Origin of the sequence: Enterococcus sp. AZ095a (genome assembly GCF_050546735.1) — a bacterium.
In the GTDB taxonomy this organism is placed as follows: domain Bacteria; phylum Bacillota; class Bacilli; order Lactobacillales; family Enterococcaceae; genus Enterococcus_D; species Enterococcus_D entomosocium.
Genome location: NZ_CP172953.1, coordinates 2283197 through 2513882, shown reverse-complemented (window position 1 = coordinate 2513882; position 230686 = coordinate 2283197). Strand labels below are relative to the sequence as shown.

Sequence of the window (230686 nt, the reverse complement as noted above, 5' to 3'; positions counted from 1 at the left end):
TTGTACCGACTTTTCGATGAATCAATCGGTGGAAGCGATGGTGGACGGATCCACGTATATTTTGACCCGCTTGTTCCAAGTGGGGATCTTTTTAGCCTTCATCAACGTGATCGCTGAAACTGGGACGTTTGCTGTTATTGCCGGTGCGGCACAAAATGCCCCCGCAGCGATCGTCGTTCCCGTGGCGATCTTGACGGGTGTCTTGATTGGGATTCCCGCAGGTGCCTATGTCGGCTCCGTATTAACATTAGTGTTACCAGTTGCCGTTTCATTAGGCTTCCCAGTGTTAGCTCTTGGTTTTGTAACGATGGGGGTTGGACTCGGCAGTCAAATGAGTTTCGTCAACATTACGATGCAAGCTTTATCTTCTGGTTTCCAAATTCCGATTCTGGATGTAGTCAAAGGAAACGTGAAGTGGTTGAGTTTAGCAGCCGTATTATTATTAGTCATCGGCTTAGTGTTTGGCTGATGGATAGGAGGAAAACATGGATATATTGATCAAACAAGCACGTCTTGAAGACGATGCAGAATTAGTAGACATTGCAATTTCAAAAGGAAAAATTACCGCAGTTGCACCCAACATTGAAGAATCAGCAGCAAAAACGATTGAGGCGAAAGGCAAAGTGGTGATCCCTGGATTGATCGAAAGTCATATCCACTTAGACAAAGCCTTGATTGCCGATCGTGAACCTAATAATTCAGGTACATTACAAGAAGCGATCCAAGTTACGGCAAAGCTCAAACCGACTTTTACCGAAGAAGATATTTATGATCGAGCGAAACGTGCATTAGAAATGCTGATCATACATGGCACCACTGCTGTTCGCACCCATGCCGAATTTGATCCGGCGCAAGGCTTCACTGGGTTTGACACCATCATGCGCTTAAAAGAAGAATACCGAGACCTGATCGACATTCAGGTTGTTGCCTTTCCGCAAGAAGGAATTTTTAAAGCACCCGGAACGGATAAAATGATGATTGAAGCGATGGAGAAAGGCGCCGATGTCGTTGGCGGCATTCCTTACAATGATGCGCCAGCCAATGAACACATCGACTTGATCTTTGAGATCGCCAAACAATTTGACAAAGACATTGACTTGCATCAGGATTTTGCTGACGAAGCAGACGATACATCGATCGTCTACCTGTGTGAAAAAACCATCGCAGAAGGCTACCAAGGTCGGGTATCTGTAGGACACTTGACTGCGCTGCACGCCATGGAACCGGATCAGCTGGCAGAAGTTATCGATTTGATGGTCAAAGCCCAAATCAATGTGATGCCGTTGCCTGCGACCGACTTACACTTAGGTGCTAGAAACGATGCCTACAACGTTCGTCGTGCCGTGACGCCGATTCGCAAATTACGTGATGCCGGTGTGAATATTTGCTTAGGCAGCAACAATATTCGTAACGCCTTTACGCCATATGGCAACGGTGATTTGATTCAAATCGCTATGTTGGCTGTGCCAGTGGCGCATTTAGGCGGCGCCGATGACCTGCCGACAGTCTTGCCAATGATTACGACCAATACCGCCAAAGCATTAAATATCAAAGACTATGGGATCGCTGTTGGCAACCGCGCAGATTTGATTCTTTTAGATACCCAGAGAAAAGCCGATGTGCTGATCGATATTCCTGAACGTTTAGTGGTCATCAAAAATGGCCGCATCACCGTGGAAGTCAAAAAAGAAGTGACGATCCACCGTTAACAACAGGTCATGTTTTCTCAAGTAGTACGATTTATTCGTGCTACTTTTTTTGTCGTAATATAGTCGAAATAAAAAAATCATTTTCTAGTCATTTGTTCTTTTTTCATCTATGATAGAAAGAAAACCGCTATCACGGAGAGTTCGTTTAAGAAAATCCTGTCAAAACTGTTTGACAATGCCGTAATATCAATGGATTTGAGCAGAAACCACAGCAGGTCTGCGTTAAGGTAGAAGAAGGAGGACAAGATGACGATTGGGGAAGCACTAAAGAACCATCGAGTCACACAGCAAATGAGCCAAGAAGAAGTAGCAACAAAAATTTTAGTGACCCGCACATCGATCTCAAATTGGGAAACCGGCAAGACGGTACCAGACAGTTTGAATTTATTGAAACTGAGTACCCTTTATGGGTGCAGTGTCGATGAGCTATTAAAAAAGGAGCGAGCAGGAATGAAAAAGAACTTTCGTACGATGACCTATGGTGCTGGATTGAAAGACGGAACGATGCGTTTGAAAATCGAGACTGATGCCAGCAAGTTTTTCCCACGAGGGGTTGAAGTCAAAGTATCCGTCGATTTAGAAACAGGAGAAGTGACCTTTTTTGTCGAGCAAGAGGATTTGAAAAAGCTGAAAGCAGCCACCGACGAAAAATAATTTTTTTATACAGATTTTTGCTAAATTTTGCTTGGACAAGAGAAAAAAAGTGATGGATAAAAAAACACGAGCCTACCTGCATCGTGTTTTTTTATGTGGGATGAAAGAGGACTGAGGCAATCGATGGCAGCTGATTCTGTTTTTTCTTATCTGCTATTTTCAAAGTTTGTAACGTTTAAGGGAAAGCGAAAAGATGTAAACGGATATATACAATATATAGTGAATAGATCGATTTTTATCTGAATAAAGCACAATATGTAGTATTTACTTTTTTAATAGATTGTGTAAAATAGCAGGTGTAGTGAAGAAGGAGCTGTTGTTTTTGAGAGTAACTGTATTTTGCGGTACCCGTTTAGAAAATGAGGAAAAGTTGGCAAAGACCGCTCGTGCCATCGGCAATGCCTTAGCAAAAAATCACATCGCGTTAGTTTATTGTGGCCCTTTGGCTGGCTTGATGAGGGAGATCGTTAATGGGGTCTTTGAAAAAGAAGGCGCAGTGACGGGGATCTATCCATCAGGTTCCTTTGCAGAAGATTTGCCGCCAATCGTCACTGGATCAAGCACATACACCGAGTTCTATACGGATACGAGGGAGGAGCAAACACAACAATTGCTGGAAATGAGCGATGCCTACCTTGTATTACCTGGTGGATTTGGTACACTAGAGGAGTTGTCATCAATATGCTCTTTTATGACTCTTGGGAAATTGCCAGTCAAGCCAATCGGTGTGTTGATGAACGAAGGCTTGAAGGATGGACTGAAGCCACTGCTAAAAATGTTTGAAGCTTCCAGCTTTGCTTGGGCTGAACTGCCGGAAACGCTCTTTTTCCTATCTGACGTTGAGTCGTTGATCCAACGATTGGCGGCGAAGGGGTCAGGAAAGGAGTGCTTGGCAGGATGAAGCATGTCTATTTAGCGGGACCGTTTTTTTCAAACGAACAAGTCGCACGACTCAAACAGGTAGAACGCAGTTTAGCTGAAAACCCACAGCCTTTGGCGGTCTATTCGCCGCGCCTGTATCAAGAAGGTTCATCTGAACCCAATACACCGGAATGGGCGAGAGAAATTTTTGAAAAAGACGTGCTGGAATTGACACGAGCCGACGTCGTCGTTGCCGTTTTGGATTACCATGAAGGAATCACTGATCCGGGAACAGCCTTTGAAATCGGCGCAGCACACGTACTAAATAAACCAGTGATCGCTTTTCAGGAAAAAGCCGCGGCGGTCAATCTGATGCTGACGGAGTCGGTACAAGCGTATTTGACTGATTTGACGGCACTAAGAGCGTATGATTTTGAAGAGATGGCGCACCGAGCATTTGTAGGTGACTATATTTAATAAAGGATGGATGAATGTGTTATTAATCGCAGGTACGATCGGGGCAGGAAAAAGCAGTTTGACTGATTTTTTATCGAAGGAAATGGCGTCGAAGCCTTTTTATGAAAACGTGGAGGACAACGATGTTCTGCCATTGTTTTATTCCAATCCAGAACGATACGCCTTTTTATTGCAGATTTTTTTCTTAAACAAAAGTTTTTTAGGGATGCGAGAAGCTTTGTCGAATGATGACAATGTCATTGATCGCTCCATCTATGAGGACAGTTTGATGTTTCATCTAAATGCGGATCTAGGTCGAATCGCACCGATGGAGGTCGAACAATACGATAACCTGTTGAATACGATGCTGCGGGAATTGGAAGAATCGGCGCCGTTGAAACATCCAGATTTAATGGTTCATATCAAGGTTTCCTTGAATACGATGATCGAACGGATCAATAAACGTGGTCGTTCCTATGAACAAATTGCCAATGATCCGACATTGTACGACTATTACAAAGAATTGAATCAGCGATACGATGAATGGTATGAAAACTTTGACGTTTGTCCGAAAATGCAAATTGATGGGGATCAATTGGACTTTGTTGCCAATGAAGACAACCTCATGGTGATCCTCGAGATGATCCAAGAAAAATTGGCAGAAGTCCGTCAGAACCATGGCAAAGGCCACTATTGTACGGACAAAGCCATCGCAAAAGGTGATTTTTCCAAGAAAAATTAAAGCAGAGAAGCAACCGATGAATCTTGCCAGTTGGGTGAAAAGCAGTCTTCCCTGTCAGCTTTTTTATGATTAATCGAAGTGCTTGAAAACGGCGATTTTACAGGATTAAAGAGCAATCCTTGTTGTCAAACCAATTATTCAATGGCGTTTGCAGTAAACAAAAGGAAATTGGTCAGCACCGAAGACGCCGTTTTCGGTGCTTTAGTGTTTCAATTATCTATTGAGAGACATATTCGCGCCAGACACCAGTAGCAAAGGCAATGACTCGTGTTGGTGTATCAAGAGTCTGTCCATTGTGGTCACTAGGGTGAGTTACTAGCTGATTGAGTGCATCAAGTGTTATTCAAACGGGTGAATGCTGCGAAATACTAATAGTTGATACAATCACCAGCACTTCATTGAAGAATATTTTGCCGAAAAGTAGAGAGATTCGCTTGTAGTCTATTGCCAAGCGAATGCTTCTCTTTTTTTATTGGTAAGGGCTGTTTAGTGTGAGCGATTGAGTTGATCAAGGACATCATTGCGAGGATTTCACAAAGTTTCTGAAAAAAATTTGCATATTCATCTTTTGCTTCGTATACTAGTTTAGGACGTTGCTTATAAAACGGCTGTATCATCGTACATATTTTTTGATAGGAGGAATTGCATGAAAGACAAACGAAAAGTCTTGCGTCCGTTAGGATCAGGGTTTGCGATGGCGGTTCCTTTGTTTATAGGGATCCTCGTTCAGGACCCTTTGATAAGTTCTGTGGGGGCGATGGGGGCTTTTTCCTACTTGGCTTTTCAACATCGGTCCCTTTTTTATAATCTGCGCGCCATTTTGACCCACGGCGCTGCGCTGCTGCTGGCATTTATTTTAGGCGCTGGGACAGCACTGATTCCTTGGAGCGCGCCTTTTATCATCGGTGCGTTATCGTTTTCTGCGTTTTTGTTGTCAAAAGTGATGCGGATCCCCAAGCCCGATTATTTCTTCGTGTTGATGCTTTATGCCACCGGCTTTAATTTTCACGCAGCGCATCTTGGAGAGATCTTGCACCACAGTTCCTATTTGCTTTATGGTATCGCAGGCTCGCTGCTTGCTGGACTGGTGATTTCGTTGGCTGAACAGCTGCCGTTGAAAGAAGAAAAAACGGCCTTTCAACAACTGAGCTTGCACGAGAAATATTCGCTAGCATTATCTCAGCAACCAGAAATGGTCATCAAGGCGCTGCACTTTTCTTTGATATTGTTTATTGCGACCTACATTGCCTACCTGCTGCGAGACAGCAACGGCTATTGGATCTTGATTTCTGCTGCTGCCGTCTTGGCAGGAGAACATATGGAAAAAATCAAAAATCGCACGATTGGTAGGGTACTGGGAGGAATCGTGGGGCTGCTGCTAGGTTTCTTACTGATGTCCTTGCATATGCCCCTTGAAGCGATCGCAGTGGTATTGATCATTCTAAACATATTGACGGAGTTTTTTATGCCAGTCAATTATACCGTTGCTAATTTTTTCACCAATCCGCAAGTCCTGCTGTTAATGACCATCGGTACTAGTTTTACGCCGCTGAAATTGATCCCATTGCGTTTTTCAGGGGCATTGATCGGCAGCGTGCTGGCAATGCTGTTGATCTTTCTAATGGATTGGGCAGTAAAGCAAATGGAGCAAGCACTGGAAAACAAACCAGAAGACACGACGGATCAAACACAATAGAATGCACCATCATCGATAAGCAAGAGCAGCAGCTCTTGCTTTTTTTGCCTTTGATCCTCTATCTAAACGTTATCTCCATCGGATAGGAAAAATAAGGGAAATATGAAATAATCGAGCAAAGATTCCTATTTTGAAATAGAAGCGTTTACATTTTTGCAAACTAAAGTGGCAGAAACATCTACTTTTTTTGTTGTAAGCGAAATCATATACTCAAATCAGAGAAGGAGAGAAAGTTGTGAAAAAACGAATCGTAGATGTTTTGCATCGCCTGTTGGTGACTGATTATCCACTATCCATCGAGCAACTGGCAGAAGAGACCGCAGCGAGTGGGCGGACGATCCGCAATGATTTGAATGAGATCAACACGTTTCTCGCTGACTTACACATCGGACCGGTCCAAACCCTTCGAGGAAAGGGCATCCTTTTGAAAATGCCCTCAAAGCAGCAAGCCATCGTTTGGCAGGCATTACAGGCACAACAGTCGGAATATATGACCCGTGGAGAGCGGAGTTTTGATCTGCTACTGCATCTGACATTTTCAAAAGAGATCCTGGTGTTGAATAAAAAAGAAGAAGCGTACCAGATATCGAAAAGCAGCATGGATGAAGACATGCGCCGTTTGCGGGCGGACATCAATAAATATGGCATTGAGATCATTAGTCTAGGAAAAAAAGGACTGCGGTTGAATGGATCGGAACGAGCGATTCGGACGATGATTTTTGACATCATCAATCAGCGGATCGGTAGGCTGCCACTTGATAAACAGACCCCAGATTTAGTCTTTACAAAATTGCTTTATCGCTATTTGCCGCAAAAAGAAATCAAGCAGATCCAACAAGTGATGCAAGCAGTGTTGCCGCCAAATCAAAATGAGTTGTACAGCAGCCAAATCTTATTATTTACCGCCATTTGGCTGATGCGCATCAGAATGAAGGAATTTATCACTCGCATGAACTGGTCTACTTCCAGCAATCCGCTCCAATGGTCAGCCTATATCCAGGCGATCGCTGAAACCTTTTCGATCGAGCCACCAGAAATCGAAGTCAACTATCTTTCTTTCATCATCGAATCACTGAATTTTAAAGATTTGTCCAATTCCATCGAATGGGCGCATGCGCAACTCTTGTCGCTGCAGCTGATCCAATTTGTGGAATGCCAAACCAAGATCCCTTTTAGTAAAAAGGAAGAAGAGTTGTTAGAGGGATTGTATAAACATATGGCCGCGCTGATCGTTCGAGCCAAGAGCGGCATTCAAGTACCCAATCCGATCAAAGAGACCGTTCGCAAAAATTATGGACAAATCTACCAAGCCGTCAAGGGATTCGCCCCCACGATCGAAGAGATCGTCGGTCAACCACTATCAGAAGATGAACTGACATTTCTCGTGATTCATTTTTCTACAGCCCTAAGTTCATTGAACCACGAGATTATTACGATCTATAAGGCGGTCGTCGTCTGTAACCATGGAATGGCAACCGGCAATCTGCTGGCAGCCAGCCTCAAGGAGAAGTTTCCAGAAGTAGAAGTTGCGGCAGTCTTGAATTCACAAGAAGTCAATTTGATCACGAAATTCGATGTGGATCTGGTTTTTTCAACCTATGAGATCGATTATCGAGAAAAGCCGGTATTACTGATCCCACCGATCATCAATGAAGAAAATCACCAAGTGATCCGCCGTTTCTTAAAAAACAATGAACAATTCAAGCGGATCGCCTTTGACCAAAAAAATGCCACGCTGTTCTTCAATCAATTGCTTACAGTCATTGAAGAAAGCGGTGGGACGGTCGATGCTGCCGCCTATCGCAAATTGACACACTTGTTTGAACAAAATCAATTAGCCATTAATGCAAGGGAGATTCAGCCAATGTTAAAAGATGTATTATCCGCTAGTCATATTCAATTAAATGTTCCTGTTCAAAATTGGGAAGAAGCCATTGAACGCTCGGCGCAGCCGCTAGTAAAAGAACAGATCATCGAAAAACGCTATATCGAGGCAATGGTTGCTGCGGTGAAGGAATACGGTCCTTATATCGTCATTGGTAAACATTTGGCGCTGGCGCATGCCCGACCAGAAGATGGCGCCCAGCAGTTGGGTGTGAGTGTCCTCACCTTGGCGCCGCCAGTAGCATTTGGGAACCCAGAAATGGACCCTGTCAAAATCATTTTTTGCTTGGCTGCGGTGGACTCCTACTCTCATCTTGCCATCATGAAGGAATTGATCGAACTTATCAATGACGAAGAAAAAGTCACGCAGTTGCTGGCTTGCTCTACGATTGAAGCGTTTCAATCATTGCTATTTTCATAAAAAATAAGAAAAGGGGAAAAAATCATGAACAAATTATCGATCTTATTCGTATGCGGTGCAGGTCTTGGCAGCAGTTTTGCGGCTCAGATGTCAACAGAAGATGTCTTAACGAAATTAGGAGTGGAGGCGAAATTGGATCATGTCGATATCTCATCAGCAGTATCAATGAAACCAGACATCATCATTACGGCAGAGAATTTTCGGACGCAATTTGAAAAGTTTGCTTTGGACCCGACAACCGCAATCATTTATTTACGCAACATCGTTTCAAAACCAGAAATCGAAGAAAAAATCATCCCAGTATTAACGGAAAAAGGCGCACTGTAAGGAAGAGGCATGACGAAGGGAGTTTGAAAAAATGGGCATCATCAATTTTATCATTGATAATATTTTAACGCAGGCATCGATCACGATCGCTTTGATCGCGATGTTAGGGCTGTTGCTTCAGAAAAAGTCAGCAGGTCAAGTCATTTCAGGAAGTTTGAAGACGCTATTGGGCTTCCAGGTTTTAAGCGCTGGTTCTAGCATCATCGTCGGTAGTTTGACCTATTTCGGCGAGATTTTCACAGAAGGATTCGACATGCAAGGCATAATCCCTTCCATCGAAGCCATCAACGGGCAAGCGATGAATGAGTTGGGCTTGGGTCGGGACATAGCGCTGACATTTTTAGCCATCTTTGTTTTTAATATTTTATTGGCACGCTTTACAAAATGGAAATATATTTTCTTGACGGGTCAAGCCATTTTATGGATGGCGACCATGACGACGGTCTTTGGCTATTTCGCTGGTTTACGGGGCGTTGTCTTGATTCTTGTCGGTGGGTTGATTGGGGCGATCTTTGCCGTAGCGATGCCAGCGATGGCTCAGCCCATCATCCGCAAAGTCACTGGTTCAGACGACATTGCTCTCGGACATTTTTGTACGATCGGCTACCTCTTTGAAGCAGGCGTTGCCTATCTGTTTGGAGAAAGAGGCGAGAAGAAAAAATCGATCGAAGACATCAAACTGCCACGTTCTTTTGAATTTTTACAAGACACCTATCTTTCTGTCATGGTCGTGATGGTTCCACTGTATATCGTGACGGTCTTGTTTGCTGGAGAAACCTTTGCTTCTACGCTCTCTGGTGATCAAAACTATATCATGTATGCCTTCTTGCAAGCCATCCAATTCGTGGTTGGGGTCTATGTTTTGCTAGCCGGTGTGCGGTTGCTCTTAGGCGAGATTGTCCCAGCGTTTCGTGGGATCGCCATGAAATTGGTGCCCGATGCAAAACCCGCACTCGATTGCCCGGTGTTCTTCCCATATAGCCCAAACGCAGTTATTTTAGGCTTTATTACTACAACGATTGGGACAGTCATCGCCATGTTCGTTTTACCAGTCTTTGGCTTGGCGATGATCTTGCCGGGGATGCTGACGAACTTCTTTGCCGGCGGTACCGCTGGGATCTTCGGCAATGCGGTCGGTGGACGTCGAGGGGCGATCATCGGAGGGATCTTCCACGGTTTCTTCATTACGTTACTACCAGCACTACTTGTGACGATCTTCAATCAAATGGGCTTTGTTAACGCTACGGCAACTGATGTGGATACCGTCACGGCAGCCCTGCTATATGCTTGGATCATCAGTCCATTGTTGAAAAACTTTTAATCGCTAGGAGGAAGACGCATGTTCTCTTTTTTCAAAAAAGAAAAAAAGCCCACAGAAACACCAGCGGTTCCTTTGACCGCTGAAGAAAGCCAAGAGGCAGAAGCGCTTATTAAAACTTTAGAAAGTCAGTTGCAAGCAGAAACCGACATCGACGAACAGGCAAAATTGTATGAAGCGTTAGGCTTAGCCCAGGCAAAACTTTCTCGCACAGAAGAAGCGATCGACGCATTGGAAAAAAGTTTGCAGGCGAAGAAATCGATCGGGGACGGCTACAAAAAACTGATGTCCCTTTACAATGCTCAGCGTGCCGCCGCCGCACGAAATGGCGACGATGCAAAGATCGACTATTACATGGATAAAATGGAAGAAATGCGGCAAATCGCCAAACAACTTACGATCAGCGGCAATTAAACTAGACGAGGTGGAATCAAGGATGTATACAACATTAAAAGAAGTAACGAAAACAGCAGAAGCATTGAATTTTACAGTGGGGGCTTTTAATACCCATAATTTAGAAATGCTGCCAAGCATGCTGCGGGCAGCCAAAGAGATGGGGGCACCTATCATCATTCAAACAAGTATCGATACGGCGAAATACATCGGCTATGATGTCTTGGTAAATGTCGTCAAAACGATTGCCGATCACGAGCTGGTGGACGCTGTCTTGCATTTGGACCATGCCAGAGATTTCGATGAGATCAAAGCGGCGATTGATAGCGGCTATAGCTCGGTGATGTATGATGGTTCGCATTTGCCCTTCAAAGAGAATATTTTGAAAACGCGCGCAGTCGTAGAATACGCCCATGCCTATGGGGTGTCCGTCGAAGGAGAACTAGGAACGATCGGCGGCACAGAAGAAGGCATTCATGTGGAAGAAGACGATAAAGTCTTCACACGCCCAGAAGATGCAGTAGAATTTGTCGCTGCTACTGGCGTCGATGCGCTAGCCATCGCTATCGGAACCAATCACGGCCAATTCCGCTCCAAAACCGAAGTGAATGTTGAGTTATTGAAGGAGATCCATGCAGTCGTCGACGTGCCGCTAGTCATTCATGGAGGAACTGGCGTCAAAGAAGAAGATTATCCTGAATTGATCAATAACGGCATTCGCAAGTTTAATGTAGGTACTGAATTGTTGGTCAATTGGACGAAGATTGCGAAAGAAAATTTTGGGGCAACGGAAGTCAACAAATCATTGCGCCACAACGTAATCCCATCCAATGAAGCCATCAAAGAAATCGTCAAGCACAAGATCGGCCTTTTCATGAATACGAAAGCGCCGACTGAGATCGGCAAATAGATGGTACGCAAAAAGATGCTTGTTTTATTGGCAGGCAGCCCTGGGACTGGAAAAAGTTATTTACTGAATCTGCTGAAGGCACGTTTTCCCAATCTTTTCGCTCTTACGCCAGATGAAATCAAAGAGTGCTATGCCGAATCCCTTGGCTTTGATTCATTGGCAGAAAAAGCCCAGATCGAAAAGCAGTATGTTTGGCCTTTTTACTATCAGGCATTGGGCTTGTACATGTCTCTAGGAAAACGCTTGGTGGTCTCGGAATACCCCTTTAGTGAAAAGCAGAAGCCCTTGCTGACTTTTCTCGCTCAAAGTTATGGCTACGACTGCTTGACCATACGTTTGACTGCCTCGTTTGAAACCTTATGGGAAAGACGTTTCATACGTGATCGAGCGGATGACCGTCATTTGAGTTTTATCATGGAACGATACCATTACGGGGATGTGCTGGAAGATAGACAAGCTGCAACCAACCATATAACCAAAGAAGTGTTTCGGCAAATCATCACCGATCGCCGTTACGATGACTTTCAGTTAGGGGAGCTTATCGAAGTCAATGTGGAAGATTACAAGCAAGTGGATTATCGCCCATTGATCGAGAGAATCGCAATTGAGCTAAGTAAATAAGCAAAGCAGTGGGCGTTATACCTGTTCTAGGTACATGCCAACTGCTTTTTTTGAGGAGCTATTTCTCATGATTCAGCTTTTGGGGAAGTTTAGCTGTCAAAGCAAGACGGATTGTTTCTTATGTCTCAGAAGACTTTCTTTTGCAAAACCGCCGATTTCCTCTAGAATAAGAAGCATAACAGAGAAATGGAAAAGGCGGGGAATGGATGAAAGATTATTTTGCGCAATACAAACGCCTGTTATCGATCGCTGAAGCAGGTTTGTACTATGGCAAAGATGTGTACGATAAGGAACGATACCAAGAAATCAAAGAGTTGGCATTGCATTTGATGAGTACCGTCGTGGATCAAGACGCAGCTGCGTTGACCATTTTAACAGAAAAAAATGAGGGGTATCCTACACCTAAAGTCGACGTACGAGCATTGATCCAAAAAGACGAAAAAATCTTGCTAGTGGAAGACAGCCTGACGAAAGAATGGTCACTGCCGGGTGGCTATGCAGAGATTGGCTTGACACCTCGGGAAAACATCAAAAAAGAAGTGCTGGAAGAAACCGGTTTGCTAGTAGAGGTGAAGGAGCTGCGAGCAATTTTTGATACGAATCTAAGACAAGACATTCCGCAAGTGTTTCAATACTATAAGTTGGTCTTTGAATGTGAGGTTCTGGCAGGGGACTTTATCAAAAACAGTGAAACCTCCAACAGCGATTACTTTGCGTTGAACGAGTTGCCAAAGCTTTCCATCAAGCGCACCACCAAGGAACAGCTGGAGCAATTGGTGAATGAGAAGTCGTTACACGTTGATTAGAAACAACTAAGGGTAAGATGTTGGAAAAAGCGTTTTATTGGTTTTTTTAACCGGATAATATTTACTTGCAGATAAAGTTGGTTTATGATTGATTTCGTCGTTTTCATTATAAAAAAATCAAGCAATGGCGACACCTTTGCTTGATTGCTGGAGGAGTAAAAATGAAGAATCAAATCAATTCCTTTTTTGGGCTGGATGTCTTACAAACAACGGTTAAACGAGAAATCTTAGCTGGTTTTACCACCTTTATCTCAATGGCCTATATTCTATTCGTCAATCCAACGGTCCTTGGGGCATCTGGGATGGACGAAGGTGCCGTCTTTACAGCAACGGCGCTAGCCAGTGCATTGGGCTGTATCTTGATGGGGGTTTTAGCAAAATACCCGATCGCTACGGCACCCGCATTAGGGATCAACGCCTTCTTTTCTTATTCAGTTTGTATTGGAATGGGGGTTCCATGGCAAACAGCATTAGCGGGTGTGTTTGTGGCATCACTGATTTTCATCGTGATCACGATCTTCAAATTAAGGGAGCTGATCATTGATGCGATCCCTGCTGATTTAAAATACGCCATCTCTGGCGGGATCGGTCTGTTCATCGCCTTTTTGGGACTGAGCGAAGGCGGGATCATCGTTTCCGACGATTCGACCCTTGTGGCACTAGGCTCATTGAGTGTCGGTACGACGTGGCTGACGATTTTTGGTCTAGTGATCACTGCCGTCTTGATGGTTCGCAGAGTTCCTGGTGGAATTTTTATCGGGATGGCCGCAACAACTGTTTTAGGTCTTTTGACTGGCTTGATCCAAGCACCATCCAGTATCGTTTCTGCTGCACCAAGTATTTCTTCCACATTCTTAGTGGCGCTAAACCATGTAGGAGACATCAACTCCCTGCAAATGTGGGTCGTAGTACTGACTTTCTTACTCGTCACTTTCTTTGATACCGCAGGCACCTTGGTGGGGCTTGCCAACCAAGCAGGCTTCATGAAAGACAACAAAATGCCGCGGGTCGGCAAAGCACTTGCTTCTGACTCCACCGCCATGCTCGCCGGTTCTTTATTAGGGACCTCACCAGTAGGGGCGTATGTGGAATCTTCCGCTGGGATCGCCGTGGGCGGTCGTTCTGGCTTGACTGCTGTGACGACTGGAATTTTCTTCTTGTTCGGCTTGTTCTTTTCACCATTGCTATCCGTTGTCACTTCTCAAGTGACGGCACCAGCACTGATCGTCGTAGGTGTATTGATGGCGCAATCGCTGCGAGAGATCAAATGGCACGAAATGGAAATCGCAATCCCAGCCTTCTTGATTCTATTAGGCATGCCGTTGACCTACAGCATCTCCGATGGGATCGCGTTGGGCTTCATCTTTTACCCAATTACCATGTTAGCAGCCAAACGCGGCAAAGAAGTCTCACCAATCATGTACGCCTTGTTCTTTGTCTTTCTTGGGTTTATGTGGATTTTGAATGTGTGAGGGACAATTTAAGAGTAGGAATTGTATTCCTATATGAAATGAAAAAACAGTCAAGCTTGAGGCTTGGCTGTTTTTTTATTTGGAATAACTGGAAAATAGATGTGAACATTGATTTTTAAAATGTCTATATGATAGTACGTATGATTGAGGATTTTCTATTCAATCAGAAATAGTCAGAGTTGTGTTCTAACTACTCTTGAGAAGAACGCTACTTCTCAATAAAAAAGTGAATTGATTATATATCAAATTATGGATTCGATTTTCAACTTATAATTTTTCACCATATTTAGCTTTAAGGTGAAATATAAAATATCCTGAGAGATGTTGTTTCAGTTTTCCATTCTTATTTTTTTACAATTTCTTCAACTGATCTATTTCATTATAATATCTTGTTAAAATTGTGGTAGCTGTTTAATATACTGTTTGGCTTCACTTTAATTATTTTTAAATTATCATTAAATAGAAATAGTTTATAGGAAATGGATATTTTTAGCTTATTTTTTCAAATATCATAGATCAAATAAGGTATGATTAAATGAATATACAATGTTAAGATAGGTATAGTGATTTTGATTTGAATTGGAGGTGTGTAGATGAAAAACTTACAACTGAAGTTTATTGCTGACCCGACAACTGTTCGTTGGTTTCGGATACTAAACCTTTTTGAACGCACTCAAATAGCGACCAAAGGCCAATTAGCTAAACTAAATGAAGTTTCTGAACGGACGATTTTAACTGATATAAACAAGTTAAAAGAATATTTTTCTGATAGTGCTAAAATTGTTTCAACCAATAATGGCTATCTTTTCGAAAAAAAGAATTCCCTACGATTTATTGAACAAAAAGAAAAGCTATTGCAAAATGAAATTCTGTTTGAATTGTTAGGGAATATTTTCTATGATGAACTAGAGGATGTAGCGGAATTGATTGACCGTTTTCACCTTTCTGAAACGTCTTTTCGACGCTATTTGAGACGAATTGAGCCGGTTCTTAAAGAATACGGCTTAAAACTATCACTTACTCCAATTGATTTAAAAGGTGATGAAGCAAACATCCGAAAATTTTTCAAAGACTTTTATTATGAAGGAGAAATGACCCCTCACACGTTGGTTCCTCCTAAAGAGATTCATGGATTAATCTATCAGACTTTTTTATCGAAGTTAACTGAAGCATCAGTTGGAACAGGTACTTCGCCGATTGAATTTTATTACAGTCTATATATTGCTATTGAGCGAGTACGACAAGGAAAAACAATCAAAGTACCATCAAAGCTTTATAAAAATGTAATGAATAGCAAGGACTCCAATAATCTACTTTTGATCCAGCAAAGAATTCAAAAGAACTATCAAGTTGAATTAGGAGTAAACGAGCTTTGTTGGTTATATTTAGCTACTATTGCCAAGCGTCCTTTTGATCGAGTCGATCAAGATAAACTATTTTGTGAACTGTTACAATTAAATGATTCTTTAACTGTTCTAACGGAAAATTATCTAAAAAACTACTTTCCAGAATTACACACAACCGAACTATTTTGGGTTTTCGACGCTTTTTTCCTTTCGAGATATATCAATCACTTGATTTCTCCGGTCCAAAATAAAATAATGTCTGAGATTATAGAAAAAACCAAGTTTGAATGTAAGGAATCATACATGAAAAATCGCCATTTTCTGCGCTCCTTTCTATCTAAATTAGATTTAACAGAAGACTTTTTGGAAGATATGGCGACTAGCTTAACATTGCTATCAGAAAGACTGCGGGAACAATGGTTATATAAAAGGAAGAAAATTGTTTTTTTATTAGAAGGCGATCTATATGTTTGTCAAATGATAAAATCTCGAGTTTTTCAATATTTTGGTGATCGGCATCAAATCTTTTTCATTGCGATTCCTGCTTTGACGGAAGATTTTTTGAATCAAGAAGATATTGATCTAGTTGTCACGAATTATAGTGAATATCTATCAGAGTATAATCTAAGTACCAACTGGTTACTATTAAAAACAGTACCTGATAAACAGGACTGGGGACTATTATTCAGAACAGTCGAACCTCAAATGTTCGAACTTATAAAATAATTAAATAATAAACATATTTTAAGTCTATTCAAAAGCAGGGAAAGCCTTTTGAATAGGCTTTTTTATGCTGTATTTCCCCCCAGGGTGAAAAATACGATTTTTGTATTCAAAAGCAACCTTATATACTCTTCTTTAGAACTTAGTATCCTTTTATGACTATGCGGGTTCGAAGGTGACTGCCTGAATAATAAATGATCATGATTTGAGAAATTGAAGCGAAAAGAATAGGAGTGTTAGGAAAGTGATACGCAAGTTAGGGTATATTATGTTGGTCATTACAATGGCATTAGGACATCCCATCACTGTATTAGCAAATACAGTTGTAGATGTTTCCCAAAATGACAGGGTTAAAAATAATCAGGAAATGACGGATCTTTCTATTGGTGAAGCTTTTACAGCTGAAGAAACGGAGGGAATTACGGAGCAGTTTGAAGAGAGTCGATTGACAGATGCGGAACAATCGACGCTATCTACTGAAGACAGTTTAGATACTACTGAATCTGTGGACCCTAGCGAAACAGAAAGCAGTATAGAGGCAGAAACATCTGAAAGCTCTTCTAAGGATGAATCCAGTGAAGCTAGTTTAGATAGTAAGGCGGAAGTCAATCAAGAGGAATCAGAAGAAGTGGCTGAAGGTCTATGGGGAACCGTTCCTTGGACATGGGATGAGGAAACGAAAACAATTGCGTTAGAAGAAGGGGCAGCCGGCACGTCAGCCACAGCACCTTGGAAAACCTACACGAATGTTGTTCAAATTTCTGTTAATGGCAAGGTTATTTTTCCAGAAGATGTTTCATGGTTGTTTGGATCACCGCAAGCGCAAGCAGCAGAACGTCTAACAGATTTGCTGACGATTGAGCATGCAGGAAATATCGATGTGTCAAATGTGACAAACATGGATCGCATGTTTCATGGCGTTACTACACTAAAAAATATTGATGTATCAAATTGGAATGTATCGAATGTGACGGACATGAATGGAATGTTTGGACAAACCAGATCTTTAGCAAGCTTAGATGTGTCAAATTGGGATGTATCAAATGTACAAAATATGGGAGGAATGTTTAATTCAGCAGAGTCTTTAACGAGTTTGGATGTTGCAAGTTGGGACGTATCAAGCGTGACGAATATGCGTAGCATGTTTGGTCTAGCCAGATCCCTATCCGACTTAGACCTTTCAAACTGGGATGTTTCCAGTGTAACTGATATGGGCTTGATGTTTAATGCGGTTAACTCTCTCACAAGCTTGGATCTTTCACGTTGGGATGTTTCGAGTGTAACAAACATGTCGAATATGTTTGGAGTAGCGACTTCATTAGTTACTATTGACGTGTCAAACTGGGACGTGTCGAATGTCACATCGATGCTGAGTATGTTCAGTTCGGCTAGAGCGTTAACGAGTCTTGATCTTTCGAGCTGGGATGTAACGAATGTTACAAATACGAATAATATGTTTGACATGACCCAATCGTTACGTGAACTGACCTTAGGTGAGAAATCTATTTTTGCTTCAAACGTAAGATTGCCAAGAATCAACGCAGGTCTACCCTACTCTGGAAGATGGATAGAGCGTATCAATGATGAGGGGGATAACGGTTCAACTCCAGTAATTTATGCTTCATCTGATGAGTTTATGAATCAGTATGATGGCAGTAACCCAGGGACATATGTTTGGGAAAGGTTAATCTCAGCACCAGTGACTATACGTTATGAAGATACCGAAGGGAATGAGTTATCTGAACCAGACATGCTAGATGGGGAGGTAGGAGAACGATACATAAGTGAGCCCAAAGAGATTCCCGGTTGGTCTGTTGTAGAAACACCAGCCAATGCATCAGGTAGATTTACTGAAGAAGAACAGGAAGTCATTTATGTCTATGAGCGATCAGACTCATTAGTCAGAGGAACATGGGGAACCGTTCCTTGGACATGGGATGAGGAAACTCGAACAGTTGTGCTAGAAGAAGGAACAGCTGGCACGCCAGCCACATCCCCTTGGCGAATAACTTATAGAAATGTTACTCGAATTGTTGTAAATGGTACGGTCATTTTTCCAACCAATTCAGCCTATATGTTTTCTGGTCATACCCTTGATACACGATTAACAAGTCTGGAGACTATCGAGAATGCAGAGAAAATCGATGTCTCGAATGTAACAAACTTTGGTTACATGTTTCATAGCGCTAGCGCATTACGTTCAGTGAACGTTTCAAATTGGGATACATCTAATGGAACAATCATGAACTATATGTTTAATGGAAACAGCAGCTTAACTGAATTGGACGTTTCAAATTGGGATACCTCCAATGTCACTGGTATGTTCTTTATGTTTCAAAATGTGAATCAGTTAACCGAGCTGGATGTCTCGAATTGGGAAACAGGTAATGTTACGAATATAAATAATATGTTTAATGGTGTTAGAAGAGTGACCAAGTTGGATGTCTCAAACTGGGATACCTCTAAAGTCGAAGGAATGCAGGGGGTCTTTCAAAATACTGCTAGTTTAACAGAAATCGATGTCTCGAATTGGGATACCTCTAAAGTAAAACGAACAGACTATATGTTCTATAATAATTTGACCGGTGATTGGGTCAGTAAATTGACTACGATTGATGTTTCAAATTGGGATACTTCAAATATAGAAAACATGATGAGTATGTTTGGGGGAGCAAGAAACTTACTTCATTTAGATGTGTCAAATTGGGATACCTCAAGCGTTACCAATATGTTTAACTTATTTGAAGTAACACCGAAAATAGAAGAATTGGATTTATCAAATTGGGACACCACAAATGTTGGTTCTTCTAGTTCTGCATTTGCTGTTGCTAGTGGGATGTTTAGAGGAATGAATGGACTCAAAAGATTACATTTAGGAGATAAGACGACCTTTTTACATCTAGCAGAAAATCTCCGTCCTACTTTGCCAGAGAATGTGATGCCTGCTGAACTGTATACAGGTAATTGGATCTTTGAAAAAGACCTTGAGGGGAATCTTTCCACCGAACATTTAACCCTGACACCAACTAACTTTTTTCATGAATATGACGGAAGCAAGACTGGTACTTATGTGTGGGAAAAAAAGGAAGCACAACCAGTTACAGTTCGATATGAGGATGTCGATGGGAATCCACTGTCGACTGAGACAATTTTAAACGGTACGATAGGACTTCCTTATGAAACTGAAGCAAAGGAAATACCAGGGTGGTTCTTGACAGAAACACCGAGTAACGCTTTTGGAACATTTACCGCAGAACCTCAAGAAGTGATCTATGTTTATGATCGCTCCGATGCGGCATCAGTGACGGTCAAGTATGAGGATACCGAAGGAAAGCAACTGTCGGAACCAACGATTTTAAGCGGGAAAGTTGGTCTACCATACGAAAGCGAGCCAAAAGAAATCCCTGGTTGGTATGTGCCAGAAACTCCGAGTAATGCTCATGGGATTTTTGGCGAAGAAGCGCAGGAAGTGATTTATGTTTATGCTCGATCGGATGCAGCACCTGTAACAGTCAAATATGAAGATGCCGAAGGAAATCAATTGTCAGAACCTACGATTCTAAGCGGGAAAGTTGGTCTACCATACGAAAGCGAACCAAAAAAAATACCTGGTTGGTATGTGCCAGAAACGCCAAGTAATGCTCATGGAATTTTTGGTGAAGACCCACAGGAAGTGATCTACGTTTATGATCGCTCTGATGCGGCACCAGTGACGGTCAAGTATGAAGATACCGAAGGAAATCAACTGTCGGAACCGACGATCTTAAGCGGAAAAGTTGGTCTGCCATACGAGAGCGAACCTAAAGAAATTCCAGGCTGGTATGTGCCTGAGACACCAAGCAATGCTCATGGGATTTTTGGTGAAGACCCACAGGAAGTGATCTACGTTTATGATCGCTCTGATGCGGCACCAGTGACGGTCAAGTATGAAGATACCGAAGGAAATCAACTGTCGGAACCGACGATTTTAAGCGGAAAAGTTGGTCTGCCATACGAGAGCGAATCTAAAGAAATTCCAGGCTGGTATGTGCCAGAGGCACCAAGCAATGCCCATGGGATTTTTGGTGAAGACCCACAGGAAGTGATCTATGTTTATGCTCGATCGGATGCAGCACCAGTGACGGTCAAGTATGAAGATACCGAAGGAAATCAACTGTCGACACCGACGATCTTAAGCGGGAAAGTTGGTCTACCATACGAAAGCGAACCAAAAGAAATACCTGGTTGGTATGTGCCAGAAACGCCAAGTAATGCTCATGGAATTTTTGGCGAAGACCCACAGGAAGTGATCTATGTTTATGATCGATCGGATGCGGCACCAGTGACGGTCAAGTATGAAGATACCGAAGGAAATCAACTGTCGGAACCGACGATCTTAAGCGGAAAAGTTGGTCTGCCATACGAGAGCGAACCAAAAGAAATTCCAGGCTGGTATGTGCCTGAGACACCAAGCAATGCTCATGGAATTTTTGGTGAAGACCCACAGGAAGTGATCTACCTTTATGATCGCTCTGATTCAGCACCTGTAACAGTCAAATATGAAGATGCCGAAGGAAATCAACTGTCGGAACCGACGATCTTAAGCGGAAAAGTTGGTCTGCCATACGAGAGCGAACCAAAAGAAATTCCAGGTTGGTATGTGCCAGAGGCACCAAGCAATGCCCATGGGATTTTTGGCGAAGACCCACAGGAAGTAATTTATGTCTATGATCGCTCTGATGCGGCACCAGTGACGGTCAAGTATGAAGATACCGAAGGAAATCAACTGTCGACACCGACGATCTTAAGCGGGAAAGTTGGTCTGCCCTACGAAAGCGAGCCAAAAGAAATCCCCGGTTGGTATGTGCCAGAAACGCCAAGTAATGCTCATGGAATTTTTGGCGAAGCCCCACAGGAAGTGATCTATGTTTACGATCGATCCGATGCGGCACCAGTGACGGTCAAGTATGAGGATACTGAAGGAAATCAACTATCTGAATCAACGATTTTAAGCGGAAAAGTTGGTCTGCCATACGAAAGCGAACCAAAAGAAATCCCCGGTTGGTATGTGCCAGAGACACCAAGCAATGCTCAAGGAATTTTTAGCGAAGACCCACAGAAAGTGATCTATGTTTACGACTGCTCGGATGCGGCACCTGTAACAGTTAAGTATGAAGACACCGAAGGGAATCAACTGTCGGAACCAACGATTCTAAGCGGAAAAGTTGGATTGCCCTATGAAAGCGAACCGAAAGAAATTCCTGGGTGGTATGTGCCAGAGACACCAAGCAATGCTCAAGGAATTTTTAGCGAAGACCCGCAGGAAGTGATCTATGTTTACGACCGCTCGGATGCGGCACCAGTGACAGTCAAATATGAGGATACCGAAGGAAATCAACTGTCAGAACCAACGATCTTAAACGGGAAAGTTGGATTGCCATATGAAAGCGAACCAAAAGAAATTCCAGGCTGGTATGTGCCAGAAACACCGACTAATGCTCATGGAATTTTTAGCGAAGACGCACAGGAAGTAATCTATGTTTACGATCGCTCCCATGCGGCACCAGTGACGGTCAAGTATGAAGATACCGAAGGAAATCAACTGTCAGAACCAACGATCTTAAGCGGAAAAGTTGGTCTGCCCTACGAAAGCGAACCAAAAGAAATTCCAGGTTGGTATGTGCCAGAGGCACCAAGCAATGCCCATGGGATTTTTGGCGAAGACCCACAGGAAGTGATCTACCTTTATGATCGCTCTGATGCGGCACCAGTGATAGTTAAGTATGAGGATACTGAAGGGAATCAACTATCGAAGCCAACGATTCTAACTGGGAAAGTCGACATGCCATATGAAAGCAAGCCAAAAGAAATTTCTGGTTGGACCGTGATGGAAATACCAACCAACGCCTCTGGAACGTTTGCGAATGACGTCCAAAAAGTGATTTATGTCTATCAAAAAGAAGGAAATAATGGTGGACAAACTTCGCCTGAAAAAGAGAATCCAGAAAATGACAAAAGAGATCCTGCAGATCCAAAACTTCCCCATACTGGGGAAATGATGGCGGGGCAACGAATCATGCTCATTGTTGGATCACTACTACTATTAATTACCTTAATCATTATCTTTGACAAAAAGAAAAATAAAGACAGGTAAGACTTACATTAGTCAATATTAAAAAAAGCAGCAAAGCCCATGAAGGTTTTGCTGCTTTCTCAAATCTAAAACTAGTTACAAAATAGAGTATTCAATAAATGAAAAGGGATGCGTAGTCCTTTTATGGTATGTGAGAATAATCAGTAAGAGCGGAGAGGAGTATAAGAAAATGTTGTTTGCGACGAAAAAAGAGTATGTCAATTATTTTCAAAAAGAGATAGATCGTTTGCCAAGAGAGAAAGACACGCTGGAAGACTATTTAGAAAAACAAGTAGAACGATTAAATCAACTAATTGAAGAAATTTCGAAAGAAACCTTTTGGGAGGTCACTCCACAAATTCTTGGGATTGATGCAAAATTGGGCCTTTTAGTTGATTTATCTAAGTATGAGGAGTTTTCAGACAACGACATCATAAGAATTATTGAGAGCGACTATAAAAATTATTTTAAAGAATTGTGTGGGTATGATCTTAGTATGGAAACGAAAAACTCAATCGTTTTTAATGTCTGCTGAAGACACTCTTTTTATTGATCTTAGTACTTGTAAAAAAGAAGATATCTGAATCAATACTTTGTCTGCAATTATTTTTATCAGCACTTAGCATTAGGAGATGAAAAAAATACTTGATCTTTCCCTCCTATTTGTTTTTTACGCAAAACCTGCGCTTTTCTTTCAGTTATTGTTATAATAAAAGAAAAAGCAAAGGTGGGAAATCATGACAACGATCAAGGACATTGCTGAAAAGGCGGGAGTAGCGAAAAGTACGGTTTCCCGCTATCTGAACAATGGCTATATCAGTGAAGAAAAGCGCAAAAAAATTGATCAGATCATTGCTGAAACTGGTTATCGCCCCAATACATTTGCTCGATCGCTGAAAGCCCAAGACACGAAATTGCTGGGCGTGATCATTCCTCGATTGAATTCGCCCTCGACAAATGATGTGTTAAAAGGGATCGATACGACGGCTCGGGAAAACGGCTATCAAATGCTGATCACCAACTCTGATCAAAGCGATGAACGGGAACTAGAAAATATCGAAATGCTAGTCAAACAAAAAGTAGCAGGGATGATCCTTTTTGCGCGCAAAATCACGCCGCAGCTGCAAGCGGTGCTGGCAGAGGTTCCTATGCCGGTTTTATTGTTGGGCCAACAGTTAGCTGGCATTCATTCCATCGTCCATGAAGATTATCAAGCGGGCAAAACCATGGCAGAATATGCAGTCAGCGCTGGCCACCGACGTTATTTATTTGTTGGGGTCAGCGAGAATGATTATGCGGTAGGTGTCTTGCGAAAAAAAGGATTTCTTGATGTCTTGGCACAAACGCCCAACGTCAAAGTCGACTTTATCGAAACGTCTTTTTCAAGAAGAGAAACGTACCAAAAAGCCCTTGTGTTCTTGAAAGATCAACCGGCAACGTACATCGCCTGTGCTACCGATAATATTGCTGTTGCTGTATTGAAAGCCGCCCATGAACTAGGGTACCAAGTGCCGAAAGACTTTTCCTTGAACGGATTTGGCGGCTATGATTCGACGGATTATGTCTATCCGACCATCACAACGACCCAATATCCCTATGTCCAGTTAGGCATCGATGCCGTCTTAACGATCCAAAAACTGACGCAAGGGGAAGAGGTTCCTGAAGTGATCGAATTGCCGAATCGATTAGTGGTCAAACAGTCGACTGCCAAGCGTGAAAAGCAGGAGAAATAAAGCAAATATTTTTAGAGAAAACAGGACGACCATTTGCGGCGTTCTGTTTTTTTATTTTCTTTGCTTGCAATTGCAAACGGTTTCTGTTAATCTACAAATGTAGAACCGGTTCCACAAATAAACCGACGATCAAAGGAGTGGGAAAAATGAAGGAACAAAAAACGATCGACCAAGTGTTAGAAGCTGTTGGCGGCAAAGAAAATGTCAAAAACTTTGAACACTGTGCCACACGTTTGCGCTTGATTTTGAAAGACGATCAGTTAGTAGATAAAGACAAAGCGGAAGCAGTTGAGGGCAGCAAGGGCTATTTTTTCAACACGGGACAACATCAGTTCATTTTTGGAACAGGAAAAGTCAATGAAGTGTATCAAGCCTTCGCCGCTGAAATGGGCAATGAGGCCTCCGCTGAAAAAGCTGGCTTCAAAGATGATGTTTATTCGAATCTGTCACCCGTCCAAAAAGTTGTCCGCACGTTGTCAGATGTCTTGGTGCCATTGATTCCAGCTTTGGTAACGACGGGGCTTTTGATGGGGATTCGGGGATTATTGACTGAGTTGGGGGTCACCTATAGTGCTGACTGGTTAGCCATGTTTGAAATGTTAACGGATACAGCGTTTGCCTTTTTACCTGTTTTGATCGCCTATAGTGCGACGAAAAAATTCGGCGGTAATCCGATCATCGGAATCGTGGTAGGATTAATGATGGTGGCACCGCAATTGCCGAACGCTTGGGCAGTTGCCAGCGGGGATGCAGAGCCATTGCACTTATTCGGTTTATCGATCTCTGGGTATCAAGGGTCGATTTTTCCAGCAATTATTGTCGGGATCTTAGTTTCTAAGCTAGAGAAATGGTTCCGTAAATTTGTTCCACAAATGATGGATTTGATCGTGACACCATTCTTAACGATCGTCATTACTTTAGGTTTGATTTTGTTTGCGTTAGGACCAATCTTGCAAGTAGCTGAAAGAGCAGTCATCAACAGTATCGTCTACTTGGTGCAAGCGCCATTGGGCATCGGTTATATCATTTACGGAGGGGTTCAGCAAGTGATCGTGATCACTGGATTGCACCATTCGTTAAGTATTATTGAGTTAGGGTTATTGAATACGACAGGCGAAAACGTTCTACAAGTCTTAGGTACGGCAAGTATGGCGGGACAATTCGGGGCTGCGATCGCTGCGGCATTTATTTATAAAAACAAAGTCAAACGCTCAAATGCCATCAGTGCGGCGGTTCCAACCTTATTTGGGATCACTGAACCTTTACTATTTGGGGTCAACTTACGCTCGATGCGGATTTTTGGCGCAGGCATGCTGGGGGGCGCAGTCGGCGGGTTTGCGACGTATGTCTTCCAATTAGCTGCCACTGGGATGGGCATCACTTTTATTCCAGGACTATTGTTGTATACTGGAGATTTCGGTGCCATGCTGAAATACGTTGTCGTGATTTTGATTGCCTTTGCAGTCGGTTTTGCTGGTGTCCAATTGCAGCGCAAACCGCTAGCCAAAGAGTTGAATCAATAAATAATCCCTTGCTGTTCATCGGCAAGAGAAAAGAGGTACCGCATTGTTAACGAAGGAATACTGGGCACAGCTTGCCCAAACACAAAACGAATTAGCAGAAAAAATCAGTGCCGATGCGTGGCGCTTGAACTATCATTTGATGCCAGAAACAGGATGGATGAACGACCCGAATGGTCTTTGCCAATTCAAAGGCGTGGTTCATTTTTACCATCAATATGTACCGCAAACGCCCCATGGCGGGGAACCACCTCACTGGGGACACAAAACGTCGACGGATTATGTCACGTTTCAAGAAGAAGCGCTGTTTCTTTCTCCCGAACATGAGTATGACAAAGATGGAGTCTACTCGGGTTCTGCCTTTATCGAGAATGACGCGATCCATTTCTTCTATACGGGGAATGTCAAACATCCTGGTGATCATGACTATACCTTTAGTGGACGAGAACAAAACACGGTCCATGTAATCAGCAAAGACGGCTATACCGTCGAAAATCAAGAAGTCGTGATTCCTCATGAGCACTACCCTGAAGGATTTACCGATCATATTCGTGACCCAAAAGTTTTTGCCCACGAAGACAAATACTTCATGCTGCTAGGCGCGCGTACGTTGGAAAACGAAGGCAAAATTTTGATTTATGAATCGACGAATTTAAATGAATGGACCTATCGAGGAATCTTTTTCGGTGAGGACTATGCTCTAGGCTACATGTGGGAATGCCCAGATTACTTCCATTTAGATGGCAAAGATGTGTTGGTCTTCTCACCGCAAGGCTTGGCTGCCAAAGAACATGCCTGTCAAAATATCCATCAATCAGGGTATCTGATTGGTGAGGTGGATTGGGAGACTCTGACGTTTAAAGAAACTTCTGCGTTTCGCGAACTTGATTATGGGTTTGACTTCTATGCCCCGCAAACCTTTGAAGATGAGCAGAAACGCCGCATCTTATGGGGCTGGATGGGGCTAGGGGATACCAGTCCTGAGTACAGCAATCCTACGATCCCTCGTGGCTGGCAGCATGCCGCAACGCTGCCAAGACAGCTTTCGGTCAAAAATGACCAGTTGTATCAAGAACCTTTGCCAGAATTTCAAAAATTGCGGGACAAGCAAGTCAGCCAAAAAATTGTGCTTTCAGAGAAACCGCAGCACTTGTCTTTCGATGAATTGGCATATGAGTTGCAAGTTACGGCGGAAGCCCCATTGCAGCAGTTCCAGCTTGGACTTTTGCAAGATACGACTTTGGCTTATGAAGCTGGTGTCTTCACGATCCATCATGGCGTTTCTGGCTACGGTCGTAAACAGCGCAGTGTCAAGGTCGATGAACTGACGCAGCTGCAGATTTTTGTCGATACGTCTTCGATTGAGATCTTCCTAAATGGCGGGCAATATTGTTTGACCTCTCGCGTGTATCCAAAACGGACCGAGGCGATCGCTCTCAGCGGAACCGGCACGGTTAGTGTCAATGCTTGGGCATTGGCGAAAAAATAAAGCAACGATCCGAAAACGACAGCAAACAGTTGGTTTTTCTTGTTGCACCCCCAAGAGTCAGCTTTTTCTCTGGCTTTTAGGGGGTGTATCATACCAACTATTTTGCTGTCGTTATTTGCTTGTTACTGCTTTTGTTGGTTTTGGATAAAGGTCTGCAGCGCAGGCGCATCGATCCGATAGCCGTCTGTAGTTTTTGTGACTAGTTTTTGCGTTTTGAAATCTTTTAAGGTATACGTCAAATGGCGATAGCTCACGCCTAAGTATTCGGCGGTCTCCGTCAATTTTTCTTGAAAAAGATTATCGATCGAAGCTTCCAACAGTAGATGAGCAAGGCGCCAAGCTAAGGGATAGGTTTGATTGACGGAAAAATGATCCATACGCAGCAGCAATTTTTCACCGATAGTTTTGCCTAGTGTTTGTACGAAAGCCAGGTCTTGCATGAGCCCGTGAGCTGCTGCTTGCATCGGAATGCCCAGACATGTTGTTTCACCGATCGCAACCACGGTTTTCGGTACTGTTTCGGCGCCAATCAACGTGAGATCGCCAATGCAATCACCAGGATGGAGAAACTGCAGCAAGGCACGTTTGCCGTTTTCTTGCGTTTGAATGATCTTGGCTTTGCCAGTCAATAGGACGAAAAAGACCGACATCGGCACCGTTTCTTTTTGGATCGCTTCTCGATGATCAAAGGTCCAGAGGGCACTTTGTTGTAAAATCTCCTCAGGAATCGGCAAGGGGCAGCTTTCTTTGATTGGTACCTGCTTTATTGCCAAGGCATAAGCGGTTTTTTTCACTTTTTTCCTCCAAACTAGGAGAAATCTCCTATTTGTTTTTAGTCAGTATAGCACATACTTAGAAAAGCAAAAACGAAAGTGTGGGAGAAAAAATGAATAAAAAGCAATGGATAGGATCAGGGATTTTTTATGGGCTGAGTGCATTCGGGATCAGCTTGACCATTAAAGCAAGCGTTGGGGTCAGTAGTTTTAATGCCTTGAATGTTACGCTGGCAACGATGTCAGGAATCAAAGTCGGCACCATCACAACAGCCATCAACTTGGGCTTTTTAGCTGCCTGTTGGCTATTGGATCGGCGGCAGACGCCCCTCAAACAAAAAGGCAGTGAGTACTTGATTATGTTTTTCGCTTTGCTGGCTTTCGGCTATTTGATCAATGGCTTTGTTTACTACTTCTTGGCATCGCTGCACTTGACGAATTATTGGAGCCAACTAGCTGCTTTGATCGGTGGGATCTTGATTTCTGGAACGGCGACGGGACAAGTCCTACGGTTGCAGGTCTTGAAATTTCCAATCGAGCACTGGTGTCATTTGCTGGCGCAACGCAGTCGTTGGACATTTAAGCAGTACCGTTATGGCGTTGATGCAGTCTGTATTTCGGGGGCACTCTTGCTAGCGATCAGTTTGGGCTTACCGCTAGCGGTGAGGGAAGGGACGGTCATTAGTTTCTTTTTGCTGTCAGGTGCCATCGCTTGGTCGAAGGAACGTGATTTGGCAGGGGCTTTACCCATTTGGCAAAGAAACAGTTAGCCAGCAGTATTCTTGGAATCGGGAAGGCGTCGAGTGTTTTAAAAATGCAGAAAGCGTTTTTTATGCTACTCTTATTAAAAAATCGAGATGTTTAGTAGGAGGAGACAGGATGAATCGGTTGATTGAAGGGTTTCAGGAAAATTTTGCACCAAAATTGGTTAGGATCAGTGAAAATCGGTTTTTAGTCGCCGTGCGCAACGGAGTCGCCGTTACGATGCCGCTGACGATTATCGGCAGTCTCTTTTTGATTTTAGCCAATCTGCCTTTTCCCGGATGGACCGATTTTGTCGGGGAGTTTGGCGTCAAACTAGGCGCCGCCAGCAATTTTACATTTGGGATTTTGGGACTGGCCGCTTGTATCGGGATCGCCTACTATTTGGCGGCTTCGTATGAGATCGATCGGATCGGTTCTGTCGTGTTGGCAGTCTGCGCGTTTTTGCTGCTGCAGGCGGGGGAAGAATGGACGATCGATCCAGCTTCTTTGGGGGCATCTGGTCTGTTTACAGGAATCGTCACAGCGATTGCGACAGTAGTGATCCATCGCTTTTTTCTCAAGCACCGCTTAGTGATTCGGATGCCAGCAGAAGTGCCGCCCGCAGTTGCCAAGAGTTTTTCGGTCTTGCTTCCCGGAGCTGCCATCATCACTGGTGCCTGGGTGATTCGGGTCTTGTTGGAATTTAATGTCAATCAATTCGTGCAAGCCATCTTTTCACCGCTGGCAGTTGGTCTAAACACATTGCCTGGGATGCTGTTGTATACCTTTTTGATTTTGTTGCTTTGGTGTTTAGGGATTCATGGCAGCAATGTGATGGGGAGTATCGGCGATCCGATTTTTCTAGCTTTATTAGCAGCCAATACCGATGCCTACACTTCAGGCGAACCGTTACCGAACATTTTTGCAGGCGGGTTTTATATCATGTTTTTGTGCTATGGAGGCACTGGTTCAACACTGGGGCTGATCATCAACATGTTAGTTTCAAAGAAAAAAGCCTATCGTTCCCTAGGGAAGATGGCTTTGCCCTCTGCTATTTTTTGTATCAATGAGCCAATCATTTTTGGGTTTCCGATCGTGATGAACCCTATTATGATGATTCCTTTCATCCTGACACCCCTTGTATTATGTGTCGGAACGTATTTCTTGTCGGTCACCAATGTCATTGGGCGAATCATGTTCAATCCACCGTGGACCACACCGCCCTTTATCAATACTTACCTTGCAACCGGCGGCAATATCCCTGCTGTTCTTTGGAGTATGGCTTCCTTACTGATTAGTGTGGCGATCTACTATCCATTCTTTAAAATCAGCGAACGAAGTTTAACGGAAGAAGAAAAAGGCGTTACCGACGCAGTTGCTGCGAAGGGGGAGAACTAAACGCTTATGATTGGCACGTGGTGCGTTGTTTTGTCTGGCAAAGAAAACAGAGGCTGCTACTCATCAAATTGCACAGTGATCCCAGATTTCGTCAATTGTTCCCATTCACGGATCGTTGGCAAGCGACCTTGGCAAAATAGCTGATCGTCGACATAAACGAGTGGCAGACAGCTGCGGCCATAGCTTGCTAATTGCTGCCTGACGGCTTGATTCGTATGAAAAGGGGCAGAATCTTCTGTAAAGAAGTATTCGTCGATCGTTAAAGGTTCGTTATGGAATGTTTGATGAGCCTGGGTCCTTTCTTCATTTATTTTTAACGGGTGAGTCAAGTGTGCTTCCCAAGTATCTTCTTTCTGGTCGGCATAAACAGCGATCGTTGGCATTGCATCAAATCCTTTCATGGCAGCTGATTTGTCAAAAGTATACCTGAATTTCTTGCCACGAGCAAAAAAGAGTGTCAAAAAGAAGTGAAAAGACAAAAAAAGACGCAAATGCGTCTTTTTTGTTGTTTCTTATTAGTCAGCGGGTAAAAAATCGAAATTGGTCAACTCGTTGTAAGAATACGCTTGGTCGATTTGACCCTTGTCTTTCGTCCAAGCAATGATTGCGTCGAATTGCTCTTGCGGCACTGCCTGGGCATACGGATAGTCTTCCTGGCTGTCTAAGTAAGTACTCATAGCATCTGGAAATTGATAGTCTGCCAAGATGTCGGCATAGTCTGTTGCTGAATGAGCATTCATGTAATCGATGGCTTCGTTGTAAGCAGTGTAGAATGCTTTTAGGTCTTGCGGGCGATTTTGGATGACTTCGTCCATAAATTGCAGTGTGCCGCCTTTGATGCCAGCTTCTTTAGAGCTGCCTAAAACAATCGCCCCTTGGGCAGCCAACATGCTGGCTTGCGGTTCCGTATAAACAGCGCCATCGACTTGGTCATTGAGCAATGCTTCGGAACGGGCAGAAAAAGAAGCGATATCCACGATGTCATAAGTAAAATCATTTTCTTGTGCAAATTGATCCATGATGTATTCTAAAATGAAATTCGGTACAAGGGTGATTTTTTTATCCGCTAACCCTTTCATCTCAGTAATCCCTGAATTCGGTGAAGCGAGAATCTTGAAGTTTTCCAAAATATCAGAAGTGATCGTCATATCGATGCCGTTTTGCTTGAAGGTCGCTTCTGTCATGACATCGCTGATGGTACCATCCAGCTCGCCTGCCTGCACCGCCACATTGCGGTCATTCGGGGAAGTGAAGGATTTGAGTTCCACAGTCAATCCTTGCTTTTCGAAAAAGCCTTCTTCTTTTGCTAGAATGATCGGAATCGCTGATTCTGCTGGTAACACCCCGATCGTCAATGTTTGATCCGTTACCGCAGCTTCTGTACTGCTAGTGCTGGAATTGCTGGTACTTGCTGTTTCGCCAGTGTTGCCGCATGCGGCAGCGCCGACAGCGAATAGTGCTAGGATACTTGCTAAAATCGTTTTTTTCATTGGTTCATTTCCTCGTTTCTAAATCGTTGTTCAAAAGCAGCCATTGGTAGTGAGAACGGGATGACAGCCCGATGGAGTTCCATTGGCTTGGTTTTTGTCGTATTGATGCCAGGTTTGGTTGTAAATGCCAGAACAAAGCCTTCCTTTTCTAGTGTTGCGATCGTCTGCTGATCATAAAAGCCAAAGGGATAGGCAAAAACATCCTTGATGGCCACGTGCTGATTGCAGCTTCGTAAGTCTTGCGCAAAGGCTGCCGGTGTTTCCCACATTGACCGCCCTTGCTGGTCCTTGCGTTCGTGAAAATGAGCGGTATGATTGGCATATTCGAAGACATCGCTCATTTCGGCTAATTCGGCACTGCTCAATGTCCGCGAAACTTCTGGTTCGTAAGGCTGAGGGGCATCAAAAAGCCAGCCGGTCACGACAAAGGCAGTGGCCTTGAAACCAGCTTCCTTCAACAGTGGGTAGGCATATTCTTTCATTGATTGATAACAGTCGTCAAAGGTCAGCAACACGGATTTTTCTGGTAGCGGCTGTTGCCGGAAATAAAAATCTTTGACTTCTGCAAGGGTCAACGTATGGTAATTTTCTGCTTTCAAAAAGTCGATTTGTTGTTTAAAATGAGAAGTGCTATTGAATAAGGGCAGAGGCAAGGCATCTTGATAGCCGTCTGCGACTTTGATCAGGCGCACCTGATCATAAAGTTCTGCTTCGGGACGTATTTCATGAAATACGAGGGTCTGAAACATCATAAACCATCCTTTCTTGTCAATCACGCAAAAAATAGTATAGCATAAAATGTGAAAACCAACACAAATAATTTTAAGAAAGAAGTTTATTCTCTGATGAGTATTCGATTCGATTCCGTTTCCTTTACGTATGGGGAAACCGTCATTTTTAAGGATCTTTCGTTTTGTTTTGAACAAGGAACGACCTATGTGCTGCTGGGAGAATCGGGGATTGGCAAAAGCACGCTTTTATCCTTGATCAAAGGGTTGCAGCGACCGCAATCAGGCACGATCACTTACCAAGGCTGTTCCCCTGACAACATCGAGGTCGTTTTCCAAGAACTGCATTTGTTTCCTTGGCAAACAGTTTACCAAGTACTGGAAATGCCGCTGCTTATCAATCAAACACCCAGTGAGAGCCGTAAAAAACGGGTCACAAGCTGTTTGGCGGAGTTGGGATTGACGCAGGTGCAGGACCGCTATCCACATCAGCTTAGCGGCGGTCAAAAACAGCGGACCGCCATGGGGCGGGGACTGATCACACAGCCCGATGTTTTATTATTGGATGAGCCGACTGCTTCGCTGGATCAAGAAACCAAAGCAAACGCCCAAGCCTTGATCGCTGCCCAACAGCAGCGCTGGCAAAACGGCTTGATTGTGGTCACCCACGATCCGGAAGAAGCAGTGTTTTTGGGGCAGACGATTTTGTTACTAAAAGATCAGGGCGTTACGCCGATCAGTAATCCATTTTACGGCAGCCAGCAGGAACGAGACTCATTGGCTTTTTATGAAGTCGTCTTGCAGTTGAAAGAACAAATGAGGGAGGCGAGGCAATGAAACCCATCAAATCTTTTGTTTGGGGCTTCTGTTCGTTTGTCGTGGTTTGGTGGGGTGTAAGCTGGGTGACCAACAATCGCTCGTTGCCTAATCCTTTAGAAACCGCTGAACGTTTTTGGGCATTACGAGAAGTCTTACTGATCCACGCAGGTGCCAGTTTGCTACGGGTGTTTGCGGCGTTGAGTGGGGCGTTGCTGGTCGGGGTGCCGTTAGGAATCTTGATTGGGCGATCCAAAAGAACGGATCGGCTGCTTGGTCCACTGCTTTACTTTTTATATCCGATTCCTAAAGTTGCGTTTTTACCCGTCTTTATGATTTTCTTTGGCTTAGGCAATCTCTCAAAAGTTCTCTTGATTTTTGCGGTAATCGTCATTCAAGTGATCGTCTCGATTCGTGATGCAGTCACAAAGATTCCGTCAGCTTACTTTCAGGTCATGAAAAATTATACCAATCAATGGCGCCATGTCTTGCGCTTCGTTATTTTGCCCGCACTCATGCCCGCACTTTTTGCCAGTGTGCGGGTCAGTATCGGGATTGCGTTGGCTTCCCTCTTTTTTGCCGAAAACTACAACACGACGTATGGTGTCGGCTATCTGATCTTAAGTGCGTGGTCAAAAATGGACTACCCGCAAATGCTTTCCGGAATCCTTCTGATTGCTTTGATGGGCTATCTGCTTTTTGCCAGTATCGATTGGTTGGAAAGAGTGGTTTGCCGTTACCGGCAATCTTAGAAAATGAATGGTTGCTCCATTGTATGATAGTATTTATTGATAAGAAAAAGCGATCGAGCAAGAAAAACGAAGTTGATCGCAATACTAAGGAGTGAGCGAGTGATAGGGTTTATCTATTTTATTGTCATTGTTTTGGCGAATGCAGTAGGCGCTGTTTCGGGTATGGGTGGTGGTGTATTGATCAAACCGATTTTCGATTTTATCGGTGCCCATTCTGTTGCTGCGATCTCTTTTTACTCGGCGACAGCGGTCTTCACGATGTCCATCGTTTCGACAGCTAGACAATTAGCCAGTGGACGAAAAATCAATTGGTCGATTGCCTTGTGGATTTCTGGCGGCGCTGTGTTAGGTGGTATCTTAGGAAATGTTGCCTTTGAACGACTATTGCTGGTCTTTCGAGACGACAAGATGGTTCAGCTGATCCAAATCCTTTTGACTGTGCTGACACTATTGTTTGCTTTTTTATATACAAAATATAACTGGCGCGGGTTTGCGTTGGAAAAAGTCGGCTGGTATACAGCTTGCGGCTTGATCCTTGGTTTTTTAGCCAGTTTGCTGGGGATCGGCGGCGGACCCATCAATGTTTCTTTATTGATGCTGCTGTTTGCCATGCCGATCAAAGAGGCGACGATTTATTCCATTTGTACGATTTTTTTCTCACAGCTGGCAAAAATTTTGACGATCGCTTTTTCGACAGGTTTTGGTCTATATGACCTCAAGGTTTTATGGTTTGTCATTCCGGCAGCCATTGTTGGGGGACTCATCGGGGCAAAGGCTAGCAATGTCCTTTCGCCCCAGCGGGTGACACTGGTTTTTCAAACAGTGATCGTTTTGGTTTTGCTGATCAATATTTACAATGGCATGCAACTATTTTTCTAATTCAATCGGCTTGCTTAACTATGAAAAAGCGGCACCTATTCACGGGGATAGGTGCCGCTTGTTTTATTGCCATTCGGATTGATAATTTCCTTTGAGATCATAGACATAATTGATCTCGGTTCGATTACGAATCCCATTTAAACCAACGGTCCAAGTCCATTCACCTTGGAAGCCGTTTAAAATGACGATGCTGACGCCAGGAACATAGTGATCTAGCTGAGCTGCTCGCGCCTCAGAATCCTTGATGATCTTGGGAATGACGCCCCAGTCGATGGCATCAAAGGCAATGGTATCTTCCATCGAAAGCTCGATCGTATCGTCGTCTTTTTTCCATTTGGTCAACAGATTTTCTGGGTAATACCAATACTCGTCTTGTAGGCCTGTGTTTGGATTGATCACTCGCGCAACTGCATAAATGCCGCTTTTTAGCGGGACATTGCGGATGTGAAAACTATAGCTGACCAGTTGCAGCTCTTTGTCCTTGAATGAAGATTGATTTGGCAGCGCCGCCATAATTTCTTTGGCACTGGTTTCTTCTCGAAAGAGTTGGCGGTCTACAGGTAAAAAGGTGGAAACTACGCCAATACAAAAGAGAATCGCTGGTAGCAAGAGCAATGAGAATAACCAGTAAAATGGCGATTTTTTGTGTTTTTTGAGGCCGATGATCAGACCGATCAAAAAGACCAGCAGGATCCCTGCTACCCAATAGTAGGGGAACAAACGAATGATCTGATGCCTGGTTTCAACGACTTGGTATTCATTCAGACCAAACCAGTTTTCCGCGATGGTGAGGTTATTTAAAACAATAATTCCGCCAATAATACTTAGAATAAATAAGAAAATCAATAGCAAAAGCATCCGACCAAGTATCCGACGTATCAGCGAGGGTCTAGTAGGTGGGGTCATGAGTCACGTCCTTTTTATATTTTCGAAAATAGTAGGTTAAATACAAGAGTAGTACAACTGGTGTTTTTTTTCAATGATTGTAGACAAAAAAACTACATCCACAGATGCGACCTCAAAAAGTTAGACCAAAAATCTAACTTTTTTGGGGTTAGCACACCGCAGATGCAGGTTTTATTTAGTCGAGTGTTTGTTGGCGGGCGATAGCTGGAAAGAATTTTAGGCTATACAATGCGCTGATCCCAACTAGAATATAAATGACGCGGGCAATGATTGACGTGCTGCCGCCGGTGATCGCTGCGACAAGGTCAAACTCGAAGGCGCCGACCAGCAGCCAATTGATCCCACCGATGATCAATAGTGTCAGTGCGATCCCATCAAATGTTTTTAACATAGGAAACTCCTCTCTAGTTGTCGCCCCATCAACGTTCATCGTCGGTGATGGTGACATCTTTTTCTTTCTCACCTTCTTGATTGCGATCATTATAGATATAGACATGGCGAACGATTTTAATCAGCGGACGAATGGTCAAAAAGACACCGCCGATCAAATAGGCGATCGTTCCGTAAATCGCAGGCAAGCTAGTTAATGAAACGATACTCCCGAAAATATAAAACAAGCCCGTCAAAATATCATTCGTAAGTGAGATCAACATGTAGCGATTTTGAAAGTAGATGCGAAAGCGACTTGCCTTGATGATCACATCTTCTTCTTTTCCCGGATCGAATTGATGTTCACTCCGTTTGATTTTTGGCATAGGTGCCATCACTGCTCCTTTGTTTGTGCTAAGGTTTCAAGACAACTTTGATGTTCTTGTCTTCTTTTTTGTCAAAAATCTCATACGCTTTGGCAGCATCTGCTAAAGGCATCGTGTGGGTGATGATCTGTGACGGGTCAAACAAACCGTCCGCGATCATATCATAAATTTTTGGCATCAAATGGATCACAGGTGCTTGCCCGTGTTTGACATCAATATTGCGCATAAAGAATTCTTGCAATGGATATGAAGAAGCAGGTGTCATGTAAACGCCAGTGATTTGGACGGTACCAAATTTTTTGACTGCCTTTGCGGCCATCTGGATCGGTGAGATTGTTCCACTTTGCAAGCTGACTAGATTTTTGGCTTTTTCTTTGACGGGTTCTAAACCATCCATCCCAACACAGTCGATGATCACATCAGCGCCACCTTTGGTCAGTTCATACAATTCATCGGCACTAGTAGCCAGATCATCCAATTGGAATGTTTCGACTTGATTGTAGCTGCTGGCTTTTTCTAAGCGATGAGCAACAGGGTCCACGGCAATCACCCGCTTAGCGCCTGCCATCACAGCAAATTTTTGCGCAAACAAGCCAACTGGTCCTGAGCCTAAGACGATCACGGTATCATCTTTTTTGACGCCGGCATTTTGGACGCTCCAATATGCTGTAGGTAAGATGTCAGATAAAAACAATACTTTTTCATCAGGGATCGTTGATTCAGGTACGATAAACGAGGTGAAATCTGCGAACGGTACGCGCAAGAATTCGGCTTGACCGCCCCAGTGGTTGCCGTTCATTTTTCCAAAACCGAATAAGCCGCCATACAATGTATCTTCTGAAGAATTGTCGCATTGACTTTCCATCTCATTTTGACAAAAGTGGCAGTGACCGCAACCGATATTGAAAGGGATGACGACGCGGTCGCCTTTTTTTAGTTTCTGTATTTGACTGCCGACTTCTTCGACAATACCCATTGGTTCGTGACCAACGACATAGCCTTCTTCCAAAACCGAGCCGCCATGGTGGTAAAGGTGGAGATCAGAGCCGCAGATTGCAGTTGCGGTGATTCGGATGATCGCATCCGTCGGTTCTAAAATCGTTGGATCTTCTACACGGCGAACGTCCATTTTTTGATTTCCTTGCCAGGTTACTGCTTGCATCATTTTTCCTCCTTGTTTGTTCAGATAAGTTCGGACAATCACTAATTTTTCCAACAACATGTTTTTACTTTTCAGTAACAGATAAGTTAATTCTGCAAGGATTTTAACGATTTGACAACGAAAACGCTCAAAACGGTTGATTAGGATTTTTCTTCATCAATGGTTTAAAAAAAGAAAAACAGATGATTTGCTAAAAAAGTGAAAGCGTGACACTATTAAAGTGAAGCATGCATGTGTTACGAGTATCTACTGGAACCTGCATCAACCAGTGACAAGAAATGAGGAGGGATGATCATGGATCTAACGATTCGAGGAAAAGCTTCCTGCACCAATTGCAATGAAAACTTTGATGGGAAGCTAGTCGTTCATTTACAAGAAGACAGCGAGGGGCAATTAACCATGGTACCACCGTTGGAAACGAATGAATTGGCAGAAGATGAAATCGCTATTCATTATACTTACGGGGAAGTGAAGGAAGCCATCGAAGGAACCTTCGTATGTCCAAACTGTCAGACAGAAAATGAGGTTCGGATTGAAATTCCGACCGAGCTATTAGATGGCTCAATGAATTGAATGAATAATTAAATTGAAAAAGCTCCCTGTTCCTTGAACAGGGAGCTTTCGTTATTTATTGGTCATTGGTTTATTTTGTTCCATCAATGATTTGGACATTGAAGTCTCGTAAGATGTCGAGTCCTTGCGACTCGTGATTTTTACCGGCGACTAATGTTTTATTGATGGTGAAATCAGCGTCAGGAAAGGCGCTTTGGATCTCGATCGTATTGGAAAGGACACAGATGTTGGTTTCAACACCGGTGATTTCGATTTTCTTTTTTTCCTCGGGTTCAAATAGATTTTTCTTGATGTCGATCAAGACTTCAGGTGGAATACTGTAATAGTATTTCTTGACGACTTTTTCATTTTCGAGAGGCTTAAGTTCTGGGATAAGCTGCAGGGCAGCGGCTTCTTCATCAGGCGTTCCTTTGACTTCGATTGGGATGTCGCGGGTGTGTAAGATGTACTCCCCATTCGCCCGCGCTTGTTCTAGGCGCTTCGCGATTCGTTTGACGAGAGCGGCGCTATCTGGCACATACGCTTCGTTCGCTTCATCGAGAATTTGGTTTTGCATATCGACAATGACTAGCATGTGGTTACTCCCTTTCTATAAACATCGTTTTTCAAATGATCTAACGAGAGGTTGAAAAATAGGTGCTATTTCTATGATGCCCCACTTTTTTTAAATTTTCAAAGAAAACGCTCTTCTTATCGTGAAACGGTAAAAATGTTATTTTTTTATTCGAATAACGATGCTTTTTGTTTGCTGAAAAGAAGAAGTAGTGATAGCTTTTAAATAGTACATTAAAAATAAATGAAAGTAGGTTAGGTTAAATGAGAAAGTTATTTTATATGGGGACTTTGCTTTTTTCAGTTGGTGTACTGGCGGCAGGATGTGGCAATAGTGAAACCGCTGATTCCTCGGGGAATGAGTCAGCAGATGGCAAAACGACGTTGGATTTTTGGTCCTTCTGGGGGTCTGGTGCAAGACAAGAAGTAATTGAAGAAATTATTGATGATTTTAATGCGTCACAAGATAAAATCGAGGTCAAATACAGCTACCAGCCTTGGGGCGATATTTGGACAAAATCACTGTCGTCGATCACTGCTGGTAATCCGCCTGATGTTATTGTACAAGATATTAATTCTGTTGCTCAGCGGGCAGAAGCGCAGCAAGCAACAAATTTAAGCGAGTATATCGAAGAAGGCTTTTCTGATGAATTTTATCCGCAATTATGGGATACGGTGGAGTATGAAGGGGATGCGTATGCTGTTCCTTTCAATACAGATACGCAAGTGATTTTCTACAACAAGACACTCTTTAAAGAGGCAGGTATCAGTGAAGAGCAACTGCCCCAAACGTGGGAGGAGTTAGAAACAGTTGCTCGTAAATTAGATGTCAAAAACGGTGATGACTTTGAGCGGATCGGTTTTTACCCATTGTGGAATTTAGGCGCCGATGTGTGGGCCTTGAATGCCGACGATGGCGTCAGCTGGTTTGACAAGGATGAGAACGTCAAAATCGATACAGACAACAAAGTGGAAGCGTTGGAATGGATCTTAGACTGGCAAGAGTATTATGGTCAAGATACCATCAATCGGTTAGAAGCTGAATTTGGTTCAGGTGTTGCCGATCCATTCATTTCTGGATTAGTGGCGATGCGTGCGCAAAACATCAACTACTACTCAAGTTTAGCGGAAAATGCACCGGATGACTTTGAATTTGGGGTCATTCAAATTCCTGAAAAAGAAAGTGGTTCTGGTCACTGGTCATGGGGTGGCGGGTTCGTCTTAGAAGTGCCATACGGAGCCAAAGATCCTGAAGCGTCCTATGAGTTTATCAAATACTTGTCGACACCAGAAGTTCAAGAGAAATTTGGTGAGAAAAGCTTTGATATCATGGCGAATCGAACAGCCAACGAAAACTTGGTCAACAACGACAATCTAGATGAAAACGGCCAAATGATCTACCAAATGGCAGATGAAAACTTTGCCAATACGGTGATCACACCTGTACCATTGACAGCGCCTGATTTCAGCAGTCTTGTCAATGAACAGATCGACCAAATCATGCTGGGCAGCAAAACACCGGCTGAAGGGTTGGCAGATGCGCAAAAAGCGGTCGAAGATCTCGTTGAGCAAAACAAATAAATTTCAAAACGAGCGTTTTTAAAAAAGAAGGAAAGTCCAGTCGGTTAGCGGACTGGGCTTTGCTTTCTGCTTTGCGAAGCGGACGTGTTTTCTTGAATAAACAATGAGTAAAAATAGAATGGAGTGGAAGGAATGCCAAAGAAGCGTTCAAAAAGTAAACGGCAAGAAGCTCTTTGGGGCTACTTCTTCGTAGCACCATTTTTGCTTGGGTTCGTGATCTTTATGTTAGGGCCCATGCTGTTTTCCTTCGTAGGAAGCTTTACCGATTACAATCTGACTTCAAAAATGAATTTTATCGGCTTTAAGAACTTTACCCGCATGTTCACGCAAGATACCCTGTTTTGGAAATCTCTTTATAACACGGCGTATTTTGTACTCTTCAATGTTCCCTTAACAACGTTATTCAGTGTTTTTCTAGCCACTTTACTGAATCAAAAAATCCGCGGAATCAGTTTTTTCCGAACGACCTTTTACTTACCAGCGATCCTTTCAGGGGTTGCCGTCTACGTCTTATGGATGCAATTATTATCTCCTTCCGCAGGATTGATCAATACCTTCTTGAGCTGGTTCAATATCAAAGGTCCGGCATGGCTGTTTGATCCAGAATGGACGAAACCAGCGTTGATTTTGATGAAGATTTGGAGTTCAGGGGGCGCGATGCTCTTGTATCTAGCTACTTTGCAAAATATTTCGCCGACGCTGTACGAATCGGCTGAGATCGATGGGGCGGGAGTCTGGGCGAAATTCAAAAATATTACGATCCCTTTGATCACGCCAATCATCTTCTATGATGTGATTACTTCAACGATCGGTTCTTTTCAAATTTTCCAAGAAGCATACGTGATGACCAAAAATGGTACCGGCGGTCCGGCGAATTCGCTGCTCTTCTATAATTTGCATATGTGGAACAAAGCCTTCGTCGCCTTTGATATGGGCTATGCGATGGCCATGTCGATGATCTTGTTCTTGATCGTCTTAGTCTTGACCTTTATCAATCTCAAGCTGGCACCACGCTGGGTTCACTATACCGGAGGTGGCAGCTAATGGAAATGACGACAAAAACGCGAAGCAAATCAAGCCAACAGCGAGTCAAGAAAATCATCAGCTATGTGGTGATGTCGATCATCGGGATCGTGCTGCTGATTCCGTTGCTGTGGATGGTCTTTACGTCATTGAAACCGATGGAGGAGATCGTGCGTTACCCGCCGACCTTTTTCCCAGAAGAAATCAATCTTGGAAATTATTTGGAGACCATCAACGCCTTTCCTTTTTGGCAGTATGCAAAAAACACCTTATTCATTACTGTCTTAGTAGTCTTCGGGAATGTCTTATCAAATTCCTTCATTGCCTACGGGTTTGCAAAATTAGCTTTTCCGGGAAAAAATCTGATCTTTGCCCTCGTCTTATCTACGATGATGATTCCTGGCTTTGTGACGATGATCCCGCAGTATGTCTTGTTTTCCAAAATCGGCTGGGTCGGCACCTATCTGCCGCTGATCGTTCCAGCGTTTTTCGGGAACGCCTTTAACATTTTCTTGATGCGGCAGTTTTACTTGTCTGTCAACAATGAATTGATCGAAGCCGCTAAGATCGATGGCGCCAATCATCTTTATATTTGGAGCCATCTAATGATCCCATTGACGAAACCCGCACTGATCACGATTGCCATCAACTCCTTCAATGGGGCGTGGAATGATTTCTTAGGACCATTACTGTATATTCAAAATCAAGAAAAGTACACGCTGCAGATTGGTCTGCAAGTCTTCCAAAACCAATCAACGACCCAATGGAACTACTTGATGGCAGGAGCAACGCTTGTGCTATTGCCGACGATCTTGCTGTTCTTCCTCGCACAACGCTACTTTATTGAAGGAATGGATCTGACGGGAGGTTCCAAAGGATGAGAACAAAAGTCACGCCGCAACGCTTGAACCAAGGGCTGCTGACTGGCATCAATTGGCTCCCGCATTTGCTGGTTTTACAAGGCATGTGGCTGTTGTATTCCTTGCCTTTGATTACCAGTACCACTGCTAGTCGAGCATTGATCGGGACTTTGGTGGAACTGCGGAACGATGGCTTGGAAGCAAGTAGCAAAGCTCGTTTTCAGCAGGTGTTTCATCAACAGTGGGCAACGAGAAAAGGGCAAGATCGTTTGCTCAGTCTATTCTTCCTGCTGCTTTTGGCGGACAGCTTTATCTTTAGCCGTTTGCAGCACCCGCTGTTTCAGATCGCTAGTTACGCGTTAGCGTTCACCTTTGGCTTGTTTTGCTTGGTCTTACTTTATCAAACGAGGCTGCTTCACACCTATCCGCAGCAGCCCAGCTCATTGTTTTATAGTTTTTATCAGTTTGCTCGTTCACCCAAACGAGTACTGGCGCATCTTTTAGCAACAGTGACGCTTGTCTTGACCTTTTTGCTGTTTGGTCCAGTCTACTTATTGGTCTTAGGAATCAGCACCTTGTATTTAGTCAATGTCTTGCTCTGTGACCAAGCGCTCCAATAGAAAACAAACGGGTATCCCGAAACTTCCTTAGTGAAAAGCTAAGGAGTTTCGGTTTTTTTGTGAAAAGAAGGTTGACAGGGTCAAAAATTATGCCTATGCTGAATGTAAATTTAGTAAACAGTAAACAGATGAGGTGCAGCTATGGCAAGTATGAGAGATATCGCGAAATTAGCCGGGGTGTCGGTAGCAAGTGTTTCTAGAATCCTTAACAATGATGAAACCTTCAGTATCAATGAACACACGCGTCAACGAGTCATTGAGATCGCCAACCAAATGAATTATTCAAAAGAAAAAAATCAACCCCATTCCCGTGAAGTCGGCGACCAAAACACGATTGCCATCATTACCCGCCACGATCGAGAGTCGGAAAGAAACGATCCGTATTTTATGATGATCCGCAATGGGATCGAAAAAGAAGCGGCGAAGTGGCGCTTAAAAACGATTCGGGCCTTTTCCATGCGGGAGCCTCAAAAAGATTTGGCACAATTGGCGAAGTATGGCGCAGTCATTATTATTGGAGAGATGACCAGCGATGCTTTGGCAGAGATCAGTCAGCAAAATGCCAATATTATCCTGGTGGATAATTATAGTGAAGCACCCAGCTACGATTGCATCCAAACCGATTTTGCCCAAAAGACTCACCAGATCCTCACGTTGTTAAAAGAGAAGGGCCATGAGAATATTGCCTTTGTGGGCGGTGTTGCCAGCCGAGTGACGATTTCTGGCGAAGTCGTTTACGATGAACAAGAGATTCGAGCAGAAAACTACCGCCAATGGATGCTGCTCAATAAATTGGAAAAGTTCACAACCGTGCTGCAGGGGAAATGGTCACCAGAGACTGGTTTGCATTTTGGTCAGCAGATCGCGCAAATGAATCCTCGCCCCACAGCGATCGTCGTTGCCAGCGATCCTATGGCTGTCGGGGTTTACAAGGCACTCACTGAAGCGGGGCTATCGATTCCTAAAGATGTGTCAGTCGTTAGTTTTGATGATATCGAAATGGCGCAATTTATGACGCCCGCACTGTCTTCCGTCAAGATGAAAGCTGAAGAGATGGGGCAGATGAGTGTCGAATTAGCGAAAAATAAAATCCTTGGGGTGCGGACGATGCCGGTTCGCGTCGTTTGTGGCAGTGAATTGATCATTAGAGAATCGATTGCCGAAAAAGATCAGTGACGTCTGATCTTTTTTTATTTTAGGGGTTGTGTAAACATTAACTAAACAACTATACTGATTGTAGTAAACGTTTACAGTTAAAAATAAAGGAGAAAACGAAATGAAGTTTATTGATAAATTAGCCGAAAAGATGGTGCCTTTTGCTCAGATCATTGCCAACAACAAATACTTGTTAAGTCTGCGTGATGGGTTTATGGTCGCTTTTCCTGCGACAATGTTTGCGTCAATTATGATTATTATTCAAAATCTGCCTGCTACTTTCGGACTCTCGGAAAAACTTCCAGAGGGATTCATCACGTTTCTAAACGACTTTTTTGGTCCTATCGGAAATGCAACCATGAGTATCACCGCTATTTTCGTTGTTTTTGGGATCGGCTATCAGTTGGCTGGCAAGTATGGACAAGCCAAATTATTTGCGGGTGCCATCTCACTGTCTTCGTTTTTGATGCTGCTGCCTTTTGGCTCATCCGAAGAGTTAGGTACAGTGATCCCCTTGTCGAAATTAGGGGCTGAGGGAATGTTTGTTGGAATCATCACGGCCATTATCGCTACGCAGATCTATTGCAAAATCAGTGCGGCTGGGCTGACGATCAAAATGCCAGATTCGGTTCCGCCAATGATCGCAGAATCATTTGTCGCCATCATTCCTGGTGCGGCACCGTTGTTCCTTTTCAATTTGATCCGCTACTTGTTCACCTTTACTTCATGGGGCAATGCCGTTGATTTCGTTTATGAGATTTTGCAAAAACCATTGATGGGCTTAGGCGGTACGTTGCCAGCAGTACTGATCGCCGTCTTGTTCACCCAATTCTTCTGGTGGTTTGGGATTCACGGGACACTAGTGGTCAATGCGGTGATCGATCCAATCATGAATGCGTTAGCGATTGAAAACTATGAAGCTTACAAAGCAGGGGCTGAACAATTGCCCCATATCATTAACACTACGTTTATGGGCGTGTTCGTCAATCAAGGAATGCAGCTGGGGATCTCGATTACAATGGCCTTCTTTATCGCTCGTTCGATTCGGATGAAAAAATTAATGAAGACGGTGATTGCGCCATCTGTTTTCAACGTATCTGAACCGATGACCTTTGGTTTGCCGATCGTCCTGAACCCGATCGCTTTTGTCCCATGGATCTTAGCGCCATTAGCCAGTACGACGATCTCTTACTTTGCGATTGCCGCAGGTTTGGTTCCGCGGCCAATCGGAGCAACGGTTGTTTGGACGACCCCGGTCTTCTTATCTGGTTGGTTAGGCACGGGTTCTGTTGCCGGCGCAATCTTACAGTTAGTGACGGTTGCCGTAATGACCTTGATCTGGGTGCCATTCTTGATCGTAATGGATCGCGGCTACTTGAAAGAAGAAAAAGCGGAAGCGGCATTAAATGAACAAGCGACATCTGAGACGATCAATCAAAGGGTAGAAGAAAGATAAGCCCAGAAACGTAAAGGAATGCAATAAGCGCATCCTTTAGAAAGGAATTTGTGATGAGAACCGATACATTGTCTTGCAGTTATCAAATGAATACCACACCTACGGACTTTTCCCGTGTGTTATTGGCGGAACAAGAGAAATTCTTTCTAGCCAAACAAGCCCAAGAACCGTTCGGGGAAGGCTGCCGTATTGAAACGATGATTCAAACCAAAACCGCTCCGCGGTTGGTACCTGCCGTTATGACGGTCAAAAAAATTGCCGCGGATGAGCTGTGGCTTCGTACGACCCATGAAGAAGGAGCGATCGATCAACGGTACAGTTTTGCTCCAGGACGAAAAGGGAAGCTGCAAGTCACGTATTCGGAACAAAGCCGTTTTGAGCAGCAGAAAACAACCTACAGTTTTATGCTGGCGGCGCTGTTTTACAAATTCTTTTTCAATCGTGGCGTCAAAAAACGCTTGCGTTATCTTGAAGCAGCTTGTCAACGAGCAGGGACAAATGAAAAAAATGGGGAAAATTGAGGATAGCAATGATAGAAATAAAGAACGAACAACTCTTTCACTTATACAATGAAAAAATCAGTTATATCATAAATGTGTTACCAAATCAGCAACTGGGTCATGTCTATTTTGGGCCATCTCTAGGCACACTGGCGCCGTTTGATCAAGCGTACCTTGATAAAAAAGAGAATAAATCGGCAGGAACCGTCAAATTTTTTGAAGCAGACAATCTTTTTACCTTGGCAGACCGTTTTCAAGAATTGCCAACGTATGGGACTTCTGATTTTCGAGAAGGGGTAGTGTCGGTTTTTGAGGAAGAAACCCCACTTTATGTTGATTTTAAACTTGTGGCTTTTCACTGTTTTGAGGGCAAAGAACGAAAGCTGGCGCAACCAGCCAGCTTCGCGGCTGCCGATGAAAGCCAAAGCATCGTCTTTGAATTAGTAGATCAAGAGCGACAGCTGGAACTGGCGATCACCTATACGATCTTCAAAGGATCAGGAACCATCACGAGGCAGCAGACACTGACCAATACGGGAAGCAAGCCTAGAACCATCCAGCGCTTTTTGAGTGGTGTCTTGGAGCTGAAAAATCGCGATTTTGAACTGCTGCATCTTTCAGGCGCATGGCTGAAAGAACGGCATATCAAGACGGTCCCTTTGACCCAAGGGACGATCAGTGTTGGCTCGTTAAAAGGAGCGTCTGGTCATCAGCACAATCCTTTTGTCGCCTTAAAAGAACAGCAAGCCACCAATGACACTGGTCACGTCTACGGTGCCAACCTGATTTATTCTGGTAACTTTTTGGCGCAAGCAGAAATGGATGAATGGGACAACGTTCGATTGATGTTGGGGATACATCCTGAACATTTCAGCTGGCAGCTTTCACAAGGAGAAACCTTTGAAGCGCCGGAATGTCTCTTCACCTTCACCGCTGCTGGCCTGAATGGTTTGAGTCAAGAATCCGCCCAATTTATCGAAAAGCATGTGATTGCCCCTTATTGGCAAAAGCGGCAGCGGCCGATCGTCTTTAATAACTGGGAAGCGACTTATTTTGATTTTAATGAAGAGAAGCTGTTGACCTTAGCCCAAGAAAGCAAGGCGTTAGGGATGGAGTGCTTTGTGCTGGATGATGGTTGGTTTGGAAAACGTAACAACGACCGCAGTTCATTAGGCGATTGGGTGGCGGACCCTGCCAAATTTCCAAAAGGAATCGGCTCTTTTGCTGAGAAAATTCATGCCATGCAGCTGCAGCTGGGGATTTGGTTTGAACCGGAAATGGTTTCGCCAGATAGTCAGTTGTACCAAGAGCATCCTGAGTGGGTAGTCAAGCATCCTTATGAGCGGATCTCTGTGGGGCGCGGGCAATACGTGTTGGATTTTGCCAATCCAGCAGTGGTCGAGGCAATTTTCGAAGCGATGCAAAAAGTGATCCTTGAAACCAAGCTGGATTACATCAAATGGGATATGAACCGCAATATCACGGAAGCTTACTCTCCTTACTTAGCGGAACAGGGAATTTCTCAGACGGAGTTTTATCATCGTTATATTTTAGGCCTTTATCGCTTATATGAAAAAATCTTAGCGGCGTTTCCGACCCTTTTGATTGAAGGCTGTGCTGGCGGCGGGGGCAGATACGATTTGGGGATCTTGTTTTACAGTCCGCAGATTTGGCCTAGTGATGATAGTGATGCAGTGGAACGTTTAGCCATCCAAAGCGGAACGTTGCTAGGGTATCCGTTGTCCTCCTTCAGCAATCACGTGTCGGCGGTACCAAACCACCAAGTCGGCCGGGCAACTTCTTTAGCCTTTCGGCAAACTGTCGCAATGTTTGGGCCATTGGGGTATGAACTCGATCTCTTTCACTTGTCTGAAGCTGAAAAGCAGGCGATCAAATCCCAAATCGTTTTTTATAAAAAGCAGCGGCAATTGCTGACCTTTGGTACTTTTTATCAGCTGCAGCAGTTGGAACATGCCAATGAAAAAACTTGGGCGGTGTATGATCCGCAAAATGAAGAAGCATTGGTTGCTTTCTTTCGCGTGTTGGCACAAGCCAATCCGACGGCGGAAGACTTTTTGCCCGCAGCCTTTCTCGATGGCCAACAGGTGTATCAGGTCAATGGCGAACCCGTCTCTGGTCAGCTGTTAAGGCAATTAGGGTTGCGTAAACCCTATCAGTTTAATGCCGTCAACCATGGAACGGCGCAAGTCACTGGCGATTTTCAATCATTTGTCTACCATTTACATGCCAAAAAAGGAGCAGAATGATGAGCAATCAATTTTTTGATCAGCAGTTTATGCATGGCGGGGATTACAACCCCGATCAATGGCTGGCTTATCCAGAAATCTTGCAAAAGGATCTTGCTTATATGCAGCAAGCCCATGTCAACACCGTCACATTAGGGGTGTTTGCTTGGAGTGCCTTAGAGCCGCAAGAAGGCGTTTATCAGTTTGACTGGTTGGATCGTGTGTTTGATCAGATCCATGGCATCGGCGGCAAAGTCATTTTAGCCACTCCTAGCGGTGGGCGTCCGCAATGGTTGAGCCAAAAGTATCCCGAAGTCAATCGGACCAACGCCCAAGGGCAAAAACATACCCATGGGTTTCGCCACAATCATTGTTACTCTTCACCGATCTATCGGGAAAAGGTAACGCAAATCAATCAGCAGTTGGCAAAACGTTACGGCAAGCATCCGGCATTAGCCATGTGGCATATCTCCAATGAGTACTCTGGGGAATGCTTTTGCTCCTATTGTCAAGAAAACTGGCGCAGTTGGCTGCAAAAGAAATATGGTGATTTAGCCACGTTGAATCATGCCTGGTGGACTTCTTTTTGGAGTGGTACGTACTCCGATTGGTCGCAGGTTTTACCGCCTTCGCCTCTAGGAGAACACAAAGTGCATGGCATGGATCTTGATTGGAAACGATTTGTTACAGATAGGACGATCGATTTTTATTTGCATGAATGTACGCCGATTCGCCAACTGACACCGGACATTCCTGTGACGACGAATTTTATGGCGGAAGGACATGCTACCCAAGACTTTATTCCTTTGGAAGGCATTGACTACAGCAAGTTTGCTCGTCATGTGGACATCGTTAGCTGGGATAGTTACCCTGATTGGAACAACAACTTTGAATCTTTGGCAGCGACAGCAATGAAATCTGCCTATGTGCATGACCAGTACTGGTCTTTGAAGAAACAGCCCTTTTTAGTGATGGAATGCACGCCGAGTTTTGTTAACTGGCATTCCTTCAATAAAGCGAAAAAGCCTGGTGTCCATCAGTTGAGTGCCATGCAGCAGATCGCTCACGGCTCAGATAGTACCTTGTATTTTCAATGGCGCCAATCCCGCGGCAATTCAGAAAAATTCCATGGGGCAGTCGTGGGACATGATGATTCCACGGAGAATCGGGTCTTCAAAGAAGTTGCGGCTTACGGCAAGCGCTTGGAAAAAATCAAAGAGATTCAAGGAACCACAAGAAAAAAAGCAGTGGCGATCCTTTTTGACTGGGAAAGCAACTGGGCATTGAAGCGAGGAGGCGGGTTTGGTCGACCAACCAGACGGTATCCGCAAACGTTGCAGGAGCATTATCGTTATTTCTGGGAACAAGACATCGCTGTCGATATTTTGACGCCAGAGCAAGATTTTTCTGACTATCGGTTGGTGATCGCTCCGATGCTTTACTTGATGACCTCGGAGACGATGGCAAAACTTTGCCAGTACACGGAAGCTGGTGGTACCTTGATTTCCAGTTACTTTAGCGGCATGGTCAATGAAACCGACCTGTTGTATCTGGGGGGCTTGCCACAGCCGTTGCGAGGGTTATTAGGCATCAACGTGCTGGAGCTGGAAACTCTTTTTGACACTGAACACAATCAAGTGGTTTTTCAAGGACAGCCCTTTGAAACACGGGACTATTCTGCAATCATCGAAGCCGAAACAGCGGAGGTACTAGGGGTGTATCAAGCGGATTTTTACCAAGGAACACCTGCGATCACCAAACATACCTTTGGTGCAGGCACCGCCTACTATCTGGCGGCTCGCACCAACTATGACTTTTTCGAACAGTTTTATGCCTCTTTGGTCCGTGAGCTGTCCTTGGCAGAGGAAAGGATCGCGCATGCCAATCCTGCAGTCTCGATCCAAGGCAGGATCAGTCCAGAACGAACGTACTTTTTCATCATGAATTTTTCTGAGAAAGAGCAGACACTACACTTGATCAAAGAAGTCGTTGATTTAGAGACCAATCAAGCAGTCCCTCAAACAGCAACCTTGGCGCCGTATGAAGTGCGAGTGGTTTATTTTAACAATTAGCTGACCATTGGAAAAAACGTCCCTTTCGACAAATGCAGAAAGGGACGTTTTTTTGATGAATGGTTTATCAGAAATCATTCTGGATCGGCTGCTTGGTGCTTTTTCATCCATTGAGGCAATGCGGCACTGATTTGTGTCGGCAACACGACATAGTGCTCTTCTGCCAATGCTTCGCCAATCAGGCTATGGAGATAGACAGCCGCGTGGATCGTTTCCTCTGTTTTTTCAAACTGTGCCAAAAAGCTGGTAATCATGCCTGCCAGCGTATCACCCATCCCACCAGTCGCCATTGCGGGTGTTCCGAGGGGATTTTGGGCGATGCTGCTACCGTAAATTTGCGTGCGATGGCTTTTTAAGACCACCAGACTTCCGAGTTTTTGTTGGGCTTGCTGATTGTTTTCTTCGGTCTGGTCGGCAATTGCCAGTCCGCTGAGCCGTTGCCATTCCATCTGATGCGGCGTGAAGACGACTTGTTCAGGAAAGGGGATGATCAGCGGATATTTGGCAGCCAAATTGATCGCCGAACCATCGATCACCAACCATTGGTGTTCTTTTTGGGCAGAAACGATCCGCTGCAGCAGATCAAAATTGCTTTTTCCTTCTCCTAATCCGGGACCAATCAGTAGGACGTCCGCCGATTCGGTGACCGTATCGATCAGTTCTGTTTGCTGCCAATCGACAAACATCGCTTCAGGCAAGCGGGCGTGCAGGGCGGTTCGGTTGACGCCATCGGAGATCACAGTGGTCAAACCAGTTCCCCCATATACACAGGCTTGCGCCGCCATTAAGATCGCCCCACCGAATTGGCGGTTGCCCCCTACTAAAACGGCCCGGCCAAAGGTACCTTTGTGGCTTTTTGTCGGGCGCTGTTGGATCACTTTGGATAAAATCGCAGAATCAAGTTGCACCATGCAATGACTCCTTTCGTTAATCAAAATCGAGTTATATTTATTATACCTGTTTCCTAGAAATTTCATAGAAAAGACCCATGGAAAAAGGCGCAATTTTTTTTCCTTTTTTGGTTTAAGAGTGTTATCATAAATAGCGAGAACAGAAATGGAGGGAACACTATGACAATCGATTGGAAAAAAGAGGTCGAAGCCCGCAAAGACGATTTGCTGAACGACTTGATTGATCTATTGAAAGTGAAAAGTGAAAGAGAAGATGATAAAGTGACTGCGGACGCGCCATTTGGTCCTGGACCTCGTGATGCGTTGCTACACATGCTAGCTTATGGCGAACGTGATGGCTTCACAGTCAAAAACGTCGATAATTACGCTGGTCACATCGAATTTGGTGAAGGAGACGAAACATTAGGGATCTTCGGTCACATGGATGTTGTTCCTGCAGGTGACGGCTGGTCAACCGATCCTTATGATCCAGTCATCAATGACAACAAAATCTATGCTCGTGGTTCTTCTGATGATAAAGGTCCTTCAATGGCCGCCTATTATGGGATGAAAATCATTAAAGAATTGGGCTTGCCATTATCGAAAAAAATCCGTTTTGTCGTTGGTTCTGATGAAGAAAGCGGCTGGGCAGATATGGATTACTACTTTGAGCATGAAGAAAAGCCTGATTTTGGCTTCTCGCCAGATGCCAATTTCCCAATCATCAATGGAGAAAAAGGAAATGTGACATTAGGGATCCATTTCCAAGGCAACAATGAAGGAGACTTCACGCTACAAAGTTTCACTGCTGGCTTGCGAGAAAATATGGTACCAGGAACGGCAACGGCAAGCTTCATTGCTCCATCAACAGAAGAAGCATTAGCGATCGAAAAAGCCTTTTTCGATTACGTTGAAGCCAATCCAGTGACGGGCACAATTGAAACAGAAAATGAACAAGTGACGATCGAATTAGTCGGTAAAGGTGCCCATGGTGCCAGCCCACAATCAGGAATCAATGCGGGAACCTTCTTAGCTGTCTTCTTAGATAACTATGCCTTTGGCGGCGGCGCAAAACAATTCATCCATGCAGCAGCAGCCTATGTCCATGAAGATTTCTACGGTGAAAAATTAGGTGTGGCGTACGAAGACGAAAAAATGGGTAAATTAACTATGAATGCTGGCTTGTTTGCTTTTAAAGCGAACCAAGCAGGAACGCAAGCAGACAACTTTATCGCCTTGAACTTCCGTTATCCTAAAGGTGTAACTGCGGAAGGACTTGAAATCGGTGTGGAACGCACCGTCGGTATGGAAGGGGCCACCGTTACTCGCAATGACCGCAACATGGAACCTCACTACGTGCCAGCAGATGATCCATTGGTAGAAACTTTATTGGCGGTTTATGAAGAACATACCGGCGAAAAAGGCTTTGAACAAATCATCGGCGGCGGCACATACGGCCGTCTATTGAAACGCGGCGTTGCCTATGGCGCAATGTTCCCAGGCTATGTTGACACCATGCACCAAGCCAATGAATTCATGAGCTTGGATGACCTATTCAACGCAGCGGTGATCTATGCAGATGCTATCTACCGTTTGGCGAAATAAAGAGACATTGATACCGTCTATTCTTTTTTTAGCTGAGTCGATTTATTAATACTTAGATGAATAGAGGTAATAAAGGAATAGCAGTACGACTGATTGTTTCAATCATTGTCATACTGCTATTTTATTACTTTGGGAAATAAATATTTTATTTTCGTTGGGTTATTTTATTATTGACATCAAATCATCCGAATGATTTACTTTTTGTAAGGAGTTGAAAAGTGATGCCTGATTTGGTGAAATTTATTTTGGTCATTCTGGCGATTTGGGTGGTTTATCAAGTATTTACGACGGTTTTATTTACCCTTTCTCAAAAAGCAGTTGCCAAACAAATCAAAAGCGGGAAGATGTCTGATCAGCAGTTGGCGAATTTGTACCACGCTGTAGCACGAGCAAATCAAGGAAGCAATTTCCAAGCGATTTTCTCTTATGGGCTCTTTTACCGCAGTCATGCAAAGCAAAGTGATGCGGTTTATGAACTGTATCGCGCGGAAATGGCGAAAAGAAATCTGCTGTAACCAACTGTGAAGCAACTGTTTTCGAGAAAATTGCTCGAAGTAGCAAAAAAGCCCAGGTCCTGTACAACAAGTGCAGAACCTAGGCTTTTTTTGTATTTACTGGGCAGCAAGCTGTGACAGATAAACACAGCTCTTTGCTTCAGCTATTTCTTGTCTTTGTTGCTTTTTTGATCCATACCGGCACCGATCGCTACACCTAGTGCGATGCCTAAACCCATGCCTAATGCCAGGTTGTCAAAAAACAGCATCCCAAATGCAGCACCTAAGGCCATTCCGACACCGATCCCCAATCCCATATTGTTAGAAGCGGCTTCTTTTTCTTCAGACGTTTGCGGCGGTTTTTTCGTCATTGTGAAAAACCCCTTTCTTTTTAGTATAGAGGGGTTTTGTTTTGATGACAAACATTCGAACTGCTACCCATGATTTTCATCAGGAGAGAGCATCCGCTTGGTACAGTAATCGGGGGGGGGGGAACCATTGGTCTATCTTCCGCCGGGCAAATAGTTACGCTCGGGGTTGTAGCGGCGAATGATCTTATTTTCAGCAAGTACGTGCTCATAATAATAAACAGGCGCATCCTTAGTCTCTAGTCGAAAAACAAAGACGAGCGGAACCTTTAAGACGGAATAGCGCGCGGGGATCGCAATATATGATTTTTGATTGCGCTCCATCGTCAATGCGAATTCATCAAACAAAAGCGCCACTGGTGTGGGAAAGTTTACCAATTCATAATAGTGTTTTTCAAATGCATAGGTTTCTTGTTTTGCATAAGCGATTTTTGCAGCTGGCATACGCATTCACCTCACTTGAATTATACGAACGTTTGTTCCGTTTGTAAAGTGGAAAATCGCCAGACGAGGAAAAAGGGGGTGCGTTCTCTATGAAAAAGATGTTTTGCTAACAAGAAATTTGCTACACTAGAGGAAAGAAGGAATCAAAAAGGAGCAGATACCATGGATTATGAACGCTTTGCACGATTACAGGCACGCTTTACCGATGAAAAACTGCTGACCAATGAAGGGTTCTATCGGTTGCGCTTGTCAGGGAAGGCGCAGTTCGAACTAGCCTTTATCAAAACTGGACCTTGTGGCGAGTCTGTCTACCAGCCGCTGATCAAGGGCACTTTTTCTGAAAAAGAAGCAATCCCTACCTATTTGCTGGATCTTGCGGCGCAACCTATGACGCAAATCAGTCAGCGAACCTCCGAAAATGCAGCCGTGTTAGATAAAGCATTCGTAGAATTAATGGAAAAATGTGAGCAGGCAGTTGCCGTCAACGAAACCGCACAAGAAGCCGCACGTTAATTAGCGCGACAAAGATACAAGAGCCGCCTGAACCTGATTTTTTACACCAAGCAAAAAAACGATCCTGACAAGATTCCTTGCCAAAGATCGTTTTTTATTTTCCCGTGGTGATTAGTGTCCTCATTCGCCGAAGTGGTCTGAGAAGCCTTGTTGCTTCATAAAGGCAGCGACATCTGGACGTCGCGGTTCACGGAAAAATTCCGTCATTTTCGTTTGCCAATTGGTTTGCTGTTGATTGCTGCTGCGCTGTGCATAATAGGCTTCCGTCGTTTGGTTGTACTGGGCTGTTTGCTCCTGCGTCAGCGGTTGATACTGATCGACACTTACGATCGCTTCTTGAGGCAAGCGGACTTTCGGCTCATTTCTATGTTGCGGATAACCGATCGTCAAGCCGAATAACGGAAACGTCAATTTTGGTAAGCCGACAAGTTCTGCGATACGAGGCAAATCATTGCGGATGCCGCCGATGTAGCAAATTCCTAAGTCTTGTGCTTCAGCATATGCTACCATATTTTGGGCAGCGATCGTCGTATCAACGACAGACACAATAAACGGTTCCATCGTGGTTAAGTGGGTATCCGGCAACCCTGCTTGGGTCAGCAGCTGCTGATGCTTATGTAAGTCGGCGACAAAAAGATAGAAGACCCCCGTTCGAGTGATGTAATTTGGGGCACCGGCAATTTTTTCGATGGCAGCCAGTTTTTCAGGATCACTGACCTCAATGATCGAATAAGCTTGAACAAAGTTCGAACTGGAACCACTTTGGGCAACCGTCACTAATTTTTGCTTGAGTTCCTTTGATAGTGGCCGGGGTTGAAAATCTCTGACAGAGCTGTGGCGGGTAAAAGTATCAAAAAGATCCATCGTTTTTCCTCCTGTAACGTACAAATTTCTTTCTTCTTTAGTGTAACAGAAAAAAAGGAATGGGAACAAAAAGAATGTTTTCAAAAAATTTTCAAATTGATGTTTTATAGTTGCCAAGAACAACAGTTTCCGTTATGATAATGATACATTCTTATTATTATTCCTTAGGGGAGTAACCGGTGGCGCAAGCTGCGATAATATCAACAGTAAGTAAGCTGGCGACAGCTTTCTGGTATTATTTGAAATGGTGAGACCTAAGACAAGCGTATACTTGTCTTAGGTCTCTTTTTTTCTAGCAGAGTGCCTAAGGAAAATAAAATTAAAAGGGGCAAAAAAATTGGCGAAAGAAATGTATCAAAAAGAAATCTCGGAAATTATGGCAGAGGTCCAGAGCAGTCCAGAGGGGTTGACGCAGCAAGAGGCAGCCAAGCGGTTAGAAAATGGCCTGAACCAGCTGAAGGAAGCACCTAAGAAATCAAGCTTTGCCTTATTCTTAGATACCTTCAAAGATGCGATGGTGATCGTCTTGTTGATTGTGGCAATCATCCAAATGGTTATGGGTGCACACGTTGAGTCCATCGTTATCTTCGCAGTACTCTTGTTGAATTCCGTCGTCAGTGTGATACAAACGAAAAAAGCCGAAGGATCGTTAGACGCTTTGAAAAGCTTGTCAGCACCAGATGCTAACGTCATTCGGGATGGCAAAGAACAAAGTGTGCTGGCGAAAGAATTGGTTGTCGGCGATATCGTTATTTTAGAAGCTGGGGACTATGTACCAGCAGATGGTCGATTGATCGAAGAGGGTTCTTTGAAGGTCGATGAAGGAATGCTGACTGGGGAATCAACGCCAGCGGAAAAAGAATTAGGTGTGATCGATCGTACCGCACCGATCGGCGACCGTGACAACATGGTCTTCAGTGGAACGATCGTCACTTATGGACGTGGTCGGTTTATCGTAACCGCGACTGGTAATGTGACGGAAATCGGTCAAGTGGCTGGCTTATTGGAAAGTACAGTTGAACACAAAACACCATTGCAACGAGGACTGGACAGCTTCAGTAAAAAACTGAGCTTGGCGATCTTGGTCCTTTCATTGATTATTTTAGGGGTTCAAGTAGCACGGTTGTTCTTAGGTGACGGAACAGGTGATATGACGGAAGACTTAGTCAACGCCTTTATGTTTGCGGTAGCCGTAGCCGTTGCAGCGATTCCAGAAGCATTGCAATCGATCGTGACGATCGTCCTTTCGATCGGAACAAAACAAATGGCGAAGCGTCATGCCATCATTCGAAAACTACCAGCGGTTGAAACATTGGGTTCAACGAGTATCGTTTGTACAGATAAGACAGGGACCTTGACCCAAAACAAAATGACCGTTGTTGACTACTATTTACCAAATGGGCAAACGGGCACGTTCCCCGATGAGCCAACTACCTGGACATTGCCTGAAAAACGCTTAGTAGAGATCAGTGTCTTGGCAAATGATGCTGCCATCAGTGAAGATGGGGCGAAGCTAGGAGACCCTACTGAAATTGCTTTTCTGGATTACAGTGAGAAACTAAATCAGCCATATCGGGCGATTCGTCAACAGTTTCCTCGTTTGCAAGAATTGCCTTTCGATTCTGATCGTAAATTGATGTCCACCTTACATGAGATCGATGGCGAACATTTGTTGTTGACCAAAGGTGGTCCAGACATCGTCTTTGGCCGCAGTACCAAAGTCTTGATCGATGATCAAGTCGTGCCTTTAACAGATGAAATTAGAAATAAATTGCAGCATCAAAACGAAGAATTCTCAAAACGGGCATTACGGGTCTTGGCGTTTGCTTACCGTCCATTGACTGATGCCCAATCACGAGAATTGACACTTGAGGATGAAAACGAGTTGATTTTGGTTGGTTTGATGGCGATGATCGATCCTCCTCGTAAAGAAGTCAAACAAGCCGTAGCGGATGCTAAATCTGCTGGTATCAAAACAGTGATGATCACAGGGGACCACAAAACGACAGCCGTGGCGATCGCACAAGAGATCGGTATTTCAGCCGAGGGCGACTTAGCTTTGACTGGTACGGAATTGGATGCTCTTTCTGAAACCGAACTAGCGGATCAATTAGACAAAATCACAGTCTATGCTCGTGTTTCGCCAGAAAACAAAATCCGTATCGTGCGGGCTTGGCAAGACAAAGGCAAGATCTCTGCCATGACCGGAGATGGGGTCAATGATGCCCCCGCCTTGAAACAAGCGGATATCGGGATCGCAATGGGAACCGGAACGGACGTTGCCAAAGATGCAGCGGCGATGGTCTTGACGGATGATAACTTTGCCTCGATCATTCGTGCCGTAGAAGTTGGCCGAAACGTCTTTGACAACATCAAAAAAGCCATTTCGTATTTGTTTGCTGGAAACCTAGGTGCGATCATTGCGATCGTCTTTGCCTTAGTGATGGGTTGGGACAATCCATTTACTGCCTTGCAGCTACTCTTTATCAACTTAGTCAACGACTCATTACCAGCAATTGCTCTGGGAATGGAAAAAGCCGAACCAACCATCATGCAACGTCAGCCTAGAGATCCAAATGCTGGTATCTTCACTGGAAAAACATTGATCTCAGTAACGTATCGCGGTATTTTGATTGCCGCTGTCGTGATTTTGGCACAATGGTTAGGGATGAGCCAATCACCTGAGTTAGGTGTAGCGATGGCCTTCTCAACACTTATCTGGAGCCGGACATTGCAAACATTGCCAGCACGCTCAAATACCGAGACTGCTTGGCAAGCTGGCCTTTTTGCCAATAAAATGGTGTGGTTGGCGATCGTCGTTTGTGGTGGACTATACAGCATTACCTTGATTCCTGGCATCCGTGAAGTCTTTGCGATTCCAGCAACCTTCACTTTAGGACATGTCAGTCTATGTATCGCAATGGCTGCTGTGGCAGTTGTTTTGATGGAAATCACAAAGCTGATTATTATTGCCGTTCAAAAACGTCAAGGAAACGCCTAAAGCAAAAAACGTATCGATCCTTTGATCGATACGTTTTTTTGTCGTTTCTCCTCACTGCTTAGTTGATTTTTTTCAGCTGACTGATTTGGGCAGCGACTTGCTTCAAGAAGGCTTCTTGACCAGCCGGCTGTTCCTGGCTGTAAAGGTAGGCTTCGTATTGCTGCGTCAAGCGGATAAAATCACCATGAAACAGTGGATAGAATGCTTCGAGTCGTTGGGCATAATCGATCAACGGCTCCGCCTCGTTACGGTACAAAACTTTCGTCGTTTGCCTTAAAAACAAAGGATAGGCAGTAACTAGCGGCTGTTTGTTAAAGCGGCAGATCAACCATAAATGAATACGGAAAAACGAATGGCGGAAATAGAAAAGTAGGCCAAGTCCTAGGAGAGCTAAGCCTCCAAAGAAGCCATTACGCAGCGTTTGTTTCAGCTCCTCAGTCAACCAAACATCATCGGTAACCGCGGCTGTTGCCGAACTGCTGGTCGTGGTTTCACTACTTTCTGTTTCCGTGCTGCTCGTTGGTATTGTCTCGCTGCTAGCGGTCGGCGTTTCTTCGGAGCTAGTAGATTCTTGAGTCAACACGGGACGATCTGGATTTTGGAAACTAGGTGTCGGTTCAAAAGGCACCCAACCGTATCCGTCAAAGTAGACTTCCACCCACGAGTGGGCATTCAAGTTACGGACAGTATAAGTAGTGATGCCGTTTTCTGTCACGGGGGATCCAGGAGAAAAGCCTTTAGCCCAGCGAGCAGGGATCTCTAAACTCCGTAGTAGAACGACCATTGCCGTGGAAAAATTGTCGCAGTAGCCGACTTGTGATTCAAATAAAAATTGATCAACGTAATCTTGCTCTTCTGCAGGCACGACGGCATCGGTCTTGGAATAGCGAAATACGAGCGGATCTTTCAAATAGCTTTCAATTGCGGTGACTCGGTCAAACAGACTGTTGCTGTCAGTGGTGATCTCAGCGGCGAGATCTCGTACCCGCTGCGGCAAAGAATCGGGTAATTGGATATAATCGATCGGAGAATCCGGATAGATCAAAGGCAGATTTTGAAGATTTTCTGCGGAAAAATCTGGATGGTCCCAATCGAGGGTCAAGGCCGTGTCTGGTAGCGAATCAATCAAATCGACCCGTTGAATAGCGTCGCTGATTTGAAAGCCACGTGCGCCGCTTTCAAGGGATAACCTACTGCGGCCATAGGGCAATGGCACATAGTCTCCATGGTTTTGGAATTGGATCCGCACTTGTTCATTCTCAGGATAGGTTTGTTGATAGCTCTGGTCAGCGATGGTGACATCGTCTGCTTCCAAGCGAACGTCTTCGCGGCTCGTACTGATCCAGCCTTTACCAGAATAAAAGTCTTTGCTTTCCACCCGCCAGTAATGCGGGGTTTCTTGTTGCGCTTCAAATAAAATCGTCGCATCATCAAGTAGTGGTCCGCCTAATTGACGATCATTTTCACTGAAACCCGTGCGAGAACCAGTGGGGGTGCCATGTTCTTCAATAAATTGATAAAAACCCAGCTGATTCAGATTTGTCCGTATAGGCGTGGAACTAGCTGCCAACTGATCCCGCACGCTCGTTTGCGGCAAGTAGACAGCAGTGACGGCTAAGCCACCAATCAATAGCATCACACCAAACCAAGGGGCGATCGTTTGACTGGATCGAAAGGTGCTGCGCTGGATCAGTGAAGAAGCCAGTGCGCAAAGAAAAATACCAATCAAATGCCACGTCAAGTCAAATTGATTAAAAATAACGACTGTCAGCAAGTAGCCGATCATGGTGGCGTAAATCAAGAAAAAGCGCTGATAAGCAATCGGCAAGATCGCTAAAAACAAGACCCAACTAACGATCAATGTCACCGCCGCCAGTTCGGTGATATAGCCGACTTCACCACTGAGGATCTCTTGAAAGGCACGGTGCAGGTCTAGCAAAAAACGCAGTAGCCAGTCAAAAGAAAAGGCAGTCCCATAAGGAAAGATCCGATACAAGACGATCAGCCAAGCGGCTGCCAGCAAAGGCAAACTGTAACGGACTTTCGGCACGACGGTCAAAATCAAACAGATACTAAAGGCATAAGTTAACAGGGTGAACTGATTGCCAAGGTCATAAACTGCGATAAACGGCAAGATCACCAGTGATAGACTGAGAAAGGTCAAAAGACCAATCAGTGCTTTCTTAATAAATCTCATCCTACCACCTCCTCAAGTTCATTCAACTGCCTCATTAAATCAGCGTAGGTAAACACTTGGCAGCTGTTTTTTGCTTCCAACTGACTGAGGTAGTTTTCCAGTTGTGGGGTGAAAACCGGGGTAATGAAGATAAGATGGCTGCCAGTCAAGAGCGGTACCCCTTCAGGAACTTTCTCGAAGGGAAGGATCTGGGCATAGGCAGCGGCATCCGTTTGGTAAGGAGAAGTCAATCCGTCACCAATCAAGAGCGGCTGAAAAAGTCGTTGATTTTGTGAGAAATGGTGGATCGAATAAAACAGTGTCAAGGTCTCTTCAAAAGCAGGATGATCTTCTCCCCAAAAGAGCAGAAAGATGTCTTGTTCTTCTTCGTATTCTCGTTCGCGATAGATCAATTCCTGTTGTTTGCTGGATAATTTCCAATCGATATTTTTTAATGAATCCCCTAACTGGTATTGACGGAACTGTCGAATAGAAAAATTGGGTTCCCCATGGGTTTGGCTGCGGACTTGCTGTTTAAAAAATGGCAATAGGGCAACGGCTTCTAGCTTCAATTTCGGTAGGATCAAAATCGATTGTTTCGCACCCGCAGCGTAGCTTTTTTCAAAAAAGCCAAAGAGATCATGGCTGTACAATTGAACGGGCAATTCTTCATAGCTGCCGCGCTCCTTTGGGGTCCAAGGCAGATGGAGCCGAATCAGATTGCCTCGATAAAAGGCGCTGTGATGACTATTCTTGAAACGATCGTCAAACTGCAAGGTGAAATCGACCAGCGGCAGCAGCGTCGGGCGATACTTGAAGACTTGCAGCGGTAAGGTGATCGCTGTCTGTGTTTCAGCTTGGATCGATTCTTCTAAAACGATTTGGACCTTCTTGAGGGAGGGCAGCAAGAATACTGCGTCAAGCAACAATAACAGAGTCAGTAAAAACCAGAGGCTCCAACCGGCATTATTATTAAAGATCACACAGTAAGCCAGCAGCAAAAAATAGGCAGCGCTAAACAACAGGAGGCGCAGCACGCGTTCAAGCTTTTTTTTCTTCATCGCTATTTCCTCGTAGGGACAGGCACCCGTTGGATCATCTGTTTCATCAAATCTGAAAGGGTCTCCGCGCTAGCATGAACGCCGCCTTTCAGTAATAAACGATGACCGAAGACTGCTGGTAAAATTCGCTGCAAGTCTTGCGGCGTGACAAAGGTCCGTCCTTCCGTCAACGCTAACGCTTTTGCCCCTTTTAAGAAGGCGATCCCACCACGAGGACTGATACCAAGGTCAATGGCATTATGCTGGCGGCTCGCTTGAACCAGCTGCAATGCGTAACGGGCGACCCGCTCATCGACATACACGTCGTCCACCATCGCTTTCAAAGCGGTCACTTCATCAGCATGTAAAATGGTTTGGATCTGATCCAAGCTTTGCTGTCGTTTTCCAGTCAAGAGGGCGAGCTCATCTTGAAAATCTGGGTAACCGATATGCAGGCGGAACAAAAAACGATCCAATTGGGCTTCGGGCAAGGGATACGTTCCTTCATATTCGATTGGGTTTTGGGTAGCTAACACAAAAAAGTGGGGACTCAATGGGTACGTTTGATTGTCGATGGTGACATGATTTTCTGACATGGCTTCTAAGAGCGAGGCTTGCGTCCTTGGTGTGGTTCGGTTGATCTCATCTGCCAAGAGGACGGAGGTGAAGATCGGGCCGGGACGAAACTCGAACTGGTGGCTTTGGGAATTAAAAATCGACACACCTAACACATCGTTAGGTAAAAGGTCTGGGGTAAACTGTACCCGCTTGTAGTCACTTTGAATGGCTTTGGCTAACGATTTGACCAACATCGTTTTCCCAACACCAGGGATATCTTCGAATAAAACGTGTCCGCCAGCAAGCAGCGCAGCCACGGTAAATTGGATCACATCTCGTTTGCCTAAAATCACTTTTTCCACTTCTGCGATCAAGGCATCTATTTTTTGTAATTCAGCGGTCATCTGATAACCTCCCTACATTCGTTTCTTCCATTGTAACGGTTTTCTAGGACTGTCGCAATTTTCGTGTAACAATTAAAGAAAATTTCAAGAATATTCAAAAAAAGAAAAATCCTTTCTGCGGATTTGCGAAAGAAAAACAAAAAACTTCCGAAGCGTTTCCTCGGAAGTTTGCGTTTGATAGAAAAGAAGCGACTAGAAGATGTGGTGTAAGAGGTCAGCGGCGATCTGGTCCGCCTGCCGTAAATTCCAAGCATCGGTTCCTGGCTGAGCAGTGGCAGCCGTCAGCCAGTGGATGCCTTCTGTGGGAATCCCGAAACAATAGAGGGCAGTGTAGGGGCGTTCATCTGGTCCAAGGACCTGATTGGTCTCAGGATCGATGGCGATAGCACCCGTCTCAAAAGGCACCTCATTGGGTATCGGCAACCGGTGCGGGTGAATGATCCGATCGTTTAGCAGTTGCCGCAATAAGGAATTGTTGGTTCGACGAATCGCTGTCGATGGAATGCGGGCCTCAATTAGTTGCGTCGCGTGATAGCGTGTGTCGGGAAATCGCTTTGAATACGTACAATAAGCCTCCTCAATCTCAACAGTCATGTCAGGACCTAGTAAGGTCACCACTCCGGCTTCCATCAAGGCGACCAGTTCCTGCAGTCGTTGAACCGGCGGACCGATCGATAAAAAGCTGTTAAAGGGAACGAAAGACTGCCAAAAGAGTGTTTTCAGGTCTTTTGCTGGCATTAGCTGATGATCGAGAACAAACCGAATCGGGTCACGCAGATCTTTGAAGACTTCCAAGGCACTGCTGATAGGTCCCGCTAGATTGCCTTTTTCGGCATCTTGGATTTGGGTACGTAATAGCGCAATGAAAAAGTCTTGCAAGGACTGCTGCTCTTTCTGAGCAAAGGGATCGGCTAGTTGGTGCCATGACCACCATTCCCTCTTAGGAAGCTGCCATTTTTTTAGCAAGTCTTCAGATCCTTCCGTGGCAACAAAGGCGGTGGTAAAAGCGTCAAGCTGCTCTTTGTCAAGCCGCTGTTTTTCTAAAAGCAGCGTCTGATAATAGACGAGTTCTGCCTCTTTCTTTAAATAGAAGAGCAGTGTCTTGCCAGCAACCGTTTTGGCTGCTTGCCAAGCAGCTAGGCGTTCAGGGGTCAAAAAAACGGGCTTTCGCTGCTGCGTTGGTGTTTTTTGATTGCGGCCACGAGGATGATACGGGACACCCCGACGAGAACCGGCGATGATTTGCGGTTCTTCACCAGAAGGTTGATAGACGAGGGATTCATTGACTTTGACGAAGGTTCCGCCCCGACCACTGGTCAAGCGGGTGACGTAATCGTAAAAGGCAAGTCCTAGTCCCCGTAAAATCACAGGTTCTCCGGCTTTCACAGCCGTTAGATCCGTATCTGCCGCATTGGCTGGCGGTGCATAAAACCAGCCATTATTTTCTGCGGCAGCCGCCAATTGTTGTTCCCCTGATGACAGTTGGGCCTGTGAATGGCCTGTAGCTAAGACGACGGCATCAACAAGGAATGTTTGGTGAGCCGTCGTCAACTGGTAGCGATTTTTGGAAAGAGGGATCAAAGAGCTGACACTATCTGACAGATGGTTGACGGTAATGGATTCAGGTAGCTCTATTAACAACTGCTGATAAAACCACTGTTGATAGAGTCCATATAACGCCCGCGAGCAATGCCCGTTAGGATCAAGTGAATCAAGTGCTGTGCATTTCGCAATGAGCTCAGGGGCATGCGTGGCTGCGAAATGTTTCCCTTCTGTCACTGCCCATTCGTATAAGGTAGGTCCTTTGACCACGGGGCCGCCGGTGCTTAATGTGTCATCCGTGAAAAGGGTGACTTGGCTGGTCACAGAATTCAATAGCAAATCTGCCGATTGGTCCGTGCGCCAAACTGCCCCAGGAAGAAAAGGATCAAACAGCAGCAAGTCGATGGCTTGTTTGTTTTGTTTGCTATGAGCAATCAGCCGTTCTGAAAGTGAAAGTCCACGAGGACCAGCACCAATGATCGCTATTTTCATATCACACCACCTCAATTATTCTATGGTCTTTGTGCCATCAACGGGCTAAGTCAAAAGGTGTCTTGCGGAAAATCAGCCAGTGCATGCCTAGCACCATGGCTTCCTCGATAGCATCGATATAATGGAAAGCGGGCTGATTGGGTTGTTGCTGCAGCAATGGATTTTTTTGGATCGCGTCTAAGAGATCGGTTTTTACTGCATCACTGCTGGCTAAAATGATACAGTGGGGGGCAAAAGCTGCATTGTAAAATGGCAGTAAGCTTGTCAGGCGCTGGACCAAAGCCGTGCGGTCTTGCGGTGCCCCTTGATCCAAGTAGCCGGGTAAAAATTTTGCCTCTCCCGCTAGGGCATCTTTTCCTTCTAAAAGCGCACCATTGACTAGGAGCGTGATACCGGGCATGCTTTTTTCGGGATTGTACATGCCAACGATGGTTTGCTGCAAGGAGATCTGTTGGGCGATGCAATAGCCGATTGTTAAAATATGGGCATCGTTTTGACAGTAGAAGGGCAGTGCAGTGACCTCTGCCACGAGGGCTGCCAGCTGCCAACCGTTAAATTTTTCATACCAGCTGGAAGTCACGGTTCCTCTGCTGATTTTTCCTGGTAAAAAGAGGGCGATCTGTTCCACAAAGGGAAATAATGCCAGCTCGTTCGTTACACATTCTTGAAAGCGGTGAGGGGCAACATCAGGAAAGGGCTGGTCGTGTTTTGCCAAAACCTTCCCCTTACGATCGATCAGCATGGACCAAAGAGCCAAGGAGCCATCGTGATCGATAAAGCTAAGCAAAAGAGAATGACCTCGGTCTTGATTTAGCTGATAGGTCACTGCTGGTCGTCCTAGCTCTTTTTGCTCCAGCGGACCTTTCGTGATTTCCCCCTCTGTTAACAATTCTTTTAATAATGAGTTAGTGGTGACCATGCTGATGCCGGTTTTCTTCACTAAATCGGAGGCGAATAATGCCCCGTTTTGAAACAAAGTTTTTAAAACCAGCTGTTTGTTTTGCTGGCGAATGGTATGGGTGGTAGAAGCCATAAATGTTCTCCTTAATGAAGTGATTTAATTAAGTATACCGACGGGATGAAACGATGTAAAGTTTTTAAAAGACTGACTTGACGGAAAACTTGAAAATAAGTATACTTAATTAATAACGTTAATTAAGTGATTTGGAATGAAGAGGACACGAGGTAGAGGGGAAGAGAAACGTATGATCAAATTAGTCATCACAGATTTAGACGGTACATTTTTGAACAGCCAAGGCAGTTTTGATCGGCCTTATTATGAACAAGTCAGCCAACAAATGAAAGAAGCGGGTGTTGCTTTTGCTGCGTGTACCGGCAAACAGTGTGAACGAGTGGAAGAACTGTTTGGTGAAGCAGCAGCGGATGTTTGGATTCTTGGGGATAGCGCGACCCGCATCAAACATCAAGGAGAGTACATCTTTGAATCGCTGCTGCCAAACGAATTAGGGCGGCGGATCATTGCGAAGCTCGCTGCGATTGCGCAAGATCATGTGATCATCGCTTGTACACCGACTGCGGCGTACATTGCTGACACAACCAATGAAGCGGATGCGCAGAAAGTGCGTGGCTCTTATCGGGTGGTCAAAACGGTGGCGGATTATCAAACTATCACAGAAGATTTTGTGAAGCTCACTATTTTTGATCCCAAACTACGTTGTTTTGAGCATGTCCAGCAGTTAAGCGAGTTTACCAATGAAGCGTACATCGTGGCTTCGGAAGCCGCTTGGATCGATATCACCAATCAAGGCGTCCACAAAGGAACGACTGTGGCACACTTGCAAGAATTGCTGCACGTCACACCCGAGGAGACAATGGTTTTCGGCGATGGCTTGAACGATTTGGAGTTGATGGCAGCTGGCACGTTTAGTTTCGCCATGAGCAATGCCTTTGAGGAAGTCAAGGCAGCGGCAGCGTTTGTGACCAAATCAAACGATGAAAATGGCGTGCTGAAAACTATCGAACGTCTGTTACCGCTACAAATGAAACAATAAAAAAACCGCTCCCTGGCAGGGACAGCGTGCACTTTCATTTGACTGAAAGTAGACTGCTGCCTGTTGCTAAGGAGCGGTTTTTTCGTTATGCATGTGGTTGACTGACGCTATAAGGATAGACATCGGCTGACCACTCTTTGCTGCGAGGGACGATACCTAGCTGGAAGTTCAATGTACCACCGGCAGTCAATTCTTGGTGGGTGAAAAACAATCGCTCGAAGGGTTCTTCGTTCAATGTGATTTTATCCACGAAGAGCTGTTGCGGCGCATTGGGCGTGCTCTTGATCACTAAGTCTTTGCCTGAAGCAAGATGCAGTGTTGCTTGATCAAATAAGGGCATGCCAATGACATATTCGCCTGTCCCCGGTGTGACTGGATAAAAGCCCAAGGCATTGAAGATGTACCAACCAGCCATGCTGCCGTTGTCTTCATCGCCAGGAAAGCCTTTTGGTGAGTCATTGAAGCACTGTGTCAGTAGCTGCTTGATCAAGGGCTGTGCCATTTCTGGTTTGCCCAAATAGCTGAATAGATACGGATAGTGGAAGCTTGGCTGATTGGAGATCGCCAGCTGACCAAAATCGAGTGCGGCCATCTCACTCATTTCATGGATCTCGAACCCGTAGCCTTCTGTCGTATAGCGAGGTTCTTGATTGCACAAGTCGATCAGTTTTGCTTCAAAGGCCGCTTTGCCGCCGTGTGCAGTGATCAAGCCAGCGAAATCATGGTAAACAGCAAAACTACTTTGCCACGCACTGCCTTCTGCATAATCCAAGCCCCAGCGTGTGTCACTAAACTCTGGACGAAAAGCGCCATCTGGGTCTTTTGCCCGCATAAAGCCGGTCTCCTGATCGAAAATGTTGCGGTAATTTTGCGATTGCTGCTGATAATAGTCTGCTTGCTCGTCACCCAGCTGTTGCGCGACTTGTGAGATACAAAAATCACTGTAACAATAATCAAGGGTGTGATTGACCGATTCATGATGCGTCAATGGCACATACCCGTAAGTCAAATAGTCCGTCGTGCCGCGCCGACCATAATTGGGATTTTCACTTTGGACGGTGGCGCCTTTTTTCATCGCTGCTAAAAATTCGGGCATCAAATCGGGACGGATACCTTTTACTGCGGCATCAGCGATCACGGCATCGATCAGCGTCCCGGGCATCAACCCCCGCTCATCAGGTGATAGCCATTTTGGTAAAAAGCCGCTTTCGCGATAACTGTTCAAAAAGCCTTCCAGCATGTCTTCCAATTGTTCGACAGCCAAGAGTGAAAAGAGCGGGTAGACAGTTTTATACGTATCCCAAAAGCCGTTGTTTGTGTACAGTGGTCCTGGTTTGATCGCTTTTGCCAAGGTATCCCAGTGCACTTTGCGACCCTCTTGATCGATTTCGAAGAAGGTTTGAGGAAACAAGAATAAGCGATAAAAATTATGATAAAAAGTAGAAACTTGTGCTTGATCGTGATGCTCGATCTCGATTTTTTGCAAAAAATGATTCCATTGCTGTTGGACAGAAGCCAGATAATCGGCAGGAGCCCATTGCTGTTCCCGCTGCAAGTTCAAACAAGCTTGTTCGCGACTGAGAAACGAGGTTGCAAAACGGATCGTCTGTGTTTGGCAATCATCAAAGCGGAGAACGACGAAGGCTTCTTTGCCTGTCAAGGCACCTTCGATCGCCGTGATGGGTGTTTCAAAACGATAGACGAAATGGAAGGTGAAGCTTTCGTCTTCGCATCCTGAAAATACGATCAGTTGACCAGCCACTGTCTGTTCATCCAACTGTTCTAAGACATAGTCACCCGGCAGTGACAAGCCAAGACCCGGCTGATCCCCGCAGTTTTCAATAGACAGCACACCGCCATACATACTGGGAATCAAAGTCGTTGTTGTTAAATACCGCTGCGTCTTGATTTTTAGAAAGGCTGGATTAAAGGTGCTTTCTTCCGGACGATACGAGCTTTGCGCATGGAAAAGGGTATTTTCAGAAAGCGTGCCGTTTATCGGCAGCATCGTCAGATGGCTGAAATCACCCATCCAAGGGCTAGGCTGATGGGTGATGCGAAAGCCCTGAAAGGTTCGATCTTCTGGATGAAACCACCAACTGCCTCGTTGATCGCTGGTTTGCGGGGCAAAGTAGTTCATACCAAAAGGAACCCCTGTATAAGGCAGGCAGTTGCCATGGGAAAAACTATATTGGTTGTCTGTTCCGTGTCGTGTGTCGATCATTGATACGTTCACTTGGTTCACTCCTTTAATTGGGTTGATTCTCTTTTGATCAAAGAAACAGCCACTAAATGGGTGGTCGTCTCCGTTGGTACTGGGGGTGCTGCCTTCGCAGCGTTGATTTTCTCAATCACTTGGTTTCCTGCCAAGCGCCCCATCTCCGCAAAATTCTGCCCGATGGTCGTTAGTGCTGGATCAACGAGGGCAGCGGCTTGGATATTATCGAAACCAACCAGGGAAATGTTGGCAGGGACGTGCAAATCTGCTTGACGCAGTGCACGCATCAATTCGATGGCGATCAAGTCATTTTCACAGACGGCTGCCGTGACCTGATGTTCTTCCAGGTAGGCAAGCGCATTTGCGATACTGGCAGCTGTGTCGTCGAGCTTGGTGCGAAAGGTTCTTTGGGCTTTTTTCAGCGCATCGATGTAACCTAGATAACGCTGACGGACGGATTGTGGATGATGGGTATCACCAAAAATATAAGCGATCCGTTGATGCCCCAACGCAAGTAAATGCTCCGTAGCTAGCTGTCCACCTTGAAAGTTATCTGGCATGACCGCTGGAAAATCAAACTCATGCAGCTTTTTATCTAAGGTCACGATAGGAAAGTGTTTTTCAGCACATTCGAACAGCAAGTCATAGTAAGAAAACGTATTGCTGGCGTAATAGATCAGGCCGTCGAATTCTTGCATCAGCTCAGCTGCCGTCGTTTTTTCCAAATAATCCACTGGTGTCATCAAAAGTTCAAAGCCGTGTTCTTGCATCACGGGGTAAATGCCTTCGGTAAAGTTTCCTAAAGAGAGATCATTGGCAAAGGGCAAGACAAACAAAATTCGTCCAGTCGCTTTTTTTTCCTTCAATTCTCGGACAAAGCTGCCGCTGCCTTGCACGCGATAGATCAGCTGATTTTGTTCCAGTTCCGTCAAGGCTCTTTTAGAGGTGATCCGACTGACTTGGTATTGTTCAGATAGTTCTTTTTCAGTAGGGACACGACTGCCCGGAGCTAATCGCCCTTCAACGATGGCTTCGTGAAGCTCCGAGTAAATTTTTTTATATAATGGTTGTTTCATAAGAAAACCCCTTTTGATATATCATATTTGTTAGCATACCATAAACCGATAAAAATGAAAACCCTTTAATTATTTTGAAAAAGCGCTAGACATTCACATGATTCATGATATACTAGGTTCGTAAATTGATATATCAAATCAGGGAAGGTGATGGAATGGTTTATAAAGAAATACCAACTTCAGTAGCAACTTTTATGGAAACGATTACGGATCTATGCGGAGAAACGCATGCCGATTGGGCGAAAAATTTTAATGCAGCTTTTGCCAATACACTATTAACGACGGTCAAGCGTCATGAGGATGGCACGACCTTTTTACTGACGGGGGATATTCCAGCCATGTGGCTGCGAGATTCCACTGCGCAAGTTCGTCCGTATTTAGTGATCGCCAAAGAAGATGAAGACTTAGCAAGTATGATCAGCGGGTTGGTCAAGAAGCAATTCTACTATATTACGATCGATCCTTACGCAAATGCCTTTAACGAATCAGCCAATGGCGCTGGCCACCAAACAGACGATACAGAAATGAACGATTGGATCTGGGAACGCAAATATGAGATCGATTCTTTGTGTTATCCGATCCAACTGGCCTATCTGCTATATAAAAACACAGGCAGAACAGATCAGTTCAATGATGATTTTGTAACAGGCATCAAAAAAGCCTTGGAGGTGTTTGTAACAGAACAAAACCATGAGGAATCCCCGTATCGCTTTGAACGGGATACCTGGCGAAAAGAAGATACCTTGACTCATGACGGCAAAGGCGCGCCGGTGAAACCCGTTGGCTTGACTTGGTCAGGTTTTCGACCAAGTGATGATGCCTGCAAATACGGCTATTTGATTCCCTCCAATATGTTTGCGGTGGTGGTCTTAGGCTATATCCAAGAAATCTTTACGACGGTTTTAGAAGACACAGCGATCGTGGCACAAGCGAAAAAATTGCAAGCAGAGATCGAAGCAGGGATTAAAGCATACGGGTTGACCAAAAATCAAGCTGGCGAAGAAGTCTACGCGTATGAAGTGGATGGATTCGGCAATGGCACACTGATGGATGACAGCAACGTGCCGAATTTGATCGCCGCCCCTTACTTGGGGTATGGCAGTATGGAAGATCCCCTTTATCTTCAGACCCGTAAAACGTTGTTAAGCAGTGAAAATCCGTATTTCTATGAAGGCAAATACGCTAAAGGCATTGGCAGCTCTCATACGCCAGAAAATTATGTGTGGCCGATCGCCATGGCAATGGAAGGCATGACCACCACTGACAAAGAAGAAAAGAAACGAATTTTGGATCAGTTAGTGGCGACAGATGCGGGTACAAATTTGATGCATGAAGGGTTCGATGTCGATGATCCTTCGCAATACACGAGAGAATGGTTCTCTTGGGCGAACATGATGTTTTGTGAATTGGTCATGGATTATTTCGATATCCGAGTGGAAAAATAAGCAGCACGACCCACGACCGTTCGAGTGACACAAAAAGCAGTCCAACGACGCAAACAGCGAGGAGTAAAAATCAATGAAGAAACAAGTTTATATCATCTCTCACAGCCACTGGGATCGGGAATGGTACATGCCTTACGAACAGCATCACATGCGGCTAGTTGAATTGATGGATGATCTTTTAGAGTTAATTGAAAATGACCCTGAGTTCCACAGCTTCCATCTAGATGGGCAGACGATCATCTTGGATGACTATTTAGAAGTGCGACCTGAAAAACGCGAAGCGGTCAAAGCGGCCATCAAACAAGGAAAATTACAGATCGGTCCGTTTTATATTTTGCAAGATGACTTTTTGATAAGTGCTGAATCAAACACCCGTAATATGCTGATTGGAATGGCAGAAAGCAAAAAGTGGGGCACCCCTGTTATGTTGGGGTATTTCCCAGATACTTTCGGCAATATGGGGCAAACCCCGCAAATGATGCTGCAAGCCAATCTTGAAAGTGCTGCATTTGGACGTGGCGTCAAACCAATCGGCTTTGACAACGAAGTTTTACCCGATGATCAATTTACTTCCCAATATTCTGAAATGCATTGGGAAGGTCCAGATGGCAGTCAAATCTTTGGTCTACTTTTTGCCAACTGGTACTCCAATGGCAATGAGATTCCAGTGGATAAAGCAGAAGCCAAAGCTTTTTGGACACAAAAACTGCAAGATGTAGAGAAATTTGGTGCCACCAATCATTACTTAATGATGAATGGGGTCGATCATCAACCTGTCCAAAAAGACATTTCGGCAGCGATTCGTACAGCTAACGAGCTTTTCCCAGAGTATGAATTCAAACACGCCAGCTTTACCGAATACCTTGAAGCGGTGCAAGCAGATCTGCCAGATGACCTAGGAACTGTCACAGGTGAATTGACCAGTCAAGAAACCGATGGTTGGTATACTCTAGCCAATACCGCCTCTTCCCGAGTCTATCTGAAACAATGGAATACAAAGGTTTCCCGCCAATTAGAAAATGTCGCTGAACCATTAGCAACTATGGCTTATGAAGCAAGCGGCAGCTATCCTCACGATATGTTGGATCATGCGTGGAAAACACTGATGCAAAATCATCCTCACGACAGTATCTGCGGCTGTTCAGTGGACGAAGTACACCGAGAAATGATGCCGCGGTTTGAAAAAGCCAATGAAATTGGTAAGTTCGTGGCAGATGAAGCGTTACGCAATTTAGTAGCCGCCATCGACACGAGCAGGTTTCCTGAGGAGAGTCGTCCCTTTGTGGTCTTCAACACCACTGGCAGCACCCGTTCTGGTTTAGTGGAAGTCGTGATCGAACTTGAGCGTAAAACATTCCGTGAAGGATTGCCAAGCAAGCTTTACCACGAATTATTGGCGAAGCCAAAAGGTTCTTATTCGGTGATCGATGAACAGGGGAAACCTGTTGCTGCGATCATCAGTGAAGAAGAGGTCCTTTTTGACTATGAATTGCCTAAAGATGCCTTTCGGATTCCTTTCATGAAACGCTTTGTCACGGTTCAAGTAGAAGCAAACCAGTTGCCGGAATTTTCATGGCAGACCTTTGCCCTAGTGGAAAAAGCCGCTACGCCAGTAGAGAGCGCACCGATCGTTTCAGAAGGAGGGCGTAAACTTGCCAACGCACATTTGGAAGCCGTCATTACTGAAAACGGCAGCTTGACGATTACAGACAAAGCAACCCAAAAAACGTATCGCAATTTACTGGTTTTCGAGGATGTGGGGGATATCGCCAATGAGTACATCTTCAAACAACCAGAAGGGGATCAAGCAATCTTATCGACGCAATTTCCGCATCAGGTGACGATCGAACAAAACGATCCGCTGGTGGGAATTGTGCGACTGACACAAGAATTACAGATTCCTGTTTCAGCAGATGACCGTTTGTTAGAAGAACAAAAAGCTGTCGTCGATTTCCGTTTCCGTAAAGCACAGCGGAGTCAAGAATTGGTTGCTTTCAAGATCGAGACGGAGATTCGCTTAGAACGAACCAGCAACCGCCTGGCATTTAAAACCACCGTCAACAACCAAAGCAAAGATCACCGACTGCGGGTTTTATTCCCAACAGGGATCATCACGGATTTCCATGAAGCTGACAGCATTTATGAAGTCGTAAAACGGCCGAATCAGGTTTCCAGTCATTGGGAAAACCCAACGAATCCGCAGCATCAACACGCCTTTGTCAACTTGCATGATGAAACAGGCGGCATGACGGTTTCTAATTTTGGTTTGAACGAATATGAAATCGTGAAGGATCAGATCTGCTTGACCTTGTTGCGCTGTACGGGAGAGCTAGGCGATTGGGGCTACTTCCCAACACCAGAAGCGCAATGCTTAGGCAGCCACACCTTTGAATATGGCGTAGCCTGTCATGGGGCTCCTGAAGAACGTTATGAAACGTATCGCCAAGCACAAGCTGCCCAAGTTCCTTGGAAGGCAAGCCAGACCGACAAGCATCAAGGCAAGCTAGCCAGCAGCAACCAATACATGGAAGCTCATGGAACGACGGTAGCTATCACCGCCTTAAAACGCAATCGCCAAGACCAGCAGATCGTTTTGCGGGGCTATAATTTGGCGGATCAAGCCACTGCCTTTCATGCGCAAAAAGAGCAGGCGACACTCTGTCTGTTGAACCTATTAGAGGAAGAACAAGCATCGTCCGTCAATGAGCAATTACACCCATATGAAATTCGAACCATTGGAGTAAAGGAGTGAGAAATGATGGTTTACGGAGGAATTGAAGCCGGCGGCACAAAAATGATTTGTGCCGTTGCCGATGAACAGCTGACGATCATCGCCCAAGAGTCGATCCCAACGACAACGCCAGAGAAAACGTTAGCGGCGATCTTTGCCTTTTTCGATCCCTACGATCTCGTGTCATTAGGGGTCGGTTCCTTTGGTCCGATCGGGATCGATCCAACCCAAGCGACCTATGGCCACATACTAGCCACGCCGAAACAGGGCTGGCAGCAGTTCGATTTTCTCGGTGCGTTGAAGAAGCGCTACCCAGAGACAGCATTTGCTTGGACAACAGATGTCAATGCTGCCGCTTATGGAGAATTACGCCAAGGAGCGGCACAAGGCAAAGACAGCTGTGTCTATTTGACTGTAGGGACCGGCATTGGCGCCGGGGTCGTTCGTGAAGGAAAGATTTTCGAAGGGATCGGTCATCCAGAAATCGGTCATACCTATGTCAAACGCCACAGTGAAGATATGTATGCTGGTACATGCCCGTATCACGGCGACTGTCTGGAAGGATTAGCCGCAGGGCCTTCTTTGGAAGGACGTACGGGGATCAAAGGACAAGACTTGCCGCAAGCGCACGAGATTTGGGGGTTGCAGGCCTTTTATCTAGGGCAAGCGCTGGTCAATATCACGTTAACTTTAGCACCTGAGATAATCATTTTAGGCGGTGGGGTCATGAATCAGCCGCATTTACTCGCTCAAATCCAACAAGCCTTCCTGAAACAAATGGCAGGCTATATGGAGACACCACCAGTGGAAGACTACATCGTCACTTGGGGCTTGCCGAACAAAAGTGGCATTATCGGCTGTCTCTTGTTAGGCAAAGAGCAGGTGACTGCCCATGACTAACCTGCATTTTCCTAAAAATTTTTGGTGGGGAGCCGCTGCCAGCGGTCCGCAAACTGAAGGACGAACGGCCGATGATGGCAAAGGCGATTCGATTTGGGACTATTGGTACGCAACGGAACCAGAACGCTTTTATCAAAAACGGGGACCCAAAGATACCGTCCAGCTGCTGCAGCGTTACCCAGAAGATGTAGCATTGATGAAAGAGATCGGCTTTAATTCTTTTCGAACCTCGATCCAGTGGAGTCGCTTGCTGCCAGAAGGAAGAGGAGCGGTCAATCAACAAGCGGTGGCGTTTTATCGCGAGTACTTCGCCACTTTGATCGAAAATGGCATCGAGCCTTTCATCAATTTGTATCATTTTGATATGCCGATGGCACTGCAAAAAGAAGGCGGCTGGCTCAATCGCGAGACTGTCACAGCATTTGCAGATTATGCCGCTTTGTGTTTTGAGTTGTTCGGTGATCAAGTCCGTCATTGGTTCACGCAAAATGAACCGATCGTGCCAGTGGAGATGGGGTATTTGTATCAACAGCATTACCCAGCAGAAATCAACTTGGCACATGCGGTGCAAGTCGGCTACCATGAAGCACTCGCCAGCGCTTTAGCGATCCAACGCTTCCGTCAGTCTCAGCAATCAGGCGAAATCGGCATCATCTTGAATTTGACACCGACCTATCCGAAAGATCCGAATGATGAAAAAGATGGCCAAGCGGCGCAACTGGCAGATGCCTTTTTCAACCGTTCCTTCTTAGATCCAGCGGTCAAAGGCACCTTTCCGGAAGAATTGATCACTGTCTTAAACGAGTTGGCGATCATGCCAGAAACCAGAGCAGAAGATTTGCAGATCATTAAAGAAAACACGGTCGATCTCTTGGGGGTCAACTATTATCAGCCGCGGCGGGTGCAGCAAAAGCGTTCTGCCAAAACAGCGGACACTCCAATGCCAGAAGATTACTTCGATGTTTATGATTGGCCAGAAAAGAAAATCAATCCCCATCGAGGCTGGGAAATTTATGAACGAGGCATTTATGATACCTTGATCAACCTACGAGACAACTACGGCAATATCCCTTGTTATATTTCAGAAAACGGCATGGGAGTCGAAGATGAAACACGCTTTATCGATGCCAGCGGTCAGATCCAAGATGAGTACCGCATCACTTTTATCAAAGATCATTTGCGGTATGTTCACCAAGCAATCCAAGAAGGCAGCCGGTGCCGCGGGTATCACATGTGGACTTGCATGGATAATTGGTCTTGGCTGAATGAATTCAAAAATCGTTACGGGTTTATTGCCGTTGATTTGGCTACCCAAAAACGCACCATCAAAAAGTCAGGTGAGTGGTTCCGTGAAGTGATTCAGCAAAACGGCTTTGTCGATTGATCCTTTGTAAAAAACAACTCAATGAAGCGTCCTATCTTGCAAAAGGTAGGACGTTTTTCTGGTTTTTAGAGAATAAAAACAAAATATAAACAAAGACCTTTAATTTGTTTCATTTTATCTTTAGTTTGTTCCTTATTTTTTAGGGATGAAAGCGTTATTCTAGTAGCATGAAGGAGATGATGAGATGTGAAGAAAAAGGGGTTTTGGAGGAATGTCTGGCAATACAAAGCGTTAATATTGATGGCTTTGCCAGGTGTTGTCTGGTTTATCTTTTTTTTCTATATACCTGTATTCGCAAATGTGGTGGCGTTCAAAGATTTCCACATTTCACCAGACGGCTTTTTTGCCAGTTTGAAACAAAGCCCGTGGGTCGGCTTTGATAACTTTAAATTTTTATTTGCATCCAATGATGCTTGGCTGATCACTAGAAATACGTTACTCTACAATATCGTATTTTTAGCATTCAACCTATTCTTTGCGATTGCCTTTGCCATTATAATGAGTGAGCTACGCAATAAGCGTTTGGTAAAAGTTTATCACACGATGTCACTGTTGCCGTACTTCCTTTCTTGGGTGGTTATTTCGTACTTTGTCTATGCCTTTTTGAGTCCAGACAAAGGGATCATCAACCAATGGATCACGGGTATGGGCGGTGAAGGAATCAACTGGTATGCTGATCCGAAATGGTGGCCGTTTATTTTCGTCTTTATGAATGTCTGGAAGAGCTTAGGTTACAACAGCATCATCTATTATGCGTCAGTGGTCGGGATCGATCAAACGTATTACGAAGCCGCGATGGTCGATGGTGCCAGCAAATGGCAGCAGATTAAAAATGTGACGTTGCCACAACTGATTCCAATGATTTCCGTCTTGTTGATTTTGAACATCGGTGGGATCTTCCGTGCCGACTTCGGACTTTTCTATCAAGTCCCACGAAACTCTGGGGCGTTGTACCAAGTCACCTCCGTTTTAGATACGTACATTTATAATGGACTGACTGCCACAGGCGACTTCGGGATGACCGCAGCTGCCGGCCTTTATCAATCAGTGGTTGGGGCATTATTATTACTAACAGCGAATTTGGTTGTTCGTAAACTAGAACCAGATTCAGCATTATTCTAAGGAGGATGGATAAATGAAGAAAAAAGTAACGAAAGTCGAGATCCGCTCCTTTAACCCAACGGTCAACCTGATTTTTAATATCGTGATCGGTCTGTTCGCGATTTCCTGTGTCTTGCCGTTTCTCTTTGTGATCGCGATCTCATTGACCAGTGAAACCTCTTTGGCAGAAAACGGCTATCGCTTTTGGCCACAAGAATTTTCGTTCGCAGCATATACCTACCTGTTTAGCGGACAAATGAGCAGCAAAATTTTCCAAGCATTTGGCGTATCTATTTTTATCACTGTTTTTGGTACCTTCGTCAATGCAACGATGACTTCGCTATATGCCTATGTCATCTCTCGCTCAAATTTTCCATTCCGTCGGTTCTTTACGATCTTCGCTTTGATCACCATGTTATTTGCGCCAGGGATGGTTGCCAATTACTTAGTGATGGTCAACTTGATCCAATTGAAAGACACGATTTGGGCATTGATCTTACCCCTTGCCTTAGGGCCTTTTAATATCCTTGTTATGCGGACCTTCTTTAAAAAGACGGTACCAGATAGTATTATAGAATCTGCGCGGATCGACGGTGCCAGCGAAATGAAGATTTTTCTGTCCATCGTGTTGCCCTTAGCGGTTCCAGGGATCGCAACAATCAGTCTATTTGCCGCTCTTGGCTATTGGAACGACTGGTTCAATGCATTGTTGTATATTCAAAAAGACTCTTTAGTGCCGTTACAAGCACTTTTGATGCGGATTCAAAGCAACTTGGACTATCTAGCCAAAAGCTCCGGCATGGCTGCCCAGATCCAAGGCGGTTTGGCCGCTTTGCCAAGCGAAACTGCTCGCATGGCAATCGTTGTTGTTGCAACCTTACCGATTGCGATCACCTATCCATTCTTCCAACGGTATTTTGTCGGTGGTCTGACAATTGGTGGCGTCAAAGAATAATCAAATAAGTATAGGGAGGAAACAAAAATGAATTTGTGGAAAAAAACAGCTTTTGCTGGGATGGCCGCAGCGGCAACTTTGGGAATGGCTGCCTGTGGGTCGAACGGCGCAACATCCGATTCAGAGAACAATGCAGACGGCGTAACGACTTTATTGATGTATCAAGTCGGGGACAAGCCAGAAAACTTTGATCAATTAATGGAGATCGCTAATAAACGCATTGAAGAAAAAACCAACGCTCGCATCGATCTGCAGTACATCGGCTGGGGAGACTGGGATCAAAAAATGAGCACCATCATTTCATCGGGTGAAAACTACGATATTTCTTTTGCCTCAAACTATGTTGCCAATGCGCAAAAAGGCGCGTATGCAGATTTGACGGAGTTAGCACCAAAATATGCCAAAGAAGCGTATGATCAATTAGACGAATCTTATATCAAAGGCAATACGATCGACGGAAAATTATATGCCTTTCCAGTCAACGGCAATATTTATGCCCAACAAGTCTTGACCTTCAATAAACAATATTTAGACAAATATGATTTGGATATCAGCGGGATCGAATCTTATGCAGATGCCGAAGACGTGTTGAAGAAGTTCAAAGAAGAAGAACCAAACATCGCACCGTTTGCGATCGGACAAACCTTTAATGTTTCTGGAAACTATGATTATGTGATTGGGAAAGATTACCCATTTGCTGTCAAATTGGATGGCGATACAACGAAGATCATCAATCAATACGAAGATGATGAACAAATGGAAAACTTGAAATTGATGCACAAATGGTACAACGAAGGCTTGATCCCAACCGATGCAGCCACCAATACAACTGGTTACCCATTAGAAGGCAACACATGGTTCATGCGTGAAGAAACCCAAGGACCAATGGATTACGGCGATACGATCTTAAGCAATGCCGCAGGTCATGAATTGGTTTCACGTCCAATCACGAAACAATTAAAATCAACCGGACAAGCGCAAATGGCAAACTTTGTCGTAGCGAATGTTTCGAAAAACAAAGAAAAAGCAGTGGAAGTGTTGGGCTTGTTGAACAGCGATCCTGAATTGTTGAATGGATTGGTTTGGGGTGTCGAAGGCGAAGCATGGGAAAAAATCGAAGGCCAAGACAACAAAATCCGTCTCCTTGATGGCTACTTGCCAAATACCCGGATGGCTGCTTGGAACACTGGAAACAACATGATCCTTTACACACAAGAATCCATCACAGACGATATGATCAAAGAGCGTGATGAAAACATCGCTAACGCGGAAGCATCACCAATCTTAGGGTTCAACTTCAAGACTGATAACGTGAAAACAGAAATCACGAATATCGCCAATGTCATGAACCGTTACAAAGCAAGTTTAGCAACCGGAACGATCGATCCAGAAGAAAATGTTCCGAAACTAAACGAAGAATTAAAAACCGCTGGCTGGGAGAAGGTCCGCGATGAAATGCAAAAACAATTTGATGAGTACCGCGCAAGCCAAGAATAAGCAACAGGTGGTTCTCATAAATCAATAGATCAAGCAAGCCGGAGGCTAAACGCATCAGGACCAATGGTTCCCACGTCTAGCTTTTGGCTGCTTTTTCTTTTAAAGTAAATAGCAAAATCTTTGATAAAAAACGTTACTTTTGTTTTTAACGTTCAAACAGCAAGCATGTTGCATCTAAAACGTACATAGCATTAAAAGATTCTCAGGTAGCTTGAGTAGGAAGCTGGAATCATGCTACATTTTCGGTAGGGAACAAATAAGGGAGGAATTTAAATGGAAGAAACAGCAAATAGCGGGTTGGTCAAGGGCTTTCGCTTGATTTGGGCGATCGTGAAGTTGAATTTGTTTTTTGTCGTATTGACGCTTGCCGGTGGTGGAATCTTAGGAATCGGTCCAGCGTTTCATACCATCAGTGCTTTGATCCACGAAGATGGACTGAACTATGAGAATCAAAGCTTTCGTAGTGCATGGCGCATTTGGCGCAACGTCTTTGTCAAGGCCAACAAGCAGTTTTATCTGTTTTTCCTACTGACAGGGTTCTTAGTGTATAACTTGTATTTAGCTACCCAGATCCAAGGCTTGATTTGGTTGATGATCTCTTTTGTTTTAGTTGTTGTCAGTGGATTGAGTGTTTTACTGTACCTGTTAAGTGTGGTTTTTGACACGTCTTATGAGATTTCCTTGTGGAATAACCTGAAATTGTCCTTTGTGTGTCTGTTTCTTCATATGGCGACCTTTCTAAAATTACTGGTTGGGATCGCTAGTATTCTAGTTTTTACTTGGATGATGAAAGGGCTCTTGCTCTTTGGAACCTTCAGCTTACTGATTTTATGGTGCCATGTGGCGATCAGCCAGGAAAAAAACGTCATTGATCGGGATTTGGCACATGACTAAGTGGCGTTTTCGTTTGTTCAAACACGATTTTTTGATCAATCAGTTGATGCAGCTGTACAGTGTACTCTTGGTGATCATCTCCATCATTATTATGTTGGTCCTGACCGCTTATACCGGAGCGGATCGTTTTACTACGAGTGAACGTTTAGTGGAGAGCACAAGCTTGCAGCTGGATGCTTACGTGCAAGATCAAAATACCGTTGTTTCAACGGTACTTGGCGAATTTACTAGTTCAGATACCGCCTTTGAATCATTACGCAACTATTTGCAGCTTTCATTGCCAGATTATTTTTCCTATAGTAATGATATTTTTCGCCAGACGGGACAGAGTGTTTACTTGCCCAATATTCTCTATCGTTTGATTCGTAATCATCCTAGTATCGAAGAGATCATCATTCAATTGGATGAAAGCAATGAGACATTAGTGGCAACGCCGGATACACCTTATGGAGAAAAACACAGCGGCAAACAGATTGATTTAAAAAATCGTCTGTTTTTTGTTCGTTCGATCGCCCAACCAAGTAATTATGCCCAGCCCTTAGGACAAGTCTACGTGATCTTTCGTTCAGACGATGTTTTAGCCAATCGACAAGAAGACAACCAAGTTCATGGAATCAACAGTTTTTTGTTTACCTCAAATGGTCAGCGCCTTTACAAGGATGCCACGAACCTCAGCAAGGAAACTTTAGCCAAAATAGATCAGGCGGTTGCTCACGGAACCATTCACGACACTCTTTCGAAAGACTTTTATATCAAAAAACAAACCACTGTCAGCGGAGAAGTGTCCCTGGTTTTGTTGTCAAAAAGGGTGATCTGGCGTGATATTTTTTCTAGTGCCATCTGGATCTTTAGTTTCGGGATCGGGATTCTCTTATTAGTCCTATGGGTGCTTCATCGCACCTTTAAGCGCTATACATCGCAAGTACAGCAGATCGTCTATGCGACGAAAGAAGTCAGCCAAGGGAATTTTGACAAACGGATCGATACCGCCAATGTCCAACAAGAGCTGAAAGAAATCGCAGAAGCCATCAATCAAATGACCTACAGTATCAACGAGTACATCAAAGATATTTACACGCTAGAGATCAAACAACGGGATGCCGACATGCGGGCGCTGCAAGCCCAGATCAATCCGCATTTTCTCTATAACACATTAGAATACATTCGAATGTATGCCTTGAGCCGCAACCAAGAAGAGCTGGCGGATGTCGTCTATGCTTTTTCGGCCCTATTACGGAACAACACGACGCAAGAAAAGACGAAGACCTTAAAAGAAGAAATCGATTTTTGTGAAAAATATGTCTACTTGTTTCAGATGCGCTACCCAGATAAGATCGCCTATCATGTAACCATCGATCCGGCATTAGAACAGTTGGAATTGCCGAAGTTCACACTGCAGCCACTTGTCGAAAACTATTTTGTTCACGGCATCGATTATCAGCGCAATGATAACGCCATCAGTATCAAAGCTTATAAAGAAGCCGGTCAAATCGTGATTGAAGTCAAAGACAACGGCAAAGGCGCAGATCCGCAGCAGTTAGGAATGATTCATGAAGAATTGCAAAATCAGGAGATCGGAGCCCAAACCTCAATCGGGATCAAAAATGTTCACGAACGGTTGCGGGGCATGTTCAATGGCGCTTATCAAATGGACGTTACGTCTCAAGCAGCCGCTGGGTTTACGGTCAAGATCCGTCTAGATGAAAACAATTTGCAAAGGGGGCATGAGGCAGATGTATAAAGCAATGTTCGTTGATGATGAATATATGATCTTGCAAGGGCTGCAAATGATCTTGCCTTGGCAAGAGCTGGGCTTTGAGGTGGTGCATACAGCGAAAAGTGCTAGTGAGGCCCTCGAGTATCTACAAGAACATTCCGTTGATTTGCTGATCACGGATATTCGGATGCCAGAAATGAACGGCATCGATATGATCCGCCAAGCGCAAGCGTTTGGGAATCGATTTTTTTCGATCATTCTATCTGGTTATCAAGAGTTTGCCTTTGTCAAACAAGGCATGGCGTTAGGTGTGCGTAATTATCTAGTCAAACCTGTTAACAAAGAAGAACTGCGTAGCAGTGTTCAAGCGATTGCAGCTGAGTTAGAGGAGCAGCAAAAACTGTTGGCAGAAAAAGAACTTTATCAAGAATCAAGCCTGCTGCTTTGGTTGAATGATGAATTGAACGAAAGCGAGTACCTCCATTTGCTGGCGCAACAGCGGGTGCCGCTAGCAGCACCCTTTACCGTTTTGCAGTTCAATGGGACTGCCGAGATCTTACAAAAAATCACGACGTTTTTTCAGCAACACGATCAGCCATTGATCTTACCAGGGCGATTAGATGAAAACCAAGTGATCATTACCGCAGCCGGACCAAGACAGCAAATCAACGCTGACTTAAAAGCACTAGCCCAGCAGCTTAATAGTAAAGACTGGCAGTTGATCATGAGCGAAACCATCAACGAGTGGGAGAATTTGTATAAAGCCTATGAGAAAATCAAGCAGGTTCAATCGTTGCAAGCCTTCTATCCAGATCTGTTTTTACAAGAACAGACGATCCACGTGGATATATTAGAGCGAAACGAAGAACTACCGTTTCTATCTTTTAACAAAGCGCTGACCATCGGGGATGTTAAAACAATCCAACATGAGCTAGATAAAATGTTCGCTATTTTGGAACAAACCCAAGCAGACCCTGAACATGTTCGCTATGTTTCTTTTTTGTTGTTCAATGATATTTATCGGCAACTGCCGGTGCTTTCCCAAGAAAACCATGAGCAGATTTTGGCACGGATTCGCGAGTCCAATACATTGGCAGATTTGCGGCAACTTTTTGATGATGTGTTGGAGCTGGCCAAATCGCAGCCGCCGCAAAAACGTTATTCAGAGATCGTTCAAAAGACGATCCAGCTGATTGAAGAAGGCTACACCCATGATTTGACGGTCAAATCAGCGGCAGAAGAACTGCACGTTAGCGTTGTTTATTTGGGGCAACTCTTTAAGAAAGAAACGGAAATGAGCTTTAATCAGTACGTCAATCTGGTGCGCATCAAGCAAGCCCAACAGCTGCTGCTTCATTCGAAAGCCACGATCAGTGAGATCGGCGATCGTATTGGTTACAACAATACCAACTATTTTTCGAAGATGTTTAAGAAGTTAAATGGCTTGACCCCCAAAGAGTTTCGCGATACCTATGAACAGCATTATGAATCCCTTGATTGAATTTAGATTTCTTCAAAAAAAATCCGGTTTTTGTGATTAAATGATAGTAATTGTGACGCTTTCACGGTAAACTAAGAGAGGAAAAATAAAGAAGAGAGCGTGATGTTGTGAAAGAAACCAAAAAATTTGCACAAGTTTTGATAGGTACCGGGCTGATTGCGTTAGCCATATCCTTATTGATCACTGCCCATCAAGGATATGATACGATCAGTACGTTTTTGTTAGGAATTTTGAATTTTATCGATGTCCCCTTTTGGATAGCCAGTTTGTGTTTTAACATTGTTGTTTTGTTGATCGTTGCAGTCTTTGATCGTGCCGAATTAGGCATTGGCAGTTTTATCAACGGGATCGGCTTAGGCTTGTTGATTGGGATCTTTGAACCAGTGATGGACAAAGTATCAATTCATTTGCCTTTCTACCCGTGGATCGCTATTTTCGCTGCACCGATCTTATTTGGCATCGGCGCCGGCATTTACGTTTCTTCCAACAAAGGTTCAGCGGCGTTAGAAGCCTTGACGGCCTTGATCTACAAACGAAGCAAATTGACCCAAAAAACGATCCGTATCGGCTTGGATGCTGCGATGGTCTTGATCGGTTTTGCGTTAGGCGCCAGTGTGGGGTTAGGTACTCTCTTGTGTATCGTCTTTATTGGCCCAATCTTTGAAGCCACCATGAAAACCATCGCTGCCCGAAGGAAAAACGCCTAGCCTTGAAAATAAGTCGGAAAAGCTGTCTGTAAGGACAGCTTTTTTGCTGCTTCCATTTAAGGGAATTATCTGAGGGAAGAAAAATCCTGATTTCCTTAAGATTCTCTGGGTAAAAAAAGTGTTTTCTCCATGGTTACTGTCTTATTGGACTTGGTATACTGATAAGACGAGTAAAGGAGAAGTGAAAATGAAAAGTTATCGTTCGACGATTGCGGCTTGCTTTGTAGGGTACATCGTTCAAGCCGTCATCAATAATTTTGCCCCCTTATTATTTTTGACCTTTCAAAGCCAATACCAGCTACCGATCAGCCAGATTACTTTGCTGGTTAGTTTTAACTTTTTGACCCAGTTAGCCGTCGATTTTGCAGCAATCTTTTTTGTAGACCGCATCGGCTATCGAGTGTCGATCGTAGCCGCGCATTTTTTTGCAGCGATCGGCTTGATTGGTCTAGCCGTTTTTCCCTTATGGTTTCCGACCCCGTTTAGCGGATTGTTAGCAGCGGTTTTGTTGTATGCCATTGGCGGTGGCTTGCTGGAAGTCTTAGTCAGTCCCATCGTTGAAGCCTGTCCAACGGATCATAAGGAAAAAACGATGAGCATGCTGCACTCGTTTTATTGCTGGGGGTACGTGGGGGTCGTTTTGTTCTCAACGGCGTTCTTCATGGTGTTCGGTATTCAACAGTGGCCGATTTTAGCGATCGTCTGGGCGCTGATCCCGTTGGTCAATTTGTATTTCTTTACCAAAGTCCCGTTGGCGCCAATCGTTGCCGAAGGAGAACGAGGGTTGACCACTCGGCAGCTCTTTTCCTTGAAAAGCTATTGGCTGTTTCTGGTGATGATGGTCTGTGCTGGAGCCAGCGAACAAGCAGTCAGCCAATGGGCATCGACCTTTGCTGAACAGGGCTTAGGTGTTAGTAAGACACTAGGCGATTTGGCAGGACCGATGGTTTTTGCCTTGATGATGGGGATCTCCCGCTTGCTTTACGGCAAATTTGGAGAACGAATCGATTTGAAACGCTTTATGTTTTTGAGTGTTTTGCTTTGCCTACTGGCGTATATGATGATCGGCTTTGCTTCATTGCCATTGATCGGGTTCCTTGGCTGCGGCTTAAGCGGTTTTGCCGTAGGGATCATGTGGCCGGGGGTCTTTAGTCTTTCTGCGCAATACATTCGCAACGGCGGGACGGCGCTATTTGCTTATTTGGCATTAGCGGGAGATCTAGGATGTTCAATCGGACCCGCTGTCGTCGGTAGCATCGTCGAATGGACGGGACAACAGCTGCAGGTTGGGATTTTAGGTGCGATCATTTTCCCGATCATCTTGCTGGCAGGAATTTATTTGGTTCAACAAATGCACAAAAAACGACAGCTTCCGTTGCTGGTTTTTCAAGAATCCACAAAAGAATAAAAAAATTTTGGAGCAAATGCCGTCTTTTCATGGTATTTGCTTTTTGTTTTCTGAAATTCCTCTAGTCAAGATAGTTTCTATCCGCTATACTTTGACTTATTCATTTAAAAAGGAAGTGATGTTGTGAAAAGTCAATTGAAAAAAGAAATCAGTTTTTTTGGGGCATTATCGACAGTAATGGGAACGGTGATTGGCGCCGGCGTGTTTTTCAAAGCAGCGGCTGTGGTCCAGCAGACCCAATCGACTGGATTGACCTTGTTGGTTTGGCTGCTTGCCGGCTTTCTAACGATTTGCGGCGGCTTGACCGTGGCAGAGTTAGCGACGGCGATTCCTGAGACCGGCGGACCTATTCGATATATCGAAAGAATTTATGGGAAATTACCCTCCTTTTTATTAGGCTGGGCACAAAGTATCATTTACTTTCCAGCGAACGTGGCGGCTTTAAGTATTATTTTCGCAACACAATGTTTGAACTTATTTCATCTACCTAGCAATTATTTGCTTCCTTTATCGATTTTGACCGGAACGAGTGTGACCTTGATTAATCTTTTGGGAACAAAAGCTGCAGCTCAAGTCCAGTCCGTCACCTTAGCAGTCAAGCTGATTCCGATTGCGGTGATTATCGTGGCTGGCCTGATGACACCAGGGCAAGTATCGGTCTCATTGGTGGATTTTTCTTCCAATACTCAAGGATCCCTTGCAGCTGGTATCAGTAGTGCCCTCTTAGCAACCCTTTTTGCTTATGATGGCTGGATGGGGGTCGGCAATGTCGCTGGAGAAATGAAGCGACCCGAAAAAGATTTGCCAAAAGCCATCATCTTTGGGTTGAGTTTTGTTACCTTGGTGTATGTGTTGATCAATGTTGCCTTTTTAAAAACATTGCCGATCGATCAAATCGCTGGTAATTTGAACAGTGCCTCAGAAACTGCGATGGCCTTGTTCGGCAGTTTTGGCGGAAAATAGGTCACGATCGGTATCTTGATCTCTGTGTATGGCGCATTGAACGGCTATACAATGACTGGCTTGCGGGTCCCATATGCGATGGCGTTGGAAGATGAGATTCCTTTCAGCAAGACCTTTGCGACCTTAAGTAAAACCACTAATGCACCCTATGCGGCGGCCTTTTTACAATTAGGGATCGCGTGTGTCATGATGCTTTTAGGCACCTTTGATCTCTTGACCGATATGCTGGTTTTTGTTATGTGGTTCTTTAGTGTATTATTGTTTGTAGGAGTTTTTCGTTTGCGAAAAACAGAACCGCAGATGAAGCGTCCGTATAAAGTTCCTTTCTATCCAATCATTCCCTTGATTGCGATTTTAGGCGGCTGTTTTATCTTGATCATGACCTTGATCACTGACACGTGGTTAGCAGTCGTGGGAATCGGCGTGACGTTACTAGGAATTCCCGTTTTTTATGGAAAAGCAAAAGGAAAAGCGAGAGGGGCGAAAGAATGAAGATCGTTGTACTTGATGGCTATGCGTTGAATCCAGGGGATTTGGCTTGGCAAGGGTTTGAAGAATTAGGAGAGGTGACGGTGTATGATCGTACCTCATATACAGATAAACAAGAAATTATTGAGCGAATCGGTGATGCCGAAGCGATTTTGACAAATAAAACGCCGATCACCGCTGATGTGCTCAAAGCATGTCCGCAATTGACCTACATTGGGGTATTAGCAACTGGATACAATGTCGTTGATTTGGCAGCAGCGAAAGAACAAGGAATCACCGTGACCAATATTCCTAGCTACAGTACCAATGCAGTGGCACAAGCGACCTTTGCTTTGCTGCTGGAAGTGACGAATCAAGTGGGACACCATAATCGTTCCGTGCATCAGGGAGACTGGCAAACTAGCAAAGATTTTTCTTATTGGCAGACACCGTTGATGGAATTGGCAGGCAAAACGATTGGGCTGATTGGATATGGTGCGATCGCTCAAGCAGTTGCCACGATCGCACATGCGTTTCAATTGAAAGTAATCTACTTTAATCATCGACCAAAACCAGCACAAGCGGATTGGGCAAAACAAGTTTCGCTGGCGGAACTGTATCAAGAAGCAGATATCATTAGCCTTCATGTTCCACAGTTTCCTGAGACAGAAAAAATGATCGATCGCACAGCATTGGCACAAATGAAATCTTCTGCGATCCTGATCAATACCGCCCGTGGCGGCTTGATCGATGAAGCGGCAGTTGCTGAAGCGCTGAAAACCGGGCAGATCGCAGCCTTGGCGGCAGATGTCGTCTCGAAAGAACCGATTGCAGCGGACAATCCCTTGTTGCAAGCACCAAATTGCTATTTGACGCCGCATATCGCTTGGGCGCCAGTCGAAACCCGACGTCGTTTGATGGGGATCGCTGTGGCGAACTTAAGCGGCTTTAAAGCAGGTACAGCGCAAAATGTCGTGTAAGCAAAACGAGCAATTAAAAGGACTTTGACAAAGCAGGCGACTAGCAAAGCAGTTAGTCTCGCCAACACAGTAACCATTTCGACCAGTCAGCCAGCCTCACAAGGTGATTGGTCGTAGGACTGGTGGTTTGTCTAAGTCTTTTTTTGCTGAAAAAGAAAGGAGACGGTCTTGAAAAAGTATTATTATCTAGCGGCCTTTGTTAGCTTGCTGGTCTTGAGCTGGCTGATCCAAACCCAAAGCAGTCGCTTTTATACACAGCCGATCATAGAAGTACAAACGGTTCAAGTCACCGCCGACCAGCAGCAGATTCAAGGGATCCTTCGCAACGGAGAAGAAGCTGGGGCACTGCGGACAGTCACTACGCAATACACCCCCAACGGTGCGATTCATCCGTTGTATCAGAACGGACAACAGCTGCTTTTGCAAAAAGAAGGGGATGGCTGGCAGGTACAAGCACAAAAACGGGATGGGTATCTCTTTTTCTTCCTTGCCTTATTCCTGATGGCAGTAGTCGCAATTGGTGGCAAAAAGGGCTTACGGGCTTTGCTTAGTATCTTTGTGAATACTGGCTTGCTGCTCCTTTTTCTTTGGTTTCACAAAGGCAACAGCTCCTTTTCATTGGTCTTTTTGATGATCGTTTTTACGATCGTCTCGTTGGTTTTGACGATGGGGATTTCCTATGGCTTTCGTACGATCGACAGCCGCAAAATCATTGCCTCCTTAGCCAGCGTCCTCTTGGCGTTTTTTCTCTGTCGGTTCGCCATGGATCTTTTGCAAGATCATGGGTTGCGCTATGAAGAAATGTCGTTTCTGACCCGTCCGTATCGCAGTGTCTATCTAGGGAGTCTGCTGATTGGCGCGATTGGTGCCAGCATGGACAATATCGTCATGCTGATTGCCAGTTTAGATGAGATCCAACGCATCAATCCCCAGACGAGCCGCAAGGAACGATTAGCGATCGGTCGGTCCATCGCGCAAGATACGACTTCTTCGATGATCAATGTCTTGTTGTTTGCCTATTTAAGTGGGAGTATGCCAGCGCTATTGTTTTACCTAGCCAATGGCTGGCTGCTTTCGCAAGCATTGCCGATGCATCTTTCTTTAGAAATAGTGCGTACAGTATGCGGCGGCTTTGCGTTGGTTTTATCGGTACCGTTGACGCTTCTATGTTTTGAAGTGCATAGGAGGAAAGCAAAATGACTGTTTTGTTTGTGTTGATCTTGCTTTTTCTCTTGCTGACTTTCGCTGTTTTTCGGATCGAAGGGCTGTTTCAAGTCACTGGTCTGTTTATGAATGTGGCTGTCTTTCTAGCGCTTCTGGTCCTGATTGACCGAGGGGCACCGATCATACCAGCGGCTTGTGTTGCCTTTTTAGCCGTGGCGGCGATCACCTTGTTTTTCGTGAATGGCGTCAATCAGAAAACCAAAATTGCCTTTGTCTGTGTGTTGGTCTTTCTAGGGCTTTTTCTACTATTATTTCCTCTTGTGCTCTCTGCAATGAATCTTCATGGGTTTTCGGCAGAGGAACTCGATGAGTTGGCGATGTATTCCTTTGATGTAGCTATCGATTTTAAGACATTGATGACTGTGATCATTTTGATGAGTTTTTCGGGGGCGGTGGCAGATGGGAGTATGGCGATCAGCACTGCGACCTATGAACTTTTTCAAGCAAACCCGCAAGTCTCAATCAAGGCATTAAGTAAAAGTAGTATGACAGTGGTATCAGACGTATTGTCTTCGACGATCAATACCTTATTGTTTGCCTTTATGGGAAGTAATCTGGCGTTGATTGCGTGGTTTCAAGATTTGTCGATCTCCTTTGGTGAAATGATCAATTCAAAGGCGTTCGTCTCAGAATTGATCGTTTGTTTGATCACGGGGCTGGCAGCGGTGATTATTTTACCCATCACCGCATGGGCAGCAAGTTGGTATTTTTTGAAAAGAAACCGAATGGAATAGGAAGGAGCGCAACCACCATGGAACCACTAATTGAAACTAAGCGATTAGTGCTGCGAGAAATGAGTCATGACGATCGACCAGCGATTGAAAAGATTTTGCAAGATCCAGAAGTTATGATTGCCTATGAAGGACCCTTCAGTGAGCAAGAAGTCACTGGTTGGATCGACAAACAGCTGCAACACTATCAAAACGATCACATTGGCTTGTGGCTAGTGATTGAGAAAGCATCCGGGCAAGCGATCGGTCAATGCGGGTTGACATGGCAAGACGTCAAGGGAGAAGCCGTTTTAGAAATTGGGTACTTGTTTCAAAAGAACTTCTGGCATCATGGGTTTGCCACAGAAGCCGCCCAGGCCTGTAAAGACTATGCGTTTGCAACGCTGAATGCCGCCATTGTTTATTCGATCATTCGTGAGACCAATCAAGCCTCCATAAATGTGGCATTGCGCAATGGAATGAAGCTGGTGGATCGCTTTGTTAAACACTATCGACAAGTGGACATGCCGCATCTTGTGTATGCTGTGGCGAAAGAGATGTGAAAAACGAAAGAATGCTTTTTTCGATTTAGACAATGAAATGCCCCTAGGAAGTTAGCTTTTTCTAACTTTCTAGGGGCGTTTTTTAAGCTTGCGTAAAGCTTTTTCGCTCGATGAGTTCAGCCCCTAAAAGGACTGTTTTGGTGATCGCTCGAGGATGAACGATCTGATCCACCAGCAAATCGATCGCGGTTTTGGCGATTTCCTCCACATCGATGTTAAACGTTGTTAGTGGGGGAGCCACAAATTTTGCGATCTCATTGTCATTGATACTGATTAATTCCAAGCGATCAGGAATGATGATAGATCGTTCATTTAACGCTTGGAGCACACCAACTGCGACGGTGTCAGAAGCCACAAAGAGCGCCTCTGGCAAATTGTCACCAAGGGATTCCACCATTTTTTTCGCCAAACGATAGCCGGTTTCAACGGAAAAATTGCCACCACTAAATAAGAACGCCTCATCGAACGCATCTCGACGAGCCAGCGTTTGACGGAAGATGATCTCGCGACTATCCATTTCTGCACGTTGAGTATCAGGATTTAGATAAGCGCCACCAATAAAGCCGATCTTTCGGTATCCTTTTGTTAAAAACAGATCGATCGCCAGTTGCGTCATTCGATCAGTATCGGGTTTGACCGTATCGAACAGCTCTGGACAGGGGTTGATTTCCAAAAGGACACCATAGGGGCAAACGGATTTGAACTGCTGCGTTTCTTTCTCAGTGAAAGAGCCAATCCCAATAAACCCCGCGACCTCTTGCAATGTTTCTAAAACATCATCTTCATGGGTGATCAGTTGAATTTCCAAATTGTTGATTTTCGCATATTTTTCTAAAGAGATTCGCAATTGTCGAAAATAGACATCTTGAAGCTCTTCTTGTTCTGTCAGCCAGAAAAGGACGGCGATTTTTTCTAGTGTTGTTTTTATTTTTGAGCGATCATAACCTAGTGATAAAGCGGTATGAATAATTTTTTGACGCGTATCGGCTGCGATCGACAACGATTCGTCGCCTTTCAATAATCGGGAAACAGTCGCTTGTGAAAAACCTGATTGCTCGGCAATTTTTTTTATTGTAACCAATCTTCTTCACCTCTTTCTTCTAGTATACGCTAACAACTTTACCAAGTAAATGAATTTACTAAATATATTTACTGAATAGTGGAAGTTTGTAACATAGAGGTATTTCGAAAAAAATATTTGTGTGATAAACCTTGATTTTATCCGTTTATTTACTCCATTGAAGAAATTAATTTAGTAAAACTATTTACATATTAAGTAAAATAATTTATTATAAACGAGAAGATAGCGTTTGCAAAATAAAGAAAAGGTGGAGAAATGATGATGAAAAAAATGTCTCGAGTTCTTTTTTTAAGTGTAGCAGCTTTAGGATTAGGTGCTTGCGGTCCACAAAGCGAAGGGACAGATAGTACTGCAGCAAATAGTGGCAGCGGTAAGGACTATGATCTATTGGTCTGGGAAGACCAAGCAAAATCAACTGGGATTGAAGAGGCAGTCAAACAATTTGAAGAAGAACACGATGTGACGATCAAAGTGGTCGAAAAAGCCTATGGTGGACAGATCGAAGATTTACGATTGGATGGCCCCGCTGGTACAGGTGCGGATGTCATCACGATTCCTGGCGATCAAATCGGTACAGCCGTTACCGAAGGGTTGTTGAAAGAATTAACAGTCGATCAAACGCTACAAGATCTGTATACAGAATCAGCAATGCAATCGCAAATCGTTGACGGCAAAGTTTACGGCTTACCAAAAGCGGTTGAAACACAAATTTTGTATTATAACAAAGAACTAATTTCCGAAGAAGACTTGCCACAGACAACGGATGAGTGGCTGGAGTATTCCAAGTCTGTCTTAGGTGCTGACAGTTATGGGTTACTGGCATTATGGGATCAAATTTATTACGCACAAGGTGTATTGAGCGGTTATGGCGGTTATGTTTTTGGCGAGAATGCCGATGGATCCTATGACCCTGAAGATATTGGATTAGCTAATGAAGGTGCGATCGAAGGAGCGGACTATATCCAACAGTTTTATGATGCAGGTGTTTTTCCATCCGGATTGGTCGGTGAACAAGGAATCAATGTGTTGGACTCTTTATTTACGGAAGGAAAAGCTGCAGCTGTCGTCTCGGGACCATGGAACTTGTCTCCTTATAAAGAAGCGGGCATCGACTATGGTGTGAAAGAATTGCCATTATTAGGGAATGGTGAACATATGGGCTCCTTTATCGGTGTCAAAAGCTACAACGTAAGTAGCTATTCCCAAAACCCTGAATTAGCTGAAGCGTTCGTGAAATTTATCAGCAATGAGGAGAATTCAAAAGTCCGTTATGAAAAAACACAAGAAGTACCAGCGGTTGCTTCTTTGGCAGATGATCCATCAGTTCAAGAAAGTGAAAGTGCTGCAGCCATCGCCGCTCAGTCCCAACACGCAGAACTAACACCAGGGATCACTGAAATGAATTCAGTATGGGAACCAATGGATGCCGCATTGCAAACCATTGCTACTGGAAAGGCTGAACCGAAAACAGCTCTACCACAGGCAGTCGATCAGATCAAATCAGCCATTGCAGCAATTCAAAACTAAAAAGTCGTTACGAGGACAAACGTTTCGGATGGTGATTCAGCACTAGGAATCAAGTAATGCCGAACGAAACGTTTGTCAGCGGCTTTTTCTTACAGGGGGCGAAAATGTGAAAAACACGCAGTCGTATGCAAAACGAGCAATGCTATTCTCGATAATACCAGGATTCGGTCAATTTTATAATCGGCAAAAAATCAAAGGCGCTTTATTTTTCTTCTTTTTTGCTATGTATCTTGTCGTCTTTAAAGATTTATTTAATATGGGACTTTGGGGCATCGTGACATTAGGCGTGGAAGTGCCGAGAGACAATTCCATCTTTTTATTAGCAGAAGGATTAGTTGCCTTGATCGTCATCGGTTTTGGTCTGTTGTTCTATTATTTAAACATCCGTGATGCCTATAAAAACGGCGAATTAAGAGACAATGAGCTACCAGTCAACTCTATCCGTGAAAGCTACCAGGCACTATTAAGAGAAGGCTATCCTTATTTAATGAGTAGCCCAGCATTTTTCTTACTCGTGTTTTCTGTTATTTTTCCGATTCTCTTTAGTATCGCGTTAGCTTTTACGAACTATGATCTGTATCATTCTGCACCTGCCAATTTAGCAGATTGGGTGGGATTAGAGACCTTTAAGAAGATTTTTACTGTCGATATTTGGCGTAGTACCTTCTTCAATGTTCTAGGCTGGACAGTTATCTGGACCTTGATCGCCTCAACGTTACAAGTTTCTATCGGAATATTTTTAGCGGTGCTGGTGCATCAAAAAGAACTACGATTCAAAAAGTTCTTTCGAACGATTTTGATCCTCCCATGGGCAGTTCCGGGATTTGTTACGATCTTGGTATTTTCAGGAATGTTCAATGATTCCTTTGGTGCGATCAATAATACGATTTTGAATTTCTTCCAGATTTCACCGATTCCTTGGCTAACGAGTGCGAATTGGACCCGTTTAGCTTTGTTACTGATTCAAGGCTGGCTAGGCTTTCCGTATATTTTTATCGTGACTACAGGGACGCTGCAATCCATTCCTGATGATTTGTATGAGGCGGCGACCATCGATGGTGCTTCAGCTATGCAAAAATTCCGACGAATCACATTGCCATTACTGCTTTATGCAATGGCACCAATTTTGATTACGCAATATACGTTTAACTTCAACAATTTCAATATCATTTATCTGTTTAATTCTGGTGGGCCGGCAGTTCCTGGTTCGACCGCTGGTGGTACCGATATTTTGGTTTCATGGATCTATAAGCTCACGATGCAAAATAGTCAATATGCACTAGCAGCAGCATTGACGATTCTCTTATCGATCGTCGTAATCGCGATTGCTTTATGGCAATTCCGTCGAACAAATTCATTCAAGGAGGTTGGATAACATGAAGGCAGCAAGTATGAAAAAACAAAAATTTGTCCGCCTATCCTTGACATATCTCGTACTGATTTTTACGGTAGTGGTGATCGTCTACCCTTTACTATGGACGATCGGTGCTAGTTTTAATCCTGGGAACAGTTTAATAAGTACGAGTCTGATTCCGACGAGTCCGACATTAAGTCACTACACGAAATTGTTTGCTGGCGACAACTCGCTATATTATAGTCAATGGTATTTGAATTCATTGAAAATCAGTGTATGCACTATGTTCCTGTCACTGATCTTTGTCTCCATGACGGCTTATTCCTTTTCACGGTTTCGTTTTACAGGCCGTAAAAATGGATTGATGCTGTTCTTACTACTACAAATGATCCCGCAGTTCTCTGCCTTGATCGCAATTTTTGTACTGGCGCAAATGCTCGGCTTGATCAATAGTCATTGGTTGCTGATCTTGATTTACGTTGGGGGTCAGATTCCCATGAACACGTACTTATTGAAAGGATATTTTGACTCGATCCCGTTAGATTTAGACGAGAGTGCCAAGATAGATGGCGCAAGCAATACGCGAATATTCTGGCAAATTTTGATTCCATTATCTCGACCAATGCTGGCAGTGGTTGCCATGAATGGTTTCACCGGACCACTGGGAGACTTTGCCCTGTCTTCAGTGATTTTACGTAATCCTGAGTACTATACATTACCCATCGGGTTATACAAATTAGTCACGGATAAAATGGGTGCCAGCTATACGACTTTTGCGGCAGGGGCCATTTTGATCAGTATTCCGATCGCGCTCGTCTTTATTGCATTACAAAAACATTTTGTCTCCGGTTTGACCGCTGGCGGCACAAAAGGATAGGAAGAGAAGATGACAAGATATAACTTAGAAGAACGCTTTTTACATGGTGGGGATTATAATCCTGACCAGTGGCTAAATTATCCCGAGATCTTAGCCAAAGATTTAGAACTAATGGAAAAAGCTCATGCTAATACATTTTCCCTTGGTATTTTTGCTTGGAGTGCCTTAGAGCCAGCAGAAGGGGTGTTTCAATTTGAATGGTTAGACAAAATCATGGATGAGCTTGCCGAACGAAACAGTAACGTCATTTTAGCGACGCCAAGCGGCGCGCGTCCTGCCTGGTTGTCTAAAGCATACCCTGAAGTTCTCCGGACCAATGAAAAACGGGAAAAAATGTTACACGGTGGGCGACACAATCACTGCTTTTCTTCGCCAATCTATCGTGAGAAAGTGGCGATCATCAATCGGAAATTAGCTGAACGCTACCACGATCACCCAGCACTATTGATGTGGCATATTTCCAATGAGTATTCTGGAGATTGTCATTGTCCTATTTGCCAAGAAAACTTTCGTCAGTGGGTCAAGCAGAAGTACCAAACGCTAGCAGCCTTGAATGAGGCCTGGTGGGGACCGTTCTGGAGCCATACCATCACCGATTGGTCGCAAATCGAATCTCCTTCACCGATCGGCGAAATGCAAGTTCATGGACTAAATCTAGACTGGCATCGTTTTGTAACCGATCAGACTATTGATTTCTATGAACATGAGATCAAAGACATTCGTCGTTTGTCTCCAGATGTGCCGATCACAACGAATTTCATGGCAGATACCCGTGATTTGATTCCCTTTTATAGTCTTGATTATGGAAAATTTGCCCAGCATGTGGATGTCATTAGTTGGGACTGTTATCCTGCTTGGCATAATGATTGGGGAACGACAGCTGATTTGGCAAGTAAGGTTGGGTTTATCAATGATCAATATCGTAGCTTGAAAAAGCAACCATTTTTGATCATGGAATCAACCCCTAGTGGTGTGAATTGGCATCCAGTCAATCGCACGAAACGTCCCGGGATGCATCTTTTGTCTTCTATGCAATTTATTGCTCACGGTTCAGACAGTAATCTTTATTTCCAATGGCGGAAATCTCGAGGCTCGTCTGAGAAGTTCCATGGGGCCGTCGTGGACCATGACAACGACGAGCAAAATCGTGTTTTTCAAGATGTAGCAGAAGTGGGGAAAGCCTTAGAAGAAATCAAAGAAATCAAAGGATTGCACAAAAAAGCCAAAGTGGCGATCATCTATGATTGGGATAACAATTGGGCGCTCAATGATGCGCAAGGTTTTGGTTTGGAGAGCAAACGCTACCCACAAACGTTGCAAGAGCATTATCGCTATTTTTGGGATCATGACATCGCGGTTGATGTCATCACGAATGACCATGACTTTGATGCTTACCAATTGATCATCGCTCCGATGCTTTACCTCTTACCAAAAGAAACTATGAAAAAATTTCAACAGTATACGAAAAATGGCGGGACACTGGTTTCCACTTATTTGACGGGGATCGTGAATGAAACGGACTTGACCTATTTAGGGGGCTGGCCCCAAGAGTTAGAAGAACTGTTTGGTGTGTCTGTGAAAGAAATCGATACGTTATATCCGAAACAAAAAAATCTGCTTTTAATGAAGGAGCAGCAGTACCAAATTCATGATTATTGTAGTATTGTCCAAACAAACACCGCCCAAACGTTAGGGGTGTACGGTGCAGATTTTTATCAAGGTCAAGCTGCAGTGACCGTAAATGATTATGGTGAAGGAAGTGCCTACTATCTCGGGGGACGGACGGATCAAGCCTTTTTGGAAGACTTCTATCAAGAAGTAACACAACAGCTTCGCTTACAAAATGAGTGGGTCCGCCAAGGTTCAACGAACGTGTCGATTCAAAGTAGAGAAAGTCAGCAAGAGCAGCTCGCTCCGACTACCTATTATTTTGTGATGAATTTTTCCGAAGAAAATCAAGAAGTAGAGGTAGCAACTTCAGGAATCGACTTGCTTACAGGAAAAACGACAAACCAACTTCTTCAGTTGGCGCCTTATGAGGTGCAGATCATCAAAGTGACAGCATAAGATCAATAAAACTATTGTGTCAATTATATGAGAAAAAAGAAGTACTAACGCTGATGAAAAGCGTAAGTACTTCTTTTTTATAGAGAGTGTTTTAATTTTCTTGCGCAAATTCGGCAGCTTTTGTTCCTGCTTGGCGTCCGAAGATGATGATATCGGCAACGGCATTACCGCCAATTCGGTTTTCACCATGCAACCCACCAGTTACTTCACCGGCTGCAAAAAGACCTGGAATGATCTCGTTATCCGTAGCGATCACTTCTGTGTTGGTGTTGATCTTCACGCCGCCCATCGTGTGGTGGATACCAGGAGCGATGGCAATGGCATAGTAAGGTCCTGTTGACAAATCGTTGTCCATTGCTGTGCTGCGTCCAAAGGCTTCGTCTTCACCAGCAGCTACACTGCTGTTCCAGGTAGCGATCGTTTCAGCAAGCGCTGCTTCTGGCATGTCCAATTCTTTTGCCAATTCTTCAATCGTGTCAGCGGATTTGACTAACCCTTGTTGCTCGTAAAAATCAATGGCTGTTACGCGTTCTTTGACACCTGCATCAAAAACTAACGTTGCCGATTTTTCAGGTAGGGCAATAATCGCTTCAGAGACTTTGTCTCGTGTTTCCATTTCATTGAAGAACCGTTCGCCTTCTTGATTGACCAAGATCGCGCCTTCTCCACGGACAGCTTCAGTGATCAACAGTGATTTAGACTGATCCACTGTTGGGTGGATTTGGATTTGCTCTAAATCAACCGTTTGTCCGCCTAACGCTTCGATCATTTTGATTCCATCACCAGTCGAACCCTCTTGGTTCGTTGTCACGTAGTCTGCCAATTCTGGTTTGTACTCGGTGATCATGTCGAAATTGGCACCGAAACCGCCTGTTGTAACGACAACTGCTTTGGCATCAATGGTTTGTTCGTTTCCTTCTACTTCAACGGTCACCCCGTTGACTTGACCATCTTCTTCATTGATTTCTTTGACATCGGCATTTACAAAAATTGGGATTTCCAATTCATGGATGTTGCGCATCAAGCCATCAACTAAGTATTCCCCAACCGCGGAACCATCAGATGGACGGTGCGTTCTTTTTTCACTCATCCCGCCAGTCGTTGTTAAGTTGTCTAAAGTGATACCCATGGAATCTAACCAACCGATCGCTTCTGCTGAATGATCCACAAAGTAGCGCAACAATTCTTCATCATTGGTGTTGTGACCGCCAGCTAATGTTTCTTCATAGAATAGATCGTTTGAATCTTCAATGCCTTCTGCTTCTTGGAATTTGGTTTCTGAAGCGTTCATTCCTGCAGAAGATTTCAATGTATTCCCACCAGAAATTGGCATTTTTTCTAAAATAACTGGGTTTGCGCCAGCTTCCTTTGCTTGGATCGCAGCGGCCATTCCAGCGCCACCCGCACCGACAATCACGACATCGTAGCTGTCTGCAAGTTCGCTAGGGTCTGTGTATTCTTGACCAGATGCAGCTGAAGTTGCATCTGTTTCTTCATTAGCAGATGAACCAGTACTTGTGCTGCTGCTTGTTTGTGAATCAGCGCCACAAGCACTCAAAGTTGCTAACGAGGTTAGGACTAATAGTGTTTGGAAAATTTTCTTCATTGTTTTTATTCCTCCTAAAACTTTTTCCAAATCAAAGACTAACATAGTTGTCATGTTATTTTTAGGTTTTGTTCGAAAAATCACATAATAATTAGAAAAGTTTAATTTATAAAGCGTTTTAGTCGGAAAAATAGTATTTATTGGTCAATCAACGGTAAAAATATTTAGTGAATTTAGATAAATGGAATAACGTTTGGCTGTTTTATTTGTTTGCTTATACGCATGATGATCTTTCAATGGCCAGATTTGTTTTTGTTTGTTTCATGCTTAAGAAGATCGATTCGCCATTGTGGTGGAGAGGAAATATCCGCCCAATATTCTTCTAAACGAATAATTTTTCCAGCCTTTATAGTAAAAAAGGAGGTAACGTAATAAGCAGTCTCCTGTGACCAGATTTTCGAAACAGCGATCAGTTGATCGTTTTGCCACGTACCTTTTATTATTTGTCCAGACCAGTCTCCGGGATAGCGACAGTTTGCTGATAAATACTCAGTTAACGTCATTATTTCACTGGTACAAGGCCATATGATTTTGGCCTCTGGCTGAAAAAAGGTTTTTAAGTGCGCTTCATCTTGAGTAATTACACTGTAAATAAATCGTTTTAGAAAATGGTTTTTCGACATCTTTCTTTCCTCCATCTTTTTTCTTTTATTGTATCAATTGGAAAAAGAAAAAAAAGACAAAAATCTAATGTTTGAACTACAATCGATTGAAAATAGTTGTTTTTCAGAGGGATAGAATGTTCCACTATTTACGCATCAAAGACGGATAAATACTTGGTTCCTAACAAACATTGTCCCAAAATTACTGTATGCATTAAAAAAATCAAGAGAACTGTCTTGCAAAACCAATCCTTTCTTGTATAATAAAAATAAGTTAGGTCTACCTAAAAAATAAATAAACTATCCTTAACTATGGAAATGGAGTGAAAATAATGATTACTTTTTCAGAAATATCCGCAGCCTATGATGGCGATCATCAAGTGATCTCGGATTTGTCGTTTCAAGTAGAGAAACCGGCGATCGTAGGGATCATCGGACCAAATGGGGCAGGGAAGTCGACGCTGATCAAAGCGGCGTTGAAGTTGATCCCTTCCAGTGGGAACATGAGTGTCAACAAAAAAACGTTAAAAGATTTTCAAAAGGAAATTGCCTATGTCGAACAAAAGACTGCGGTTGACTACACGTTTCCGATCACAGTCAAAGAAGTCGTATCTTTAGGCTTGTATCCTAAGATGCGCATGTTCCAAAGAATGTCGGCCAACGATTGGCAGAAAGTGACAGCCGCTCTGGCAGCGGTAGAAATGGAATCCTTTGCGGAGCGTCAGATTGGGGAATTGTCCGGTGGGCAGTTTCAGCGGGTCTTGATTGCTCGAACGTTGGTGCAAGATGCTAACTATATCTTCCTCGATGAGCCCTTTGTAGGGATCGATGCCACCAGTGAAGCGATCATCGTCGGGCTGTTACGTAACTTGCGAGATGCTGGCAAGACGATTTTTATCGTTCACCATGATCTGGGGAAAATCACCGAATACTTTGATTACTTGGTTCTGCTCAATCAAACCCTGATCGCTGCGGGCCCAGTGAGTGAAGTCTTTACCGAAAGCAATTTGAAGCAAACATTTGGCGATGCGATCATCGTGAAAGGAGGCGTTTAACATGTTGACAAGCTTTTTTACCAGTTTAAGTAACTATCATTTCTTGCAAAATGCCTTGATCACGGCAGTCGCGATCGGAATCGTCGCAGGGGTGATCGGTTGTTTTATTATCTTACGAGGGATGTCCTTGATGGGGGATGCAATCTCTCATGCGGTCTTACCAGGGGTAGCCTTGTCTTATATCTTCGGCGTTCATTTTTTTGTCGGGGCGATCTTCTTTGGGATCTTGGCTTCCATGATTATTACCTATATCGCCAATAACAGCCTGATCAAAAGTGATACGGCGATCGGTATCACCTTTAGTTCGTTTCTAGCTTTAGGGGTTATCTTGATTGGGGTAGCAAACAGTTCGACTGATTTGTTTCACATTTTGTTTGGGAATGTGCTAGCGGTACAAGATAGCGACAAATGGCTGACGATCGCTATCGCTATCCTTGTGCTGGCAGTGATCATCCTTTTCTTCCGTCCACTGTTGATCACGTCTTTTGATCCGATGATGGCAAAGGCTTTTGGGATGAAAGTGCAAGCCTATCACTACTTATTGATGTTCTTATTAACTTTGGTTTCAGTGACAGCGATGCAAAGCGTCGGAACGATCTTGATCGTGGCTTTATTAGTCACTCCAGCAGCAACGGCTTATTTATATACAAAACAATTGAAGCATATGATGATCATCGCAGGGGTTTTAGGTGGTCTCGCCTCATTTATCGGCTTGTTTATCGGGTACAGCTTTAATATTGCCGCAGGATCAAGTATCGTTTTGACCGCAGGAGCCTTTTTCGTGATCGGTTTCTTGTTCTCACCAAAACAAAAGACCAGTCCAGTCAAGCGCTGGTCAGCGACAGCGGTTTTAGCAACGGCAGCTGTAGCCGGTGGCTTCTTTTTGGCACAGCAAAACGGACAGATGGACCAAACAGAAGGGAAACTTTCAGTAGTAGCGACCAATTCGATCATTGCTGATATTACGGAAAACATTGCCGGTGATCGAATCGATCTTCACAGTATCGTACCGGTGGGGCGTGATCCCCATGAGTATGAACCTTTAGTGGAAGATGTTCGAAAAGCGACCGATGCCGATCTTATCCTTTACAACGGCTTGAATCTAGAAACTGGCGGCAATGGCTGGTTTACCAAATTGATGAACAATGCCAATAAGGTAGAAAATGAAGATTACTTTGCCGTCAGTGATGGCGTGGATGTGCTTTATCTTTCTGATGACGAAGACCACAGCAAAGCCGATCCTCATGCCTGGTTGAATCTAGAAAACGGCATGATCTATGCCCGCAACATTGCTCAACGCTTGAGCGAAAAGGACCCTGACAATCGCTCTTTCTATGAAGAAAACCTTGAACGCTACTTGGCTTCATTAGAAGAACTGGATCAGCAAGCGAAGGAAAACTTCCAATCGATTCCCGAAGAGAAGAAATTGATCGTCACCAGTGAGGGAGCCTTCAAATACTTCTCCAAAGCCTACGGTGTACCGTCTGCCTATATCTGGGAAATCAATACCGAAGAAGAAGGAACCCCTGCGCAAATCAAGAACTTAGTGGATCAGCTGCAAAACTCAGCCGTCGCTTCCTTGTTTGTCGAAAGCAGCGTCAATACTCGTCCGATGCAAAGTGTTTCTCGTGATGCAGGTATTCCGATATTCGGAACCGTCTTTACCGATTCGATTGCAGAACCGGGAGAAGAAGGCGACAGCTACTATAACATGATGAAGTGGAATCTCGATACGATTTATCAGGGCTTGAATCAATAATGCAAAAAACATCCTTAGCTCGTTCTGGCTAAGGATGTTTTTTCGTCGTATTTTTGTGCTGGAGAAAAGCAAAGAGATAAAATCCGCAGCCCATCAAAGCAGCAAGAAAAGCGATGACAGGAAAGTACAACCCCTGACCGTATACATAGGCTGTATAAGCGAAGAAGGCGATCAAAAACCAAAGCGTTCCCGAGATGAGCATTTTTTGGTTCCTCCTAATTGTTTAAAAGTATTTATTTGGTATATTTTAACACGATAGGGGCAAAAAGAAAATCAGCGAATCGAACGTTTGCTGAAACGATTTGCTGATTTTTTCCCAATTACAACGATGAACAGTTAAGAAACGTTCAATTGCTGTTGCGGTTCTAAATGGTAATAAAGGATCTCTGGCGGGACGCCGAGTCGGGCGGGAATCTTGGTCATACCGACCCCACTGGAAACACTCAATAAGGTCTCATTTCCTAAAAGGTAGAGCCCATCGGTATATTTCAACGCGCCCTTTGTTTTCGCATAATAAAAAGGCAAGCGAATCTGCCCGCCATGGCTATGGCCAGAAAGAATCAAGTCGTAGTTTGGCAGATTGGTGATCCGAGAAACATAATCGGGTTCATGGAGCAAAAGCAGCTGCCATTCTGCTAAGGTTGCTTCATAGGTAAAACTGACTTTCGGACTTTCTATATCGATACCGACAATATTCATCGACGTCTTGTCATCAGAACCAAAAACCGACTCATTATCAAGTAAGGTAAACCCTGCATGCTGGTATATTTCCTTAACAAAGTAATGACCGTCATTCAAATGGTCATGGTTACCCATAACTGCGATCTTACCCAGAGGCGCTTGCAATTTTTTCAGCTTTTCGATCAGTCGCTTGGTTGAACGATGCGGCCATTTTTTATAATTATCGATCAGATCCCCCGTGATGATGATCAGATCCGGCTTGTTTTGGATCGTTGATCGAATGATGCGATTCATTCGTCTTGGTTTAAACCAACGAGAAAAATGGAGATCACTGATATGGGCAATCACGATATTGCTTTCTGCTTGGTAAAGGTCATAAGCTTTTGAAATATCTAAGACGGTGCGCTTGTCTTTTTTTATGAGATAATGCCGTTGTTTGAGAAGATGCGGTTCAATAATAAAGGAGTAAACTAGCAAGCCCGTAAGGAGGAATGCAATAAGAATGAGGGTGTACATGGCGTGGCTCCTTTTTTGATTTGCTAGTTTCTAGCATAGTAGATTCTTACAAAAAAAGCAATCATACGGAAGCAAAAATAACAAAAAATATCCATCGTATTTCGCTTGATTTTTCCATTAAAAAAGATACAAAAGAAGCTGCAACAGCCTATCTTTTGTATCCTAGATCGCAATTATTTGATTTTCACCAATCGTTTGAAGCGTGCCTTGTGTTTGACAGGGATCAAAGCCATGACACAATCATAAGGGACAGAGATGATCGCCCATGCGAGACTTTTACTTGAAGCAAAGGGATAGTTTTGCTGTAAGACAAAATGGCCACTGATCAAGGCAAAACCGATACTACCGACCCACAGCCATTGCGGGTCCCAATTCGTGAAGTGCTGGAGGGCTGTGATGACAAACGGATAGCCGTAAAAGTACAATGCAGTCAAAACGAAAGTGACATTTTTGGTTAATTGACGCAAGGTCAGTAAGAAAAACAAGCCAGAAAGAACGATACCCAATGGAGGAAACAGACTAACTAAGAAGGAATAAACGATGCCCCATAAGATCATGCCTGGGCCTTTGACGAGAGCAGCTATGACAAAGACAAAAAGTAGGAATAAGAGCTGTTGCGAAAAACTTGCTGCCGTCAAAAGTCCGAAGAAACCAACCAATAACCAGTGAGAAAAAGTCGCTGTTTGATTCTTTTGTGGCGTCTGCTGCTGCAGTTTTAGCCATGTAGCAAAATTGGGGAAATCTTGCTGGAAATTTCGCTGAAAATCGCTATTGAATGCTTGATGGGCATTTTGCTGCCGATAGTAGTGATATTGATTTTTTAACGTGCCTTTCGTTGCTGCTTTTTGGCCAGAAAAAAAGCGGCCGGGATCAATTTTTGATCGTTCCATATTTCCACCTCCATACGATTTCGTTACCCTCAGTATAGAGAAAATCAGCTTCGGCGTCCTCCAACTTTGGGCGGATTTTTTTTGCTTGCTGAAAGTTTTCTTAAACTGCTGAAAAAAGCGGAGAGGATTCGTTTCTTAAACCGTCAAAATATGCTAGAGTATAGAAGGACTAAGGAGGAGATTTCATGATTTTTGATTCTCATACACATTTGAATGCAGAACAGTTTAACGAAGACATTCCCGAAACCGTCGCCCGTGCGCATGAACTAGGAGTAACGGAGATGGCGGTCGTCGGTTTCGATCAGCCAACGATTGAAAAATCGTTAGCATTAAGCAAAGAATATCCTGGCATTTACAGCATTATCGGTTGGCATCCCACCGAAGCTGGTTCTTATACCCCACACGTAGAAACCTATTTGCAAGAGCGCTTGGAACGACCAAAAGTCGTTGCCCTAGGTGAAATCGGTTTAGACTACCATTGGATGGAAGATCCGAAAGAAGTTCAAGAAAAGGTCTTTCGTCGGCAAATGGCAATCGCTCGTGAACATCAGCTGCCCATCAGTATTCATACCCGTGAAGCCTTAGAAGATACCTATGCGATCTTAAAGGATGAAAAAGTCCAAACAATCGGTGGTATTATGCACAGCTTTAGTGGAGACGGAGAATGGGCGAAAAAGTTCTTGGATCTAGGAATGTACATTTCCTTTAGTGGTGTCGTGACCTTCAAAAAGGCCACGGAGGTACAAGAAGCTGCACTAGTCGTACCACAAGATCGGCTACTCGTTGAGACTGACGCGCCGTATTTAGCCCCTGTTCCTTATCGCGGCAAACGCAATGAACCCGGCTATACCCATTATGTGGTGGATAAAATCGCGGAGCTGCGGCAAGAAGCGGTCGCTGATGTTGCGGCCTACACGACAAAAAATGCCCACCGCTTGTTTAGGATCAATGACTGATAAACCGAAAATCGAAGAAATCATTGTCGTCGAAGGCAAAGACGACACCCGTCGATTGCAAGAAGTGTTCGAAGTAGATACGATCGAAACGATCGGTTCAGCGATCGATGATACGATCCTTGATCAAATCGAGCATGCCCAAGAGACACGAGGGGTCATCGTGTTTACCGATCCCGATTTTTCGGGAGAAAAGATCCGCAAAATCATTATGGAAGTGGTTCCGGATGCCAAGCATGCCTTTTTACCGCGCAGTCAGGCAGCACCGAAAAGCAAAGGCAGTTTGGGCGTGGAACACGCCAGCCATGAAGCATTGAAAGAAGCCTTGCGAAAAGTCGTAACCCCGATTGCTTCAAATGAAGTCAGTGAAGGAACCATTGATCGCCAACAGTTATTAGCGTATGGCTTGATCGCAGGCGCTGGAGCAAAAGAGAAACGAGAGCGGCTAGGAGATCTTTTACGCATCGGCTATACGAACGGCAAACAATTAGAGAAGCGGCTGGCAATGTTTCGTATCACCGATGCAGAGTTGGCAGAAGCTATGAAAACAGTGGAGGAAGAATTGTGAAGGAAGAACGGGATATAGCAACCCCCTCAAGAACCAAAGAGATTTTAGCGAAACATGGCTTTACCTTTAAAAAAAGTTTAGGACAAAACTTCTTAACAGAACCGAATATTTTACGGAAAATCGTAGAAACAGCAGGCATCGACGAAACGACAAACGTCATTGAGGTTGGACCTGGAATCGGTGCGCTGACCGAACAGTTGGCAAAACATGCCAAGCAAGTGTTGGCGTTTGAAATTGATGATCGGTTGATCCCTGTATTAGCTGATACGATGCAGCCTTACGCAAACGTAAAGATCATTCATCAAGATGTCTTGCAAGCAGACCTATCAACGACCATTCGGTCAGAATTCAGCGATACGGCTGCTTCATTAAAAGTTGTCGCAAATCTGCCTTATTATATTACTACGCCTATCATGATGCACTTTTTAGAGTCTCAGGTACCAGTAGATGAAATGGTCGTGATGATGCAAAAAGAAGTGGCTGATCGAATCTCAGCAGTTCCCGGGACCAAAGCCTATGGCTCGTTGTCGATCGCTGTGCAATACTACATGGAAGCAAAACTGGCATTCATCGTCCCGAAAACCGTTTTTGTACCCCAACCGAATGTTGATTCGGCTATTTTGAAATTGACGCGCCGTCCACAACCAGCGGTCGCAGTCACCGATGAAAAAGAGTTCTTTAAATTAACGAAAGCAGCCTTTCAGTTGCGTCGTAAAACCCTTTGGAACAATTTGCAAAATAGCTATGGAAAAGATGAAGAAACCAAACAGTGGTTGGCAGACAGTTTAGAAGCAAGTGGGATCGATCCGAAACGTCGTGGAGAAACGCTGTCGTTAGCGGAATTTGCCAAATTAAGCAATGAAATGCAAGCGCGCAAAGGATAACTTCTATAAAAACGGATGTTGAATAAACATTCGTTTTTTTGTGTCTTGACACCTTGTGGAAATACCAGTAGAATAAGCAAGACAGAACTGTCATGACACATTTAAGGAGAGAGTATAAATGAAAAATCATTCCATCCGCCATTTAACGATCGCTGCATTGTTAATAGGCATGGGGATCGTCATTCCCATGGTAATGCCCAAAATCGTCATCGGACCTGCATCTTTTACCTTGGCTAGCCATGTTCCCGTATTTGTGGCGATGTTCTTTTCACCAGCGATGGCGATCGCTGTAGCTTTAGGAACGACCTTTGGCTTTTTCTTAACACTACCACCAATCATTGCATTACGGGCATTGTCCCATGTTGTTTTTGCAGTCATCGGTGCCTTTTATTTACAGAAGCACCCAGATATTTTACTGAAAAATGGCAAACCCTCTTTATTGAATATCAAATTTCAGAGCTTTAACTTGATTATCGGATTGATTCATTCTGCCGTTGAAATGGCAGTCGTTGCCGCCTTTTACTTCACAGGAAATGTACCAGGGACAGCATTCGATGGCAATTTCTACTATTTCTTGTTCGTTTTGATGGGGATCGGTGGCTTGATCCATAGCTTGATCGATTTCAATTTGGCTTATTTTGTTGCAGGTGCCTTAAGCAAACAATTTGATATTCGTTCGTTTTCAAAAGCAAAAGGACGCTTTATTCAGAAACAGAAGAAAGCGGCATAAGCGCCAGTTTGAATAGACCCGCTGCGTAAACGGGTCTATTTTTTTGTGTTTAGATTAAGAAAATACTCCCTCTTAAAACGTTTATTATAGTGAAATAATAAACAGAAATAAGTTATAATATAAAAGAGGAGGAAGTAGATGAAGAAGAAAAAGTTAAAACGGTTACTTTTAGGTATGTTCGTCTTGATGCTCTTCTTTCTGCTGATTTTTTATGACAGTAAGAATGGGCAGTCCCCCTTTGAAAAGATAGAGGATGAATTGACACTAGCACTTTCGGATGAAGAACAAACACCAGAGCCTGAATACAGTGACGTTATTCAATTGGACGTTCCGTTAGAAAATCAATTCGATGAAGTTACGTTAGGAAATGGTTGTGAAGTAACGGCTTTATCGATGCTCTTGAATTTTTACGGATTTGATACCAATAAAAATCAATTGGCAGAAGAATTAGTGTATGTCCCACTTTATGAGGATTATAATCACCATGGAGATCCGCGAGAAGGCTTTGTTGGAAACATCTATGGCGGCGATAGCGCGATGGGTGTTGACGTAGAACCGATCACTGATGTCGCCGAAAGTATTGTAAAAGAGCAATATGAAGTCGTTAGTGGACGAGACAAAAGTTTTGATGAGATCGTCAAAGTCCTGCAATCTGGGAAACCAGTTTGGATGATCGCGACGTTAGAATTACAAGTACCTACCGATGCTGATTTCTTTCAATGGAATACCCAAAATGGCGAAATCCTTGTGACTGCATTGATCCATTCGGTAGTGATCACTGGCATCGATGGTGATACGATGTATGTCAACGACCCTTATGGGCATAAGGATCGCGAAGTCAGCAAAGAAGACTTAGCAGCGATCTATGAAAAAATGGGTCAGCAATACTTATATTTAGAAGAAATCTAAGAAAAAGTCTCAACTTGCCGTTGACAGTAAATGAAAAAACAATTATAATTTTTTAAAATTAAACAAAGAATTCGATAACGTTGAAGAGAAGAGTAGCAGATCAACAAAGGTACAGAGACTCCGGTTGGTGAAAAAGGAGACATGCGGTGATCAGTGAAGATGAGCTCTGAGTTTTTTTGTTGGTTCACGCCAGCAAAACGGCATGCGCCCGTTACAGCGCCAAGTATCATAGTGTACTGTTGAGGTGTTATTTGTGAGAATAGCACGAATTAGGGTGGTAACGCGCATCAAGTCGTCCCTTTTATCCATAAGGATAAAAGGGCGGCTTTTTTTGTTTTTCACAGCCGAAACTGTTCGCTTTCTCTTCGACAAGAAATTTATCTGTAAGGGGTTGAAGCAATGCCAATCATTATTCCCAAAGAATTACCCGCTGCAGCGGTCCTGCAAAAAGAAAATGTCTTTGCCTTACTGCAGCATAAAGCGGCGAAGCAAGAGATCCGTCCCTTGAAAATCGCGATCGTCAATTTGATGCCGAAAAAGATCGCTACAGAAAATCAGTTGTTGCGTTTACTTTCCCAAAGTCCACTGCAAATTGAGGTGACTTTACTAAAAATGAAATACCACGAAAGCAAAAACACCTCTGTCGATCACATGGAAAAGTTTTATCAAGAATTTTCAGTGATCCAGCCGCAACGATTCGATGGCTTGATCATCACCGGAGCCCCAGTTGAAAAAATGGCATTCGAAGCCATTGACTATTGGCAAGAACTACAAGAAATCATGGATTGGAGTCAGACGAATTGCACTTCAGTCCTACATATTTGCTGGGGGGCACAAGCGGGGCTTTATTACCATTACGGTATCGACAAAGTGTTGTACCAAAGCAAATTGTTCGGTGTCTTCGAACAAACAGTCACGCATTTTCATCCACTGGTTCGGGGCTTTGACGACGTCTTTTATACACCGCATTCGCGCTATACTGGCATCGATGATGTCCAGCTGGCCCAAGCGCCTTTAGAAATATTGGCAGCGGGCGTTGAAACAGGGCCTTCCATCTTCGTATCAGAAGATCATAAAAATGCCTTCTTGCTAGGACATTTTGAATACCACACAACGACCCTGAATGAAGAGTACTTGCGAGACATGGAACGGGGCTTAGATACCGCGTTGCCCAAAAATTACTTTGCTTATGACCGCTTAGGGGGAAAAATCACCAATCGTTGGCGGGGACATGCCTCTTTGTTTTTCAGCAATTGGATCAATGAAACCTATTTGCGAACGCCGTATGACCTGTCCGTCACGCCGACGAAAGAAGGCTACCGAATTGGCAGTGAGCCAGAAGGTCGGGTGAGTATCAATGACGATTGAGCATTTTCTCTCCCACTATGCCAGGCAGCGAAAAGGCACCAATTCTTTAAAATGGGATCTTGTGGATCAACGGTTCCAAGGAGAAAAGCTTTTGCCTTTATGGGTAGCTGATATGGATTTTGCGGCGCCAAAGGCAGTGGAAGAAGCCTTGCAGCAACTGGTTGCTCAAGGAACCTTTGGCTATGCGATTCCCCCCTCAGGCTATTTTTTAGCCTATCAAGCTTGGCAAGATCGCCACTGGGGGACGAAATTCGAAGAAAAATGGCTCTCGTTTTCCACAGGGGTCGTCCAATCTTTGGTTGATTTGCTTCATTGTTTCACAGAACGAGACGATGGCATCTTGATCCAGCCGCCCGTCTATTATCCCTTTTTTGACAGCATCAAAGAGACGAAAAGGCGCTTAATAGAAGCACCCTTGCAAAAGGTGGGGAATTCTTATCAAATCGATTTTGCTACTTTTGAAGGCAAAATCATTGAAGAAAAAGTGAAACTATTTATTCTCTGCTCCCCCCACAATCCAGTAGGGCGGGTCTGGCAAGAGAAAGAACTGCATCAGTTATTGGCCATTTGCCAAAAACATGAGGTTGTCGTGATCGCCGACGAGATCCATCGTGAACTGATACTCGGTGAGCAGCAATTTGTTTCAGCCGTGACAGTGGCACAGGGGTTCGGCTTTGAGAAGCTGATCGTTCTGGATTCGCCCTCAAAAACCTTCAACTTAGCAGGATTGTTACTCTCTCATGTTTGGATTCCTGATTTAGAGATGCGCAGAGCCTATCAGGCTTGGTGCCGACAATACAAGCAGACGGAAGTCAATCGTTTGGGATTGGTGGCTGCGAAAGCCGCGTATGAATCGGGGGATCAATGGCTAGATGACCTGCTTTTGGTGATTGCTGCCAATGAACAAATGGTCCGCCAGCAACTGCAAGAAGCATTTCCCAAAATTGAGCTCCTGCCATTAGAAGGAACCTATCTTCTCTGGGTCGATCTGCGGCAAGTCATCGCCAAAGAACGAACCAAGCACGTGATCCAAGATACTGCCGGTCTGGCAGTCGACTATGGGGAATGGTTTTCACAAGACGGTCAGGGCATGATTCGTCTGAATCTTGCGACAACACCAACGATCATTCAAAAAGCCCTTGATCGTTTGATTGAGGCAATCAAAAAGGAGGAACGACATGACCATTGATACAGCAACTTTTCTCGCCCAATTAGGCAATCATTCGGATCAGCAAACCGGGGCGATCAGCCCGCCAATTTATCTTTCCACGACCTTTGCACATCCTGAATTGGGGCAAAGTACCGGCTATGATTATACTAGGACCAAAAATCCGACCCGGGATATTTTAGAAGCAGGCCTTGCCGAATTAGAAAAAGGGGCTCGGGCAGTAGTGACCAGCTCTGGCATGAGTGCGATCGCTTTGATTTTTGATTTATTTGCCAGCGGCAGCCGCTTTTTGGTTTCTCGTGACTTGTACGGCGGTAGCTTTCGCTATTTTGCGGAACTGGAAAATAGCAAGCGAGCCTTTTTCGATACCTTCAGTACTTTAGCCGAATTAAGTGAAAAATTAACTGACGAGGTAACGGCTGTCTTCTTAGAGACCCCGACGAATCCTTTGATGACCGTGACGGATATTGCTGAAACCGCCAAGCTTGCTCACGAGCAGGGGGCGCTATTGATCGTAGATAATACCTTTTTGACGCCCTTACGGCAGTTGCCCTTAGAAGATGGCGCGGATCTAGTGATCCATTCAGGTACCAAGTTCTTATCTGGTCACAATGATATTTTGGCAGGCGTCGTCATCGCAAAAGATGCGCAGCTGGGGGAGCGTTTGAACTATTTAGCCAATACTTCTGGCCCTACCTTGAGCAGCTTTGATACGTGGTTATTTATTCGTAGTTTAAAGACGCTGCCATTGCGCTTTGAACGGCAGGAAGCCAACGCCAAGGAAGTCGGCCGCTTTTTACGAGCCCATCCGGCGATCAAAGAGGTGCTTTATCCGAACGCCGGCGCGATGATCAGTATTCGGGTGCTTGATGAAACCAAAATCAGCGGCTTTTTAGCAGCATTACAGGTCTTTACCTTTGCGGAAAGCCTAGGTGGTGTGGAAAGTCTCATCACGTATCCAACGACACAGACCCACGCGGATATTCCTCAAGAGGTACGAGAATCTTATGGGTTGACGCCGGATCTTTTACGGATCTCCATTGGGATCGAAAGTAGTAAAGATTTGATCGATGACTTAGAAAATGCACTGAAGATATTCAAATAACCCGACCACAGATCAGCTAGTTAAAAACTTACTTTTGTAGAGTAATTTTATTGACAGTTTTAGTTGTATAGGATAAAGTTACACTACATATGAATAGTGAGTCCGATGTTTTCGGTTGACGGCAACAGGCATTTGCCATTTCTCCTTTGAAAAAACAATTTGTTTTGAGAAACAGAGGTGAAATTGGTCTAGTTGAGCAATACGTCAAGAAAACGGGACGATTGATCTGAGGAGGGAACAAAAGGGGAAAAAGGGATGAAAAGAAACGTAGTAAAGGGATTGGCAACAGGGGCTCTTGGATTGCTGGCATTGTTCAGCTTCGCCGCTTGCGGCAGCAGTCAAGCAGATGAGGAATCCACCGTTGTCAAATTGGGTGTCGTGGGTGAGCAAAACGAAGCCTGGGAACATGTGCAGGAAGAATTGAAGGAAAACGAAAATATCGACTTGCAATTGGTGAAATTCACCGATTATCGTCAGCCAATCGTGGCGCTTGAGGATGGCTCAATTGACCTTCACGCAGCATTGACGGAGATTTTTATGGACAATGTCAACGAAGAAAGTGGTTATTCCAACACGACGATTGCCTATACGACATTAAACCCACTTGGTATTTATTCCGATAAAATCACCGATGTCAACGAATTGGCAGATGGTGCTACGGTGGCTTTACCCAATGATGTCTCAAATGAGAGCCGTGCACTATTACTCTTACAGACCGCCGGTTTGATCACTTTGGATGAATCAAAAGGTTTACTGCCAACAACCAGTGATGTCATTGACAATCCCAAAGCCCTGAAATTTGAGCTACTTGACTCCAATCAAACTGCTCGGGCAATGACCGATGTCGACATTTCTTTGATCAATAATGGCATGGCCGTCGATGCTGGTTTGGTTCCTACAGAAGATGCGATTTTCTTAGAACCTGTGGCTGATTCCTCCAAGCCTTATTATAATGTGATCGCTGCGCGAGCAGACGAAGCAGACAATGACGTTTACCAAACGGTCGTTCGATATTATCAGACCGATGAAGTAAAAGCAATCATCGAGGAAGTAACAAAGAAATCTAGTATACCTGTATGGGAATAGAAAGTTAAAAACGACTATTACTATATAGGAACAGGAAGTAGGATGGAAAAATGATAAATTGGAAAAAAGGTTTAGCAAGTGTTGCCGTCGTTGGACTAGGATTTGTTCTAGCAGCCTGCGGTGGATCAAATACAGAAGAAACGTCAACCAGTAGTGCAGCTGGAGCTGGGGATGATTCAACATTCACTTATGCGATCAGCGGGGACCCATCGTCCACTAACCCGATCAACACCAGTGATCGTTGGGGATTGACAGTGACAAACATGATCTATTCTCCACTAGTTACAGTGGAAGCAGACGGAACAACACAAAATGCGTTGGCAGAATCAGTGGAACCAGCTGAAGATGGCCTTTCATTGACAGTACATTTGAAACAAGATGTGAAATGGTCAGATGGCGAAGACTTTACCGCCGATGACGTTGTTTTCACATATGAACAAAAAGTCAAAAAAGAAAATGGCAATGCCGATTCCCTTTGGGTCGACGACCAACCAATCGCGATCGAAAAAGTGGATGAATACACCGTCAAATTCGTGTTGCCGACACCGAGTGCGGCAGCGATCAGCAATATTGCAACCGAAACATACATCATTCCCGAGCATATCTTTAAAGATGTTACCGACTTCTCTGTCAGTGAACTGCCTGAAAAACCAGTCGGCACTGGTCCGTATCAACTGAAAGAATACAAACGTGGTGAGTACTTTACTTTTGAAGCCAATGAAAACTATTATGGCGGCAAGCCTTCGATTCAAAATGTGACGTTGCGCATCATCGAAAGTACCGATACTGCGAAAGTCGCTTTGCAAAAAGGGGAAGTGGATGCAGCCGTTGTCTTGCCTTCAGATATTGAAGACTTAGATGATGAGCAGATCTCTGTTTATCCTTATACTGAAAACCGTGTTGGTTATCTAGGCTTGAACACTCACTCAGATGCTTTGCAAGATGTGAAAGTTCGACAAGCAGTTCTCTATGCGTTGAACAAAGATGAATTAAATCAAGCAGCATATTTAGATGAAGAGTATTATGCAACACCATATTCATTCTTGCCACCGAACAACCCATACGTCACTGATGATGTTGAAAAATATGAGACGAATGCTGAAAAAGCAAAAGAACTTTTACAAGAAGCTGGTGTGACTGATTTGTCATTGAATTTGGCTTTCAACTCAACCGATCCAGCCCAAACGATCCAAGCTACGTTGATCCAACAACAATTGCAACAAGCAGGCATAACGGTTACACTTGAAGGTGGCGATGGTACAGCGATCTTTACCGAGTTGAAGAAACCTGATTCAACGAAGTACAACTTATTCCTTGGCGGGTATATCATGGGAAATGACCCTGACTTATACGGCAGTCTATTTGAAACTGGGGGTAGTGCCAACTACTTCCAAAGCAATAGCGAAACCATTGACAATTTGTTTGCCCAAGCAGCAGTTGAATTAGACACGGACAAACGTGAAGCATTGTATGATGATTTGCAAAAGGCCATTGCTGACGAAGCGATCATTTACCCAATCGTTGACAACAAGAAAATCCTAGCGGTCAATAACCGAATTGGTAATGTAGAAGATGCAGGTTTGATCCCAATCTATACATTCGAAGATATGTCTAAATTGACAATCAAGTAAATCCATTGGCTGTGATAAAGAGGAATCTTTTTTATCACAGCTTTTTTCTATGAAAAAGAAAGTAGGTCAGTTATGTTTCGATACATTGCAAAACGAGTATTGCAAGCAATCCCTTTGCTGTTTGTGATCTCTTTTATCGTTTTTTCACTTATACATATCGCACCGTATGATGTGATCGACTCCATCACGACACCCAATATGTCGCAAGAGCAAATCGATCTTTTGCGGCAGCGCTATGGCTTGGATCAACCCTTTCTGGTTCAATATTTTCTTTGGATCAGAAATATTCTTACCGGTAATCTTGGCTTTTCTTTGGTGTCTCAAAGTAGTATTTCGCAAGAACTTGCGACTCGGATTCCCAATACCATGCGCTTAGTCATCCCCGCTTATTTGACTGCCTTGTTGTTGGCCATCATTTTGGGCCTGTTGGCTGCTGCCAACAAAGGAAAAATTTGGGATCGAATCATTGACGCTGTGGCATCTCTAGGGATCGCTGTGCCGACCTTCTGGTTTGCGATGATCTTGATTTATGTATTTGGTTACTTATTAAATATGTTTCCAATCATTGGCATGTATACGGTCGGTAAAGAAGGGGATTTTGGCGATTTTCTGCAGCATTTTATTTTGCCTTATACCACATTGACAGTCGCCTTCTTTCCAGATTTGACGCGGTATATCCGCGCATCAGCGACACAACAAGTTTCAGAAGACTACGTGATGGTGCAACGGGCATTTCATGCCAGCAAATGGCAGATTTTCAGCCGTCATATTAGTCGAAATATTTTGATTCCTGTTGTCACCCAAATCGGCTTGGCGTTGCCGATGTTAGTTACCGGTGCGATCATTACAGAAACGATCTACGGCTGGCCGGGCGTCGGCCCTTACTTGATGAGTGCGACGAAAAGCCTCGATTATCCTGTGATCATGGCCATCATGCTGTTGTCAGCAACACTGGTCATCTTAGGGAATTTGTTAGCGGATGTATTATACTCCGTGGTTGATCCACGTATCCGTAAAGGAGGGAGTAAGTAATGAAACGTTTCAAAAAAATCAGTGAAGTCATGCTTGCTTCGCCCATCTATACCTTTTCTGTCGTTTTCCTGACGTTATTGATTATTTTGTCGCTTGTTGCACCTTTGATCCCCATCGATCCTAATACAACGGATGTCAGCAACATGTCACAGCCGCCGAGTTGGTCTCATTTATTTGGAACCGATGAAGTGGGGCGAGATTACTTTATTCGGGTCGTCTACGGCGGTCGGGTATCATTGTTTGTAGGTGTTTTGGCAATGATCACAGCGACGTTTATTGGGACTCTTGTCGGTCTTGTTTCTGGCTACTTTGGCGGTTGGATCGACAACCTGCTGATGCGGCTCGTCGATGTATTGTCATCGATTCCTTGGTTGGTGTTAGTGATCGTTTTGAGCGTCTTTTTACGTCCCGGACTAACCACGATTATTATTGTGATCGGCGGCTTCTCCTGGATGAACATCGCTCGTTTGATTCGTGGTGAAACGTTAGCGGCGAAAGAACGGGAATATGTCGCTTACGGGAAATTTATCGGACGTTCTTCATTTAGTATTATCGTGAAGCATGTTTTCCCAGCAGTGCTTCCTACCTTGATCGTTGCGGCATCTGCAAGTATTTCAGGAGCGATCATGACCGAATCGGCTTTGAGTTTTCTAGGCTTAGGAATACAGCAACCGATGGCTTCGTGGGGCAGTCTGTTGCAAAACGCGCAAAACAGCTTGCAGCGGGCACCATACATGGCGATTCTTCCAGGGCTCTTTGTTATTTTCACCATCTATTCCTTTAACAATATCGGCGACATGATCAAACATGTCTTGCAGAGAGAGGTGTGACCGATGAAGACAGAGTTATTAGCGATCGAAGCGTTGAATGTGACATTTCAAAGCAAAACCGGTCCGAAACCGTTAGTAAAAAATCTTGATCTGGTAATTCCTAAGGGCAAAGTCGTTGGGATCGTTGGCGAATCTGGCAGCGGCAAAAGTATGACCATGAAAAGCGTCATGGATCTTTTGCCTGATAAAGTGACCGATCACTATACCAGTTATACATTTGAAGGAGCAGCAGTTACCGATCGTCGAACATTACCGATCGCCATGATTTTTCAAGACCCGATGACTTCGTTAAATCCTTTGCGCACGATTGGCTATCATTTGATCGAAGTGATTCGCCGCTCACAAAAAGTATCGAAAAAAGCAGCACAAGAAATCGCCGTCAAAGAGTTAGAAAAAGTCGGCATACCTTTTCCAGCACAACGCATGAAACAATATCCTCATGAGCTATCTGGGGGGATGCGTCAGCGGGTGATGATTGCCATGGCTTTGTTGGCGCAACCGAAATTGCTGATCGCAGATGAACCGACAACGGCTTTAGATGTGACGATCCAAGCACAGATTTTGGCATTGATCAAAAACCTGCAAAGAGAGAACCAGCTTTCCGTCGTCCTTGTGACCCATGACTTTGGGGTCGTTGCAGGAATGTGCGACTTTATTAAAGTGATGTATCAAGGCCGAGTCGTGGAAGAAGGAACCACGGAAGAAATTTTTTATCAGCCGGAACATCCTTATACGAAACAATTATTGCAGGCGGCCCATTTAGGCGACAAGCATGCCGAATTAAAAGTCTTTGACTATCATGAGACATTGGCAGATGAACTGCAAGAAACGCAACTATCTAAGACACATCGCGTCTGGCGCAATCAGGAGGTGACAGAATAATGGAAGAACTGATTCGCGTAGAACATGCGACGAAAATCTTTCGCAGTAAAAACTGGCGCGGCACTGTCAGTGAAGTCCGAGCGGTCGAAGATGTCAGCCTAACGATCCATCGGGGCGAGACATTGGGGCTAGTGGGGGAATCTGGGAGTGGGAAAACCACTTTAGGACGCAGTATTTTAAATTTAGAGACCTTAACAAGCGGGGAGATTTTCTTTGAAGGCAAAGAGATAACAGCATTGACGGCAGAAGATCGCAAAGCAGCGTATCAGCAAATGCAGATCATTTTCCAAGATCCGTATTCATCATTGAATCCCCGTATGACAGCACTTGAACTGGTGATGGAGCCGTTGTATCATGAAACGAAAAATGCTGCTCGAGCGAAAGCCAAAGAAATCTTAGCGATCGTCGGGATCACCGGTGATGACGTCCATAAACTGCCTCGCAGTTTCAGCGGCGGACAACGGCAACGGATCGGTATCGCTCGTGCGGTGGTCAATCGCCCGGCGTTCGTCTTGTGTGATGAACCGACTTCGGCATTAGATGTCTCCATTCAGGCTCAGATTATCCAATTGCTGCTGCGTCTACAAAAAGAGTTTTCATTGTCTTATTTATTCATTTCCCATGACTTGTCCGTGATTCGTCATATCAGTGATCGAACAGCCGTCATGTATCAAGGAAAATTAGTTGAATTGGCACCTACCGATCGCTTGTTTGAAAATCCGCTGCATCCTTACACGAAGAAATTATTAGCAGCAGCTCCGATCGCTGATCCTGTGTTAGCAAGAGGTGCGATGGAACAAACGGAAATTCAAAGCACGATTACTTTGACACCATTGTATGAATGGGTCGAAGCTGAACCAGATCATTTTGTGAGGAGAGAAAAACGATGACAGTAGAAACATTGACGATCCATCAAGGAAGCGACAAATTTGAAATGACGACCCCAACTGGCAATTGGGTGTTAGCACGGGAAAAAGGCTATTCGCCAGTCCAAATGCTTGTGAGTGCGGTAGCTGCTTGCGGCGGCTATGTATACGCATCTGTCTTAGAGAATTCAAAGGTTGAAGCAGAAATCGAAAAGATCGAAGTCAGCTATGACCGAGACGACAACAAAAAAGCCCAACCAGTCAGTGCTATCCACATTCAGTTTTATGCGAAAATCGCCGAAGCTGATCATGACAAAGCGACCCGTTGCCTAAAACTCGTTTCACCAAATTGCCCCGTGATCCAATCGTTAGATCCAACGATCGAAGTGACGGAAACGGTGACGTTTATTTAATCGAAAAAAAGACTTTGTGTGCCTGAAACCAAAAGGCGTACAAAGTCTTTTTTGATCAATAAATAATATTCTCCCGAATAAAGTCGATATCGGTCACTAATAGTTTGCGATCGACACTCTTTAGAGCACCAGATTCTCGTAATTTTTGCATCATTCGATTGACACTGCTGGCAGAGGTAATGCCGCAAAAGCGAGCGATCTCTTCATTGGTGACTTCAAAGTCGATCAAGACGCCCTCTGTTGTTTGAACCCCAAAAGTTTCATAGAGCTCATTGATTTGGGTACAGACAGCACCAAATTTGCCGTTCATCAGCATTTGCTGCATCTTTTTCATCGTATCCATCAAGTTTCTCCGATAATACTCTTTGACATAATCCTGTAGCAGACGGTCACGATTGACATCTGCCCAAAATTGATCCCGCACGATTTTGTATAATTCGGCTTCTTCTGATTCAACCCGCACATTAAAAGGGGCTTCGACTTCTTGAGAGGATTCGTCTTTAAACAAAGAGACGATCTCGAAATCCGTCAAATAGCGCAAGTTGAATTCGCGCCCTTCATGGGTCACTACGCTAGTTTTGATGATGCCTTTTTTTAAAATATAGACGTACCGATCCGGGATCCCCTCATACGTCAAGTAACTCTTTTTCTTACGGATAACGATCGGTATTGCTTGTTTTTCTAAATAATCACGTAATATCTGTTTTTCCACCCGCGTTACTCCTTCACTTGATGCCAACCCAACATTTTCTAAAAAAAAGATGAAATATCCTCTATTCAAGCTTCATTAAAAGACATTTCTAGTGAAAAAGCAATAACAAATGTTAATGTTTCTTGTTAATGCTCTTTTTTAACAGCAAAAGCGCATTTCAAGTAGAGGAAGTTTCGGTATAGTAAAACGCATCACAGCACAAACAGGAGGAATGGAAGAAACATGTCAGACAGGGAAACCAATCAAGAAGGAGTCGTCAGCTCGACGCCGTCAACCAAAAATGAAAAACTATGGAACAAAGGGTTTATCACGATTACCTTGATCAATTTTATCGTCTTTCTCGTGTATTATTGTTTTGTCGTCATCACTGCGAAATTTGCCACTCAGGAGTTAGGGGCATCCACCGCACAAGCTGGCTTGGCAGCGGGGATCTACATTATCGGGACCTTGATCGCTCGCTTGTATGTTGGAAAAATTTTAGAATTAGTTGGTCGTAAAGCTGTTTTGCGCTGGGGGATATTGTTTTATGTCATTACCACCGCTGCTTATTTGGTCTCAGTCAACATTTATATTTTAGATACTGTGCGCTTTTTCAATGGCTTTGCTTATGGTGCTGTCTCAACTGCGGCTAATGCGATCGTCACAGCATATATCCCAGCTTCCAAACATGGCGAAGGGATCAATTACTATGGATTAAGTACCAGTTTAGCAGCGGCAGTCGGGCCTTTTATTGGCATGCTATTATTACCGACCGTCGGCTTTGATTTCATTATTTGGTTAGCAACCATCTTATCAATCGCAACAGCCATCGCGTGTTTCTGGTTTCCAGTCAAAAACATCCCATTAACAGAAGAACACAGAGCACAACTAAAAAAATGGTCCATCAAAAGTTTTGTCGAACCAAAAGTCTTTTTCATTTCCGGGATTGCCTTTTTGATCGGGTTGGCTTACTCCAGTGTTCTCGGCTTCTTGTCGATCTACGCCAGTGACCTTGGGTTAGAAACGGCCGGTGCTTTTTTCTTCATCGTCTATGCACTTTCCGTGACCTTCACACGACCAATGACTGGCAAACTATTTGACCGCCATGGCGCAGATGCGGTCATGTATCCTAGCTTTCTTTTCTTGACCCTTGGTCTTTTCCTATTGAGTATTACCGGCAACAGCTGGATGTTGTTGCTTGCGGGTTGCTTTGTCGGCTTGGGCTATGGCACCTTCATGTCGAATGGCCAAGCCGTTTGTCTAAAAGAGGTCGATCCTCACCGTGTCGGCGTAGCGCTCTCCACCTATTTCATCGGACTGGACCTCGGCTTAGGCGTAGGTCCCTATGCATTAGGAAGCTTGCACGGTCTGTTTGATTACTCGCAGATCTACATCTTATGCGGACTGATCCCAGTCGTCGTCCTTGTTTTATACAAATTGTTTTATAAAACGAAACGCGCAGTTGCCGCCGTTGGTACGATGAAGCAGCCAATCAACGAAGAAGACTAACCTCAACCATTACAAAAAGGAGTGTTTCACCATGGATAACAATCAACTGATTATTGAAGCATTGAACAAATTAGTAACGAACATCAACGAATTGAATGAAGAAATGCATGCCATGAAAGAGGTCACCGCAACGATGACCCATGAACAGCTTGCTATCGATCATCAATTACGCGACATCAAATCGGTATTGATCAATGACAATCTGATTGGATAATTTGTCATAAAGCATGAAAGGAAACAAGAAACAGGAATGAACGCTTTTTTTGAGAATGTTTCCTGCTCACTTACTGGTGGTAGAAAGATTCACATGAGAAAAGCGTTTTTTTGATGCACAAAAAAAGAAAAGCGAACATTGGCAGATTTTGTACAAGAAAATAAGCAAGAAAAATTGTAGCAGTCCGCGCTTGTATGCTATAGTGTGTCTGGGTAGCAATACCTAAAAAAAATCAGAGTAGGAAATAAAGCGTTAAGTGCTGAAAGGATGGGATGTTGCCTTTCGGACGAAGAACGATCATTCGTTCGCGGTTTTATTTTCGCATTCGCTGCATGAATTTGTAGCAACTCTAAAAGGAGATGCTCGCTATGAAAAGAAAAGTCGATGCACACATGATTGCGGTCATGGGACTTTTGATTGCCTTAATGGTGGTCTTGTCGCAAATCTTGGGGTTTGAAACCTCCTATATCAAAATCACATTTTCCTTTGTACCACAGCTGATCATGGGTATGCTGTTTGGTCCGTTTTGGACCGCAGTTGGCTCCTCATTAGCCGATATCGCAGGAATGGTGATTTTTCCAAAATCAGCCTACTTTTTCGGCTTTACCATCAATGCCTTTGTTGGTGGACTGATTTATGGCTACTTCTTCTATCGGAAAGAAGTCACATTAAAACGAGCGGCAACGGTCGTCTTGTTAAATACTATTTTGATAACCTTGATCTTAACTCCGATCTGGTTAGCTATGATGCTGAATATTCCTTTGACAAGCTGGGCCATCTGGTCGGTCCGCTTGCTAAAAGCAGTCATCATGTTCCCGATACAAACTGCGTTGATTTACATCGTAGGGCGTGCGGTACCATACAAACGGCTGATCCGACGGTTCGTTTAACGAGTAAAAAAGAACGATAACATCCATTGAAGTGAATCATCTGCGAATATTTCGTCAGTGGTTCACTTTTTCTTTCTAAGGATGGGCTTAGTCATTCTCAATAACTTGTTTAGAGGGGAAGGTGAACCTATGAATAAAAAAGGACTCGCTATGGGACTGTTTCTTTTCTTGGTCTTAGCAGCAATGGGAGGGATGAAGTGGGTGATAGAACAGCAAAAACAGCAAACGGAGGAGTCATCCGTGATCCAGCAAAGCAGCTCGAGAGACGAAACAAAGGAAGAAAGCAGTGCAAGCCAAGAAACCACCTCAATTTCCACGTCACCTTCTGTTTCAACTTCCACGCAAGAACAGTCAGAAGAGGCAATAGAAGAAAAAATCGCCACGATGAGTTTGGAGGAGAAGGTCGGGCAATTGTTTTTTGTCCGTGTACCTGAAAGCAATCAAATCGAAGAACTTCAAAACTATCACTTTGGCGGCTATCTGTTATTCGGCCGTGATATCGAAAATGAGACGGCGGAGAGCTTGAAACAGAAAATTTCAGATTACCAAGCAGCCAGCGCCATTCCGCTGTTGATCGGTATGGATGAAGAAGGGGGCACGGTGACTCGCATCAGCCGCAATCCGAACCTTACGGATCAGCGTTTTCTCTCACCACAACAGCTATATGCCCAAGGTGGATGGTCGGCGATCGAAGAAGATACAGCAAAGAAAGCGGAAATTTTAAAAGCGTATGGCATCAATGCCGGGCTGTTTCCCGTTGCCGATGTTTCCACTGATCCGCAGTCCTTTATCTACGACCGAACCATTGGCATGGATGCGCAGGGCACGAGTGCGTTTGTAGAACGTGTGGTTCATGTTTTGCAGAAACACCACGTGGGGTCAACCTTGAAGCATTTTCCCGGCTATGGCAACAATCGTGACTCGCATGTCGCCATCGTCACCGATGACCGCCCGCTATCTGCACTGCGGGAAACGAATTTTCTGCCTTTTGCCGCAGGGATCAAGGCTGGTGCCGATAGTATTTTGGTGGCCCATACGATTGTCAATAGTATCGATAACACTGTACCCGCCTCTATTTCAAAACCCGTGCATGAGTTGCTCCGAAATGAATTGCATTTTGAAGGGGTCATCATGACGGATGACTTGGATATGGCAGGACTTTCTGAGTTCATTCCGCAAAATGAAGCCGCATTACAGGCGTTGCAGGCGGGAAATGATCTAGTGATCTCATCTACCTACCAAGAACAGATCCCCTTTGTCGTACAAGCGGTTGAAGATGGCCGCTATTTGGAAGCTGATTTGAATGCTTCCGTCAAACGAGTTTTGCTCTGGAAAGAAGCATTGCATTTACTTTAAGAAAAAATAAACCTGCTGTTTCCTCCGTGTAAGAGAGTCGTTCTCTTACTGAGAGGAAGCAGCAGGTTTTTTTAGATACTATGAGCCAGTACCTCTAATTCTTTGGCAAAGGCTTCTTGTCCAATAAATCGCAGATAGTCCAAGGCTTTTTCAATCGTGGCCATTCCCAGCGTACGATCTCCTTGGAACAAGGCGTAAATGCCTTCGAAATAACGAATCATCAGGCGGATACGATCATTGTCCGGCGGCAGGTGATCGGCTAGATACGTCAGCACATGCGCCAACTCGGCAGGTTTTTTGCGATCGATAAACAAGAAAGCCGCATTCGTCAGCAATTTTGTGTAGATTTGATAATTGATACTTAGCGTATTGCTGTAAAAAATTTTTTTATTCAGGTGTTTCATTTGATACAAGATGTACTCGTCAGAAAAAAGGAAAAGCAGATTGGTAAATAAGGAGATTTCAAACTTTCCCCACGTGTCGATTCGTTCCAAGTATTTCTTGATGGTCGCTTCGATGATGCAACGTTCTTCCTCGTCGGTAACTACGCCTTTTTTCTCTAAAATCAAAAAGAATTGACTATACAATACATAATAGAAAAAATCCTTCGTGGTTTTATACAGTGCTTGGGCTTTGTTGATCAAAGAGAGTACTTCAGAATAATTGCTTTCATAGTAAGCGGTGGTCAACTGTTTGGATAGCTGTTTTTTCTCGCTGACTTGATTGTCATCCAAGCGATACTCAAATTCCTCTAAGGTGACATTTAAGCGGTCCAAATATTGGTGCAAAATATCAAAGGCGATGCGATGCCCTTTTTGTTCAAAGGTTGCCAGTGTACTGCGTTCTGAAATGTTCTCAACCAATTTTCGCTGTGAGATATTTCGTTCCGTTCGTAACTCTTTTAACAAGTCATTGGCCTTCAAAAAATCCCTCCTAAAAAAAGTGGACGGAAAAATAGTCCAAATATGTTACAGCTTTATTTTGCGGGTAAACTTGAAGAAAGTCAATTAAAGGAGGAGAAATGGATGTTTGATTTTTTTAGTTTTCCCTGGGAAGTTGTAGAACTAATGGCTAACGTTTTTTCTTTCTTCAAATAATCGATCCTTTGTGATTGGTTAGCAATTGATTTTTTAACAGGAAAAAAGTATAAGTGGTTTCACGTAATAAGTTACTGTTCATTCGCGCATTCAAACGCCCTCTCCCCAAACAGCTTACCCTGTCAAGGTGCGTAGGTATGCCGAATCCCTTTTAAAAAAGGAGCAAACACAACAGCGAGTGATTGCTCTTTTTTTGTTGGTCAAAAAACCTACATACGGCATCGCAACAGTCAGTTTTGCTTTTTCTTAAACATTGGTTCATTCGGATCAGAATAGTAATCAGGATTGAATTCATCATCGATCGATACCCCGAAAAGAGAAACGAGACTCGGAAGAAACCCAATCACGCCGAGGACGACGGCAACTGGAAGGTAGAATTTTTTACGCTTGTACCATGGAAGCTGCGATTTCTTTTCCATAGGAAATCCCCCTTTTCGCTTAGTGTAACATGTTCTGAGTTAGGTGTGTTAATAATTACCTTCAATACTTAAAAATATACTAAAGCGGTGTATTGGTACATCTGATAGGGCAAAAAGTTTCGCTAGGTAATTCTAGGAAAGGGTCGTTTTTTTTGTCATTGCTGCCAGAATCAAGTTTTTATATAAAAAGGAACCGAGTAAGAAAGCAATTCTTCTTACTCGGTTCCTTTTATTGAAAATAATCCTTGGCTTGGTCCATCAAGGTTTGAAAGTCTGATTCGTTTTTTCTTATTGCCTCTGTTAGGGTAAACAAATAACCGTTGGGGTCTTTGATGGTCATTTCAAGGGCATTCCAAGGCTTTTCCATCAAAGGTTCCACGATCCACTTTGAGGGAATTTTCTGAGCGATATTCTGAAGATCATTCATCGCTACATTCAAAATTGCCCCATCGCCAACAGTGAACGCTTCTGCTGCAATCAGCATCAAATCTTGGTAGTCAGCAAGACGCAGGTGGTCCATCATCACTTGATTTTCTTGATTGCGAAACTGATACAATGACTGGAAACCCAAGATTTCTGTGAACCATTTCGATGATTGCACAATATCTTTTGTCTTCATTTGGTAAAACATTGGCATAACATAAACTTTCATTTTGACACCTCCTCTTGATTAGAGGATACCGCTTGACGCAGCGTCAAAGTCAATAGACATTTTCGTATTGAAGCAAAGCTTGATAATGGCGTTTCTTTGGCACTTAAGTCAAGGAAAAATGGGCAATAATTTTTTGACTCACTTCATCAGGTGACAAGTGGGTATTGTTGATTTTCAGCGAAGGAATCGTTGGGAAAAGGGTAGTTAATTCCTGTGGCAGGCTTTCTAAGCGATAGTTTTCATACGAAGACAAAAGCTCATTTCTAGAAAAAGCCAGCGCTCTTTTTGACGGCTTTGCGGCTAAACGGTCCTCATGGCAATTGCGCTTTAAACGTTCCTCAATATCAGCCACTAATTCGATAAAATAGACCTCTTGTCGGGCATCGGTAAATAGCTGGGCGATCTCTTGTAAAAAAGCTAAATCTCCCGCTTGATCGAAATCAATCAAGACCGTAAAGATGATTGATTTTGTCGTATTATTGGCTTCATTATGAACAAAGGCTTTGAAGAGTTCGATCCGCGTTTGATTAGACAAAGCAAATGCTGCTGGGCTATAGCCAAGAAAATTCGCAAATAGATCAATGGTCTGGTGATTGAATAATAGTTTTGCATCCAACCGTTTTTCCAGTTCTTTCCCCACAGTCATTTTTCCTACCGCTTGCGCGCCAATCAAGACGATCAATGACATCACAACACATCCTTTTTATCAATCGTAACAAAGGTGGGCTATCGTGTAAATCCGTTCTTAGAAAGAAACGATTGAGAAGCTTGATTTTTTATGTGGAAACCAAGGATGCTCTTTTTTTAGGTAAAAAGGAATGAGCGAAATTTCTCCGAGACAGGAAAAAAGATCATACAGCATAGTAGCACGGTTTGGAACAACAAAATGACTAGTAGATTGATCGTTTCAAATCGTGAATAAAGATAGAAGTGGATCAGCCATTCGAAGACATTGACAAAGACTAAATAAAGGTAGTGCGCTTTTTTGACCTTGCAGTTTTTCAACCAATAATAGCTTAAGTAATAATCCAGCAAGATCATCAATAATAGAAAAAGTTTGCTAAAAGCCGTCAGATTGTCATGCTGGGAGGCAAGTTTTTGAAAAAATAGCAAAAGTGTGGGTGTCGGAATATAAATAATCAATAAGGATAGAAAAAAATAGACAATAAAGGGCATAGTCATTCCTCCAAAATATTGATAAAAAAAGCATAGATAAATTAGCAAATTTGACCGTACTCGTCAATTGGTTTTGTTATCGAAATTTTCGATAATGGATGTTTGGTATTGATTGAAGGAAAAAGGACCATAGGAAAGTCGATGGCTATTGATTCAGCAAAGCGCTGATAGCGAAGGAGTAATTAAGGGACAGGAAAAAAGAAATACTCCCTTTCTTTAATCGAGAAGGGAGTGCTTGATTGATCCGACGGAAACATCTAACCCCATGTCTCATTGAGTTTATCCGCATAAAACAAAAGTGCCTGTCGGTAAGACTGGATGTCTGGATCGCTAGAGGTTTCGGCAAGCAGGGTCAATAATCGTTCAGCGGCTTGCTCATACTCGGCTAGATTAAACAGTGTCATGGCATAGAAGGTTTGCAAAGCATGATTTTTTGGAAACAGCTGTATCGCGTGTAAAAACACTTCTTCGGCTTTTTGATACTTGCCGAGGGCACGATAGGTGCTGCCTAGACCTAGGTAGGCATCTGGCAAGTCGTTTTCTGATAACCCTAACGCGATTGCTTGTTCATAATAAGGAATTGCCTGTTGTTCTTCCCCTAAAAGATCATAACTCCAAGCCGTTTGGTAGTGGACAAAGGCATCTTGGGGATTTTCGGCAGCTAATTGAATCAATTGTTCATTTGATTGTTGCAGCTTTTTTTCAGCCCGCAGTTGGATCGCAGCAGCTAGTCGTTCATTCATTGGTTCGAAGCTCCTTTTCAAATAGTAGAAAATGACACGGATAACTTGCGAGCCTAGCTAAGGGGAAAGATCAGCCCAGCTTTCACCTGCAAAGGAAAAACCGCATGCTTCATACAGCTTGTAGGCTGGCTGATTTTCAACCGTCACTACCAGATAAAGGTGAGTGAGTCCCATGGCTTTTGCTCGTTGGATCACTTCATTCATCATTAGCTTGGATAAGCCTTTGCCTTTAAAGGCTGCGCTCATAACAACAAATAATAGCAGGGGAAGCTCTTGAAACGTGCTGGTTACTACGGCACCGATAGGATAATTATCCATTTGCAACCGAAAAGAAAGCTCTGGACTCAAGGGACCGTATTTTCCGTCAGCAGTCTCTCTCAGCTCTCTTTGCCAGTCAGCAATCGATTCCCCTTCGTCATCCGTCGTTTCATGATAGGCCGAATAAAAAAGTTCTGCGACACTTCGAGAATCCGGGATAAAGGGGTCAAAAGAAAGGGCGGATTCTTGTAAAGCTTTGGGGGTATGTTGTAAGTCACAAGCCATAATGATTCGTTTCATAGAAGCACTCCTCTCTGCTCGTTTCATTTATTATAGCAGAGCAAAGCTTTCTCAAGATCGTTTTTTTCTAATGAAAGCCCAGATACAACGAATTCCTTCGTAGATTGCAGTAAAGACAGCAACCAGAAACAAAAACGACATGTAATGAATCAAAAAAGCCAGTTGAAACCATAAGCCATAGACCATCGGCAGGACGACGAGCAAACAAATTCCCAATTCGATGTTTCGCTTTCTTCTTATTTGAAACCAACGTTCATCTGACATCCTTTTTTCCTCCTGTTCATTCTTTACACACGCTCTCAGATAAATATCCATTTTTTTATAAAATATTCAATATATTTGCGATATTTTGATTAAAAACTAGAAAATTAGTTTATTTTTTGGTAATCTTGAAGATAAGATTAGAAATAGCTGTTGTTTTTTATTTTGACTTATTATCCCACGAAAGACAAGGTGAGCACAATGGAAAGAAAACCGATGTATTTAAAAAATGGGCTTCCTCTAACAATGGAGCCTGGTAAGATTTATACATGCCTTTACCGAGGCGGTTATTTCATTTGTGAAGAAAAGGGCCAACCGCTGCCATCGATAAAAAGAGAAGCGAAATAAGCGAACTTCTCACTTAAGATTTGTCAGGGATCGAATGGGTTGTTGGAATTGTTATCTCCTTTTTGGTACCAATCAAATGATGTCTAGCATTTTCAAAAAATCTCAACGTTCTTCATTCAGACCATTCTAAGGCTTAAATTGATTTTGACCGATTTCAATTTAGTAAGAACAATCCGATCACTGACAAATGTTAGGTGAAAAGTCCCCAAGAGACTGAACGAATAGTAAGGGTTATTCGGACAGCCAAGAGCAGTGGAATTACGAGCGAACATACAATAGTAGAAATCGTCTTTTTCTCATAAAAAACGATTCTACTTGAAGGAAACATTTTTTTTTGCTATAATAGTTCAGGAATTGAAAAATAAAATAGACAAAGGTTGAGCATTTTTTATGCTTCAAGGATCAGGTTTGCCAAGGGGTGAGGCAAACATTCTTGGAGGAATGCTGGCCTTTTTTTTGTTATCAGCATACTTCTTCGTGAGGTATGCTTTTTTTGTTTATTTTTCAGTTGAGAATATAAATCACTATGGGAGGGAAATCGATGAGAGAAGCTTTGACTCGTTTACGAGAAGCAGAAGAAGCCAATGAACAGCAATTGCTCGCTTTGAAAAAAGAACTGCAGTCGGAAGAAGCGCAGCAGCAACAAGCATTGCAAGAGCGGGCTTCCGCTTTGGAAGAAGCCCTTGCTCAGGAACAAGCAACAGTCGAAGACCAGTTGCAACAGTCACTAGAAGCACAAAAGCAGCAGCTGGCAAAAGAGACCCAGCAAGTGTTAGATCGTTACCAAAAAAATATGCAAAGCTTCCAAGAGCAAGCGGTTCAACAGATCGTTGAAGGAGTGATCGGAACTTATGGCAGTAACCAAACTAAATAAACTAACGTTGATCACCCCGAAGCACTACCAAGAAAGGGTATTGACGAAGCTGCAAACGATGCAGTTTGTTGAAATCGAGAACGTATTTGAGCAGGAAGCGAACGAAACTTGGCTACGGGAATTTTTTGCAGGAGCCACCCCAGAAGGTGCTTCTCACCAACCAATGATTCGTCGACTGCAAGAAGCAATCCGCTTTATTCGCCAAAATGGTGATGCGAAAAAAGGCATAGAATGGCAACGAGATGCCTTGCGGCTGTCGGACTTTGAAACAAGCTTCGATGAAGCAGCAGCATTGACGGAGCTGGTTGAAGTCGAGAATTTGCAAGAGCGCTGGGTAGAGACGATCGAAGCGATCGAAGCAGCGACGCAGACGGAAGAATGGGCGACACAGTGGCAAAATCTTGACGTGCCGTTGGAGATCGAAGCACCTGCTCATACAAGTTTTTTTGCTGGGCGTGTCGAAGGCCCACGCTGGGAAGATCTAGCTGAAGCCTTGCGACAATTGGAAGAGGTTCATATCGAAGTGATCTATTCTGAGCCAAAAAAAGTCAATTTCAGCTGCCTATTTTTAGCAGCGATCGAAGAGCAAGTGTTCCAATTGTTTCACCGATATGGGGTGAAGAAAGAAACCGGTCTAACATCCGAATCACCAAAAGTGGTTTTGCAAAACGCGAAACAAGCGTTGACTTCCTTGACCCAGCAGCGCAAAGAACTGATTACAGAAATCAGTCAGCACAAACAACGGCTGATCCTGTTACAGCAAGCGGAAGAACTGTTTTTGACTCGTGAGAATCGGGCAATGATGCAACAGCGCTTAGCAGCTGGTCAGACCTTTGCCCTCTTGCGCGGCTGGATCGCAGAAAAGGATCAACCGTTAGTGGCGGAAATGGTCCAAGAATCCTTTGCCAACGAGATTTACTATTCGTTTGAAGAACCCACTGCAGAGGAGATCGCTGCTAATCAAGTGCCAACGAAGCTAAAAAACGCCTCGTTTATTCAACCCTTTGAAATGTTGACGGAGATGTACAGCCTGCCAAAATACGATGAGATCGATCCAACCCCATGGATGACGCCCTTTTACTATGTTTTCTTTGGTATGATGGTGGCTGACTTAGGTTATGGTGCATTAATGGCTGTAGCGACCACGATCGGGCTGCACGCCATGCGTTTGCCCAAAGGGACCAAACGGTTTCTGAAATTGTTCCAGATTTTGTCCGTGCCAACTATGATTTGGGGCGCAGTCTACGGCTCTTTCTTTGGCGCTACATTGCCCTTCCAACTTTTATCACCCTCCGAAGATTTTATGGCGATCTTTGGTCTATCCATGATTTTTGGTGGGATCCAACTGTTTACTGGCCTTTATTTAGCAGCCAAAGAAAATATCCGCAAAAAGGATCTTTTAGGTGCAGTCAACGATGGCTTTGCGTGGCTAGGACTTTTGAGTGGTCTTTTAGTGGCAGCCGCAGGCAATCTTTTGATCGATGTCCCAGCACTAACAACCGTCGGCTTGATTTTAGCAGGCTTTAGTGCCTTATTGATCATCGTGGTACCGATTCTGAAAGGGAAAACCAAAGTGGGCGGCTTCTTTTTAGGGTTGTATGACTTGTACGGTGTGACCAGTTACATCGGCGACTTTGTCAGCTACAGCCGCTTGATGGCATTAGGGATCTCCGGTGGGAGTATCGCAGCAGCTTTCAACTTATTGGTGGGCTACTTGCCGCCAGCCGCTCGTTTTTCTGTAGGCATTCTCTTATTGGTTGTCCTACAAGCTTTAAACATCTTTTTATCGTTACTGAGTGCATATGTGCATGCCGCACGTTTACAATATGTAGAGTTTTTCGGAAAATTTTTCACTGGTGGGGGGCGCCAATTTGAAACCTTCAAGCCAAGTGAGAAATACGTTGATTTTGATAAAGAAAATGGAGGAGACAATAAATGATTGATTACTTAATTAATAATAATGGTGGTATGGTGTTTGCAATTATCGGAATGGGGATCGCTACGATCTTTTCTGGGATCGGTTCAGCCAAAGGGGTGGGCCAAACTGGTGAAGCAGCGGCAGCCTTAACGACGAATCAGCCGGAGAAGTTTGGACAAGCCTTGATTTTACAATTACTTCCCGGAACGCAAGGGCTATACGGATTCGTTATTGCGTTTATGATCTATGGTAGCTTAAGTGGTGAAATGTCGACAGTGACTGGTATGGCGTATTTGATGGCCTCACTGCCAGTTGCCTTTACTGGCTTATTCTCAGGAATGGCCCAAGGGAAGGTCGCTGCAGCTGGGATTCAAATTTTAGCGAAGAAACCAGAGCATTTCTTTAAAGGGGTCATGTTCTCAGTAATGGTTGAGATGTATGCCATCTTAGGTTTTGTTATTTCTTTCTTACTTTTAGGAACGATTTAAAGGGGGCGAAGATATGGACGCAATCGACAAAATGATTGCTGAACTAGACCAAGAAGCGCAGACAAAACGGGAACGTTTGGCTGCCGCTGAACGTGCTAGGATCAGTGAAACGATGGCACGTGACTGGGCGAAAAAAGAGTCGGACTTGCAGCTTCGTGCCCAGCAAACAAAAAAGCAAGCCGAAAAACATTATCAGCAAGCCCTGAATCGCCAAGCAAGTGCCGCTAAGCAGCAGCAAATGATGAAACAAAACGAATACCTGACACAACTTTTTGAGCAAGCGTATCAAAAAATGGTTGCCTGGACGCCAGAAGAGCTGCAGTCATTTGCTGAAAATGTGCTGCAGCAGTTGCCGATCAGTGGGACGGTGACCTTCCACGCTGGTCCTGAGCAAGCAGCCCATCTAGATGCCGCTTGGCTTACGTCTTGTCAATCAAAACTACCGTATCAAATCAAAGCAGGCGCACCATTGACAGAAGCGGGCTTTTTGGTAGATGACAACGGCATTCAATACAATTTTACCTATCAGGTACTGCTTGATGAATACAAGAAAGAAACCCGAGAACGGTGGTTGCAGATCATACAACAAGGAGGTTGATCCATGAGGAACTATCATCAATTGAATCCAATCATTCGGCTGAAAGAGATGACGTTGTTAAAGCCGCAAGAAGTGGAACAAATGATTGCGGCAAAAGGGTTTGCTGAAGTCGAAGCTGTCTTGCGGCAGACTCATTATCAACGCTATTTGAAGCCAGATTTTCATGAACGATTCGAAACCTATCTCGATGAAGAATTGTTAAAGACGATCAAAGAATTGGCCGAGCTGGTTCCTGATCAAGAGATCCTCCGACTGTATATGATGCCTTTTACTTTCCATAATCTAAAAGTCTTGACCAAAGAGTCAGTCACTGGAAAAGATTATGATCATCTACTGATCGAAGATGGTTTTTACACGATCGATGAGTGTCGGACCGCCATCAAAACGGGAACCTCAGAGGTATTGCCTGAGAAAATCGTGACTACGATCCAAGAAGTGCGGGAGTACTTAGAAGGCGGCGCCGTGCTACAAGGCATCGATATCATTTACGATCGCCGGTATTTACATGAACAACGGCGACTGGCAGATGAAATCAAGATCCCTGAGCTACAAGAAGCTGTCATCAAGATGATCGATCTGACCAATCTAACGATCGCCGCACGTTGTGTACTTCAAAAACGATCGCGCAGTTTTATGGAGGCAGTCTTAGTGAGTGTCGGCAGTATCCCGAAAGAAGAATTTTTAGCGTTTGCGGATGCGTCCTATAGTGACTTTTTAGCCTTCTTATTAGAAAGTAATTATCAGGAAGTATTGCGGCCTTTGATTCATGAACAGGTGATCGACTTTGCTGGCTTGGCACTTTTACAAGACAATTTGATCACAGAAAGCTATGGCCAAGCCCAAACAGATGCTTTAGGACCACTGCCTTTACTCGCATTTTTGAATGCTAAGGTTTTGGAACTGCAAAATCTGCGTATCTTGCTGGTAGGCAAACGCAGCGGCTTTACGGAAGAACAAATCAGAGAAAGGATGCGGCACTATGACTCATAAAATCGGCGTGATCGGCGAGAAAGAATCCGTCATTCCTTTTCAACTATTTGGCTTTCAGGTCTGCTATGCCTCGGAAGAAAAAGAAGTGAAGCAGGCGCTGGCAAAATTAATGAAGAACAGTACGATCATCTACCTGACTGAAAAATGTGCCGAGCTGATTCCCGATGAATTAGCAAAAGTCCAACAAAAAATGACACCTGCAGTCATCTTGATTCCTGATTACGATGGTTCCCGAGGAATCGGCAAACGAATGATTCAAGAAAATGTCGAAAAAGCAGTTGGGCAAAACATACTATAGAGAGGAGCCGATGTTGTGGAAAAAGGAACAATTATTAAAGTATCCGGTCCATTGGTGTTAGCCAAAAATATGGGCCATGCAAGTTTAGAAGATATCTGTTATGTAGGAGATTTAGGCGTGGTCGGTGAGATCATCGAAATGCGCGGCGACGTCGCTTCGATCCAAGTCTATGAAGAAACGTCCGGGATCGGACCTGGTGAACCAGTCGAAACCACCGGTGAACCGCTATCCGTAGAATTGGCGCCTGGGATCATGTCACAAATGTTTGATGGCATCCAACGTCCCTTAGAAACCTTCATGTCTGTCACCCAAAGCAACTTCTTGACGCGTGGGGTGCAATTGCCTGCGTTGGATCATGAGAAAAAGTGGCCTTTTGTACCGACCGTGGAAGTCGGCGCGGCAGTCAGTACCGGGATGGTCATCGGCACCGTGCAAGAAACACCGTTGATCAATCACAAGATCATGGTTCCTCATGGCGTTTCAGGAACAGTCAAGGCTGTTTATGCGGGGGAATTTACGATCGATGAAACGATTTATATTTTAGATACCCCCAAAGGAGAACGGTCTTTCACGATGCTGCAAAAATGGCCCGTTCGTCATAGTCGTCCTGTAAAGCAAAAACTGAATCCAGTCGAACCAATGATTACTGGCCAGCGAGTAATCGACACCTTCTTTCCAATCGCTAAAGGCGGGGCGTCAGCCGTTCCAGGACCTTTTGGTGCAGGGAAGACTGTCGTTCAGCACCAAATCGCCAAATGGGCGGATGTCGACCTAGTCGTCTATGTCGGCTGCGGCGAACGCGGCAATGAAATGACCGATGTAATGAACGAGTTCCCAGAGTTGATCGACCCTCGCAGTGGTGAATCTTTAATGGCGAGAACCGTGTTGATCGCTAACACCTCCAATATGCCGGTAGCCGCTCGGGAAGCGTCGATTTATACTGGGATCACGATTGCGGAATACTTCCGAGACATGGGGTATTCCGTGGCGATCATGGCGGATTCCACCTCACGTTGGGCAGAAGCACTGCGGGAAATGTCTGGTCGTCTGGAAGAAATGCCCGGGGATGAAGGGTATCCGGCTTACTTAGGCAGCCGCTTGGCAGAGTATTATGAGCGTTCTGGAAAAGCGATTTGCTTAGGTTCTGATCAAGAAGGCAGCATCACTGCCATCAGCGCTGTTTCACCATCAGGCGGTGATATTTCAGAACCAGTTACCCAAAATACGTTGCGGGTCGTTAAAGTCTTTTGGGGCTTAGATGCCACCTTAGCGCAAAAGCGTCATTTTCCATCGATCGATTGGTTGAAGAGCTATTCTTTATACGAAAACGAATTGGGTGCCTTTTTGGACCAACAAATGCAAGTAGATTGGTCCAAACAAGTAACAGAAGCCATGCGGATGCTGCAAAAAGAATCTGAGTTGTCAGAGATCGTTCGACTTGTCGGCATCGACGCTTTATCCGAAAAAGATCAGTTATTGCTGGAAACCACCAAGTCTTTGCGAGAAGATTTCTTGCAGCAAAACGCTTTTGACGACGTTGATACGTTTACCTCTCGTGAAAAGCAGTTCAAAATGCTGGAAACGATCTTGCTGCTCCACAAAGAAGCGGAAGATGCGTTGACACTAGGTGCGTATCTTTCAGAAATCTATGTAGGGACCGAAGAATTGCGAGACAAAGTGGCACGTATGAAGTACCTGCCTGAAGCAGAATTAGCAAAAATTCCTGCTTTGCATCAAGAGATCAAAGCAACGATGAAAGAAATTTTACAGAAAGGAGACCGCACTGATGATCAAGGAATATAAAACGATTGGAGAAGTCGTCGGACCATTGATGGCCGTCGATCGCGTCTCCGGTGTCAAATACGAAGAGTTGATCGAAGTCCGCATGCAAAACGGCGAAACGCGGCAAGGACAAGTACTTGAGATCCAAGAAGACAAAGCGTTGGTCCAAATTTTTGAAGGAACCGGCGGGATCAATTTGCGGGAATCTGCGGTCCGCTTTTTAGGACATCCTTTGGAATTAGGCGTTTCCGAGCAAATGATCGGGCGAGTCTTTGACGGCTTAGGTCGGGTCAAAGATGGCGGAGTAGAGATCGTCCCAGAAAAATTTATGGACATCAACGGCGAAGTGATTAATCCAGCAGCGCGGGATTATCCTGATGAGTTTATTCAAACGGGGATCTCATCGATCGACCACTTGAATACGCTCGTTCGGGGACAAAAGCTACCGATTTTTTCTGGATCTGGTCTGCCTCATAAAGAATTGGCTTCGCAAATTGCGCGTCAAGCACAAGTGTTGAATTCAGAAGATGATTTCGCTGTTGTGTTTGCTGGCATCGGGATCACCTTTGAAGAAGCTGAATATTTCATGGAAGATTTTCGTCAAACGGGCGCCATCGACCATTCTGTCGTCTTTATGAATCTAGCCAATGACCCAGCGATCGAGCGGATCGCTACTCCCCGAATGGCACTGACGGCGGCCGAATACTTGGCTTATGAAAAGGGCATGCATGTCTTGGTGATCATGACGGATATGACCAACTACTGTGAAGCTTTGCGGGAGATCTCCTCTGCTCGTCGTGAAGTGCCAGGACGTCGCGGCTATCCTGGGTATCTATATACCAATCTATCCACGTTATATGAACGTGCTGGACGGATTCGCGGCTTGAAAGGTTCAGTGACCCAGCTGCCGATTTTGACCATGCCAGAAGATGACAAAACCCATCCGATTCCCGATTTGACCGGCTATATCACCGAAGGACAAATCATCTTGTCTCGTGATTTGTATAAAAACGGCATCCAGCCGCCCATCGATGTCTTGCCGTCATTGTCACGGTTAAAAGATAAAGGGACCGGCGAAGGCAAGACACGCAAAGACCATGCCGCAACGATGAACCAGTTGTTTTCTGCGTATGCTCAAGGAAAGCAAGCCAAGGAATTGGCAGTCGTTTTAGGAGAATCGGCATTGTCGGAAGTAGATAAAACCTATGCCAAATTTGCAGAACGCTTCGAAAATGAATACTTGAACCAAGGGTACCGCACCAACCGTTCGATTATCGAAACCTTGGAATTAGGGTGGGACTTGTTGGCGATGCTGCCAAAAGTCGAACTGAAGCGGATCAGCGATGCCTTACTGGCGGAATACTTACCGGGAGAGGAGAACAATGGCGCAAAAAACCGTTAATCCAACCCGCATGGAGCTGTCGCGCCTCAGCAAACAATTGGCGACAGCCAAACGCGGACATAAATTATTAAAAGACAAACAAGACGAACTCATGCGTCAATTTATTGAATTGATCAAAAAGAATGACCACTTGCGTAAAGAAGTAGAAGAACAATTGCAGCGTGCCATGAAGGCATTTCGCTTAGCCAATGCCACGATCAATGAAAAATACATTGAAGAAATGTTTATTTTACCAGCAACTGAGGTCTCCCTTGAGTTATCCACGAAAAATATCATGAGTGTGGAAGTGCCAGTGATGCATTTTGATTATGACGATACGGTGATGCAAGCGCCGATCGAATATGGCTTTTTGAATTCCAATGTTCCGTTAGATAATGCGGTCGCCCGTTTTACCGACGCCATGCCGAAGCTGTTGGAGCTAACGGAAATCGAAAAGACCTGTCAATTGATGGCAGGGGAAATCGAACGTACTCGCCGACGCGTCAATGCCCTAGAATATTTGACGATTCCCGAGCTGGAAGAAGCCATTTATGGAATCAAAATGCGGCTGGAAGAAAATGAACGAGCAAACGTAACAAGAATGATCAAAGTGAAGAATAAATCAAAATAAAATGGTATGATAAGTGAAAAACAACTGCAATAAACTAGGATTACCAAGCCATTGGTTTTTGCAAAAGGTCAAAGGAAATGAAAATGAAAAAAAGAAATCGTTTGAAAAAAAAGCTGGCATCGCAACGCTTTTTGATTCCGCAGATCGTCACACTGGTCTTCGTTTTGTTGATATTGGCAGGAACTGGCTTACTGATGCTGCCGGCTGTCACCCAAAGTGGTGAAGGTACCAACTTTTTAGATGCACTGTTTACTGCCACATCGGCTGTTTGCGTGACGGGTCTTTCGACCTTGACAGTAGCCGACCATTACAATCTCTGGGGCCAAGGGATCTTGCTGATGTTGATTGAGATCGGTGGGATCGGCTTCATGTCGATTCCCGTCTTCTTTTACATCTTGGCGAGAAAAAGAGTCCATCTTAGTACCAGGATGATTTTGCGGGAATCATTGAATCTGGATCGGATGTCTGGAGAGATCCATTTGGCATGGTACCTGATTCGGATCGCCTTTTTGATCCAAGTCAGCGGGATTATCTTGCTGGCTTTTGCATTCGTGCCCCGTTTTGGTTGGGAGCAAGGCCTTTGGTACAGTGTTTTTCATGCGATCTCGGCCTTTTGTAATGCTGGGTTTGATTTGTTCGGCAACAGCATGGTAGGGTTTCAAAACGACCCATTTGTGCTGGGGGTCGTCAGTTTCTTGATCATCGCAGGTGGTCTGGGTTTTCTCGTTTGGTTCGATCTCCTGCATACGGCGTCCAAAAAAAGGTCCCTGCATAGCCGCTTGGCATGGATCGCTATGATCGTTTTGGTGGTTTTTGGAACGGCAGGGTTCTTTTTGACCGAAGCCAATTCACAGTTGATCACGGGTGACTCGGTCATCGAACGTTTTTTCCAATACCTCTTCTTAGCGGTCACCCCAAGAACCGCGGGATTTTTCAGTATTGATTACGGACAAATGAGTCAAGCAGGCCTGATGCTGACGATGATTTTAATGTATATCGGCGGCACCTCTGGATCAACTGCTGGGGGATTGAAGACAACGACATTTGCGGTCTTGATCATCAAGATCCGCAGCTTATTGAAAGGGCGCAGTCGAGCGGAAGTTTTTGGTCGCACGATCAAAGAATCTGCTGTATCGCGTGCCTTTACGTTGTTCTTTCTTACTTTGACGTTATGCTTCGTAGCGATTTTCTTATTGTCGATCACTGAGCGTATGCCGCAAACCCCAAACTTTGGGTTGCCAACCATTGCCTTTGAAGTTTTTTCCGCTTTTGGAACGGTGGGATTGACCATGGGGTTGACGCCTTACTTGTCGGTTTTTGGCAAACTTTTGATCATTTTTTTGATGTTCATTGGTCGAGTCGGCATCATGACCGTTGCTTTTTCATTGATGAAAAAAGCCAACAAACAAGAAGCTGGCTACAAATATCCTGATGAAACCGTGATGATCGGGTAACGAAACAGGGAAACGAAGCGTGCTTCGTTTCCCTGTTTTTCGTTTATTGAAGTACTTCTAACATCACATCTCGTTGGTCATCGCTGACATTTCCCGCATAGTTCGGCGTGATCAAAGATAGACCACCCTCCTTATTTGTAAATAGATACAGGTTTTGGTTAAAATCAGGATTGCTATTGGGTGTGATCTCTTTTGCAAAGGTCAACTGGGTATTCACTTTTACTGTACGAATCCCATTGTCATTTGCTGAAAAGATGCGAATCTCCTTTGTCGCGATCGTATCGACTTGTGCTTCATAACTAATTCTGTCGGGAATCGAAATGATCATTGGAGTCGTATTTTGAATCGTGACAGTATCTGGTACATTGAAACCGTTGAAGTGAAAAGTCAGTGTAGGGCCATATTGGGAAAGATCAACGGCATATGGAAACTCATTGGTGGATACTGAGCTTGCTGTTGTTTGCGTTGCGTCAGAGTGATCCGTCGATTGCTGGCTTGTGGTTGAAGTTTTTGAAGTGGAGCTTGACGCTAAGGAGCTGCTTTCAGTCGTTTGCGCCGTCGTGCTTTGTTTGCTTTCAGTAGACACACGACTCTGACTTAGCTCGCTTGTTGATTGCGAGGTATCATTTTCATTGTTACAGCCTGTCAAAAGCCCCAAACCGACGAGCGTCAGTGTCCCAATCAAAGAAAATGTTTTTTTCATTGTTTGCTTCATCCTTTCCTTAGAATACTAAAGCATCTAAAACAAGCAAATTATTGTGTCGAAATGCACAATTTTGCTGACGTAGCGTTTAAATATTCTTTAATGTTAAAGATATTGTAGTCCAGAACACTGAAAAAGAATAGGAAGTTTTTGCTGAATTTTTCGTCAATTCTATCATAAAATATTCATTAACGTCCGCAGCAGCTGGCTAGTTTTGTATAATAAAGTATCAGTCATACTGGCGAAGCTTTCTGGCGGCTTGCGTAACGCAGGGATCTAGATTAAAATACCTTGGTATAGGAGAATGGGGTGGTGAAGAGGATGGAAAAAGAACGGATGGGCCAATGGTTAGCCTTCACGAATCAGCATCAAGCGATCGAAGCTCGCTTGGAACAAGCCCTCAAAGCAGAAAGCAATCTGTCTTTGAATGAGTATTACGTGCTTTATTACTTAGAAAAGACCCCCAATCATAGCATGCGCCTCAACGATTTGATCGCCCATTTTGATTTGAGTCAAAGTGCGATGTCACGCATGATCATGCGCATGGAAGACAACCTGTGTGGTGTGATCGAACGGCATTCTTGTCAAGAGGATAAGCGGGGGATCTATATTGATTTGACCCAATCAGGGGAAAAGAAACTGCAGCGCTCAAAAGTCGTTTTTGAAAAAGTCTTGGAGGAAATGCTAGACTAAAGATGTTTTCACTTGTTTTCTCCTTGATTCTTTTGTAATATAGATGCATGTGCATGTATATTTTGGCAAAAGAGAAAAAAATGCACCGATTTGCTTTAAGGATCTCCTTAGGTAACGAAGCCAGTCAGATTTACAAAGCGAAATGAATCCAATGGAAAAGGTGGGAAACCCATGCGAAATGTAACAGACAAAGCAACATTTAAGCGCGGATTACAGTTGAAAAATCGAATCATTATGGCACCAATGACGACCAAGATGTCCTTCTTTGATGGGGTGATTACGAAAGATGAGTTGGCTTACTATGGCTTACGCTCTGGGGAAGTCGGAGCAGTCATCACAGCGGCAGCCAATGTCCAAGAAGATGGCAAGGGCTGGGAAGGGGAATTAGGCGCTTATGACGATGCCTTTTTACCTGGATTAAGCAAATTAGCCAGCACCATCAAAACAAATGGGACCAAAGCCATTTTACAGATTTTTCATGCCGGTCGGATGACGGATGACTCAGTTTTACGAGGCACACAACCCATATCCGCCAGCGCGGTTGCAGCTGAACGACCAAATGCCCAAGTTCCCCGGGAAGTTACGGTGGATGAGATATTAGCGATTATTGAAAACTTTAAAAAAGCTACCGAACGGGCGATCAAGGCGGGGTTTGATGGCGTAGAACTCCACGGAGCCAATACGTATTTGATCCAACAATTCTTTTCTCCTCACTCAAATCGTCGATCCGATGAATGGGGTGGCTCACTAGAGAACCGTTATCGTTTTATTGAGAAGCTCGTCGATGAAGTATTGGAAACAGTAGACCAATCAGGTGTGAAGGAGTTTATCGTCGGTTATCGGTTTTCACCGGAAGAATTCGAAGAACCAGGGATTCGCTTTGAAGATACGTTGTTCTTAGTGGACCAACTGGCAGAAAAAGGATTAGACTATCTGCACATTTCTCTTGCGGATTATACCCGTAAATCGATTTCAAAAGCGTATCAAGAAAAATCAATGTTGGCGTATGTCTATGAAAAAATCGCTCAGCGGGTTCCTTTGATTGGTGTAGGGGATGTCCGAACGTCGAAAGATGCCGCGGGCTTGCTAGAACATGCAGATTTTGTTGCAGTGGGGCGGGCATTATTGATCGATCCTCATTGGGGACAAAAAGTCTTAGACGGTCAAGATGAGTTGATCCGCACCACGGTTTCTACTTACGAACGTGAGGAACTCGTATTACAAAATGGCGTTTGGGGTTTTATGGAAAACATGATGCCAGATCGACTAAATGAAGAATAATAAGCAGACAACCACCTTTGCCTCGGGCGAAGGTGGTTTTTTGTGATCGCTACTCATTTGTGACACATTGAGAAGAGCTGTTTTTTCTCTAGTGAAACCCTGCTAGCTTCAAAATGACGAATCAGCAGAAGACTGTGAGAAACAAGCCTGTGATCGAAAGAAAGAGCGTGAAAAGATTTTTTTAGTTAAAATACACGAATGAATTTTTGCTTTATTTCAATAAATAGTCAAATAATTCAGAATCATTCATTTTTCTTACAAAAAGATAGCGCAAGTCGAGTTGATTGATAAAAAAACAATCAGTTGTTAGACTGAATACAGGTTAAAAAAACAAAAAGGGGATGTAATGATGAAAAAAGGATTCAGAAATTATTTAGGTTCAGATGAGCGGGAGGCAGGCTATAATTTGTCTTGGGGTTCTATCTTTGCAGGGGTCGTAACATTTATCGCATTGTTCATGACACTGTCAATGATCGGCTCAGCAATCGGTTTTGGTTTGGTGGAACCAACATCAAATAATCCATTAGATGGTGTGGGTACAGGATTATTGATTTGGACAGTCATTACCTTTGTCTTGGCATTATTCGGTGCTGGTTTTGTTTCAGGTGTGGCGGCTCGACGTGTTGGATTGGTTCATGGTTTCTTAACATGGGCAACTAGTATGATCGTGATGATGGTTATGCTCTCTTACTTAACGATCGGTGCATTTTCTGTAGTCGGTTCACTTTTAGGAAACGTTGCTTCTGCTGTTGGCAGTGGCGTTGAAACAGTTGCCTCAGGTGCTGGCGATGTCGCTTCAAAAGCCTTCGATGAAATAACAGGAAACATGGAAGACGTCAATACAGATGAATTACAAGCGAATGTCAATGATGTTTTACAAGATACCGATGTTCCTGAATTGCAACCAGACTACTTGCAAAATCAATTGTCTGATGCGACGAACGACATCAAAGATGCCGGCAAAGACATTGCAACCAATCCCAATGATGCTGATAAAATCATTGATGATTTAGCAAGCAAATTACAAGATCGTGCTACAACGATCGGTGATTCAGTCGATAAAGAAGCAATCTCAAATGCAGTGGCTCAAAACACAGATCTAAGCCAACAAGAAGCGGAAGAAGCAACGAACAATATCGTGAACGGCTTACAAGATGCTTCTGATGAAGCACAAAAACAAATCGAAAATGCACAACAAAATCTTGAACAAGCCAAACAAGACATTGACCAAGCAGTGGAAGACGCTCGTCAAAAAGCGGAAGAAGCAAGTGATGCAACAGCCAAAGCGTCTATTTGGGGCTTTGTGGCAATGGTCTTAGGACTCGCTCTTACGTCAATCGGTGGTATGGTGGGAGCAAACTTAGTTAAAACTGCTGACCACGAAAACCGTATCTAATTTTACCTCTCATCAAGAGAGCTAGTGATTTATAAACCAGTGAACAGCGTTCTGCCAAAGAGTCAAATGGCAGCAGCGCTGTTTTCTGCTTTTAAACAAGCGGTTGAAAATCCCCATTGACGAGTGATTTTTCTCATGCTACACTGGCTCTGAGGATTGTTACCGCTTTAGGCGGGCTATACCTATTTTTTTGTGTGAAGAAATCTAAAGAAGAATAGGGTCGTTAAAATGAACGTAACAAAAGTGATCAATAACAACATTGTGATTTCTGAGAATGAGGAAAAACAAGAATTGGTCGTCATGGGCAAAGGCTTAGGCTTTAAGAAAAAGCCGGGCGATGCGATCGACGATACCAAGATTGAAAAAGTCTATCTCAGTACACAAGAGTGGAATGTCACAAAACTAACCCAATTACTTTCTTCTATCCCTATCGAACATATTCAAGCAGCGAATGAGATCATCAGTTTTGCAAAAGTTTCCCTTGGGAAAAAGTTGAGCGAAAAATTGTTTCTGACGCTGACCGATCATATCAATTATGCTATCGAGCGCTATCAAAACGGCATGGAAATTAAAAATGCCTTGCTATGGGAGATCAAGCGGTTTTATAACCATGAATACCTCATTGGCAAAGAAGCGTTATCGATCATTAAAAATCGCTTGGCGATCGAGCTGCCGGAAGATGAAGCCGGCTTCATTGCTCTGCACATTGTCAATGCTGAGTTGGATATGGCGCAGGTCAGTCAAGTATCGGAAATGGCGAAGATCATTCAGCATATCCTAAACATCGTCAAATATCATTTTTCAATGGAGCTTGATGAGTATTCATTGAACTACGAACGCTTTGTGACCCATTTGAAATTTTTTGTCCAGCGCTTATTCAGCGGTACAAAGCTCGATGATGCAGGAACCGGCAGTTTTATTTTTATGTTGAAAGACCGCTACATGAAGGAATATGCGTGTGCGTTGAAAATCAGTGACTACATCAACAAAGAATTCGGTAGACCGTTAGAAGAAGACGAATTGATCTATTTAACTATACACATCAAACGAATAACAAGTGCTTAGGATTGTTACTGGATTGGCAGGCTATACCTAAATGAACTCCCAAGGGGTTTGTTTAGGTATTTTTTTATGGTTTGACACACAAAAAACAAGCGAAAGACCAAAATAGGAGGAACGACATGAATTACAAAGAGTTAGCAAAAACGATCATCACCAATGTTGGTGGGGAAGAAAATATCCAAAGCTTGACCCATTGTGCGACACGCTTGCGCTTCAACTTGAAAGATGATAGCAAACCCCAAGAAAGTACTTTAAAACATACACCAGGGATCATGGGTGTGGTCAATAAAGGTGGGCAATACCAAGTAATCATCGGCAGTGATGTTGGCAATGTCTACAACGAAATCACTGCCCAAACCAATTTAAACAGTGACCAAGAAACAGCAGAAGACGATCGCGGACGTGTTGCGAAAGTCATCGATACGATCACCGGGATCTTCACTCCAATATTACCAGCCATCACGGCAGCTGGGATGCTAAAAGCGGTTCTTTCATTGCTAGTGGTCTTCAATGTCTTGACGGCAGAGAGTCAAAGTTACCAAATATTAAACTTTATGGCGGATGCGGCGTTCTACTTCTTGCCGATTTTGCTGGCTGCTTCTTCTGCACAAAAATTCAAAGCCAATATGTATTTAGCTATGATGGTAGGGGGGATTTTACTCCATCCGAACTTTATCGCGATGGTGACAGCAGTCAATGAGGCAGGCGGCGGCATCCATTTATTCGGCTTGCCGATTTCACCAGTGAGTTATTCATCATCGGTTATCCCAATCATCTTGAGTGTTTGGTTTATGTCTTACGTTGAACCGATCGCCGATAAAGTCTCGCCAAAAGCAATCAAATTCTTCAGCAAACCGTTGCTAACGATCTTCGTCGTAGGGACAGTAGCATTAGTTGCTTTAGGCCCTCTAGGCTACATGATCAGTGAAGCGATCTCTACAGGGATCCAAGCCTTAGAAACGGTTAGCCCATGGATCGTTCCATTACTGATTGGCGCCTTCACACCATTGTTCGTGGCAACTGGTACCCATTATGGGTTAGTGCCTATCGGAATCAATAATCGAATGACTGCCGGATACGACACAGTGATCTATCCTGGCATGCTGGCTTCAAACGTCAGTCAGGGAGCTGCAGCTATCGGCGTTGGTTTTAAATCAAAAGATTCTACGATCAAACAACTGGCATTTTCTGCTGGTCTGACTGGGCTATTCGGCATTACTGAACCGGCGTTGTATGGGGTCAATTTGCGGTTTAAAACACCCTTGTATGCAGCAATGATCGGTGGCGGATTTGGTGGTCTATTTATGGGAATCATGCGTGTCCGCAATTTCTCAGGCGGATCACCAGGCCTGTTGACTTTGCCAAGCTATATCGGCGATGACACCTTACGTCATTTGACCAATGCTTGTATCGGTGCGGCAATCAGTATCGTGATCACATTTATTGCGACATTATTCTTATACAAAGACCCTGTCACAGAAGAAGCACCTGAAGCAACACCGACAGACAAAGCGCAAGAACCCGCACATCAAATCAGCGGCGCAGAGATCAAAGCACCTTTAAAAGGGGAACTAAAAAGCTTGCAAGCAGTCAATGACGGCATGTTTTCGGAAGAGATTCTTGGCCAAGGGGTAGCGATTGAGCCAACCGTCGGAGAAGTGCTAGCTCCAGTAAACGGGACTGTCACAGCAGTCTTTGATTCAAAACATGCTATTGGCTTGACCAGTGAGGAAGGCATTGAACTATTGATCCACGTGGGGATCGATACAGTGCAATTAAATGGTGAAGGCTATGCCTATCAAGTAGAAAAAGGGCAAAAAGTGACAGTCGGGGATCCATTGATTACGTTTGATATTGAATTTATTAAAGAAAAAGGCTATCCAGTAATCACGCCGATCGTTATCACCAACAGTACTGAAGTGGGGGACATTTTGACGGCTAACAGTGGCCCGATTACGTTTGGCGATCAAATCATCAAAGTGATCGGCTAAAAAAGGAGAATAAGACATGGGATTTCCAGAAAACTTTTTATGGGGTGGTGCAACAGCCGCCAATCAATGTGAAGGCGGGTTTAATCAAGGCGGGCGTGGGCTTGCCAATGTCGATGTAATTCCGACTGGCAAGGACCGCCGAGCAGTTATTACCGGCAAGCGTGAGATGCTTGCTTTTGAAGAAGGGTATTTCTATCCAGCCAAAGAAGCGATCGATATGTACCATCATTTCAAAGAAGATATCGCCTTGTTTGCGGAGATGGGCTTTAAAACCTATCGTTTATCGATTGCTTGGTCAAGAATTTTTCCGAAGGGGGATGAAGAAACCCCTAATGAAGAAGGCTTGCGCTTTTATGAAGAACTTTTTTTAGAGTGCCGTAAATACCAAATCGAACCCTTGGTGACGATCACGCATTTTGACTGTCCGATCCATTTGATCAAAGAATATGGCGGTTGGCGCAACCGTAAGATGATCACCTTTTATGAAAACCTTTGTCGAGCGATCTTCACTCGATACAAAGGATTGGTGAAGTACTGGCTGACCTTTAACGAAATTAATATGATTTTGCATGCCCCATTTCTCGGTGCTGGGCTGACCTTTGCTGAAGGCGAAAATGAAGAACAAATTAAATACCAAGCTGCTCATCATGAATTAGTCGCAAGTGCGTTGGCAACAAAAATCGCCCACGAGATCGATCCAGAAAATAAAGTTGGCTGTATGCTGGCTGCGGCTAGTTATTATCCTTACAGCTGCAATCCGAAAGATGTCTGGGAAAGCAAAAAAAGCGATCGCGGCAACTATTTCTTTATCGATGTGCAATCGCGAGGAGAATATCCAAATTATGGTTTGAAGATGCTAGCTGATAAAGGAATCACTTTGGAACGAACCGCCGAAGATGCGGCTTTATTAAAAGCCCATACCGTCGATTTTATTTCCTTTTCATACTATGCCTCTCGGGTTGCTGCTTCAGAAGATTCCGGTGTTGAGAAAACGGAAGGCAACTTGTTCCCGACCATTAAAAACCCGTATTTAGAAGCGTCAGAATGGGGCTGGCAGATTGATCCGCTTGGTTTGCGAATCACGATGAATGATCTCTATGATCGTTACCAAAAGCCGCTTTTCATCGTCGAAAACGGTCTAGGAGCGGTGGATACGCCAAACGAAGATGGAAAAATCAATGATGTGTATCGCATCGACTATCTACGTGCGCATATCGCTGCGATGAAAGAAGCGATTGACCAAGACGGTGTGGAACTGTTGGGCTATACTTCATGGGGCTGTATCGATTTGGTTTCTGCAGGAACCGGAGAAATGAAGAAACGCTATGGCTATATCTATGTCGATCGCGACAATGAAGGCAATGGCACATTAGCCCGCAGCAAAAAGCAATCCTTTTATTGGTACAAAAAAGTGATTGCCTCAAATGGGGAAGACTTGGCTTAAGCCAGTTAACTAACGATTATCATTAAGGAAAGAAACGCCAGCGGAACAGAACTGCTCATGGAAGCAGCCTGGTTCTGTTGGCGTTTTTCTTATTTAACGAAAGAAATTATTCTGCTTCCTCCCGCTGGATCGGCAGCAGCAAGCGAACGGTGGTTCCTTCGTTGATGCGTGATTCTACAGTCAATCCGTATTTTTCCCCATAGAGCAGCTTGATACGCTGATCAATATTGTCTAAGCCAATACCCGAATAGTGTTCAAAGTGGTTCGCGGAGCTGGTTGGGTGCTCTTCATTGAACCCGATGCCCGTATCGATGATCTCAATTTTCAGGCCTTCCTTACTGACACGAGAAAAAATCTGGATCAATCCTGAATCCTCTTCGGGAAAGGCATGCAGGTAGGCATTTTCGATAATCGGTTGCAAAATCATTTTCGGTACGAGAATATTTTCACAGCCATCTTCTGAAAAAATCGTCGATTGGATGCGATTGCCATAACGCACGTTCATTAAAACGAGGTATTCTTCCACGATCGCTAGTTCATCTTTTAAAGGGACGATCTCTTTGCGGTTAAAGGTATGCCGCAACAATTGGACAAAACTTTCAATCGCTTGGGTGGCGGCCTCTTGTTCGTTTTGCCAGATTAAAAACTTGATAGCGGTCAAGGTGTTGTAGACAAAATGCGGTTGGATCTGCATTTGCAGTGAACGAATCTCGAACTTGCGTTTTTCGGCTTCTGTGACCATTAAATGATCGACATAAGATTCCAAGTCCTCCAGCATCAAGTTATAGGCACGCCCCAATTCTCGCGTTTCATACGTCCCGTTGATGGTGACCTTGTCGCTGAAATCGCCTTGAGTGACCGCCGGCAGCTTGGCAATCAGCTGATAAATCGGTTGGGTGATGTTGCGGATGATCCAAAATGCCAGCAGACTAAAGAGTAAAATACTGACGACAGAAATCAAAAGAGCTGGCTTGATCAGATTCATATTGCGTACCAGATGCGATTCATCCAAGACATCGTAAAAAGTAAAGTGATACGAATAAAGGGGCAGCTGATTGATGCTAGTATCTCTTTTGACCGTGACGAGATGATTTTCAAACGGCTTGCCTAAAAGGCTCGGATCAGAAGTGGAGAGAATTTGATTTTGTTCATTGACGATATAGATCGAGTGAAGACTGGTATCTAAGAGTTGACGATAAATTGAAGAAAAATCGGATTCCTTTAAGAAAATCAGGGCATAGCCGAAAATCGTTTCTTCTTTCATTAATTTGCGCACGTACATCAAGCCAGGGGAGTCGCTGGTGGAGGTACTTAAGCCTTGGTCCAAGAAATAATACTGACTGATGGCGTCATTGTCATTGATTTGCTGGATAAAGGTACTGGCGAGAAAATCATCCACCGATTGATTGCGAACCGCATCGTTTTGGAAAAAAGTACCCCCGTTGACCCCAATCAACACTAAATTTGAGGGGATGTCTTGAAACAAAGAGCGGGTGTCTTTTAATTGCTCGTTTAATTCTAAAATCGTACGGCCTTGATTCATGTCGCCTTCTAAGTATGTTTCAACGGCTTTGCTTTCATCGACGATGTCAAAAATCCGATGGATATTCTCGTTCAGACGCTCATAATCTTCTTGGATTTTTTCCAGTAGCAGCTGATTGGAGCTTTGGTACGAAGCAACATAGGCATCTTTCGAGCGACCATAGATCACGACGACGGTTAGCAGACATACACTAATGACCCCGACGACAACAAAGAGGAAGATCCGACTGAATAATTCATTTTTCTGAATCCATTGGTTGATTTTCATAATTGATTCAACCGCCGATACTTCGATGGGGTGACCTGACATTCTTTCTTAAAGATACGAGAAAAATAGCTGATATCCGAATACCCGACCGCTTCACTGATTTCAGATAGATTCAGATCAGATTGTGTCAGCAGTTCTTTGGCTTTATCCAAACGGGTTTTCTTAACGTACTCAGAAAAGCTCATTTTCAGTTTTGCAGAAAGAAAAGCCGAAAGATAGGTGTAACTAAAATGAAAGGTTTCAGCCAGTTCAGACAAAGACAGACTTTTGGTGTAGTTGTCTTGAATAAAGCGCTGGATCGCAACGAGTAGATCATCTTCATCCAGCGGTGATAAGGTCGTCAGCTGTTGACGAATATCATCGATGGTCGCCAACAATAAATCAGAAAAATCTTCCAAATACTGCACGTGACCGATAGCATGCAAAAATTCAGCTTTTAAGCGGCTAAAGCGGGGAGCAGTGGGAAATTCTTCTTCCAAGCGGGAGAGTAACGTGTAAAAAATACTGCTGGCCTGCTGTTTTAAAAATGTCGGATCGACATTGGATAAAATCATGTCATTAAAATATTCCTCGATTCTGGTGATTCCTAGCAAAAAGTTGTTGTCTAACAAAGCCCGTAAGAACTTCTTAGTATCAAAGCGATCACTTTCGATGTACAAAAAGAGTTCGTGTTCTTGCACCAACCGTTGGCGTTTATAAAAAAACGATTGTCCTTGGCTTTTGGCTTTAAGGGTCACAAAATGATCCCGTAACTGCTCAATCTTTCGAAAGGGCACACTGAAAGTAAAGAAGGCATCTGGCTCGGTAAAACGCAATTGCTCCAACGTTTCTTTCAAGGAGGAATAAACATCCGTTCCTTCTGGATAACTGATCACTAAGCCGGCATCTTTATTACTGGTTTGAAAAAAGAGCGTCTTTACCTGCGGTTGTGATTGAGTAAATTCTGTCAACGCATGTAGCAGCTGATTATTGGCACGAAAGCCGCTAAAATTGGTGGTCAAAATTTGGGCTTGCTGTTGCGGCTGACCCAATGCAAGAGAGTCCGCTAAAGGAGCCAACGGTTCTTCATACCCTGCTAAATAGCGATTCAACGATTCTTGCAGCTGCGTTTCCTCAGTCACGGAGCCTTTTGTATGTGACAGCTTTTGTGAGATGTTGTGCAGCGTCTTCAACAAGAGTGTCGGTGTCAGTGTCGGTTTTAAAAGATAATCTATGGCACCATTTCTAAAAGACTGACTGACGTATTGGAAATCATCGTAGCTGCTCAAGACCAAAAAATGGACTTCTGGATATTGTTGTTGAATGATCGTTGTGAGTTGAAGACCATCCATTTGTGGCATTTTCAAATCCGTGATCACGATGTCGGGATTTAGCTCATGGATCAGCGCCAATGCTTCTTGCCCGTTCGCTGCATCGCCTAAGAGACGGAACCCTTCTTGCTCCCAACGTATCATATGTTTCAATCCATCTCGGATCGTTGCCTCATCATCAACGACTAAGACCGTGCGTAAAATAGTCATGGTATCCCCCCTATATCTCTTCTTTATTATAAACGCTTTCAAAAAAGAAAGGTATTGTAACTTTTTTCTATTTTTGGACAAATTTAGTAAGCTCTTTCATAATCGTTGAATACGGTTACAAAATCAGTGTATAGTTAGCCTTGTAAATAAAAGGAAAGAGGGATAAAAATGAAAAAACTACTTGCATCGATGGTAACGGCGGCTGCAGTGCTGACTTTGGCGGCTTGCGGAAACAGCAACACAAGCTCTGGGGATTCCGGCGAGTCCTCAAACAAAGTCACGGTCTGGGCATGGGATGAGACCTTCAACATCAAGGCAGTCAATGAAGCCAAAAAAGTGTATGAAAATCAAGATGTCGATGTGGAAGTTGTGACGATGTCGCAAGATGATATCGTCCAAAAATTAAATACTAGTCTGGCATCAGGAAATACGGACGGACTGCCAAATATCGTCTTGATCGAAGACTACCGCATCCAAGGGTACCTTTCTTCTTATCCAGATGCGTTTAGTGATCTAACGGATATCGTGAATGAGGAGGATTTCTCCAGCTATAAATTTGCGGTCAATAAAGTCGACGATGTCATTTATGGGGTGCCATTTGACAGTGGCGTCGCAGGACTATTTTACCGCACAGATTATTTGACCGATGCAGGCTATGAGCAAGCGGATCTCCAAGATATTACCTGGGATGATTTTATCAGCATTGCCAAAGATGTCAAAGAAAAAACGGGTCACGCTATGATGTCGTTAGACCCAAGCGATCTTGGCTTGGCACGAATCATTATGCAATCGGCAGGCGAATGGTATACCGGTGAAGATGGCTCCACCGTGACCATCAAAGACAATGAATCCTTCAAAGCCGGTCTAACTGTCTTGGCAACATTGTTGAATGAAGGCTTAGTTGAACAAGTTTCCGATTGGGATGGCGGGGTCAATGCTGTTCAATCGGGGAATGTTGCGTCTGCGCCAACCGGTGCGTGGTATTCTAGCACAATTCAAGGCGCTGAAGATCAAAGCGGCAAATGGGCGATCGCTCCGATCCCATCCATCGCTGGCGATAGCAATTCAGTCAATGCTTCCAGCATCGGCGGAGCAGGCTGGTACGTGATCAAAGGGGTTGACGGCGAAGAAAATGCCAAAGACTTTTTAGCCAATACCTTTGCTTCAAACAAAGAATTGATGGGTACATTAGCTACCGAGATCGGTTTGGTTTCAACCATGAATGCTGCAGAAGAAACGGAAGAATATACGTCGGGTCTTGATTTCTATGGCGGTCAAAAAGTCTTCCAAGATTTCTCACAATGGTCACAAGAAATTCCAGCCGTGAACTACGGCAATCACACCTATGCCATTGAATCCGTCTTGACTGAAAGCTTGCAACGAGTGATCAACGGTGAAGACATCGATAAAGTATTAGAAGAAGCACAATCACAAGTGGAAGCACAAATTGCAAACTAATCGAACAACTTTGCAGAAACTCGTGAGCGATCGCGAGTTTCTGTGTTAAGGGGGAATTACAATGAAAAACAAAACAAAAAATTGGTTTGCAAACGGCAATGCCTTTATTACCTTACCCGTCATTTTGATCACGATGCTGGTCTTTATCCCGATGGTCTCGGCATTGTTCACGTCATTCCAATCAGGACCACCGACAGCGATGACCTTTAACGGTCTTGGCAACTATCAGCGGATGTTGAGCGACTCAACCTTTAAAAAAGCCTTTGGCAATACGTTTTTATACTTATTAGTCCAAGTTCCGATCATGCTCTTTTTGGCGCTGATCGTATCGAACATATTGAATGACAAAAAATTGAAATTTAAAGGGCTGTTCCGCACCGCCTTGTTTTTACCATGTATCACATCTTTGGTCTCTTATTCCTTGATCATGAAAAGTCTCTTTTCGGCAAACGGGTTAGTCAATAACTTTTTGACGCAGCTACATCTGATCGATGCGCCGATCCAATGGTTGACAGATCCTTTTTGGGCAAAAGTACTGATTATTTTTGCCATCACGTGGCGTTGGACCGGCTACAATATGATCTTTTTCATCTCAGGCATGCAGAATATCGATCCAAGTATTTATGAAGCGGCAGAGATCGATGGCGCTTCAAAATGGGATCAATTCTTCAAAATCACGATTCCCAACTTGCGTCCAATCATCCTATTTACCACGATCACTTCAACGATCGGTACGCTGCAATTATTCGATGAAGTTCAAAATATTACTGGCGGTGGACCAGCCAATGCTACGACGACCTTGTCACAATACATCTACAATTTAAGTTACAAATTCACGCCAAACTTTGGGTATGCCGCTGCGGTCTCCTTTGTCATTGTGATCGCGATCGTGATTTTATCGATCATCCAAACGAAAATAGGAGGAAAAGAAAATTGAAAACAATCTCACTCACTTTAAAATACGTCTTTCTGGCGATTTTGGCTTTCATCTCTATTTTTCCATTTGTTTGGATGATTCTAGGGATGACCAATCAAACCTTTGATATCGTTGCCGGGAAAATCATGATTGGGGATCAATTGGTGATCAACTTCCAAAATCTTTTTTCTTCCGATTTGAATTTTACTCGGGCATTAGGCAATTCCGCAGTGATTGCCGTGATTACGACCGTCTTTGCGCTGTTGTTCTCCTCCATGGCAGGGTATGGCTTTGAGATTTATCGAACGAAAACCAAAGACCGCATCTTTAATATTCTACTGCTGTCGATGATGGTGCCTTTTGCCGCGCTAATGATCCCGCTCTATCGGATGTTCAGCAAGCTTAGCGGCACACCAATCGGGATCAATACCTTCGCTGTCGTGATTTTGCCCTCGGTCTGTACCGCCTTTTTGATTTTCTTTTTCCGCCAAAACATCAAGGCATTCCCTAGAGAATTAGTCGAAGCTGCTCGGATCGATGGCTTGAATGAACTGAGTATTTTCTTTAGAGTCTACATGCCAACGGCTAAAAATACTTATGCAGCTGCCGCGATCATTACGTTTATGGGCAGCTGGAACAATTATTTGTGGCCATTAGTTGCCTTGCAATCACCAGACAAACGGACCGTTCCACTTGTTCTTTCGGCTATGGGTGCTTCTTATACACCTGATTATGGCATGATGATGTGCGGCATTGTGATCGCCACACTGCCAACGGCCATCATTTTCTTCGTTTTACAAAAACAATTTGTCCAAGGTATGCTGGGATCCGTGAAATAAACGGAGTATCAGCGAACAATTATAAAGTAGAGGGTACGATATGATTCTTTTTGACAAACAATTAAACGTCTTTCATTTAAGCAACGATCAAATCAGCTATCTCATACAAATAGAAGAAGGGGGCAATGTGGCACACCTTTATTTTGGAAAAAAAATCGCTCATTATTCTGGCGGCTATCGTTATCCACGTCTTGATCGGTCCTTTTCGCCCAATCCCCCAGACAGCAGCGACCGGCTTTTCTCATTAGACACCTTGATGATGGAATTTCCTGGCAACGGCTTCGGAGATTTTCGAGAAGCAGCTTATAGGATTCGCCAGTCTAACGGTAGCCGAGTCAGCCATTTTGTCTTTAGTGATTACCAGATTCAACAAGGCAAACCCGCCCTAGCAGGATTGCCTCAGACACATGGTGCCGACGACTGGATCGAAACACTGATTCTGTCCTTAAAAGATGATGTGGCGGGACTCGAACTGCAGCTGTTTTACACGATTTTCGAGGATGCGGCAGTGATCGTCCGCTCAAGTAAAATAATCAACCACGGAATCCAACCTGTTACGATCGAGCAGCTGGCGAGTCAAGCGCTCGATTTTCCTAACCGTCCCTTTGATTTGATCCACTTGCCGGGGGTATGGGCGAAAGAACGCCAAGTCACCCGAGAACCAATCAATCGCGGCATCAAGCGTTTGGACAGCAAGCGTGGTTCCAGTAGCCATCAGCAAAATCCCTTTGCCGTCATACTGGAACCTAATGCTACGGAGTTTGCTGGGGAGTGTTTTGGTTTTAGTTTGCTGTATAGTGGCAACCATGAAATTATCATCGAAAAAGATCCTTACCATCAGACTCGTGTGATCATGGGGATCAACAGCCATCAATTTGCCTGGCAATTGCCGCCAACTGAAAGCTTTCAAGCCCCAGAAGCCGTGATTGCTTATAGTGAGGCTGGCTTGAACCAGCTGTCAGCCACCTATCATGACTTTTATGATGAGCATTTGATTCGGGGCAAATACAAAAAGCAAGAACGGCCGATCCTGATCAATAACTGGGAAGCAACGTACTTTGATTTCAATGAAGAAAAACTGGATGCCCTCGTTGATGAAGCGAAGGAGCTGGGAATCGAACTGTTTGTTTTGGATGACGGCTGGTTTGGTCAGCGAGAAGATGACCAAACCTCATTAGGCGATTGGTTTGAAAACGAAGGCAAGCTAGCTTCTGGCTTGGCAGGATTTTCCCAAAAAGTCCATGACAAAGGGCTGCAATTCGGGCTTTGGCTGGAACCAGAAATGGTTTCGGGCGACAGTGAACTGAACCGACAACACCCCGATTGGCTGTTACAAGTACCAAATCGCAAGCCAGCGCTTAGCCGCAGTCAGTATGTGTTGGACTTTTCTCGGCAAGATGTCAGAGACCATCTCTATCAGCAATTATCCCAACTGTTTGATACGGTTGCCATCGACTATATCAAATGGGACATGAACCGCAGTCTGTCGGATGTCTATTCCTTGCTCCTCGATCCTGCCCAGCAAGGGGAGGTCGCGCATCGCTATCTGCTGGGCTTGTATGAGTTCCTAGAGAAACTGACCACTGCCTATCCGACGATCCTGTTTGAAGGCTGTTCTGGCGGTGGCGGGCGCTTTGATGCCGGTTTCTTGTATTATATGCCGCAGATTTGGACCAGCGACAACACCGACGCCATCGCCCGCTTGAAGATCCAGTACGGAACCAGTCTGGCCTATCCGCCATCCACCATGGGGGCACATGTCTCAGCGATCCCGAACCATCAGACCCAACGGGCAACGGATCTAGCGATTCGCGGCAATGCTGCGATGTCTGGCTTGCTGGGCTATGAGCTTGACTTAACACAGCTGACAGAAGAAGAAAAAGCGCAAATCAAAGAACAAATCACTTTTTATAAAAAACATCGGCGCCTGCTGCAGTTGGGCCGCTTTGTTCGACTGCTCAGCCCTTATGAAGGCAATGACGCCGCCTGGCTGTATGTTTCTCCAGATAAAAAAGAAGCGATCGTCTTTTACTTCCGAGTCTTAGCCGAAGCCTCTGCACCATTGGTTACTTTAAAGCTGGCTGGCTTAGATCCTGACCTTACCTATCAAAGTGGGGGAGAGAGCTTCGGTGGCGATGAATTGATGCAACTCGGGTTGTATATCGATCCTCATTTAGCCGGGGATTATGCCACGCAGCGGTTTCATTTTGTTGCAAAAGCGCCTCACGAATAAAAAAAGCGTCCTGTCAAAGTAGCAAGTTTTGACGGGGCGCTTTATTGTGTTAACGCAAGCTTTTATCTAATGATCGGCAACTGAGAGGCTATTTTAGAACAAATGATTTATTTTTTTCTCGAGAAGTCGTATGATGAAGGAGGAGGCAGGCAGTTTGCTTCTGACAATCAGTAAGAGGAGGGTGTTCAACATGGACGAACAGCCACTAGCGAATGAAACAGAAGAAGGGTTGATTGCTGCAGGATATCGGAAGTATCGTGGTGAAGCGATCGATATTTATTACAACAAAGAGATCTGCACCCACAGCGGTAATTGTGTGCGGGGCAATCCCGCCATTTTTGAAGTTGGACGGCGTCCCTGGGTGATTCCTGATAATGGGGAAGCAGCCCAAGCGGCACAAGTGATCCATACCTGTCCAAGCGGTGCATTAAAGTATGTGTTAAAGGAGGAACAATCATGGAAATCTTAGAAGAAAATGCTCGATTTGTGTTAAAAGACGGTGATAAAGAAATTGGTGAAATGACGTGGTCAAAAGCCGGTGAAACGCGTATGATCATTGATCATACCTTTGTCGATCCTGCTTATCGGGGACAAGGACTCGCCGAAAAATTAGTGGCAAAAGGGGTGGAAAAAGCCCGCAAAGAACAAAAGAAAATCATTCCTTTGTGTCCCTTTGCCAAAAAAGAATTTGAACGCAAACCAGAATATGCCGATGTTTGGAACCAATAAATCAACCAAAACAACCCCACCAACTCAAGAGTCTCTCTTTGAGGTGGTGGGGGTTGTTGTATGACTGATCAATGTTGGAATTGAGCATGGTACAGGCGATAGTAATAGCCTTGTTCTGCCAGTAATTCTTCATGGGTTCCTTGCTCCACGATTTGACCGGCATCCATTACAAGGATCTTGTCTGCTGCTCGAATCGTTGATAACCGATGGGCGATCACAAAGCTGGTTTTGCCTTCCATCATTTTCAAAAAGGCATCTTGAATTTTTTTCTCAGTCAGAGTATCAACCGAACTGGTTGCTTCATCCAAAATCAGCATTGGTGGGTTACTGATCATCGTGCGGGCAATCGTCAATAGCTGTCGTTGTCCGTCAGAGATCTTGATGCCTTGATGACCGATCGGTGTATCTAGTGTTTCTGGTAAGCGCATCACATATTCATACATATAGGCATGCTTTAGGGCATCATAGATTTCTTCATCTGTGGCAGTGTCATTTCCGTATTGCAAGTTTTCTCGTAAAGAGGCATCAAAGAGCCATGTATCTTGCAAGACCATTCCGAAGCTTTGCCGTAATTCTTCTCGTTTCAACTGACGAATATCGGTGCCATCGATCTTGATGGCGCCTTTATCAACATCATAGAAACGCATCAACAAATTGACCAACGTCGATTTACCGGCACCGGTTTTTCCGACGATCGCGACGGTTTCTCCAGGTTTTGCAGTAAAAGTGAAATCTTCGATCAATTTTTGACCAGGATCATAAGCAAAAGACACCTCCTCAAAGGCAATCTCGCCTTTGATCTCACCCAGTGATTGAGATTCTTGGTCATCGGCTGTTTCTGGTTCTTGATCCAACAGCTCAAAGGTTCTTGAAAGTCCAGCCAATGCCGTTTGGATCTGGGTCGTAATTCCTGACAATTCAATGAATGGTTTCGAAAACTGACTGGAGTAGATCGTAAAGCTGGAAATCATCCCAACCGTGACAGCACCTGAACCAGAAAAGTAAAGCAGACCGCCGACAAAGCCGACTGACAGATACGCCAAATGATCGACGAATCGTGAAAGGGGATTGGTCAAAGAAGAAGAAAACTGTGCCTTTTGCCCCCGGACATTCAATTCTTGGTTGATCGTTTCAAAACGGTTTTGGTTGATGGTTTCTCGATCAAAGGCTTTGACGATTTTTTGATTGCCGATCATTTCCGTAACAAAGCCAGAAATTTCGCCGACGATTTCTTGTTGCCGAGCAAAATGCGATTGTGACGTTCGTGCCACGATCCAGTTGACCAAAAAGATGATCGGGGTCGAAACCAATACGACCAACGTTAAGGGCACACTCATTTGCAGCATGACGACTAAGGCGATCAAGACGACCGAAATACCAGAAAACAGCTGGTTGAAGACTGCAGCGACGGCAATGGAAATATTATCCATGTCATTGGTAAAACGACTGACGATGTTGCCGTGGGAGTTTTGGTCATAATAGCGCAAAGGCAATGTATTGAGATGCGCAAAACCTTTTTTGCGCAAATCGGCGACAGATAAATACGCCACGCGGTTACCCAGTCGCTGGATCAACCATTGACTGACCACAGTCACTAAAACCACTCCGGCAAACAGAAGCAAAATACGATAGAGAGCGCTGAATTGCACTTGATCAGCACCTATCAGCTGATCGACGGCTTGACCAATCTGATACGTCATATAAACCGAGGAGACGCCAGCAGCGATCCCGAGGACAACTGCTGCCCAAGTTTCCTTCGCGTAGGCAGTCAAATAAGGGAGGTAGCGACGAAAGGCCGACCAATCGAATGATTTCTTTTTCATGCTTCTTCCTCCTCTGCCTGTGATGCGACGATTTCTTGGTATTCTTTTGAAGATGCCAACAGCTCTTCATGGGTCCCTTTGCCTACCAAATTCCCTTGGTCTAAGACTAAGATCTGCTGCGCATCTTGAATGGAGCGAACCCGTTGAGAGATAATGATGACCGTGCCACGAATGCTTTCTTTTAAAGCCATCCGCAAATCAAGATCGGTTTGATAGTCAAGGGCGCTCAGAGAATCATCCAAAATCAAGATATCTGGTTTAGCAATCAACGCTCTGGCGATCGTTAACCGTTGTTTTTGTCCCCCAGAAAAGTTCTTGCCACCTTCAAAAATCGGGGTATCCAGTTGCTGCGGCAAGGCTTCAACGAAGTCACGGCTTTGAGCGATCTCTAAAGCGCGCCAGCATTCTTCATCGGTGGCCTCTTTTTTGCCCCATTGCAAGTTTTCCCGAATCGTCCCCGTAAACAGCACGGCGGTTTGAGGCACCATAGCGATTTTTTGGCGTAATTGCTGTAAAGGCCATTTCCGCACATCGTGACCGTCAACGATCACTTTGCCATCTGCTACATCGTAGAAGCGGGGAATCAATTGGGTCAAGGCAGATTTCCCACTACCGGTTGGTCCAGTGATACCTAAAATAGACCCTGGCGCGACTTGGAAATCAATGTTTTTCAAAGCTAATCCGTATTCTTTTGAAAAGCGGAAATCAACATGTTCAAAGCGAATCGCTCCGACGTTGTTTTTCGGCTGATCCATAAAGACTTCTGAAAGCTCGTCGCCGATCGATGGCTCAGTGGTTAAAACTTCGTTGATCCGTGAACCTGATGCTGCCGCACGGGTAAAGATGATCACTAAGTTGGAAACCACGATCAATGCTAAGAGCATTTGATTCATGTAATTGACCAGTGCCAGCACTTGTCCTTGCTGCAAATTGCCTATATTGACTTTGAATCCACCGATATAAAACAACGCGATAATGCCGACATTCATGATCAAGGTGGTGGCAGGCGTCAATAAAGCAGACAGATTTGTCACCCGTAAATAGACCTCACTTAAATCATCAGTTGCCTTATCAAAGCGTTTCGTTTCCGTTTTTGTGCGGGCAAAGGCACGAATCACCCGAATCCCGCTTAAATTTTGACTAACTAGCTCATTCAACTCATCTAAATGGACTTGAACTTTCTTATACAATGGCACGGTTTTGGCGATGATCCAGAATAAGACGATACAAAAGAGCGGTAAAACGAGTAGGAAAATCAAGCCAGCTTGCCAATCAATGACAAAGGCCATAATCACGGAACCGATACTTAAGAAGGGTGCCCGGACCACCAGCCGAATCAGCATCGCCAAAGCAATCTGCATCTGATTGATGTCATTGGTCATTCGAGTAATCAACGTATCAGTACCGAATAAGTTCAGTTCGCTATGGGAAAGGGTGTTGATTTTTTTCATCAAGCGATTGCGTAATTCTGTCCCGAATCCTTGAGAAGCGACGGAAGCATAATACTGACAGATGACGGCACAGATCATCCCCACCACGGACATCACGATCATCCAGATCGTCATTTCAACGACCTTCGACCAATTGTTTTGCCGTAGGCCCTCATCGACTAAAGCGGCCATCTGCAAAGGCAGAACCAATTCAAACACCGCTTCTAAAAATTTGAAAAACGGACCAAGAATAATCTGTTTGCGATAATCCTTGGCGTAGCGTAACAAGCTTATCATAAAAAACCTCCTAAATTATTTCGGATGAGCAGGATATTCACTGGCTAAACAGGCAAAAACCAAACTATCGGTCCATTCCCCCTTGTTCCACCAGTCTTGGATAAAATGTGCTTCTTGGCGCAATCCAATCCGTTGGCAAAGCTTGGCTGAGGCCTGATTGCGGGCATCTAGCGTCGCTTGGACCCGATGGATCTTCTGACTGGCAAACAACCAGTCCATCAACTCTTTCAAGGCTTCTTGAGCAAACCCTTGTCCGCCAAATGACGGATGGAAGGCATAGCCGATTTCAACGGAAGACGGCTGACCAGTAGACCACACCGACAAATCGCCGATGACCGTTTGATCGTGTAGTACCGCCAAAGAAAGACCTGCTTGGTCCGTCAAGATGTGCTGTTGACATTTTTTGGCAAAAGACGCCGCTGCCGTTTCTGTCTGCCAAGGCTCATGAAGTAAGAAACGGCAAACTTCCGCTTGCTGATAAATAGCAAAGGTATCGGCAAAATCACTTTCTTGAAACGGACGGATCGTTAACCGTTCACTTTCCATACATACCATAGACAGCCTCCATTTCTTTAGGGACATCTTACCATAGAACGAAATAGCCGAAAACATTATCAGAAAAATACAACAACTTTCTTGTAAAAGAGTGTAAATTTCATGAAAATTCTTTCTTTTACAATTAGAACTTGCCAGTTGCTGCCTATTTACCACGCCTGCCAGCGGGCAAGAAAGGTTTTTTGCCAATCGCCCAAGGGCAAAATCACTCGCTGCATTTGAAAACGGTAGGTTTCCCCTTTATAAGTAAAGCGAATCGGGACGAGCATCCCTACAACAGGATCTTTGTGCTGTTTTTTTAGCTCAGCAAGCGGCACGCTTTTGTGCTGCAGGACTTTTGTCGAGAAAAGATTCAATGCCAAAATCGTCAATTGCTGATCATCTAAGACGAGCAGGGTACGGCTGGTGATGGCATTGAAGGACTGCCATTTTGCATAGCCGATCACAGCTCCTTCCGTCAAATAGGGGGCTGCCAACGCTTGGAAGGTTTTTTTATTTAAAAGAAACATGGGTAGAAAACTCCTTATAAGTAAGAATCGTTTTAGGCAGAGTGTCAACCATCATCGAACAGCGTGAAGACGCTTAGTCAGTTGTAAATGGCTGCAGCATCCGCCGAACTTTTTCAGTATACGCCTGTTTGAGGGCTAACGGTTCGATTTCTTTGATGGTTGGCCCAAATTGCAAGAGAAAGTCAGCTAGAAAATCAAGCTCATTGTCGGCAATGTGTCCTTCTAAGCAAAGCTCACTAGGACGTTCCACCACTGCCATATCAGGATATTTTTCTTGCCACAAGCGTTCCTTTGCCGATAGATCAAAGCGGATGTGATAGCCCAGTGTTTGTGTCAACACTTGTTGCTGCAGCTGTTTTTCATCTAACTGCTGCAAGGTATAGCCTGTTTTTTCAGTCGGAGCAAGTCCCTGCATTGCATCACAGCGATAGCGGCGAAAGGCCTGCTTTTGACAATCAAAGGCCAAACAATACCAGTAACCAGCACGAAAATCCAGCTGATAGGGTTGTACGGTCTTGTTCGTTTTTTGATAACGCTGATAGGTAAATTGGATGACCTGTTCTTGTACGATCGCTGAAAAAAGCGCTGAGAGGATCGGTGCACTCGTCAATTGAGGCACCCCTTGAAATGAAACCGCCGTCTCCATTTTTTCTAACCAGTCGGTATCTCCTTGATAAAAAGACTGCAAAAGTTTTCGCCGCAGCCCTTGATAGCTCCGATCAAAAGGAGAATCGGATAATTTTTGTAAGAGCTGTAAAGCAAAGAAAAGGGTATAACGTTCATTTTTGTCAAAGTACAAGGGGGTCAGTTGATTTTTTAAGATCTGATAGCCGCCATAACGACCGGTTTCTACCACGAGAGGCAAGCCCAGCTCTTCCAACGATTGGACATCGCGGACGGCTGTGCGTTTTGAAATCGCAAAGGTTTTCATCAAATCAGCTAGATGAAAAGTGGTTTTTCCTTGTAAATACAATAGCTCCTGAGTTAAACGTTCTGATTTTTTCATTTCTTTCTCCAATGGTGCCAAGTTTTGGCAATATTCACAGTTACACTTATGGTAACAAGAAAAGGAGGAACCAACAAATGATCGAACCAAAAATCGCTTTATTTTTAACCTTAGACGGCAAAGCCCAAGAAGCCATCCACTTTTATCAGGAAACATTAGACGCGACCCTCTTATTCGCCATCACCAACCAAGAATATCAAGAAAAACTTGATCCAACACTGGAGATTCTTGCAGGTCAAGAACAGTATCTTTCTCATTCCATCCTACAAATCGGAGATTTCCAGTTGCAGCTGGCTGACAATCCATTGATCGAAGGGGAGCCCATCCAAGCAGGGAATCACTTATCCTTGAGTTTGACGATAGACGACACCAAAACAGCTCAAAAGCTTTATCAACGACTAGTGGAAAAGGGCAGTCAGGTGATCCAGGCACCTAGTGAAAATCCGTTTGCGTTTTTTTATGCAAGTGTTCGCGATCCATTTGGTGTAATTATTCAGCTTACTGTCGAAAAAGAAGTTGATCCATCAAAAAAGGGTGAATGAAAAAAATCGTTTTTTAATAAAATATCCATAGAAGTTGACTAATTATCCAGCTTTCTTTCATCATCAGAATTATTTTTAAGGAATGTTTAAAGGACTTCACAGAAAAAGAATAAAACTTCTTAAAAAAATAGGCGGATCGCAAAAATTCTGGTACAATCGGGGAGAGCAATTCAGGAGAAATGAAGGAGGCACTATGGATAGAAAGACGAGATATAAACAGCAAAGAGCCCACAAAGCGCGCAACAAACGCGTGATTATTGGAGGAATCTTTCTTTTCGCCATTGCAGGCATCGTTTTATTTGCCGGCTATACGTATTATGCAGCAAAAAATTCAGTGGATAAAATGTTTAAAGAATCCGCTGTAATCAGTTCCAATAAAAGTAAAGAAGACAACTCATTGAAAGCTTCTGATGTTAATTCAAAGTTTGGGATCTTGCTGATGGGTGTCGATAATGACGCGGAACGTGAAAAGACAGAACATTTGGACAGTGCCCGTACCGACAGTTTGATTTACATGGTATATGATGGCGAAAACAAGAAAATCGATATGGTTAGTCTCCCTAGAGATATTTGGACCAATATTTATGATGGAACAGGAACTGGGACAATTGCTACTACAGCCAAGATCAATAGTGCATTCACGATTGGTGAGGAAGACGCAACGATTGAAACAGTCCAAAACTACCTGCAATTGCCAATTGACTATTACGTAAACATCAATTTTACAAGTTTTGAAAAAATAATCGATGCGATTGGCGGAATCACTGTTGATGTGCCTTACGACATCAACAAGAAATATACTTCAGACAACACGGGAGAAACGTTGATTCCAGAAGGACGTCAATTGTTGAACGGTGAACAAGCCTTGATTTTTGCCCGTATCCGGAAAATGGATACTGATGTGGATCGAGGAAACCGTCAGCAAGAAGTTATTGAAGCAGCGATCCACCAAGCTTTGAAAATCAATAATGTCACCAAGTACCAAGAAATTTTAGATTCTGTCAGCGAAGATGTGAATACAAACTTTAAGTTTGAAGACTTAGTATCTTTAGCGGGCAATATGTTGTCTGGGTTCGATATTCAAAAACATACCTTTGAATGGTACGATGGGGAATCTTATGATGGTCAATCGATCGTATATATTCAAGACTATTCTTACAATGAAATCCGTAATGATATGTTGAAAGCCTTAGGTCAAGCACCAGCAGATTCGCAAGCAGATGCCAATACAGAAACACAAACCGGTGTTGGAAACGAGACAGGTGCAGGAACTGGTGACGGATACGGCTCGGATGTCGTTGATGACGGAACCGGCTACTAATCAAGAGAAAAAAGTCAGGAACATTCCTGACTTTTTTTGTACCCTCAGACCTTTAAAAATCGATTGAAAACAAGTTCAGTCTCTCAAGCCGCTTTCGTTTGCATCTCAGAAGTGCAGTGCTATTCTTAAGAAAAGAGACAACTTGTTGCAGCAAGTCATACACTGGGGGAGGAACCATGATGGAAAAACAGCAAGAACAAAAAGCCCGTAGAATCGTTTTGCTGACCCACGTCTTAGGGTTGATCATGAAAGCCATCGGCTACTTCTTTAGCGGCAGTGCTGTCTTGATGAACGAAAGTATCCATAGTCTGATCGATTGCATCAATCAAGGACTTCTAGCCATCGGTGAAAACCGAGCACAGCGAGGACGCAGTGAACTGCATCAGTTTGGTGAAGGACGAGCGACCTATTTTTTTAGTACCGTAGTTGCCATGACAGTTTTTTTAGGCGGTGGGATTTTAGCGGTTGTTGAAGCCAGCCGTGATCTACTAGACCCAACCCACGAAGTGGAACAGCTCCAGCTGGTGGCAGCGATCTTATTTGTCAGTTTTTTCATTGAAGTGACGGCTGTACAAGAGGGATGGCAAGAAGTCAAAGAACAAAACAAGCAAAACCAGCCCCTCGTCCGTTTCTTAAAAGAAAGCCGCGATTCCGATCTGCTTTTAGGCTTCACGGAAAATTTGTTTGCCTTAGGTAGTGTGACGATCGCCATCGCAGGAATCTCATTGACTGCTTTGACAGGCAATCCGGTATTTGATTCCCTCGGGGGCATTTTAGGTGGATTGTTGTTGATAGCTGCTGCTGTCTTTTTAGCCAAAGAATTTTATAGCCTTTTGATTGGCGAAGGGGCATCCGCATCAGATTTAATGGCGATCAAACAAATTTTAGCCAACCCTGCCATCATTCAAATCAAAGATTTACGAACCCTCCATCTAAGCCCAGAGGAACTTTTGATCGTCGCCGACCTTAGCTTGAAACTAGCGCCGGATGAAGAACCAAGCACGTTTATTGATACCATTGAGCAGCAAATAAAACAGGCTTTGCCTGAACTGAGGGTCTATTGCTATATCGAGAGTGAGGAAGTTCCCTCATAAAGTAGAATAAATACGAAGCATTCATCGGCTGGTGATTCATCAATCAACCGATGAATGCTTGTTTTGGGTAGTGGTGAGCTCGTGTTGAATGAACACAAAGGATCAATGGCTTGTTTTAACTTTAGGCTTTTCTGACGATCAGGAATTAGATTGTAAGCGGAAAGATCCAGTGATTTATCTATTTTTTAGCAGTAAACAGTTTTTTTGTTCAAAAGTTTGTGTTTTTTTGTTAAAATAAAGTAAGGGCAGCGAGTGTTCTCTTTTTGAAGTTATTTTTTTGCTAGAGTTGTAACATTGTAAATCACAACATAGCGAAAGCTCAGGTTATTAAGAAAACGCCGAAACGAGTGCCTGTTTGGCATTACTGACATGCTGTCAAATCGTCACCAAAAGCGGTGGTGCTAATTTTGTTACGACTGTTTTTTTACACCACTTGTGAAGCAAAATCCTTTGCGAACATCTTCATCCATGATAGGTTAGAAATAGGCCGAATGGTTTTTTCACAAAGTACGTACATAGAAAGATCACTTGCGATGACTAAAAGCAGCGACTTCATTGCTCGCAAAATGATCGACGCTCAACACACATACCTTTTCCCACAGTCAGTCAACTTGCGCTTGCTTTTCTTATTGGTTACATTCCCTTCATTCCGCGATCGCCTGAACCGATTCGAATTTAAAAACGACTGTGCAAGGTATCTGTACCGATTTATCCCTTCAGAAACGTGGAAACCCTCGGCAAGAAGTTTACAATTAAAAGGAGGAATTTGATGGAAAAATTTTACCAGCAAAAGACTGAAGAGACCTTGAAACATTTTGAAAGTGACCGCAAGCAAGGCCTAAGCGGGAAAGAAGCCGACAAACGCTTAGAAAAATACGGAGAAAACACGATCCAGCAACAAGAATCCCTTTCTGTATGGGAATTGCTGTGGCATAACTTGAACAACTTGATTGTTTATCTCTTGCTAGCAGCTGCGTTACTCTCTTTTGCGATGGGGGAAACGGTTGAAGGAATTGCAGTATTGATTGCCGTGGTGATTGCTGTAATGACCGGTTTCATTACAGAATTACGAGCACAAAAATCAATTGATTCACTTCAAAGCATGATTTACACTACCGCAAAAGTGATTCGTGATGGAGAAGTAATGGAGATCGAGTCGGCAAAGATCGTTCCAGGCGATATTCTCGTTTTGGAAGAAGGGGATGCTATTGCCGCAGATGCCCGCTTACTTGAAACGAGCAACTTTGCCTGCATCGAATCAGCGCTGACCGGTGAGTCAGAAGCTGTTGAAAAAGATGCACGAGAAACTTATGAAGAAGATGTTCCATTAGGCGATCGCCGCAATGTCGTTTTCGCAGGAACTGCGGCAACTCGGGGAAATGCCTATGCAGTAGTGACAGAAACCGGCATGAAGACCGAGGTCGGAAAAATCAGTGACATGCTGACGGGTGACAAAAAGCGTCAAACGCCGTTAGATATCGAATTGGACAAGCTTGGAAAAGCAATCATTATTGCAGCGCTCTTTGCTGCGGTGGCAGTTTTGGTCGCAGGTATTTTGACGAATCAGCCATTTGTCGAAATGATCCATATCTCGATTATTTTAGCGGTCGCAGCGATACCTGAAGCAATGCCAGCCGTTTCGACAATCACATTGTCTCGAGGCATGCGGACGATGGCCGAGCACAAAGCACTGGTCAAATCGTTATCAGCTGTTGAGACCCTGGGCGCCACCAGTATCATTGCCAGTGATAAAACGGGGACGCTGACAGAAAACCAAATGACGGTTGCCGAGATCATTTTAGGTTCTGGGGAAATGTTCAAAGTGACAGGAAATGGGTATGAACCCAACGGAAAATTCTATAAGGCAGACTCGGATGATAATTCCGAAATCGACGCAACCAATCATGATGCACTGCAAGGGATGGTTGCAAATGGCGCTTTATGTACCACCGCCACTTTACGTGAAAACGAAGGGCAATACGAGATCCTCGGTGATCCAACGGATGGGGCGTTTGTTGTTTTAGGTCAAAAGATTGGCATTGATCGGCAAAAAGAGCAGGACAGCGGGCTGAAGAAAATCGCAGAAATGCCCTTTGATTCCGACAACAAATACATGGTGACCGTGTATGAAGGAGAGCAACGGACATTGATCATCAAAGGGGCACCAGATGTCTTAATTGATTTAGCTGATGCTGATGCCACAGAAAAAGAACAACTTCATGAATACAATGACACGTTAGCCAGTCATGGGCAGCGGGTGATCGCTGTCGGGTGCATCAAGGATTATCAAGGTGGAACGGACGAAGCAGAGCTGAAAGCAGCACTGCAGGAAATCAAGATCCAAGGCTTTGCGGGCATCGTCGATCCGCCACGAACAGATGTCAAAGAAGCAGTGAAGGTCGCCCAAGAAGCGGGGATCCGAGTGAAGATGATCACGGGGGACCATCCGAAGACCGCATCAATGATCGCCAAAGAAATTGGCTTAAAAGATCATGAAAAAACCATGACAGGTCGCGAGATCGATGAATTGGCAGGGCAGGAAGGCTTTAACGAAAAAATCGAAGAAGTCGCTGTCTTTGCTCGAGTCTCTCCAAAAAATAAATTACAACTTGTGGAAGCCTTGCGTGAAGAAGGCGATATCGTTTCTATGACTGGCGATGGCGTTAACGATGCGCCGGCACTCAACGGCGCCGATATCGGGATCGCCATGGGGATTCGTGGGACAGAAGTAGCCAAAGAATCTTCCGATATGATTTTAACGGATGACCGTTTTGGAACAATCGTCGATGCCATCAAAGAAGGACGCATCATTTTTGACAACATCAAAAAATATGTTTCTTTCTTATTCTCATGTAATATGGTTGAGATCGTGACGATCTTTTTAAGTGTCATCTTCTTGATGCCAATGCCGATCCAACCGCTGCATATCCTTTTCTTAAATCTAGTCATCGATATTGCGCCAGCAATGGCGTTAGCCTTTGAACCAGCAGAAGACGATATCATGAAACGTCAGCCACGGTCGAAAGCTGATGGCCTCGTCAACAAACGCTTCTTAGGACGCATCATTTTAAGTGGTGTTGTGATTGGTTTGGTGGCGTTTGGCTTCTTCAATTTCTTGATGTTGACGGATCACGAGTTGCTTTATGCACAAACAGCGACCTTTACCTTTATGGCAGTAGCACAATTGATGCATATTTTCAACGTTCGTAAGAGCAGCGGTTTTGGCTTAGACAAAACTCTCTTGAAAAACAAACCGTTGATGGGGGCATTGCTCCTTTCCGTAGGTTTGCAGCTTTCAGCAGTCTATGTACCGTTTATGAATGAGCTATTAGACACGATGCCAATTCAAGCCGGCACGTGGGGGATCATCTTCGCTGCTGCAGCGATCTCTACACTGATTGTGATGGGCTTGAAGAAACTCTTCCAATTAAAATAAAATAAATTCTCCAGTATTTTCTCAATACCGGAGTAACGAAGACCCGCAGCCTAATGGCGCAACTTCGCCAAAGGATTCTTGATTCGATCCTTGATGAAGTTCGCCTAGCTGCGGGTCTTTTTTGCTTACTCTTTACAAGCAAAAGAAAATGATTTATACTTGACTAGTCAACAGTTGACAAGTCAATGATGAAAGGAGCGGTTTATGCAATGAATTTACGTGAGCTAAGCGGATTGCTGTATCGGATGAAAATCGTGAATCAAGAATTAACGGCGATCTTTGAAAAAGAGACTGGCTTTAGTCTGACCCGTTATCAGTTGCTGCAGTTTTTGAATGAGCAAGGACGCTGTACCCAAAATCAAGTACAGAATGAATTGAAGATCGATAGTGCAGCGGTCACTCGGCATTTGAAGATTCTCGAAGAAAAACAATTTGTGACACGGGAACGAAACAAAGACAATAACCGCGAGATTTTTGTTTCTTTGACACCGAAAGCACAAGCCGATTTGGCTAGTTGTGCTTCAAAGCATGCCAGCTCTGAGGAGTCGTTAGGCATCAATTTGACCGAAGAAGAAGAAGCACAGCTTCTAACATTACTTATGAAATTAGTTCCATGAAAGAAGGCAAACCCATGACAGAATACAGCAATAACAATTTTTCAGAGATCACCTTTGGCCGAAAATCGGTTCGTGTCTATGATGAAACCTACAAAATCCCCCATGAAGAAATGTTGACCATGATCCAAGAGTCAACGACAGCACCTTCCTCAGTCAATATGCAGCCTTGGCGCTTTGTCGTTGTGGAAAGCGATGAGCAAAAAGCAAAATTGAAACCGTTGATTCGTTTCAACGTCCGACAAAATGATACATCTTCTGCAATGGTCTTGATTTTTGGCGATATGCTTTGTCATGAACTAGGAGAAGAAATTTATAACAAAGCAGTAGCAGAAGGCAAAATGCCAGCGGAAGTACGTGACCAACAATTAGCAGCGATCATTCCTCATTACGAAAATCTTACAAAAGAACAAATGAATGATGTGGTGAAGATCGACGCTAGTTTAGCAGCGATGCAATTTATGTTAGTTGCGCGGGCGCATGGCTATGAAACCAACCCAATCGGCGGCTTTGAAGCAGATCAATTAGCAGAAGCTTTTGGCTTAGACAAAGAACGTTATGTTCCTGTCATGATCCTTTCAGTCGGAAAAGCCAAAGAATTAGGCTATGAATCCGTTCGGTTAGACGCAGAACAAATTACGACATTTCTATAAGAGGAGGGAAAACGATGGAAATCATCAATGCAACGTTTTACATCAAAGAAGAAAAGCGGGCAGATTTTTTAGCCGCTGTTACCCCATTAATAGCATCGGCAAGAACTGAGGATGGCTGCCACGGCTATCATCTCTATGAATCATTGGAAGAAAACAATCGGTTTGTCATGGTCGAAAAATGGGCGAGTCAAGAAGCGATCACCGCCCACAATCAAAACCCGCTGCTGCAACAATTATTCCAGCAAATGCCTGACTTTGCAGCCAAACCGAGCGAGATCATTGTCGCTCAACAAGGAGAATAAAGATGACGATTTTATCGACGATTTTAATTGTACTGGTTGCCTTAGAGTTTTTCTATATTCTCTATTTAGAAACATTTGCCACTACGTCCAAAGCAACGGCGCGGGTCTTCAACGTGACGAAAGCAGAACTTGAACGACCGATCGTTGTGACCTTGTTCAAAAACCAAGGGGTTTACAATGGACTCATTGGTTTGGGGTTACTGTATAGTATTACCTTTGCTTCAGCACCATTGGAAATCAGTCGCTTGTTGCTGATCTACATTATCTTAGTAGCTGCATATGGCAGTGTGACTAGCGACAAGAAAATTATTTTGACCCAAGGCGGTCTAGCGATCCTTGCCTTGCTGTCCACCTTTTTTTAACCAATAAAAGAAGAAGCCCCCTAATCTAAGAAAGCCTTTCTATACAATAGAAGCTTTCTTAAATCGGGGGCTTTTAATGTTTGGGCAAAGAGTACTCAGAACGTGAAAAAAATGATAGGATAAGAGAAGGGACTAACGATTTTCTGGACGTAAACTGGTTGCCGCAAATAAGGCTTTTACTAGAATGGGTGTTAAGATCGCAGCTGTGATCACCTCAGAGATTCCATTTGTTATAGCAATTCCACCGAGGGTCACGAATAAAGCCGAAGCATCGACACCATAGGTATTGGCAACTAAGCCAGTATATAAGGTTCCCATTAGGGTTAAGACCAAAACTGTATTTGTGATGGTCCCAAAGATTGCTGCAACAATCGAAGCAGCGACGACTTTTTTGGTCTTTTTGTAAATGATCGTAAATAAGAGACCAGCCACTAAGCCAACCAACACACGGGGGACCACCGAGATGATTGGGTTGGTGAAAACGGCAATGTCCAAGGGCGTTGTCGGGGAGGTAAACGCACGGATCATGGTAAAAATGCCCCAGACTAAGCCAATGAACATCCCGTCTTTTGTCCCTAAAACGATGGCAGCGACGATTACCGTGATATGGATGATCGTCAAACTAGTGATACCGATCGGAATAAATCCAAGGAAAGGCACCATCGTCTGTAAAATAATAATAGCAGTTAAAATGGCACGAATGACAAGGCGATAGGTTTTGCTTTTTGTATTCATTGTAAAAACTCCTTTTTTTATAATGACACTTGTGTCATTTTTAAGTTAGGTTGATTATACAACAAAATGACACGAGTGTCATTAATAATGTGATGAAAGGAGCCAAAAAAATGGCGAAGAAGCAGCAGAGCGAATTGACTACAGCGGAAAAGAAAAAACAACAAAAGCGTGATTTGATTCTTGAAAGTGCCAAAGTCGTCTTTAGTAAGAAAGGTTTGATTGATGCGACAATGAAGGACATTATCGAAGAGTGCGGCATTAGTCGCGGCGGCATTTATTTGTACTTTCGTTCGGTGGATGAGATTTTTTTGGCAGTGTTAGAGCAGCGTTCCAAACGAAAATTTGATGATGTACGAGAGATGATCATGGAGCAAGTACCCTTTGAAACGATTTTAAACAAATATTTTTCCGACCATCGCAAGCGTCTACTCCACAGCATTTCTGACGGTATGCTGCGAGCCGTCTACGAGTATTACTATACGCATAAAACCGAAGCCTCCAGTTCACTGCAGCAAGCTCAACTCGCTGAGACGAAACGGACGATCCATGAGATTTTTCAAGTGGGCGTTCAGCAAGGTGTATTAAAAGATGAAAACTTGGCAGTGATTGCAGAAAACTATATGTTCGTGATTGAAGGATTAGGGATTTTGGCTCTGACCGGTCACATCACAGAACAGACCATTGATGACCAAATCGCCGTAATGAGACAACTACTCCCTTATCGTGAATAACACAGACAAAAAAACTCGCTCTTTTCTAGAAAACACTAGGAAGGAGCTTTTTTCGTCTGTTTATAACTTTGTGAATCAAGCATATTTTGCAGAAAATTAATGTAATAAAAGTGAAATCTACAACATTATTTATTTTTTCTTAAGAAAAAGGACTTTTTCTATGAAGTTTTCTTGAACAGTTGATACATAGGGATTCACTCGGCGTGTCGGTGGGATAGGAGTGGGGAACATGTAATAAAAAAACAGAGCTTATTTATGTAATTAAAATGTAAATCGCTTACGGATTGGGTTTGTTGCTGAACTATGGTAAAATGAAAATGGTCAAATAAATGAAAAAAAAGTTTTAAAATTGAATTTGGAGGATCAGATGAAGAAGAAAATCTTTGCAACAGTGTGTATGTGCGGCATTGTATTGTCATCATTCGGCGGACCTGTGACCGTTTTTGCTACGAATCACGATCAATTGATCGAACAAAAAAATAACGAAATTGATCAGTTGAGACAGCAACGTCAAAGCGTACAAGGGGAAATTGACGGATTGTCTGCAGAAATTGATTCGTTAAATCAAGAAGCAGCAATCATTTTAGCGCAGCAAAGTGATTTGTTGCAAGCGATCGAAGGATTGGATCAGGAAATCAGTCAGTTAGAAGAGCGCATTGCCAAACGCTCAGAAAACATTGAAAAGCAAGCCAGAGAAACACAAGTTAATGGAAAAGGCGACCATTTTCTAACAGCGGTACTAGAGGCGGACTCTGTCAGTGATCTAGTCGGTCGTTTGCATGCGATGACGACGATCATTCGAGCGAATAATGAAGTGATCGAACAGCAAAAAGCCGACCAACAAGCTGTTGAACAAAAGCGTGCGGAATCACAAGAAAAAGTGGCAGAATTGCAAGCAGCACAGAGCCATCTGGAAGCACAAAAAGGTGTTTTGGAAGCAAGCCAAGCAGAATTAAATGTCTTAGTTAGTAATTTAGCCTACGAAGAAGCAACGAAAGAAGAAGAAAAAGAACAGCTGCGTGCGGAAAAAGAAGCCTATGAAGCGGAGCAAGCGAGAATTCGTGAAGAAGCTGCCCGAGTAGCTGCTTTACAAGCCCAAGCGGAACAAGCGGCGCAACAGCAGGCAGAACAAGCTGCAGCGGAAGAAGCAGCCTTGAATGAAGCAGCTGTTCAAGTAGAGAGCACAGAACCTGACGCAGAAACAGAGAGCCCAGCGCCAGTGGAAGAGCCAGAAGCACCAGCAGAAACGCAACCAGAGGAAACGCAACCAGAGGAAACGCAAGAATCTGAACCGGTTGAAACACCAGAGGTTCCAGAGGAAACACCAGTAGATACACCAGAAATTCATGAGCCAGAAACACCAGTGACACCTGCAGCACCGGAGACGCCAGCGGACAGTGCACCTGCAGTTCCTGCACCAACGCCAGCACCGACGCCAGTTACACCAACACCGGCGCCAACGCCTGCTCCGTCACCTGCACCGATCGTGACGCCGCCAGCACCTTCTGCACCAGCATCAACAAATGGTGCTGCAATCGTGGCAGAAGCCTATAAGCATATCGGAAAACCCTATGTGTGGGGTGCCAAAGGACCGGACAGCTTTGACTGTTCTGGGTTTACTCGCTATGTCTTTTTACAAGTAACAGGGAGAGATATTGGTGGATGGACGGTGCCACAAGAAACAGCCGGTACAGTGATTTCCGTTAGCCAAGCACAACCAGGAGATCTTTTATTCTGGGGTTCATCAGGTAGCACCTATCATGTAGCCATTGCTTTAGGTGGCGGACAATACATTCATGCACCACGCCCAGGACAAAATGTTTCTGTTGGCAGCACCGCTCATTTTACACCTAGCTTTGCAGTAAGAATGTAAGAAGTAGCTAGCTGTAGTTTTAAGGAGAGACAAATGGAAGAAAGAAAACAACTTCGTTATCGTGCGAAGAAACAAAAAAGAGGGCTTCTTTACCGTAAAAGTGCGGCGGCAACCGCTGCACTTGTTAGTACGGTGAATATTTTGCCGATGAATGTTTTAGCAGATACACTCGAGTCAGCAGAAGCCCAAAATGGTGTTCAAGTAGTTGAAACAGCAGAGTCAACCCAAGACACATCGACGCATGATTCAGTGAGCATTGTAGAAGATCAAGAAGTGAACGAGGGATCACCAGCAACTCAAGATAGTACCGATCCATCAGAAGCTGAAAGTGCGGATGGAGTAGACATCCAAGAGGTACCCGAAAATGCACCAGCAGATGATGCTTCTGAACAGAATGAAGCAGAAACCGATAGTGATATTCCTGTTCTGTCAGAAGAAGAGCGGATCGCCATTGAAACGAAGGTCATGCCCAACTACAATAATCCAATGGCACGTTCCAACAATCAGCAAGCATTTATTCAGCAAGTAGGACCAATGGCACAAGAAGTTGCCGGGGCAAATGACCTCTACGCTTCGGTCATGATTGCCCAAGCGATCTTAGAATCAGGTTGGGGGCAATCCACGCTGACCACTCTTGCAAATAATATGTTTGGTATCAAGGGATCTTACAATGGACAATTTGTAGAGATGCAAACCATGGAAGATGACGGGAATGGCAATCTCTATCCGATTATTGCTAGGTTTCGTAAATACCCCTCATTAAAAGAATCTTTTCAAGACAATGCGCACGTTTTGAGAACTACCTCATTTTCGCCGGGTGTTTTCTTCTACCATGGGGCATGGAGGTCTAATACAAATTCTTATCGTGACGCGACTCAATGGCTGCAAGGACGTTATGCCACCGATACTTCTTATGCAAGTAAGCTAAACAACTTGATTGAAACGCACAATTTGACCCAGTACGATACATCAAGTGGTGGCGGTTCAAATGATAACAACAGTAACAATTCTGAGCAGGCGACCAATAAGCAATTCAGAACAAATGCAGCACTCAATATCCGTTCGGATGCTTCCACTAGCGCCTCGATCGTTGGTTCATTGGCTGCCAATGCAACATTTGAAGCAGTAGCGCAAAAAACTGGTACCAGTGTGAACGGCAATACGACGTGGTATCGAATTCAAGGACGTGGCTGGGTAAGTGCTGCTCACGTGACGGAGATCTCATCGAATACGGGTGGGAATGATAACAACAATAATAATGGTAACAACAACAACAATAACAACAATGCCGAACAAAGCATCAACAAAGAGTTCCGCACAACTGCTGCCTTGAACATCCGTTCAGATGCATCGACTAGCGCTTCTGTTGTTGGCTCCTTGGCAAGTAATGCGACATTTCGAGCAGTCGCTCAAAAGACGGGAACGAGTGTCAACGGAAACAATGTGTGGTATCGAATTCAAGGACGCGGCTGGGTGAGTGCTACGTACGTGACAGAAGTGAACGCTGGAAGTAATAGCTCTGAGCAAAGCATCAACAAAGAGTTTCGTACAACCGCAACATTGAATATTCGCTCTGATGCGTCTACCAGTGCCAGAATTGTTGGTTCTTTGTTAAACAACTCCTCTTTTCGCGCGGTTGCGCAAAAGACCGGAACCAGTGTGAATGGCAACAACGTCTGGTATCGAATTGAAGGGCGTGGCTGGGTAAGTGCAGCGTATGTTCAAGAAACGAACACTTCCTCATCAAACAGCACCACCTATACCGTACGTTCGGGAGACACTCTATGGGGCATTTCGCAACGCTACAGTGTGACTGTGAATCAGTTGATGCAGTGGAATAATCTTTCTGGCTCATTGATTCTTGTAGGACAGCGTCTTGTAGTCCGTAGATAAAGTAGATAAAATGAAAAAACATCTGGAACCATTTTTGCGGCTATTTGCCAAAATGGTTCCAGATGTTTTGTTTATTCTTCTTTGAAGCTGTTCATGATCGCTGTTAGCTCGTCTTTTGAAGAGTCGTATAAGCTTTCTAACGTCCAACCATACAACTGAACATAATTATTGTCGGTTTCAAGTACATAATAAATATAGTGGATATTTAGCCCTTCAACTGTCGCTGGGAAATCAACGAAATAGGCCTTCGTGTCAGGAATTGGTAAAAAGGTGGCGGTCGTATCGAAGCTTGTTGCCAAATTTTCTTGAACCAATCCGAGATAAGTTTCTAAATCGGCAAAATCTTGTTTCGATTCAACGACTGCAGCTAAGTATTTCGTTTCTAACGCATCTGACAACATGAAATCATTGTCAGGATTCAATGAAGTGAAATCGGGTACCTCTTGCCAATTACTAGGCAAATCGATGGTATAGTTTGTGCCACTCACGCCTGTGATGGTTTGTTCCGAACTCGGTAAAGCCGCTTCGCTGGAAGAGCCCGTCGATTCTTGCGCGACTTCTGTTGACGAAGTCATAGATAAGCTTGTAGCGCTTGCATTTTCCGTGCTTTCTGAAGCTGGTTTCTCCTCTTTTGGCGTACAGCCAGCAAAAAGAAGTGTGAACCCCAATAAACTAAAAACAACACTTTTTCTCATTATTCTCACGTTCCCCTTTGTTTTCTATTTTCAAATAACCAACATTATTTAGTTAATCGTATAATAGGAAAGGAAATAACGCAATAAAATATTCTCAGTTACTGCATGAAAAGAAAAAAATAAAGGATTGTTAAATAATAAATTTAAAAAAATGAAGCCGAAATAACTGACTGTTACCGCTTATTTTCACTTTTTTCTTAGATTGATGCAAAAGTTGATTATAAATACGGGGCGACTTTTGCTATGCTTTAGAAAAGAAAGGAAGCATTAAAAGAATAGTGAAGTTAAAAATTGTGTCGGTTATATCTATAAAATAATAGTGTGTTTTTTATTTATCTATTTGTTTTGAATAATTGTCAGAATTTTGTTGCGAAATACTATGGCTTCTTTCGATACAAAAAGTAGGGCGACATCAGCGACAGCCGGATAGAGAAAGATAGCTCAAAGCGGCGAGGAATAGAAGAAACATAAGATCTACGTTTAAAAATAATGGAACTAGGGGGAAGGAAATTGTTTTATCAATCAGTAAATGAGTATCTAGTAAAAATGAGAGAAGGATTATCTGCTGAAACCATTAAAGGTGAAATGCCATCAGTCTATGCGTACTGGTTAGCACAGGAAGCAGAATTGAAAAAAATATTGAAAAACAAAGACATGGCTTTTTGGATGGATATCCAAAGAGTTCTCTTGATCGATGCAAAATTAGTATTACTTCGCAGTTACATCAATGACTACGATTTTCACGGATTTTCCGAAGATGAGATCATTGCAAATGTGGAACAAGATCATTTTACCTTTAACAAAGAACTGTGTGGCTATAGTTTGAAAGAACAAGTGCACCCATCAATTATTTTTGGTGATCAATAAGCAACGAAAAAAGAACGTTCAAACAGGGAATAAGCTACTGCACTGATTCAAAATAAGACTGATTGATTTGTGGTATGATTGTGATGACAAGTACGATTGCACAAATCATTGTGACAGTTTGAAAAGGAGCGGATAGGTATGGTTCAATTTGAACGGATCATTTTATTATTTTTCTTGTACTCATTTATCGGTTGGCTTTGGGAAACCATTTATTGCTCACTAAAAGCCAAGCACTTTGTTTATCGGGGCTTCCTTGTTGGTCCCATCACACCCATCTACGGCTTTGGGATTCTTGGCGTTGTCTATTTATTGCGGCCATTGCATGAGCAAGTGATTCCACTGTTCTTTGCGGCAGCGTTGTTGGTTACCGTGCTTGAATATGTGACAAGTTATTTACTTGAGCGTTTTTTTCATGCCTCATGGTGGGATTATAAAGAAGTCCCATTAAATATCAATGGACGGGTGGCATTGCCGATTTCTCTTTTTTGGGGCGTGTGCTGTGTGCTCATTGTTCGATTTGTTCATCCGCAAATGCTGGAGATTGTTCAAACATTGAGTGCTCGCGTAGGATTCTTATTGCCAGTTTTCTTATTGATGGTTCTCTCTTTTGATATGGGCTATACCCTAGCTAACTTGGTTGCCTTTCAGAAAGCGGTGCAACAGGTCAATCAAGCCTTTGAACAGCACAAAAAAGAATTGGCTGAAAATATTGAGCAATATAAAAACGATTGGCAAGGGCGCTTCGCAGCGTTTCCAGAAGAATGGCGCGTATTAAAACAGAATCTACCGAGATTGAATTTCCATCAAAGAAGACTCTTAAAAAACTTTCAAAAGTTAGAAATCAATCAGATAAAAAGCAGTCAGGAATTGTCTCGATTTATTGAAGCGATCCGTAAGAAAAAATAGGTTTGTTACGGTAAGGTTACAAAAAATAAACCCTTATCAATGCTGATTCTTCCCACTTCTGACTGATTTCAGTTGAAAAAGACGATTAAAACACCCACTATTACGATAATTTGTAACAAATTGTAAAGGTCCTGCAATAAAATTCTTCTTAAGAATTTGTATAATAGGATATGTTGGAAAACATAGTGAGAAGTGAGGGAATTTTTTGAAGGCAAAGAAACTACGAACAATCGTTGTCGCTGTCTTTGCGGCAGGAATCGTTTCTCCAATCTTTGCGCAGGCTGAGTCACTTGAATCATTGCAAGAGCAAGAAAGTGCCGTCATGCAGCAAAGTCAGGAAATCAGTACGGAAGTACAGATTGCATTGACTGATGTGAATGCGAAATACAGTGAGGTAGAAGAGCTAAAAGCTCAAATCGCTGAAAATGAAGAATCATTAGCAACAACCAAAGCAGAAATCAAAACTGCACAAGAAACAATTGAAAAGCGTGAAGCAGTCGTTGCGGAACGTATGAAAGACATCCAAGTCAATGGCGGGGCTACCAGAGACTGGACGGTACTGTTAGAATCATCAAACATCCAAGATTTTATCAATCGTGCCTATGCGATGACGATGTTACAAAACTTGGAAAAAGAAAAGATCGATTCATTAACAGCTGAAAAAGAAAAGCTAGAAGCTTTAGAAGAAAAAGCACAGTCAACACAGCAATCATTGAAAGAAAATCAAACCGCATTAGAATCAGAAGCCAAAACACTGGATTCAAAAATTGCGAATCTACAAGCCCAATTGAAAGAAAACGAATCAACTTTGGCACAAATCGCTTCAAGCAAAGAAGCTGAAACAGCTCGCTTAGCTGCTGAAAAAGCAGCAGAAGAACGAGCAGCCAAAGAAGCGGCAGAACAAGCAGCGAAAGAAAAAGCAGAAAAAGAAGCAGCCCAAGCTGCCGAACGTTCAAGCGCTTCTGAATCACAATCGTCTGCTTCATCGAGCAGCAATACGACTGAAAGCAGCACCTCATCATCGAGCAGCTCTTCAAGCAGTAACAATAGCTCAAATAGCAGCTCAAGCAATACCAACAACAACAATAATAATAGCAACAACAGCAATACAAGCAGTGGTCGGACATTGATGATGGAATCAACTGCCTACTCTTATAAAGAAGCTGGCTCCAGTTTCTTTACAGCAAGCGGTACAGACTTACGTAAAAATCCAATGGCAGTTGCCGTGGATCCAAGCGTGATTCCATTAGGCACCTTAGTCAATGTTGAAGGCTATGGCGTAGCACTAGCGCTTGATACTGGTGGCGCGATTAAAGGAAATATCATTGATGTTCACTTTGATAACGTAGCACAATGTATCCAATGGGGACGTCGTCAAGTAAAAGTAACGATTCTCGATTAATCAATCAACTAGCAAGAAGCAGCTCACTGAATGAAGTGGCTGCTTCTTTTTTGCTTTTAATAGAATAAGGCATAAGTAGAGAGCGTATCGCTGTGTCAGTGCCGACCCGAATGGATACGCTCTATTTTGATTTAAATTGCTCACAAGTCCTTACAATCGTTCTCTCAGATATTTATTTTGTGGTGATCTAATCATACTAGAGAACGATATGTTTTTTAATACCTAAAATGAAAATGGGGCTGAAGAATCAGTTATGATTCCTCAGTCCCATAAATTAAAGAGCCAAGATTTTCGTTTATCAAGGATTGAAATTGGCATTCAGTTTTTCCTCTAAAGCTTCCCAGTCGTGCTCATCGGGAAAAGTTTTGAATAGCAAATAATCAATGTCTTGGGCATATTCGGTAATGTATTCCGTATAGTTGGTGACGATCAAGTCAATTTGATTTTTTTCCAAATAGCCTGCCGACAATTCATTGGAGTCTGGAAAATAAAATGTCCGAGAGCTGCGCAAATAACGAACAGATTTGCATTTTAATAATTGGCATAAATAAAAGGGGCCTTCAAACAAAAAAGCGATATTCTTCTTTGCTTGCCAGTACAAAGATTTAATAGAGGTAACGTACATCGTAAGACTCGTTCCTAAGTGTTCCAGTGTGATACTGTCCCAAATTTCTCTGGCTAATGGTTGCGTCAACAGATAGTTTTTAAATAGATGGTAATCATCCATATACGCCTCTTCGACAAAATGAACGGTATCCGAAATCATATGGTTTAATAAGGGGGATAATAATTGCTTGATTTTTGCTACCGTAAAAAAGGATTCTACTAAGAGCCGGTCACGAGCGCTATCTTGAGTATCTGGCAAACAATCCTTGACAAAGGCTGCAGCAAGCTGCTTAATTTCAGGCCAATGATTATACTCTTTACAAAAGGTTTGTTCGATCGCCAAGTTGCTGATCGAGCGACGGGTTTTCACCAATAAGAACAAATAAAGGACTTCCTCATAGGGAAGTTCTTTTTGGTATTGTTCACTCATTGCCTCGTTGATTTCAGAAAATAGCCGAAAATCATTATATTGCTCAAATATTTTTTTTATTTGCTTAGGCAACTCGATACCTTGACCCGCACAATGGCGCTCAAAGGTGATATACAAGTAATAATTGAATTCACCAAACGAACAAGCATGCTGGTCAAGTTGATAACATCTAGAAAAAGCGCTAGCAGTGATATTTTGGATGGCGATCGGCGGAAAAATCGTGTGGGCAGTAATTTCCGATTCGTAATAGAAATCATGGAAAAACTTGCGAATATTGATCTCCTCACCAATAAAGCAAATAGGATTGGTTTGGATCTCCAAACGATAGAAAGAAAAAATCGGTTGCACTTTCCGCAAATAGCGAAGAACAGTGCTTTCTGATATATGGTATTTCTCAGCCCATTCAGATGAGCTATAAAGATCATTGTGGAAAATACTTTCGATGATATGGAACAGAATCTCATTGGCAATCAGCGCACGTTTTTTCGTTAAATAAACAGCTGAATGTTTGATCGAAAAAATATACCCCTTGTGAGAAGAGTCGATCGATAAACAATCACCAAAGTACTCTTTTAGATCCGTCACATCCGTAACGATCGTTCGCGTGGTACTTCCTGAAATTTTTGCCAAACCTTGAGTCGAACATTGATAATTTTTCTCGAATGCCCTCAAAATTTTCAGCCATCGAATCGTTGCAGTGTTAGTAATAAAATTTATTTGAAAATTTCTCAAGACGTGGCTCCTTTCATGAACAAAATCGCAAATCTTACTTATTCATCTTAAAGAAGATAGGGAAGAAAAAACAAATCACGTATTTCATCGATTGGTGAAATCTATACCTGAGTCTATGCGAGATTTTTTGCATTTTCTATAAATCAACTGACGATCGGCATATATATAGGTAGAAACACGTTTTTCCCAGCATATCGAAGAAGATTGATGGAAATTGAATAGCCAGAGAGGGGGCGAGACGGTAAGTTTTTAGTGGTGGAATAAAAATTAAATGATTATTGTTTTTCGGGGGGCGATTGAATATTAAGGGGAACAGAATTGAAGAAAAAAGTCACTTTGCGAAAGACAACTTATAATTTTAACAGGAACGATTGACGTAAATAAATAGCAGCCGCAAAGGAAACCCTAAGTGCGCCAAGAAAAGAATTCAGCTTTGCCAAATTAATTTATAATAACAAGAAAAGTGTATAAAAATACTTTCTGAATTTCTTATCTTTTCTATTTATAATGAAAAGATGTTGAGAAAGTGAACGAATATAATCTCTTAAGGTTATTTTTCTATAATGTGACAACCTTCAAAGGTGATGAGAACAACGATTATAACTGAATTACTCATTATTTAAAATGAGGGTTTAAAAAAACTGTCAAGTAAAGTAGACGTTATTTATGGTTTTTTAAAATAACTGATGTTTGGCATGATATAAGTCTTTTATTGACGAAAAATATACCTTAATAAATAAAAAACGGGAATTTCCTTTATTTAATGATACATTTCTCTTATAATAAACTAGAATTGCCTTTATTATGTGAGAGGAAGGCAGAATGCTTAAACAAGCACAATTGAAGTAGGGAGTGTGTTCATGGGAAAGCCGTTAATAAAGACTTTGACTGTTTTAGCCGTTGGTATTGGCGCCGTTGCAATTTGTTTTATTGGTTACCGACAAAATAACCAAAGGCAATATCAGCAACGAGTCGAATATGCACAGACAGCGATTGCCAGCGAAAAAGATCGCATCAATGAGTTGTCAAATGAAATTGCTGAATTTTACAGCAACGAAGATCAAACGTTTTTGCGAAAAGATCTTAAAGAAGAAGACGTTCTTAAAACAGTCGCAAAACTTTCTGCAGTGAAAGTATCTGCAGACGATTATGGGATCGATGATGATGCACTGCCAAGTGAGTCAGTGGAGATCCAACAAGAAAAAACCGCCCTTGATGATCAGCTAAAAGACATCGAGGCAAAATTAAAAGTACAAGCGGATACGGAAGCCTTATTTACTGAAGGTGTTTCAAATTGGCAAAGTGCTGAAAATGATGTCATCATTAGAGCTGATCTAAAAGAAACGGATGTCGGGAATGTCCGTGAAAATCTGAGCTTTTTTGAGGATAGTAAATGGAAAGAGTTAGTCGTTTCCTATTTAGAATATGCGGATACTCAATTGGACCGCATTGCAAAATTACAAGAAACTTTTGATGAAATGCTTGATGGGGATGAGGTGACAAGTGAAGTCACCTTAGAAAAATACCTGAGTGCAGTCGACAGTATCAGCAAAGTTCGCAACGAAGAATTGAAAGAGAAATTCACCGAATTAGCAGATAAAGTCGCTACCCAAATGGGGTACACAGGATACAGCACGTATACACCCCCCGCTTCAACGGAAAGTTATTCAGAGGATACATCCGCAGGAGATGGCACCTGGACAGATCAAAGTTCAGACACTGTTTACTAATTTAAAGATGTATCGAAGAAAATAGAGATAACTGGAGGAAAGCAAATGTCAAAAGGAAAAAAAATCTTTTTAATCATCTTTTCAATCGTTGCAGTGTTAGTCATCGGAATGATCGGTGTCGCTGCAAAATTATATTTTGATGTATCAAGCTCAATTCAAGAAACCTATCAATCAGTCGAACGTGATCGAGAAGATCGTCTACGTGAAAATGATGTCGACCTATCCCAAAAAGATTCCTTCTCGGTTTTACTGATGGGGATCGATACCGGTGATTTAGGAAGAGTCGAACAAGGACGTTCTGATACCATGATGGTTGCGACCATCAGCCCACAAGACAATCAGACGACGGTGGTGAGTATTGGAAGAGATTCCTATGTTGATATCGTTGGACATGGGACGACAGATAAAATTAATCATGCCTATGCTTTTGGTGGACCAGCGATGGCAATGAATACCGTAGAAAAATTCTTGGATATTCCGATCGATCATTATGTATCAATCAATATGGCTGGTTTGAAAGAATTAGTCGATGCGGTTGGCGGCATTGAAGTTGATAATGAAATCACCTTTTCGCAAGACGGCTTTGATTTTGCTATCGGACGTACATCACTAAATGGCGAACAAGCCCTTGCCTATTCAAGAATGCGTTATGAAGATCCAAACGGCGATTATGGACGTCAAGAACGCCAACGTAAAATCGTTGAAGGGATCGTTAAGAAAGTCTTGAGTCTTGATGGAATCACCCAATATCAAACGATCTTAAATGCCGTTGAGCAAAACATGAAGACAGATATGAGTTTCGATGACATGCGAACCTTAGCATTTAACTATCGCAGTGCCTTTCAAACGATCAAACAAGATCAGTTGCAAGGGGAAGGATTCATGCAAGACGGCATCTCATATCAGCGTGTGAGTGACGAAGAACTAGCAAGAGTTCAAAAAGAGTTGAAAGCTCAACTAAATCTAGAGAATGAATAGGAAAGTGGAGAAAAGATGGAAGAAACAATTAGCTTAAAAGAAATATTCGCAATTCTACGGAAACACTTAGCTGCTATTTTTATTTCAATGTTTGCTGGTTTAGCTTTAGCAGGAATATTCACCTTCTTTGTCATTACACCGAAATACAGTTCACAAGCTCAGTTGATTGTGACATTGCCACAATCCGAAACTACCAATGCCAACGATGTGAATACAAACTTGCAAATGATCAATACGTATAAAGATATGATTGTCAGTGACTTGGTTATGACACAAGTAAAGGATCGTTTGGAGTCTGAAAATAACCTTGACTTGACTGTCGGACAATTGAAAGAATCCATTTCGATCAACCAGTCACAGAACTCACAGATGTTTTCCATTCAGGCAACTAGTACAAATGCAGTGTCAGCGCAAAATATTGCCAACACAACAGCATTGGTCTTTCAAGAAAATGCTCAAGATGTTATGAATGTTGATAAAATCTCAATCATTTCAAGTGCGGTAGCTAGTACTACACCAGTTTCACCTAACAACAAACTAAATTTAGCCATTGGTCTGGTATTAGGGATCATGGTCGGTGTCGGTTTAGCCTTCTTATTGGAGCTACTAGATCGAACTGTCAAAGATGATAAATTTGTAACCGAAACATTAGGCTTTACCGTATTGGGTACTGTACCCCAAATGTCACCAAAAGAATTGGCTGCGACCATTCAGAAAAAGCCAAGCGCACCATTTATTAAGAAACCGCAAGGCGACAAAACGGCAGAATCACGCCGTAGTCGTAGCCGGGTCTAGGAGGGAACAATGATGGCAAAAAAACAAGAACGTACTGGGACACAGACACATGCAGTAAGTTTGATCACGCTAATTGATCCTTCTTCACCAATCTCAGAGCAATATCGTACGATCCGTACAAATATTCAATTTGCGTCTTCAGCAGATAAACAAATCAAGACCATTGTTGTTACTTCTTCTGGTCCAGGTGAAGGGAAATCGACAACTTCAGCTAATTTAGCGGTTGTTTTTGCAAAATCAGGACAACGAGTATTGTTAGTTGATGCCGATATGCGAAAGCCTACTGTATACAAAACATTCAGCTTAAACAATGCGAGTGGATTGAGTACCGTATTAAGTACCTCAACGAGCGTCCTTGAAGCAGCTCAAAAAACGGTGATTGATAATTTATCTGTCTTAACCAGCGGACCAAAACCACCAAATCCATCTGAGCTACTTGGGTCAGCACGAATGAACCAAGTGATGGAAGAAGCGAAAAACCTTTACGATGTGGTTATCTTTGATATGCCACCAGTTGTAGCAGTCACCGATGCACAAATCATGGCATCTAAAGCAGATGGGACGATCTTAGTGGTTCGAGAAAATGTTGCACGTAAAGAATCCTTAACAAAAGCGAGAGATCTTTTGAATATGGTTCAAGCAAGAATCATTGGGGTGGTCTATAACGGTGCCGAACACTCGAAAGATTCAGGTTACTACTATTATTATGGAAATTAATTAATTTGAAGGAGACGAGAGAAATGATTGATTTACATTGCCACATTTTACCAGGAATTGATGATGGTGCAGAAGACATCAATGCGAGCATTGCTATGGCTGAAAAAGCGATTAGCCAAGGAATTACGCATATCCTTTGTACCCCACATCATAACAATGGAAAATACCGCAATCCGAAGTTAGAGGTCATTTCTCTCGTTACTTCTTTACAAGAAGAATTAGACGCACGGAACCTGCCCTTGACAGTTCTTGAGGGGCAAGAGGTTAGGATAACAGGAGATTTAATTGAGGATATACAGAAAAATGACATCCTTTTTACAGATCTTGATGATACGTATATCTTGATAGAATTTCCTACGATTGAAGTTCCTACGTATACAGAACAAATATTCTTCGATTTACTACAGCTGGGAAAGACTCCAGTCATTGTCCACCCCGAGCGGAATGCTCATTTTAGAAAAGACCCTAACAATCTCATCCCTTTTTTGGATATGGGCTGTTTGGCACAGTTAACTGCGCCAAGTTATGTCGGCGTATTTGGAAAAGAAATCCAAAAAACAGCAAAAACAATGGTTGAACATAATCTTGTTCAGATGGTCGCTTCGGATGCCCATGGCGTTACAAAACGCACCTTTAATTTAAAAGAAGCTTATGAGCAAATTGAGCAAGATTTTGGCATGCTCAAAGTGACATTGATGAAACAAGTAGCAAAAGATTTGATAAACGGGGATCAAATCAGTTTTCCAGCTTTTACAGAAGTGAAAAAAAAGAAATTCGGGTTATTTTAGGGGGCAACTGGGTTGTTTGAATTAACGAGAAGAAGAAAAATTGTAACTTTGATAGTTGTAGATAGTTTATTGATCATAGCAGCGAATATAGCAGCAGTTTATTTTATGAAACCCTTTGTGGCGATTCCAAAAGAATTTACATTGATGTCGGTGAGCCTTTCTGTCGGTTTCTATCTTTTTTATGGTTCCGTGTTTCGTGTTTTTTCTCGGATCAATCGTTACACGAATTTGAAAGAAATGATTGCTATCTTCTTGGCTGTATCATGCAGCGCTTTTACTTGTAACGTAATCTTGTTTTTCGGTGACGAAACCTATAGCGTGCGCTTAGTGATCTTTACGTACTTTCTTTCGCTCTTTCTGATTATTGCTAGTCGATTGATTTGGCGGATCTATATTGAAAGAAAAAACATGAGGGGGACGTCCAATGAGGTTGTCAAAAATACCCTGATCGTCGGTGCAGGAGAAGGCGGCCGTATTCTTTATAATAGCTTTGTAGGTTCGAAAACGGCAAGTGACATTAATATTATCGGATTTGTCGATGATGATCCGAATAAACGAAACACTTATCTTTCTGGTAAAAAAGTCTTGGGTTGTATCAGTGATTTACCTGATTTGATTCAAAAGTATGAGATCAATATGGTTACGATCGCTATTCCATCCTTGTCACGGAAAAAATTGCGGAGTATTTTTAGCTTAATTGAACCTTTGCATGTCAAAGTCAACACGATGCCATCAATGGAAGAAATCGCCTCTGGAAAAATCAGCACATCACGTTTGAAGAAAATCGATGTCGTTGATTTGCTAGGCAGAGACGAAGTCAAATTGGATATCGACTCCATCAAAGATCAAATTACTGGAAAGACGATATTAGTGACTGGTGCTGGTGGATCGATCGGTTCCGAAATCTGTCGCCAAGTGATTCAATTCAATCCTAAAAAACTAGTTTTATTAGGACATGGCGAAAACTCGATTTACTTAATTGACCGTGAGTTGAAAATCAATTTTAAAGACAATATTACCGAAATCGTTCCCGTTATAGCAGATATACAAGATCGAGAAAAGATGTTTGAAATCATGAAGGAAGTCAAACCGGATATCGTTTATCATGCGGCAGCCCATAAACACGTACCGTTGATGGAATACAATCCTAAAGAGGCAGTCAAAAATAATATTTACGGAACCAAGAATACTGCTGAAGCTGCCAAAGCCGCGAAAGTGAAGAACTTCGTAATGGTCTCTACAGATAAGGCCAATAACCCTCCTAACGTCATGGGAGCGACAAAACGCATCTCTGAGATGATTGTTACCGGCTTAAATGAAAAAGGTTGCACGAAATTTTCTGCTGTGCGTTTTGGCAATGTATTAGGTTCAAGAGGCAGTGTGATTCCAGTATTCCGTGAGCAAATAGCAAAAGGTGGACCAATCACAGTAACTGATTTTCGTATGACCCGCTATTTCATGACGATCCCAGAAGCTAGTCGCTTGGTTATTCAGTCAGGGGCACTTGCTAAAGGTGGCGAAATCTTCATTTTAGATATGGGCGAACCGGTGAAAATCGTTGATCTTGCGAAGAATATGATTCGTCTAAGTGGTTATAGTGAAGAAGAGATTGAGATTATTGAAACCGGGATTCGACCTGGGGAAAAATTATATGAAGAGCTTTTGCTGGATAAAGAACGAAATGATGAAGCAGTCTTTGAGAAAATTTTTGTTGGGAATATCAAAGGATATTCATTGGAAGAGGTACTTTGTTTTGTAGATGCACTTCCTAAAGATAGTGCTACATTGGCTAATGAAATTGTGAAATTTGCAAATGCTTCAAACAAATAGGAGTGGGTTTTGTTGTACAAGGATGGATTGAAACGAATCATTGATTTTATTTTGTCGTTAATGGGGATTGTTGTGTTATCACCAGTTTTATTACTTTTATGTTTAGCAATAAAACTAGATTCTAAGGGACCCATTATTTTCAAGCAAAAACGGGTTGGTAAAAATAAAACTCATTTTAATATTTATAAATTCAGAACAATGAAGATTGATACACCAAAAGAAATGCCAACACATCTTTTAGAAGATCCTGATTTTTATATCACCAAGGTCGGGAAATTTTTAAGAAAAACCAGTTTGGATGAGCTGCCTCAATTATTCAATATTATTAAAGGCGATATGGCTGTCATTGGGCCTCGTCCAGCGCTATGGAATCAATATGATTTGATCGAAGAACGTGATAAGTATGGGGCAAATAATATTCGACCAGGATTGACTGGGTTGGCTCAAATTAGTGGTCGAGACGAGCTTGAGATTCCAATTAAGGCCAAGTTAGATGGCAAATATACGGATAATATTAGTTTAAGGATGGATATAAAATGCTTCTTTGGTACGATTACTTCTGTTTTCAAAAGTGACGGTGTCGTTGAAGGCGGGACTGGAACGATGAAGAAGGAGGAAATCGAATGAAAAGAATTCTAATTACAGGAGAAAATAGCTATATTGGTAATTCATTTTTAAAATATATTAGCAAATTTCCAGATGATTATATTGTTGATACAATAAGTGTTCGAGGAAAAGAGTGGAAAAATGTTAATTTTTCAGAATTTGATTCAGTTATTCACCTTGCCGGCATTGTTCATAAAAGGAATGTTAATTCAAGTATATATTATTCTATAAATACAGCACTAAGTGAAGAGTTAGCAAAAAAATCAAAATATGATGGTGTAAAACAATTCATTTATTTCAGTAGCATGTCAGTTTTTGGTACACAAAACGGTGAAATCAATAAAGGTACAGAGTGTAATCCCCAAAATCATTATGGAAAATCAAAACTTCTAGCGGAAAATATATTATTAAAGTTAAGTTCTGATAGTTTTAAAGTGGCAATAGTAAGACCTCCTATGGTATATGGTGAGCATGCCCCGGGTAATTATAAAAAGCTAAAAATATTAAGCAGATATGCAGTTATGTTTCCAAATAGTAATAACAAAAGAAGTATGATTAGTAGTAATCTTTTGTCGAAGCATATAAAAAAACTGGTAGATACAAATTTTTATGGGTATTACCATCCCCAAGATGCAGAATATATTAATACTTCGTTTATGATTAGAAATTTGAGATTGAAGAATAATAAGGAAACCTATTTAGTAAAAATGTTTTTTCTGAAAAAAATAAAAATAAGTATAATTAATAAAGTATTTGGCGATTTATATTATGGTCGTGGGTTTTACGATTTATTATAATATAATCGATTTCAAAAAAATGGAGACAAGTATGGATAAGAGGATTTTATTTATCGGAACTAAATTTTTTAGTATAGAAGAACAATTAATCGGAAAATTTGAAGAGTATGGTTTTTGTGTGGATTTTTTTGACGACAGACCAAGTCAAAATTCTTGGTTCAAAGGAATATCGAAGTTGAACGCGAAAGTAACTAGACCTTTTAACAAAAGGTATTTCAATAAAATAATTGAATCTACTCGTGAAAGAAAATATGATATAATTTTTGTCCTTAATGGTAAAACTGTTGATGCAACTTTTTTAAAAAAGCTGAAAGGAATTTTCACGAAAGCAGAATTTGTTTTTTATACTTATGATTCAATTAAAATATATCCGGAAATATATAATACATTAAAATTTTACAATAGAAGATATACATTTGATTTATTAGATTCTAAAGAAATAACCGAACTAAGTTTTCTTCCATTATTTTATAATAAAAAAATAGTAGAAACTGCAGATACGTATACTGATAAAAATATTGATTTATTAAGTGTCTGCACTGCTCATTCAAATAGATATAAAGTTATAAAAGAACTTTTTCCAGTTCTGAAAGCTGAAGGTGTAAATGTTTTTTCTTATCTGTATTTAAATAAACTTCAATATTTATATAATAAAATTTTTGATGTAAATTTTAAAAATTCTAAAAAACAGGAGTTTGAATTTATTCCATTATCTGAAAAAGAAAATTATAAATTGCTTAAAAGCACTTCTGTTGTTTTTGATGTTGAGCATTCAAAACAAACCGGGCTTACTATGAGAACAATAGAAACTCTGGGATTTAATAAAAAACTTATAACTACAAACAAAAACATCAGGAATTACAATTTTTATGATTCTAGAAATATTTTTATATTAGAAAATGCTTACTCAATTTCAAATCTAGTTAAATTCATTTTCTCTCCCTCGCATGATGTGCCAAAAGAAATTTATGAACAATATGAAATTGATAAGTTTGTTAGAATAATTTTAGGATATGATGACTTAGGAGATTATTTATGTTGAAAAATTATCCTTTAGGAGAATCTATTAAGCTGTTTTATTATTTAGTGTTGACAAAGTTTTTTTACCGAAAAGCAAGATTAATCAGAAGACCGTTTTATATCAGAAGTAAAAATCTATTGTCCTATCAAAAAGGATTTACAGTAGGAAGATATTGCCGATTTGATTTAGGAAATGGTATTTCCAAAAAAGGCAAAACACTAATATTTGGAACCGATTGTAAAATAGGAGATAGGGTCCATATTGTAGCTTCTCAAAAAGTTTTATTTGGAAATAATTGTTTAGTAGCATCTAATGTATTTATCTCAGATACTTCTCATGGGAAATATAATGAACTCAATCAATCTTCGCCGGAAAGTTTTCCAGATTTAAGAGAATTAACTTGTTCTGCAGTAGTTATTGGTGATCGTGTTTGGATTGGTGAAAATGTTGCTATTCTTCCTGGAGTAACGATTGGTAATGGTGTAATAATTGGAGCTAATACTGTTGTAACTAAAAATGTTCCTAATAATAGTATTTATGTCGGAAATCCTGGAAAAGTAATAAAAAAATTTAACAAACATACCAATCAGTGGGAGAGAATAAATGAATAAAAAAATCTCGGTTTGCATGGCTACGTATAATGGTGAAAGATTTATTAAACAGCAAATTGATTCTATTCTATTACAACTTGATGCAGAGGACGAATTAATTATATCTGACGATGGTTCGACTGATCAAACGGTTCATATTATTAAATCATATGATGATGAAAGAATTAAATTTTTCCAAAATACTTTGGAAAAAGGTTATACAAAAAATTTCGAAAATGCTTTAAATAAAGCTACTGGCGATATTTTTTTCTTGTCTGACCAAGATGACGTGTGGATGGAGAATAAGGTAGTGATTTGCAAAAAATTTTTAAATAATTATGATTTTGTTATAAGTGATGGGTATATTACTGATCAAAATCTAATTAAACTTAATGAAACGCATTTTCAGAAATATAATGTAAAGAAGGGATTTTGGTATAACACCTTAAAAACAAGATATGTAGGTGCATTTATGGCATTTAATAAAGATGTCTATAATTTAATTTTACCTTTTCCGGCTAAACAAAAATTTTCTCCCCATGACTATTGGATTACTTTGATTGCAGAGCATAACTTCAAGGTGAAATTAATTGAGCAGCCATTAGTTTTGTATAGGAGGCATGGAACTAATGTGACTGGTGAAACAAGTCAAAGATCAATTATCCAGAAACTTTCTCAAAGAATATATACATTGATTAATTTGTTTAGAAGAACGAAGAGGTTTAAATATGAACAGAAATGATAAGTTGTTTTATATTGTGGTGGTATACAATCAACCGTTAGCAGAAAATAGCTCTATATTAAATATCAATGATACTAATCAAATACTTATTGTTGATAATAGTATAGATGAAATAATAAAAGAAAAAAACAAAATTTTTTCCGAATCAAATCAAATGATTTATTTAGATATGGAAGGGAATCAAGGAATCAGTAAAGCTTATAATTGTGCAATTAAATATATTGAAAATAAACATAATAGTTTTTGGATTATGACATTAGATCAAGATACATTGGTTTCGAAAGAATATTTAAATAATATAAATCAAGCAATTAAAGATATTCCTGAAATAAAAATTAAAACTGGAATTATAAAATTTAAATCTGGTATAGGGTCTCCAAAAGCCTATAATAATAAAATTATAAAAGTACCTGGAATATATAAAGATTTAATTTGCATAAATAGTTGTTTAGTATTACATTCCGATATAGTGAGAAAAATTAATGGATATGATGAACGGCTTTTTTTGGATATGGTAGACTATTTACTTTTTCATCAAATCAATTTAAACGAACATGAAGAAATAGAAGTCGTTGCTGGAAATATTTATCAGAATTTTTCTGGAGAGGAATACGATGATTATAGTAAAACAATGGCTAGATATAATTTGTTTAAAAAAGATTTTAAAACTTATTGTATTTTAACACATAAATCATTTTTTTATAAATACAAAATATTAATTAAAAGAAGAGCGAATATAATTCGGAAATACAAGCGTATTATTTAGGAGGCTGTTAAATGAAAATACTAGTTACTGGATCAAATGGATATTTAGGAAAAGGGATTGTAAAAGATTTACTAAAAACATCCCATGAGGTACATATTGCAGATATTAATAATAGTATCGAGTTAGAAGGAAAAGTATATAACTGCGATATTTTTGCTGTAGAAGATCCATATTATTATTTTGGACAACCGGATATATTGCTTCACTTAGCATGGAGAAATGGTTTTGTACACAATGATAGTTCGCATTTAGAAGATTTAGCAAAACATATAAAATTTTTGGATCATTTCATTGCTCATGGCAAAACAAAAATATCTGTTATGGGGACAATGCATGAAATAGGTTTTTTTGAGGGGAAGATTACGGAACATACTCCGTGTTTCCCGTTGAGTAATTATGGTATAGCTAAAAATTGCTTGCGAGATTATTTAATCAAAGAAAATCAGAGCTCTGATTTTTCGCTCCAATGGCTAAGAGCTTTTTATATTGTTGATAATAATGTTCAGGGAAATTCAATTTTTTCTAAAATAGCTAAACAAGCCAAAGACAATAAAGTTGAGTTTCCGTTTAATACCGGAAAAAACTTATATGATTTTATAGATTATGATCAATTTTGCAAAGATGTAGTAGAAGTTGTAACTCAAGACTTAGTGAATGGGATAATAAACATTTGTTCAGGTGAACCATTAAGACTTTCAGAAAGAGTTGAAGCATTTATTGATGAAAATAACTACAACATAAAATTGAAATATGGTGAATACCCGGATCGTATATATGACTCGAGAGCAATATGGGGAGACAAAACTAAATTAACTAAAATAAAAAACTTGAGGGATTCAAGCAATGTTAATTAGTCTATCTATATTTATTTATATTTTAGGTATTTACAATTCTTGTCATAAAAAAACCAATAAAATAATAAGTTGTTTATTAATTTTTTTAGTTTTAATACTTATGGGAGGGGTAACAAATAATCCCGACTATCTTAATTATCAATACATTTATGATTACAATATATCTGGTTTAGAACTTGGGTTTAGTATGCTAATGGATTCTGCTCGGTCGCTTGGTTTCTCATATAATGCATTTAGATTAATAGTAATATTTATATCACTTTTATTTGTTAATAAATTCTTAAATAATCTCAATGTAAAAAAAGATTTATATTGGATTATATATATACCTTACTTAATGATATTGGACAGTATTCAAATCCGAAATTTTTTAATGATTTCGCTCGTACTTTTTGGTTTGAAATATTTAATAGAAAACAACAATTTTAAAAACAATGTTATTTTTTTGGTTATTGTAATAATATCTTCTTCTATTCAGAAGCTTGGTCTTTTTTATTTGTTGTTTCCATTCTTTTTGTTTTTTTTAAGAAAAGGTAAACATATTTTTGTTTATATTTTTATCATTTTCTTTTTCTCTATTTTATTAGTGACACCTGATATTTATATTCCACTACTAGATTTTATTACAAATAACTTTTTGATAGGAACTGATCAAAGTTTCTACTTGATAAGAAAGGTTGATTTGGGCTTTTTAGTATTTTGGTTTCTCTCTTTCATTATACTAGTGGTAACTTTCATTTATAGCAATAAAGTCCATAAAATTATAAATCCTAGAGATAAATCAGTAATTAGAATACTATCGTCATTCGTATTTTTTTCCTCACTATTTATTCCTTTGTATATAATTGATTTGACGTATTGGAGACTGATGAGGAACGCTATACCAGCTTTTATAATAATCAACCTCCTATTCTTGAAAAAAGAAAATAGATATTTTTTCAATAGACAGGAAAGACTTTTCTTATACAGTTTGAACGGGATTTTTATAATTATCATATTGTTTTTTGAAGTTTTACCTATTCTACAAACAAGCTTTTTACCAATGTTTTTAGAAAATTGGATGTTTTAAATAATTTAGGTTGTTCTAAGTCTATAAATACGAATAGTTGGTATATTAAAAAAGTTATAATAAGGGATGTTTTATATTGATTAAAGGACTATATATTTGTGAAGAGTTTGCATCGTTACCAGGTATAGAAAAAAAGATTCTTAGTCAAATAAGATTAATGGAACAGAATCTTGGTGCAATGGAATTAGTAAAAATAAAATACAGTTTTTTTGAAAAGCTAAAAAATAAGTTACCTTATTTTTCTGCTAACTATAATCAGTTGAAAAAAATCATACCTAGAATAAATGAATTTAATTTTATTTATATTAGGAAGCCTTCAGTATTAACAAAAAAATTTATCCAATTGATAAATAAAGTAAAAGAATTAAATCCTAATATAATAATATTGATGGAAATACCCACATATCCATACGACAATGAAATAAAAATGACTTTGAAAAATGTCTTTTCTTTAAGAAAAGATAAATATTGGAGAGGTAAATTAAAACCGATTGATAGAATAGTAACTTTTTCAAAGGACAAAATAATCTTCGGGATTAAGACCATAACAATATCCAATGGTGTGGATTTTAAAAGAGTTCCACTGAAAAATAATAATCTTAAAAACAATACAATTGATTTAATAGGTGTTGCTTCTATTTCTGAATGGCATGGATATGACAGGATTATAACAGGATTGAAAAACTATGAAAATACAAACTCTCATATTGATGTGAAATTTCATATTGTTGGTGATGGAAATCAAGATGTGCTTAATACTTATAAAAATATGGTGAAAGAATACAACATTTCCGATAAGGTCATATTTCATGGGAAGTTAACTGGGAAAGATTTAGATAGAGTGTTTGATAAATCAGATATAGGTGTAGATGCTCTTGGTAGACATAGATCAAATGTTTATTACAATAGTTCCTTAAAAGGAAAGGAATATTTAGCTAGAGGAGTTCCTATCATATCCGGTGTTGAAACAGAGTTGGATGATATGAAAGAATTTAAAGCATACATGAGAGTGCCAGCAAATGATAATTCAATTGATATTACTGAGGTCATCCAATTTTATTTGAGCATACTTATCAAAAATATACATCCTAAGGATATAAGAGAATTTGGAGAACAAAACTTTGATTTTGGTAAAACAATGATCCCAGTGATAAAGTTTCTCTCAAACAGATTAAAATAATAATATTAAAAAATCATAAATATTAAGAGGAGAATTGATGCTATGAAAGGAATTATATTAGCAGGAGGATCAGGCACACGATTGTATCCACTCACAAAAGCAACATCGAAACAATTGATGCCAATTTATGACAAGCCAATGATCTATTACCCTATGTCTACGCTGATGCTGGCTGGCATTAAAGAGATCTTGATCATCTCTACACCGCAGGACACCCCGCGATTCGAAGAGCTCTTTGGTGATGGACGGGAATTAGGACTTCAGATAGAATACGCAGTACAACCCTCACCAGATGGCCTTGCACAAGCTTTCATCATTGGGGAAGAATTTATTGGAAATGAGAGTGTCTGCCTGATTTTAGGAGATAATATCTACTATGGCGGTGGCTTATCTAAGATGTTACAAAAAGCTGCTCAAAAAGAAGAAGGTGCCACGGTATTTGGTTATCATGTAAACGATCCAGAACGTTTTGGTGTGGTAGAATTTGATGAGTCGATGCAAGCTGTTTCGATTGAAGAAAAACCCGCTATGCCAAAGTCTAGCTATGCCGTGACAGGTTTATACTTCTATGATAATCAAGTTGTTGAGATTGCTAAAAAAATTGTCCCTTCTGAACGAGGAGAATTGGAAATCACCGATATCAATCAAAAGTATCTTGAAGAAGGAAAACTCTCAGTAGAAGTGATGGGACGGGGATTTGCTTGGTTAGATACAGGTACACATGAGTCCTTACTAGAAGCATCCACGTTCATTGAAACCATTGAAAAGCGACAAAATCTTAAAGTTGCTTGTTTAGAAGAAATTGCTTATCGAATGGGTTATATCAATCAGGAGCAATTGATCGCATTAGCACAACCATTGAAAAAAAATCAATATGGTCAATATTTATTGAACCTGGCAAGTGAGGCATAAACATGGGAAAATTAACCGTAACAAAAACAAAATTGACAGATGTCTTGATTTTAGAGCCTGCTGTCTTTGGTGATCATCGTGGTTTCTTCACCGAAAGCTATTCTCAAGCTGATTTTCAAGAAGCAGGAATCACACAAACCTTTGTACAGGACAATCATTCCTTGTCCGTTGAAGCAGGTGTTTTGCGAGGACTTCATTTTCAAAAAGGAACTGCCGCGCAAACCAAATTGATTCGTGTGGTGACGGGTGCCGTTTTAGATGTAATCGTTGATATTAGAAAAGGAAGTCCAACCTATGGAGAATGGGAAGGCTATATTTTATCTGAAAGTAATCAGCGACAATTGTTGGTCCCTAAAGGATTTGCTCATGGATTCATGACATTGACTTCAAATGTAAACTTTTTGTACAAGTGTGATAATTATTATGATGCTCAGGCTGATGCAGGTATTGCATTTGATGATCCTGATTTGGCGATCGATTGGCCCATTGCAAAAGAAAAAGCGATTCTTTCGGAAAAAGACCAACATCACCCAACTTTAAAAGCGTTTGAAGAACAAAACCCGTTTATTTATGGCGAGATATAAGGAGCGAGTGGACATGAAAAAAATCATTGTAACCGGAGGGGCAGGCTTCATTGGGTCAAATTTCGTCCATTATGTCGTTAATCATCACCCAGAGATCCATGTCACTGTTTTAGATAAACTAACTTATGCTGGAAACAAAGAAAATCTAGCGGGTCTTCCAAAAGATCGTGTAGAGTTAGTGGTTGGCGATATTGCTGACAGCGCATTAGTCGATCAGTTGGTCCAGCAAACCGATGCAGTGGTTCATTATGCTGCAGAATCACACAATGATAACTCATTGAAAGATCCATTTCCTTTTGTTCAGACAAATCTGATTGGTACCTATACATTGATTGAAGCTTGTCGAAAATACGATGTGCGTTATCACCACGTATCAACCGATGAAGTGTACGGCGATCTACCGTTACGAAAAGATCTTCCAGGGCATGGGGAAGGACCAGGGGAGAAGTTTACCGACCAAACACCCTATAACCCATCTAGTCCCTATTCTTCCACAAAGGCTGGCTCTGATTTATTAGTCAAAGCTTGGGTTCGTTCGTTCGGTTTGCGGGCAACCCTTTCTAACTGTTCCAATAATTATGGTCCCTACCAACATATCGAAAAATTTATTCCACGCCAAATTACGAATATTCTGAGTGGCATTCGACCAAAATTATATGGTGAAGGAAAAAATGTTCGCGATTGGATCCATACAAATGATCATTCTTCAGCAGTATGGACAATCTTAACAAAAGGTCGAATTGGCGAGACTTACTTGATTGGTGCTGATGGAGAAGCAGACAACAAATCAGTCATTGAAACGATTTTAACATTGATGGGAGAGCCAAAAGATGCCTATGATCATGTGACTGATCGCCCCGGTCATGACTTGCGGTATGCCATCGATGCCTCAAAATTAAAAGAAGAATTGGGTTGGCAGCCGATGTTCACGGATTTTGAAGAAGGTCTAGCTGATACGATCGACTGGTATCGAAACAATCCTTCTTGGTGGCAAGATGAAAAAGATCAAGTTGAGAAAAGTTACGCAGAACAGGGACAATAAGGAATCAAAAGCAGGAGAGATCCTGCTTTTTTGAAAGGAAGCGATCATCTATGTACTTAATAACAGGAGGAAATGGCCAATTAGGCAGTGAATTACGTCATCTATTTGATGAAAAAGGTATTGACTACGTGTCTACCGATGCGAAAGAGATGGATATCACAGATGAAACGGTCACGATGGAGAAAGTAAAAGAAATCCACCCATCGGTTATCTTTCATTGTGCTGCGTATACCGCAGTTGATAAAGCAGAAGAAGAAGGCAAAGAATTAGATGAGTTAATCAATGTCACCGGCACAAGAAATGTGGCCCTGGCTGCAAAAGCTGTAGGTGCAAAACTTGTTTATATCAGTACTGACTATGTTTTTGATGGAGAAAAGCAAGTTGGCGAATACCAAGTCGATGATCAAGTAAATCCCCAAAATGAATACGGAAGAACCAAATTATTAGGGGAACAAGCAGTACAAGAAATATTGGAGGATTACTATATTATTCGTACTTCTTGGGTCTTTGGACAGTACGGACACAATTTTGTCTATACCATGAAGCGATTAGCTAAGGAACATAAGACTTTAACAGTAGTCAATGATCAATATGGGCGCCCAACTTGGACACGAACATTAGTAGAATTTATGCTTTATGTTATCGAAAAGCAAGCACCGACTGGAATTTATCATCTTTCCAATGATAACAGCTGCTCATGGCATGAATTTGCGTGCGAAATACTAAAAGATTCAGATGTAGTTGTCAAGCCGATTCCTTCTTCCAAGTTCCCACAAAAGGCGAAGCGACCACAATATTCGGTGATGAATCTTTCAAAAGCAAAAGAGTTGGGATTTGAAATCCCAACATGGCAAGAAGCTTTAAAATTGATGATGCAATCTTTTAGATGATTAAAAGTTATTATAAAATTTATGTATTGGTGGAATGAAAATGAAGATTTCTGTTTTTGGTCTAGGCTATGTTGGTCTAGCAAATGCATTATTATTATCTCAAAATGAATATGTTAAAGCTTATGATATTGTTGAAGAAAAAATTGAACTTTTAAGGCAAGCAAAATCACCCTTGGAGGACAAAGAGATACAAGAGTTTTTGGAAAGAAATGATTTAAATATCGAATTTACTAAAAATTTTGAAGACGCAGTAAACTATGGGGATTATTTAATTATAGCGACGCCGACTGATTATGATGAGGATAAAAATTTCTTTAACACTTCTACAGTTGAGCAAGTAATTGAAAAAGTATTAACAATTCGTCCTAATGCAATATTTATCATTAAATCAACAGTTCCAGTAGGTTATACTCTAGATGTCAAAGAAAAATTTAATACTGAGAATATTATTTTTTCTCCAGAGTTTTTAAGAGAAGGAAAAGCATTATATGATAACTTATTTCCTTCAAGGATTGTTGTAGGTGAAGTTTCAGATAGAGGACAAGAAATTGCAGAAATTTTTAAAAAGAATTCTTATAAAAACGATGTTAGAGTTCTATTAACAAATTCTACAGAAGCAGAAGCAATTAAACTTTTCTCTAATACCTACCTTGCTTTGAGAGTTGCATATTTTAATGAACTGGACACATATGCAGAAATCCGTGGGTTGAATAGTCAACAAATTATAGAGGGAGTAGGTTTAGATCCTCGAATTGGAAATCATTATAATAATCCATCTTTTGGATATGGAGGTTATTGCTTACCGAAAGATACGAAACAGTTGAGAGCGAATTATGCTGATGTACCTAGTAATATAATTGGTGCTATTGTGGAGGCAAACATTACTAGAAAAAACTTTATTGCTGAACAAATAGTTAATAAGAACCCCAATGTTGTGGGAATTTATCGTCTAACAATGAAAGCAAACTCTGATAATTTTAGATATTCATCAATTCAAGGAATAATGAAAAGATTAAAACAAAAAGGGATTAAGGTGGTCGTTTTTGAACCTACACTAAATGCTAATTATTTTTATGATTCAAAAGTCATAAAAGATTTTAAAGAATTCTCAGAAATATCAGATGTAATAATAAGTAACCGTTATGAAGATAGACTAAGAGAAGTTTGTCATAAACTATATACAAGAGATATTTTCGGAATAGATTAGACATTGTGTAAATAATTTTTAGGAGAGCAGATTAATGGGACAAAATATCATTCATATTTTTCCAAAGGAAAAGTTTACTACTGATTATGTGAGAATGATCAATGATCACATGAGTAATACTGACAGTCATATATTTTATTTATATGGAGAAGATAATTATGACAAGTTAATAAGTCCAATTATTTCCTATGATAATGTAAAGATACTCCAAATTAATATCAGATTTATTTATAGTATATTGAAATCAAATCAGGTAGTATTTCATTCGCTTTTCATGAATACAAAGACATTAAGTTTTTTTTCTCTAATACCTTTTTTAGCACGAAAATCCTCATGGGTGATTTGGGGAGCTGACTTATATGATTATAAAGTACTGAATAAAACCTTCAAGTTGAAGATTAGATATCTACTTAAAAAAAATCTTACAAGACGTTTAAAGAAAATTGCTGTTTTAACTGATTCTGATTTTAATTTATCTAAAAGATGGTATAAAACATGCGGAGAGAAATATAATGTTAGATATATTGACTACCAGACAATAGATTATATTGAAAAAATAAAAGAGAGTTCTATGGGAAGTCAAGAGGAAATTAATATTCTTGTTGGTAACAATGCAACTGCAACTAATAGGCATAAAGAGGTATTTGAATTACTAAGTAATTACCAAAAGAATAACTTCAAAGTCTATGTTCCATTATCATATGGTGATGAAACATATAAAAATGAAATAATTAATTATGGTAAGAAAATATTAGGTGACAAGTTTATACCGTTAACAAATTTTATGGATAAGAAAGAATATTATATATTATTATCAAAAATAAATGTCGCTTTTTTTAATAACGATAGACAACAAGCTTTGGGAAATATACGTATTTTATTTTATTTGGGCGCTAAGATTTATATGTATGGAAAAAGTTCCATGTATAAAGATTTCGAAAAAAAGTATAAAATTTATAATATGGAAATTGCGAAAAAAGAAGATTTTCTCGAAATTATTAATTATGATGAAGAAAATATTTTATATAATAGTAGAGTGGTTTCTGAATTTTTTTCTATAGACAAAGCTGTTAAAGAGTGGGCTCTATTATTTGAAAAGTAGTTAGAATTAATAATTGTTTAAACGATACATTTATTCAACTAGACTTGAGTATATGTATTTAAAACGATTAAAATCGGAAGGGATAAGTTTATGTGAATTCAATAGATATGGTGATTAAATCGTTAGTGTATAAATTCTTGGAACGGTTCGGAAGTTTTTTTATAACATTTGTCATTCAATTGGTTTTGGCAAGGTTACTTTCTCCTAAAGATTTTGGGATAGTAGCAATTTTAACTGTATTTATTAATATAGCCCAAGTTTTTGTTCAATCTGGCTTTAGCACATCTTTAATTCAGAAAAAAAATGTGACGGAAATAGATTATTCCTCAGTATTTTACATTAGTTTTTTTATATCAATAGTGTTGTATTTAATCTTATTTCTATCCGCGCCAACAATAGAAATTTTTTATAGCATGGAAAATCTATCTGACTATCTGAGAGTAGTATCTATAATAATTATTATTGGATCTTTTAATTCTGTTCAATTAGCAATTGTTTCACGAGAAATGAAATTTCATTTTTTATTGTACAGTACAATAATTTCTAATTTAATTTCAGGTTTGATAGGAATTTTTCTTGCATTAAGAGGTTATGGCATTTGGTCTTTAATATTCCAGCAGCTTATATCATCATTTTTAAACTGCATAACACTATCTTATAGAGTAAGATGGTTTCCTAAATTAATATTTTCATTTAGTAGTATAAAAGCCTTGTTTGCTTTTGGATGGAAAATATTACTTTCTTCATTTTTAGAAACAATTTATGTACAGCTACAAAGTTTAATTATAGGAAGACGTTTTTCAGCCAATATTTTAGGTTATTATAATAAAGGACAACAATTTCCACAAATAATCATAACTAATGTTAATGGTGCTATTCAAAGTGTTATGTTACCTACTTTATCAAAGATACAAGATGATAAAATAAAAATGAAGTCTGTAGTTAGAAGATCTGTCAAAACTAGTTCATTTCTTATTTTTCCTTTAATGACTTTTCTGGGGGTATTAGGTTCTCCAATTATAGCATTATTGTTAGGCAATCAATGGAGGGAAAGTGTCCCGTTCTTACAAGTTAGCTGTTTTATATTTTCGTTAATGCCTATACACACTGCGAATTTGCAAGCTTTGAATGCTATGGGAAGAAGTGATTTGTTTTTAAAGCTGGAAATTTTCAAAAAAATTATAGGAGTTATTATTTTGGTTGCCGCGATATTATTATTTTCTACACCAATGGCTATTGCTGTAGGAACGGCAATTAGCTCCGTAATATCACTAATTATAAATATTGCTCCTAGTAGGAAACTTTTAGATTACAACTATTCAGAGCAAATTAAGGATATACTTCCGTATATTTTTATTTCGTTTACTTGTGGTGTGGGATTATATATCTTCACATTTATGCCTCTTAACAATTTTTTGACAGTTTTTTTTGGTGGTATACTAGCTAGTGTTTCATATTTGATACTTTCTTATATTTTTAAACTAGACTCTTTTATGTATATACTCAATTATGTTATTAAAAGGAGAAGAAATAATGGATAATAAAATTTTTGTTACTAAATCTTCAATGCCATCTATGGAAGAATATTTTGAAGAAGTCAAAGATATTTGGGAAACTCATTGGTTGACTAATATGGGAGTAAAGCATCAAAAATTAGAAAGAGAACTACAAAGATATATGGAGTGTGAAGGTGTTTCATTATTTTCAAATGGTCATTTGGCTCTTGAATTAGGTATTCAAGCGCTTAATTTAAAGGGAGAAGTTATTACAACTCCTTATACTTTTGCATCAACTACTCACGCTATAGTTAGAAATGGACTAAAGCCAGTTTTTTGTGACATAAATGAAACGGATTTTACTATTAATACATCTAAATTGGAGAGTCTTATTACTGATAAAACATCAGCTATTCTTCCTGTACATGTATATGGGAATATATGTAATATAGAGGAGATTGATAGGATTTCTAAAAAATATGGATTAAAAGTAATATATGACGCTGCCCATGCTTTTTCAGAAAAATATAAAGGAGAATCAGTTGCAAATTTTGGAGACTTATCAATGTTTAGTTTCCATGCTACTAAAGTTTTCAACACAATTGAGGGTGGGGCTCTGACTTATAGTGAGAATGAGTTAGGATTAAACTTATCTCGCTTAAAAAATTTTGGTATTAGAAATGAAGAATTGGTTGATTTTGTTGGATCAAACGCAAAAATGAACGAATTTTCAGCGGCAATGGGACTTTGTAACTTAAAGCATATTAATGAAGAAATTGAAAAAAGAAAAAAAGTTTATCTTAAGTACCATACTTTACTTGATGAAATAGAAGGCTTGAATATATTTACAATTCAGAAAAATGTTGACTCTAACTATGCCTATTTTCCTATAATCATAAATGAAGAAATTTATGGCAGATCTAGAAATGAACTAAAAAGATTCTTGGAAGAAAACAATATTTTTGCAAGAAAGTATTTTTATCCAATAACTAGTGCTTTCGATTGTTACCACGATCAATTTGATCCGTTTGAAACACCAATTGCACTAAAATACAGTAAACGTGTTCTCACACTTCCTATGTATGCTGATTTGTCAGAGCAAGATGTAGAAAAAATTTGCACACTTATAAAACAATTCAGAAGGGGATGATTGTATTGCCATCAAGTTTTTATTCTAAAGAAGAATTAGAAAATCTAGGTTTTAAATTTGTTGGAAAGAACGTAAGTATTAGTAAAAAAAGCAGTTTTTATAATATTTCGAATATATCAGTAGGTGATAATGTTAGAATAGATGATTTTTGTATACTTAGTGGTAATATTAATATAGGATCATTTGTTCATATTGCTGCATACAGTTCAATCTTTTCTGGAGAAAAAGGAGTGTTTATAAAGGACTTTGTTAATATATCATCGAGAGTTTGTATCTATGGAAAAAGTGATGATTATTCTGGAGATAGCCTGACTAGTCCTCTTATTTCAGATGAGTATAAAAATCTTAAAGATAAGATCGTGATTCTTGAAAAATTTGTTATTATAGGAACCGGGAGTACTATATTACCCGGTTGTATTTTATCTGAAGGAAGTGCTGTTGGTGCTATGAGTTTAATTAATCACTCATTAGGAGAATATTCTATATGGGCAGGAATACCTGCCAAATTTATAAAAAAACGGAATCGTCAACTTCAATCATTAACTGAAAAATTCCTTAATGATCTTAATCCTAAATAATTAAGGTGCTGTTAAATAAAATATCATATATAAATATAATAATTTTATTAATATTTCCAATAAAACTAATTTATAAACTTCCGCCAATCAAACAAATAAATCACCCCAATTGCTTTAAACATCAAATAGACAAAATGACCATAATTATGGCCGATCAGATGTAACGCATCAGCGGAAGCTCCTTTATTCGACCAAAGAGTAAAACCTAATATAATGGCTAAGATCAGCAGACCTTTTCCTAATGCAAAGACAATTGTTTTTGCAGGGAGGGGTCTTTTTTTTGTGAGGAAAAAACCGAATAAAAGGACAAAGTTAACTAGTAACAAAAAATGTGCAGCAGCTGTCCATAGGGTCATTGTTCCTGTAGGTGTTAAGAAGTCGGTGAAAACGCAAGCGAAGACTGCAGTCAAATTGAGCAAGTATAGAGGAAGGCGGAAGGCTGGTTTCTTTTCTTCACGCTTTATTCCTGGTTCTTCTGCTAATTGTTCTGGTTTCAGCAGTGCCTCTAAATCGATTTGATAGAGATCACTTAATTTGATCAATGTATCGATGTCTGGGGTACTTCGATTGTTTTCCCAATTTGAGATCGTTTGTCTGGTAACAAATAATTTTTCGGAAACTTCTTGTTGGGTGAGTCCTAATTTCAAGCGACTCTCTTTTATTTTTTCAGCTATAGTCATTTCAATGCTCCTTCTGACATATCCTATCATAAAGCGGTTCAAAGAAACAATTGTAAAGCTCGATTTAACGAAGAAATGCACAAGTGTATTTCTTCGTTTTCAAAAAATGAAAATAAAATGAGTTTAGCTTAGAATTTCGCATTGGGTATTCACGGCAACTCGATTATTGTTAGTGATTTTTTCTTTTAAATAATACCTAATTCAATTATGCTGAGTTGGAAATTTGAAAAAATATCTCTTTTGAAGATTAGGAGGTATTTTTATATGAGTCATTTAAAAAAGAAAGTAAATCTTAGGTGAAAATAGTGTCCTGTTTTCGGAAAATGGAAATCGTTGATAAAACAATGATGCAAAGAAGTTTTGCGTTGATTTGCACTGGATTTGCTTGAAGGGAAGGGTACTTGAATTATAAAATTCTGAAGAGGTGATGTAGTTCAATGATAAATGAATCAGGTATACACAAGATAAAGGGCATTTCATGAGTCCGCATAAAAACTTCAGCTAGGAGTGGAGAATACTATAAATAAAAAAATGTTTGTAAATTAAAATTTAATAAATTATAATGATTTTCAGGCGTGAAAAAAGCTTGAATAAAAAAGTATAAATTTTGAAAAAGAAGGTTAAGGTGAAAGTTTGTGAAAAAGAAATTTAAACATATTATGTCTTTAATAATCCTATTAAGTGCTGCGGTGGTAACGCCAGCATTTCAGGTAATGGCGGAAAGCGAAGGTTTTTCAGATTCCCAACAGTTGGAGCAAGACGAAAAGATAGCTACACCATCTAATGATACAAATGATTCAACGGAAGCAGATAATGCTGCGATGACATCAATGACCTCATCGAGTGTGGATGCTAAAAACGAGCAAACGCAAGTCAACAGTGATAATGAAAAAAATATTTCTGAATCAGATATTAAAGAAGATTCTGCTGTAAGCACTGTAGATAAGGTCCCCTCATCTGTTAATGCTTCAGCTGCAAGAGTTGTCAATGGGCAACTGACGGTTCAAGTGTTAGATGGTAATTCAAACCAACCGATCCAAGGAGCTTATTTCACATTGACCTCCTCGACATCTGGTGAAGTGACATTGTTAGTCACGGACAGTTCAGGAAAGGTTATAATTCAACTTCCTTCAGGTGGCTATTTTATTAAGCAAGTTGGTACCACGAATCAAAGACAAAACTATGCATTCACGTCGGTTGGAAATTCCATCACCTTGCAGCCTGGGGAAACGAAAACACTTGAACTCTACGAGCGTTTAATTACGGGTGAGTATGCTTTTGGAAGCAGTCCCGATACGATTCATATTCCTGTAAACAGTACGTTTGATTTCTCAACCAAAGCATTAGGCATTGAGGCGTTTAAACTAAATTTTAGCGGCAATATAGAAAAAAGCATTTCTGACTCGCAAATCTATCCTTACTACACCAATGTTGACCCAAGCAACCCAGGTTCCTATGTAGCAATTTTTATGGCTCGACAAGCCTCCTATAGCGTGAATACCACACATGTGGTCAATGTCATTGTCGATCCGGAGCAAATTGGAGAGGTAAATGTCCGATACCTTGATGGTCAAGGGCAAGAAATCCATGAGATGCAGACCTTGACCGGTACCATTGGTGAACCATATGATGTCAGCAACGAAGAATATAAGTTAACAATTGATGGCTACACGTTAGATGAAACTAAGTTACCAGAAAACAGTAAAGGTATCTTGGGAGAAACAGCACAGACGGTCACCTATGTGTATACAAAAAATCCCGTACCAGCAGCGGATGTAACGGTCGAGTACGTAAATACAGAAGGTAAAGAAGTTCATCCTTCTCAAACGATCAGTGGAAATGTAGGGGACCCATACGATGCTAGCACAGAACAATATCAATTAAAAATCGAAGGCTACACTTTAGACGAAACTAAACTACCAGAAAATGGTATCGGTGTATTTGGCGAAACGGTGCAAACAGTCACTTATATCTACACAAAAAATGCCGTACCAGCTGCGGATATCACGGTCGAATATATAGATACCGAAGGCAACGAAATCCACGCTTCTCAGACGATTAGCGGTAATGTGGGCAATCCATACGATGCCAGTACAGAGAACTATCAATTAACGATCGACGGCTATACACTGGATGAAAGCCAACTGCCAGAAAATACCACAGGAGTGTTTGGAGAAACGGTGCAAACAGTCACTTATGTGTATACAAAAAATCCCGTACCAGCAGCAGATGTAACGATTGAGTATGTGGATAAAGAAGGCAATGAAATACACGCTAGCCAAACGATTAGCGGTAATGTAGGTGAATCATATGATGCCAGCGTAGAAAAATATCAATTAAAAATCGAAGGCTACACTTTAGACGAAACTAAGCTACCAGAAAATGGTATCGGTGTATTCAGCGAAACGGTCCAAACTGTTACCTACATTTACATAAAAAATCCGATGCCAGCAGCGGATATAACAGTAAAATACGTTGATACAGAGGGCAATGAAATTCATGACTCCCAAACGATTAGCGGAAGTATAGGTGATTCATACGATGCCAGCACACATCAATATAAAGTAACGATCGAAGGCTATACTCTAGATGAAACCCAGTTGCCAGAAAATAGTAAAGGTATTTTTAGCGAAACCGCGGAAACAGTTGCGTATATCTATATAAAAAATCCGGTACCAGCAGCTGATGTCACAGTGGAGTACGTGGATACAGAAGGCAAAGAAATTCACTCCTCTCAAGCGATCAGTGGAAATGTAGGCGACCCATACGATGCTAGTACAGAAAAATATCAACTAATAATCGACGGATACACCTTAGATCAAAGTCAATTACCAGAAAACAATAAGGGGGTGTTTGAAGAAACAGCACAAACAGTCACCTATATCTACACGAAAAATCCGTTATCAGCAGCTGATGTCACAGTGGAGTACGTGGATACAGAAGGCAAAGAAATTCATCCTTCACAAACGATCAGTGGAAACGTAGGCGAATCTTACGATGCTAGCACAGAAAAATACCAAGTAACAATCGAAGGCTACACCTTAGATCAAAGTCAATTACCAGAAAACAATAAGGGTGTGTTTGGAGAAACGGCACAAACAGTCACCTATATCTACACGAAAAATCCGGTACCCGCAGCTGATGTCACAGTGGAGTACGTGGATACAGAAGGCAAAGAAGTTCATCCTTCACAAACGATCAGTGGGAACGTAGGCCACTCTTACGATGCTAGTACAGAAAAATACCAAGTAACAATCGAAGGCTACACCTTAGATCAAAGCCAATTACCAGAAAATAGTAAAGGTTTGTTTAGCGAAACAGCACAAACAGTCACCTACATCTACAAAAAAAATCCGATACCAGCAGCGGATATAACGGTCGGGTATGTGGACACCGAAGGCAAAGAAATTCACCCGCCTCAAATCATAACTGGAAACGTAGGCGACTCTTATGATGCCAGCACAGAAAAATATCAACTAACAATCGAAGGCTACACGTTAGACGGAAGTCAGCTGCCGCAAAATGCCAAAGGCACATTCGGTAAGCAGGAGGCAACTGTGACGTATGTTTATACAAAAGAAAACGTAGCAACAGTGGATAGTTCTGATAAAAAAGAAAAAGACCCAACAGCGACTGTTACTTCGAAAAAAAGCAATTCTGCGCAAAGATTGCCGCAAACCGATGAGCAGGGGACGTTGTTCCCATTTGTATTTGGTTTGTGCTTCGTCGCCACAGCAAGCTGGCTTTATTTCAGAAAGCAAAAATAGCGATCAAGTAAGTCATTGGGGAAAGGCGTTACTGACTATCAAAAAAGGACAGCTACGATTCAGCTGTCCTTTTTTTGATTATTTAACGAAAGAATGAAATAAAACCGAGTCCATCATAAAGAAAATGACAGATCCAGCTGACCCAAACACTATTGGATTTTTTCCAGACGTAGTTGAGTGCCAATCTTGCGGGCATCAAGGTGATCAATAATTGTGCTGGATGAAAACCGTACGCTGGGATATGCCACAAAGCGAACAGCACACTGCAAATGATGGAAGACCAGAGGAAAGAGAATCCTTTTTTCTGTAAAGCTAACAAGAGATTGGTACTAAGCAACTCTTCTCCCATCAACATGAAGGGTACTTGTAAAAAGACCATTTGGACAGTGATGGTTTCGCCGATCGAGTTAGTTGTTGGTTGTCCAAAAATAGCGGCATAAATAAAGGAAAAGAACACGCCAGTCAAAATGACGAAAGGCACACCCCATAATAAAACGATGAAACGAAAATGCTTGAATTGTTCCAAAAAGGTCCTTCGTAAGAGAAAGTACCCTGCACCAAATGCCAAAATCACATTCCATACAGTACCAATGATGGATAAAACGGAATCGCTTAGGGGTGTATAGGGAAGCATTTGATAGGTTAAACCGATGACTAATGTAAGAATAAATAAATACGTTGCTGACTTGTGTTTCATTTTGAACACATCCTTTAAAGTAATTGCCACACGCTGAATTATAAACAGAAAAAACATCAAAGTACAAAAAGATATCTCTCATTATTTTTAAACGAAAATAAAACGGAGTGAATACGATATCATGGCTGATAGGCTTGCTTTTATTAGTATCAGAATAAAAGATTTCTTAGAACAATTCTCAAAAATGGTGAACAAAAAGAGAAGTTTATAAGAATCTCTGTAACACTGTTGAAATATTATTACGCTTATGTTACATTTTGTTTACGTTATTATGTTTTAGGGAGAATGTTTATGAAGAAATCAAGCAATTATTCAAATAATTCACAACATAAAGAAGCGATGTCTGAAAAACAAGCACCTTTTTCAAGGGTCGAATCACATCAAAAGCAAACAACGGGAACGGCAAAACGCACGCAAACCACCAATCGTCAAGTTTCTAAAAAGAAGCCAACCCATCGTAAGTATCTCTTTTCATTGATGACGCTTCTGACAATTGTCATTATCGCCACTGGCGGCTATATCGCCTTTACGTTGAAGCAGCAAGAAGCCTTGGCACGGGAAAAATATGAGGCTGCTGCTGAAAAGTTATTGGCATCGATCCAAGAAGAACAAGTTAAAGAGGGAATCCCAGCAAAACTCGAAACATTGTCTAATGGAGACAAGAAAGAATTGATTTTCCGACCAAAAGAAGAAAGTACGATTCCTGTCAAAGATGCAAGCAAGAAATTGTCGACCATGGCGAACAAATTATGCAAAAAACACACCGACAAAGAGACAGTCACTGTTGCTCGGATTGAAGCACAAGCGGTCGCATCGAAAGTGTCAACCTATTCTTTAAAAGCGGACAGCTATGTTTGGAACCGGGAAACTGGTCGCTTTGAAGATGCGGATAGCGTGGTTGCCGATCCAATTTTTATTTCCGAGAAAACCGGCAATGAATTATCCTTGAAAGACTTGGTTCCAGACGAGGGCAGCTTGCTAGGGATCCAGCAAGTCATTCAGCAAAAGATTTTAGACCAAGCCAAGGAACCTGATAAAGTCATTGATGCGGTCTTGGCGATGGATCGAATCACCTATGAGTCGAAATTTACGTATGATCCTGAAAAATTAACGATCCAGTTGCCCCAAAATCAAACTGGCGTATCTGAGATCACGTTGGCGTACAAAGAGATTGCACCGTTTATTGATCCGGAACTTGTTAATGCGGATCAATTGAAAGAGCAACAATCGACATTGGACCAAAACAAAAAATATGTTGCACTGACTTTCGATGATGGCCCTAACGACACAACCACATTAGATCTTTTGAAGATTTTAAAGGACAACGATGTCAAAGCAACGTTTTTTGAATTAGGACAAATGGTGGATCGATATCCTGAAGTATCGAAAAAAGTCCATGAGGAAGGGCATGAAATTGCCAGTCACTCCTATTCACATCCGCAATTAAATACGTTGTCGCCGGAGGATGTCAAAGCTGAAATAACTAAGACCGACAAAGCAATCTATCAGGCAACAGGAGTCTTACCTAAGAATTTGCGCCCGCCGTATGGGGCGATCGATCAACAGAGCGCCCAAGCGGCAGGAAAATCGATCATTCAATGGAGTGTTGATACCGAGGATTGGAAGCTAAAAGATCCGAACAAAATTTTGAAGGTCGTACAAAATAATGTCTACGATGGTTCAATAATTCTGCTCCATGATATTCATCCGAAATCCGTTCAAGCCGTACCTGGTATTATTCAAACGCTGAAAGCGCAAGGCTATGAATTTGTGACGGTGGATCAATTGCTCAATGGCAACCAAAAACCAATGTATCAATACTTTGGAGCGACAGACGAACGTAGTGTTAGCTAATAGCTGAAAAAGGAAGTGATGGCAATCATCACTTCCTTTTTTTATTAACGAACGCTGCAGTTGCCGCTTTATCACTCGGAGGAGGCAAATGCTCGGAGATAATCTTCATCCAATAGCAAAGCAAAATCATCGGCAAGGGCTTCTTGATCCAGTTCTCGCATAATAGCCAACATCTTTTGCGTGATCGTTTCACCAGCTTTTTGATCGCCAGTTCTTATGAGCAACACGCCTTGGAAAAACTTGCAGACGGTTTGGTGGAAAAATTCTTTGTAATCTGTCGCTAAAAGTTTCAATTGGACAACGAGAACTTCCGTCGCATCGTACTGCTGGTGTTTTAGCGTATATTCAATCAAATTGATCAGCAAGGCGCAGTAGATTTCACGACCTTTTTCCATATCGATGTAGTACTCGAGCATCTTGGATACTTTTTTGAAAAAGAGGAAATTATGGTCGTTGTCCAGAAGATCGATGGTGTTGCCAAATAGTTGGATTTCTTGTAACGTCCAGCTCTCAACATCAATGAGGTAAGAAGTGATCGTTTGGCGATCGCATTCTAAAACAGCACTTTGTCGATAGACCCCATGTTTTGCCAAGCATTGTAGCATGCGAATTCGCGAGCGAACCTCTGCAATACGGATATTGTTCAGTCTACTAGTGGTTTGTTGTAGTTCCTGTAACAGCTTTTGTAAATTTGGCAGATCGTGTTTGTTTGAATATTGATTATACCGATGATTATAGCTGTTTTGCTCATCCAGGCGATAGCCATTCGCGATATAGAGAAATTCATCGATATCCATTGAGAGATTTTCTAAAATTTGCAACAGCAGGTTGGCAGCAATTTGATGCTTGCCTTTTTCGAACTCGATGGCATAAGACTTTGAAATAATCGTGCCATAGACTTCTTTTTGGGTGAAGCCTTTTTTCAATCGGATTTGTCTGATCGTTTCGCCATACATAAGAAAGCCTCCGCTCTCGTTGAATTAATGAGATCTTGTATCCCCATTATAGTAAAGTAAAGCCAATAGAGGAATCTAAAAGGTCTTTTATTTCAGACTTTCCTTGATTTGGTGGAAGAAATCGTTCAGTAATCTTTGTGATAGAGGATCCTCAGAGGGGGATCATAGAAAAGCGTGAGAACATTCGGTTCTCACGCTTTTTTTAGACAAAACTGAGGCAGATCAATAGAAAAATCATTACTAGCCAATGCATCGTTTGTTGCTCCTTAAGTCGTATTAGAAGAAGCCAATTGGGTAGCGGTGTTTCCTTCTTACCAACAAGTATAACCGCTTCGAGTAGAATGAACGTTTACGTCCGAAATGTAGGACCAAATAACTAGGTGAGGATGAAAAGCAGCGAAGAGCAACTGAAGAAATAATCGTTCATAATAGTGCAACGTTGATTTTGATAGAATAGTTTCATTCTTTTTTCACAGAACTTTCTGCGAGCGTTTCGATTCCTTTTTTTCGTTAGCAAGAGTTATTTTAGGTGATATCGTGAAAAAACGGCTAAATTATTTTTGTTTTTTTATTTGCGGAGGTAAAAAACGAGGTTAAAATCATGAAAAAACACAATCATCATTTTTCTCTATCTAGATGTATAAACATGCAATTGAAATCGTATTCATTATATTGATTAAACATAAAAAAAAGAAAGGTTAACTGACGAAAAAAGGCAATAATTTATCATTATACATTTGTTTATAAGATAAATATAAATAATTTCTGCTTGTTTATAAAATAAACCTTTTGTGTTTTGAAAGGTGAAATTCAGTGTTTTTTTAATTATTTATCGTGTTTATAATTTGTTGGAAAGAAATAAATTTGCTAGAATTTTGGTACACAGTGTGTTCGTTTAGTTATTTTATTTTTTAGTTTCACAAGAGTGAGCTAATGTGCTTCTAAACTATTTGAACAAAAATCACTGGGTTTTTCAGAAAGCATGCGAAAAAATCTTCGCTTTGCGATCGGTTACTTTTTGTTTTCTCTCTATGCCTTTAGGTGTTGGGTTGAAATAGATTTTCATCTGGTTTTAAAGGGGGAAAGAAGGATTCCAGAGATCATCAGTTTTATCTTTTGTCGGTTAAATTTTTTTCGAACAGGAGGAGAATGAATGAAAGGCATTAATTATAAAAAGCTCATGGATTCAAAGAAAAACACACGCGTTCGAACAAAGAAAAATATTATTGCGAATTTAACTGTCAGTGGAATGTTGTTGACAAGTACGGTGGTCGTGCCAGCAAGTTTGTTATGGGCACCAACGACGGTTGAAGCTGCTTTGGTTTCAGCTGAACTTTTCTCAGATATCACAGCGTCTAATAACTCAGGCACGAGTGCGTCTGCACCTTATGCAACTCCTGGTGCAACGAACCAAGTCAATTTCTCGATTTCTGGATCGAATGCAGTAACGGTTGATGTCTTGAATGGGGATAAAGTCGCGGTTGTTGGGGTTCCTCAAGGCCTTACTGGTTTGGTTCAACCGGCAGGGAATGCATCGATTTCCACCAATGTGATACTCCAACTGGGGAATTTCCCAGCCTTGCAAACACTGATCGGTACAGTCACACCAGCAGTCAATACCTTGATCAGCACGGTGGATGGAATCGTCAATCAAAATTTAGCTGATGCACTTGATATTCCGCCAACAATCGTTGGCGGCTTGCCAAATCCGTTGTATACGGCGGCTTCAATCGTGGATGTTAGCCAAGTGATATCCGTCAACTTAGATGAAATCACTACCCAGTTAGACTTATTAAATCAACTTGGACAATTTGGCCAAGCGAATTTTGAAATTCCAGCTGGACTAACCGATAACGAACGTGCCCTGATTGCCAATGTGGATGATGGTTTATTTATCGTTATCAATCAACGCATCAATCAAATTCTCGATAATTTACAAGCAGCCCAGATTCAAGTCAGTATTTTGGATGGTGCAAGTGGGATTCCAGGCATCGGTACCTTGATCGGTCAAATCAATACGTTGGTACAAAGTACCGTTAATACAGCTAAAGCCACTTTAAACGCAACGGTTGAAACAGCACAAACAGTCTTCAATGCAACGACAGATTTAGCAGATCAAATCGCTTCTGCATCTGTTTTAGGTCAAACCAATGTGGTCATTCCAACGAATGTCACCAGTCCGACCTATGCACAATTGGTTGAAAACGGCGTGGCGAATCCATCTAATCCTTACGAAGCCCGCTTCGAAGGAACGATGTCTCAACTTGATTTGATCACCATTGATTTATTTACGGATGCTGACGGCAATAACTCGATTTGGTTTGCGCCAGATACACCAGAAGATCAAACCGATACACCAACAATCAATCCATTGACAGCAGGGGAAACGACGATCAGCGGAACAGCTGAGCCAGGCGCAGCCATCACATTGGCGATCAACGGCGGTGCACCTATTACAACAACCGCAGATGGTGACGGCAATTGGACGGCAGATGTCCCTGAATTGGTGGAAGGCGATACAGTCACAGCAGTAGCGGAAGCTGATGGGGAATCGGCGAGTGAGCCTGCAACGGCAACGGTAGCAGCACCAGTGGTTAATGCACCAACGGCTTCGATTACAGGAAATAGTACCGATGGGTACCCTGTGACGGGGACAGCCGCAGCAAATGCAGCCATTGAAATCACCAATGCCGAAGGTGAAGTCGTTGGCTCTGGTACGGCAAATGAGAACGGCAACTACAGTATCACGTTGAACCCAGCAGATGTAGCAGAAAATGAAAACTTGAATGTTGCCGCAATCGTCACTGCCGGTGGGCAAACTTACCGTAGTGGTAATACGCCAATCGTCGTTCCAGCAGACGATGCGGAGCAACAAACGGGAACACCAACGATTCAACCGGTGACTGCCGGGGATACAAGCGTCAGCGGAACTGCTGAGCCTGGTGCCTCGATTACTGTGACCGTCAACGGTGCAGATCCGATCGTGACGGAAGCCGATGAAGAGGGCAATTGGCGTGTTGATGTGGACGAAGTGTCAGAGGGCGATACGGTTTCAGCTATCGCCGAACTAGCAGGACAAACGCCAAGCCAACCGGCTAGCACCACCGTGTCCGCCTTAACAGTCAACGCACCAACGGCTTCGATCACAGGAAATAGTCAAGAGGGCTATCCAGTGACTGGAACCGCAGCACCAAATGCGGCCATTGAGATCACCAATGCGGATGGCGAAATTGTCGGAACAGGTACCGCCAATGAGAATGGTATTTATACAGTCACGTTAGATCCAGCGGATGTTGACGCGGAAGAAACCCTGAATGTGACAGCGGTTGTGACCGCTGGCGGCGAAACCTATCGAAGTAACCCAACACCTGTTGTGGTGCCTGCAGATATCCTGCAGACGGAAACACCAACGATCGATCCAGTCAGTGCTGGAGATACGACCGTTAGTGGGACAGCGGAACCGGGGGCAACGGTAACGATCACGCTTCCTGAAGGCGATCCAATCACGGCTGAAGCCGATGATGAAGGCAACTGGGAAGCAACGGTTCCTGAATTATCAGAAGGCGATTCCGTGACCGTCGTAGCTGAGTCTGAAGGCAAAGATCCGAGTGCCCCAATCACCGTGAGTGTAAACGGTTTAACCGTGGCGGCACCAACGGCTACGATCACCGGAAATAGCACAGATGGGTATCCAGTAACGGGAACAGCGATTGCCAATGCAGCAATTGAAATTTTGAATGAAGCAGGAGAGGTCGTTGGTAGCGGAACAGCTGATGAGGATGGTAACTTCACGATCACCCTTGATCCTCAAGAGGTGACAGCTGGCGACAACTTACGAGTGGAAGCGATCGTGACGGCTGGTGGTGAAGATTATCGCAGTACAGGCACACCGCTTGTAGTTCCTGCAGATGATGAAGAAAATTTAACTGAAACACCAACAATCGACCCAGTAACAGCTGGGGATACGACCGTCAGCGGAACGGCTGAACCAGGGGCAACTGTGACGATTACGCTGCCTGAAGGCGATCCGATCACGGCAGAAGCCGATGACGAAGGCAATTGGGAAGCGACGGTACCAGAATTAACGGAAGGTGATACGGTAACAGTCGTTGCCGAAGTAGAAGGCAAAGAGCCAAGTGCACCGATTACCGTGACCGTTGATGGTGTGACTGTCAGTGCACCGAGCGCTTCCATCACAGGCAATAGTACGGATGGCTATCCGGTCAGTGGAACAACCACGCCGAATGCGGCCATTGAGATTTTGAATGAGGCAGGAGATGTCGTTGGTAGCACGACGGCGGATGACGCGGGTGCTTATACCGTGACCTTAGATCCAGCCGATGTGGCGCCAGAAGAAGCCTTGCAGGTGGTGGCAGTTGTGACAGCGGGCGGTCAAGACTACCGCAGTAATGCCACGCCAATCACGGTACCAGCAGACATTGAACAAACAGAGACACCAACGATCGATCCGGTCACAGCAGGTGATACCACGATTAGCGGAACGGCAGAACCAGGTTCGACGGTTACTGTTACGATCACCGGTCAAGAACCAGTAACGGCTGAAACGGATGACGAAGGAAACTGGCTTGCGGAAGTGCCAGCAGTCTCTGGTGGCGATACAGTCACAGTCGTTGCGGAAGCCGAAGGCAAAGAGCCAAGCGCGCCAGTCAGCGTTGGAGTCAATGGAGTCACCGTTGCAGCACCAACAGCGATCATCAGCGGCAATAGTACCGATGGCTATCCAATCACGGGGACTGCTCCAGCGAACGCAGCGATTGAAGTGTTGAATGAGTCAGGCGATGTGATCGGTACTGGGACAGCCGATGGGGATGGAAACTATACGGTAACCATCGCACCATCCGATGCAGCACCAGAAGAAACCTTGTCTGTCGTTGCGATTGTTACAGCAGGCGGAGATCAGTACCGCAGTCCTGCCACACCGGTGACGGTACCAGCAGATGAGCTTGAACAAACAGCATCACCAACCATTGACCCAATCAATGCCGGGGATACGACGATCAGTGGGACCGCAGAACCAGGCGCTACGGTGACGGTAACGATCCCAGGTGAAGAACCTGTTACTGGTGAAGCCGATGACGAGGGGAACTGGACAGTTGAAGTTCCTGAAGTTTCTGAAGGAGAAACCGTCACAGTGGTCGCACAAGCACCAGACAAAGACCCAAGTGCACCGATCAGTGTTGGAGTCAATGGGTTGACGATCGCTACACCAACCGCGACGATCAGCGGCAATAGTACCGCAGGTTATCCAGTAACGGGAACGGCACCAGCCAATGCAGCCATCGAAATCTTGAATGCCGATGACGAGGTCATAGGTACTGGCACCGCCAATGACGAAGGCCAATATACGATCACGTTAACGAGTAATGACGCGTCTCCAGCTGAAGCCTTACGGGTGGTGGCGGTAGTCACAGCCGGTGGTCAAGAGTACCGCAGTGCGGCTGCACCAATCACAGTACCTTTGGATCAAACTGCAGTCCCAACGATTGAATCGGTGACAGCCGGCGACACGACCATCAGTGGTACGGCTGAACCTGGTGCGACAGTCTCGGTCACGATTGGTGACGCAGAGCCAGTCACTGCCGAAGCGGATGACGAAGGCAATTGGACGGCAACTGTGCCCGAGGTTTCTCAAGGAGAAATTGTTTCTGTGGTAGCGACCCTTGATGGGGAAACACCAAGTGATGCAGCTACGGTCGTCGTAAATCCACTCACTGTGGCGACACCGACAGCAGCGATCAGCGGCAATAGTTCGGATGGGTATCCAGTAACCGGAACGGCCACGCCAAATGCAGCGATTGAGATCTTAAATGCAGCCGGTGAGGTTGTTGGTAGCGGTGAAGCAAATGAGGAAGGTGCTTACAGCATCACATTGAGCAGCGACGATGTTGATCCTTCAGAAGCACTTCAGGTGGTGGCAGTGGTAACAGCTGGCGGCGATGAGTACCGCAGTACGCCGCTCTCCATCGTGGTACCAGCAGACCAAACGACCACCCCAACGATCGATCCAGTGCAAGCAGGTGATACATCCGTCGGAGGAACTGCCGAACCTGGTTCAACGGTGACGGTAACGATTCCTGGAGAAGATCCAGTGACTGCCGAAACGGATGAGGAAGGCAATTGGACAGTCACCGTACCAGAACTTTCAGAAGGCGACACGGTCACAGTGGTTGCTGAAGCTGAAGGCAAAGACCCAAGTGCACCAATCAGTGTTGGTGTCGGTGCCTTGAACGTGGCTGCACCAACCGCAACGATCACGGGCAACAGTACTGACGGCTATCCAGTCACAGGAACAGCACCAGCCAACGCAACCATTGAAATCTTAAATGCTGCCAATGAAGTGGTAGGCAGTGGTACTGCCAATGGAGACGGTGAGTATACGATCACCTTGACAGAAGGTGTTTCACCAGCAGAAACCTTGCGAGTGGTGGCTATCGTATCAGCCGGCGGTCAAGACTATCGCAGTCCGGCAACTACTATCGTGGTGCCAGAAGATAACGCAGAAGACCAAACAGCGGCACCGACTGTCGCACCAGTGATTGCTGGGGCTACAACCGTTAGCGGAACGGCTGAACCTGGGGCAGATGTAACGGTTGAACTACCAAACGGCGATACTGTTACAGTGGCAGCGAATGACGAAGGTGAGTGGACGGCAACTGTGCCGACGGTTTCTCTGGATGATGTCTTGACAGTTACTGCCTTGGCAGACGGCAAAACAGAAAGTTTACCAGTAACAGTGACGGTGCAAGGGCTGATCGTGGCAGCACCAACGGCAACGATTTCTGGCAATAGTGCAGATGGCTATCCAGTAACTGGTACAGCACCAGCTAATGCGTCAATCGAAATCTTAAATGCTGATGATCAAGTGATTGGCACAGGGACGGCCAATGAGAATGGTGTTTACACCGTTACCTTGACCAGTGAAGAGGCATCAGCAGGAGAAACGGTCCGTGTCATTGCCATCGTTTCAGCAGGTGGGGATGACTTCCGTAGTCAACCAACGGCTGTCGTGGTACCTGCGGATCAAACGGCGACACCAACGATCAATCCAGCAGTTGCCGGCGCAACAGAAATCAGCGGGACAGCCGAACCAGGAGCAATAGTCAACGTGACGGTCGGTGAGCAAGACCCAATCTCAGCCGAAGTTGACGAAGAGGGCAATTGGCAAGTTGATGTGCCAGAGCTTTCCGAAGGGACGACTGTTACGGCAGTAGCAGAAGTAGAAAATGAAACACCAAGTACACCAGCAACGATCACAGTCGGTGCATTAACGGTGGCGGCTCCTAGTGCGTCCATCAGTGGCAATGCAGCCGAAGGTTATCCAGTGACCGGAACAGGACCAGTGAATGCGACCATCGAAATCTTGAACGAAGCTGGCGAGACAGTTGGAACGGGTACGACCAATGATGCAGGGCTTTACACGATCGATTTGACCAGTGAAAATGTCTCTCCTGAAGAAAACTTGACGGTAGTTGCGGTGGTCACAGCTGGTGGTACAGATTATCGTAGTCCAGCGACACCAATCATGGTGCCAGCTGAACCGGGTGAAAATCAAACAACGGCACCAACGGTTGATCCAATCAAAGCAGGCGATGAAACAGTTAGCGGAACGGCAGAACCAGGCTCAACTGTGACTGTGACACTACCTGACGGCACAGAAGAAACCGCCGAAACAGATGATGAGGGCAACTGGAGTGTCGATGTGCCTGAATTGTCTGAAGGGGATACCATCACAGTCGTCGCAGACAGTGACGGCAAAGACCCAAGTGATCCAATCACTGTCATCGTTGAAGGAGTGACTGTCGCAGCACCAACAGCTTCCATCAGCGGCAACAGCACGGATGGCTACCCAGTGACTGGTACAGCACCAGCCAATGCAGCGATCGAGATCTTGAACGCAGACAATGAAGTCGTTGGAACAGGCACTGCCGATGGAGACGGCAACTATACAGTGGACTTAACTGCTGAAACTGTCAATCCAGAAGAAACCTTAAATGTCGTTGCCATCGTAACAGCTGGTGGGAAAGAGTATCGCAGTAATCCAACAGCGGTCATCGTACCAGCAGATACGGTAGTGGATCAGACAGCTGCACCAACGATTAATCCAATCACGGCAGGAGATACCAGCATCAGTGGGACCGCAGAACCAGGTTCAACCGTGACGATCACTGTACCAGATGCGGAACCAATCACGGCTGAAACGGATGACGAAGGCAATTGGACAGCAGAAGTACCAGAAGTTTCTGAAGGCGATGCAGTCACTGTTGTGGCTCAATCACCTGACAAAGAGCCAAGCGCTCCAGTAACAGTTGGTGTGGGGGCGTTGACGGTCACTGCTCCTAGTGCAACCATCACAGGCAATAGCACGGATGGCTATCCAGTAAGTGGAACGGCACCAGCCAATGCCACCATACAAATCTTGAATAGCGATGGACAAATCGTCGGTTCAGGAACCGCAGACGCGGAAGGAAACTACAGTATCACTCTTGAACCAACAGCTGTTGCACCAGCGGAAAGCCTAACAGTCGTCGCAGTTCTGACAGCTGGCGGCAAAGAATACCGCAGTAATGCGACACCAATCGTGGTACCTTTGGATCAAGAAGAGCAACAAACTGCAACACCAACGATCGATCCAGTCAAAGCTGGCGATACGACGATCAGCGGGACTGCCGAACCAGGTTCGACGGTGACGGTAACGATTGGTGAAAATGAACCGATCACAACTGAAACGGACGAAGAGGGCAATTGGACAGTCGAGGTACCTGAAGTTGCGGAGGGTGATACCGTCACTGTTGTGGCACAATCCCCTGAAAAAGACCCTAGTGCACCAATCACAGTGAGTGTGGATGGCATCACGGTTTCAGCACCGACCGCTTCCATCACTGGCAATCCAGAGGATGGTTATCCAGTGACGGGGATGGCAGCACCAAATGCGGCGATTGAAATCGTGAATGAAGCGGGGGATGTCGTTGGATCAGGCAATACCGATGAAAATGGCAACTACACCATCACGCTCTCTGGTGAAGATGTTTCTCCTGAAGAATCATTGAACGTCGTTGCGATCATTACAGCCGGTGGCAAAGACTACCGAAGTAATGCGACACCAATCGTCGTGCCCGTTGAGAATACGATCGATCAAACCGCCACACCAATCATCGAACCAGTCACAGCTGGTGACACGACCATCACTGGTACTGCTGTACCGGGAGCGATGGTCACCGTGACGGTAACGGGAGAAGAAGCGGTTGAAACCGAAGCAGATGAAGCAGGAAATTGGTCAGTGGAAGTTGCAGAAGTTTCTCGAGATGAAATCGTAACAGCAGTGGCGCAAAGTGAAGGAGAAACCACCAGTGAACCAGCAACGACCGTTGTTAATGGCATCACGGTCAACGCACCTTCCGCGTCCATTACGGGTAATTCCCAAGAAGGCTATCCAGTAACCGGAAACGGGCCTGCCAATGCAGCAATCGAAATTCTTAATGAAGCGGGTGTTGTCGTAGGAACAGGCACGACCGATGAAAATGGTGACTATACGATCACATTGACTAGTGAGGATGTCGCACCAGAAGAAAACTTATCGGTTGTGGCGATCGTTACTGCTGGTGGGGATGACTACCGCAGTAATGCGACGCCAATCGTCGTACCTGTCGATGATGAAAATATCAAGACAGATACACCAACCATTGACCCAGTCACGGCTGGTGATACAACGATCAGCGGAACGAGTGAGCCGGGTGCTACGATCACCGTTACCATCAGTGATCCGTTAACAAGCAGATTCCTAACCATCTTTGCGGCTGAAAGACCGATCACAACGATCGCCGATCAAAATGGCGACTGGCGTGTTGAGTTATCCGCGGAAGCGACGGAAGGTGAAACCGTTACGGTTCTTGCCTTAGCCGAAGGCGAAACCTTAAGTGATCCGACGACGACCGTAGTCGGTGCCTTGACGGTTGACGCACCGGTTGCCACGATCACTGGCAATCCTACCGATGGCTATCCAGTCTTCGGGAATGGGTCAGCCAATGCGACGATCGAAATCTTGAATGAAGCGGGTGACGTTGTCGGAACTGGAACGACCAATGGGAATGGTGCCTTCAGCATCACATTAGACCCAGAGGATGTTTCACCAGAAGAAACCCTTAACGTTGTGGCTATCGTTACAGCAGGTGGCAGAGAATACCGCAGTGCAGCAACACCAATCGTGGTACCAACGGGTGACAATGGTACGGATGGTACCGACGGCACGGACGGTAGCAATGGCACGGACGGTACCAATGGAACGAATGGTACCGACGGAAGCAACGGCGCTTGGGGTAACTGGGGCAGTTGGGGGAACAACAACGGCAACGGTAGCAATAACAACCAAAGCTGGTGGGGAAGTAAGTACCTACCGAAAACGGGATCTGAAGGAACTTGGTATGCTTCACTGATTGGGGCAGCAGTCTTCGTTGTAGGAGGAATTGGTTTGTTCTTCAAAGCAAGAAAGAAAAAAGACCAACAAAAATAGCATGACTTTACCAGCGGAGTGGACATCCTCCGCTGGTATCTCTAGTGAACAATAGTTTTGAAGCAATGATCATCGTTTCGTAAAGAAAGGGTTAGAAATGGTATGAAAAGCAGAAGGAGGGAAAAACGTCTTTACAAATGGACGATCGGCCAATTAATTCTCTTTTTGACCAGCATCAGTTTCGTCAATTTGTATCTTTTAACAACGACAATAAAAGCCGAAGCAGCAGTGAATGTTTTAGATGTGGAGATTTTAAGCAATTTAACGAGTGCCAATACAAGTGGCACCTCAGTAAGCGTTCCATGGCCAGGCAGCGTGACAAATCGACCAGTGACTTTTTCTATTAAAGGCAACGGCGGGTTGAACGCTTCTGTCAATGTCAGTGGGGAAGATAAATTTGCTTTATTAGCGATCCCAGCAGAATTGAGAACTAGCATTAGTGCCAATGGATCAGCATCGATCAAGACGTCGACCACAGTCAATATTGCCAATGTCCCACTTTTGAATGCGATCTTAACAGCGCTTGATTCCTTGACCAGTTCACTAAATCTCAACCTTGGGATTGTTCAAATCGATTTGACAGCGATCAATCAGCAGATTTCTTTACTAAAGACTGTCGGAAATATTGGGAATGTTGAATTTACCAGTCCGTTGCAGTTTACGACCCAGAAAGAAGCTTTATATGCCAATATGAGTTCGAACCTTGGTGTCGTCTTAGGAACCAATGTCCCGCAAATTCTACGGAATTTAAGTACCGCGATTCAAAATACCCAGATCCGAGTGATCGGCATCGATATTGGCGGCGTCGTGCGCGCATTGCTGCAAGGGTTGCTCAATACTCTGCTTAGCACCGTGAACTCAGCGTTGAATGATTTGACAACTGTCCAAGAACAGCTGGCGGATGCAGCTGTTTTAGGAGCAACGGATGTTCAAATTCCGACGTTACTTTCAGGTCCGGGTCAGTTGACTGCAAATTGGACCGCTAATTTTTCCGCTTCTGTTTTGAAAGCAAAGCCGACGGACATCAATCTCTTGAACTTTAGTGCGCTAAATATCAGCAGTCGCCAAACCATGATTTATTTCATGGTCGAAGCACTGACGATGGATCGGACGAATCTACCGACTCAGCTGAATTTTGGCCGACATGCCATTCAAACGAAAAAGAGTGAGACGTGGCGGGCAACCGCCAACGGCGATCAAAGCGCAGCTGCTACAACTGGGATTTTACGGATCAATGATACCCGCAATCGGCAGAAAAAATGGCAAGTAAAGGTCAGACAATCCACCAATTGGGTCAATGGTACACGCACATTGCCAGCCGCCGAATTAAGGGTTCAGCTTGGCACTGTCAATTCGACCTTTACGGATGGTCGAGTGGTTTTACCTGATAATGCAACGATTGCCCTGCAGCAAAATGTCGAAAAAAATGTGGTGGCGTTGGAAAATGCGGCATCGACTGGTGGACTGACCGTTAATTTTTCCCAGTTCAATTTATTTGTACCTGAGAAAACACCTAAATTTCAAGGTCAGTATCGCGCCACCGTCGTGTGGACCGTTTCCGATACACCTTGAAAAGGAAGAGCAGAATGAAAAAGAATTCCCTTGTGCTGCTTCTGATTTTGATGATCGGCAGTTTCTGCAGTTTCGTTCCATCAGCAGTAGCCAATACGACGACCGGCAACATTGAGTTTTATGAAGGACCAACGGAAACAGCTAGCAGTGATTCAATTGATGAAGAAATTGAACCACCGCCCAGTCAAGAAACGGTCACTAACGTAGAAGAACCACTGCCGCAGCTTGCTGAAACCAATCACTTTTGGCTGCCCTTAATAGGTGGATTCTTCATTAGTCTGACATTGATCATTTGCATCAAAAAAAGGAGGATGGCAAAATGATTTCAAAGAAATCGGTAATAGGCGCATTGGGGGTATTGACCGCCCTTAGTATTGTGACCACGGTGCAAGCGGACGATACGACCGGTGTCGTAGAATATACCTCTGGTGGCATCGTGTTTGACCCGGATAAAGGCGGGAGTGATCCCAATACGCAGCTACCAACGAATTTAGATTTTGGTGCCCATGAGATCCAAACAGAAAATGCCGAAACGTGGGTGGCTACTACGGATGGGACTGGACTACCTGGCGATGGGTCCACGCTGCAAAGAGGGGCAGTTGCAGTCAGTGATAACCGAGGACAGGCGAACTCTTCTTGGGCAATTAAAGTACGGCAAGCAACCCAATTTACGGCAGGAGACAGTACGTTGGACGGTGCGGTATTAACGGTAGATACGGGTACATTGACCAACAACTTAAGTTCGCCGCCAACCGGAACCAGTGATATTGCCAATGGCGAGCTTGATTTTGCGGCGATCAACAATGAATATGCTTTCTTGACCGCCAATGCTGGTGAAGGGATCGGTGAAACGTCGATGCCTCTAGAACAATTTACCCTTTCGATCCCAGCCAATACGGAAAAACAATCGGCAACCTATCAAACGACCCTCGTTTGGACGATCAGCAGTGCTCCGACGACCCCATAGGTTAGTAGTCATTGCTTAACAGTTAGCAGAAAAAAAGCAGCTTGCCTAAGCGGCTGCTTTTTATGCTAGCTGATTTTTCTTTCCTATTTTGTGTAGAAAGGATCTGACAGGATGCATCAGAACAAACTTCGAGGCAAAGGATTTCAGTATTGGGTAGTAAGTATTCTAACGGTCTTATTTTTCATTGGTACTAGTAGTACGGGGGCAGCAGATTCACTTGATACCTTCGATGTTCAGATCAAATTGCCGGAGTCACAGCGGGACAAAGAGTTGATGTACTATGATTTGTTGCTGGAGCCCAAGGCAGAAGAAAAACTAGCAGTCATGGTTTCCAATAAAAGCGAGCAACCAATCAATCTACAGCTATCGTTTAATCGAGCGGTCACGAACATGACTGGCGTCGTTGAGTACTCTGGGGCAAATGAGGAAGCAACGCCTTCTGCTCCGTACGCGATCGAAGAACTCGTTACTTTGAGTGATGAAACACTTTCATTAGCCCCTAATGAACAAAAAGAAATCACCTTGACAGTCCGGATGCCATCTAAATCATTTGATGGGATTTTGGCAGGAGGACTATACGTACAGCAAACCGGCAGTGAAGAATTTCAAGGGAATGTTCAAAACCTATTAGCAAGAGAAGTGGCGGTATTGCTCCGAAATAAAGAGTCAGACATCCCGCCAGCGGTCCGAATTGAAGAAGCCCATTTGGAAGAGATCAACCGCCGCAATGTCATCATCGTAGCGGTGGAAAATGCAGCAGCCGATTATCTCAGTAAAGCCACGCTTGCTTATGAAGTGTTCCATGAAGGAAAAGCAACAGCCATCAAAGGGGAAAAAGAAATCCAATTAGCGCCCAATGCATTAATGAATTACGCACTTCCGCTGGATGGAAAGGAACTGCTATCAGGAGAGTATGAAATAAAAGCGACCCTTAAAGCAGCCGATCAAGAATGGCAGGGAGAGCCGACCTTCCAAGTTGCAAGGCAAGAAGCGCAAGAAAGAAACGAGCAAGATGTCAGTATTGAAGAAACCGCTTCGCCGATCCTTCTCTATCTATCGATTGGTGGTGTTTTATGTTTGATCATCGCTTATCTGATTTGGCATAATCGAAAACTAAAACGAGCATTAAAAAAAACAGATGATAAAACCCCATGAGCACTTGTAAGAAATTCCTTATTAATATAGAAGGAAAAAAAGAAAACAATCAAAATTCACGGGATGCATGTAAATCAAAAGCATAATAAAAGCAGCAAACAGGCCATTTATTGTTCGAAATAAATGGTTTTTTGTCGTGTCCATGAAGATTCGATATGGTAAATTAAGTAGAAAATTTTTTTTGATTGCATCTTGCTGCAGCGAACGATCACTTTTATTTTGATGGAAAATCTTCAGAGGAAACAGTTGATTACCCTTAACCGGACTGCCCAAAGAGAAGGGTAGCTTTTTTTTGCGAAAAAACGAAAAATAAATAACGATTAATATTTAATTTGAACGAAGGTTATTTTTTTGGAAATCATTAGAAAGGTTGGGCAGTAGTCGGTAAGTTTTGGAATTGTTAATTAGTTAAACTACTTAAAAAAACATAAGTTTTTATTGTTGTTTGCGCTTTCTGTCTTATAAATGTGTTAAGAAAGCAGTACGACGGGAACTCCTTTACTATAATAGGTTTAGACCAATTATAAAGTCTTTTCTTACTTTGTTTTTAATTTAAACTACCTTTTTTGCATAAACGTTTCGCTAATTCGTTTGAAAGTGCAAGCAGGCATTTTTAATTAAGAATACAATTAGAAATGATGTGAAAAGGAGAATTAAGATGTCTGCAAATTTGAGCAATTTCGCTGTTTATATAGTAGATGACAACTTTTTTAATGGAAATTTGATGAAAAAAATGATCACTGAAAGTCATGTTCCTTATTCTATGGTGGAGATCATTTCACCGGAAGAACTAGATTCTTTTCTTGAAGGGTACTTAACAGATGTTAACGATTTATTTTTATTTTCCATTGAAATGATGGGCTTTGATCGAAGTTTTCAATTAGCAGGGCGATTGAGGGAGCAGTGCAAAAAGTGTCAAATTGCTTTTTATGGTGCCTATGCGTCCAAAATCGAAATCAAGAAACTGAATCTTATCTGTCCTTTAGGAATCATCGATACAGAAGAAAAGGATGTGGCAATGCAGTTAAGAAATTTGTTAACAGAAGCAATTGAAGTGAAACGATCATTGCTGGGAAAAAAACACTTATTAAAAATTGTTAGTAAACGAGAGTTGATGATCGTTGATGCAGAAGCAATCAACTACATAACAACGATCAAAGGTGAGCGAAACCGAATCGTATTCCATCAAAAGAAATCAGTTGAGTGCATTGAAACTTCGTTAAAGGTCATCAAACAGCTAGATTTGCCTGAGTATTATAAAGTATTCAAATCGTACATTATTAATGCGCGACAAATCAAAATGATTGATCGAACAAACAATGTTCTTTGCTTTTTTAATGGGGAAGAATTAGAAGTTGGAAAAAAAATCCGTAAAGCAATCAGTTAAAACTACATATATTTAATGGAGGAAAAAAATGAAAAAGAGAAATAAACGAATTCGTCATGGCATTGTTGTTACCGCTTTAGGTCTGTCCCAAGTGATCACTCCGGTCATGGCGCTTGCGGAAACCACGGAACAGGAACAGACCATTCGTACTTTAGATAACTCAAATCATCTGCTGGAATCAACCAGCGGCGTTGCCAATGAAACAAACACAAGCGACGCGCAAACAACTGAGACTACTCAAACGGATCGTTCTTCAGAAGAAAGCGGCGAAGCAACCTCCAAGACGGATGCAGCAACAACGAGTCAAAGTGAAACGCCTGCTACAACTTCATCAACGCATACAGCAGATACTACAGATTCGACGCAAACAAGTTCTTCAGAAACTGAATCGAAAGAGGCAAAAGGAGCCGAAAAGAGTTCCCGTGTCAGCACCCGCATCAATGGACAAGAGCTTTTAGAAAAAGGCACATTACTGACGATTGCTGGTGAGGAGTTCAGTCAAACGGAAGAAACGCGGATTTTAAACAATAGTCCGGTGAAACTGAAATTAGACTTTGAAATCAATGACGAAGACTATTTAGCCGGCACCACTGCTGTTTTTGACCTGCCGGAAGGCCTTGGTTTTAGTGATATGCAAGGAACAAATGAAGCAATCAATGCTTCGTGGGCAGTAGATAGTGCCGCCCATCAATTAACGATCACCTTTAACCAATCCGTTCATGATGCCTCGTTTTCGATCGAGTTGACCAGTTATCTTTATTCAGAAGACAAGCCTCAGCTAACCATTGAAATCGGCGATCAAAACCAGACAAGCTACACCATTGATTTGTATGAAGAAGTTGACCCGATTCAATATGTGTCAGAAAAAAATGTCTTTGGGATGCAAGGAATGGTTTATTACAATACCGATCGGACATTATCTGGAACGGAAACTCTTTCACTGCATCTGGTTGAGACGCCGGG

General features: G+C 42.9%; 199 protein-coding genes, 3 pseudogenes, 1 riboswitch and 1 other annotated feature (2 of these 204 cut by a window edge). Of the genes and pseudogenes, 153 read left to right on the top strand and 49 right to left on the bottom strand.

From position 1 onward, the window contains the following. The 21 genes from IGJ26_RS11570 to IGJ26_RS11470 all read left to right on the top strand — a co-directional run. Nucleotides 1-469 carry the final stretch of a hypothetical protein gene (locus IGJ26_RS11570; RefSeq protein ID WP_005225442.1) on the top strand. The gene continues 893 nt to the left of window position 1, outside the view, so the window shows 469 of its 1362 coding nt (coding positions 894-1362); its start codon lies off the left edge, out of view; it ends in the stop codon at nt 467-469. Between the two features lie 16 nt (nt 470-485). After that, nucleotides 486-1709, top strand: a complete 1224-nt coding sequence (locus tag IGJ26_RS11565; RefSeq protein WP_194199686.1) for an amidohydrolase family protein — start codon at nt 486-488, stop codon at nt 1707-1709. A gap of 246 nt (nt 1710-1955) precedes the next feature. After that, nucleotides 1956-2363 (top strand): helix-turn-helix domain-containing protein, encoded by a 408-nt coding sequence (locus tag IGJ26_RS11560; RefSeq protein ID WP_194199685.1) that lies wholly within the window; start codon nt 1956-1958, stop codon nt 2361-2363. A gap of 322 nt (nt 2364-2685) precedes the next feature. Continuing rightward, complete coding sequence (locus tag IGJ26_RS11555; protein ID WP_194199684.1) at nt 2686-3264, top strand: LOG family protein; 579 nt, start codon at nt 2686-2688, stop codon at nt 3262-3264. Further along, nucleotides 3261-3701 (top strand): nucleoside 2-deoxyribosyltransferase, encoded by a 441-nt coding sequence (locus tag IGJ26_RS11550; protein WP_016621407.1) that lies wholly within the window; start codon nt 3261-3263, stop codon nt 3699-3701. Before IGJ26_RS11555 ends, IGJ26_RS11550 begins: the two co-directional genes overlap by 4 nt. 16 nt (nt 3702-3717) lie before the next feature. Further along, nucleotides 3718-4422 carry a deoxynucleoside kinase gene (locus IGJ26_RS11545; RefSeq protein WP_194199683.1) on the top strand — a complete coding sequence of 235 codons (705 nt, stop codon included), beginning with the start codon at nt 3718-3720 and terminating at the stop codon, nt 4420-4422. A 646-nt stretch (nt 4423-5068) separates the two neighbouring features. Continuing rightward, entirely contained in the window at nt 5069-6118 is a 1050-nt protein-coding gene (locus IGJ26_RS11540; RefSeq protein ID WP_016621399.1) for an FUSC family protein, read from the top strand. A gap of 235 nt (nt 6119-6353) precedes the next feature. Further along, complete coding sequence (locus tag IGJ26_RS11535) at nt 6354-8423, top strand: BglG family transcription antiterminator (protein ID WP_016621398.1); 2070 nt, start codon at nt 6354-6356, stop codon at nt 8421-8423. Nucleotides 8424-8447: 24 nt separating this feature from the next. After that, the gene (locus tag IGJ26_RS11530; protein WP_015509266.1) at nt 8448-8750 is read left to right on the top strand and encodes a PTS sugar transporter subunit IIB; all 303 of its coding nucleotides are present in this window, start codon (nt 8448-8450) and stop codon (nt 8748-8750) included. Nucleotides 8751-8781: 31 nt separating this feature from the next. Next, on the top strand, nt 8782-10071 hold the full coding sequence (locus tag IGJ26_RS11525; protein ID WP_008379073.1) for a PTS sugar transporter subunit IIC: 1290 nt from the start codon (nt 8782-8784) through the stop codon (nt 10069-10071). An 18-nt stretch (nt 10072-10089) separates the two neighbouring features. After that, nucleotides 10090-10482, top strand: coding sequence for a hypothetical protein (locus tag IGJ26_RS11520; protein ID WP_005234663.1), 393 nt, complete (start codon nt 10090-10092; stop codon nt 10480-10482). Between the two features lie 22 nt (nt 10483-10504). Next, entirely contained in the window at nt 10505-11371 is an 867-nt protein-coding gene (locus IGJ26_RS11515; protein ID WP_430599643.1) for a class II fructose-bisphosphate aldolase, read from the top strand. Then, nucleotides 11372-11992 (top strand): zeta toxin family protein, encoded by a 621-nt coding sequence (locus IGJ26_RS11510; protein ID WP_194199681.1) that lies wholly within the window; start codon nt 11372-11374, stop codon nt 11990-11992. A 206-nt stretch (nt 11993-12198) separates the two neighbouring features. Next, nucleotides 12199-12798: an NUDIX hydrolase gene (locus IGJ26_RS11505; protein WP_194199680.1), complete on the top strand. Its 600-nt coding sequence runs from the start codon at nt 12199-12201 to the stop codon at nt 12796-12798. A 161-nt stretch (nt 12799-12959) separates the two neighbouring features. Then, nucleotides 12960-14270: an NCS2 family permease gene (locus tag IGJ26_RS11500; protein WP_194199679.1), complete on the top strand. Its 1311-nt coding sequence runs from the start codon at nt 12960-12962 to the stop codon at nt 14268-14270. Between the two features lie 593 nt (nt 14271-14863). Then, complete coding sequence (locus IGJ26_RS11495) at nt 14864-16342, top strand: helix-turn-helix domain-containing protein (protein ID WP_430599641.1); 1479 nt, start codon at nt 14864-14866, stop codon at nt 16340-16342. 241 nt (nt 16343-16583) lie between these two features. Continuing rightward, a complete protein-coding gene (locus IGJ26_RS11490; RefSeq protein ID WP_430599639.1) occupies nt 16584-22472 on the top strand; it encodes a MucBP domain-containing protein in 5889 nt (1962 codons plus the stop codon). A 169-nt stretch (nt 22473-22641) separates the two neighbouring features. Continuing rightward, complete coding sequence (locus IGJ26_RS11485; protein ID WP_194199677.1) at nt 22642-22986, top strand: DUF7006 family protein; 345 nt, start codon at nt 22642-22644, stop codon at nt 22984-22986. A gap of 202 nt (nt 22987-23188) precedes the next feature. Further along, nucleotides 23189-24184 carry a LacI family DNA-binding transcriptional regulator gene (locus IGJ26_RS11480; RefSeq protein ID WP_194199676.1) on the top strand — a complete coding sequence of 332 codons (996 nt, stop codon included), beginning with the start codon at nt 23189-23191 and terminating at the stop codon, nt 24182-24184. A gap of 146 nt (nt 24185-24330) precedes the next feature. Beyond that, the gene (locus IGJ26_RS11475) at nt 24331-25707 is read left to right on the top strand and encodes a PTS transporter subunit EIIC (RefSeq protein WP_194199675.1); all 1377 of its coding nucleotides are present in this window, start codon (nt 24331-24333) and stop codon (nt 25705-25707) included. A gap of 43 nt (nt 25708-25750) precedes the next feature. After that, entirely contained in the window at nt 25751-27193 is a 1443-nt protein-coding gene (locus IGJ26_RS11470; RefSeq protein WP_194199674.1) for a glycoside hydrolase family 32 protein, read from the top strand. 122 nt (nt 27194-27315) lie between these two features. Here IGJ26_RS11470 and IGJ26_RS11465 read toward each other — a convergent pair whose 3' ends face one another. Continuing rightward, on the bottom strand, nt 27316-27987 hold the full coding sequence (locus IGJ26_RS11465; RefSeq protein ID WP_194199673.1) for a cyclic nucleotide-binding domain-containing protein: 672 nt from the start codon (nt 27985-27987) through the stop codon (nt 27316-27318). A gap of 92 nt (nt 27988-28079) precedes the next feature. Here IGJ26_RS11465 and IGJ26_RS11460 point away from each other — a divergent pair, with 92 nt between their 5' ends. Continuing rightward, nucleotides 28080-28736: a hypothetical protein gene (locus IGJ26_RS11460; protein ID WP_194199672.1), complete on the top strand. Its 657-nt coding sequence runs from the start codon at nt 28080-28082 to the stop codon at nt 28734-28736. 109 nt (nt 28737-28845) lie between these two features. Beyond that, entirely contained in the window at nt 28846-30108 is a 1263-nt protein-coding gene (locus IGJ26_RS11455) for a PTS transporter subunit EIIC (RefSeq protein WP_194199671.1), read from the top strand. Nucleotides 30109-30164: 56 nt separating this feature from the next. On the opposite strand, the gene IGJ26_RS11450 is transcribed toward IGJ26_RS11455, so the two are convergent. Genes IGJ26_RS11450 through IGJ26_RS11440 form a run of 3 tightly spaced genes read right to left on the bottom strand, consistent with a single transcriptional unit; the run spans nt 30165 to nt 32347 of the window. Then, on the bottom strand, nt 30165-30569 hold the full coding sequence (locus IGJ26_RS11450) for an arsenic metallochaperone ArsD family protein (protein WP_429976706.1): 405 nt from the start codon (nt 30567-30569) through the stop codon (nt 30165-30167). 54 nt (nt 30570-30623) lie between these two features. Next, nucleotides 30624-31598, bottom strand: a complete 975-nt coding sequence (locus tag IGJ26_RS11445) for a MetQ/NlpA family ABC transporter substrate-binding protein (protein ID WP_194199669.1) — start codon at nt 31596-31598, stop codon at nt 30624-30626. Further along, entirely contained in the window at nt 31595-32347 is a 753-nt protein-coding gene (locus tag IGJ26_RS11440) for a polysaccharide deacetylase family protein (protein WP_194199668.1), read from the bottom strand. Before IGJ26_RS11440 ends, IGJ26_RS11445 begins: the two co-directional genes overlap by 4 nt. 96 nt (nt 32348-32443) lie before the next feature. On the opposite strand from IGJ26_RS11440, the gene IGJ26_RS11435 reads away from it, so the two are divergent. From IGJ26_RS11435 to IGJ26_RS11425, 3 genes are all read left to right on the top strand, one after another. Next, on the top strand, nt 32444-33163 hold the full coding sequence (locus tag IGJ26_RS11435; protein WP_228085286.1) for an ATP-binding cassette domain-containing protein: 720 nt from the start codon (nt 32444-32446) through the stop codon (nt 33161-33163). Then, nucleotides 33160-33894 carry an ABC transporter permease gene (locus IGJ26_RS11430; RefSeq protein WP_194199666.1) on the top strand — a complete coding sequence of 245 codons (735 nt, stop codon included), beginning with the start codon at nt 33160-33162 and terminating at the stop codon, nt 33892-33894. Before IGJ26_RS11435 ends, IGJ26_RS11430 begins: the two co-directional genes overlap by 4 nt. A 99-nt stretch (nt 33895-33993) precedes the next feature. Then, nucleotides 33994-34773, top strand: coding sequence for a sulfite exporter TauE/SafE family protein (locus IGJ26_RS11425; RefSeq protein ID WP_194199665.1), 780 nt, complete (start codon nt 33994-33996; stop codon nt 34771-34773). A 63-nt stretch (nt 34774-34836) separates the two neighbouring features. Here IGJ26_RS11425 and IGJ26_RS11420 read toward each other — a convergent pair whose 3' ends face one another. The 4 genes from IGJ26_RS11420 to IGJ26_RS11405 form a co-directional block, all read right to left on the bottom strand. Then, nucleotides 34837-35679, bottom strand: coding sequence for a hypothetical protein (locus tag IGJ26_RS11420; protein WP_194188408.1), 843 nt, complete (start codon nt 35677-35679; stop codon nt 34837-34839). A gap of 175 nt (nt 35680-35854) precedes the next feature. Beyond that, nucleotides 35855-36070: a DUF378 domain-containing protein gene (locus IGJ26_RS11415; RefSeq protein WP_008379021.1), complete on the bottom strand. Its 216-nt coding sequence runs from the start codon at nt 36068-36070 to the stop codon at nt 35855-35857. 28 nt (nt 36071-36098) lie between these two features. Then, the gene (locus IGJ26_RS11410) at nt 36099-36443 is read right to left on the bottom strand and encodes a YrhK family protein (protein ID WP_005234707.1); all 345 of its coding nucleotides are present in this window, start codon (nt 36441-36443) and stop codon (nt 36099-36101) included. A gap of 19 nt (nt 36444-36462) precedes the next feature. Next, on the bottom strand, nt 36463-37596 hold the full coding sequence (locus IGJ26_RS11405) for an alcohol dehydrogenase catalytic domain-containing protein (RefSeq protein ID WP_086299276.1): 1134 nt from the start codon (nt 37594-37596) through the stop codon (nt 36463-36465). 288 nt (nt 37597-37884) lie between these two features. On the opposite strand from IGJ26_RS11405, the gene IGJ26_RS11400 reads away from it, so the two are divergent. Then, on the top strand, nt 37885-38169 hold the full coding sequence (locus IGJ26_RS11400) for a hypothetical protein (protein ID WP_005234711.1): 285 nt from the start codon (nt 37885-37887) through the stop codon (nt 38167-38169). 70 nt (nt 38170-38239) lie between these two features. On the opposite strand, the gene IGJ26_RS11395 is transcribed toward IGJ26_RS11400, so the two are convergent. Further along, the gene (locus IGJ26_RS11395; protein ID WP_139960061.1) at nt 38240-38743 is read right to left on the bottom strand and encodes an isochorismatase family cysteine hydrolase; all 504 of its coding nucleotides are present in this window, start codon (nt 38741-38743) and stop codon (nt 38240-38242) included. 242 nt (nt 38744-38985) lie between these two features. On the opposite strand from IGJ26_RS11395, the gene IGJ26_RS11390 reads away from it, so the two are divergent. The 9 genes from IGJ26_RS11390 (at nt 38986) to IGJ26_RS11350 (ending at nt 50234) form a co-directional block, all read left to right on the top strand. Then, on the top strand, nt 38986-40302 hold the full coding sequence (locus IGJ26_RS11390; protein ID WP_008379010.1) for an ABC transporter substrate-binding protein: 1317 nt from the start codon (nt 38986-38988) through the stop codon (nt 40300-40302). Nucleotides 40303-40434: 132 nt separating this feature from the next. Then, complete coding sequence (locus IGJ26_RS11385; protein ID WP_008379008.1) at nt 40435-41346, top strand: carbohydrate ABC transporter permease; 912 nt, start codon at nt 40435-40437, stop codon at nt 41344-41346. Then, the gene (locus tag IGJ26_RS11380; protein WP_005225484.1) at nt 41346-42206 is read left to right on the top strand and encodes a carbohydrate ABC transporter permease; all 861 of its coding nucleotides are present in this window, start codon (nt 41346-41348) and stop codon (nt 42204-42206) included. Before IGJ26_RS11385 ends, IGJ26_RS11380 begins: the two co-directional genes overlap by 1 nt. After that, nucleotides 42203-42805, top strand: coding sequence for a hypothetical protein (locus IGJ26_RS11375; protein ID WP_194199664.1), 603 nt, complete (start codon nt 42203-42205; stop codon nt 42803-42805). The genes IGJ26_RS11380 and IGJ26_RS11375 overlap by 4 nt, the downstream gene beginning before the upstream one ends. A 141-nt stretch (nt 42806-42946) precedes the next feature. Further along, a complete protein-coding gene (locus tag IGJ26_RS11370; RefSeq protein ID WP_008379003.1) occupies nt 42947-43981 on the top strand; it encodes a LacI family DNA-binding transcriptional regulator in 1035 nt (344 codons plus the stop codon). A gap of 100 nt (nt 43982-44081) precedes the next feature. Beyond that, nucleotides 44082-45416, top strand: coding sequence for a PTS sugar transporter subunit IIC (locus IGJ26_RS11365; RefSeq protein WP_015509292.1), 1335 nt, complete (start codon nt 44082-44084; stop codon nt 45414-45416). A gap of 53 nt (nt 45417-45469) precedes the next feature. Continuing rightward, entirely contained in the window at nt 45470-45937 is a 468-nt protein-coding gene (locus IGJ26_RS11360; protein WP_034878452.1) for a hypothetical protein, read from the top strand. An 8-nt stretch (nt 45938-45945) separates the two neighbouring features. Next, entirely contained in the window at nt 45946-48183 is a 2238-nt protein-coding gene (locus IGJ26_RS11355) for an alpha-galactosidase (protein WP_430599631.1), read from the top strand. After that, nucleotides 48180-50234, top strand: coding sequence for a beta-galactosidase (locus tag IGJ26_RS11350; protein ID WP_194199662.1), 2055 nt, complete (start codon nt 48180-48182; stop codon nt 50232-50234). The genes IGJ26_RS11355 and IGJ26_RS11350 overlap by 4 nt, the downstream gene beginning before the upstream one ends. Before the next feature lie 74 nt (nt 50235-50308). Here the strand turns inward: IGJ26_RS11350 and IGJ26_RS11345 are convergent, their stop codons facing one another. Further along, nucleotides 50309-51145: an NAD(P)H-hydrate dehydratase gene (locus IGJ26_RS11345; protein ID WP_034872317.1), complete on the bottom strand. Its 837-nt coding sequence runs from the start codon at nt 51143-51145 to the stop codon at nt 50309-50311. Between the two features lie 159 nt (nt 51146-51304). Between IGJ26_RS11345 and pepV the strand changes: the two genes are divergently transcribed. Beyond that, nucleotides 51305-52729, top strand: a complete 1425-nt coding sequence (pepV, locus tag IGJ26_RS11340; RefSeq protein ID WP_008378990.1) for a dipeptidase PepV — start codon at nt 51305-51307, stop codon at nt 52727-52729. 221 nt (nt 52730-52950) lie between these two features. Continuing rightward, a complete protein-coding gene (locus IGJ26_RS11335) occupies nt 52951-53244 on the top strand; it encodes a hypothetical protein (protein WP_008378988.1) in 294 nt (97 codons plus the stop codon). Nucleotides 53245-53387: 143 nt separating this feature from the next. On the opposite strand, the gene IGJ26_RS11330 is transcribed toward IGJ26_RS11335, so the two are convergent. Further along, on the bottom strand, nt 53388-53594 hold the full coding sequence (locus IGJ26_RS11330) for a hypothetical protein (protein WP_008378986.1): 207 nt from the start codon (nt 53592-53594) through the stop codon (nt 53388-53390). 132 nt (nt 53595-53726) lie between these two features. Next, the gene (locus tag IGJ26_RS11325; RefSeq protein WP_008378984.1) at nt 53727-54035 is read right to left on the bottom strand and encodes a DUF5960 family protein; all 309 of its coding nucleotides are present in this window, start codon (nt 54033-54035) and stop codon (nt 53727-53729) included. A gap of 162 nt (nt 54036-54197) precedes the next feature. Between IGJ26_RS11325 and IGJ26_RS11320 the strand changes: the two genes are divergently transcribed. Beyond that, complete coding sequence (locus IGJ26_RS11320) at nt 54198-54548, top strand: hypothetical protein (RefSeq protein WP_008378982.1); 351 nt, start codon at nt 54198-54200, stop codon at nt 54546-54548. Nucleotides 54549-54668: 120 nt separating this feature from the next. On the opposite strand, the gene IGJ26_RS11315 is transcribed toward IGJ26_RS11320, so the two are convergent. Beyond that, nucleotides 54669-55412, bottom strand: coding sequence for an NADPH-dependent oxidoreductase (locus IGJ26_RS11315; protein WP_008378980.1), 744 nt, complete (start codon nt 55410-55412; stop codon nt 54669-54671). Nucleotides 55413-55761: 349 nt separating this feature from the next. Between IGJ26_RS11315 and IGJ26_RS11310 the strand changes: the two genes are divergently transcribed. Continuing rightward, nucleotides 55762-58413 carry a cation-translocating P-type ATPase gene (locus IGJ26_RS11310; RefSeq protein WP_194199566.1) on the top strand — a complete coding sequence of 884 codons (2652 nt, stop codon included), beginning with the start codon at nt 55762-55764 and terminating at the stop codon, nt 58411-58413. 58 nt (nt 58414-58471) lie between these two features. Here IGJ26_RS11310 and IGJ26_RS11305 read toward each other — a convergent pair whose 3' ends face one another. From IGJ26_RS11305 to IGJ26_RS11285, 5 genes are all read right to left on the bottom strand, one after another. Next, nucleotides 58472-60610: a transglutaminaseTgpA domain-containing protein gene (locus tag IGJ26_RS11305; RefSeq protein WP_194199500.1), complete on the bottom strand. Its 2139-nt coding sequence runs from the start codon at nt 60608-60610 to the stop codon at nt 58472-58474. After that, nucleotides 60607-61650, bottom strand: coding sequence for a DUF58 domain-containing protein (locus tag IGJ26_RS11300; protein WP_005234735.1), 1044 nt, complete (start codon nt 61648-61650; stop codon nt 60607-60609). Before IGJ26_RS11300 ends, IGJ26_RS11305 begins: the two co-directional genes overlap by 4 nt. Before the next feature lie 2 nt (nt 61651-61652). Continuing rightward, on the bottom strand, nt 61653-62591 hold the full coding sequence (locus tag IGJ26_RS11295) for an AAA family ATPase (RefSeq protein WP_005234736.1): 939 nt from the start codon (nt 62589-62591) through the stop codon (nt 61653-61655). A 192-nt stretch (nt 62592-62783) separates the two neighbouring features. After that, entirely contained in the window at nt 62784-64625 is a 1842-nt protein-coding gene (locus IGJ26_RS11290; RefSeq protein WP_016613588.1) for an FAD/NAD(P)-binding protein, read from the bottom strand. A 37-nt stretch (nt 64626-64662) separates the two neighbouring features. Beyond that, nucleotides 64663-65658: an ROK family protein gene (locus tag IGJ26_RS11285; RefSeq protein WP_005234738.1), complete on the bottom strand. Its 996-nt coding sequence runs from the start codon at nt 65656-65658 to the stop codon at nt 64663-64665. A 172-nt stretch (nt 65659-65830) separates the two neighbouring features. On the opposite strand from IGJ26_RS11285, the gene IGJ26_RS11280 reads away from it, so the two are divergent. Continuing rightward, nucleotides 65831-66637: a Cof-type HAD-IIB family hydrolase gene (locus tag IGJ26_RS11280; protein ID WP_042890481.1), complete on the top strand. Its 807-nt coding sequence runs from the start codon at nt 65831-65833 to the stop codon at nt 66635-66637. 85 nt (nt 66638-66722) lie between these two features. On the opposite strand, the gene IGJ26_RS11275 is transcribed toward IGJ26_RS11280, so the two are convergent. After that, complete coding sequence (locus IGJ26_RS11275; RefSeq protein ID WP_194199502.1) at nt 66723-68873, bottom strand: GH92 family glycosyl hydrolase; 2151 nt, start codon at nt 68871-68873, stop codon at nt 66723-66725. A gap of 5 nt (nt 68874-68878) precedes the next feature. Next, nucleotides 68879-69931, bottom strand: coding sequence for a GntR family transcriptional regulator (locus IGJ26_RS11270; protein ID WP_005234743.1), 1053 nt, complete (start codon nt 69929-69931; stop codon nt 68879-68881). 155 nt (nt 69932-70086) lie between these two features. Between IGJ26_RS11270 and IGJ26_RS11265 the strand changes: the two genes are divergently transcribed. The 17 genes and pseudogenes from IGJ26_RS11265 to IGJ26_RS11185 all read left to right on the top strand — a co-directional run bounded on the left by IGJ26_RS11265 (nt 70087) and on the right by IGJ26_RS11185 (nt 91079). Next, nucleotides 70087-71376: a glycoside hydrolase family 125 protein gene (locus IGJ26_RS11265; RefSeq protein ID WP_016613582.1), complete on the top strand. Its 1290-nt coding sequence runs from the start codon at nt 70087-70089 to the stop codon at nt 71374-71376. Nucleotides 71377-71449: 73 nt separating this feature from the next. Further along, nucleotides 71450-74128, top strand: coding sequence for a glycoside hydrolase family 38 C-terminal domain-containing protein (locus IGJ26_RS11260; protein WP_194199503.1), 2679 nt, complete (start codon nt 71450-71452; stop codon nt 74126-74128). 3 nt (nt 74129-74131) lie between these two features. Next, nucleotides 74132-75007: an ROK family protein gene (locus tag IGJ26_RS11255; protein ID WP_194199504.1), complete on the top strand. Its 876-nt coding sequence runs from the start codon at nt 74132-74134 to the stop codon at nt 75005-75007. Further along, a complete protein-coding gene (locus tag IGJ26_RS11250) occupies nt 75000-76391 on the top strand; it encodes a glycoside hydrolase family 1 protein (RefSeq protein ID WP_194199505.1) in 1392 nt (463 codons plus the stop codon). Before IGJ26_RS11255 ends, IGJ26_RS11250 begins: the two co-directional genes overlap by 8 nt. A 240-nt stretch (nt 76392-76631) precedes the next feature. Next, nucleotides 76632-77513, top strand: a complete 882-nt coding sequence (locus tag IGJ26_RS11245; RefSeq protein WP_086294872.1) for an ABC transporter permease — start codon at nt 76632-76634, stop codon at nt 77511-77513. Between the two features lie 13 nt (nt 77514-77526). Then, nucleotides 77527-78447 carry a carbohydrate ABC transporter permease gene (locus IGJ26_RS11240; protein WP_005225516.1) on the top strand — a complete coding sequence of 307 codons (921 nt, stop codon included), beginning with the start codon at nt 77527-77529 and terminating at the stop codon, nt 78445-78447. 27 nt (nt 78448-78474) lie between these two features. Further along, entirely contained in the window at nt 78475-79944 is a 1470-nt protein-coding gene (locus IGJ26_RS11235) for an ABC transporter substrate-binding protein (protein WP_016613578.1), read from the top strand. 273 nt (nt 79945-80217) lie between these two features. After that, nucleotides 80218-80838, top strand: a complete 621-nt coding sequence (locus tag IGJ26_RS11230) for a DUF624 domain-containing protein (protein WP_008378954.1) — start codon at nt 80218-80220, stop codon at nt 80836-80838. Beyond that, a complete protein-coding gene (locus tag IGJ26_RS11225) occupies nt 80831-82579 on the top strand; it encodes a sensor histidine kinase (protein ID WP_008378953.1) in 1749 nt (582 codons plus the stop codon). Before IGJ26_RS11230 ends, IGJ26_RS11225 begins: the two co-directional genes overlap by 8 nt. Then, nucleotides 82572-84056 (top strand): response regulator transcription factor, encoded by a 1485-nt coding sequence (locus IGJ26_RS11220; RefSeq protein WP_008378952.1) that lies wholly within the window; start codon nt 82572-82574, stop codon nt 84054-84056. The genes IGJ26_RS11225 and IGJ26_RS11220 overlap by 8 nt, the downstream gene beginning before the upstream one ends. A gap of 107 nt (nt 84057-84163) precedes the next feature. Next, on the top strand, nt 84164-84763 hold the full coding sequence (locus IGJ26_RS11215; RefSeq protein ID WP_005234774.1) for a YczE/YyaS/YitT family protein: 600 nt from the start codon (nt 84164-84166) through the stop codon (nt 84761-84763). 187 nt (nt 84764-84950) lie between these two features. After that, on the top strand, nt 84951-86171 hold the full coding sequence (locus IGJ26_RS11210) for an MFS transporter (RefSeq protein ID WP_194199507.1): 1221 nt from the start codon (nt 84951-84953) through the stop codon (nt 86169-86171). 123 nt (nt 86172-86294) lie between these two features. Continuing rightward, nucleotides 86295-87626 (top strand): annotated as a pseudogene (locus IGJ26_RS11205) (APC family permease). Continuing rightward, the gene (locus IGJ26_RS11200; protein ID WP_086316390.1) at nt 87623-88582 is read left to right on the top strand and encodes a D-2-hydroxyacid dehydrogenase; all 960 of its coding nucleotides are present in this window, start codon (nt 87623-87625) and stop codon (nt 88580-88582) included. The pseudogene IGJ26_RS11205 and the gene IGJ26_RS11200 overlap by 4 nt, the downstream one beginning before the upstream one ends. A 168-nt stretch (nt 88583-88750) precedes the next feature. Then, nucleotides 88751-89782: a YibE/F family protein gene (locus IGJ26_RS11195; RefSeq protein ID WP_074535020.1), complete on the top strand. Its 1032-nt coding sequence runs from the start codon at nt 88751-88753 to the stop codon at nt 89780-89782. Continuing rightward, nucleotides 89779-90540 carry a YibE/F family protein gene (locus IGJ26_RS11190; RefSeq protein WP_016621571.1) on the top strand — a complete coding sequence of 254 codons (762 nt, stop codon included), beginning with the start codon at nt 89779-89781 and terminating at the stop codon, nt 90538-90540. The genes IGJ26_RS11195 and IGJ26_RS11190 overlap by 4 nt, the downstream gene beginning before the upstream one ends. Nucleotides 90541-90557: 17 nt before the next feature. After that, on the top strand, nt 90558-91079 hold the full coding sequence (locus IGJ26_RS11185) for a GNAT family N-acetyltransferase (RefSeq protein ID WP_074535022.1): 522 nt from the start codon (nt 90558-90560) through the stop codon (nt 91077-91079). Nucleotides 91080-91161: 82 nt separating this feature from the next. On the opposite strand, the gene IGJ26_RS11180 is transcribed toward IGJ26_RS11185, so the two are convergent. Beyond that, a complete protein-coding gene (locus IGJ26_RS11180) occupies nt 91162-92160 on the bottom strand; it encodes a LacI family DNA-binding transcriptional regulator (protein ID WP_016621569.1) in 999 nt (332 codons plus the stop codon). Nucleotides 92161-92415: 255 nt separating this feature from the next. On the opposite strand from IGJ26_RS11180, the gene IGJ26_RS11175 reads away from it, so the two are divergent. From IGJ26_RS11175 to IGJ26_RS11160, 4 genes are all read left to right on the top strand, one after another. Beyond that, nucleotides 92416-93687 carry an extracellular solute-binding protein gene (locus IGJ26_RS11175; protein WP_081343845.1) on the top strand — a complete coding sequence of 424 codons (1272 nt, stop codon included), beginning with the start codon at nt 92416-92418 and terminating at the stop codon, nt 93685-93687. A 139-nt stretch (nt 93688-93826) separates the two neighbouring features. After that, nucleotides 93827-95062, top strand: a complete 1236-nt coding sequence (locus tag IGJ26_RS11170) for a carbohydrate ABC transporter permease (protein WP_016613570.1) — start codon at nt 93827-93829, stop codon at nt 95060-95062. Between the two features lies 1 nt (nt 95063). Beyond that, nucleotides 95064-95918, top strand: a complete 855-nt coding sequence (locus IGJ26_RS11165; RefSeq protein ID WP_016621567.1) for a sugar ABC transporter permease — start codon at nt 95064-95066, stop codon at nt 95916-95918. A 9-nt stretch (nt 95919-95927) separates the two neighbouring features. Beyond that, complete coding sequence (locus IGJ26_RS11160) at nt 95928-97985, top strand: beta-galactosidase (protein WP_194199509.1); 2058 nt, start codon at nt 95928-95930, stop codon at nt 97983-97985. 91 nt (nt 97986-98076) lie between these two features. Here the strand turns inward: IGJ26_RS11160 and IGJ26_RS11155 are convergent, their stop codons facing one another. Together IGJ26_RS11155 and IGJ26_RS11150 are read right to left on the bottom strand one after the other, a co-directional pair. Next, nucleotides 98077-99591 carry a flavocytochrome c gene (locus IGJ26_RS11155; RefSeq protein WP_430599619.1) on the bottom strand — a complete coding sequence of 505 codons (1515 nt, stop codon included), beginning with the start codon at nt 99589-99591 and terminating at the stop codon, nt 98077-98079. A gap of 233 nt (nt 99592-99824) precedes the next feature. After that, the gene (locus tag IGJ26_RS11150; protein WP_194199511.1) at nt 99825-100214 is read right to left on the bottom strand and encodes a nuclear transport factor 2 family protein; all 390 of its coding nucleotides are present in this window, start codon (nt 100212-100214) and stop codon (nt 99825-99827) included. 311 nt (nt 100215-100525) lie between these two features. Between IGJ26_RS11150 and IGJ26_RS11145 the strand changes: the two genes are divergently transcribed. The 3 genes and pseudogenes from IGJ26_RS11145 to IGJ26_RS11135 all read left to right on the top strand — a co-directional run bounded on the left by IGJ26_RS11145 (nt 100526) and on the right by IGJ26_RS11135 (nt 103007). Then, a complete protein-coding gene (locus tag IGJ26_RS11145) occupies nt 100526-101248 on the top strand; it encodes a metal ABC transporter ATP-binding protein (RefSeq protein ID WP_008378931.1) in 723 nt (240 codons plus the stop codon). 1 nt (nt 101249) lies between these two features. After that, nucleotides 101250-102002: pseudogene (locus tag IGJ26_RS11140) on the top strand (iron chelate uptake ABC transporter family permease subunit); the annotation flags it as partial. A 129-nt stretch (nt 102003-102131) separates the two neighbouring features. After that, nucleotides 102132-103007 carry a metal ABC transporter solute-binding protein, Zn/Mn family gene (locus IGJ26_RS11135; RefSeq protein WP_429976815.1) on the top strand — a complete coding sequence of 292 codons (876 nt, stop codon included), beginning with the start codon at nt 102132-102134 and terminating at the stop codon, nt 103005-103007. Nucleotides 103008-103035: 28 nt separating this feature from the next. Here IGJ26_RS11135 and IGJ26_RS11130 read toward each other — a convergent pair whose 3' ends face one another. From IGJ26_RS11130 to IGJ26_RS11120, 3 genes are all read right to left on the bottom strand, one after another. After that, a complete protein-coding gene (locus tag IGJ26_RS11130; RefSeq protein WP_010747796.1) occupies nt 103036-103209 on the bottom strand; it encodes a hypothetical protein in 174 nt (57 codons plus the stop codon). 134 nt (nt 103210-103343) lie between these two features. Beyond that, nucleotides 103344-104204 (bottom strand): metallophosphoesterase, encoded by an 861-nt coding sequence (locus tag IGJ26_RS11125; RefSeq protein WP_005234806.1) that lies wholly within the window; start codon nt 104202-104204, stop codon nt 103344-103346. A 173-nt stretch (nt 104205-104377) separates the two neighbouring features. Further along, entirely contained in the window at nt 104378-105094 is a 717-nt protein-coding gene (locus IGJ26_RS11120) for a hypothetical protein (protein WP_005234809.1), read from the bottom strand. A 185-nt stretch (nt 105095-105279) separates the two neighbouring features. On the opposite strand from IGJ26_RS11120, the gene IGJ26_RS11115 reads away from it, so the two are divergent. From IGJ26_RS11115 to IGJ26_RS11045, 15 genes are all read left to right on the top strand, one after another. After that, complete coding sequence (locus IGJ26_RS11115; RefSeq protein WP_016613564.1) at nt 105280-106050, top strand: TatD family hydrolase; 771 nt, start codon at nt 105280-105282, stop codon at nt 106048-106050. Continuing rightward, entirely contained in the window at nt 106043-106615 is a 573-nt protein-coding gene (gene rnmV / locus IGJ26_RS11110) for a ribonuclease M5 (RefSeq protein WP_005234813.1), read from the top strand. The genes IGJ26_RS11115 and rnmV overlap by 8 nt, the downstream gene beginning before the upstream one ends. Next, nucleotides 106612-107499, top strand: a complete 888-nt coding sequence (rsmA, locus tag IGJ26_RS11105) for a 16S rRNA (adenine(1518)-N(6)/adenine(1519)-N(6))-dimethyltransferase RsmA (protein WP_008378923.1) — start codon at nt 106612-106614, stop codon at nt 107497-107499. The genes rnmV and rsmA overlap by 4 nt, the downstream gene beginning before the upstream one ends. A 118-nt stretch (nt 107500-107617) precedes the next feature. After that, entirely contained in the window at nt 107618-108229 is a 612-nt protein-coding gene (locus tag IGJ26_RS11100; protein WP_005225537.1) for a hypothetical protein, read from the top strand. A gap of 138 nt (nt 108230-108367) precedes the next feature. Next, complete coding sequence (locus IGJ26_RS11095) at nt 108368-109138, top strand: C39 family peptidase (protein WP_016613561.1); 771 nt, start codon at nt 108368-108370, stop codon at nt 109136-109138. Nucleotides 109139-109537: 399 nt separating this feature from the next. After that, nucleotides 109538-110506 carry a homoserine O-succinyltransferase gene (locus IGJ26_RS11090; protein ID WP_008378918.1) on the top strand — a complete coding sequence of 323 codons (969 nt, stop codon included), beginning with the start codon at nt 109538-109540 and terminating at the stop codon, nt 110504-110506. Then, entirely contained in the window at nt 110496-111695 is a 1200-nt protein-coding gene (locus IGJ26_RS11085; RefSeq protein ID WP_194199512.1) for a PatB family C-S lyase, read from the top strand. Before IGJ26_RS11090 ends, IGJ26_RS11085 begins: the two co-directional genes overlap by 11 nt. Continuing rightward, the gene (locus tag IGJ26_RS11080) at nt 111685-112779 is read left to right on the top strand and encodes an aminotransferase class I/II-fold pyridoxal phosphate-dependent enzyme (protein ID WP_086297017.1); all 1095 of its coding nucleotides are present in this window, start codon (nt 111685-111687) and stop codon (nt 112777-112779) included. Before IGJ26_RS11085 ends, IGJ26_RS11080 begins: the two co-directional genes overlap by 11 nt. 255 nt (nt 112780-113034) lie before the next feature. Then, complete coding sequence (locus IGJ26_RS11075) at nt 113035-113865, top strand: MetQ/NlpA family ABC transporter substrate-binding protein (protein ID WP_086296999.1); 831 nt, start codon at nt 113035-113037, stop codon at nt 113863-113865. Nucleotides 113866-113915: 50 nt separating this feature from the next. Then, nucleotides 113916-115496: an ABC transporter substrate-binding protein gene (locus tag IGJ26_RS11070; protein ID WP_016613557.1), complete on the top strand. Its 1581-nt coding sequence runs from the start codon at nt 113916-113918 to the stop codon at nt 115494-115496. 72 nt (nt 115497-115568) lie between these two features. Continuing rightward, complete coding sequence (locus tag IGJ26_RS11065) at nt 115569-116528, top strand: ABC transporter permease (RefSeq protein ID WP_005234830.1); 960 nt, start codon at nt 115569-115571, stop codon at nt 116526-116528. Next, complete coding sequence (locus IGJ26_RS11060) at nt 116528-117358, top strand: ABC transporter permease (RefSeq protein ID WP_016613556.1); 831 nt, start codon at nt 116528-116530, stop codon at nt 117356-117358. The genes IGJ26_RS11065 and IGJ26_RS11060 overlap by 1 nt, the downstream gene beginning before the upstream one ends. A gap of 3 nt (nt 117359-117361) precedes the next feature. Then, nucleotides 117362-118240 carry an ABC transporter ATP-binding protein gene (locus IGJ26_RS11055; RefSeq protein ID WP_005234835.1) on the top strand — a complete coding sequence of 293 codons (879 nt, stop codon included), beginning with the start codon at nt 117362-117364 and terminating at the stop codon, nt 118238-118240. Next, nucleotides 118240-119130, top strand: coding sequence for an ATP-binding cassette domain-containing protein (locus tag IGJ26_RS11050; protein WP_194199513.1), 891 nt, complete (start codon nt 118240-118242; stop codon nt 119128-119130). The genes IGJ26_RS11055 and IGJ26_RS11050 overlap by 1 nt, the downstream gene beginning before the upstream one ends. Continuing rightward, nucleotides 119127-119519, top strand: a complete 393-nt coding sequence (locus tag IGJ26_RS11045; protein ID WP_194199514.1) for an OsmC family protein — start codon at nt 119127-119129, stop codon at nt 119517-119519. Before IGJ26_RS11050 ends, IGJ26_RS11045 begins: the two co-directional genes overlap by 4 nt. Before the next feature lie 55 nt (nt 119520-119574). Here IGJ26_RS11045 and IGJ26_RS11040 read toward each other — a convergent pair whose 3' ends face one another. Further along, on the bottom strand, nt 119575-120231 hold the full coding sequence (locus tag IGJ26_RS11040) for a Crp/Fnr family transcriptional regulator (protein WP_034872302.1): 657 nt from the start codon (nt 120229-120231) through the stop codon (nt 119575-119577). A 222-nt stretch (nt 120232-120453) separates the two neighbouring features. On the opposite strand from IGJ26_RS11040, the gene IGJ26_RS11035 reads away from it, so the two are divergent. The 4 genes from IGJ26_RS11035 to IGJ26_RS11020 all read left to right on the top strand — a co-directional run bounded on the left by IGJ26_RS11035 (nt 120454) and on the right by IGJ26_RS11020 (nt 124179). After that, nucleotides 120454-121719, top strand: a complete 1266-nt coding sequence (locus tag IGJ26_RS11035) for an MFS transporter (protein ID WP_194199515.1) — start codon at nt 120454-120456, stop codon at nt 121717-121719. Nucleotides 121720-121750: 31 nt separating this feature from the next. Beyond that, on the top strand, nt 121751-121933 hold the full coding sequence (locus IGJ26_RS11030) for a hypothetical protein (RefSeq protein ID WP_005225550.1): 183 nt from the start codon (nt 121751-121753) through the stop codon (nt 121931-121933). A 231-nt stretch (nt 121934-122164) separates the two neighbouring features. Next, nucleotides 122165-122266: riboswitch (THF riboswitch) on the top strand. 26 nt (nt 122267-122292) lie between these two features. Then, nucleotides 122293-122823: a folate family ECF transporter S component gene (locus IGJ26_RS11025; protein ID WP_005234846.1), complete on the top strand. Its 531-nt coding sequence runs from the start codon at nt 122293-122295 to the stop codon at nt 122821-122823. Nucleotides 122824-122952: 129 nt separating this feature from the next. Next, nucleotides 122953-124179 carry a glycoside hydrolase family 3 N-terminal domain-containing protein gene (locus IGJ26_RS11020; RefSeq protein ID WP_194199516.1) on the top strand — a complete coding sequence of 409 codons (1227 nt, stop codon included), beginning with the start codon at nt 122953-122955 and terminating at the stop codon, nt 124177-124179. Nucleotides 124180-124250: 71 nt separating this feature from the next. Here IGJ26_RS11020 and IGJ26_RS11015 read toward each other — a convergent pair whose 3' ends face one another. From IGJ26_RS11015 to IGJ26_RS10980, 8 genes are all read right to left on the bottom strand, one after another. Then, complete coding sequence (locus IGJ26_RS11015) at nt 124251-125102, bottom strand: Rgg/GadR/MutR family transcriptional regulator (protein WP_008378897.1); 852 nt, start codon at nt 125100-125102, stop codon at nt 124251-124253. A 404-nt stretch (nt 125103-125506) separates the two neighbouring features. Beyond that, nucleotides 125507-125695 carry a hypothetical protein gene (locus IGJ26_RS11010; RefSeq protein WP_005234854.1) on the bottom strand — a complete coding sequence of 63 codons (189 nt, stop codon included), beginning with the start codon at nt 125693-125695 and terminating at the stop codon, nt 125507-125509. A gap of 229 nt (nt 125696-125924) precedes the next feature. Continuing rightward, nucleotides 125925-126347, bottom strand: a complete 423-nt coding sequence (locus IGJ26_RS11005) for a glyoxalase (protein ID WP_005234855.1) — start codon at nt 126345-126347, stop codon at nt 125925-125927. A gap of 103 nt (nt 126348-126450) precedes the next feature. Next, the gene (locus IGJ26_RS11000; protein WP_008378893.1) at nt 126451-127035 is read right to left on the bottom strand and encodes an AAA family ATPase; all 585 of its coding nucleotides are present in this window, start codon (nt 127033-127035) and stop codon (nt 126451-126453) included. A gap of 116 nt (nt 127036-127151) precedes the next feature. Next, the gene (locus tag IGJ26_RS10995; protein WP_008378891.1) at nt 127152-127523 is read right to left on the bottom strand and encodes a hypothetical protein; all 372 of its coding nucleotides are present in this window, start codon (nt 127521-127523) and stop codon (nt 127152-127154) included. Between the two features lie 257 nt (nt 127524-127780). Further along, nucleotides 127781-128266, bottom strand: coding sequence for a tetratricopeptide repeat protein (locus IGJ26_RS10990; protein WP_008378889.1), 486 nt, complete (start codon nt 128264-128266; stop codon nt 127781-127783). A 57-nt stretch (nt 128267-128323) separates the two neighbouring features. Further along, nucleotides 128324-128851, bottom strand: a complete 528-nt coding sequence (locus tag IGJ26_RS10985) for a GNAT family N-acetyltransferase (RefSeq protein ID WP_016613544.1) — start codon at nt 128849-128851, stop codon at nt 128324-128326. A gap of 24 nt (nt 128852-128875) precedes the next feature. Beyond that, nucleotides 128876-129088 carry a hypothetical protein gene (locus IGJ26_RS10980; protein WP_008378885.1) on the bottom strand — a complete coding sequence of 71 codons (213 nt, stop codon included), beginning with the start codon at nt 129086-129088 and terminating at the stop codon, nt 128876-128878. 720 nt (nt 129089-129808) lie between these two features. After that, nucleotides 129809-129862 (top strand) — a sequence feature (sodium ion sensor (DUF1646 type); this cis-regulatory element may regulate processes involved in with the transportation of sodium ions). Between the two features lie 112 nt (nt 129863-129974). On the opposite strand from IGJ26_RS10980, the gene IGJ26_RS10975 reads away from it, so the two are divergent. From IGJ26_RS10975 to IGJ26_RS10930, 10 genes are all read left to right on the top strand, one after another. Then, entirely contained in the window at nt 129975-130307 is a 333-nt protein-coding gene (locus tag IGJ26_RS10975; RefSeq protein ID WP_008378883.1) for a hypothetical protein, read from the top strand. Beyond that, complete coding sequence (locus tag IGJ26_RS10970) at nt 130285-132246, top strand: V-type ATP synthase subunit I (protein WP_194199518.1); 1962 nt, start codon at nt 130285-130287, stop codon at nt 132244-132246. The genes IGJ26_RS10975 and IGJ26_RS10970 overlap by 23 nt, the downstream gene beginning before the upstream one ends. Then, nucleotides 132243-132713 (top strand): V-type ATP synthase subunit K, encoded by a 471-nt coding sequence (locus tag IGJ26_RS10965; protein ID WP_005225567.1) that lies wholly within the window; start codon nt 132243-132245, stop codon nt 132711-132713. Before IGJ26_RS10970 ends, IGJ26_RS10965 begins: the two co-directional genes overlap by 4 nt. Before the next feature lie 13 nt (nt 132714-132726). After that, nucleotides 132727-133311, top strand: a complete 585-nt coding sequence (locus tag IGJ26_RS10960) for a hypothetical protein (RefSeq protein WP_194199519.1) — start codon at nt 132727-132729, stop codon at nt 133309-133311. Nucleotides 133312-133314: 3 nt separating this feature from the next. Further along, nucleotides 133315-134301, top strand: coding sequence for a V0D/AC39 family V-type ATPase subunit (locus tag IGJ26_RS10955; RefSeq protein ID WP_194199520.1), 987 nt, complete (start codon nt 133315-133317; stop codon nt 134299-134301). Further along, complete coding sequence (locus IGJ26_RS10950) at nt 134291-134599, top strand: V-type ATP synthase subunit F (RefSeq protein WP_005225570.1); 309 nt, start codon at nt 134291-134293, stop codon at nt 134597-134599. Before IGJ26_RS10955 ends, IGJ26_RS10950 begins: the two co-directional genes overlap by 11 nt. A gap of 15 nt (nt 134600-134614) precedes the next feature. Beyond that, complete coding sequence (locus tag IGJ26_RS10945; protein ID WP_086296975.1) at nt 134615-136402, top strand: V-type ATP synthase subunit A; 1788 nt, start codon at nt 134615-134617, stop codon at nt 136400-136402. Continuing rightward, on the top strand, nt 136386-137783 hold the full coding sequence (locus IGJ26_RS10940) for a V-type ATP synthase subunit B (protein WP_061054381.1): 1398 nt from the start codon (nt 136386-136388) through the stop codon (nt 137781-137783). Before IGJ26_RS10945 ends, IGJ26_RS10940 begins: the two co-directional genes overlap by 17 nt. Then, entirely contained in the window at nt 137764-138393 is a 630-nt protein-coding gene (locus tag IGJ26_RS10935; RefSeq protein WP_008378868.1) for a V-type ATP synthase subunit D, read from the top strand. The genes IGJ26_RS10940 and IGJ26_RS10935 overlap by 20 nt, the downstream gene beginning before the upstream one ends. 77 nt (nt 138394-138470) lie before the next feature. Further along, nucleotides 138471-139847 (top strand): TrkH family potassium uptake protein, encoded by a 1377-nt coding sequence (locus IGJ26_RS10930; RefSeq protein ID WP_121261853.1) that lies wholly within the window; start codon nt 138471-138473, stop codon nt 139845-139847. A gap of 43 nt (nt 139848-139890) precedes the next feature. On the opposite strand, the gene IGJ26_RS10925 is transcribed toward IGJ26_RS10930, so the two are convergent. Next, nucleotides 139891-140550: a hypothetical protein gene (locus IGJ26_RS10925; protein WP_194199521.1), complete on the bottom strand. Its 660-nt coding sequence runs from the start codon at nt 140548-140550 to the stop codon at nt 139891-139893. 321 nt (nt 140551-140871) lie between these two features. Between IGJ26_RS10925 and IGJ26_RS10920 the strand changes: the two genes are divergently transcribed. The 6 genes from IGJ26_RS10920 to IGJ26_RS10895 all read left to right on the top strand — a co-directional run bounded on the left by IGJ26_RS10920 (nt 140872) and on the right by IGJ26_RS10895 (nt 148417). After that, a complete protein-coding gene (locus tag IGJ26_RS10920) occupies nt 140872-141243 on the top strand; it encodes a MarR family winged helix-turn-helix transcriptional regulator (protein ID WP_016613534.1) in 372 nt (123 codons plus the stop codon). A gap of 171 nt (nt 141244-141414) precedes the next feature. Continuing rightward, nucleotides 141415-142524, top strand: coding sequence for an NADH-dependent flavin oxidoreductase (locus IGJ26_RS10915; RefSeq protein WP_086296968.1), 1110 nt, complete (start codon nt 141415-141417; stop codon nt 142522-142524). Between the two features lie 349 nt (nt 142525-142873). Further along, nucleotides 142874-143920, top strand: a complete 1047-nt coding sequence (locus IGJ26_RS10910) for a hypothetical protein (RefSeq protein WP_008378859.1) — start codon at nt 142874-142876, stop codon at nt 143918-143920. A 228-nt stretch (nt 143921-144148) separates the two neighbouring features. Further along, complete coding sequence (gene licT, locus IGJ26_RS10905) at nt 144149-144985, top strand: BglG family transcription antiterminator LicT (RefSeq protein WP_005234912.1); 837 nt, start codon at nt 144149-144151, stop codon at nt 144983-144985. A gap of 116 nt (nt 144986-145101) precedes the next feature. Continuing rightward, nucleotides 145102-146973 carry a beta-glucoside-specific PTS transporter subunit IIABC gene (locus tag IGJ26_RS10900; protein ID WP_086296966.1) on the top strand — a complete coding sequence of 624 codons (1872 nt, stop codon included), beginning with the start codon at nt 145102-145104 and terminating at the stop codon, nt 146971-146973. Nucleotides 146974-146989: 16 nt separating this feature from the next. Then, complete coding sequence (locus IGJ26_RS10895; protein WP_086296957.1) at nt 146990-148417, top strand: 6-phospho-beta-glucosidase; 1428 nt, start codon at nt 146990-146992, stop codon at nt 148415-148417. 106 nt (nt 148418-148523) lie between these two features. Here IGJ26_RS10895 and IGJ26_RS10890 read toward each other — a convergent pair whose 3' ends face one another. Both IGJ26_RS10890 and IGJ26_RS10885 read right to left on the bottom strand, forming a co-directional pair. Beyond that, nucleotides 148524-150227: a sensor histidine kinase gene (locus IGJ26_RS10890; protein WP_430599613.1), complete on the bottom strand. Its 1704-nt coding sequence runs from the start codon at nt 150225-150227 to the stop codon at nt 148524-148526. Next, nucleotides 150224-151747 (bottom strand): response regulator transcription factor, encoded by a 1524-nt coding sequence (locus IGJ26_RS10885; protein ID WP_086332547.1) that lies wholly within the window; start codon nt 151745-151747, stop codon nt 150224-150226. The genes IGJ26_RS10890 and IGJ26_RS10885 overlap by 4 nt, the downstream gene beginning before the upstream one ends. Nucleotides 151748-151915: 168 nt before the next feature. Between IGJ26_RS10885 and IGJ26_RS10880 the strand changes: the two genes are divergently transcribed. The 6 genes and pseudogenes from IGJ26_RS10880 to IGJ26_RS10855 all read left to right on the top strand — a co-directional run bounded on the left by IGJ26_RS10880 (nt 151916) and on the right by IGJ26_RS10855 (nt 157922). Then, nucleotides 151916-153205, top strand: coding sequence for an ABC transporter substrate-binding protein (locus IGJ26_RS10880; protein ID WP_005234924.1), 1290 nt, complete (start codon nt 151916-151918; stop codon nt 153203-153205). A 61-nt stretch (nt 153206-153266) separates the two neighbouring features. Further along, the gene (locus IGJ26_RS10875) at nt 153267-154142 is read left to right on the top strand and encodes a carbohydrate ABC transporter permease (RefSeq protein WP_005225588.1); all 876 of its coding nucleotides are present in this window, start codon (nt 153267-153269) and stop codon (nt 154140-154142) included. 2 nt (nt 154143-154144) lie between these two features. Then, nucleotides 154145-154960 (top strand): annotated as a pseudogene (locus IGJ26_RS10870) (carbohydrate ABC transporter permease); the annotation flags it as partial. A gap of 40 nt (nt 154961-155000) precedes the next feature. Continuing rightward, a complete protein-coding gene (locus IGJ26_RS10865; RefSeq protein ID WP_194188375.1) occupies nt 155001-157193 on the top strand; it encodes an alpha-galactosidase in 2193 nt (730 codons plus the stop codon). A 190-nt stretch (nt 157194-157383) separates the two neighbouring features. Then, the gene (locus tag IGJ26_RS10860) at nt 157384-157662 is read left to right on the top strand and encodes a (4Fe-4S)-binding protein (RefSeq protein ID WP_008378829.1); all 279 of its coding nucleotides are present in this window, start codon (nt 157384-157386) and stop codon (nt 157660-157662) included. Then, the gene (locus IGJ26_RS10855; protein WP_005234932.1) at nt 157650-157922 is read left to right on the top strand and encodes a GNAT family N-acetyltransferase; all 273 of its coding nucleotides are present in this window, start codon (nt 157650-157652) and stop codon (nt 157920-157922) included. The genes IGJ26_RS10860 and IGJ26_RS10855 overlap by 13 nt, the downstream gene beginning before the upstream one ends. A 68-nt stretch (nt 157923-157990) precedes the next feature. On the opposite strand, the gene IGJ26_RS10850 is transcribed toward IGJ26_RS10855, so the two are convergent. The 5 genes from IGJ26_RS10850 to IGJ26_RS10830 form a co-directional block, all read right to left on the bottom strand. Further along, nucleotides 157991-159745 carry an ABC transporter ATP-binding protein gene (locus IGJ26_RS10850; protein ID WP_008378827.1) on the bottom strand — a complete coding sequence of 585 codons (1755 nt, stop codon included), beginning with the start codon at nt 159743-159745 and terminating at the stop codon, nt 157991-157993. After that, on the bottom strand, nt 159742-161472 hold the full coding sequence (locus IGJ26_RS10845; RefSeq protein ID WP_194188374.1) for an ABC transporter ATP-binding protein: 1731 nt from the start codon (nt 161470-161472) through the stop codon (nt 159742-159744). Before IGJ26_RS10845 ends, IGJ26_RS10850 begins: the two co-directional genes overlap by 4 nt. Before the next feature lie 15 nt (nt 161473-161487). Further along, nucleotides 161488-162027, bottom strand: a complete 540-nt coding sequence (locus IGJ26_RS10840) for a GNAT family N-acetyltransferase (RefSeq protein ID WP_008378822.1) — start codon at nt 162025-162027, stop codon at nt 161488-161490. Between the two features lie 149 nt (nt 162028-162176). After that, entirely contained in the window at nt 162177-162536 is a 360-nt protein-coding gene (locus IGJ26_RS10835; protein WP_005234941.1) for a hypothetical protein, read from the bottom strand. A gap of 73 nt (nt 162537-162609) precedes the next feature. Continuing rightward, nucleotides 162610-163542 (bottom strand): WYL domain-containing protein, encoded by a 933-nt coding sequence (locus tag IGJ26_RS10830; RefSeq protein ID WP_194199523.1) that lies wholly within the window; start codon nt 163540-163542, stop codon nt 162610-162612. Nucleotides 163543-163619: 77 nt separating this feature from the next. On the opposite strand from IGJ26_RS10830, the gene IGJ26_RS10825 reads away from it, so the two are divergent. The 8 genes from IGJ26_RS10825 to IGJ26_RS10790 all read left to right on the top strand — a co-directional run bounded on the left by IGJ26_RS10825 (nt 163620) and on the right by IGJ26_RS10790 (nt 171866). Further along, nucleotides 163620-164084, top strand: coding sequence for a VOC family protein (locus IGJ26_RS10825; protein ID WP_086373142.1), 465 nt, complete (start codon nt 163620-163622; stop codon nt 164082-164084). A 193-nt stretch (nt 164085-164277) separates the two neighbouring features. Continuing rightward, nucleotides 164278-165405 (top strand): LCP family protein, encoded by a 1128-nt coding sequence (locus IGJ26_RS10820; RefSeq protein ID WP_008378814.1) that lies wholly within the window; start codon nt 164278-164280, stop codon nt 165403-165405. 176 nt (nt 165406-165581) lie between these two features. Continuing rightward, nucleotides 165582-166499, top strand: coding sequence for a cation diffusion facilitator family transporter (locus IGJ26_RS10815; protein ID WP_194188372.1), 918 nt, complete (start codon nt 165582-165584; stop codon nt 166497-166499). 769 nt (nt 166500-167268) lie between these two features. Next, on the top strand, nt 167269-169935 hold the full coding sequence (locus IGJ26_RS10810) for a cation-translocating P-type ATPase (protein WP_086296856.1): 2667 nt from the start codon (nt 167269-167271) through the stop codon (nt 169933-169935). Nucleotides 169936-170144: 209 nt separating this feature from the next. Further along, the gene (locus IGJ26_RS10805) at nt 170145-170552 is read left to right on the top strand and encodes a MarR family winged helix-turn-helix transcriptional regulator (protein WP_008378808.1); all 408 of its coding nucleotides are present in this window, start codon (nt 170145-170147) and stop codon (nt 170550-170552) included. Between the two features lie 14 nt (nt 170553-170566). Continuing rightward, complete coding sequence (locus IGJ26_RS10800) at nt 170567-171202, top strand: nitroreductase family protein (RefSeq protein ID WP_008378805.1); 636 nt, start codon at nt 170567-170569, stop codon at nt 171200-171202. A 14-nt stretch (nt 171203-171216) separates the two neighbouring features. Further along, nucleotides 171217-171504 (top strand): putative quinol monooxygenase, encoded by a 288-nt coding sequence (locus IGJ26_RS10795; protein ID WP_016613517.1) that lies wholly within the window; start codon nt 171217-171219, stop codon nt 171502-171504. Nucleotides 171505-171506: 2 nt separating this feature from the next. After that, a complete protein-coding gene (locus IGJ26_RS10790; protein WP_016613516.1) occupies nt 171507-171866 on the top strand; it encodes a DUF1304 domain-containing protein in 360 nt (119 codons plus the stop codon). A gap of 132 nt (nt 171867-171998) precedes the next feature. Here IGJ26_RS10790 and IGJ26_RS10785 read toward each other — a convergent pair whose 3' ends face one another. Beyond that, complete coding sequence (locus IGJ26_RS10785; RefSeq protein ID WP_005234954.1) at nt 171999-172601, bottom strand: ECF transporter S component; 603 nt, start codon at nt 172599-172601, stop codon at nt 171999-172001. Between the two features lie 110 nt (nt 172602-172711). Here IGJ26_RS10785 and IGJ26_RS10780 point away from each other — a divergent pair, with 110 nt between their 5' ends. From IGJ26_RS10780 to IGJ26_RS10770, 3 genes are all read left to right on the top strand, one after another. Next, entirely contained in the window at nt 172712-173332 is a 621-nt protein-coding gene (locus IGJ26_RS10780; protein ID WP_005225615.1) for a TetR/AcrR family transcriptional regulator, read from the top strand. 367 nt (nt 173333-173699) lie between these two features. Continuing rightward, entirely contained in the window at nt 173700-175205 is a 1506-nt protein-coding gene (locus tag IGJ26_RS10775) for an NlpC/P60 family protein (protein WP_016613514.1), read from the top strand. 33 nt (nt 175206-175238) lie between these two features. Beyond that, on the top strand, nt 175239-177098 hold the full coding sequence (locus tag IGJ26_RS10770) for a glucosaminidase domain-containing protein (RefSeq protein ID WP_430599609.1): 1860 nt from the start codon (nt 175239-175241) through the stop codon (nt 177096-177098). 71 nt (nt 177099-177169) lie between these two features. On the opposite strand, the gene IGJ26_RS10765 is transcribed toward IGJ26_RS10770, so the two are convergent. Further along, a complete protein-coding gene (locus IGJ26_RS10765; RefSeq protein ID WP_005234960.1) occupies nt 177170-177793 on the bottom strand; it encodes a hypothetical protein in 624 nt (207 codons plus the stop codon). Nucleotides 177794-178282: 489 nt separating this feature from the next. Between IGJ26_RS10765 and IGJ26_RS10760 the strand changes: the two genes are divergently transcribed. From IGJ26_RS10760 to IGJ26_RS10750, 3 genes are all read left to right on the top strand, one after another. Further along, nucleotides 178283-178660: a DUF7006 family protein gene (locus tag IGJ26_RS10760; RefSeq protein WP_005234961.1), complete on the top strand. Its 378-nt coding sequence runs from the start codon at nt 178283-178285 to the stop codon at nt 178658-178660. Nucleotides 178661-178798: 138 nt separating this feature from the next. Next, entirely contained in the window at nt 178799-179566 is a 768-nt protein-coding gene (locus tag IGJ26_RS10755) for a putative ABC transporter permease (protein WP_005234965.1), read from the top strand. Between the two features lie 205 nt (nt 179567-179771). Beyond that, on the top strand, nt 179772-180968 hold the full coding sequence (locus IGJ26_RS10750) for a 3D domain-containing protein (RefSeq protein WP_194199525.1): 1197 nt from the start codon (nt 179772-179774) through the stop codon (nt 180966-180968). A gap of 298 nt (nt 180969-181266) precedes the next feature. Here IGJ26_RS10750 and IGJ26_RS10745 read toward each other — a convergent pair whose 3' ends face one another. Next, nucleotides 181267-182736 (bottom strand): helix-turn-helix domain-containing protein, encoded by a 1470-nt coding sequence (locus tag IGJ26_RS10745; RefSeq protein WP_016621502.1) that lies wholly within the window; start codon nt 182734-182736, stop codon nt 181267-181269. An 860-nt stretch (nt 182737-183596) separates the two neighbouring features. On the opposite strand from IGJ26_RS10745, the gene IGJ26_RS10740 reads away from it, so the two are divergent. The 24 genes from IGJ26_RS10740 to IGJ26_RS10625 all read left to right on the top strand — a co-directional run bounded on the left by IGJ26_RS10740 (nt 183597) and on the right by IGJ26_RS10625 (nt 206160). Continuing rightward, nucleotides 183597-184466: a hypothetical protein gene (locus tag IGJ26_RS10740; protein WP_008378789.1), complete on the top strand. Its 870-nt coding sequence runs from the start codon at nt 183597-183599 to the stop codon at nt 184464-184466. A 45-nt stretch (nt 184467-184511) separates the two neighbouring features. Next, entirely contained in the window at nt 184512-185444 is a 933-nt protein-coding gene (locus tag IGJ26_RS10735; protein ID WP_228085206.1) for an LCP family protein, read from the top strand. Between the two features lie 15 nt (nt 185445-185459). Continuing rightward, on the top strand, nt 185460-186239 hold the full coding sequence (locus IGJ26_RS10730; RefSeq protein WP_008378786.1) for a YveK family protein: 780 nt from the start codon (nt 185460-185462) through the stop codon (nt 186237-186239). A gap of 9 nt (nt 186240-186248) precedes the next feature. Beyond that, nucleotides 186249-186956: a CpsD/CapB family tyrosine-protein kinase gene (locus IGJ26_RS10725; RefSeq protein ID WP_005234973.1), complete on the top strand. Its 708-nt coding sequence runs from the start codon at nt 186249-186251 to the stop codon at nt 186954-186956. A 23-nt stretch (nt 186957-186979) separates the two neighbouring features. Further along, entirely contained in the window at nt 186980-187744 is a 765-nt protein-coding gene (locus tag IGJ26_RS10720) for a CpsB/CapC family capsule biosynthesis tyrosine phosphatase (protein ID WP_194199526.1), read from the top strand. Nucleotides 187745-187756: 12 nt separating this feature from the next. Continuing rightward, nucleotides 187757-189574 (top strand): nucleoside-diphosphate sugar epimerase/dehydratase, encoded by a 1818-nt coding sequence (locus IGJ26_RS10715; protein ID WP_194199527.1) that lies wholly within the window; start codon nt 187757-187759, stop codon nt 189572-189574. 12 nt (nt 189575-189586) lie between these two features. Continuing rightward, entirely contained in the window at nt 189587-190201 is a 615-nt protein-coding gene (locus tag IGJ26_RS10710; RefSeq protein WP_185933399.1) for a sugar transferase, read from the top strand. Continuing rightward, on the top strand, nt 190198-190977 hold the full coding sequence (locus tag IGJ26_RS10705; protein WP_430599608.1) for an NAD-dependent epimerase/dehydratase family protein: 780 nt from the start codon (nt 190198-190200) through the stop codon (nt 190975-190977). The genes IGJ26_RS10710 and IGJ26_RS10705 overlap by 4 nt, the downstream gene beginning before the upstream one ends. A 31-nt stretch (nt 190978-191008) precedes the next feature. After that, a complete protein-coding gene (locus IGJ26_RS10700) occupies nt 191009-192019 on the top strand; it encodes a hypothetical protein (RefSeq protein WP_194199529.1) in 1011 nt (336 codons plus the stop codon). Continuing rightward, entirely contained in the window at nt 192013-192609 is a 597-nt protein-coding gene (locus tag IGJ26_RS10695) for a DapH/DapD/GlmU-related protein (protein WP_142971603.1), read from the top strand. Before IGJ26_RS10700 ends, IGJ26_RS10695 begins: the two co-directional genes overlap by 7 nt. Beyond that, the gene (locus IGJ26_RS10690) at nt 192602-193330 is read left to right on the top strand and encodes a glycosyltransferase family 2 protein (RefSeq protein ID WP_185933398.1); all 729 of its coding nucleotides are present in this window, start codon (nt 192602-192604) and stop codon (nt 193328-193330) included. The genes IGJ26_RS10695 and IGJ26_RS10690 overlap by 8 nt, the downstream gene beginning before the upstream one ends. Further along, nucleotides 193317-194096: a glycosyltransferase gene (locus IGJ26_RS10685; protein WP_194199530.1), complete on the top strand. Its 780-nt coding sequence runs from the start codon at nt 193317-193319 to the stop codon at nt 194094-194096. The genes IGJ26_RS10690 and IGJ26_RS10685 overlap by 14 nt, the downstream gene beginning before the upstream one ends. Before the next feature lie 11 nt (nt 194097-194107). Continuing rightward, complete coding sequence (locus tag IGJ26_RS10680) at nt 194108-194950, top strand: NAD-dependent epimerase/dehydratase family protein (protein WP_142971606.1); 843 nt, start codon at nt 194108-194110, stop codon at nt 194948-194950. Beyond that, nucleotides 194940-196019, top strand: coding sequence for an EpsG family protein (locus IGJ26_RS10675; RefSeq protein ID WP_194199531.1), 1080 nt, complete (start codon nt 194940-194942; stop codon nt 196017-196019). The genes IGJ26_RS10680 and IGJ26_RS10675 overlap by 11 nt, the downstream gene beginning before the upstream one ends. A gap of 76 nt (nt 196020-196095) precedes the next feature. After that, nucleotides 196096-197199, top strand: a complete 1104-nt coding sequence (locus IGJ26_RS10670) for a glycosyltransferase (protein WP_194199532.1) — start codon at nt 196096-196098, stop codon at nt 197197-197199. A gap of 42 nt (nt 197200-197241) precedes the next feature. Further along, nucleotides 197242-198111: a glucose-1-phosphate thymidylyltransferase RfbA gene (gene rfbA, locus IGJ26_RS10665; protein WP_142971611.1), complete on the top strand. Its 870-nt coding sequence runs from the start codon at nt 197242-197244 to the stop codon at nt 198109-198111. Nucleotides 198112-198113: 2 nt separating this feature from the next. Beyond that, nucleotides 198114-198695 (top strand): dTDP-4-dehydrorhamnose 3,5-epimerase, encoded by a 582-nt coding sequence (rfbC, locus tag IGJ26_RS10660; RefSeq protein WP_005236920.1) that lies wholly within the window; start codon nt 198114-198116, stop codon nt 198693-198695. A gap of 13 nt (nt 198696-198708) precedes the next feature. Beyond that, the gene (rfbB, locus tag IGJ26_RS10655) at nt 198709-199737 is read left to right on the top strand and encodes a dTDP-glucose 4,6-dehydratase (protein WP_034872201.1); all 1029 of its coding nucleotides are present in this window, start codon (nt 198709-198711) and stop codon (nt 199735-199737) included. A gap of 50 nt (nt 199738-199787) precedes the next feature. Continuing rightward, complete coding sequence (rfbD, locus tag IGJ26_RS10650) at nt 199788-200627, top strand: dTDP-4-dehydrorhamnose reductase (protein ID WP_142971613.1); 840 nt, start codon at nt 199788-199790, stop codon at nt 200625-200627. A 40-nt stretch (nt 200628-200667) separates the two neighbouring features. Beyond that, the gene (locus IGJ26_RS10645; RefSeq protein WP_194199533.1) at nt 200668-201834 is read left to right on the top strand and encodes a nucleotide sugar dehydrogenase; all 1167 of its coding nucleotides are present in this window, start codon (nt 200668-200670) and stop codon (nt 201832-201834) included. 34 nt (nt 201835-201868) lie between these two features. Further along, nucleotides 201869-202936, top strand: coding sequence for a TDP-N-acetylfucosamine:lipid II N-acetylfucosaminyltransferase (locus IGJ26_RS10640; protein ID WP_194199534.1), 1068 nt, complete (start codon nt 201869-201871; stop codon nt 202934-202936). 92 nt (nt 202937-203028) lie between these two features. Continuing rightward, nucleotides 203029-204477, top strand: coding sequence for a lipopolysaccharide biosynthesis protein (locus tag IGJ26_RS10635; protein WP_430599605.1), 1449 nt, complete (start codon nt 203029-203031; stop codon nt 204475-204477). Further along, nucleotides 204470-205582, top strand: a complete 1113-nt coding sequence (locus IGJ26_RS10630; RefSeq protein ID WP_228085208.1) for a DegT/DnrJ/EryC1/StrS family aminotransferase — start codon at nt 204470-204472, stop codon at nt 205580-205582. Before IGJ26_RS10635 ends, IGJ26_RS10630 begins: the two co-directional genes overlap by 8 nt. After that, nucleotides 205579-206160 (top strand): acyltransferase, encoded by a 582-nt coding sequence (locus tag IGJ26_RS10625; RefSeq protein WP_142971621.1) that lies wholly within the window; start codon nt 205579-205581, stop codon nt 206158-206160. Before IGJ26_RS10630 ends, IGJ26_RS10625 begins: the two co-directional genes overlap by 4 nt. 65 nt (nt 206161-206225) lie before the next feature. On the opposite strand, the gene IGJ26_RS10620 is transcribed toward IGJ26_RS10625, so the two are convergent. Beyond that, entirely contained in the window at nt 206226-206840 is a 615-nt protein-coding gene (locus IGJ26_RS10620; protein WP_194199535.1) for a helix-turn-helix domain-containing protein, read from the bottom strand. 635 nt (nt 206841-207475) lie between these two features. Here IGJ26_RS10620 and IGJ26_RS10615 point away from each other — a divergent pair. After that, entirely contained in the window at nt 207476-210607 is a 3132-nt protein-coding gene (locus IGJ26_RS10615; protein ID WP_194199536.1) for a MucBP domain-containing protein, read from the top strand. An 82-nt stretch (nt 210608-210689) separates the two neighbouring features. On the opposite strand, the gene IGJ26_RS10610 is transcribed toward IGJ26_RS10615, so the two are convergent. After that, nucleotides 210690-211361 (bottom strand): CPBP family intramembrane glutamic endopeptidase, encoded by a 672-nt coding sequence (locus IGJ26_RS10610; RefSeq protein WP_016613494.1) that lies wholly within the window; start codon nt 211359-211361, stop codon nt 210690-210692. A 234-nt stretch (nt 211362-211595) separates the two neighbouring features. Here IGJ26_RS10610 and IGJ26_RS10605 point away from each other — a divergent pair, with 234 nt between their 5' ends. After that, complete coding sequence (locus IGJ26_RS10605) at nt 211596-213158, top strand: polysaccharide deacetylase family protein (RefSeq protein WP_194199537.1); 1563 nt, start codon at nt 211596-211598, stop codon at nt 213156-213158. A 71-nt stretch (nt 213159-213229) separates the two neighbouring features. On the opposite strand, the gene IGJ26_RS10600 is transcribed toward IGJ26_RS10605, so the two are convergent. Beyond that, complete coding sequence (locus IGJ26_RS10600; RefSeq protein WP_144330535.1) at nt 213230-214114, bottom strand: helix-turn-helix domain-containing protein; 885 nt, start codon at nt 214112-214114, stop codon at nt 213230-213232. 1153 nt (nt 214115-215267) lie between these two features. Between IGJ26_RS10600 and IGJ26_RS10595 the strand changes: the two genes are divergently transcribed. The 7 genes from IGJ26_RS10595 to IGJ26_RS10565 all read left to right on the top strand — a co-directional run. After that, entirely contained in the window at nt 215268-224642 is a 9375-nt protein-coding gene (locus tag IGJ26_RS10595; protein WP_194199538.1) for an Ig-like domain-containing protein, read from the top strand. A 102-nt stretch (nt 224643-224744) separates the two neighbouring features. Then, nucleotides 224745-226214 (top strand): adhesive domain-containing protein, encoded by a 1470-nt coding sequence (locus IGJ26_RS10590; protein WP_194199539.1) that lies wholly within the window; start codon nt 224745-224747, stop codon nt 226212-226214. Between the two features lie 14 nt (nt 226215-226228). Further along, nucleotides 226229-226537, top strand: a complete 309-nt coding sequence (locus IGJ26_RS10585; RefSeq protein ID WP_016620539.1) for a hypothetical protein — start codon at nt 226229-226231, stop codon at nt 226535-226537. Beyond that, nucleotides 226534-227181 carry a WxL domain-containing protein gene (locus IGJ26_RS10580; protein ID WP_005235021.1) on the top strand — a complete coding sequence of 216 codons (648 nt, stop codon included), beginning with the start codon at nt 226534-226536 and terminating at the stop codon, nt 227179-227181. The genes IGJ26_RS10585 and IGJ26_RS10580 overlap by 4 nt, the downstream gene beginning before the upstream one ends. 111 nt (nt 227182-227292) lie before the next feature. Then, nucleotides 227293-228336 (top strand): DUF916 and DUF3324 domain-containing protein, encoded by a 1044-nt coding sequence (locus tag IGJ26_RS10575; protein ID WP_005235023.1) that lies wholly within the window; start codon nt 227293-227295, stop codon nt 228334-228336. Between the two features lie 658 nt (nt 228337-228994). Next, nucleotides 228995-229723 (top strand): LytTR family DNA-binding domain-containing protein, encoded by a 729-nt coding sequence (locus IGJ26_RS10570; RefSeq protein ID WP_005235024.1) that lies wholly within the window; start codon nt 228995-228997, stop codon nt 229721-229723. 28 nt (nt 229724-229751) lie between these two features. After that, a protein-coding gene (locus IGJ26_RS10565) for a bacterial Ig-like domain-containing protein (protein WP_430599603.1) crosses the window boundary here: on the top strand, nt 229752-230686 show its 5' end (the start). The gene runs 4996 nt beyond the window's last position; 935 of the gene's 5931 nt are visible here — the first part of the coding sequence; the start codon lies at nt 229752-229754; the stop codon falls past the right edge of the window.

Excerpts from the sequence above, each read along its gene's own strand:
- IGJ26_RS11220 (WP_008378952.1), top strand. The coding sequence starts at position 82,572 with ATGTATAAAGCAATGTTCGTTGATGATGAATATATGATCTTGCAAGGG.
- licT (WP_005234912.1), top strand. The coding sequence starts at position 144,149 with ATGAACGTAACAAAAGTGATCAATAACAACATTGTGATTTCTGAGAAT.
- IGJ26_RS10815 (WP_194188372.1), top strand. The coding sequence starts at position 165,582 with ATGATGGAAAAACAGCAAGAACAAAAAGCCCGTAGAATCGTTTTGCTG.
- IGJ26_RS10700 (WP_194199529.1), top strand. The coding sequence starts at position 191,009 with ATGGATAAGAGGATTTTATTTATCGGAACTAAATTTTTTAGTATAGAA.
- IGJ26_RS11265 (WP_016613582.1), top strand. The coding sequence starts at position 70,087 with ATGGTTTATAAAGAAATACCAACTTCAGTAGCAACTTTTATGGAAACG.
- IGJ26_RS11455 (WP_194199671.1), top strand. The coding sequence starts at position 28,846 with ATGAATCGGTTGATTGAAGGGTTTCAGGAAAATTTTGCACCAAAATTG.
- IGJ26_RS11560 (WP_194199685.1), top strand. The coding sequence starts at position 1,956 with ATGACGATTGGGGAAGCACTAAAGAACCATCGAGTCACACAGCAAATG.
- IGJ26_RS11485 (WP_194199677.1), top strand. The coding sequence starts at position 22,642 with ATGTTGTTTGCGACGAAAAAAGAGTATGTCAATTATTTTCAAAAAGAG.
- IGJ26_RS11255 (WP_194199504.1), top strand. The coding sequence starts at position 74,132 with ATGATGGTTTACGGAGGAATTGAAGCCGGCGGCACAAAAATGATTTGT.
- IGJ26_RS10895 (WP_086296957.1), top strand. The coding sequence starts at position 146,990 with ATGGGATTTCCAGAAAACTTTTTATGGGGTGGTGCAACAGCCGCCAAT.
- IGJ26_RS10785 (WP_005234954.1), bottom strand. The coding sequence starts at position 172,601 with ATGAATACAAAAAGCAAAACCTATCGCCTTGTCATTCGTGCCATTTTA.
- IGJ26_RS10900 (WP_086296966.1), top strand. The coding sequence starts at position 145,102 with ATGAATTACAAAGAGTTAGCAAAAACGATCATCACCAATGTTGGTGGG.
- IGJ26_RS11390 (WP_008379010.1), top strand. The coding sequence starts at position 38,986 with ATGAGAAAGTTATTTTATATGGGGACTTTGCTTTTTTCAGTTGGTGTA.
- IGJ26_RS10720 (WP_194199526.1), top strand. The coding sequence starts at position 186,980 with ATGATTGATTTACATTGCCACATTTTACCAGGAATTGATGATGGTGCA.
- IGJ26_RS10850 (WP_008378827.1), bottom strand. The coding sequence starts at position 159,745 with ATGAAAAAGAAATCATTCGATTGGTCGGCCTTTCGTCGCTACCTCCCT.
- IGJ26_RS10765 (WP_005234960.1), bottom strand. The coding sequence starts at position 177,793 with ATGAGAAAAAGTGTTGTTTTTAGTTTATTGGGGTTCACACTTCTTTTT.
- IGJ26_RS11175 (WP_081343845.1), top strand. The coding sequence starts at position 92,416 with ATGATGATGAAAAAAATGTCTCGAGTTCTTTTTTTAAGTGTAGCAGCT.
- IGJ26_RS11155 (WP_430599619.1), bottom strand. The coding sequence starts at position 99,591 with ATGAAGAAAATTTTCCAAACACTATTAGTCCTAACCTCGTTAGCAACT.
- IGJ26_RS11320 (WP_008378982.1), top strand. The coding sequence starts at position 54,198 with ATGGATTATGAACGCTTTGCACGATTACAGGCACGCTTTACCGATGAA.
- IGJ26_RS11440 (WP_194199668.1), bottom strand. The coding sequence starts at position 32,347 with ATGTTTCAGACCCTCGTATTTCATGAAATACGTCCCGAAGCAGAACTT.
- IGJ26_RS10730 (WP_008378786.1), top strand. The coding sequence starts at position 185,460 with ATGGAAGAAACAATTAGCTTAAAAGAAATATTCGCAATTCTACGGAAA.
- IGJ26_RS10800 (WP_008378805.1), top strand. The coding sequence starts at position 170,567 with ATGACAGAATACAGCAATAACAATTTTTCAGAGATCACCTTTGGCCGA.
- IGJ26_RS10605 (WP_194199537.1), top strand. The coding sequence starts at position 211,596 with ATGAAGAAATCAAGCAATTATTCAAATAATTCACAACATAAAGAAGCG.
- IGJ26_RS11065 (WP_005234830.1), top strand. The coding sequence starts at position 115,569 with ATGTTTCGATACATTGCAAAACGAGTATTGCAAGCAATCCCTTTGCTG.
- IGJ26_RS10630 (WP_228085208.1), top strand. The coding sequence starts at position 204,470 with ATGGATAATAAAATTTTTGTTACTAAATCTTCAATGCCATCTATGGAA.
- IGJ26_RS10955 (WP_194199520.1), top strand. The coding sequence starts at position 133,315 with ATGAGGAACTATCATCAATTGAATCCAATCATTCGGCTGAAAGAGATG.
- IGJ26_RS11565 (WP_194199686.1), top strand. The coding sequence starts at position 486 with ATGGATATATTGATCAAACAAGCACGTCTTGAAGACGATGCAGAATTA.
- IGJ26_RS11035 (WP_194199515.1), top strand. The coding sequence starts at position 120,454 with ATGTCAGACAGGGAAACCAATCAAGAAGGAGTCGTCAGCTCGACGCCG.
- IGJ26_RS10845 (WP_194188374.1), bottom strand. The coding sequence starts at position 161,472 with ATGATAAGCTTGTTACGCTACGCCAAGGATTATCGCAAACAGATTATT.
- IGJ26_RS10725 (WP_005234973.1), top strand. The coding sequence starts at position 186,249 with ATGATGGCAAAAAAACAAGAACGTACTGGGACACAGACACATGCAGTA.
- IGJ26_RS11170 (WP_016613570.1), top strand. The coding sequence starts at position 93,827 with ATGCTATTCTCGATAATACCAGGATTCGGTCAATTTTATAATCGGCAA.
- rfbA (WP_142971611.1), top strand. The coding sequence starts at position 197,242 with ATGAAAGGAATTATATTAGCAGGAGGATCAGGCACACGATTGTATCCA.
- IGJ26_RS10770 (WP_430599609.1), top strand. The coding sequence starts at position 175,239 with ATGGAAGAAAGAAAACAACTTCGTTATCGTGCGAAGAAACAAAAAAGA.
- IGJ26_RS10740 (WP_008378789.1), top strand. The coding sequence starts at position 183,597 with ATGGGAAAGCCGTTAATAAAGACTTTGACTGTTTTAGCCGTTGGTATT.
- IGJ26_RS11100 (WP_005225537.1), top strand. The coding sequence starts at position 107,618 with ATGAAAAATCATTCCATCCGCCATTTAACGATCGCTGCATTGTTAATA.
- IGJ26_RS10645 (WP_194199533.1), top strand. The coding sequence starts at position 200,668 with ATGAAGATTTCTGTTTTTGGTCTAGGCTATGTTGGTCTAGCAAATGCA.
- IGJ26_RS11500 (WP_194199679.1), top strand. The coding sequence starts at position 12,960 with ATGAAGAATCAAATCAATTCCTTTTTTGGGCTGGATGTCTTACAAACA.
- IGJ26_RS10930 (WP_121261853.1), top strand. The coding sequence starts at position 138,471 with ATGAAAATGAAAAAAAGAAATCGTTTGAAAAAAAAGCTGGCATCGCAA.
- IGJ26_RS11430 (WP_194199666.1), top strand. The coding sequence starts at position 33,160 with ATGAAACCCATCAAATCTTTTGTTTGGGGCTTCTGTTCGTTTGTCGTG.
- IGJ26_RS10695 (WP_142971603.1), top strand. The coding sequence starts at position 192,013 with ATGTTGAAAAATTATCCTTTAGGAGAATCTATTAAGCTGTTTTATTAT.
- IGJ26_RS10570 (WP_005235024.1), top strand. The coding sequence starts at position 228,995 with ATGTCTGCAAATTTGAGCAATTTCGCTGTTTATATAGTAGATGACAAC.
- IGJ26_RS10920 (WP_016613534.1), top strand. The coding sequence starts at position 140,872 with ATGGAAAAAGAACGGATGGGCCAATGGTTAGCCTTCACGAATCAGCAT.
- rfbC (WP_005236920.1), top strand. The coding sequence starts at position 198,114 with ATGGGAAAATTAACCGTAACAAAAACAAAATTGACAGATGTCTTGATT.
- IGJ26_RS10625 (WP_142971621.1), top strand. The coding sequence starts at position 205,579 with ATGATTGTATTGCCATCAAGTTTTTATTCTAAAGAAGAATTAGAAAAT.
- IGJ26_RS10855 (WP_005234932.1), top strand. The coding sequence starts at position 157,650 with ATGGAAATCTTAGAAGAAAATGCTCGATTTGTGTTAAAAGACGGTGAT.
- IGJ26_RS11240 (WP_005225516.1), top strand. The coding sequence starts at position 77,527 with ATGAAGAAAAAAGTAACGAAAGTCGAGATCCGCTCCTTTAACCCAACG.
- IGJ26_RS11260 (WP_194199503.1), top strand. The coding sequence starts at position 71,450 with ATGAAGAAACAAGTTTATATCATCTCTCACAGCCACTGGGATCGGGAA.
- IGJ26_RS10705 (WP_430599608.1), top strand. The coding sequence starts at position 190,198 with ATGAAAAGAATTCTAATTACAGGAGAAAATAGCTATATTGGTAATTCA.
- IGJ26_RS11345 (WP_034872317.1), bottom strand. The coding sequence starts at position 51,145 with ATGGTGCAACTTGATTCTGCGATTTTATCCAAAGTGATCCAACAGCGC.
- IGJ26_RS10600 (WP_144330535.1), bottom strand. The coding sequence starts at position 214,114 with ATGTATGGCGAAACGATCAGACAAATCCGATTGAAAAAAGGCTTCACC.
- IGJ26_RS11115 (WP_016613564.1), top strand. The coding sequence starts at position 105,280 with ATGATTTTTGATTCTCATACACATTTGAATGCAGAACAGTTTAACGAA.
- IGJ26_RS11210 (WP_194199507.1), top strand. The coding sequence starts at position 84,951 with ATGAAAAGTTATCGTTCGACGATTGCGGCTTGCTTTGTAGGGTACATC.
- IGJ26_RS10640 (WP_194199534.1), top strand. The coding sequence starts at position 201,869 with ATGGGACAAAATATCATTCATATTTTTCCAAAGGAAAAGTTTACTACT.
- IGJ26_RS10915 (WP_086296968.1), top strand. The coding sequence starts at position 141,415 with ATGCGAAATGTAACAGACAAAGCAACATTTAAGCGCGGATTACAGTTG.
- IGJ26_RS11080 (WP_086297017.1), top strand. The coding sequence starts at position 111,685 with ATGACCATTGATACAGCAACTTTTCTCGCCCAATTAGGCAATCATTCG.
- IGJ26_RS10975 (WP_008378883.1), top strand. The coding sequence starts at position 129,975 with ATGAGAGAAGCTTTGACTCGTTTACGAGAAGCAGAAGAAGCCAATGAA.
- IGJ26_RS11410 (WP_005234707.1), bottom strand. The coding sequence starts at position 36,443 with ATGGCACCTATGCCAAAAATCAAACGGAGTGAACATCAATTCGATCCG.
- IGJ26_RS10735 (WP_228085206.1), top strand. The coding sequence starts at position 184,512 with ATGTCAAAAGGAAAAAAAATCTTTTTAATCATCTTTTCAATCGTTGCA.
- IGJ26_RS11075 (WP_086296999.1), top strand. The coding sequence starts at position 113,035 with ATGAAAAGAAACGTAGTAAAGGGATTGGCAACAGGGGCTCTTGGATTG.
- IGJ26_RS10865 (WP_194188375.1), top strand. The coding sequence starts at position 155,001 with ATGATTCTTTTTGACAAACAATTAAACGTCTTTCATTTAAGCAACGAT.
- IGJ26_RS11460 (WP_194199672.1), top strand. The coding sequence starts at position 28,080 with ATGAATAAAAAGCAATGGATAGGATCAGGGATTTTTTATGGGCTGAGT.
- IGJ26_RS11150 (WP_194199511.1), bottom strand. The coding sequence starts at position 100,214 with ATGTCGAAAAACCATTTTCTAAAACGATTTATTTACAGTGTAATTACT.
- IGJ26_RS10685 (WP_194199530.1), top strand. The coding sequence starts at position 193,317 with ATGAACAGAAATGATAAGTTGTTTTATATTGTGGTGGTATACAATCAA.
- IGJ26_RS10820 (WP_008378814.1), top strand. The coding sequence starts at position 164,278 with ATGGATAGAAAGACGAGATATAAACAGCAAAGAGCCCACAAAGCGCGC.
- IGJ26_RS10680 (WP_142971606.1), top strand. The coding sequence starts at position 194,108 with ATGAAAATACTAGTTACTGGATCAAATGGATATTTAGGAAAAGGGATT.
- IGJ26_RS10825 (WP_086373142.1), top strand. The coding sequence starts at position 163,620 with ATGATCGAACCAAAAATCGCTTTATTTTTAACCTTAGACGGCAAAGCC.
- IGJ26_RS10585 (WP_016620539.1), top strand. The coding sequence starts at position 226,229 with ATGAAAAAGAATTCCCTTGTGCTGCTTCTGATTTTGATGATCGGCAGT.
- IGJ26_RS11165 (WP_016621567.1), top strand. The coding sequence starts at position 95,064 with ATGAAGGCAGCAAGTATGAAAAAACAAAAATTTGTCCGCCTATCCTTG.
- IGJ26_RS10875 (WP_005225588.1), top strand. The coding sequence starts at position 153,267 with ATGAAAAACAAAACAAAAAATTGGTTTGCAAACGGCAATGCCTTTATT.
- IGJ26_RS10830 (WP_194199523.1), bottom strand. The coding sequence starts at position 163,542 with ATGAAAAAATCAGAACGTTTAACTCAGGAGCTATTGTATTTACAAGGA.
- IGJ26_RS10790 (WP_016613516.1), top strand. The coding sequence starts at position 171,507 with ATGACGATTTTATCGACGATTTTAATTGTACTGGTTGCCTTAGAGTTT.
- IGJ26_RS11200 (WP_086316390.1), top strand. The coding sequence starts at position 87,623 with ATGAAGATCGTTGTACTTGATGGCTATGCGTTGAATCCAGGGGATTTG.
- IGJ26_RS10940 (WP_061054381.1), top strand. The coding sequence starts at position 136,386 with ATGATCAAGGAATATAAAACGATTGGAGAAGTCGTCGGACCATTGATG.
- IGJ26_RS11005 (WP_005234855.1), bottom strand. The coding sequence starts at position 126,347 with ATGAAAGTTTATGTTATGCCAATGTTTTACCAAATGAAGACAAAAGAT.
- IGJ26_RS10990 (WP_008378889.1), bottom strand. The coding sequence starts at position 128,266 with ATGAATGAACGACTAGCTGCTGCGATCCAACTGCGGGCTGAAAAAAAG.
- IGJ26_RS11095 (WP_016613561.1), top strand. The coding sequence starts at position 108,368 with ATGAAGAAGAAAAAGTTAAAACGGTTACTTTTAGGTATGTTCGTCTTG.
- IGJ26_RS11060 (WP_016613556.1), top strand. The coding sequence starts at position 116,528 with ATGAAACGTTTCAAAAAAATCAGTGAAGTCATGCTTGCTTCGCCCATC.
- IGJ26_RS11435 (WP_228085286.1), top strand. The coding sequence starts at position 32,444 with ATGAGTATTCGATTCGATTCCGTTTCCTTTACGTATGGGGAAACCGTC.
- IGJ26_RS11355 (WP_430599631.1), top strand. The coding sequence starts at position 45,946 with ATGATAGAAATAAAGAACGAACAACTCTTTCACTTATACAATGAAAAA.
- IGJ26_RS10890 (WP_430599613.1), bottom strand. The coding sequence starts at position 150,227 with ATGAAAATCAACCAATGGATTCAGAAAAATGAATTATTCAGTCGGATC.
- rfbD (WP_142971613.1), top strand. The coding sequence starts at position 199,788 with ATGTACTTAATAACAGGAGGAAATGGCCAATTAGGCAGTGAATTACGT.
- IGJ26_RS10810 (WP_086296856.1), top strand. The coding sequence starts at position 167,269 with ATGGAAAAATTTTACCAGCAAAAGACTGAAGAGACCTTGAAACATTTT.
- IGJ26_RS11530 (WP_015509266.1), top strand. The coding sequence starts at position 8,448 with ATGAACAAATTATCGATCTTATTCGTATGCGGTGCAGGTCTTGGCAGC.
- IGJ26_RS11020 (WP_194199516.1), top strand. The coding sequence starts at position 122,953 with ATGAATAAAAAAGGACTCGCTATGGGACTGTTTCTTTTCTTGGTCTTA.
- pepV (WP_008378990.1), top strand. The coding sequence starts at position 51,305 with ATGACAATCGATTGGAAAAAAGAGGTCGAAGCCCGCAAAGACGATTTG.
- IGJ26_RS10840 (WP_008378822.1), bottom strand. The coding sequence starts at position 162,027 with ATGGTATGTATGGAAAGTGAACGGTTAACGATCCGTCCGTTTCAAGAA.
- IGJ26_RS11235 (WP_016613578.1), top strand. The coding sequence starts at position 78,475 with ATGAATTTGTGGAAAAAAACAGCTTTTGCTGGGATGGCCGCAGCGGCA.
- IGJ26_RS11505 (WP_194199680.1), top strand. The coding sequence starts at position 12,199 with ATGAAAGATTATTTTGCGCAATACAAACGCCTGTTATCGATCGCTGAA.
- IGJ26_RS11090 (WP_008378918.1), top strand. The coding sequence starts at position 109,538 with ATGCCAATCATTATTCCCAAAGAATTACCCGCTGCAGCGGTCCTGCAA.
- IGJ26_RS11050 (WP_194199513.1), top strand. The coding sequence starts at position 118,240 with ATGGAAGAACTGATTCGCGTAGAACATGCGACGAAAATCTTTCGCAGT.
- IGJ26_RS10775 (WP_016613514.1), top strand. The coding sequence starts at position 173,700 with ATGAAGAAGAAAATCTTTGCAACAGTGTGTATGTGCGGCATTGTATTG.
- IGJ26_RS11045 (WP_194199514.1), top strand. The coding sequence starts at position 119,127 with ATGACAGTAGAAACATTGACGATCCATCAAGGAAGCGACAAATTTGAA.
- IGJ26_RS11270 (WP_005234743.1), bottom strand. The coding sequence starts at position 69,931 with ATGAAACAACCATTATATAAAAAAATTTACTCGGAGCTTCACGAAGCC.
- IGJ26_RS11480 (WP_194199676.1), top strand. The coding sequence starts at position 23,189 with ATGACAACGATCAAGGACATTGCTGAAAAGGCGGGAGTAGCGAAAAGT.
- IGJ26_RS11300 (WP_005234735.1), bottom strand. The coding sequence starts at position 61,650 with ATGAAGAAAAAAAAGCTTGAACGCGTGCTGCGCCTCCTGTTGTTTAGC.
- IGJ26_RS11190 (WP_016621571.1), top strand. The coding sequence starts at position 89,779 with ATGACTGTTTTGTTTGTGTTGATCTTGCTTTTTCTCTTGCTGACTTTC.
- IGJ26_RS11405 (WP_086299276.1), bottom strand. The coding sequence starts at position 37,596 with ATGCAAGCAGTAACCTGGCAAGGAAATCAAAAAATGGACGTTCGCCGT.
- IGJ26_RS11070 (WP_016613557.1), top strand. The coding sequence starts at position 113,916 with ATGATAAATTGGAAAAAAGGTTTAGCAAGTGTTGCCGTCGTTGGACTA.
- IGJ26_RS11245 (WP_086294872.1), top strand. The coding sequence starts at position 76,632 with ATGGCTTTGCCAGGTGTTGTCTGGTTTATCTTTTTTTTCTATATACCT.
- IGJ26_RS10910 (WP_008378859.1), top strand. The coding sequence starts at position 142,874 with ATGAAAAAAGGATTCAGAAATTATTTAGGTTCAGATGAGCGGGAGGCA.
- IGJ26_RS11225 (WP_008378953.1), top strand. The coding sequence starts at position 80,831 with ATGACTAAGTGGCGTTTTCGTTTGTTCAAACACGATTTTTTGATCAAT.
- IGJ26_RS10935 (WP_008378868.1), top strand. The coding sequence starts at position 137,764 with ATGGCGCAAAAAACCGTTAATCCAACCCGCATGGAGCTGTCGCGCCTC.
- IGJ26_RS10950 (WP_005225570.1), top strand. The coding sequence starts at position 134,291 with ATGACTCATAAAATCGGCGTGATCGGCGAGAAAGAATCCGTCATTCCT.
- IGJ26_RS11375 (WP_194199664.1), top strand. The coding sequence starts at position 42,203 with ATGAGAACAAAAGTCACGCCGCAACGCTTGAACCAAGGGCTGCTGACT.
- IGJ26_RS11025 (WP_005234846.1), top strand. The coding sequence starts at position 122,293 with ATGCTCGCTATGAAAAGAAAAGTCGATGCACACATGATTGCGGTCATG.
- IGJ26_RS10755 (WP_005234965.1), top strand. The coding sequence starts at position 178,799 with ATGGTTCAATTTGAACGGATCATTTTATTATTTTTCTTGTACTCATTT.
- IGJ26_RS11550 (WP_016621407.1), top strand. The coding sequence starts at position 3,261 with ATGAAGCATGTCTATTTAGCGGGACCGTTTTTTTCAAACGAACAAGTC.
- IGJ26_RS10880 (WP_005234924.1), top strand. The coding sequence starts at position 151,916 with ATGAAAAAACTACTTGCATCGATGGTAACGGCGGCTGCAGTGCTGACT.
- IGJ26_RS11335 (WP_008378988.1), top strand. The coding sequence starts at position 52,951 with ATGCCTGATTTGGTGAAATTTATTTTGGTCATTCTGGCGATTTGGGTG.
- IGJ26_RS10980 (WP_008378885.1), bottom strand. The coding sequence starts at position 129,088 with ATGTCAGATGAACGTTGGTTTCAAATAAGAAGAAAGCGAAACATCGAA.
- IGJ26_RS11250 (WP_194199505.1), top strand. The coding sequence starts at position 75,000 with ATGACTAACCTGCATTTTCCTAAAAATTTTTGGTGGGGAGCCGCTGCC.
- IGJ26_RS11120 (WP_005234809.1), bottom strand. The coding sequence starts at position 105,094 with ATGGAACGATCAAAAATTGATCCCGGCCGCTTTTTTTCTGGCCAAAAA.
- IGJ26_RS11230 (WP_008378954.1), top strand. The coding sequence starts at position 80,218 with ATGGAAGAAACAGCAAATAGCGGGTTGGTCAAGGGCTTTCGCTTGATT.
- IGJ26_RS11445 (WP_194199669.1), bottom strand. The coding sequence starts at position 31,598 with ATGAAAAAAACGATTTTAGCAAGTATCCTAGCACTATTCGCTGTCGGC.
- IGJ26_RS11145 (WP_008378931.1), top strand. The coding sequence starts at position 100,526 with ATGATTACTTTTTCAGAAATATCCGCAGCCTATGATGGCGATCATCAA.
- IGJ26_RS11400 (WP_005234711.1), top strand. The coding sequence starts at position 37,885 with ATGATCATGGATCTAACGATTCGAGGAAAAGCTTCCTGCACCAATTGC.
- IGJ26_RS11290 (WP_016613588.1), bottom strand. The coding sequence starts at position 64,625 with ATGAAAATAGCGATCATTGGTGCTGGTCCTCGTGGACTTTCACTTTCA.
- IGJ26_RS11125 (WP_005234806.1), bottom strand. The coding sequence starts at position 104,204 with ATGTACACCCTCATTCTTATTGCATTCCTCCTTACGGGCTTGCTAGTT.
- IGJ26_RS11185 (WP_074535022.1), top strand. The coding sequence starts at position 90,558 with ATGGAACCACTAATTGAAACTAAGCGATTAGTGCTGCGAGAAATGAGT.
- IGJ26_RS10675 (WP_194199531.1), top strand. The coding sequence starts at position 194,940 with ATGTTAATTAGTCTATCTATATTTATTTATATTTTAGGTATTTACAAT.
- IGJ26_RS10960 (WP_194199519.1), top strand. The coding sequence starts at position 132,727 with ATGGACGCAATCGACAAAATGATTGCTGAACTAGACCAAGAAGCGCAG.
- IGJ26_RS11280 (WP_042890481.1), top strand. The coding sequence starts at position 65,831 with ATGATCAAATTAGTCATCACAGATTTAGACGGTACATTTTTGAACAGC.
- rnmV (WP_005234813.1), top strand. The coding sequence starts at position 106,043 with ATGACTGATAAACCGAAAATCGAAGAAATCATTGTCGTCGAAGGCAAA.
- IGJ26_RS11330 (WP_008378986.1), bottom strand. The coding sequence starts at position 53,594 with ATGACGAAAAAACCGCCGCAAACGTCTGAAGAAAAAGAAGCCGCTTCT.
- IGJ26_RS10795 (WP_016613517.1), top strand. The coding sequence starts at position 171,217 with ATGGAAATCATCAATGCAACGTTTTACATCAAAGAAGAAAAGCGGGCA.
- IGJ26_RS11000 (WP_008378893.1), bottom strand. The coding sequence starts at position 127,035 with ATGTCATTGATCGTCTTGATTGGCGCGCAAGCGGTAGGAAAAATGACT.
- IGJ26_RS11085 (WP_194199512.1), top strand. The coding sequence starts at position 110,496 with ATGACGATTGAGCATTTTCTCTCCCACTATGCCAGGCAGCGAAAAGGC.
- IGJ26_RS11520 (WP_005234663.1), top strand. The coding sequence starts at position 10,090 with ATGTTCTCTTTTTTCAAAAAAGAAAAAAAGCCCACAGAAACACCAGCG.
- IGJ26_RS10595 (WP_194199538.1), top strand. The coding sequence starts at position 215,268 with ATGAAAGGCATTAATTATAAAAAGCTCATGGATTCAAAGAAAAACACA.
- IGJ26_RS10985 (WP_016613544.1), bottom strand. The coding sequence starts at position 128,851 with ATGAAACGAGCAGAGAGGAGTGCTTCTATGAAACGAATCATTATGGCT.
- IGJ26_RS10885 (WP_086332547.1), bottom strand. The coding sequence starts at position 151,747 with ATGACTATTTTACGCACGGTCTTAGTCGTTGATGATGAGGCAACGATC.
- IGJ26_RS10760 (WP_005234961.1), top strand. The coding sequence starts at position 178,283 with ATGGAACTAGGGGGAAGGAAATTGTTTTATCAATCAGTAAATGAGTAT.
- IGJ26_RS11055 (WP_005234835.1), top strand. The coding sequence starts at position 117,362 with ATGAAGACAGAGTTATTAGCGATCGAAGCGTTGAATGTGACATTTCAA.
- IGJ26_RS10620 (WP_194199535.1), bottom strand. The coding sequence starts at position 206,840 with ATGACTATAGCTGAAAAAATAAAAGAGAGTCGCTTGAAATTAGGACTC.
- IGJ26_RS10965 (WP_005225567.1), top strand. The coding sequence starts at position 132,243 with ATGATTGATTACTTAATTAATAATAATGGTGGTATGGTGTTTGCAATT.
- IGJ26_RS11415 (WP_008379021.1), bottom strand. The coding sequence starts at position 36,070 with ATGTTAAAAACATTTGATGGGATCGCACTGACACTATTGATCATCGGT.
- IGJ26_RS11420 (WP_194188408.1), bottom strand. The coding sequence starts at position 35,679 with ATGACCCCACCTACTAGACCCTCGCTGATACGTCGGATACTTGGTCGG.
- IGJ26_RS11510 (WP_194199681.1), top strand. The coding sequence starts at position 11,372 with ATGGTACGCAAAAAGATGCTTGTTTTATTGGCAGGCAGCCCTGGGACT.
- IGJ26_RS11540 (WP_016621399.1), top strand. The coding sequence starts at position 5,069 with ATGAAAGACAAACGAAAAGTCTTGCGTCCGTTAGGATCAGGGTTTGCG.
- IGJ26_RS11395 (WP_139960061.1), bottom strand. The coding sequence starts at position 38,743 with ATGCTAGTCATTGTCGATATGCAAAACCAAATTCTCGATGAAGCGAAC.
- IGJ26_RS11525 (WP_008379073.1), top strand. The coding sequence starts at position 8,782 with ATGGGCATCATCAATTTTATCATTGATAATATTTTAACGCAGGCATCG.
- IGJ26_RS11295 (WP_005234736.1), bottom strand. The coding sequence starts at position 62,591 with ATGACCGCTGAATTACAAAAAATAGATGCCTTGATCGCAGAAGTGGAA.
- IGJ26_RS10575 (WP_005235023.1), top strand. The coding sequence starts at position 227,293 with ATGCATCAGAACAAACTTCGAGGCAAAGGATTTCAGTATTGGGTAGTA.
- IGJ26_RS10580 (WP_005235021.1), top strand. The coding sequence starts at position 226,534 with ATGATTTCAAAGAAATCGGTAATAGGCGCATTGGGGGTATTGACCGCC.
- IGJ26_RS11495 (WP_430599641.1), top strand. The coding sequence starts at position 14,864 with ATGAAAAACTTACAACTGAAGTTTATTGCTGACCCGACAACTGTTCGT.
- IGJ26_RS10590 (WP_194199539.1), top strand. The coding sequence starts at position 224,745 with ATGAAAAGCAGAAGGAGGGAAAAACGTCTTTACAAATGGACGATCGGC.
- IGJ26_RS11130 (WP_010747796.1), bottom strand. The coding sequence starts at position 103,209 with ATGCTCATCTCGGGAACGCTTTGGTTTTTGATCGCCTTCTTCGCTTAT.
- IGJ26_RS11310 (WP_194199566.1), top strand. The coding sequence starts at position 55,762 with ATGTATCAAAAAGAAATCTCGGAAATTATGGCAGAGGTCCAGAGCAGT.
- IGJ26_RS11350 (WP_194199662.1), top strand. The coding sequence starts at position 48,180 with ATGATGAGCAATCAATTTTTTGATCAGCAGTTTATGCATGGCGGGGAT.
- IGJ26_RS11380 (WP_005225484.1), top strand. The coding sequence starts at position 41,346 with ATGGAAATGACGACAAAAACGCGAAGCAAATCAAGCCAACAGCGAGTC.
- IGJ26_RS11315 (WP_008378980.1), bottom strand. The coding sequence starts at position 55,412 with ATGGATCTTTTTGATACTTTTACCCGCCACAGCTCTGTCAGAGATTTT.
- IGJ26_RS10610 (WP_016613494.1), bottom strand. The coding sequence starts at position 211,361 with ATGTTTTTTCTGTTTATAATTCAGCGTGTGGCAATTACTTTAAAGGAT.
- IGJ26_RS10690 (WP_185933398.1), top strand. The coding sequence starts at position 192,602 with ATGAATAAAAAAATCTCGGTTTGCATGGCTACGTATAATGGTGAAAGA.
- IGJ26_RS10970 (WP_194199518.1), top strand. The coding sequence starts at position 130,285 with ATGGCAGTAACCAAACTAAATAAACTAACGTTGATCACCCCGAAGCAC.
- IGJ26_RS11030 (WP_005225550.1), top strand. The coding sequence starts at position 121,751 with ATGGATAACAATCAACTGATTATTGAAGCATTGAACAAATTAGTAACG.
- IGJ26_RS10780 (WP_005225615.1), top strand. The coding sequence starts at position 172,712 with ATGGCGAAGAAGCAGCAGAGCGAATTGACTACAGCGGAAAAGAAAAAA.
- IGJ26_RS11285 (WP_005234738.1), bottom strand. The coding sequence starts at position 65,658 with ATGGCTTCTACCACCCATACCATTCGCCAGCAAAACAAACAGCTGGTT.
- IGJ26_RS10925 (WP_194199521.1), bottom strand. The coding sequence starts at position 140,550 with ATGAAAAAAACATTTTCTTTGATTGGGACACTGACGCTCGTCGGTTTG.
- rfbB (WP_034872201.1), top strand. The coding sequence starts at position 198,709 with ATGAAAAAAATCATTGTAACCGGAGGGGCAGGCTTCATTGGGTCAAAT.
- IGJ26_RS11325 (WP_008378984.1), bottom strand. The coding sequence starts at position 54,035 with ATGCCAGCTGCAAAAATCGCTTATGCAAAACAAGAAACCTATGCATTT.
- IGJ26_RS11515 (WP_430599643.1), top strand. The coding sequence starts at position 10,505 with ATGTATACAACATTAAAAGAAGTAACGAAAACAGCAGAAGCATTGAAT.
- IGJ26_RS11475 (WP_194199675.1), top strand. The coding sequence starts at position 24,331 with ATGAAGGAACAAAAAACGATCGACCAAGTGTTAGAAGCTGTTGGCGGC.
- IGJ26_RS10835 (WP_005234941.1), bottom strand. The coding sequence starts at position 162,536 with ATGTTTCTTTTAAATAAAAAAACCTTCCAAGCGTTGGCAGCCCCCTAT.
- IGJ26_RS11305 (WP_194199500.1), bottom strand. The coding sequence starts at position 60,610 with ATGAGATTTATTAAGAAAGCACTGATTGGTCTTTTGACCTTTCTCAGT.
- IGJ26_RS10995 (WP_008378891.1), bottom strand. The coding sequence starts at position 127,523 with ATGCCCTTTATTGTCTATTTTTTTCTATCCTTATTGATTATTTATATT.
- IGJ26_RS11010 (WP_005234854.1), bottom strand. The coding sequence starts at position 125,695 with ATGGAAAAGAAATCGCAGCTTCCATGGTACAAGCGTAAAAAATTCTAC.
- IGJ26_RS11365 (WP_015509292.1), top strand. The coding sequence starts at position 44,082 with ATGAAGTTTATTGATAAATTAGCCGAAAAGATGGTGCCTTTTGCTCAG.
- IGJ26_RS11360 (WP_034878452.1), top strand. The coding sequence starts at position 45,470 with ATGAGAACCGATACATTGTCTTGCAGTTATCAAATGAATACCACACCT.
- IGJ26_RS11385 (WP_008379008.1), top strand. The coding sequence starts at position 40,435 with ATGCCAAAGAAGCGTTCAAAAAGTAAACGGCAAGAAGCTCTTTGGGGC.
- IGJ26_RS10805 (WP_008378808.1), top strand. The coding sequence starts at position 170,145 with ATGAATTTACGTGAGCTAAGCGGATTGCTGTATCGGATGAAAATCGTG.
- IGJ26_RS11370 (WP_008379003.1), top strand. The coding sequence starts at position 42,947 with ATGGCAAGTATGAGAGATATCGCGAAATTAGCCGGGGTGTCGGTAGCA.
- IGJ26_RS10860 (WP_008378829.1), top strand. The coding sequence starts at position 157,384 with ATGGACGAACAGCCACTAGCGAATGAAACAGAAGAAGGGTTGATTGCT.
- IGJ26_RS11160 (WP_194199509.1), top strand. The coding sequence starts at position 95,928 with ATGACAAGATATAACTTAGAAGAACGCTTTTTACATGGTGGGGATTAT.